This is a genomic window from Kribbella qitaiheensis (assembly GCF_042657745.1).
In the GTDB taxonomy this organism is placed as follows: Bacteria; Actinomycetota; Actinomycetes; order Propionibacteriales; family Kribbellaceae; genus Kribbella; species Kribbella qitaiheensis.
On sequence record NZ_JBHSKE010000034.1, the window covers coordinates 165732 to 392429 of the forward strand.

At 68.1% G+C, this 226698-nt stretch carries 212 protein-coding genes, 3 tRNA genes, 3 pseudogenes and 1 riboswitch (2 of these 219 running past the window's edge); of the genes and pseudogenes, 102 read left to right on the plus strand and 116 right to left on the minus strand.

What is annotated here, in order from left to right:
- The 3 genes in view from ACFPJ1_RS23310 to ACFPJ1_RS23320 are tightly spaced (each overlapping or abutting the next) and all read right to left on the minus strand, a layout consistent with a single transcriptional unit that may run on beyond the window.
- Positions 1-472, minus strand: partial view of a DNA alkylation repair protein gene (locus ACFPJ1_RS23310; RefSeq protein ID WP_380107365.1) — the 5' portion only. The gene continues 347 nt to the left of window position 1, outside the view; the window shows 472 of its 819 coding nt (coding positions 1-472); its start codon is at positions 470-472; the stop codon falls past the left edge of the window.
- The gene (locus tag ACFPJ1_RS23315; protein WP_380106973.1) at positions 424-1170 is read right to left on the minus strand and encodes an SDR family oxidoreductase; all 747 of its coding nucleotides are present in this window, start codon (positions 1168-1170) and stop codon (positions 424-426) included. Before ACFPJ1_RS23315 ends, ACFPJ1_RS23310 begins: the two co-directional genes overlap by 49 nt.
- On the minus strand, positions 1170-1394 hold the full coding sequence (locus tag ACFPJ1_RS23320) for a DUF305 domain-containing protein (RefSeq protein WP_380106975.1): 225 nt from the start codon (positions 1392-1394) through the stop codon (positions 1170-1172). Before ACFPJ1_RS23320 ends, ACFPJ1_RS23315 begins: the two co-directional genes overlap by 1 nt.
- A 254-nt stretch (positions 1395-1648) precedes the next feature.
- On the opposite strand from ACFPJ1_RS23320, the gene ACFPJ1_RS23325 reads away from it, so the two are divergent.
- From ACFPJ1_RS23325 to ACFPJ1_RS23340, 4 genes are all read left to right on the plus strand, one after another.
- Positions 1649-2038 (plus strand): STAS domain-containing protein, encoded by a 390-nt coding sequence (locus tag ACFPJ1_RS23325; protein ID WP_380106976.1) that lies wholly within the window; start codon positions 1649-1651, stop codon positions 2036-2038.
- A gap of 495 nt (positions 2039-2533) precedes the next feature.
- Complete coding sequence (locus ACFPJ1_RS23330) at positions 2534-3517, plus strand: LacI family DNA-binding transcriptional regulator (RefSeq protein WP_380106978.1); 984 nt, start codon at positions 2534-2536, stop codon at positions 3515-3517.
- Positions 3518-3539: 22 nt separating this feature from the next.
- On the plus strand, positions 3540-4124 hold the full coding sequence (locus ACFPJ1_RS23335; protein ID WP_380106980.1) for a D-sedoheptulose-7-phosphate isomerase: 585 nt from the start codon (positions 3540-3542) through the stop codon (positions 4122-4124).
- A gap of 148 nt (positions 4125-4272) precedes the next feature.
- Complete coding sequence (locus ACFPJ1_RS23340; protein WP_380106981.1) at positions 4273-4998, plus strand: polyprenol monophosphomannose synthase; 726 nt, start codon at positions 4273-4275, stop codon at positions 4996-4998.
- Between the two features lie 2 nt (positions 4999-5000).
- Here the strand turns inward: ACFPJ1_RS23340 and ACFPJ1_RS23345 are convergent, their stop codons facing one another.
- From ACFPJ1_RS23345 to ACFPJ1_RS23355, 3 genes are all read right to left on the minus strand, one after another.
- Positions 5001-5696 carry a hypothetical protein gene (locus tag ACFPJ1_RS23345; protein WP_380106983.1) on the minus strand — a complete coding sequence of 232 codons (696 nt, stop codon included), beginning with the start codon at positions 5694-5696 and terminating at the stop codon, positions 5001-5003.
- The gene (locus tag ACFPJ1_RS23350) at positions 5696-6409 is read right to left on the minus strand and encodes a hypothetical protein (RefSeq protein ID WP_380106985.1); all 714 of its coding nucleotides are present in this window, start codon (positions 6407-6409) and stop codon (positions 5696-5698) included. The genes ACFPJ1_RS23345 and ACFPJ1_RS23350 overlap by 1 nt, the downstream gene beginning before the upstream one ends.
- Positions 6410-6822: 413 nt before the next feature.
- Positions 6823-7164 carry a metallopeptidase family protein gene (locus ACFPJ1_RS23355; protein WP_380107366.1) on the minus strand — a complete coding sequence of 114 codons (342 nt, stop codon included), beginning with the start codon at positions 7162-7164 and terminating at the stop codon, positions 6823-6825.
- Positions 7165-7356: 192 nt separating this feature from the next.
- Between ACFPJ1_RS23355 and ACFPJ1_RS23360 the strand changes: the two genes are divergently transcribed.
- The 4 genes from ACFPJ1_RS23360 to ACFPJ1_RS23375 all read left to right on the plus strand — a co-directional run bounded on the left by ACFPJ1_RS23360 (position 7357) and on the right by ACFPJ1_RS23375 (position 9091).
- Positions 7357-8556 carry a hypothetical protein gene (locus ACFPJ1_RS23360; RefSeq protein ID WP_380106986.1) on the plus strand — a complete coding sequence of 400 codons (1200 nt, stop codon included), beginning with the start codon at positions 7357-7359 and terminating at the stop codon, positions 8554-8556.
- 202 nt (positions 8557-8758) lie between these two features.
- Positions 8759-8831, plus strand: a tRNA-Glu gene (locus ACFPJ1_RS23365).
- Between the two features lie 59 nt (positions 8832-8890).
- A tRNA-Asp gene (locus ACFPJ1_RS23370) sits at positions 8891-8967 on the plus strand.
- Between the two features lie 51 nt (positions 8968-9018).
- Positions 9019-9091: transfer RNA gene (locus ACFPJ1_RS23375), tRNA-Phe, on the plus strand.
- A gap of 296 nt (positions 9092-9387) precedes the next feature.
- Here ACFPJ1_RS23375 and ACFPJ1_RS23380 read toward each other — a convergent pair.
- Complete coding sequence (locus ACFPJ1_RS23380) at positions 9388-9843, minus strand: hypothetical protein (protein ID WP_380106988.1); 456 nt, start codon at positions 9841-9843, stop codon at positions 9388-9390.
- Positions 9840-11030, minus strand: coding sequence for a TRAFAC clade GTPase domain-containing protein (locus tag ACFPJ1_RS23385; protein ID WP_380106989.1), 1191 nt, complete (start codon positions 11028-11030; stop codon positions 9840-9842). Before ACFPJ1_RS23385 ends, ACFPJ1_RS23380 begins: the two co-directional genes overlap by 4 nt.
- A 90-nt stretch (positions 11031-11120) precedes the next feature.
- On the opposite strand from ACFPJ1_RS23385, the gene ACFPJ1_RS23390 reads away from it, so the two are divergent.
- From ACFPJ1_RS23390 to ACFPJ1_RS23405, 4 genes are all read left to right on the plus strand, one after another.
- On the plus strand, positions 11121-11441 hold the full coding sequence (locus tag ACFPJ1_RS23390) for a hypothetical protein (RefSeq protein WP_380106991.1): 321 nt from the start codon (positions 11121-11123) through the stop codon (positions 11439-11441).
- Between the two features lie 229 nt (positions 11442-11670).
- Positions 11671-12303: a restriction endonuclease gene (locus ACFPJ1_RS23395; RefSeq protein WP_380106993.1), complete on the plus strand. Its 633-nt coding sequence runs from the start codon at positions 11671-11673 to the stop codon at positions 12301-12303.
- 476 nt (positions 12304-12779) lie between these two features.
- Positions 12780-13070: a hypothetical protein gene (locus ACFPJ1_RS23400; protein WP_380106994.1), complete on the plus strand. Its 291-nt coding sequence runs from the start codon at positions 12780-12782 to the stop codon at positions 13068-13070.
- 307 nt (positions 13071-13377) lie between these two features.
- Entirely contained in the window at positions 13378-13677 is a 300-nt protein-coding gene (locus tag ACFPJ1_RS23405; protein WP_380106995.1) for a group II intron maturase-specific domain-containing protein, read from the plus strand.
- 102 nt (positions 13678-13779) lie between these two features.
- Here the strand turns inward: ACFPJ1_RS23405 and ACFPJ1_RS23410 are convergent, their stop codons facing one another.
- Complete coding sequence (locus ACFPJ1_RS23410; protein ID WP_380106996.1) at positions 13780-14709, minus strand: hypothetical protein; 930 nt, start codon at positions 14707-14709, stop codon at positions 13780-13782.
- Between the two features lie 135 nt (positions 14710-14844).
- Here ACFPJ1_RS23410 and ACFPJ1_RS23415 point away from each other — a divergent pair, with 135 nt between their 5' ends.
- On the plus strand, positions 14845-16788 hold the full coding sequence (locus ACFPJ1_RS23415; RefSeq protein WP_380106997.1) for an ATP-binding protein: 1944 nt from the start codon (positions 14845-14847) through the stop codon (positions 16786-16788).
- Positions 16776-17420, plus strand: a complete 645-nt coding sequence (locus tag ACFPJ1_RS23420) for a response regulator transcription factor (RefSeq protein ID WP_132287291.1) — start codon at positions 16776-16778, stop codon at positions 17418-17420. The genes ACFPJ1_RS23415 and ACFPJ1_RS23420 overlap by 13 nt, the downstream gene beginning before the upstream one ends.
- 206 nt (positions 17421-17626) lie before the next feature.
- Here ACFPJ1_RS23420 and ACFPJ1_RS23425 read toward each other — a convergent pair whose 3' ends face one another.
- Positions 17627-18142 (minus strand): MarR family winged helix-turn-helix transcriptional regulator, encoded by a 516-nt coding sequence (locus ACFPJ1_RS23425; protein ID WP_380106998.1) that lies wholly within the window; start codon positions 18140-18142, stop codon positions 17627-17629.
- A 1197-nt stretch (positions 18143-19339) separates the two neighbouring features.
- Between ACFPJ1_RS23425 and ACFPJ1_RS23430 the strand changes: the two genes are divergently transcribed.
- The gene (locus ACFPJ1_RS23430; RefSeq protein WP_380107000.1) at positions 19340-19987 is read left to right on the plus strand and encodes a hypothetical protein; all 648 of its coding nucleotides are present in this window, start codon (positions 19340-19342) and stop codon (positions 19985-19987) included.
- A 97-nt stretch (positions 19988-20084) separates the two neighbouring features.
- Here the strand turns inward: ACFPJ1_RS23430 and ACFPJ1_RS23435 are convergent, their stop codons facing one another.
- Positions 20085-20402 (minus strand): hypothetical protein, encoded by a 318-nt coding sequence (locus ACFPJ1_RS23435; protein WP_380107001.1) that lies wholly within the window; start codon positions 20400-20402, stop codon positions 20085-20087.
- A gap of 634 nt (positions 20403-21036) precedes the next feature.
- On the opposite strand from ACFPJ1_RS23435, the gene ACFPJ1_RS23440 reads away from it, so the two are divergent.
- A complete protein-coding gene (locus ACFPJ1_RS23440) occupies positions 21037-22653 on the plus strand; it encodes a GMC family oxidoreductase (protein WP_380107003.1) in 1617 nt (538 codons plus the stop codon).
- Positions 22654-22998: 345 nt separating this feature from the next.
- The gene (locus tag ACFPJ1_RS23445) at positions 22999-23352 is read left to right on the plus strand and encodes a hypothetical protein (RefSeq protein WP_380107004.1); all 354 of its coding nucleotides are present in this window, start codon (positions 22999-23001) and stop codon (positions 23350-23352) included.
- 574 nt (positions 23353-23926) lie between these two features.
- Here ACFPJ1_RS23445 and ACFPJ1_RS23450 read toward each other — a convergent pair.
- Positions 23927-24739: an SAM-dependent methyltransferase gene (locus ACFPJ1_RS23450; protein ID WP_380107005.1), complete on the minus strand. Its 813-nt coding sequence runs from the start codon at positions 24737-24739 to the stop codon at positions 23927-23929.
- 491 nt (positions 24740-25230) lie between these two features.
- Between ACFPJ1_RS23450 and ACFPJ1_RS23455 the strand changes: the two genes are divergently transcribed.
- From ACFPJ1_RS23455 to ACFPJ1_RS23465, 3 genes are all read left to right on the plus strand, one after another.
- Positions 25231-26685, plus strand: a complete 1455-nt coding sequence (locus tag ACFPJ1_RS23455; protein WP_380107006.1) for an MmgE/PrpD family protein — start codon at positions 25231-25233, stop codon at positions 26683-26685.
- Between the two features lie 743 nt (positions 26686-27428).
- Positions 27429-27974 (plus strand): hypothetical protein, encoded by a 546-nt coding sequence (locus ACFPJ1_RS23460; RefSeq protein WP_380107008.1) that lies wholly within the window; start codon positions 27429-27431, stop codon positions 27972-27974.
- Between the two features lie 698 nt (positions 27975-28672).
- Complete coding sequence (locus ACFPJ1_RS23465; RefSeq protein ID WP_380107009.1) at positions 28673-29380, plus strand: Crp/Fnr family transcriptional regulator; 708 nt, start codon at positions 28673-28675, stop codon at positions 29378-29380.
- Between the two features lie 73 nt (positions 29381-29453).
- Here the strand turns inward: ACFPJ1_RS23465 and ACFPJ1_RS23470 are convergent, their stop codons facing one another.
- The 6 genes and pseudogenes from ACFPJ1_RS23470 to ACFPJ1_RS23495 all read right to left on the minus strand — a co-directional run bounded on the left by ACFPJ1_RS23470 (position 29454) and on the right by ACFPJ1_RS23495 (position 32107).
- Entirely contained in the window at positions 29454-29693 is a 240-nt protein-coding gene (locus tag ACFPJ1_RS23470) for a hypothetical protein (RefSeq protein WP_380107011.1), read from the minus strand.
- 33 nt (positions 29694-29726) lie between these two features.
- Entirely contained in the window at positions 29727-30383 is a 657-nt protein-coding gene (locus ACFPJ1_RS23475; RefSeq protein WP_380107013.1) for a DUF5753 domain-containing protein, read from the minus strand.
- Positions 30384-30434: 51 nt separating this feature from the next.
- Positions 30435-30533 (minus strand): annotated as a pseudogene (locus tag ACFPJ1_RS23480) (helix-turn-helix domain-containing protein); the annotation flags it as partial.
- 46 nt (positions 30534-30579) lie between these two features.
- On the minus strand, positions 30580-31098 hold the full coding sequence (locus ACFPJ1_RS23485; RefSeq protein ID WP_380107014.1) for a DUF6879 family protein: 519 nt from the start codon (positions 31096-31098) through the stop codon (positions 30580-30582).
- Between the two features lie 5 nt (positions 31099-31103).
- Positions 31104-31298, minus strand: a complete 195-nt coding sequence (locus ACFPJ1_RS23490; protein ID WP_380107015.1) for a hypothetical protein — start codon at positions 31296-31298, stop codon at positions 31104-31106.
- A 269-nt stretch (positions 31299-31567) separates the two neighbouring features.
- A complete protein-coding gene (locus tag ACFPJ1_RS23495; protein WP_380107017.1) occupies positions 31568-32107 on the minus strand; it encodes a helix-turn-helix domain-containing protein in 540 nt (179 codons plus the stop codon).
- A 243-nt stretch (positions 32108-32350) separates the two neighbouring features.
- On the opposite strand from ACFPJ1_RS23495, the gene ACFPJ1_RS23500 reads away from it, so the two are divergent.
- Positions 32351-33313 (plus strand): TIGR03619 family F420-dependent LLM class oxidoreductase, encoded by a 963-nt coding sequence (locus ACFPJ1_RS23500; protein WP_380107018.1) that lies wholly within the window; start codon positions 32351-32353, stop codon positions 33311-33313.
- An 82-nt stretch (positions 33314-33395) separates the two neighbouring features.
- Here ACFPJ1_RS23500 and ACFPJ1_RS23505 read toward each other — a convergent pair whose 3' ends face one another.
- The 3 genes from ACFPJ1_RS23505 to ACFPJ1_RS23515 form a co-directional block, all read right to left on the minus strand.
- Positions 33396-33701, minus strand: coding sequence for a hypothetical protein (locus ACFPJ1_RS23505; protein WP_380107019.1), 306 nt, complete (start codon positions 33699-33701; stop codon positions 33396-33398).
- A gap of 133 nt (positions 33702-33834) precedes the next feature.
- Positions 33835-34533, minus strand: a complete 699-nt coding sequence (locus ACFPJ1_RS23510) for a response regulator (protein ID WP_380107020.1) — start codon at positions 34531-34533, stop codon at positions 33835-33837.
- Positions 34534-34740: 207 nt separating this feature from the next.
- Positions 34741-35451, minus strand: coding sequence for a prepilin peptidase (locus ACFPJ1_RS23515; protein WP_380107022.1), 711 nt, complete (start codon positions 35449-35451; stop codon positions 34741-34743).
- A gap of 303 nt (positions 35452-35754) precedes the next feature.
- Between ACFPJ1_RS23515 and ACFPJ1_RS23520 the strand changes: the two genes are divergently transcribed.
- From ACFPJ1_RS23520 to ACFPJ1_RS23560, 9 genes are all read left to right on the plus strand, one after another.
- Positions 35755-35940: a Flp family type IVb pilin gene (locus ACFPJ1_RS23520; protein ID WP_380107024.1), complete on the plus strand. Its 186-nt coding sequence runs from the start codon at positions 35755-35757 to the stop codon at positions 35938-35940.
- A 101-nt stretch (positions 35941-36041) separates the two neighbouring features.
- A complete protein-coding gene (locus tag ACFPJ1_RS23525; protein WP_380107026.1) occupies positions 36042-36224 on the plus strand; it encodes a Flp family type IVb pilin in 183 nt (60 codons plus the stop codon).
- A gap of 110 nt (positions 36225-36334) precedes the next feature.
- Positions 36335-36751 carry a TadE/TadG family type IV pilus assembly protein gene (locus ACFPJ1_RS23530; protein WP_380107028.1) on the plus strand — a complete coding sequence of 139 codons (417 nt, stop codon included), beginning with the start codon at positions 36335-36337 and terminating at the stop codon, positions 36749-36751.
- Entirely contained in the window at positions 36739-37869 is a 1131-nt protein-coding gene (locus tag ACFPJ1_RS23535; protein ID WP_380107029.1) for a TadE/TadG family type IV pilus assembly protein, read from the plus strand. The genes ACFPJ1_RS23530 and ACFPJ1_RS23535 overlap by 13 nt, the downstream gene beginning before the upstream one ends.
- Positions 37870-37894: 25 nt before the next feature.
- Entirely contained in the window at positions 37895-38722 is an 828-nt protein-coding gene (gene cpaB, locus ACFPJ1_RS23540; protein WP_380107030.1) for a Flp pilus assembly protein CpaB, read from the plus strand.
- A gap of 10 nt (positions 38723-38732) precedes the next feature.
- Entirely contained in the window at positions 38733-39896 is a 1164-nt protein-coding gene (locus ACFPJ1_RS23545; RefSeq protein WP_380107032.1) for an AAA family ATPase, read from the plus strand.
- A complete protein-coding gene (locus ACFPJ1_RS23550; protein ID WP_380107033.1) occupies positions 39893-41296 on the plus strand; it encodes a CpaF family protein in 1404 nt (467 codons plus the stop codon). Before ACFPJ1_RS23545 ends, ACFPJ1_RS23550 begins: the two co-directional genes overlap by 4 nt.
- Positions 41293-43236: a VWA domain-containing protein gene (locus tag ACFPJ1_RS23555; RefSeq protein WP_380107034.1), complete on the plus strand. Its 1944-nt coding sequence runs from the start codon at positions 41293-41295 to the stop codon at positions 43234-43236. Before ACFPJ1_RS23550 ends, ACFPJ1_RS23555 begins: the two co-directional genes overlap by 4 nt.
- 1 nt (position 43237) lies before the next feature.
- Positions 43238-44152, plus strand: coding sequence for a type II secretion system F family protein (locus ACFPJ1_RS23560; protein WP_380107035.1), 915 nt, complete (start codon positions 43238-43240; stop codon positions 44150-44152).
- Between the two features lie 108 nt (positions 44153-44260).
- On the opposite strand, the gene ACFPJ1_RS23565 is transcribed toward ACFPJ1_RS23560, so the two are convergent.
- From ACFPJ1_RS23565 to ACFPJ1_RS23575, 3 genes are all read right to left on the minus strand, one after another.
- Positions 44261-45211, minus strand: a complete 951-nt coding sequence (locus tag ACFPJ1_RS23565; protein WP_380107036.1) for a CHRD domain-containing protein — start codon at positions 45209-45211, stop codon at positions 44261-44263.
- A gap of 262 nt (positions 45212-45473) precedes the next feature.
- On the minus strand, positions 45474-46130 hold the full coding sequence (locus ACFPJ1_RS23570) for a response regulator (RefSeq protein ID WP_380107038.1): 657 nt from the start codon (positions 46128-46130) through the stop codon (positions 45474-45476).
- Positions 46127-47275: a sensor histidine kinase gene (locus ACFPJ1_RS23575; RefSeq protein ID WP_380107039.1), complete on the minus strand. Its 1149-nt coding sequence runs from the start codon at positions 47273-47275 to the stop codon at positions 46127-46129. The genes ACFPJ1_RS23570 and ACFPJ1_RS23575 overlap by 4 nt, the downstream gene beginning before the upstream one ends.
- A 155-nt stretch (positions 47276-47430) precedes the next feature.
- Here ACFPJ1_RS23575 and ACFPJ1_RS23580 point away from each other — a divergent pair, with 155 nt between their 5' ends.
- The gene (locus tag ACFPJ1_RS23580; RefSeq protein WP_380107041.1) at positions 47431-49668 is read left to right on the plus strand and encodes an MMPL family transporter; all 2238 of its coding nucleotides are present in this window, start codon (positions 47431-47433) and stop codon (positions 49666-49668) included.
- Positions 49669-49968: 300 nt separating this feature from the next.
- Positions 49969-50343, plus strand: coding sequence for an alpha-isopropylmalate synthase regulatory domain-containing protein (locus ACFPJ1_RS23585; protein WP_380107043.1), 375 nt, complete (start codon positions 49969-49971; stop codon positions 50341-50343).
- Between the two features lie 394 nt (positions 50344-50737).
- On the opposite strand, the gene ACFPJ1_RS23590 is transcribed toward ACFPJ1_RS23585, so the two are convergent.
- Positions 50738-51658, minus strand: coding sequence for an alpha/beta fold hydrolase (locus tag ACFPJ1_RS23590; RefSeq protein ID WP_380107044.1), 921 nt, complete (start codon positions 51656-51658; stop codon positions 50738-50740).
- Positions 51659-51785: 127 nt separating this feature from the next.
- Positions 51786-52064: a hypothetical protein gene (locus ACFPJ1_RS23595; RefSeq protein WP_380107045.1), complete on the minus strand. Its 279-nt coding sequence runs from the start codon at positions 52062-52064 to the stop codon at positions 51786-51788.
- 212 nt (positions 52065-52276) lie between these two features.
- Between ACFPJ1_RS23595 and ACFPJ1_RS23600 the strand changes: the two genes are divergently transcribed.
- Positions 52277-52939, plus strand: a complete 663-nt coding sequence (locus ACFPJ1_RS23600) for an isochorismatase family protein (RefSeq protein WP_380107367.1) — start codon at positions 52277-52279, stop codon at positions 52937-52939.
- A 144-nt stretch (positions 52940-53083) separates the two neighbouring features.
- Here the strand turns inward: ACFPJ1_RS23600 and ACFPJ1_RS23605 are convergent, their stop codons facing one another.
- Together ACFPJ1_RS23605 and ACFPJ1_RS23610 are read right to left on the minus strand one after the other, a co-directional pair.
- Positions 53084-53755 carry a DUF998 domain-containing protein gene (locus ACFPJ1_RS23605; protein WP_380107046.1) on the minus strand — a complete coding sequence of 224 codons (672 nt, stop codon included), beginning with the start codon at positions 53753-53755 and terminating at the stop codon, positions 53084-53086.
- 227 nt (positions 53756-53982) lie between these two features.
- On the minus strand, positions 53983-55020 hold the full coding sequence (locus ACFPJ1_RS23610) for a DUF2332 domain-containing protein (RefSeq protein ID WP_380107047.1): 1038 nt from the start codon (positions 55018-55020) through the stop codon (positions 53983-53985).
- Between the two features lie 294 nt (positions 55021-55314).
- Here ACFPJ1_RS23610 and ACFPJ1_RS23615 point away from each other — a divergent pair, with 294 nt between their 5' ends.
- A complete protein-coding gene (locus ACFPJ1_RS23615) occupies positions 55315-56226 on the plus strand; it encodes an alpha/beta hydrolase (RefSeq protein WP_380107049.1) in 912 nt (303 codons plus the stop codon).
- Between the two features lie 320 nt (positions 56227-56546).
- On the opposite strand, the gene ACFPJ1_RS23620 is transcribed toward ACFPJ1_RS23615, so the two are convergent.
- Complete coding sequence (locus ACFPJ1_RS23620) at positions 56547-57413, minus strand: phosphotransferase family protein (protein WP_380107051.1); 867 nt, start codon at positions 57411-57413, stop codon at positions 56547-56549.
- A gap of 641 nt (positions 57414-58054) precedes the next feature.
- On the opposite strand from ACFPJ1_RS23620, the gene ACFPJ1_RS23625 reads away from it, so the two are divergent.
- Positions 58055-58342 (plus strand): hypothetical protein, encoded by a 288-nt coding sequence (locus tag ACFPJ1_RS23625; protein WP_380107053.1) that lies wholly within the window; start codon positions 58055-58057, stop codon positions 58340-58342.
- Positions 58343-58962: 620 nt separating this feature from the next.
- Here ACFPJ1_RS23625 and ACFPJ1_RS23630 read toward each other — a convergent pair.
- The 3 genes from ACFPJ1_RS23630 to ACFPJ1_RS23640 form a co-directional block, all read right to left on the minus strand.
- The gene (locus ACFPJ1_RS23630; RefSeq protein WP_380107055.1) at positions 58963-59391 is read right to left on the minus strand and encodes a VOC family protein; all 429 of its coding nucleotides are present in this window, start codon (positions 59389-59391) and stop codon (positions 58963-58965) included.
- A 308-nt stretch (positions 59392-59699) separates the two neighbouring features.
- Positions 59700-60689: a calcium-binding protein gene (locus tag ACFPJ1_RS23635; RefSeq protein WP_380107056.1), complete on the minus strand. Its 990-nt coding sequence runs from the start codon at positions 60687-60689 to the stop codon at positions 59700-59702.
- A 220-nt stretch (positions 60690-60909) separates the two neighbouring features.
- Positions 60910-61263 carry a hypothetical protein gene (locus ACFPJ1_RS23640; protein WP_380107058.1) on the minus strand — a complete coding sequence of 118 codons (354 nt, stop codon included), beginning with the start codon at positions 61261-61263 and terminating at the stop codon, positions 60910-60912.
- Positions 61264-61454: 191 nt separating this feature from the next.
- Between ACFPJ1_RS23640 and ACFPJ1_RS23645 the strand changes: the two genes are divergently transcribed.
- Positions 61455-61826 carry a nuclear transport factor 2 family protein gene (locus ACFPJ1_RS23645; protein WP_380107059.1) on the plus strand — a complete coding sequence of 124 codons (372 nt, stop codon included), beginning with the start codon at positions 61455-61457 and terminating at the stop codon, positions 61824-61826.
- A gap of 45 nt (positions 61827-61871) precedes the next feature.
- On the opposite strand, the gene helR is transcribed toward ACFPJ1_RS23645, so the two are convergent.
- The 6 genes from helR to ACFPJ1_RS23675 all read right to left on the minus strand — a co-directional run bounded on the left by helR (position 61872) and on the right by ACFPJ1_RS23675 (position 69167).
- Positions 61872-64052, minus strand: a complete 2181-nt coding sequence (gene helR / locus ACFPJ1_RS23650; protein ID WP_380107061.1) for an RNA polymerase recycling motor ATPase HelR — start codon at positions 64050-64052, stop codon at positions 61872-61874.
- 1 nt (position 64053) lies between these two features.
- The gene (locus ACFPJ1_RS23655; RefSeq protein WP_380107063.1) at positions 64054-65259 is read right to left on the minus strand and encodes a glycosyltransferase; all 1206 of its coding nucleotides are present in this window, start codon (positions 65257-65259) and stop codon (positions 64054-64056) included.
- 363 nt (positions 65260-65622) lie between these two features.
- On the minus strand, positions 65623-67242 hold the full coding sequence (locus ACFPJ1_RS23660; RefSeq protein ID WP_380107065.1) for a phenylacetate--CoA ligase family protein: 1620 nt from the start codon (positions 67240-67242) through the stop codon (positions 65623-65625).
- Positions 67239-67844: a TetR/AcrR family transcriptional regulator gene (locus tag ACFPJ1_RS23665; RefSeq protein ID WP_380107067.1), complete on the minus strand. Its 606-nt coding sequence runs from the start codon at positions 67842-67844 to the stop codon at positions 67239-67241. The genes ACFPJ1_RS23660 and ACFPJ1_RS23665 overlap by 4 nt, the downstream gene beginning before the upstream one ends.
- A gap of 54 nt (positions 67845-67898) precedes the next feature.
- Positions 67899-68840 carry a pentapeptide repeat-containing protein gene (locus ACFPJ1_RS23670; RefSeq protein ID WP_380107068.1) on the minus strand — a complete coding sequence of 314 codons (942 nt, stop codon included), beginning with the start codon at positions 68838-68840 and terminating at the stop codon, positions 67899-67901.
- Between the two features lie 75 nt (positions 68841-68915).
- Positions 68916-69167, minus strand: a complete 252-nt coding sequence (locus tag ACFPJ1_RS23675; protein ID WP_380107070.1) for a hypothetical protein — start codon at positions 69165-69167, stop codon at positions 68916-68918.
- 555 nt (positions 69168-69722) lie between these two features.
- Here ACFPJ1_RS23675 and ACFPJ1_RS23680 point away from each other — a divergent pair.
- Positions 69723-70568 (plus strand): nucleotide excision repair endonuclease, encoded by an 846-nt coding sequence (locus ACFPJ1_RS23680; protein WP_380107071.1) that lies wholly within the window; start codon positions 69723-69725, stop codon positions 70566-70568.
- A gap of 3 nt (positions 70569-70571) precedes the next feature.
- On the opposite strand, the gene ACFPJ1_RS23685 is transcribed toward ACFPJ1_RS23680, so the two are convergent.
- A complete protein-coding gene (locus ACFPJ1_RS23685; RefSeq protein WP_380107072.1) occupies positions 70572-71393 on the minus strand; it encodes an META domain-containing protein in 822 nt (273 codons plus the stop codon).
- 80 nt (positions 71394-71473) lie between these two features.
- Between ACFPJ1_RS23685 and ACFPJ1_RS23690 the strand changes: the two genes are divergently transcribed.
- On the plus strand, positions 71474-71842 hold the full coding sequence (locus tag ACFPJ1_RS23690) for a VOC family protein (protein ID WP_380107073.1): 369 nt from the start codon (positions 71474-71476) through the stop codon (positions 71840-71842).
- A 44-nt stretch (positions 71843-71886) separates the two neighbouring features.
- Positions 71887-73152, plus strand: a complete 1266-nt coding sequence (locus ACFPJ1_RS23695; protein WP_380107075.1) for a zeta toxin family protein — start codon at positions 71887-71889, stop codon at positions 73150-73152.
- A 43-nt stretch (positions 73153-73195) separates the two neighbouring features.
- On the opposite strand, the gene ACFPJ1_RS23700 is transcribed toward ACFPJ1_RS23695, so the two are convergent.
- The gene (locus ACFPJ1_RS23700) at positions 73196-73387 is read right to left on the minus strand and encodes a hypothetical protein (protein ID WP_380107077.1); all 192 of its coding nucleotides are present in this window, start codon (positions 73385-73387) and stop codon (positions 73196-73198) included.
- 365 nt (positions 73388-73752) lie between these two features.
- On the opposite strand from ACFPJ1_RS23700, the gene ACFPJ1_RS23705 reads away from it, so the two are divergent.
- Positions 73753-75414 carry a VWA domain-containing protein gene (locus tag ACFPJ1_RS23705; RefSeq protein ID WP_380107078.1) on the plus strand — a complete coding sequence of 554 codons (1662 nt, stop codon included), beginning with the start codon at positions 73753-73755 and terminating at the stop codon, positions 75412-75414.
- Between the two features lie 78 nt (positions 75415-75492).
- Here the strand turns inward: ACFPJ1_RS23705 and ACFPJ1_RS23710 are convergent, their stop codons facing one another.
- Positions 75493-76884 carry a sensor histidine kinase gene (locus ACFPJ1_RS23710; RefSeq protein ID WP_380107080.1) on the minus strand — a complete coding sequence of 464 codons (1392 nt, stop codon included), beginning with the start codon at positions 76882-76884 and terminating at the stop codon, positions 75493-75495.
- Position 76885: 1 nt separating this feature from the next.
- A complete protein-coding gene (locus ACFPJ1_RS23715) occupies positions 76886-78535 on the minus strand; it encodes an NAD(P)/FAD-dependent oxidoreductase (RefSeq protein ID WP_380107082.1) in 1650 nt (549 codons plus the stop codon).
- Positions 78536-78648: 113 nt separating this feature from the next.
- Between ACFPJ1_RS23715 and ACFPJ1_RS23720 the strand changes: the two genes are divergently transcribed.
- Complete coding sequence (locus tag ACFPJ1_RS23720; protein WP_380107083.1) at positions 78649-79527, plus strand: TolB family protein; 879 nt, start codon at positions 78649-78651, stop codon at positions 79525-79527.
- Here ACFPJ1_RS23720 and ACFPJ1_RS23725 read toward each other — a convergent pair.
- From ACFPJ1_RS23725 to ACFPJ1_RS23735, 3 genes are all read right to left on the minus strand, one after another.
- Positions 79524-80327 carry an SDR family oxidoreductase gene (locus ACFPJ1_RS23725; RefSeq protein ID WP_380107085.1) on the minus strand — a complete coding sequence of 268 codons (804 nt, stop codon included), beginning with the start codon at positions 80325-80327 and terminating at the stop codon, positions 79524-79526. The genes ACFPJ1_RS23720 and ACFPJ1_RS23725 overlap by 4 nt on opposite strands.
- Positions 80328-80467: 140 nt before the next feature.
- Positions 80468-81088: a formylglycine-generating enzyme family protein gene (locus ACFPJ1_RS23730; RefSeq protein ID WP_380107087.1), complete on the minus strand. Its 621-nt coding sequence runs from the start codon at positions 81086-81088 to the stop codon at positions 80468-80470.
- Complete coding sequence (locus ACFPJ1_RS23735; RefSeq protein ID WP_380107089.1) at positions 81045-82067, minus strand: AraC family transcriptional regulator; 1023 nt, start codon at positions 82065-82067, stop codon at positions 81045-81047. The genes ACFPJ1_RS23730 and ACFPJ1_RS23735 overlap by 44 nt, the downstream gene beginning before the upstream one ends.
- A gap of 70 nt (positions 82068-82137) precedes the next feature.
- Here ACFPJ1_RS23735 and ACFPJ1_RS23740 point away from each other — a divergent pair, with 70 nt between their 5' ends.
- From ACFPJ1_RS23740 to ACFPJ1_RS23750, 3 genes are all read left to right on the plus strand, one after another.
- Positions 82138-82929 carry a phytanoyl-CoA dioxygenase family protein gene (locus ACFPJ1_RS23740; protein WP_380107091.1) on the plus strand — a complete coding sequence of 264 codons (792 nt, stop codon included), beginning with the start codon at positions 82138-82140 and terminating at the stop codon, positions 82927-82929.
- Positions 82930-82985: 56 nt separating this feature from the next.
- Positions 82986-83261, plus strand: coding sequence for a DUF6247 family protein (locus ACFPJ1_RS23745; RefSeq protein WP_380107093.1), 276 nt, complete (start codon positions 82986-82988; stop codon positions 83259-83261).
- 67 nt (positions 83262-83328) lie between these two features.
- Entirely contained in the window at positions 83329-83901 is a 573-nt protein-coding gene (locus ACFPJ1_RS23750; RefSeq protein WP_380107095.1) for a class I SAM-dependent methyltransferase, read from the plus strand.
- On the opposite strand, the gene ACFPJ1_RS23755 is transcribed toward ACFPJ1_RS23750, so the two are convergent.
- Positions 83898-84332, minus strand: a complete 435-nt coding sequence (locus ACFPJ1_RS23755) for an aminoglycoside phosphotransferase family protein (protein ID WP_380107096.1) — start codon at positions 84330-84332, stop codon at positions 83898-83900. The genes ACFPJ1_RS23750 and ACFPJ1_RS23755 overlap by 4 nt on opposite strands.
- A gap of 152 nt (positions 84333-84484) precedes the next feature.
- Positions 84485-85912 (minus strand): MFS transporter, encoded by a 1428-nt coding sequence (locus ACFPJ1_RS23760; RefSeq protein WP_380107097.1) that lies wholly within the window; start codon positions 85910-85912, stop codon positions 84485-84487.
- A gap of 89 nt (positions 85913-86001) precedes the next feature.
- Between ACFPJ1_RS23760 and ACFPJ1_RS23765 the strand changes: the two genes are divergently transcribed.
- From ACFPJ1_RS23765 to ACFPJ1_RS23775, 3 genes are all read left to right on the plus strand, one after another.
- A complete protein-coding gene (locus ACFPJ1_RS23765; protein ID WP_380107098.1) occupies positions 86002-86691 on the plus strand; it encodes a TetR/AcrR family transcriptional regulator in 690 nt (229 codons plus the stop codon).
- Positions 86691-87260, plus strand: coding sequence for a GNAT family N-acetyltransferase (locus tag ACFPJ1_RS23770; protein ID WP_380107099.1), 570 nt, complete (start codon positions 86691-86693; stop codon positions 87258-87260). The genes ACFPJ1_RS23765 and ACFPJ1_RS23770 overlap by 1 nt, the downstream gene beginning before the upstream one ends.
- A gap of 69 nt (positions 87261-87329) precedes the next feature.
- Positions 87330-87878 carry a DUF6058 family natural product biosynthesis protein gene (locus ACFPJ1_RS23775; protein ID WP_380107100.1) on the plus strand — a complete coding sequence of 183 codons (549 nt, stop codon included), beginning with the start codon at positions 87330-87332 and terminating at the stop codon, positions 87876-87878.
- On the opposite strand, the gene ACFPJ1_RS23780 is transcribed toward ACFPJ1_RS23775, so the two are convergent.
- A complete protein-coding gene (locus ACFPJ1_RS23780; protein WP_380107101.1) occupies positions 87850-88536 on the minus strand; it encodes a VOC family protein in 687 nt (228 codons plus the stop codon). The two genes, ACFPJ1_RS23775 and ACFPJ1_RS23780, sit on opposite strands and share 29 nt — an antisense overlap.
- A gap of 204 nt (positions 88537-88740) precedes the next feature.
- Entirely contained in the window at positions 88741-89103 is a 363-nt protein-coding gene (locus ACFPJ1_RS23785; protein ID WP_380107102.1) for a YciI family protein, read from the minus strand.
- A gap of 118 nt (positions 89104-89221) precedes the next feature.
- Here ACFPJ1_RS23785 and ACFPJ1_RS23790 point away from each other — a divergent pair, with 118 nt between their 5' ends.
- Entirely contained in the window at positions 89222-90184 is a 963-nt protein-coding gene (locus tag ACFPJ1_RS23790; RefSeq protein ID WP_380107103.1) for a threo-3-hydroxy-L-aspartate ammonia-lyase, read from the plus strand.
- 262 nt (positions 90185-90446) lie between these two features.
- Positions 90447-90637, plus strand: a riboswitch (cyclic di-AMP (ydaO/yuaA leader).
- Positions 90637-91497, plus strand: a complete 861-nt coding sequence (locus ACFPJ1_RS23795) for a C40 family peptidase (RefSeq protein WP_380107105.1) — start codon at positions 90637-90639, stop codon at positions 91495-91497. Its footprint overlaps the riboswitch before it by 1 nt.
- A 116-nt stretch (positions 91498-91613) precedes the next feature.
- On the opposite strand, the gene ACFPJ1_RS23800 is transcribed toward ACFPJ1_RS23795, so the two are convergent.
- Together ACFPJ1_RS23800 and ACFPJ1_RS23805 are read right to left on the minus strand one after the other, a co-directional pair.
- Positions 91614-92270, minus strand: a complete 657-nt coding sequence (locus ACFPJ1_RS23800; RefSeq protein ID WP_380107106.1) for a response regulator — start codon at positions 92268-92270, stop codon at positions 91614-91616.
- Positions 92267-93430 carry a sensor histidine kinase gene (locus ACFPJ1_RS23805; protein ID WP_380107108.1) on the minus strand — a complete coding sequence of 388 codons (1164 nt, stop codon included), beginning with the start codon at positions 93428-93430 and terminating at the stop codon, positions 92267-92269. The genes ACFPJ1_RS23800 and ACFPJ1_RS23805 overlap by 4 nt, the downstream gene beginning before the upstream one ends.
- A 143-nt stretch (positions 93431-93573) precedes the next feature.
- Between ACFPJ1_RS23805 and ACFPJ1_RS23810 the strand changes: the two genes are divergently transcribed.
- The 3 genes from ACFPJ1_RS23810 to ACFPJ1_RS23820 all read left to right on the plus strand — a co-directional run bounded on the left by ACFPJ1_RS23810 (position 93574) and on the right by ACFPJ1_RS23820 (position 95724).
- The gene (locus ACFPJ1_RS23810; protein ID WP_380107109.1) at positions 93574-94461 is read left to right on the plus strand and encodes an ABC transporter ATP-binding protein; all 888 of its coding nucleotides are present in this window, start codon (positions 93574-93576) and stop codon (positions 94459-94461) included.
- A gap of 39 nt (positions 94462-94500) precedes the next feature.
- Complete coding sequence (locus tag ACFPJ1_RS23815; protein WP_380107111.1) at positions 94501-95316, plus strand: ABC transporter permease; 816 nt, start codon at positions 94501-94503, stop codon at positions 95314-95316.
- A 216-nt stretch (positions 95317-95532) separates the two neighbouring features.
- Positions 95533-95724, plus strand: coding sequence for a DUF3073 domain-containing protein (locus ACFPJ1_RS23820; protein ID WP_380107113.1), 192 nt, complete (start codon positions 95533-95535; stop codon positions 95722-95724).
- A 244-nt stretch (positions 95725-95968) separates the two neighbouring features.
- On the opposite strand, the gene purM is transcribed toward ACFPJ1_RS23820, so the two are convergent.
- The 3 genes from purM to ACFPJ1_RS23835 all read right to left on the minus strand — a co-directional run bounded on the left by purM (position 95969) and on the right by ACFPJ1_RS23835 (position 98879).
- Positions 95969-97045: a phosphoribosylformylglycinamidine cyclo-ligase gene (gene purM, locus ACFPJ1_RS23825; RefSeq protein WP_380107115.1), complete on the minus strand. Its 1077-nt coding sequence runs from the start codon at positions 97043-97045 to the stop codon at positions 95969-95971.
- 75 nt (positions 97046-97120) lie between these two features.
- Positions 97121-98683 carry an amidophosphoribosyltransferase gene (gene purF, locus ACFPJ1_RS23830; RefSeq protein WP_380107117.1) on the minus strand — a complete coding sequence of 521 codons (1563 nt, stop codon included), beginning with the start codon at positions 98681-98683 and terminating at the stop codon, positions 97121-97123.
- Positions 98684-98738: 55 nt separating this feature from the next.
- On the minus strand, positions 98739-98879 hold the full coding sequence (locus ACFPJ1_RS23835) for a hypothetical protein (RefSeq protein ID WP_380107118.1): 141 nt from the start codon (positions 98877-98879) through the stop codon (positions 98739-98741).
- 102 nt (positions 98880-98981) lie between these two features.
- On the opposite strand from ACFPJ1_RS23835, the gene ACFPJ1_RS23840 reads away from it, so the two are divergent.
- Positions 98982-99965: a helix-turn-helix transcriptional regulator gene (locus tag ACFPJ1_RS23840; RefSeq protein ID WP_380107120.1), complete on the plus strand. Its 984-nt coding sequence runs from the start codon at positions 98982-98984 to the stop codon at positions 99963-99965.
- Positions 99966-100484: 519 nt separating this feature from the next.
- Here the strand turns inward: ACFPJ1_RS23840 and ACFPJ1_RS23845 are convergent.
- Positions 100485-100964, minus strand: coding sequence for a hypothetical protein (locus ACFPJ1_RS23845; RefSeq protein ID WP_380107122.1), 480 nt, complete (start codon positions 100962-100964; stop codon positions 100485-100487).
- Between the two features lie 109 nt (positions 100965-101073).
- Here ACFPJ1_RS23845 and ACFPJ1_RS23850 point away from each other — a divergent pair, with 109 nt between their 5' ends.
- The 6 genes and pseudogenes from ACFPJ1_RS23850 (at position 101074) to ACFPJ1_RS23875 (ending at position 104598) form a co-directional block, all read left to right on the plus strand.
- On the plus strand, positions 101074-101199 hold the full coding sequence (locus tag ACFPJ1_RS23850) for a hypothetical protein (protein WP_380107375.1): 126 nt from the start codon (positions 101074-101076) through the stop codon (positions 101197-101199).
- Positions 101200-101233: 34 nt separating this feature from the next.
- Positions 101234-102112 carry an ATP-binding cassette domain-containing protein gene (locus ACFPJ1_RS23855; RefSeq protein ID WP_380107368.1) on the plus strand — a complete coding sequence of 293 codons (879 nt, stop codon included), beginning with the start codon at positions 101234-101236 and terminating at the stop codon, positions 102110-102112.
- A complete protein-coding gene (locus ACFPJ1_RS23860) occupies positions 102109-102264 on the plus strand; it encodes an ATP-binding cassette domain-containing protein (RefSeq protein WP_380107123.1) in 156 nt (51 codons plus the stop codon). The genes ACFPJ1_RS23855 and ACFPJ1_RS23860 overlap by 4 nt, the downstream gene beginning before the upstream one ends.
- Positions 102261-102551, plus strand: a pseudogene (locus ACFPJ1_RS23865) (ABC transporter ATP-binding protein); the annotation flags it as partial. The gene ACFPJ1_RS23860 and the pseudogene ACFPJ1_RS23865, both read left to right, overlap by 4 nt.
- Positions 102552-102687: 136 nt before the next feature.
- Positions 102688-102864 (plus strand): hypothetical protein, encoded by a 177-nt coding sequence (locus tag ACFPJ1_RS23870; RefSeq protein ID WP_380107377.1) that lies wholly within the window; start codon positions 102688-102690, stop codon positions 102862-102864.
- Positions 102865-102975: 111 nt separating this feature from the next.
- Positions 102976-104598, plus strand: coding sequence for a restriction endonuclease (locus tag ACFPJ1_RS23875; protein ID WP_380107125.1), 1623 nt, complete (start codon positions 102976-102978; stop codon positions 104596-104598).
- Here the strand turns inward: ACFPJ1_RS23875 and ACFPJ1_RS23880 are convergent.
- Genes ACFPJ1_RS23880 through ACFPJ1_RS23895 form a run of 4 tightly spaced genes read right to left on the minus strand, consistent with a single transcriptional unit; the run spans position 104585 to position 108756 of the window.
- Positions 104585-105955, minus strand: coding sequence for an NAD(P)(+) transhydrogenase (Re/Si-specific) subunit beta (locus ACFPJ1_RS23880; RefSeq protein WP_380107126.1), 1371 nt, complete (start codon positions 105953-105955; stop codon positions 104585-104587). The two genes, ACFPJ1_RS23875 and ACFPJ1_RS23880, sit on opposite strands and share 14 nt — an antisense overlap.
- The gene (locus ACFPJ1_RS23885) at positions 105952-106257 is read right to left on the minus strand and encodes an NAD(P) transhydrogenase subunit alpha part 2 (protein ID WP_132287557.1); all 306 of its coding nucleotides are present in this window, start codon (positions 106255-106257) and stop codon (positions 105952-105954) included. Before ACFPJ1_RS23885 ends, ACFPJ1_RS23880 begins: the two co-directional genes overlap by 4 nt.
- The gene (locus ACFPJ1_RS23890) at positions 106254-107378 is read right to left on the minus strand and encodes an NAD(P) transhydrogenase subunit alpha (protein ID WP_380107127.1); all 1125 of its coding nucleotides are present in this window, start codon (positions 107376-107378) and stop codon (positions 106254-106256) included. The genes ACFPJ1_RS23885 and ACFPJ1_RS23890 overlap by 4 nt, the downstream gene beginning before the upstream one ends.
- Before the next feature lie 52 nt (positions 107379-107430).
- Positions 107431-108756: a dipeptidase gene (locus ACFPJ1_RS23895; protein ID WP_380107129.1), complete on the minus strand. Its 1326-nt coding sequence runs from the start codon at positions 108754-108756 to the stop codon at positions 107431-107433.
- 120 nt (positions 108757-108876) lie between these two features.
- On the opposite strand from ACFPJ1_RS23895, the gene ACFPJ1_RS23900 reads away from it, so the two are divergent.
- Positions 108877-109824, plus strand: coding sequence for a hypothetical protein (locus ACFPJ1_RS23900; RefSeq protein ID WP_380107131.1), 948 nt, complete (start codon positions 108877-108879; stop codon positions 109822-109824).
- Positions 109825-109827: 3 nt separating this feature from the next.
- Here ACFPJ1_RS23900 and ACFPJ1_RS23905 read toward each other — a convergent pair whose 3' ends face one another.
- Entirely contained in the window at positions 109828-111291 is a 1464-nt protein-coding gene (locus tag ACFPJ1_RS23905) for a serine/threonine-protein kinase (RefSeq protein WP_380107133.1), read from the minus strand.
- A gap of 123 nt (positions 111292-111414) precedes the next feature.
- On the opposite strand from ACFPJ1_RS23905, the gene ACFPJ1_RS23910 reads away from it, so the two are divergent.
- The 9 genes from ACFPJ1_RS23910 to ACFPJ1_RS23950 all read left to right on the plus strand — a co-directional run bounded on the left by ACFPJ1_RS23910 (position 111415) and on the right by ACFPJ1_RS23950 (position 120835).
- Complete coding sequence (locus ACFPJ1_RS23910; RefSeq protein ID WP_380107135.1) at positions 111415-112656, plus strand: thioredoxin domain-containing protein; 1242 nt, start codon at positions 111415-111417, stop codon at positions 112654-112656.
- Positions 112653-113840: a hypothetical protein gene (locus ACFPJ1_RS23915; protein WP_380107136.1), complete on the plus strand. Its 1188-nt coding sequence runs from the start codon at positions 112653-112655 to the stop codon at positions 113838-113840. Before ACFPJ1_RS23910 ends, ACFPJ1_RS23915 begins: the two co-directional genes overlap by 4 nt.
- Positions 113841-113901: 61 nt before the next feature.
- Positions 113902-114639 (plus strand): metallophosphoesterase family protein, encoded by a 738-nt coding sequence (locus ACFPJ1_RS23920; RefSeq protein WP_380107137.1) that lies wholly within the window; start codon positions 113902-113904, stop codon positions 114637-114639.
- A 17-nt stretch (positions 114640-114656) separates the two neighbouring features.
- Positions 114657-115787, plus strand: coding sequence for a histidine kinase (locus tag ACFPJ1_RS23925; RefSeq protein ID WP_380107139.1), 1131 nt, complete (start codon positions 114657-114659; stop codon positions 115785-115787).
- A 175-nt stretch (positions 115788-115962) separates the two neighbouring features.
- On the plus strand, positions 115963-116709 hold the full coding sequence (locus ACFPJ1_RS23930) for a LytR/AlgR family response regulator transcription factor (RefSeq protein ID WP_380107141.1): 747 nt from the start codon (positions 115963-115965) through the stop codon (positions 116707-116709).
- A 10-nt stretch (positions 116710-116719) separates the two neighbouring features.
- Positions 116720-117100 (plus strand): hypothetical protein, encoded by a 381-nt coding sequence (locus ACFPJ1_RS23935; RefSeq protein ID WP_380107143.1) that lies wholly within the window; start codon positions 116720-116722, stop codon positions 117098-117100.
- Positions 117101-117112: 12 nt separating this feature from the next.
- The gene (locus ACFPJ1_RS23940; protein WP_380107145.1) at positions 117113-118648 is read left to right on the plus strand and encodes a sodium/solute symporter; all 1536 of its coding nucleotides are present in this window, start codon (positions 117113-117115) and stop codon (positions 118646-118648) included.
- A gap of 118 nt (positions 118649-118766) precedes the next feature.
- Positions 118767-119195, plus strand: coding sequence for a DUF485 domain-containing protein (locus tag ACFPJ1_RS23945; RefSeq protein WP_380107146.1), 429 nt, complete (start codon positions 118767-118769; stop codon positions 119193-119195).
- A gap of 8 nt (positions 119196-119203) precedes the next feature.
- Entirely contained in the window at positions 119204-120835 is a 1632-nt protein-coding gene (locus ACFPJ1_RS23950) for a solute symporter family protein (protein ID WP_380107369.1), read from the plus strand.
- Positions 120836-121012: 177 nt separating this feature from the next.
- On the opposite strand, the gene ACFPJ1_RS23955 is transcribed toward ACFPJ1_RS23950, so the two are convergent.
- From ACFPJ1_RS23955 to ACFPJ1_RS23965, 3 genes are read right to left on the minus strand one after another with little or no spacing between them, the layout of a single operon-like run.
- Positions 121013-122503 (minus strand): CYTH and CHAD domain-containing protein, encoded by a 1491-nt coding sequence (locus ACFPJ1_RS23955; RefSeq protein WP_380107148.1) that lies wholly within the window; start codon positions 122501-122503, stop codon positions 121013-121015.
- 47 nt (positions 122504-122550) lie between these two features.
- Positions 122551-122715: a hypothetical protein gene (locus ACFPJ1_RS23960; protein ID WP_380107149.1), complete on the minus strand. Its 165-nt coding sequence runs from the start codon at positions 122713-122715 to the stop codon at positions 122551-122553.
- Complete coding sequence (locus ACFPJ1_RS23965) at positions 122706-123536, minus strand: methyltransferase domain-containing protein (RefSeq protein ID WP_380107150.1); 831 nt, start codon at positions 123534-123536, stop codon at positions 122706-122708. Before ACFPJ1_RS23965 ends, ACFPJ1_RS23960 begins: the two co-directional genes overlap by 10 nt.
- A 28-nt stretch (positions 123537-123564) precedes the next feature.
- Here ACFPJ1_RS23965 and pdxR point away from each other — a divergent pair, with 28 nt between their 5' ends.
- Complete coding sequence (gene pdxR, locus ACFPJ1_RS23970) at positions 123565-125058, plus strand: MocR-like pyridoxine biosynthesis transcription factor PdxR (protein ID WP_380107151.1); 1494 nt, start codon at positions 123565-123567, stop codon at positions 125056-125058.
- A 12-nt stretch (positions 125059-125070) separates the two neighbouring features.
- Here pdxR and ACFPJ1_RS23975 read toward each other — a convergent pair whose 3' ends face one another.
- Both ACFPJ1_RS23975 and ACFPJ1_RS23980 read right to left on the minus strand, forming a co-directional pair.
- Positions 125071-125715 carry a response regulator gene (locus ACFPJ1_RS23975; protein WP_380107153.1) on the minus strand — a complete coding sequence of 215 codons (645 nt, stop codon included), beginning with the start codon at positions 125713-125715 and terminating at the stop codon, positions 125071-125073.
- Positions 125712-126659 (minus strand): HAMP domain-containing sensor histidine kinase, encoded by a 948-nt coding sequence (locus ACFPJ1_RS23980; protein WP_380107155.1) that lies wholly within the window; start codon positions 126657-126659, stop codon positions 125712-125714. The genes ACFPJ1_RS23975 and ACFPJ1_RS23980 overlap by 4 nt, the downstream gene beginning before the upstream one ends.
- A 223-nt stretch (positions 126660-126882) precedes the next feature.
- Between ACFPJ1_RS23980 and ACFPJ1_RS23985 the strand changes: the two genes are divergently transcribed.
- Positions 126883-127497: an SPFH domain-containing protein gene (locus tag ACFPJ1_RS23985; RefSeq protein ID WP_380107157.1), complete on the plus strand. Its 615-nt coding sequence runs from the start codon at positions 126883-126885 to the stop codon at positions 127495-127497.
- Here ACFPJ1_RS23985 and ACFPJ1_RS23990 read toward each other — a convergent pair.
- From ACFPJ1_RS23990 to ACFPJ1_RS24015, 6 genes are all read right to left on the minus strand, one after another.
- A complete protein-coding gene (locus ACFPJ1_RS23990; RefSeq protein WP_380107159.1) occupies positions 127470-128756 on the minus strand; it encodes an ArsB/NhaD family transporter in 1287 nt (428 codons plus the stop codon). The two genes, ACFPJ1_RS23985 and ACFPJ1_RS23990, sit on opposite strands and share 28 nt — an antisense overlap.
- Positions 128757-128760: 4 nt before the next feature.
- On the minus strand, positions 128761-129300 hold the full coding sequence (locus ACFPJ1_RS23995; protein ID WP_380107161.1) for a CBS domain-containing protein: 540 nt from the start codon (positions 129298-129300) through the stop codon (positions 128761-128763).
- Between the two features lie 144 nt (positions 129301-129444).
- Positions 129445-130419: a hypothetical protein gene (locus tag ACFPJ1_RS24000; RefSeq protein ID WP_380107163.1), complete on the minus strand. Its 975-nt coding sequence runs from the start codon at positions 130417-130419 to the stop codon at positions 129445-129447.
- 15 nt (positions 130420-130434) lie between these two features.
- A complete protein-coding gene (locus ACFPJ1_RS24005; protein WP_380107164.1) occupies positions 130435-132159 on the minus strand; it encodes a thiamine pyrophosphate-dependent enzyme in 1725 nt (574 codons plus the stop codon).
- Between the two features lie 34 nt (positions 132160-132193).
- Complete coding sequence (locus ACFPJ1_RS24010) at positions 132194-133486, minus strand: MFS transporter (RefSeq protein ID WP_380107165.1); 1293 nt, start codon at positions 133484-133486, stop codon at positions 132194-132196.
- Between the two features lie 88 nt (positions 133487-133574).
- Entirely contained in the window at positions 133575-133934 is a 360-nt protein-coding gene (locus ACFPJ1_RS24015; RefSeq protein WP_380107167.1) for a sterol carrier family protein, read from the minus strand.
- A gap of 127 nt (positions 133935-134061) precedes the next feature.
- On the opposite strand from ACFPJ1_RS24015, the gene ACFPJ1_RS24020 reads away from it, so the two are divergent.
- The gene (locus ACFPJ1_RS24020; RefSeq protein WP_380107169.1) at positions 134062-134685 is read left to right on the plus strand and encodes a hypothetical protein; all 624 of its coding nucleotides are present in this window, start codon (positions 134062-134064) and stop codon (positions 134683-134685) included.
- 36 nt (positions 134686-134721) lie between these two features.
- On the opposite strand, the gene ACFPJ1_RS24025 is transcribed toward ACFPJ1_RS24020, so the two are convergent.
- From ACFPJ1_RS24025 to tmk, 6 genes are all read right to left on the minus strand, one after another.
- On the minus strand, positions 134722-136236 hold the full coding sequence (locus ACFPJ1_RS24025; RefSeq protein WP_380107170.1) for an alpha/beta hydrolase: 1515 nt from the start codon (positions 136234-136236) through the stop codon (positions 134722-134724).
- A gap of 20 nt (positions 136237-136256) precedes the next feature.
- A complete protein-coding gene (locus ACFPJ1_RS24030; RefSeq protein WP_380107370.1) occupies positions 136257-137366 on the minus strand; it encodes a PSP1 domain-containing protein in 1110 nt (369 codons plus the stop codon).
- 37 nt (positions 137367-137403) lie between these two features.
- Positions 137404-138399, minus strand: coding sequence for a DUF4190 domain-containing protein (locus tag ACFPJ1_RS24035; RefSeq protein WP_380107171.1), 996 nt, complete (start codon positions 138397-138399; stop codon positions 137404-137406).
- A gap of 55 nt (positions 138400-138454) precedes the next feature.
- On the minus strand, positions 138455-139123 hold the full coding sequence (locus ACFPJ1_RS24040; RefSeq protein WP_380107173.1) for a DUF4190 domain-containing protein: 669 nt from the start codon (positions 139121-139123) through the stop codon (positions 138455-138457).
- A gap of 363 nt (positions 139124-139486) precedes the next feature.
- The gene (locus ACFPJ1_RS24045; protein ID WP_380107175.1) at positions 139487-140656 is read right to left on the minus strand and encodes a DNA polymerase III subunit delta'; all 1170 of its coding nucleotides are present in this window, start codon (positions 140654-140656) and stop codon (positions 139487-139489) included.
- Complete coding sequence (gene tmk, locus ACFPJ1_RS24050) at positions 140653-142641, minus strand: dTMP kinase (RefSeq protein WP_380107176.1); 1989 nt, start codon at positions 142639-142641, stop codon at positions 140653-140655. Before tmk ends, ACFPJ1_RS24045 begins: the two co-directional genes overlap by 4 nt.
- 146 nt (positions 142642-142787) lie before the next feature.
- Here tmk and ACFPJ1_RS24055 point away from each other — a divergent pair, with 146 nt between their 5' ends.
- A complete protein-coding gene (locus ACFPJ1_RS24055) occupies positions 142788-143687 on the plus strand; it encodes an LLM class F420-dependent oxidoreductase (RefSeq protein WP_380107178.1) in 900 nt (299 codons plus the stop codon).
- Positions 143688-143693: 6 nt separating this feature from the next.
- Here the strand turns inward: ACFPJ1_RS24055 and ACFPJ1_RS24060 are convergent, their stop codons facing one another.
- The 11 genes and pseudogenes from ACFPJ1_RS24060 to ACFPJ1_RS24110 all read right to left on the minus strand — a co-directional run bounded on the left by ACFPJ1_RS24060 (position 143694) and on the right by ACFPJ1_RS24110 (position 158286).
- On the minus strand, positions 143694-144800 hold the full coding sequence (locus ACFPJ1_RS24060; protein WP_380107371.1) for an MMPL family transporter: 1107 nt from the start codon (positions 144798-144800) through the stop codon (positions 143694-143696).
- Positions 144801-144842: 42 nt separating this feature from the next.
- Positions 144843-145929, minus strand: a pseudogene (locus tag ACFPJ1_RS24065) (efflux RND transporter permease subunit); the annotation flags it as partial.
- Between the two features lie 46 nt (positions 145930-145975).
- On the minus strand, positions 145976-146638 hold the full coding sequence (locus ACFPJ1_RS24070; protein WP_380107179.1) for a response regulator transcription factor: 663 nt from the start codon (positions 146636-146638) through the stop codon (positions 145976-145978).
- On the minus strand, positions 146635-147738 hold the full coding sequence (locus ACFPJ1_RS24075; RefSeq protein WP_380107180.1) for a sensor histidine kinase: 1104 nt from the start codon (positions 147736-147738) through the stop codon (positions 146635-146637). The genes ACFPJ1_RS24070 and ACFPJ1_RS24075 overlap by 4 nt, the downstream gene beginning before the upstream one ends.
- Before the next feature lie 214 nt (positions 147739-147952).
- The gene (locus ACFPJ1_RS24080; protein WP_132190325.1) at positions 147953-148345 is read right to left on the minus strand and encodes a glyoxalase superfamily protein; all 393 of its coding nucleotides are present in this window, start codon (positions 148343-148345) and stop codon (positions 147953-147955) included.
- Positions 148346-148633: 288 nt separating this feature from the next.
- Positions 148634-149608 (minus strand): NAD(P)-dependent alcohol dehydrogenase, encoded by a 975-nt coding sequence (locus ACFPJ1_RS24085; protein WP_380107181.1) that lies wholly within the window; start codon positions 149606-149608, stop codon positions 148634-148636.
- A 108-nt stretch (positions 149609-149716) separates the two neighbouring features.
- On the minus strand, positions 149717-152581 hold the full coding sequence (locus ACFPJ1_RS24090; protein WP_380107182.1) for a glycoside hydrolase family 2 TIM barrel-domain containing protein: 2865 nt from the start codon (positions 152579-152581) through the stop codon (positions 149717-149719).
- 744 nt (positions 152582-153325) lie between these two features.
- Entirely contained in the window at positions 153326-153769 is a 444-nt protein-coding gene (locus ACFPJ1_RS24095) for a Fur family transcriptional regulator (RefSeq protein ID WP_380107183.1), read from the minus strand.
- A complete protein-coding gene (gene topA / locus ACFPJ1_RS24100; RefSeq protein ID WP_380107184.1) occupies positions 153769-156531 on the minus strand; it encodes a type I DNA topoisomerase in 2763 nt (920 codons plus the stop codon). Before topA ends, ACFPJ1_RS24095 begins: the two co-directional genes overlap by 1 nt.
- 314 nt (positions 156532-156845) lie before the next feature.
- The gene (locus ACFPJ1_RS24105) at positions 156846-158057 is read right to left on the minus strand and encodes an alpha/beta hydrolase family protein (RefSeq protein WP_380107186.1); all 1212 of its coding nucleotides are present in this window, start codon (positions 158055-158057) and stop codon (positions 156846-156848) included.
- 73 nt (positions 158058-158130) lie between these two features.
- Positions 158131-158286: a hypothetical protein gene (locus ACFPJ1_RS24110; RefSeq protein WP_380107187.1), complete on the minus strand. Its 156-nt coding sequence runs from the start codon at positions 158284-158286 to the stop codon at positions 158131-158133.
- A 132-nt stretch (positions 158287-158418) separates the two neighbouring features.
- Between ACFPJ1_RS24110 and ACFPJ1_RS24115 the strand changes: the two genes are divergently transcribed.
- The 4 genes from ACFPJ1_RS24115 to ACFPJ1_RS24130 all read left to right on the plus strand — a co-directional run bounded on the left by ACFPJ1_RS24115 (position 158419) and on the right by ACFPJ1_RS24130 (position 167056).
- Positions 158419-162186, plus strand: coding sequence for an NPCBM/NEW2 domain-containing protein (locus tag ACFPJ1_RS24115; RefSeq protein WP_380107189.1), 3768 nt, complete (start codon positions 158419-158421; stop codon positions 162184-162186).
- Between the two features lie 270 nt (positions 162187-162456).
- Entirely contained in the window at positions 162457-163758 is a 1302-nt protein-coding gene (locus tag ACFPJ1_RS24120; protein ID WP_380107191.1) for a cytochrome P450, read from the plus strand.
- Positions 163759-163901: 143 nt separating this feature from the next.
- Positions 163902-165455 (plus strand): GGDEF domain-containing protein, encoded by a 1554-nt coding sequence (locus tag ACFPJ1_RS24125; RefSeq protein WP_380107193.1) that lies wholly within the window; start codon positions 163902-163904, stop codon positions 165453-165455.
- A 23-nt stretch (positions 165456-165478) separates the two neighbouring features.
- Entirely contained in the window at positions 165479-167056 is a 1578-nt protein-coding gene (locus ACFPJ1_RS24130) for a GGDEF domain-containing protein (RefSeq protein WP_380107195.1), read from the plus strand.
- Positions 167057-167071: 15 nt separating this feature from the next.
- On the opposite strand, the gene ACFPJ1_RS24135 is transcribed toward ACFPJ1_RS24130, so the two are convergent.
- Entirely contained in the window at positions 167072-168532 is a 1461-nt protein-coding gene (locus tag ACFPJ1_RS24135) for a DUF7059 domain-containing protein (protein ID WP_380107197.1), read from the minus strand.
- 128 nt (positions 168533-168660) lie between these two features.
- On the opposite strand from ACFPJ1_RS24135, the gene ACFPJ1_RS24140 reads away from it, so the two are divergent.
- A complete protein-coding gene (locus ACFPJ1_RS24140) occupies positions 168661-170025 on the plus strand; it encodes a hypothetical protein (protein WP_380107198.1) in 1365 nt (454 codons plus the stop codon).
- A gap of 83 nt (positions 170026-170108) precedes the next feature.
- On the opposite strand, the gene ACFPJ1_RS24145 is transcribed toward ACFPJ1_RS24140, so the two are convergent.
- Positions 170109-170762: a TetR/AcrR family transcriptional regulator gene (locus ACFPJ1_RS24145; protein WP_380107199.1), complete on the minus strand. Its 654-nt coding sequence runs from the start codon at positions 170760-170762 to the stop codon at positions 170109-170111.
- Between the two features lie 127 nt (positions 170763-170889).
- Here ACFPJ1_RS24145 and ACFPJ1_RS24150 point away from each other — a divergent pair, with 127 nt between their 5' ends.
- The 3 genes from ACFPJ1_RS24150 (at position 170890) to ACFPJ1_RS24160 (ending at position 174101) form a co-directional block, all read left to right on the plus strand.
- Positions 170890-171906, plus strand: coding sequence for an NAD-dependent epimerase/dehydratase family protein (locus ACFPJ1_RS24150; RefSeq protein ID WP_380107200.1), 1017 nt, complete (start codon positions 170890-170892; stop codon positions 171904-171906).
- A gap of 124 nt (positions 171907-172030) precedes the next feature.
- Positions 172031-173311 carry a serine hydrolase domain-containing protein gene (locus tag ACFPJ1_RS24155; protein WP_380107201.1) on the plus strand — a complete coding sequence of 427 codons (1281 nt, stop codon included), beginning with the start codon at positions 172031-172033 and terminating at the stop codon, positions 173309-173311.
- A 7-nt stretch (positions 173312-173318) separates the two neighbouring features.
- Positions 173319-174101, plus strand: coding sequence for an alpha/beta fold hydrolase (locus ACFPJ1_RS24160; RefSeq protein ID WP_380107203.1), 783 nt, complete (start codon positions 173319-173321; stop codon positions 174099-174101).
- On the opposite strand, the gene ACFPJ1_RS24165 is transcribed toward ACFPJ1_RS24160, so the two are convergent.
- From ACFPJ1_RS24165 to ACFPJ1_RS24190, 6 genes are all read right to left on the minus strand, one after another.
- The gene (locus tag ACFPJ1_RS24165; protein ID WP_380107205.1) at positions 174081-174869 is read right to left on the minus strand and encodes a class I SAM-dependent methyltransferase; all 789 of its coding nucleotides are present in this window, start codon (positions 174867-174869) and stop codon (positions 174081-174083) included. The two genes, ACFPJ1_RS24160 and ACFPJ1_RS24165, sit on opposite strands and share 21 nt — an antisense overlap.
- A 5-nt stretch (positions 174870-174874) precedes the next feature.
- Entirely contained in the window at positions 174875-175681 is an 807-nt protein-coding gene (locus ACFPJ1_RS24170) for a DUF2785 domain-containing protein (protein WP_380107207.1), read from the minus strand.
- Between the two features lie 137 nt (positions 175682-175818).
- The gene (locus tag ACFPJ1_RS24175) at positions 175819-176583 is read right to left on the minus strand and encodes an ABC transporter permease (protein WP_380107208.1); all 765 of its coding nucleotides are present in this window, start codon (positions 176581-176583) and stop codon (positions 175819-175821) included.
- A 1-nt stretch (position 176584) separates the two neighbouring features.
- Positions 176585-177586, minus strand: a complete 1002-nt coding sequence (locus ACFPJ1_RS24180; RefSeq protein WP_380107210.1) for an ABC transporter ATP-binding protein — start codon at positions 177584-177586, stop codon at positions 176585-176587.
- Positions 177587-177945: 359 nt separating this feature from the next.
- The gene (locus tag ACFPJ1_RS24185) at positions 177946-180249 is read right to left on the minus strand and encodes a sodium-translocating pyrophosphatase (RefSeq protein WP_380107212.1); all 2304 of its coding nucleotides are present in this window, start codon (positions 180247-180249) and stop codon (positions 177946-177948) included.
- Between the two features lie 248 nt (positions 180250-180497).
- Entirely contained in the window at positions 180498-180857 is a 360-nt protein-coding gene (locus tag ACFPJ1_RS24190) for an STAS domain-containing protein (protein ID WP_439649178.1), read from the minus strand.
- 187 nt (positions 180858-181044) lie between these two features.
- Between ACFPJ1_RS24190 and ACFPJ1_RS24195 the strand changes: the two genes are divergently transcribed.
- Positions 181045-183351 carry a DEAD/DEAH box helicase gene (locus ACFPJ1_RS24195; RefSeq protein WP_380107214.1) on the plus strand — a complete coding sequence of 769 codons (2307 nt, stop codon included), beginning with the start codon at positions 181045-181047 and terminating at the stop codon, positions 183349-183351.
- Between the two features lie 43 nt (positions 183352-183394).
- Positions 183395-183904, plus strand: a complete 510-nt coding sequence (locus ACFPJ1_RS24200) for a hypothetical protein (RefSeq protein WP_380107216.1) — start codon at positions 183395-183397, stop codon at positions 183902-183904.
- 179 nt (positions 183905-184083) lie between these two features.
- Here the strand turns inward: ACFPJ1_RS24200 and ACFPJ1_RS24205 are convergent, their stop codons facing one another.
- Positions 184084-184245: a hypothetical protein gene (locus tag ACFPJ1_RS24205; protein WP_380107378.1), complete on the minus strand. Its 162-nt coding sequence runs from the start codon at positions 184243-184245 to the stop codon at positions 184084-184086.
- Here ACFPJ1_RS24205 and ACFPJ1_RS24210 point away from each other — a divergent pair.
- From ACFPJ1_RS24210 to ACFPJ1_RS24245, 8 genes are all read left to right on the plus strand, one after another.
- Positions 184216-184671, plus strand: a complete 456-nt coding sequence (locus tag ACFPJ1_RS24210; protein WP_380107218.1) for a hypothetical protein — start codon at positions 184216-184218, stop codon at positions 184669-184671. The genes ACFPJ1_RS24205 and ACFPJ1_RS24210 overlap by 30 nt on opposite strands.
- A gap of 640 nt (positions 184672-185311) precedes the next feature.
- Complete coding sequence (locus ACFPJ1_RS24215; RefSeq protein WP_380107219.1) at positions 185312-186739, plus strand: extracellular solute-binding protein; 1428 nt, start codon at positions 185312-185314, stop codon at positions 186737-186739.
- Complete coding sequence (locus tag ACFPJ1_RS24220; protein WP_380107221.1) at positions 186739-187662, plus strand: carbohydrate ABC transporter permease; 924 nt, start codon at positions 186739-186741, stop codon at positions 187660-187662. The genes ACFPJ1_RS24215 and ACFPJ1_RS24220 overlap by 1 nt, the downstream gene beginning before the upstream one ends.
- Entirely contained in the window at positions 187659-188480 is an 822-nt protein-coding gene (locus ACFPJ1_RS24225; protein WP_380107223.1) for a carbohydrate ABC transporter permease, read from the plus strand. The genes ACFPJ1_RS24220 and ACFPJ1_RS24225 overlap by 4 nt, the downstream gene beginning before the upstream one ends.
- Entirely contained in the window at positions 188480-189574 is a 1095-nt protein-coding gene (locus ACFPJ1_RS24230; RefSeq protein ID WP_380107224.1) for an ABC transporter ATP-binding protein, read from the plus strand. Before ACFPJ1_RS24225 ends, ACFPJ1_RS24230 begins: the two co-directional genes overlap by 1 nt.
- Before the next feature lie 7 nt (positions 189575-189581).
- The gene (locus tag ACFPJ1_RS24235; protein ID WP_380107226.1) at positions 189582-190832 is read left to right on the plus strand and encodes a CehA/McbA family metallohydrolase; all 1251 of its coding nucleotides are present in this window, start codon (positions 189582-189584) and stop codon (positions 190830-190832) included.
- A 285-nt stretch (positions 190833-191117) separates the two neighbouring features.
- Positions 191118-191738, plus strand: a complete 621-nt coding sequence (locus tag ACFPJ1_RS24240) for a response regulator (RefSeq protein WP_380107227.1) — start codon at positions 191118-191120, stop codon at positions 191736-191738.
- 145 nt (positions 191739-191883) lie between these two features.
- On the plus strand, positions 191884-192306 hold the full coding sequence (locus ACFPJ1_RS24245) for an NYN domain-containing protein (RefSeq protein WP_380107229.1): 423 nt from the start codon (positions 191884-191886) through the stop codon (positions 192304-192306).
- Positions 192307-192429: 123 nt separating this feature from the next.
- Here ACFPJ1_RS24245 and ACFPJ1_RS24250 read toward each other — a convergent pair whose 3' ends face one another.
- From ACFPJ1_RS24250 to ACFPJ1_RS24265, 4 genes are all read right to left on the minus strand, one after another.
- Positions 192430-192693, minus strand: a complete 264-nt coding sequence (locus ACFPJ1_RS24250) for an Rv3654c family TadE-like protein (RefSeq protein WP_380107231.1) — start codon at positions 192691-192693, stop codon at positions 192430-192432.
- Positions 192690-193148 (minus strand): TadE family type IV pilus minor pilin, encoded by a 459-nt coding sequence (locus tag ACFPJ1_RS24255; RefSeq protein WP_380107233.1) that lies wholly within the window; start codon positions 193146-193148, stop codon positions 192690-192692. The genes ACFPJ1_RS24250 and ACFPJ1_RS24255 overlap by 4 nt, the downstream gene beginning before the upstream one ends.
- Positions 193149-193230: 82 nt before the next feature.
- On the minus strand, positions 193231-193440 hold the full coding sequence (locus ACFPJ1_RS24260) for a DUF4244 domain-containing protein (RefSeq protein WP_380107234.1): 210 nt from the start codon (positions 193438-193440) through the stop codon (positions 193231-193233).
- Positions 193441-193540: 100 nt separating this feature from the next.
- A complete protein-coding gene (locus ACFPJ1_RS24265) occupies positions 193541-194317 on the minus strand; it encodes an aldo/keto reductase (RefSeq protein ID WP_380107237.1) in 777 nt (258 codons plus the stop codon).
- Between the two features lie 86 nt (positions 194318-194403).
- Here ACFPJ1_RS24265 and ACFPJ1_RS24270 point away from each other — a divergent pair, with 86 nt between their 5' ends.
- Entirely contained in the window at positions 194404-195159 is a 756-nt protein-coding gene (locus ACFPJ1_RS24270; RefSeq protein ID WP_380107238.1) for a hypothetical protein, read from the plus strand.
- Positions 195160-195223: 64 nt separating this feature from the next.
- Here the strand turns inward: ACFPJ1_RS24270 and ACFPJ1_RS24275 are convergent, their stop codons facing one another.
- The 5 genes from ACFPJ1_RS24275 to ssd all read right to left on the minus strand — a co-directional run bounded on the left by ACFPJ1_RS24275 (position 195224) and on the right by ssd (position 200139).
- The gene (locus tag ACFPJ1_RS24275) at positions 195224-196012 is read right to left on the minus strand and encodes a DinB family protein (protein WP_380107240.1); all 789 of its coding nucleotides are present in this window, start codon (positions 196010-196012) and stop codon (positions 195224-195226) included.
- 84 nt (positions 196013-196096) lie between these two features.
- The gene (locus ACFPJ1_RS24280; protein WP_380107242.1) at positions 196097-196522 is read right to left on the minus strand and encodes a type II secretion system F family protein; all 426 of its coding nucleotides are present in this window, start codon (positions 196520-196522) and stop codon (positions 196097-196099) included.
- A 413-nt stretch (positions 196523-196935) separates the two neighbouring features.
- Complete coding sequence (locus ACFPJ1_RS24285) at positions 196936-197790, minus strand: type II secretion system F family protein (RefSeq protein ID WP_380107244.1); 855 nt, start codon at positions 197788-197790, stop codon at positions 196936-196938.
- Positions 197791-197827: 37 nt separating this feature from the next.
- Positions 197828-198991: a TadA family conjugal transfer-associated ATPase gene (locus ACFPJ1_RS24290; RefSeq protein ID WP_380107246.1), complete on the minus strand. Its 1164-nt coding sequence runs from the start codon at positions 198989-198991 to the stop codon at positions 197828-197830.
- Positions 198988-200139, minus strand: a complete 1152-nt coding sequence (gene ssd / locus ACFPJ1_RS24295) for a septum site-determining protein Ssd (RefSeq protein ID WP_380107248.1) — start codon at positions 200137-200139, stop codon at positions 198988-198990. Before ssd ends, ACFPJ1_RS24290 begins: the two co-directional genes overlap by 4 nt.
- 245 nt (positions 200140-200384) lie before the next feature.
- On the opposite strand from ssd, the gene ACFPJ1_RS24300 reads away from it, so the two are divergent.
- Positions 200385-202112 carry a glycosyl hydrolase family 18 protein gene (locus tag ACFPJ1_RS24300; protein ID WP_380107250.1) on the plus strand — a complete coding sequence of 576 codons (1728 nt, stop codon included), beginning with the start codon at positions 200385-200387 and terminating at the stop codon, positions 202110-202112.
- Between the two features lie 28 nt (positions 202113-202140).
- The gene (locus ACFPJ1_RS24305; protein ID WP_380107252.1) at positions 202141-203694 is read left to right on the plus strand and encodes a glycoside hydrolase family 18 protein; all 1554 of its coding nucleotides are present in this window, start codon (positions 202141-202143) and stop codon (positions 203692-203694) included.
- A 107-nt stretch (positions 203695-203801) separates the two neighbouring features.
- Here ACFPJ1_RS24305 and ACFPJ1_RS24310 read toward each other — a convergent pair whose 3' ends face one another.
- Positions 203802-204680, minus strand: coding sequence for a LysR family transcriptional regulator (locus ACFPJ1_RS24310; RefSeq protein ID WP_380107254.1), 879 nt, complete (start codon positions 204678-204680; stop codon positions 203802-203804).
- Between the two features lie 2 nt (positions 204681-204682).
- Between ACFPJ1_RS24310 and ACFPJ1_RS24315 the strand changes: the two genes are divergently transcribed.
- Positions 204683-206038 (plus strand): MFS transporter, encoded by a 1356-nt coding sequence (locus ACFPJ1_RS24315; RefSeq protein WP_380107256.1) that lies wholly within the window; start codon positions 204683-204685, stop codon positions 206036-206038.
- Positions 206035-206484, plus strand: a complete 450-nt coding sequence (locus ACFPJ1_RS24320; RefSeq protein WP_380107258.1) for an aminoacyl-tRNA deacylase — start codon at positions 206035-206037, stop codon at positions 206482-206484. Before ACFPJ1_RS24315 ends, ACFPJ1_RS24320 begins: the two co-directional genes overlap by 4 nt.
- Here ACFPJ1_RS24320 and ACFPJ1_RS24325 read toward each other — a convergent pair.
- On the minus strand, positions 206474-209401 hold the full coding sequence (locus tag ACFPJ1_RS24325; RefSeq protein WP_380107259.1) for an AfsR/SARP family transcriptional regulator: 2928 nt from the start codon (positions 209399-209401) through the stop codon (positions 206474-206476). The genes ACFPJ1_RS24320 and ACFPJ1_RS24325 overlap by 11 nt on opposite strands.
- A 230-nt stretch (positions 209402-209631) precedes the next feature.
- Here ACFPJ1_RS24325 and ACFPJ1_RS24330 point away from each other — a divergent pair, with 230 nt between their 5' ends.
- Positions 209632-210549: an alpha/beta fold hydrolase gene (locus ACFPJ1_RS24330; RefSeq protein WP_380107260.1), complete on the plus strand. Its 918-nt coding sequence runs from the start codon at positions 209632-209634 to the stop codon at positions 210547-210549.
- 17 nt (positions 210550-210566) lie between these two features.
- Here ACFPJ1_RS24330 and ACFPJ1_RS24335 read toward each other — a convergent pair whose 3' ends face one another.
- Positions 210567-211493: a helix-turn-helix transcriptional regulator gene (locus ACFPJ1_RS24335; protein ID WP_380107261.1), complete on the minus strand. Its 927-nt coding sequence runs from the start codon at positions 211491-211493 to the stop codon at positions 210567-210569.
- A 14-nt stretch (positions 211494-211507) separates the two neighbouring features.
- Positions 211508-213223, minus strand: a complete 1716-nt coding sequence (locus ACFPJ1_RS24340; RefSeq protein WP_380107262.1) for a chitinase — start codon at positions 213221-213223, stop codon at positions 211508-211510.
- Between the two features lie 488 nt (positions 213224-213711).
- On the opposite strand from ACFPJ1_RS24340, the gene ACFPJ1_RS24345 reads away from it, so the two are divergent.
- A complete protein-coding gene (locus ACFPJ1_RS24345; protein ID WP_380107264.1) occupies positions 213712-214542 on the plus strand; it encodes an HAD family hydrolase in 831 nt (276 codons plus the stop codon).
- 340 nt (positions 214543-214882) lie between these two features.
- Here the strand turns inward: ACFPJ1_RS24345 and ACFPJ1_RS24350 are convergent, their stop codons facing one another.
- Positions 214883-215674 carry a Fic family protein gene (locus ACFPJ1_RS24350; RefSeq protein WP_380107265.1) on the minus strand — a complete coding sequence of 264 codons (792 nt, stop codon included), beginning with the start codon at positions 215672-215674 and terminating at the stop codon, positions 214883-214885.
- Positions 215675-215740: 66 nt separating this feature from the next.
- On the opposite strand from ACFPJ1_RS24350, the gene ACFPJ1_RS24355 reads away from it, so the two are divergent.
- The 4 genes from ACFPJ1_RS24355 to ACFPJ1_RS24370 all read left to right on the plus strand — a co-directional run bounded on the left by ACFPJ1_RS24355 (position 215741) and on the right by ACFPJ1_RS24370 (position 221920).
- A complete protein-coding gene (locus ACFPJ1_RS24355; RefSeq protein WP_380107266.1) occupies positions 215741-217966 on the plus strand; it encodes a bifunctional glycosyltransferase/CDP-glycerol:glycerophosphate glycerophosphotransferase in 2226 nt (741 codons plus the stop codon).
- A 162-nt stretch (positions 217967-218128) separates the two neighbouring features.
- Entirely contained in the window at positions 218129-219835 is a 1707-nt protein-coding gene (gene argS / locus ACFPJ1_RS24360; protein ID WP_380107267.1) for an arginine--tRNA ligase, read from the plus strand.
- A gap of 30 nt (positions 219836-219865) precedes the next feature.
- Positions 219866-220894 carry an alpha/beta hydrolase gene (locus tag ACFPJ1_RS24365; protein WP_380107268.1) on the plus strand — a complete coding sequence of 343 codons (1029 nt, stop codon included), beginning with the start codon at positions 219866-219868 and terminating at the stop codon, positions 220892-220894.
- Positions 220895-220936: 42 nt separating this feature from the next.
- On the plus strand, positions 220937-221920 hold the full coding sequence (locus tag ACFPJ1_RS24370) for a GNAT family N-acetyltransferase (RefSeq protein ID WP_380107270.1): 984 nt from the start codon (positions 220937-220939) through the stop codon (positions 221918-221920).
- 51 nt (positions 221921-221971) lie between these two features.
- Here the strand turns inward: ACFPJ1_RS24370 and ACFPJ1_RS24375 are convergent, their stop codons facing one another.
- The 5 genes from ACFPJ1_RS24375 to ACFPJ1_RS24395 form a co-directional block, all read right to left on the minus strand.
- Complete coding sequence (locus tag ACFPJ1_RS24375) at positions 221972-222826, minus strand: GntR family transcriptional regulator (RefSeq protein WP_380107272.1); 855 nt, start codon at positions 222824-222826, stop codon at positions 221972-221974.
- A gap of 35 nt (positions 222827-222861) precedes the next feature.
- Positions 222862-223908, minus strand: a complete 1047-nt coding sequence (gene pdxA / locus ACFPJ1_RS24380; protein WP_380107274.1) for a 4-hydroxythreonine-4-phosphate dehydrogenase PdxA — start codon at positions 223906-223908, stop codon at positions 222862-222864.
- Entirely contained in the window at positions 223905-225110 is a 1206-nt protein-coding gene (locus ACFPJ1_RS24385) for a four-carbon acid sugar kinase family protein (protein WP_380107276.1), read from the minus strand. The genes pdxA and ACFPJ1_RS24385 overlap by 4 nt, the downstream gene beginning before the upstream one ends.
- The gene (locus ACFPJ1_RS24390) at positions 225107-226117 is read right to left on the minus strand and encodes a 2-keto-3-deoxygluconate permease (RefSeq protein WP_380107278.1); all 1011 of its coding nucleotides are present in this window, start codon (positions 226115-226117) and stop codon (positions 225107-225109) included. The genes ACFPJ1_RS24385 and ACFPJ1_RS24390 overlap by 4 nt, the downstream gene beginning before the upstream one ends.
- Before the next feature lie 192 nt (positions 226118-226309).
- Positions 226310-226698, minus strand: the final stretch of a protein-coding gene (locus ACFPJ1_RS24395; RefSeq protein ID WP_380107280.1) for an MFS transporter. Its footprint extends 1114 nt past the window's final position; only the last 389 of its 1503 coding nucleotides appear in the window; the start codon falls outside the window, past its right edge; the stop codon is at positions 226310-226312.

Sequence of the window (226698 nt, forward strand, 5' to 3'; positions counted from 1 at the left end):
AGAGGATCGTGCGGGGCTTATCCAGTAGATAGGCACCGACAATCTGCGCGGCGCTGCAGTCGACGAGGTCCCAGTTGTTCACGGACGCGGTGTTGCGGAGGTACAGGTCGTAAATCGCGGCCAGCTCCGCCGGGTTCGCAGTACGGGGCTTGAGGGCTAGCGATGCCCGGTCGGCCAGCAGGCACAGGATTGCCAGGCGGTGTTCGTGGACCGGGCTGCCGAGGGCTTGCTCCAGATCCTCGAGTGGCAACCCCGCGTGGAGGTAGGGCTTGATGAGCGGGCGGAGCGACGAGAGCTTGACGCCGATCATCCGGTCGCCGTGACCGTAGCCGCCGGGTCCCAGCTTGAAGTAGCCGGCCAGGATTTCGGCGACCGCCGGATCCGCCGCGTCGTCGATCGCCTGCAGCAGTTCGTCGACGGTGATCAGATCAGCAGCCCTCCGGTGACGCGGAGGTTCTGGCCGGTGATCCAGCGGCTGTCCGGGCCGGCCAGGAACGCGACCACGTCGGCGATGTCGGCCGGTTCGCCGACCCGTCCGAGGGCGGTGATGCCGACGAGCATGGCGGCCGCCTCCGGCGGGTTCGAGTCGCGGAACATGTCCGTCTCGGTGGCACCGGGCGACACGCAGTTGACCGTGATCCCGCGCGGACCGAGTTCCCGGGCGGCGACAGCGGCGAACTGCTCGAGCGACGCCTTGCTCGCGGCGTACAAGGAGATCCCGGGGCCAGGCATCGCGGTATTGAGGGTGGAGATGTTGATCACCCGCCCGCCGTCCCGCAGTACCGAGCCGGCCTTCTGCAGCGCGAAGAACGGACCCTTCACGTTGGTGGCCATCATCCGGTCGTACTCCGCTTCGGTGACGTCCGCGATCGGAGTCACCATGGCACTGGCCGCGTTGCACACGAGGATGTCCAGGCCACCCGTGGATTCGCAGGCGGTGTCGAAGACTTCGGACAGCGCGGAGAGGTCGGCCTGGTCGGCTTGCACCGCGACGGCCTGTCCACCGGCTTCCTTGACTGAGGCGACGACCGAGTCCGCGGCCTGCTCGCTGGATGCGTAGGTGAAGGTGACCGTGGCGCCGTCGGCGGCCAGGCGGCGGACGATGGCTGCACCGATGCCGCGCGATCCGCCGGTGACGAGTGCTGCCTTGCCGTCCAGTACGCCGCCCATCACAACTCCTTCAGTAGCTGCCTCATCGTCGCGATCTCCTTGGTCTGGGTGACGCTGACCTCCTGCGCCGTCCCGCCGACCCGGAGGTCCGAGCCGTTCTCGAGCTGCGCACCGCTCATCGTCACCGCGCCCTCATGATGCTTGATCATCAGGTTCAGGAACAGGGAGTCGAAGGCCGTCCCAGTCGCCTTTCGCAGCGCCGCGAGCTGGGCCTGCGTCGCCATCCCCGGCATGCCGCTGTGATCCCCGCCAACCGGGTCAGGCTGAAGGAGCTGAACGTGCAGACCCAGCCGCCTTTCTGGAGTTGAGCACGGGCCTGGCCGGGAACTATGCAGCAAACGTTTTACGTCACGCTCCGGGGTCACTGCGGTGACAAACGTTGTGGCCTCGGAGCCTTCGGGCATACGGTTGCCCCAGGGCTGTTTTCCACCACGCCAGGACCGCCCGGCGTCCGCGAGAGACACCCCGGGGGAGAGACGTGACCAGCCAGCCCGATTCCCACGACGGGGAGATGATCCGGACCACTTTCGGTGCCGTCACCGAGCCCCTGGAACCAGGCATCCTGGTCGTCCGGTTGTCCGGGGAGATCGACATCGCGACCACCGAGTTCGCCGCCGAGGCGATCCGCGCGGCCATCGCACCACCAGCCCGCCTGGTCCTGATCGACGTGTCCGAGGTGACATTCTGCAGTTCCGCGGGTCTCGGCAATCTGGTCGAGGCGCGGCAACTCGCGGGCCGACATGGCATCGATCTCGCATTGGTCGGGGTCGGACGGCCGGTCGACCGGCCACTGACGATCACCGGGCTCGGCCGGGAGTTCCGGATCTTCGCGTCGGTCGAGGACGCGCTCCAGCATCGCGACTCCTGACCATGCCCAGCGGACCCAGCGAGCACGATCGAGTCCGGACACCTGTACGTCGCACCGCCGACCACCATCTTGTAGTCGAAGGCAACTAGATGATGCTCACGTGCCGGCGGCTGCCGACGGACCAGCCCGGTACGGCGGATCCGGCACCAACGACGAGCTCGAGGTCATCAACGACGCGCTGCGCGAACGTAGTACCGAATTGAACGATGTGAAACGACTTTCTCGAGGCAGTACGCGCTCGGAGACCCCGAAACGGCGACCGAGGCGCGTCTGGAGGCGGTGAACCGGCGGGGCCGGGCGATGATCATACGGCTCGCCTGCAGCGCTCTGAGAGGCCCCGAAGGTCAGCGGCACGGCGCGCTCCTGAGATGGAGGCTGTCTAACAGTCCACCTCCCAGTGCTAGTCGTAGCCGTGCGTGGGCCGATCCTGCCTCTACGATGACGCGTGTGAGCGGGGAAAAAGGGAAACCAGGGAACCGGCCTACCGTGCAGGACGTGGCCCGGGAAGCCGGCGTCTCCGCTTCCACGGTGTCGCGAGCGCTGCACACCCGTGGTTACGCTTCCCGTGAGGTGCGTGAGCGGGTCCAGGCGGTCGCCCAGCGGCTCGGGTACGTCCCGAACCACATGGCGCGGAATCTGCGCAGCCGCACGTCCACGGCCATCGGCGTCCTGATCTCCGACCTGCGCAACCCCTTCTACGCCGATCTCGCCGCCGGGATCGAGGAGGTACTGCGGTCCGAGGGCCACCAGATGATCCTGGTGAACGACAACGGCGACCCCGAAGAGGAGATGCACGCGGCCGAGACCCTGCTGGCCATGCAGGTCGCCGGGGTGATCGTGACCCCGGTCGCCGCGGGCTGCCCGAAGATGCTCTCGGAGAACGGGATCCACGTAGTCTGCGCCGACCGGCAACTCGGCCGGGCGGGCAGCGACGCGGTACTGAGTGACAACAAGCTCGGCGCCCGGGAGCTCACCGAGCACCTGCTCGGCTTCGGTCACGAGCGGATCGGCCTGTTGATCGACGAGACGAAATGGTCCACCGGAGCGGGCCGGCTCGCCGGATTCCGGGCAGCGTACGAGGCGGCCGGAATCGAGCTCGACGAGAACCTGATCGTCTACACCAGCTTCGACGCCGAGGCGGCCCGCCAGACCACCAGCGAACTCCTCGACCAGCAGCACGTCACCGCGATCCTGTCCGCGAACAACGTGCTCGCCCAGGGCGCACTGGCGGAATTGAAGGCTCGCAGGCTGAAAATCCCGCAGCGGATCAGCCTCGCGGCGTACGACGACGTGCCGTGGATGTCACTGGTCCAGCCCGGAATCACCACCGTGGACCAGCACACTGTGGATCTGGGTCGTAGCTGTGCGCAACTTCTCCTGGCCAGGATTCGGGACGAACTTCCCGCCAGACGGCGTGTGATCAGGGTCGCGCCACGCCTTGTTATCCGCGGATCCACCGGACCCGCTCCCAGAAAGTGAATTTCTGGCGTACCACCGGCCTATGACACAACTTCAAGTAGACCGAGTGATCGCCAGGCAGCTCGACCGTCACGCCGAGGTCGCCTACGCGATGCACAGCCAACTGGACGCGATCCAAGCGGTCGCCGACGAGCTCATCCGCCGCCTCGAATCCGGCGGGGTCCTCTACACCTACGGCAACGGCGGATCCGCCGCCGACGCCCAGCACCTGGTCGGCGAACTCATCGGCCGGTACCTCCGTCAGCGCCGGCCCCTGGCGGCGGTAGCACTCGTCGGGGATGCGGCGGTGGTGAGCTGCATCGCGAACGACTTCGGGTACGACGACGTGTTCTCGCGCCAGGTGGAAGCCCTGGCCCGGCCGGCGGACATAGTGATCGGCTTCTCCACCTCCGGGACCTCCCCGACGGTGGTGAAGGGACTCGCCGCGGCGCGATCGGCCGGCGCCTGCTCCGTGGCGTTCACCTCCACCCGCGGGATCGCCCTGGCGGCGGCGGCCGACCTCGCGATCGTCGTACCGGCCGAGGAGACGGCCCGGATCCAGGAGATGCACCTGGTCGCGCTGCACCTCGTCAGCGAGCTGGTCGACCAGTGGGCCACCGCCTGCTGAACCAACCCTCCCCCACGGCCCGGGCGCACTCCGCGCGCCCGGGCCGTCCGACGGACGGCCTGGTCTGGCATTCTTGGGCGCTCGCGCCTTGTCGGGCGCGGACCGGTTGATGCGATAGCGTCCTGTGCGCCGCGAAGAAGGAAAGTTCATGGGTGAGAGTGCCAAGATCGTCGTTGTCGTGCCGACCTACAACGAGCGGGAGAACCTGCCCGTGCTGGCCGGTCTGCTGTCCGACCTGAAGGTGCCGGGCCTGCAGATGCTGGTGGTCGACGACAACTCCCCGGACGGCACCGGCGACGTGGCCGACCAGCTGGCCAAGGAGTCGCCCGAGCAGGTCGGCGTACTGCACCGGACCGAGAAGGACGGCCTCGGCCGCGCCTACATCGCCGGAATCGGCCGCGCGCTGTCCGAGGACGCCGACATCGTGATCCAGATGGACGCGGACCTGTCCCACCCTGCCTCGGTGATCCCGATCATGGTCGACACCCTCCGTACGACGGACGCGGCCGTGGTGATCGGCTCCCGGTACGTCGAGGGTGGTTCCGCCGCGGCCGAGTGGGCCTGGCACCGGCGGCTGCTGTCGGCCTTCGCGAACGTCTACGTGAACACGATCCTGCGGCTGCACGTGAAGGACGCCACCGCCGGCTTCAAGGCGTGGAAGGCGGAGACGCTGCGCAAGATCGACGTCGCCACGATCCAGAGCAACGGGTACTCGTTCCAGGTCGAGATGAACTACCGGACCGTCCGCCAGGGGATGCGGATCGCCGAGGTGCCGATCCGGTTCGAGGAGCGCACGGTGGGCGCGTCCAAGATGAGCCTCAAGGTGCAGCTCGAGTCCGCCCTGATGCCTTGGAAGCTGCTCTTCAAGCGCTGAGGTCAGATCGACCGGGCCACTGATCCGGTCATCTGCCGGACCTCGGCGCGCACGGCGTCGAGGTCCTGCAGATAGGCCGCGAAGCAGATGCTGACGCTCACGTCGTTGACCTTCGGCGCGCCACGCAGCCGCAGGCATTCGCCGGCGAGCGAGTAGACCAGGCCGTCCTCGGTGCGCCGCCCGGTGAAGCTGATCCGGGCCGCCTCCACGACGTTGAGGTTGGGTGGTGGTACCGACACGGCCCGGCCGTACTGAACGTCGCGCAGGTCCTGCGTCTCGGCGAAGGCGTCCACGTCCGGGCGCAGCAACGGTAGCGAGGTGACCGGGTTCGTCACCACGTAGAACCTTGCCTCGGCGCCTCGCTCGAAGGAAGTGACCCGGATACCGAGGTGGTCGTAGGTCTGCTTCGTCCAGCCTCTGGCGATCTGCACGAAGACGCCTTGTTCGACCGGCGTACCGACGTCGAGGTCCGGCTCGCGGCGAGGGTTCCGGGAGGGGACCACCCCGGCGGGGGTGGGTGTTGCCCGGACCGCCACCGGTTGGGCGGAGGTGTCCGTCTGCCGGACCAGGACGCCGGCCCCGGCGAAGAGCCCTACGACCAGCACGAGCAGGCCGAGGGCGAGCAGAGCGATCCTGGTGTTGCTGATGGAATCTCCGGGCCGCCGGTACTCCGTTTGCCGGTCGGGTGGTTCGTGCATCAGATGGACCGCGCGACCGAGGCGAGCATGCGGCCGGCGTCGCGGTATGCGGCCGCGGTGTCGTCCTTGCGAGCCTCGACGCAGACCGCCACGGTGACGTTGTGGATCGACTCGACACCGGTCATCGTCGTACACCGGCCGGCGACCGAGACCGTCGCGCCGTTCTGCGTGAACCGTCCCGTGAACGACAACCGGGCCTGGCTGCCGATGTTCGAGTTGGCCGGCTTGAGGGTCGTGACCTTGCCGTTCTGCACGCCGGTCAGCTTGTCTGCTCGCTTCACCATGCCGACCATGGCCGGCACCGCCGAGGCAGCCGGGTAACCGACCGGGCTGACGACGACATAGGCGACGCCCCGGCCCTCTGCCCCCAGCGTCACGGAGTACTTCGTCGTGTGGAGCTTCCGCCATCCCTTCGCGAGCTCGACGTACACGTCGTCGTACACCTCCAGTCCCTTGTCGACGTCCTTCACCGTGCGGCGCTTCTCCGACGGGGTCGGCGAGGGCAGCGGATCACTGGGCGGCTCGGTGGGCTCGGTCGCCGCCGTGGGTTCATCGGTTGGCGTCTGCGTCGGCGTCGGCTCTGCCGAGGAGAGACCGTCGGTGTAGGAGCCGGTGGGCGCCGGAGCCGCGGCATCGTCCCCACTCCCACGGCTCGCGACCAACACACCCGCTCCGCCGATCAAGGCCACCACCAGCGCGATCGCCCCAGCCAAAAGCCATGACCCTCTCCGCCGCACCGGAGGCACCCCCACAAACCCCTGCGCATCCCCGTAACCAGGCGGCGGCCCGTACTGCGGTCCGTACTGCGGATGCCCGGGCATCGGCTCGTACTGCGGAGCCCCCGGTGGAGGACCGTACTCGGAGAGTCCGGGAGGCGGACCATGCGGCGCAGCGCCGGGCGGAGGTCCGTACTGCGGGTGTCCCGGCGGAGGTCCGTACTGCGGGTGTCCCGGCGGAGGTCCGTACTGCTCGGGTGGGGGCAGGGGTATTTGGTCGCTCACGGTGGAGGCCTCATCGGATCGGCGCGGGTCGAACGCGTCGGTCCCCGGTTCCGACCGGCAGAGGTTATAACACGCGAGGTCCCACTGCTCCCTGGCTCCCGGAAGATTGCAGCAACTGACATCGCTCAGCCGTAGCCGAGGTCGTGCAGGCGGGCGTCGTCGATGCCGAAGTGGTGCGCGATCTCGTGCACCACTGTGATGTTCACCTCGTCGACGACATCCTGGACCGTGGCGCAGATCTCGAGCGTCGGGTTGCGATAGATGGTGATCCGGTCCGGCAGCACGCCGCCGTAGTAGTTCCCGCGCTCGGTCAGCGGGATGCCCTCATAGATGCCGAGCAGGTGCGAGTCGCTGACCGGGGCGTCGTCCTCCACGAACACGGCCACGTTGTCGATCAGCGCCGCCAGCTCAGGCGGAACCTGGTCCAGCGCCTCGGACACCAGCACTTCGAAATCAGCCCGGCTCATCTCGATCACCCGGCCAGCGTAGGCAGGTCGGAGTACAAGCCTGTCATTCCGCACCGCCGCGACAGGTTCCTGACTTGCCGGTTTCTGACACGGTGAGATCTCGTAGCGAACGCTACCCGCGCGAATACTGACGGCCATCGGTCGCGTCCCGGCGGCCGCCTCTTCCGTCCCCCGGTTCCAGGAGAGATCAGTATGAGAAAGCGCACGTTCTTGGCGTCCGCGGTCACCACCGCCGCCCTCGCCCTCGGGTTGGCCACTGCCCCGCTCCCAGCCACCGCCGTACCGACCGCTGTAGCGACCGTCGCCGCTGCGTCTGCCTCCGTCCCACAGAACCTCTCCCCTGAGGTCCAGCAAATCGTGGATGCGCTGCCCGCGCTACGCGAGCGCGCCGCCGCCGTCAGGGCCAACCTGGGCCTGGAGAGCAACGCGGTGCAGGACGCGCTCATCGAGGCGATCGACCCGACGCAGTACGACTGCTCGGCCGCCAACCCACCGGTTGTCGACGCGATCCTGCCGGACACCTCTGCCTGGACGTTCGAGCAGCGGCTCGCAGTACTGCACGTGCTCCTGTTCAACATGGCGCTCGTGGACGCCGCCTACCTCCCGCAGACCGGGCCGTTCACGTACGGGGCGCACGGCGAGTTCACGAACCAGGCCAACCGCACCTTCCGCGATCTGAAGGGCTTCTGGGACATTCCGTCCGGCGACATCCAGATGGTGCCGGCCCACGGCCGCTCGATGCTGGACGCCGAGGTCAACTACCGGGTCTTCACCGTCGTCTACGGCCTCAACCCGGCGCAGTCCAGAGTCTCGGCGGACCTCGTCGCCAAGGAGCTCAACAGCGCCGCCCTCGGGTACGGCGACCTGCCGGTGTTCACCTTCAACGCGTACGCGGCGTCGGGCGGCGAAGACCTCGGCAGCTACGGCACGGCACCGAAGCGGATCGCCCTGGGCGACGGCGTCTTCGACGGCTTCGCGAGGGTGGGACTCGGCGACGTGGCGCCGCAGGCCATCCTGGCGCACGAGTTCGGCCACCACATCCAGTTCGCCGACGACCTGATGCGGACGGACGTGCCAGGCCCCGAGGCTTCGCGTTGGGCGGAGCTGATGGCGGACGCGTTCAGCTCGTACTTCCTCACCCACGCCCGCGGCGCCTCGATGCAGTGGAAGCGCGTCCAGCTGTTCGGGCAGATGTTCTACCAGCTCGGCGACTGCGGCTTCTCCGCGGAAGGCCACCACGGCACCCCGAACCAGCGGATGGGTACGGCGCTGTGGGCCTACGGCCTGGCGGACAGCGCTCGCCCGCAGGGCCACATCCTCCCGGCGATGTCGTTCTACCAGCTGTTCGCCACCCAGTACCCACAGCTGATCGCCCCGGACGCGGCCAACTGATCACCCCCTGACCACGTGGTGCGCCGGCTCCCTCACCCCCCGGCGCACCCACGTCCTCCCCCCGTCATTCGCGTTGCTCCACCCCGGCCTTCGCGCTGCTCCCCGCCCCGTCTTTCGCGTTGCCAGGAACTCGTTTTGGAGCCTGGGCCGGTCTCCTCTATGCTTACGGCTGTCCCTGGAGCTTCGGCTCCCGCGGGTCCGAGTCCCCATCGTCTAGTGGCCTAGGACGCTGCCCTTTCAAGGCGGTAACGCGGGTTCGAATCCCGTTGGGGATACGGTCGAAAGACCGATGTCAGTACCGCTCGAACGATGGTGTAGCATCATCGAGCAATCTGGCCCAGTAGCGCAGTTGGTTAGCGTGCCGCCCTGTCACGGCGGAGGTCGCGGGTTCGAGTCCCGTCTGGGTCGCCAGGAGAGAATGGCGGCGGGTGTCAACACACACCGCCGCCAATTTTCTCTCCCGGTCAGGTAGCTCAGCTGGTAGAGCGTCCGCCTGAAAAGCGGAAGGTCGGCGGTTCGAGACCGCCCCTGACCACCGTCTGACCTGCACGTTTGCGTCAGCATCGATCCGAAGCCCAGATCTACTGCAGCAACGACGTTGCTGCAGTAGCCCTCAGGTGAGGGTTCGTGCAGCCTCCCGAGAGCTTCTCCTGCGGTGAGGCGCGCGCGTCCGTTGCCTGGCACGTCAGTTCTCGCCGTGGGGAGGCTCGATGGTTGCTACCACCCGCCTCGCACGTCTACGCGATCCGGTCGATGAGGGCGTCGCCGGCGAGCGTGGGTGGTGGCCCTCCGCCCACCACCCACGATGGCCCTGATTGAGCAGTCGCCCTGCTAGAACGGGTCGGCCCGCTCATCATCGCCGCTATCGCCGTCAGCACACCGGGGGGCATCGAGGGGCGAATTGTCTTGGGTGGTGAGGCTGAGGTCTGCAACCGAGGGTGGACCCTCGGCATCCCAGACTCTGGCATAGGCCCCTGCAACGAGCGGCCAGATCTGTTGCAGGCCGTCTTCGACCGACTCGATCTCATCGACTAAGTCTCCGAACACGACGAACTCGTGTGGGATGACGCGACCGGCTGCATCTTTCCGCCCCAACGGATCGGGAAAGCGCAGCGCGACCTTACCGGCGGCACGACGCCACGTCTTCGGCTCGTCCTCGAGATCCGCGAAGCTGCGTTCGTACTCCGGAAGTGGGTCGGACCGCCCTCCGTTGAGGAGGAACCGGAACCCCCAGGAGCGCCCTCGAGTGGCCCAGATGAGGCGCTCGGGTAGGTCCCGAGCGCTCACTTAAGGCTCCTGATGAGCAGCCTGTCCTTGACGCCCTGGTCCAGGTCCAACTTGAACTGCGTGAGCGTCGCGGTCAGGAAGTCGTGGTCCTCCCGGGCCTTGGCATTGATCTCCCTGAGTTGCGACCCAGCCATCTTGGCGGCCGCAGTCAGGACAGGGAGCGCGGCCATGCTCGCGAGGGGGCCGACCTTCGGCAGCATCGCCACCAACTTGTCGACACCAAGGGACTTCCCGCCTGTCAGGACCGCAGCCAGGGTCTCGGCGCCATCCGCAAGGGTGTCCAGCACAATCCTCGGGATCTCCATCCGCTCGTTCCACTGAACTCGGCGCTCCAGGGGAAGCATTGAGGCCACCGGCAGGATGAGGTCAAGCCCGACCCGTTGGGTCACATCAATCTCCACCGGCTCCGGACCAACCGCGGAGAGTTCGAACTTGGCCGAGGAGAGCAGCATGAAGTCCTCGCCCACCGAGAGCGCCTCAGGCGTGTCCACGAGGTCCTGGAGCGTCGAGCGCAGGTCGTCGATGTGACTGGCGGCCTTCTCGATCACGAGGTCGCGGAAGGAGTAGATGTCCCAGTCTGGGAAGAGATCCGCCTTTGACAGTGCCATGATCCAGATGCGCGGGAACTCGCCCAGGCGGTCCTCGTCGCCCAGCAGGTCGTCCTTGAGCCGCAGCACGCCTTGGCGGAAGTTCGTCAGGAGCGACTTGAGGTACCGCTCCTCCTCGCCCGCGTAGTCCAGCAACTTCTGGCCATCCACCAGCAAGAGCGCGACATCGGAACGCAGCAGTGACCGGAACGTGTCGACACGGCGATTGGCCTCTTCCTCGCTGCTCGGCGATTCCTCGAACCATTCCCCCGGATAGTCGTGCCATGCGAGTCGCAGGGCGTCGAAAGGCCGCGTCTTCGCTGCGGGGTTGTCTCCGCCCTTGAGCTTCACCGAGAAGTAGTAGGTCGTGGCCGCGAATCGGGTAGGCGCCGGCGCCCTCGCGCGGTCTCTCATGCCGAGGTAGTTCCGGTAGAGCCGGTTGCCCTGGCCGGTGTCGTCTGCGACGAGGTCCCAGAGGTCGTTCGAATATGAACCCTCCTGAGTCGGGCCGAAGAACGAGGAAACAAGCACCGTCTTCCCGGAGCCGCTCTCTCCGAAAACGGCGACGTGCTGCTCGCGGATCCTGGGGTATTTGGCCATGGCGCGAACGTACCTCACACCCTTGGGATCGGGCGATCCAGTGCGTCGAGGATCGCCTCCTAGTCGGGATTAAGGGCGGGCGGGATCGTGGTGACGCGGACCGAGCGGGAAGTTACCGTTCGGCGAGCCGAGGCACTGCTGGTGGAGGTGTACCGGCAGTTCCTCACCCATGAGGCCAGAGCGCAGCGGATCCGCTGTTCCACCGGACTTGCCGACCTGTACGTCACAGACGAGAACGGTGAGTCCGTCCTCTGCGAGGCCAACAGCAGCGCCAGGCATTTCTACGTACGCCAAGCGCTTGGGCAGATTCTTGATTACGTCCATTGCGTAGCGAACCCGGTGATGACCCTGCCTGCCCTGTTCCCGGAACCTCCTGCATCGTTGGACCGGGACCTGCTCCACAGGCGATGAGCAGCCTAGGTTCTGGCTCGATGCCTCACAGACTCGATGTGGCTACCCCGCACGGCGCCAACCGATCACCTGTTCCGAGTGCTGAGGTTGGCCGACGATACGCGCCGAGTTCAGGACGTCGGCTCGTTGTGGGACACCACCACTCGGCTATCTACCGACGGGCGGTCGGCATCGTGCCCTCCGCCCATGGCGGCGCGTTGGGCGCCCCCAGCAATGGCACACTTGCGCCGTGACGACGCCCGTAGCACGACAGATCGGCACCTGGCGCGATGCCGAAGAGAACGCAGCGGTCTGGATGAAGCACTGGGGATACAACGATGCCCGCATCACATCTGGCGGTGCCGACGGTGGGATCGACGTCGAGTCCAGAAGCGCGCTCGCGCAAGTGAAGTTTGAGGCCAACCAAGTCGGACGTCCCGCGCTTCAGCGCCTTGTTGGAGCCCGCGCGCTCGACCATCGCCGGCAGCTGCTGTTCTTCTCTGGCACGGGCTACTCCGACAAAGCGGTCGAATACGCGGAGACCATGGCTATCGCGCTGTTCATCTACTCGCTCGACGGGAAAGTGCGCCCATTCAACCGGCTGGCCGAGGCAATCGTCCACCGGCCATCTTCGCTCCGAAGCGCGAGTCCCTCAACCAAAACATCTGCCGGTCGTGGCACAACAGTCGGGTGCGGCCTCCTCATTCTGCTCGTCGGACTATTTCTCCTCTGGGGGTTCGTTGGCGGCCTGTTCAACGGGGAGAACTTCGACGATCGCAGCGACCTTGTGCCCCTGCTCGTCATCGGTCCGCTGCTGCTCATTGGCGGCGTCGCAGGCATAGCGCTTGGCATCGGCGTAATGCGAAAGTCGCACGACGCCTGACTGATCGTCACAGGAAGCAACGGCTCGACGGCTCACCAGAGGTGGCTGCGGGTTCGATGGTGGTCGCCAATCTAAGAATCCGTGACTTGGGTAAGAACTTCTCCAACCAACAGGGCGGCTACTTCCAGACTGATCTTCGATCCTGTGGCGCGGCCTCCCGGGCGAACGTTCCCGGGCCCGTGCGGTAGACGCAGTCCGCACCGTCGTCGTGCCCGCTGCAGGCCCGATCGTGAGGACGCAGGGAGCACCGCGAGCCACTCACGGTCGTTCTGCCTCTCGTCGTGTGACGTCAACAAGGCCACCGTAGAGGGTGCCGGCGCAAAGTGTGGGGCAGAACGGTCACGCTGCCCGGCCCCGCGGACACGGGGTCGGGCTTCACGCCGGTCGGCGGCCTTGCGCCGGAACAGTGCGCAGGACGGGTAGTCGCTCTGGGCGACCGTCCGAACGTGGCGGAATCCCCTGTGCTCGTAGTACCGGTGGAACCGACGTTGACGGTCGCGTTCCCCAAGCTGATCGCCCACTTGCTACAGGGAACCCGGGCCCCATTCTGGGGCGGCCACGATCTTCCAGAAATTGTGGCCGAGTTGCGCGTCGCGGCGGACAAGGCGGATATCAACATCATTGTCGGCGAAGCCATCCGCCTCGGGTTACACAAGGCAGGGAGTGATTGCATGACTTTGCTCCTGGCATCCGGAGCACGAACCAGTCAGGGACTGCCGCTTCGTTTAGCAGTTGGTGTAGCAACGGCCACCGTCAGCAGGCGCTGATCGGCACCCTCGCACCGCGGGAGGACACCGAAGCGCTACGCGAAGACGTCGTCCGCGCATTGGTGCCGCTGGGGTTGCGGCTGTCACCATCCAAGACCCAGGTGGTCCATATGGTCGACGGGTTCGACTTCCTCGGCTTCCGCATCCGGTGGAAACGCAAGAGAGGTACGAACAAGTGGTACGTCTACACCTTCATCGCCGACCGGCCCGTCCGGTCGTTGAGGGCGAAGATCCGTGCACTGACACACAAGACATCGCAGTGGGACCTCGCATCGATACTGACCAGGCTCGGTCAGATCATGCGAGGGTGGGCCACTATTTCAAACACGCGGTGGCCAAGCACACCTTCGGCAAGCTGGACGACTTCACCTTCTGGAGACTCGCCCACATGCTGCGGGCACGCCACCGGTGGAACTGGGGCCGACTCCGCCACCACCTGACCGCCGCCACCGGACGGTGGCAGATCACCGCGGACGGGATCAAGTTCTTCCGGATCGCAGGAGTGACGGTCTCCCGTGACACCTACCGGGACACAAGATCCCAACCCCATGGCCGACCACGAACCCCGCCTGACGGCAGCAACCGTGGAGAGCCCGTTGCTCAGTAATGGGCACGGCGGGTTCGGCGAGCGGTCCGGGGAAACGGGCCGGTGGCAACACCGGAACCGCTCCCCGGGCCGACTCGACAAGCGCATCTCCCCCAGCTCGCCTCATCCGATGACAGAGAGAATCTGATCGCAGAAGTTGTCGTTGGTGAGGTCGTCCTTGCCGGGATCCTTGACCTCCCGCGCGGAGATGAACTCGTCGTCCGAGGGGTCCGTCGGTGTGCCGCCGTCGTCGACCAGGATCTCGGTCCAGAGGCCACCGCTGTCCTGGAAGACCAGCTTGCCGTCGGAGTCGTACCACTTGTCGCCACCGGTCGGGGCGACCAGGATCGTCAGGGTGCCGTCGCCGTTGTCCGTCACTCTCCTGTCCTTGGCGGCCGAGTTGAACACGTTGGTGATCTGGTTGCCGTTCGCCAAGTTGGTGAACGTGGCGGTGCCATGGACGGCCTCCTGGGAGTAGACGAGACCATCCGGGCCCTTCGCGTGCAGCACGAAGTTCCCCTCGACCTGGAAGTCGACCTGGACGGTGATGCCCGCACCGCAGAAGTCCTCTTCCACGTCGGTGCGGGAGTCTGTGAAGTGCTCGTGCTCCAGCGTTTCGGCCGCGGCCGGGCCGGCCAGGCCCGCCGATGTCGCCAGTGCGAGCAGAACGGCTCCGCTGGCGATCGCTGCTCTGCGCTTCAGTTCCATGGAACTGCCTCCCCTTTTCCCCGAATGTCTTGATGTCGTGGCGTGGACCGCATTGCTCTCGTCCGTGCCTGTACGGCGGCGGTTGCGGAGCCAGTGGCCGAGGGTGATGAGGCCGAAGCCGGCGGCGTAGATGGTGCTGGTGAAGGCCAGGTAGCCGAAGGAGCGCTTGGTCGGGTCGGCGGGGAAGGCCTCAGTGGAGCCTTTGACCCACTCCATCATCAGGGTGGCTGTCTGGAAGGTGAAGACCTGCGCGAACAGGATCGCGTAGATCAGGTGGGCGGCCAGCCGATTGCGGACCAGGAGTCCGAGTGGCAAGGCGACGAGAATAGTCAGAATGGCGATCATGGAGATCCCTCCGGAGTTTGGTGGAGACTCCAAGGTCACCTGCCGACGTCGTCCGGCGCATCGAGGTCTGCCCTGATCCGACGGTCCGTACTGGCACTGATCACCGGATGGGCGAATCCAGTGGACAATGCGTGCATGGGCCCCAGGTTTTGGCCGATCTGGCTCGCGACCGCGGTGTGCGCCGCTGCCGGACTGGTCCTTGCCCTGAGCGCGTTCCACCCGGCCGGCGATGGGTGGCCGGTGGCCGTCTATCTGCTGGCGCTGGTACCTCTCGCGCTGGCCTGGCTACTCGCCGTACGTGCGCCTGCTTCACCTGTCGGCGCGGCAGTGGCTTGGCTGGCCGCGTCCCTGCTCGTCATCCCCGCGCTCAATGCCTGGGGCCAGATGTCCTGGTCTGCAGCGGACTTCGCCGATGCGCTGAGCGCGGTCGGCTGGCCGTGGCAGCTCACCGGCTTTCTGGCGCTGCTGCTGGTCTTCCCGGACGGGTTGCTCGCCGGTCGCCGCTGGATGGTCATCGCCGTCGGCGTCCCGGTGTCGGCCCTCGTTGTCGGCGTGGCGATGACCGTCACGATGGACTACGGCGAGCCCCACGTCTTCACGGCTCCCGTGCTTGTGCCGGAGCCGATCGCGATGCCGCTGATGATCGGTGCGCTGACGTTCCTCCTGGCCGTGGTAGTTGCCTGCAGCATCAGTATCGTGCTGCGCTACCGGCGCGGGAACGAGCGGACGAAGCAACAGTTGCGCTGGCTGATCCTGGCGACCGGTGCCGTGGTGGTCCTGATGGTGGCCAGCTGGATCGTCAACTCCTTCGGATTGATCGGCGAGGCGGCCTATGCGGCTTTCCTGCTGGGCATTCTGGTCCTCGTCCCGGCCGCCGTCGCCATCGCGGTACTGCGGTACGACCTGTTCGAGATCGACCGGATCCTGAGCGACTCGGTGGCCTGGGTGCTGACGACGCTGATCGCCGCCGCGCTGCTGGCGGGTGGTGTCGTTCTCACCGGGTACCTGGCCGGGCGGGACTCCGTGATCGGGCTGACCGGCTCGGTGTTCCTGGTCGCTGTCCTGGTGCTGCCCTTGTATCGAAGGATTCATGGCGCGGTCGGAAAGGTGCTCGACCGCGACCGGACGGTTCTGGTCGCGCAGATCGAGCGATTCGTCATGCGGGTGCGTGATGGATCGGCCGAGCCCGAGGAGGTCGAGCAAGTGCTGAGGTCCGCGGTCCGGGATCCCCAGCTGACCTTGCTGCTGGCCGATCCGGCCGGGACCGGGCTGGTGGATCTGACGGGCACCGGGCAGGTGGCGGACGGCGACTGGGTCAGGGTGCCGCTACGGACCGCCAGTGCGGACATCGGCGTCATCCTGGTTCGTCCCGGCTCAATGCGCTGCCTGCGCCGGGCGAAGCTGGCCGCGTCGGCCGCGCGGTTGCCGATCGAGGTCAGCCGGCTCCGGATCGGGCTGCGGCGGGCACTGACCGAGGTGGACGAGAGCCGTCGCCGCCTGGTCTCGGCCACGATCGACGAACGCCGCCGGCTGGAACGCGACCTGCACGACGGCGCCCAGCAGCAACTTGTTGCCATCGGCATGCAGTTGCGGGCTGCGCAGTACCGGCTGCGGCCGGACGACCCGGTCTCCGGCGATCTCGACCTCGCCGTCGAACGGCTGGAGGCCACGGTCGCCGAGCTCCGCCGACTTGCCCACGGCGTGCGGCCCGCCAGCCTCGACGACGGCCTTCCGGCCGCGCTGGCCCGGCTCGGCGCCAAGTGCCCGTTGCCGGTCGACTTCGTCGTCGAGGAGACGACAAGCTCCGAGGTCGTCACAGTGACCGCGTACTTCGTGGTCGCGGAGGCGATGGCGAACGTCCTCAAGCATGCACGCGCATCCCGGATCGGCATCACCGTCGAACGTCAGGGCGACCGCCTGCACGTCGCAGTGATCGACGACGGGATCGGCGGCGTCCCGGCCGACGCCGGTCTGACCGCCTTGCGGGATCGCGTCGGTTCCGTCGGCGGCCGTCTGACTGTGACCTGTGGACCAACGGGCGGTACGACGGTCGAGGCGGTGCTGCCGTGCGCGTCCTGATCGCGGAGGACTCGGCGCTGTTCCGGGAAGGCCTCGCCGGGTTGCTGACCGCCGCGGGGCACGAGGTGGTGGCGTCCCTGGCCGGCGCGGACGGCCTGGTCGACGCGGTCATTGAGCACGAGCCCTCGGTCGCGGTGATCGATGTGCGGATGCCGCCGACGATGACCGACGACGGAGCAGACGCGGCCCGCGAGATCCGGCGGCGTCGACCGGAGCAGCCGATCGTGTTGCTGTCGCAGCATCTCGAGACCCGGCACTCCGTGCAGTTGGTGTCGACCGGGGCGTTCGGATATCTGCTCAAGGATCGGGTGCTCCGGGTCGAGGACTTCCTCGACGCTCTCGAACGGGTCGCCTCCGGTGGTTCTGCGCTCGACCCGGCCGTCGTCTCGGCACTGCTCGCTCCCCGGCGATCGGAGCTGGAACCCTTGTCACCAAGGGAACTGGAGGTACTCGGTCTGGTCGCCGAGGGGCACTCGAACGCCGCGATCGCCGGAAAGCTCTTCGTCACCGACCGCACGGTCGAGAGTCACCTGCGCTCGATCTTCCAGAAGCTGGCGCTCGACGAATCGGCGGCCACGCATCGCCGGGTGCATGCGGTGCTCACCTATTTACGGGCCTCAGGCAACGCCTAGGACCCTGTCCCGCAACCGCTCCAGGCGTACTGCGGCGGTTCCGCGGTAGGCGGAGCGCTGTACTGCGGCCAACGGGCCGGCGTGTTCGAACGAGTGAGTGACTCCCCGTCCTCGAGCAGCTACTCACCGCGCTCACGGAAGCACCGGAACCTACCAGCTCATCTCGATCCGGCCCGGGGTGATCGCGGTGTACTCCAGCCAACCACTCAGGCCGGGGCGAGCCGGCAGTGTGTACCGCACGCCGACAGCGGGGGTGGCAGGACCGTCGAAGCTGAGGAAAGCCTCGATCCACAACGGCAGAGCGAGCGGGTCGAGCAGTACGTGGCAGGTGATCCGTTGATGGCGAGACTCGCTTGTTCCATGGGTTCAGCCCTCCTGGGCAGCACGCCGCCGAGCCAGAGCCTGTCCCGCGGAAAAGGCACACTTGCGACCGCGTGCAGTGTGGTGATGGTCTCGTCCACCGGTTGTCCGGCGACCAGTTGATCGATGGCGTCGTGCAGTGCGTCCTCGGCCACGACGATGCGTTTGCTGAGCGCTTTGCCCTCAGCGGTCAGGCTCAGCGCCAGGTAGCGCCGGTCGTCCGGATCGGTGTCTCGTTGGACCAGCCCTTGGCTGACCAGGCGATCCACCAGTCGGCTGGGGCTGTTACCGGTCTCGCAGACGAGCATCCCGCCGAGTGCGCTCAGGGTGAGCGGCCCGTGATCGCGAGCACCAGCCCCCAACTCGGCATCGGTCTGCGCCGAACCAGTGTGCTCAACCCCACCACGACGCCACGCACCTTGGACACGATCTGCACCGCGACCGCCCCGGACGCGGTCCAAACCCTCCGCACAAACCGCGACGCCACGCAAGCAGGCTATCCAAGCAGCGTTCTAGTAACCAAACAGCCCGACCTCAGCGACAAAGACGCAGGTAACCGGCCTGCCGACCGTCAAGTCACCACGGCGTGGCACGAGTCAGGTCAGACGTGTCGGCTTCCAGCACGTCCATGCCATACGCCTAGTCACGTTACCGGGAGGCAGAGCCGGTCTTCCTCTGCCTCGGCGCCGGTTCCGTGACGAGCCTGGCCGTCTCCATGCAGCCGCTGACCACGCGCGCGGGCAGATTCCGACGGCCGCCAACACAAGGCCTACGTCCGGAATCAGGGCCCGATCGTGAGCCAAGTCAGGTGGCACGGCATCCATCACTTCCGTCTGCTCCAGCCGCCACGAGCCGAATTGCAGAGGGCTGGAACATACGGGAGGCAGGGCCGAGCGGTGTAGCAGTCAGTGCAGCAACATGTCGCTACAGCCGCCGCTCTGGGCAGGCGTCGAGCACCGACTAGTGCGCTCGGCAACAGAGCCGAGTGCGACATTCCAGCGACCTGAAAAGCGGAAGGTCGGCGGTTCGAGACCGCCCCTGACCACCCTTATTGAGCGGGGATCCCGGCGATCGCGACATCCCGCCACTCCCCCTCAAATCACCTCAAATCACCGCAAATCACCGCTAGATGTTGCACGTTGGTTGCACGCCCCGCCCGTCCTCTTCCCGCTGAGGGATCGAGGGCGGGTTTGTCGTTGGTGCACCTGCACAAGCTCGGAGCCTGTGTCTTCCCGTCTGCCGTTCAGCCCAGTCGGCCGATTCCGACCCGTCATCCCGGAGTCGTGATGCCCCTGCCGGAGGCAATGCTCTTGGCTCTGCTGAAAGACACCCGAGAGCGGGCGCGGGCGGTGAACGGCCGGAGGACGCATGCGCACGTCCGCGCTGCGCGCATTGATCCATAAGAGCCAAATTCGGCAAGAGGGATCAGCGGGAGTTGTCCTCCGTTAGGTGATGCGCGATACTCGTCCGCCCACTGAAGTGCGACAGTCGGGGCGCGGATCGCGGCAGATCCGGATGGCCGCAGCGCACGCTGTGTCGTTCGCCGCGATACTTGCCCGGTGCAGGGACCGTCAGTTGACTGGGTGGCCATCTCCCCGCGATTCACGCCGGGCTGGCCGTGGCCCGAGGACTCCTACGGTCTGGGACCGATGTACGGCGACGACGGCTGGTGTCGGGGCTGCGGTACCCCACTGGTGGAGCAATCAGGCCCGCTCGTCATGCAGGGCAGCAAGTTCCCGACAGCCGACGTCTGGATGCCGAACTGGCGCTTCGACGTTGTCTGCGTTTCGGAACAACTGGCTGCAGACATCTCGGAACGCTTCAGCGTGGACCTGGGCGAGGTGCACAAGCCGCGCAAGGGTCCGACCGGGGTGCAGCAGATCCTCCCCGCGCTGACGGTCGATTCATGGCACAGGCAAGAGGAACTGGTGCTGGCTGTGCGGGCCCGGCACAGCGAGCACTACGGCGATCAGACGGGGTCGTCCTGCGCGACCTGTGGCCGCTGGAAGTGGTTGCCCGTTGGTGAGAACGAGGCGCCGATCGTCGCGAGCGCCCTGATGTCCACTTCCGACGTCCTCGCGTCGCCGGAGGTGTTCGGGGACGGCCTGAAGTCGTTCCGACACCTGCTTTTCCGCAGACCACTCGGCGAGACACTCGTGGCCGCCAGCCCCCGCAACTGGCACCTCGTCGAGGTGGAGGTCAACTAGCCGCTGCCGGATCGCCGCCCAGTATCTCGGACAATCCGCTCATCGGCAGATCCGTGCATTGGCCTGTCGGATCAGTTGGCGGACAGGTGTCGCGGATCTACTGGCGGATCACAGGATCAGCGGGAGTGGGCCAGGCGATGGACGGGACGAGCGTGATCCGTGCCCGGCGAGCTGAGGTCTCTGGCTGGCTCGAGGTTGGGAGATCGTGCGTCAGTTCGGTGATGACCGCTTCCTGCTGGGTCTGGTGGCGGCCGGTCGCTGCCCGCTGGAACAGAGCGCCGGACGGGTAGTCGCCGAGGTCGAGCGTCTGGACGTGGCGAAAGCCGCGCTGCTCGTAGTAGCGGTGGAGACCGACGTTGTCGGTCCACACGTCGATCCGGACCAGTCGTTGCCAAGCTCCCCGGCTCGCTTGCATGCCCACTCGATCACGTCGGTGCCGAGACCTGAGTACTTGCGCCGGACGATGAGCCGGTGGAGATACATCGAAGGACATCATCGCAGTCGCGCGTTTGGCAACATGCGCTCACCGGCAGACCCGTGCGTTGCCGCGCATCAAGTGGCCGCCAGGCTTCTAGACTGGATGCACATCAGTTGGCGGAGATGTGTCGCGACCACGTCGACGAGGACCAGGCCGACGTCGGGCCGGAGCCGCCAGCGCTGGTGCCGTGTTAGCAGAACTGTTAGCTAGAGCAGCCCCGGAAATGGCGAAACCCCAGGTCATCCACCTTGTGACCTGGGGTTGGTGCTGGCGCGCTCGGAGGGATTCGAACCCCCAACCTTCTGATCCGTAGGGCCCTGCGCCCCCGGCCAGCGCCCCGAAGACGTGAAACACGAGCTTGCTGCGGGGAGTGGAGGTGTCGATCTGTTCGGTGAGGCTGACGGTCAGCGATTTGGTGATGGTCATCCTCGCTTGAGCGGAGGACGATGACCCCAGAGGTCGCGTCGGCGAGGGGTCAGGCCAATTGCCCGACTCGACGGACCCGGCGCGGCGCCCGGCTCACCGTTCGCCACTCGGCTCGCCGGGCCTTGGAGCCAGGTAAGGAGAGGTCATGGCTGCCGGAGACTATGGCTACGTCATCGTGGGCGCCGGGTCGGCGGGCTGTGTACTGGCCAACCGACTGTCGGCCGAACCCGGGTGCCAGGTTGCGCTGCTTGAGGCCGGCGGGCCGGACCGCAAGTGGGAGATCCGCATCCCGGCGGCGTTCACCAGGCTCTTCCTGACCGACTACGACTGGAGCTACCGCACCACCAAGCAGCCGCAACTGTCGGATCGCGAGGTGTACTGGCCGCTTGGCAAGACCCTCGGCGGTTCGTCGTCCATCAATGGGCAGGCGTGGACACGGGGGCACCGCGCCGACTACGACGGCTGGGCGCAAAGCTGTCCCGGCTGGTCCTATGACGAGGTGGTGCCGTACTTCCGGCGGGCCGAGCGCCGTGTGGGTAGTAACGCGGGCGGGGTGTACGGCACCTCAGGCCCGCTGTTCATCTCCGAGCTGCGCGACCCCAACCCGACCACGTTGGCGTTCCTGGCTGCCTGCGCCGAGCTGGGTCTGCGCCGTCTCGGTGAGCTCAACGAGCCGGACAACACCGGGTTTGCACCGACCCCGGTAACCCAGCGCCGCGGGCTGCGGCACAGCGCCGCGGACGGCTACCTGCGACCCGCCAGGCGGCGGCCCAACCTCACCGTCGTCACCGGGGCTCACGCCCAGCGGATTCTGCTCGACGGGACCCGTGCGACGGGCGTGGAGTACCGGGATGCGGCCGGCGTGACCCAGCGAATGACCGCCTCCCGCGAGGTGATCCTCAGCGCGGGCGCCGTCCACTCACCGCAGCTGCTCATGCTCTCTGGCATCGGCGATGCCGACCAGCTGCGCGCTGTCGGCGTGGAGCCGCGCCACCACCTGGTGGGGGTCGGTGCGAACCTCCAGGACCACCTGGCCTGCGGGGTCGTCTTTCACTGCACGAAGCCGATCACCCTCTTCGCGGCCGACTCCCCGGTCCAGCTGGTCCGGTTCCTGCTCGCGCGCCGCGGGATGCTCACCTCCAGCGTGAACGAGGCGGTCGCCTTCGTCCGCAGCGACCCAGCTCTGGCCGCCCCCGATCTTGAGTTCGTGTGGCTCCCGGTACCACTACTTGGGGAGGGACTGACTCCTCCACCCGGCCACGGGATGACCTTGGCGGTTGAGTTACTCCAACCGGACAGCCGCGGCGACATCAGCCTGGCCAATGGCGACCCTGCGGAGCCGCCGGTCATCGATCCGGGCTACCTGACTGCCGAGTCGGATCTGCGCGGTCTTGCTACCGGTGTGCGCATCGCCGAGCGGCTGTGCGATACCGCTGCGCTGCGCCCCTACGTCGGCGCGCCCATGGCCCCCTATCCGGGCAAGGTCGATGACGCGGAGCTGGTGACGCTCCTTCGGAAATACGCGCAGACGGCATACCACCCCGTCGGCACCTGCCGCATGGGCAGCGACGATGCCGCCGTGGTGGACGGTGAGCTCCGGGTCCGCGGCTTGGACGGGTTGCGGGTGGTGGACGCCTCGATCATGCCCCGGATCATCCGCGGCCACACCCACGCGCCGACCGTCATGATCGCCGAACGCGCCGCCGACCTCATCCGCGCCGGCAACCACTCGCCCGAACAAGGCCGAGCAGACGTCGCCTGACGCGGAATACATCCCCACCGAGCGAGCGCCCCCTCGGCCCAATACCGCAGCGTGGCAAGGCGCGGCACAGGCAAGCCGGCGTGGGCCGCGACGGTGAGCCCCCAAGCGGGCGAGCACACGGAAAGAGCGATCTCGTCGTTCCCGCCGCGCGTCGTGGCTCAGGTCCGCTCCTCGACTAGGACCGCCTACCCGCTCAGTGCTCTGTAGACCGAGGCGCGGGAGTCCCCGTGTCCTCGGTCCGTACCGTCGGGCGGTCTCCCGTCCGCGCACGCGCTCGGACCGTAGCGAGCCCGGCCATCGTCCGCGGATCAGGTCGCGCTCGAACGCCGCCAGGGCGCCGAAGACGTGGACCGACGCAGCTACCGCAACATCAGCCAGGGCAACGTCGTCTACACAAACCCGCAGAACGACACCACCGTCATCCGGCACTTCGCCGGGCCCGTCTCCGACACGATCATCTCGGGTGACCCGCAGGGTGTACACACGCACGAGCTCATCGTCAGCGGGCTTTCCGGACAGCTCCGCACCGCCGGCGGCAGCGTCCTGCTGGGAGCGGGCTACATCGTCTTCCATGAGGTCTTCAACGGCGAGGAGTTCGTCAGCAGAGAGATCATCCTCAACAGGGGACCTCACCCCAACCTCGAGAGCGACCTCGCCCTGTTCTGCGACGTCGTGACGGACGCATTGGGGCTGAGCTAGCAGCTCCCCTGGATCCGACGTCGTGGGCTGCAGGAGCGACCACGACGTCGGATCCAGCCCGGAGCCCTCCGAATCGCTCGCCGCTCAGCGAGCGTGGTCGACAGCCCACTCGAAGGTGTTGTCGGCGACGTCCTGCGAGCCGGACTCGCCAGGTGTGGTCATTGCCCCCGGCAACGAGCGCCAGCGACGCCCTCTCGTCGTTACCGGTATCGACAAATGCGAGGGCGGCGACCGCAACCGGGACCGCAACAGCCACAGCCGACGCCCGCGGGGACTCGCCAAAGAGACTCGCTGAGCAACGGTTTCGCCCGGTGGCTCGGTGACCGCTGTCGAACTGAAAAGGGGAAGGTCGGCGGTTCGAGACCGCCCCTGACCACCTTCTGACCTGCAGGTTTCCTCCCAGAGGAACCTTCCGTGGGTCCAGCAACGCGGTCGAGCCCTGCCCCCATCTGATATCGGTGATGCTCGCGCCTGCGAAGGCAGTAGCGTCGAACTCGCAGAGGTCACACCCATGCATCATGATGGCTGGGCTCGGACAGCCTTGCATGTGTCCCGGCTGCTGCGCGCTGTCCTGCTAGCCGTTCTTCCGGCCAACCGCGCAGTACTCGGAGGCCGGAGTGGTGTCATTGCCGTTGGGCCGCCATTGGGAGCAGGTGACCAGGCCGGGCTCGAGAAGGTCGACGCCGTCGAAGAACCGCGCAATGTCTTGCGGCGATCGCACAGTCATCGGGGCGGAGCCGCCGGCGTTCCACATCTGCACGGCTCTGTCGACGGCCTCCGCGTTGACCTCTCTGGTCGGGTGAGAGATCACCAGGTAACTACCGGGCGGAACCGCGTCGACCAACTGCCGCACGATCCCATGGGCCTCGTCGTCATCGACAACAAAGTTCAAGATCCCAAGCAGCATGATCGCTACCGGCTGATCGAAATCCAGCGTCCTGCGCGCCTCAGTGAGGATCCGGTCCGGATCACGCATATCGGCGTCCACGTAGTCGGTGGCTCCTTCCGGACTGCTGGACAACAACGCCCGAGCGTGCGCAAGCACCATCGGGTCATTGTCGACGTACACGATGCGCGACTCGGCAGCAGCGGCCTGTGCGACCTCATGAGTATTGTCAGCCGTCGGCAGGCCAGTACCGATGTCAAGGAACTGCCGGATCTCAGCCGGCCCGGCGAGGTACCGTACAGCACGGCCCAGGAACTCCCGGTTGAACCGGGCCGACTGCACCAGCTCAGGCATGTACGCGAGGACCTGCGCGGCAGCCTCGCGGTCGGCGGCGAAGTTGTCCTTGCCACCGAGCAGGTAGTTCCACAGCCTCGCTGAGTGCGCCACGCCAATATCGAGCTTGGCCAGCAGGTCGTCGGCGGTGGGAGAGGTTTCCGTCACCATGACTCCTCACACATCGGATATGGCTAGATTGGTGTAGCGAAACGCTCCCGGACACTCTAGCCCGGCTTTGCGATGGTGGGTTGATGTTGGGGCGACACTGGCGGTTGATGAAGCGAAGTGCCTTGCCTGTAGGGGAGTCTGGACTTGTCGAAGGTTCAGAACACCCGAGGGGAAGGCACGTCGTAGCTAACCAGGCCACAACGACGGGCGCGGTATTCACTCCCGTAGACGGACCCCGCCTGGGACAAGTGCACCTCGCGCAGCTCCTCTCGGCGGGTGTCAGAACCAGCTGCGGTGACCGCCTGCATCAAACAGGCCGCGTTCACGGTGGGGCCGCGCGACAGCACCATCGCAGCGAGGTCAGTGCGTTGCTCGGGCAGGTCGCTGGGAACAACAATTAACACCAAGGCCGAGACCAGGTACGCAAACCGGGCCGGTCCGCTCGCGCCCGCCAAAGCACGCCAAGTCGATCTGAAACAAGGAATGCCATGACTACACCCACCGCCGTCAAGGACACCGGAAAACCAGCCCGTCCCGCCACCGATCCTGCCGGCCCGACTGGCCGCCTGGCCACCTGGGTCGCTCAAACAACGCTCGCCGACGTTCCCGCCTCCGTCCGCGACCGGGCCAGGCACCTGGTGCTTGACGGCATCGCCTGCGCCCTCGTGGGTGCGCAGCTGCCCGTCTCCCGCAATGGCGTCGAGGGGGTAACAGCGCTCGACAGCGCCGGGGATGCCGCACTGGTCGGCTGGGACGGCCGGGCTACCAGCGCCACGTCGGCGGCCATGTTGAACTCCAGCTTCATCCAGGCGTTCGAGCTGGATGACTACCACCCGTTGGCCCCCTTGCACAGCAACTCGCTGGTCCTGCCGGCGATGCTCGCCGCCGCCCCGCGCCTGGGCCGCGTCTCAGGTGAGCGGTTCCTGCTCGGCGCCATCCTGGGGTATGAGACCGGCCCCCGGGTCGGTCAGGCGCTCGGCGGCCTGGACGTGCTGTCCCGGGGGTGGCATTCGGGCGTGGTCTTCGGGCCCCTCGCCGCGGCCGCCGCCGCGGGAACGCTGTATGGACTGGACCCAGCCGGGTTTGAGGACGCCTTCGGGATGGCTGCGACCCAGTCCTGCGGGCTCATGTCAGCGATGTACGAATCGATGGTCAAGCGCATGCAGCACGGCTTCGCCTCGCGCAACGGCCTGACCGCCGCCGCGCTCGCGGCATCGGGCTACGTCGGCATCAAGCGGGTGTTCGAGCGCCCATACGGCGGCTGGCTGGCCGTCTTCGGCGAGGGCCACCGCACCTACTCCGAAGACATATCCAAGGGCCTGGGCACCCTGTGGGAGACCGAACGGATCGCCGTCAAGCCGTACTCGGCCATGGGATTGCTGCACGCCGCGATCGACGCCGCACTCGAGCTGCGACCCAATGTCGACGTCAGCCAGATCCAGCGGATCGACATCGACATGGGCGAAGCCGCCTACGCACACGGCGGATGGAAGGCCGAGCGCCCGCTCCAGGTGATCGGCGCTCAGATGAACGTCGCCTACGTCGTCGCGGTGGCCATCCTCGATGGCGACGTGCTCGTCGGCCAGTTCTCGCCGGACTGGATCAACCGCGATGACGTCTGGGCCTTGATCGACCGAACGCTGACGCACCACGAGCGGGCTTACGACAACCTCCCGATCGACGAGCGGCTCACCACCCGGGTGCGCCTGACCTTCAACGACGGGAGCACTCGCGCCGCCGAGGTCGTACACCCGCGCGGTACCGGCGACCGGAACCTGACGAACGCGGATATCCGTGACAAGTACGCCAAGCTGACCCACCGCGCCATCTCCGCCGAGCGCCAGGCCGCCATCGAAAAAGCCGTCCTCGGCATCGACGCTCTCGACGACATCGCTCAGCTGGCCGCTCTGCTCACACCCGCAGTGCGCTCGCCGCTCGACTGAGACCCCCACCGCCCTGGCGGGACAAACTTCAGCGCAAGCTGGCACACCGAGTCCGCTCAGACCTGGAACACCATGGCGCAAGGAATGCTGGTGGTACCCCTCCAGGAACGCCTCCAGGCCAGTGAGAGTGACTCGACCCATCAACATCCCGGGCCGCTTCACTACGTCAGCCCAGTACTCGCTCTCACTCATGCCACTGAGATCCATGCGTCCATCTTCCCGCGACGGGTCCAACAACACCGGCCGCCGGCGGTAACCGCCGTACGACGGTAAGCCCTGCGTCAGCAACGTAGCTGCCACCGACGACGGGGCGCGCTGTCGAACTGAAATCGGAAGGTCGGTGGTTCGAGACGGCCCCTGACCACACTTCGTACCTGCGGCATCTCTCTCTGAGAACCGCCGAGTCTTCTGGCAGGACCGTAACCTCCTATCCGGCTGTGGCGCAGACGTGCAAGCACCTCGCCCAGCCAGGCTGTCTCCTGCGATCGGTATCGGAGCCGGCCAAGGTTGTCCGGTTCGATCGGTGTACAGGACGCGCGGCCGGGCGTTTGCTGGACTGAGGACCACCGGCGGAGGTCTGCCGCGGTGATCGTGCAATGGCAGAAGATGCCACTGGGGGTGGAATCAACACGGGCAGAGGCGCTTGGATCGCGCACTGCTCGGGAGGGGTACTCGTACTGCCGGGCTTCGGTGCGACCGAACGCGTCCTGCCGCCCGGACAGAAGCAAGAATCGAGGGGACCAATGCGTAGATTCGCACTGGTGGTCGGGATCGTCGTCGCGCTCGGACTGGGCGGAGCGCCGTCGGCCGTTGCGGCTGAACCTGGCGTCAACCACTTCACCATCACGGAGTCGTTCACGGACGACGACTTCTGCGGGACCGGTCAGGCGGTGGACGTCTCGATCTCCATCAGGGGAACGGAGTTCCTCTCACCCAACCAGCCGGTCGGCTACCGGAATGTCAGCCAGGGCAACGTCGTCTACACAAACCCGCTGAACGACACGACCGTCATCCGGCACTTCGCCGGGCCTGTCTCCGACACGATCATCTCGGGTGACCCGCAGGGTGTACACACGCACGAGCTCATCGTCAGCGGGCTTTCCGGACAGGTTCGCACCGCCGGCGGCAGCGTCCTGCTGGGAGCGGGCTACATCGTCTTCCATGAGGTCTTCAACGGCGAGGAGTTCGTCAGCAGAGAGATCATCGTCAACAGGGGACCTCACCCCAACCTCGAGAGCGACCTCGCCCTGTTCTGCGACGTCGTGACGGACGCATTGGGGCTGAGCTAGCAGCTGCCCTGGATCCAACGTCGTGGCTGCCGGAGCGACCACGACGTCGGATCCAGCTAGAGCCTTCCGAATGGCTCGACCGCTCAGCGAGCATCGTCGACAGCCCGCTCGAGGGCTTGATCGGCGACGCTGTCACTACTCCCGCCGAGTGCTGCCGTCGAACTGAAAGCGGAAGGTCGGCGGTTCGAGACCGCCCCTGACCACACTTCTGACCTGCGATTTCTCCATCGGAGAACCGCCGACTCCTGTTGCGTCGCTTCGTCGCTCATCGGCCGCATGGGGGACCGAGAATCCACGCCGTCATGTCAGGTGAATAGTCGACGCCTTGGCCCCCGTACGCCCCCGGAGGCAACGGATCCCGCCTGATGGCGACGACCCGGCCCTCGAGGACATAGACGGCGGGGCCGGATTCACGGGCGGCAGACCGGGGTCCCTGTCCGCGGTCCTCGGGTTGAGCGTCTGCAGCGATGGGCGCGATCGGCAGGGCTGCGCTGAGGAGAACGGCCGACACTGCCGCGGTGGTCGTTCGCCAGATGGAGTGTGGCTTCCGATTCATGATTCACCTTCTCTACAAGGCGGATCCGGTCTACAAGGCGGATCCGGCGAGAACTACCCATCCAGGATGCTCCCGGCGGCGGGCTGCGTCCGCCTCAAATGAGGCACAGCGAACGGGGCATCTGCGGCACTAGGCTGGATGGATGGCAAGCGGGGAGGTGGTGGACCACCGCTCGTTTCTCGGCAGGCTCGAACCGGCTGACCGTGCGTTCCTGCTTCGGCTCGGTCATCCGAAACGCTTCCGCAAAGGAGCGAGGATCATCGTCCAGGGTGACCACAGTGACACCGTCTTCCTCACTCTTTCGGGCCTGGTCAAGGTCACCCTGGACACGCCGGATGGTCGCGAGATCGTGTTGGCCATCCTGGGGGCGGGCGACCTTCTGGGCGAGTTCGAGGTGATCGACGGAAGGCCCCAACGGACAGCGGGCAATGTCGCTGTGCTGCCCGTCGAGTGCCGCCTGATCCCGGGCGACGAGTTCATGGCGTCCCTCGAGACGCATCCGCAGATGTTGCTGGTGATGGTGCGTGTCATCATCAGCCGGTTGCGGGCGGCCGATCGCCGTCGCGAGGCCTCAGCTTCGATGGGAGTCTCGCGCAGCCTCGCCAGTTTCCTGGTCGAGCTAGTGGACCGCTACGGCACATCCGACGGATCAGTGATCGACATCAGCATCCATCTGACTCAGGAGGAGTTGGCCAGCCTGATGTCCACTTCGCGCGACTCTGCCGTTCGTGGACTCAGCACGTTGCGGACCAAAGGGCTGATCGCAACCCGCCGGCGCCAGATCGTGGTGACCGACCTTGACGGACTACGACGCTACGCATCGGCGACTGCGACGGCGCGTGACGATTGACTCTGGCTGGCCGACTCCGTGGCCGACCATTCGCTGCCCGAGTCACTCGCCGCCGACCCCGAGCGTCTCGGGCTCAGCGACGCAACTGCCGGTCGCGGACGCTCCGGCGCTTAGTCATCCAGCCACTCCGCGCCGGTGGTGTCTCGGTGGTAGCCCTGTGATAGCCCTTGCAGCAGCGGCGGCCGGTCATCGGGTTCTCACCGTCGCAGTGTTCCGCGGGGCGGAGCATGGGCCAGCCGGTCGCAGTGCGGTAGTCGTCATCTGGGTGGTCGGTCCACTCCACCCCGAACGACGAGTTCCCCGTTGTTGTCATGCGTCAACGCTAGGAATCGCGCCAGCGTGGGGGCTACGTTGTTGCACTTAGTTGCTGGCGTTCATCTCGGTTTGCGCTCGGATGATCAGAGCGCGGGCCTCCGGCCCATAGACCGCGGACTGGCAGAGCAACTCGAACATGCGGACGTAGAGACGGATCTCCTGCGGCTGGGGTTATTTCGATGCTTGCAGTAGGTGTCTCGAGTGTGACCAGCTTGTCGTCGAAGATCCAGAAGCCGGCCGAGCCCACGCCCTGTCGCTCGATCATGGCCGGCACGATCCCAAGCGCGACGTTCGGAAGGCTCATCAACGAGAGCAGTCGGTCGAGCTGGCCGACCATGGTCTCTGCGGTGCCGAACCAGGTGCGTAGGGCGTTCTCCTCCAGGACGACGGTGTACTTTCGCCGGCCCTCGTAGAGGATGGCCTGACGTTCCAAACGAGCCGCGATTGCTTCGTCTATGTCGTTCTTGGTGTTAAGGAATCGCATCCAGAACGTGAGCATCGCGCGGATGTAGTCGGCTGTCTGGAACAGTCCGGGGATGACGTTGTGCTCGTAGATTCTGAACTGGTCAGCGGTCTCGTAGGTCTGCTGGAACGCGAGCATGAGTTGCTTCATGCCTGAGGGCCCGCGCCGCCGGTACTCGACGTACATGGATTCGATCGCCCGCGCCTGGGCGACCAAGTCCGTCACCTGGTCCTCAGCCCCGCACGCTGCGCACCAAGCCCGAATGTCGGCATCGGTAGGAGGTTGGACGCCGTGTTCTAGCTTGCTGATGCGCGTGAAATGCCAGCCGGTCGCGGCGGCAAGCTCGCGACCGGTCAGGCCTGCATCTTTGCGCAGATTCCGAAGACGTAGCCCAAGGGCTTCCTGGACCTTTCAGGCTGAGCTATTCGGGTTTGTACTCACTGTAGGGAATCGTAAGAGGCCATACCTGGTCGAATGCCTTGCGGCACATCTCGACGGTCGCCGGGTTCGTCGTGGTGGTCAACGCGTTGTTCAGTCCTGCGCCGGAGTAGTGCAGAAACACGACCCTCTCGTCGTCGAACAGGTAGTAGTCGTTGCCAGGGAAGCAGAGTTCTGAGACCCGGCGCCTTGGCACGAACCGCACATCTTCGCCGGCCTCGACAATCGGATGACCGATGGCGAGCGTCCACCGCTGATAGTCGCTCAGAGGCTCCGAGACGATACGAGCGCGTTGTACGGTCCTTCCGGCGGCGATGTGGCCGCGCAACGTCGTACACCAGTCCTGAAGCCACTCAAGATCGTCCTGTTCACCGGCCGCCCACTGGGCCATGTGGGGCAGTTCGACTTCGGTGCCGTACGCGTCGCGGGTCTCCAGATGGATGGAGCTGCGCTTGAACGTCTTCAGCAGCTCCTGGAACTCGTCGTCGGTGATCTCTTCCACGAGACCTACTTGAAGAACTGGATCATGCGGTCCGGGATCTCCACGGCGGTCTCACCGTCCGGAAGGTTGAGCTTCGCCAAGGCATCAGGGTCGTCGACCACCCAGCCCTGTACGACCCAGCTACCGCGATCAGTCTTGTAGAGCGTGGGCGAGTTGGTGGGCTGGGACTCCGGGTCTCCTGCTACGAGCGTGAGTTGCATGATGACTCCCCTGCATCGGTCGTTGCGTGAACTTGCCCTGTCGAGTCTGGGATTACACGTTGTTGCCTGTCATCGGTGTTGCGGGAAGTTGCGCGAGCCAGCCTCTCATCAAAGGCCCACAGGCGGTCGGATGGTGGCGTTACCGAGCATTGGCCAGCGTGCGCACTCGGACGCTTCGAGCCGCCACATGGTGTTCTCCTGATGAGTTGAGGGCTCAGAGCACGGTCAACGGGCGCGGTACCGTGGCGTCGGCCGGATACAGGGAAAGGTCACGGCCTTTCGACGCGGGTGAGGATGATCGCGTAGCGGCACTCGGCATCGCTGGTGTTGGCGAAGACACACGGGACGGGTTCGTTGACTTCGATCGAGTCGCCCGGGTTGAGTTCGTGCACCACATCGCCTTCGTGGAAGGTCAGCCGGCCGTCGAGCACCCAGACGGCCTCCCGCTGGAAGGCCAGGGATGCTGCCGGATACGGCACGCGGGCCCCGGGCGGCAGGTGGACCTCGGCTATGTCCGTGGGGAAACGCGGCCCGGTGATCTGGCGCCGGCGATACCCGGTGGCAGGGTCGTGCCATTCCGTGGCGTCGGCCATCCGGTGCACCCCAGTGACCTCGGCCGGTGTGAGTAGGGCGGAGACGCTGACCTGGAAGGCTGCGGCCAATTTGCCGAGGACGACAGCGGTGGGGCTGCTCTCGGCGCGCTCGATCCGGTTGATCATCGCGCGGGACACACCGGAGGCGTCCGCGACCTGCGCCAGAGTCCATCGGCGCTGTTCCCGTTCACTGCGGATGCGGGCTGCGATCTGCACAGCCAGAGGATCTATTATATTGGACACAGCTCTAATATATAAGAATGGAGATCCGCCCGGTCCGCCCGCACACCTCAGCGAACCCGCGGACGCCGTCCGCAGCATCATGCACCGCCCCTGATCCGAGCAGATCCCGGGCGGCATACGGCCACGGCGCAGTACTGGCCAGGCCCTGGCATCGCTGACTCGTCGGGACTGCGATCTCTCACTACCCGTTGATGAATTTCACCTGTTGGAGGACCCATGGAACTCGGTCTCGCGCTGCCCACCGCCGGGCCGCAGACCTCGCCGGAGACGATCGTCAAGGTCGCCAAGGAGGCCGAACGGCTCGGTTACGCCGCCTTGTGGACGTTTGAACGCCTGCTCCGCCCGCTCGACAAGGTCGTGCTGTGGACGGGGGATGAACCCGAGATGCTGCCGGAGTTCTACGGCTCGGTCTACGAGCCGCTGGAGACGCTGAGCTATGTCGCCGCCGCGACTGAGCGGATCAAGCTGGGCACCGCGGTCCTGGTGGCGCCGCTGCACGTGCCCGTGATGCTCGCCCGCCGGCTCGCCACCCTGGACCAGTTCAGCGGCGGCCGGGTCATCGCCGGTCTGGGACAGGGCTGGCAGCACAACGAGTTCGAGACGGCGAACGTGTCAAGCAGCCGCAAGGGCGCCCGTACGGAGGAATTCATCACGGCGATGCGGACCGCGTGGGGCCCGGACCCGGTTCGGCACGAAGGCGAGTTCTACCGGATCGCGCCGTCGCAGGTGAACCCCAAGCCGGTCCAGGCCCGCATCCCGGTACTGCTGGCCGGGACGTCGCCGGCCGCCATCCAGCGCGCCGGCCGGATCGCGGACGGCCTGATCCCGATCACCTCCTCGGCGCAGGAACTGCGCGGGGTCGCGTCCGCGATCTATGACGCCGCCCGTGAGGCGGGCCGGGACCCCGCGGACCTCATGGTGGTCAACCAGGTGCCCTGGCCGACCCCGATCACCCGTGAGCCGATCGGGGACGGCCGGCCCTTCCTCGGCGGATCGCCCAAGCAGATCGCCGAAGACCTCATGGCCGCCCGCGAGAGTGGTGTGACCCAGGTGTACCTCGCCGGCGGCCAGGGCCTCGGGCTCGACGTGGGCCTGAAGTCCGCCGACGTGGACCAATGGCTCGAGTTGCTCGGTGAGGTGATCGACGCGGCCAGCCGCCTCGGCGTCCTCGCGCCGTGAGGATCAGCGAGCAGCGAGCGACGGCGCCCACCCGTGGACCGTTGAAACGCAGGTGCCAGGTGCGTGACGACGCACGCTCTTCCTAGTCAGCCAGCCGGATCTGAACGACGCTGTCGGCGGGAGTCAACGCCGCCAAGTCCGGCGCAACACAGCCCCCGCGAGCTATCAGGGCGGCGACGGTTTCGGTGAAGCCCACGAAGTCGTCGGTGATCGTAAGAGACTCGCCGCAGACATGATCGATCTCGACAGTCAGCACGCGCTCATCGTTGGGCGGGACTTCCAACACATAGATGCTGGCCTCCGTGATCTGGGGCCACGAAAACCCGTAGGTGTTCCCGGACTGCGTTATCCAGAGGCCGGCTTCGTCGGCCACCACTCGTGCGGTCACGCTCGCACTGTAGCGAAGGCCGATCACATTGCGCTTAGCCCCGAGGGTTCTTCGTCTCACGGTCGGACGACCTACCGACGGTGGTACGGCGGATCACCCAGGCCGGCGTCCGCGGACGCCTGGTGCTGGTGCCCTAGGCCGAGACAGGAAGCTCCGGCGTGATCAGGCCCAGCCCGAGGGCGATCATGATCGCGTTCGCGCGATTGACAGCGCCCAGCTTCTCGTACACGCGGGAAACATAGGTCTTGGCCGTCGAGAGACTGACAAACATCGCGCCGGCAATCTCAGGCACAGAACGACCCGTGGCAAGGAGGGACAGGACCTCTTGCTCGCGCGGACTGAGCGCCAGACCCACCGCCAACGGACCACTGACAGACTGCCCACTGACGGGCTGTACGCCGGCGACCTGGCCGCGACGGGCCAACGCGTGCATCAGGCCGGTCGCCGTGAAGGAAGCGGCCGCCACGGCGGCGTGCCGGATCGCTCCGAGGACTTCGGTGTTCGGGGCGGTCTTGTCGACGAAAGCGGATACGCCGGTCTCGAGCGCCCTGAACAGTACGTCGTCCTCCGCCTGGGCCGTGAGTACCACAATGCCGAGCTCGGCGTGCCGGTCGCGGAGTTCACGGGCGAGCTGGAGGCCGTCCGCGTCAGGCAGAGCGACATCCAGGACCACGACGTCCGGCCGGGCGGACTCGACCAGTGCCGGCGCCTCCGCGGCGAGGCCGCATTCGCCGACGACGGTGATGTCGGCATCAACGCTGACGAGCCTCATCAGTCCGTACCTGGTCAGTGTGTGGCCGTCGATGACGACGACTTTGATCGAGCTCTGCATTGCATGCCCCCGCCGGACTTTTCTGTGGCCCCCAGCCGAAGATGAATAGATGTCACTTACTGAACCGATGATCGGCAGCCACCTACAGTCCGTTACGGAATTCGGATGGGTGCTTTTCGCCGAAACAATTGAACACTTGGTGACAAAGTTCCAGAACGGCGGCGACGAGCAAGCCGGCGACGACGGCGGCGTGCCCTGGTACGGCGGTCACGCGACGGCCAGGATGGCCACCAACGCGCCGGCGAGCATGAACGGGCCGAAGCTCATGCTGTGCTGGAGCGTGATCCGGCGCGCGATCAGCAGCACGAGGCTCACGACACCCATCAGGACGAAGCCCAGGGACGCCCCCACGAGCAGAGTCGGCCAGCCCAGCCAGCCGAGCGCGATGCCGATTCCGCCGGCGAGCTTGACGTCCCCGCCACCGAGCTGCCCCCGGCTCAACACCGCCAGTACCAAGTAACCGCCACCGAGCACCAGCCCGCCCAGCACTGCGCGCAGCAGGTACGACGGATGCCCATCGACCGCCGTCACGAGCCCGAACAGCGCAATCAGACCCGGGTACAGCACCAGTGTCAACCGGTTGGGTAACCGCTGGACTGCGATGTCGATGGCGGCCAACGCGACCCCCAGCGCGCCGATGAAGGCGAACGGAGCCGCATCCGGACGACCGGCGAACCGCCACAGCAGCAGGGCAATCACCGCAGCGGTCACCAGCTCGAGGACGAACGGAACGCCGAACCAGCCACGACACTGCGTACACCGGATCGCGAAACGTCCGCTGAACCCTGTCCCGCAGCGCGCGCAACTGGTGGGGGCGGGCTCGCCGGAAGCTACCGACAGCCGGAAGACCGTACTGCGCAGCAGCAGTCCGGCAACGAAGCCAATGATGCCTCCGGCAACTGTCCACGCGATGTCCATGCCCGCCAAGGTACGGCGCACCTGGCGTGCGAAGGAACCACGTCACCGCAGAACCGACCGACCGGAGCCGCGAAGCCGGCTGACCGGCCGACGGTGTCAGCCGAACGACCGACAGACCCGTCATCTCCTGTCGGTCGGTCGGCGGGTGGTCACCGCCGTTGTCGGTCGATCGTCCTTCGCTATCTGGCCGGTTGACCGATGCCGGGCAGACCGGCGATCGCGCACTGTTTCGGTACCGATCGGCAGGTCGCCGTTCGATCAACGGGTGGGGTCCCACACCCGCCACCAACTGAAGGAGTTCCCATGCTCAACAACCTGCTCACCTACGTGCAGACCGCCGTCCAGCAGGCGCGTCGCGACGAGCGCGGCGCCACCATGATCGAGTACGGCCTGATGGTCGCGCTGATCGCCATGATCGTGGTTCCCGCGCTGCTGATCCTCGGCCCGGCCATCGTCGGCCTGTTCACCGACGTCGCCGGCAACCTCTGACCGATCGAGCGATCTGCCGATCCACTCCGTTCGATCGCGGGGGGTGGTGCGGTCCGGCCGGACGGCCGGGCCGCCGCTGCCCCACCCAGGTGGGAGTTCCGATGCTCAGTCTCGCGGGGTTCGTCAAAACCCTTGCCGGCAAGGTGATGCGCGACGATCGCGGCGCGAACCTGATCGAGTACGGCCTGGTGGCAACACTCATCGTGCTCGTGGTCATACCCACCCTCATCATCCTCGGTCCCTTGGTCGCTGCTTTGTACACCGGCGTCATCGGGGCCTTCTGATCGACTTTCACGAACCGGGAGAGCTCATGTATCCGAGACGAGGGAGTCGCGGCGGGGAAACTCACCACGGCCGCGTATCTCGCATCCGGCCCGCGGCATGGGTACGCCGCATGCTGCCCTCGTCGATACATGGGGGCAGCGGCGCGGACCGCGGCGCCACCGCTGTCGAGTTCGCGCTTCTGCTTCCCCTGCTGCTGCTGATCGTGATGGGCATCATCGACTTCGGCCGGATGCTCAATGCACAGGAGACCCTCACCAACGCCGCACGCGAAGGCGCTCGGCTCGTCGCACTCGGACAGCCGAACGTGGCGGGTCGCACGCAGGCTGCCGCCACTGGGCTGAGCCCCGTCGGCGTGTCTATCCAGTCGGCCTGCCCGGTCGGCGCAGGCGTCGATGGCGTGGTGCAAACCAGCTTCACCTTCCAGTTCACGCCGGGCCTCGGATATCTCGTCGGCCTTTTCGGTGGCACCGGCCTGAGCGGCCAGACCACGTTGTCCGCCCGGGGAGTCATGCCATGCGAAACCTGATCCCACCGTTCGTCCGTCCGATGATGCGGCTGCTCGGCGCCGACGACCGAGGTGCCTTCGGGGTCCTGGTCGGCATGCTGCTCGCGACCGGCGTACTGCTCGGCATGGCTGCTCTGACCGTCGACGTCGGACAGCTGTATCAGGAGCGTGCCGAGTTGCAGAACGGCGCCGACGCCGGCTCGCTCGCCGTCGCGAAGAGCTGCCTTGCCGTCGCGGTTGGCGCGTCTGCGGCGCCGGTGTGCGACCCCGATAAAGCGGCCACCTACGCGAACCTCAACGCCAAGGACGGCGTAGCGGCGGTGACCTTGGTTTGCGGTCGCGACGTCAGAGACGTCCTGCCGGGTTGTCCGGCGTCCTCGGGAACCATGGTCGACTGCCCGAGCGCACCGGCGACCGGGACGAACTACGTCGATGTGCACACCGCCACGAGGACATCAGGCGGCTCCTCGCTGTTGCCGCCGGTGTTCGCCCGCACGTTGACCGGAAACGCCGGCTACCAAGGTAGTACGGTCCATGCCTGCGCTCGCGCGATGTGGGGACCGGCCCTGCAGAGCGCGCAGTCGCTCGCGATGACGCTCTCGCTGTGTGCGTGGACCCAGGCGACCGGCGGTACACCGCCGACCTTCGGCACCGACGTACGGATCTTCGTCCGCGACGCGCCCAGCGCGCCCACCTGCGCCGGTCTGAGCGCGCCCGGTGAGTTCGGCTGGCTGACCGACAGCGGTGGATGTAGAGCCGCGATCGACCTTACGCAGAGCGGTGCCATCGGGGGCAGCGACCCCGGCAAGAGCATCACCAAGCCGTGCCAGGACGTGTTGACGTCGTACGTCGCGAGCGGGGCGCCGATCTTCATCCCGATCTTCGACACGACGACAGGTTCGGGCAGCGGCGCCACGTATCACCTGGTCGGACTGGCCGCCTTCATCCTCACCGGCTACGCGAACATGAACCCCCTCAAGGACGACATCCCGTCGCCGTTCACCAAGAGTTCGTGCCCGAACGGGGGCACCACTCCGTCCTGCATCTACGGACATTTCACGCAGGCCCTGGTGCCTGTGTCCACCAGCGTCGGCACCGGCACGTACTTCGGCGCCGCAGCCGTCAAGCTCGCCGGCTAGTACCGCCAGCAGAAGAGAGAGAACCATGAAACGTCGAGTTTTGACCATCGTGCTGGCGGTCGCGCTGGCCGTCCTCGGGACAGGCGCCGTGCTGGTGTACGTCGATCGCGCGGACGCTCGCGCGGTCGCCGGACAGCAAGCGGTGACCGTCCTCGTCGTAGGCAAGGCGATTCCGTCCGGAACCTCCGCCGCTGCCGCGAAGGCATCACTGCACAAGGAGACATTGCCGGCATCGTCGGTGTCGTCGGACGCCGTCACGGAGATCACGCCGGCGCAGGAGTCCCTCGTCACCTCGTCCGACCTCACCCCGGGCCAGCTGGTCCTGAAGTCGATGCTGGTGACTGCCGCACAGGCCACCGGCGGACTGGCGATTCCCGAAGGCAAGGTGGCTGTCACTATCACGCTCTGCAGCCCAGAAGTGGTTGCCGGCAACGTGAAGGCCGGGTCGGACGTCGCCGTCTTCGGTACGGTCGTCGCCGGCAGCACCGGCGAGGTCAGCGCGCAGCCGAACTGCACCGGCCAGCACAAGCAACAGGGCGGCGGCAAGGCCGTCGCCAAGACCGCGGTCGTCATCCCGAAGGTGCGCGTGATCGCGATCGGCCCGGCCACGTCCAGTACGCCGCAAGGCGATGCCAAGACCAGCGACAGCTCCTTCTCGCAGGGCGCCGCGTCGGCGCAGAACGACCTGACGCTGGTGACCTTCGCCGCGAATCAGATCGACGCCGAGCGCCTGATCCAGCTGTCCCAGACCTCGCTGCCGTACCTGGCATTGCTCGGTCCGTCCGCCCAGGTCAAGGTCCAAGACCACGACGAGCCGCTGTTCCCGGTGGCGCCGAAGACCACGAAGAAGTGAGGGCACCGCGATGACCATCCTTTGCGAGCCGGCCACTGCGCCGCACGACCTGATCTCGAACCTCGGTGGGGACGTGCGGTCGGTCGACGACCTCGACGCCGCGCTCCGCGCCTTGAACCACGACCCCGCCGAGGATCTCGTCGTGGTCGGACCCCATGCCGATGCCGGGGACGCTCTGCGGTTCGCCGCGGAGCTGCGGTTGGAGCGGCCGGCCACCGGCCTGATCCTGGTCCGCGAGCACGTGGACGTCGCGCTGCTCACGGAGGCACTTCGAGCCGGGGTGCGGGAAGTGGTTGCCGCCGGCGACACCGTGGCACTGGTTGCCGCGTGCGAGCGCTCGCGGACGCTGTCGGGCCGGGTGCGGGTCAACGACGAGCCGGAACCGGTACACCAGGGCAAGATCGTTACGGTGTTCGCGGCCAAGGGCGGGTGTGGCAAGACCACCATCGCGATCAACCTGGCCGCGGCGCTGTCCGCGAGCGACGGCATTCGAGTCTGCTTGGTGGACCTCGATCTCTCGTTCGGTGACGTGGCGATCAGCGTTCAGCTCGACCCGGTCCGCACGATCAGCGACGCCTTGCCGATGGCCGGCCATCTCGACACCACAGGTGCGGTCTCGCTGCTGACGTCGTACCGGCCGGGGCTGGACCTGCTGCTGGCGCCGGTGACCCCCGGCGATGCGGAGAAGATCCCCGCCGCGCTGGTCGGCGAGCTGCTCACGGTACTGCGTGGGATGTTCGACTTCGTCGTGGTCGATACGCCGGCGCAGTTCAGCGAGCACGTGCTCACCGCGATGGACGTCTCCGATCACCATGTCCTGCTGACCACGCCGGACACACCGGCGCTGAAGAACCTGCGGATCACGCTGGACATGCTTGACCTGCTGTCCTACTCACGCGACATCCGCTCAGTGGTGCTCAATCGCTCCGATTCGAAGGTCGGACTGTCCTCGGGCGACGTCGAGCGCGTGGTCCGCAGTGCCATCAACGGGCACGTGCCGTCCAGCCGCAACGTCCCCATCTCGATCAACAAGGGAGTCCCGATCGTGATCGCGACGCCGACTCATCCGGTCAGCCAGGCGATCACTCGGCTCGCCCACGAACGTCTGCTCAGCCGGCCCGTTGCGGCGAGGTCCAAGGCGTTCGCACGCCGTGGTGCGGGGAGGCGATCATGACCCTGTCCGAACGATTGGCCAAGCGCCAGGCACACCCTGGGCAACAGCCCCAGACGGTCCCGACGAGTTCACCGAGTCCGCAGACGTCCGCAGACGTACCGCGCCGTGCGGCACGGAACGCGGACCCGTTCGCCGGCGTGAAGCGCAGCGTGCACCAGGGTCTGCTGGAGAGCCTGGGGCCCAAGCTGTACGACGCTCACCTCGACCAGCACGAGCTCGAACAGCAGGTCACGCAAACCCTGCAGGCAGTGCTGCAGCGCGACGACACCCCGATGACCGCAGCCGACCGTGCACGCGTCGCGCAGGAGGTCGCCGACGAGATCCTCGGCCACGGCCCGCTCGAGCCGTATCTGCGCGATGCCGGCGTCTCCGAGATCATGGTCAACGGTCACGACCAGATCTATGTCGAACGCGACGGGCGGCTAACCCCGGTCGACGCGGCGTTCACCGATGAGAGCCACCTACGTCGCACCATCGACAAGATCGTCTCCCGAGTCGGCCGCCGGGTCGACGACGCCAGCCCGATGGTGGATGCGCGTCTGCCCGACGGCAGCCGGGTGAACGCCGTCGTACCGCCGATCGCGCTGGACGGGTCGCTGCTCACGATCCGGAAGTTCGCCGCCGACCCCTTCACGGTCGACGACCTGATCTCGTTCGGCACGCTGACCGGGCCGGTCGCGGAACTGCTGCAGGCGTGTGTGCGGGGCCGGTTGAACGTCCTGATCGGCGGCGGCACCGGCTCCGGCAAGACGACGACGCTGAACGTGCTGTCGTCGTTCATTCCCGATGACGAACGCATCGTCACGATCGAGGACGCCGCCGAGCTACAGCTGCGGCAGGAGCACGTACTGCGGCTCGAGTCGCGTCCGGCGAACGTCGAGAAGCGTGGCGAGATCGCGATCCGCGAACTGGTGCGGAACTCCCTGCGGATGCGCCCCGACCGCATCATCATCGGTGAGGTCCGCGACGGCGCCGCGCTGGACATGTTGCAAGCCATGAACACGGGCCACGACGGCTCGATCACGACCGTGCACTCCAACGCGCCACGCGACTCGCTGTCCCGGCTGGAGACCATGGTGCTGATGGCCGGCGTCGACCTGCCGCAGCGGGCGATCCGCGAGCAGATGTCCTCCGCGCTCGATCTCATCGTGCACCAGGCCCGCCTCAAGGACGGGACACGTCGCATCACGCACATCACCGAGGTCACCGGCATGGAGGGTGAGGTCATCACCCTTCAGGACGTGTTCCAGTTCGACTTCCACGCGGGCGTCGACGAGCGCGGCTGTTTCCGCGGCGCGCTGCGGTCCACCGGCCTGCGCCCCGGTTTCCTCGATCGGCTCGCTGATCGCGGCGTCTACCTGCCGCCGCGGATGTTCGGCTTGGAAGAGGTCCACCGATGACGATCGCGCGACGCATCCGATGGCTGGGTGCCATAGTCCTCGGCTTGGCAGTGGTTCTGCCGGGAATCGCGCACGCGGACGGCGATCCGTCGGCACGGATCGACTCTGTGCAGGTCAGCCAAGGCCATGTCAGCTTCGTGCTCACGACCGCCAACGTGTCAGGAAAACTGGACTCGAAGTCGGTGCGCGTCCAGGCCGGTAGCACCTCGCTGCCGGCACAGGTGACGCCGGTGAGCAGCACGACCGTGACAGCAGCTCCGCCGCGCGCGGTGGTCATCGCGCTGGACACCAGTGGCTCGATGGCCGGCTCGGGGCTTGCTGCGGCGCGTCAGGCCGCGCTCAGCTACCTCGCCAGCCTGCCGAACGACGTAAAGGCGGGCCTGATCACCTTCTCCGACCGGCCTCGTCTCTTGGTCTCGCCGACGACGAACCGCACTCTGGTTCGTGCGGCATTGGCGCACGTGCAGGCCACCGGCGACACAGCGCTGTACGACGCTGTCCGCGCAGCCGCCGCGACGCTCGATGCCGCCCGCCTCGGCTCGTCAGCCCAGCGCAGGCTCGTCGTGCTGTCGGACGGTGTCGACACCTCCAGCAAGGCGAATCTCACCTCGGTGACCAGGCAGCTCGCGGCGGATCGCATCCCGGCTGACATCGTCGCCTTCCGGTACGGCAGCGGTGACGCATCAGCGGCACAGGAGATCGCGTCGGCCGCGGGCGGACGGATACTGACCGCGCAGAACGCCGGTGAGCTGACGGCAGCCTTCGCTGCCGTGGCGCGGAACTTCACTGCGCGCGCCAAGGTCGACGTCACTGTGCCCGACGCGTTGGCCGGCCGTAGCGTCATGCTGCGAGTCGCCATCGGTTCGGTCAGCGCCAAGACCTTGGTGACCTTTGCCGCGGTCACTCCGCCAACTCCTCCGCCCGCGCCGACGAACGCCGTACAGTCGGCTCGGTCGCACCAGACCATCTGGTCATGGCAGCGTCTCGCGCTACTGGCCGGCGTCTTCTTGATCGTGGTGCTCACGGTCGTACTACTGCGCTGGCAGGGCTCCCGCGAAGACACTGCGCGTCGGTTGATCCAGAAGGTCAGCCAGTACGGACCTCGCCGCGACGAGCACCACACCGGTGAGATGGAGGGCGCTGCCGCCCGGACCGCGGTCGGACTCGTCGCCCAGGTCCTGCGGTCCAGTGGCGTCGAACAAGGACTTGCCAAACGGCTCGATCTCGCGGACGTGAAGCGCAAGCCGGCCGAATGGACGTTGCTTGTCCTCTGCGGCAGTACGGCGCTGGGGGTCGCACTGATGCTCACAGGCGTCAACGGGCTGCTGAGTTTGCCGATCGGACTTCTCGTCGGATGGCTCGCACAACATGCCTTCCTCACCATCCGTATCGGGCGTCGCCGTGCGGCCTTCGGCGAACAACTCCCCGATGTGCTTCAGCTGATCGTCGGATCACTTCGCTCCGGGTTCTCGCTGGCGCAGGCCATCGATGCCGTCGTACGAGACGGCACGCAACCGGCCGCGAGTGAGTTCTCCCGGGTACTCGCGGAGACCAGGATCGGTGTCGATCTCGAGGACGGTCTCACCCACGTTGCGGACCGGATGCACTGCGAGGACCTGCGCTGGGTCGTGATGGCCACCCGGATCCAACGGGAGGTCGGCGGCAACCTGGCCGAGGTACTGACGAACACCGTCGACACCATGCGCGAACGCGCACAGACCCGCCGCCACGTCCGGGCGCTCAGCGCCGAGGGGCGACTGTCCGGCTACATCATCGTCAGTCTGCCGATTGCGCTCGGTGCGTGGCTGACGTTGAGCAAACCGCAGTACATGAGCCCACTGTTCACCACACCGATCGGCGTGATGATGGTCGCCGCCTGCGTCGGGCTCATCATCGTGGGCGCGTTGTGGATCCGCGTCTTGATCAAGGTGGAGGCATGAGATGAACCCGACCGTGCTCTTGATTGCTGGAGTCGCCGCGCTCGGCCTCGCCATTGTCATGGCAGTCATCAGCATCACCGCGCGAACTGCCGAAGGTGGCGTGGCCCGGGCACTCGCCACGATCGACAGTCACTACACGCGGCACGCACCGGTGGAGCTCGAGCCGAAGCGCGATCCGTTCGCCGCACTGCCAGGCTGGCTGCGCGGAGTCGCCGTACGCCTGTCGCCCTCGGGCATCAGTACGACGCTGCAGCGCCGGCTCGACCTGGCCGGCAACCCGTCGGGGTTGACGCCCGACCGAGTTCTGGCGGCAAAGGGCCTGGGTCTGTTCATCCTGGGCAGTCTGGGCGGCCTGTACGGGCTTCGGACGATCGGCCTGCTCGTCGTGGGCGCTGCCGTGGCGGCGGCCGTCGGCTTCTTCCTGCCCGACGTCCTGCTGTACAACGCCGGCATCAAGCGACAGGAGAAGATCCAGAAGGCCTTGCCCGATGCGCTCGACTTGCTCACGGTCTGCGTCGAGGCCGGGCTCGGATTCGACGCGGCGCTGGCGCAGGTCGCCCGTAACACCACTGGCCCGCTGGCTGCGGAGTTCTCCCGGGTGCTGCAGGAGATCCAGATCGGCAAGTCGCGCTCGCAGGCTCTGCGCGCGATGACCGACCGGACGACTGTGCCCGGGCTGCGGTCGTTCGTGTCCGCGCTCGTGCAGGCCGGCGAGCTGGGCATCACGATCGCGGACGTACTGCGTGAACAGGCGAAGGAGATGCGGCTGCGGCGCAGGCAAGGTGCAGAGGAGAAGGCGCAGAAGGTGCCGGTGAAAATCCTGTTCCCGCTGGTGTTCTGCCTGTTCCCGTCCATGTTCGTCGTCATCATCGGCCCCGGCGTGATCAGCATCATCAACGTCTTCTTCGGGAAGTAGACGATGGCCTCGACCCCTTCTAGCTCAAGGGGCCGAGGCCATCCTGCCGATCGAACCAGCGTCGCGTCAGATGTGGGGGCGCGTGGCGACTCCTTCAGATCGCAGTGGCTAGCCGTTGATGAACACGTAGTCGGCCTGGTACGGGACGCTGACGAGTGGCGTGGCCTGCGGGTCGCAGGTACCGGTCGGCGCGACGCCGCCGACTGTGTTCAGACGAAGCACCTCGACGGCGTTCGACAGCAGTCCGGAGGAGTCGCCGATCTGGGTGGCGTCGAGGTCCAGTTCGGCGATGTTGCCCGCGCCGTTGGCGTTCTTGGTGACGACCGTGCCGGTGACAGCGCTGCCGTCGGCTGCCTGCCACTGCGGCGGGCCGGCGGCCGGCTGGACGAAGGTGTGGTGGATGCCGCCGGTGAGGCGTGCCTCGACGTTGTTCTGGGTGAAGGCGAAGGAGCCGTCGCGTTGCACGGTGCAGGCGTAGATCTGGCTGCCGAAGATCACCGACTCCTGCACTGCGGCCACTCCGGTCGTGCTGACCGCGTGACTTAGCTGGTGTAGCTGGCCACGTACGGCGCCATTCGGGAAGTCATCGTTTCGCAGGTCGGTGTAGAAGCCGCTCGGGTCTGAGCGCAACGCGTCAAGCACGGTCGGGTCACTGACGGTCACGCTGCCGGAGGCGAAGCTACCCCCTCGGCTCGGCGTGGTGAACAAAGGTACGACGACGGGCCCGTCCGCTCCTCGACCGGCGGCGTGGATGGCTGCCTCGGTCGGGGTACTGATGCCGCGCCAGGACACCGAGTAGCTGAGCGTGTTGCCCTCGATGCCGATGAGTTCCAGCGCCCGCCCGTCTGGATCGCCGCCCGTGACCTCGTTGCGGCCCTCCAGGCTCGCGACGAAGGAAGCGGGTGCTGCGGTCGGGTCGCCCGGCACGGTGATCCCCGCCGGCGGTGTCGCCTGGCTGTTCGCTGACGCCGCGCTGACGGCGAGCGTGGCGGACGCGGCGGTCGCGACGAGGGCCGCGCCGATGCCGCGGGCCAGGCGGCGTTTTGTGCTACTAGACATGACGTTTGTCCTTCCGGATCTGCGGCCGACGCTTGTGCACGGCCCACGTCAGGTAGTACGCCGATTTGCCGGCCGGCGCCCAACCGAAACCTGCGGCAAAGCTCACAGCCGCCAAGGTGAACCGAACCGATGCCGCATACGTACCGCGTGAGGGCCCGGTGGTGAAGGATGAGATCGCCTCGATGAGGTCGCGGCGGCGACGCCGCGATGGTTGCCGCCATCACCAGTCCCAAGTCCGCACCCGCCTCACCCACCAGGTGAGCTAGAGCTTGATGCGGCCGGTTTCGTAGGCCCACATGGCGATCTCGACCCGGTTCCGGGCACCCACCTTGCCCATCACGCCTGCCAGGTGAGTCTTCACGGTGCTGAGGCTGATGTGCAGCTCGGCCGCGATCTCGGCGTTGGTCCGGCCGGTGGCCGCGGCGATCAGGACCTGTTCCTCGCGGGTCGTCAGCGGATCGATCGGTTGGACTGGTGTGCGGCCCTTCGGTGGTTCGGAGAACGCGGCCAGCAGGCGTGCGGTGATCTTCGGCGCGATCAGTGCGTCACCGTTGGCGGCGGCGTGGATCGCCTGGACCAGAAGGTCGGGGCCGGCATCCTTGAGCAGGAATCCACGCGCGCCGGCCTTCAGAGCGCCGTACACATACTCGTCGAGATCAAAGGTGGTGATCACCACGATCGCCAGTGGGTCGTCGACGCCGGGGCCGGCGAGCTCGCGGGTCGCCGCGATCCCGTCCAGGCCGGGCATCCTGATGTCGAGCAGGCACACATCGGGCCGCAGCCGACGGGCGAACTGGACCGCCTCCAGGCCGTCGGCCGCCTGACCGACCACCTCGATACCTGGTTGCGCATCGAGGATCATCGCGAGTCCCGTCCGGACGAGATCCTGGTCGTCGGCGACGAGTACGCGGATCGTCATCGGCCGACCGCCGTCCGCGGCAGCACCACGTCGACGGACCAGCCCCGGTCCGAATCGGGTCCCGCGGCGAACGTGCCGCCGAGTAGCGTGGCCCGCTCGGTCATCCCGACCAAGCCGTAGCCGAGCGGGTTCCGGGGCGCAGAGGTGGCCTCTCCGTCGTCGCGGACAGTCAGGCGGACGGCGTCGTCGTACGACGTCAGCCGAACGTCGATGCGAGTTGCCTGCCGAGCATGCCGTACGGCGTTCGTGATCGACTCCTGCGCGATGCGATAGATCGCGGCGCCGACCGCTGGTCCGAGGTCGTCGAGGTCGCCCGACACCTCGACCTCGACCCGCGGCCGGTCCCCGACGCTGCGGGCGAGCCGCTCCAGGTCGGCCACTCCCGGTTGGGGAGCCAGCGCCGCCGTTCCGTCATCGCGCAGTACGCCGACCATCGTCCGCATCTCGGCGAGAGTACGCGTGCCCTCAGCCTCGATGATGGAGAGCGCATCGACCGCGGCTTCCGGGCGGGTGGCCGCGACGGCTCGGCCGGCCTGGGCGCGGATGACGATGGCCGAGACGTGATGAGCGACCGTGTCGTGCAGCTCCCGGGCCAACTGCTCGCGCTCCCGGAGTCGCACCTGGTCCAGCTCGCGGAGCCGGGCGGACCACCAATAGCGGACCGCGGCCCCGAGTGTCGCCGGGAACAGGAGGAACATGCTGCCGAAGACGGCTTCGACGTACCCGGTGAAGTCACTGATGTTTCCCAGCACCAGCGCCACCAGGATGAACGCCAGCCCGATGAGGATCTCGCGGCCGGATCCCCAGCGAACGAGTGAGTACGGCAGCAACACCACGCAGATCATCGAGTCCAGACCGAAGGTCGCGCCCCCACTGATCAGGACCACGAGGTTTTCCACGATCAGGGTGCCGAACACGGCGGCCACCACGGCCAACGGGTGGGTACGACGCCACAGGAGAGCGCACACGGTTGCCACGGCGAGCGCCAGCGCGAGGGGCCTCCAGACCACGTCCTCACGGAGTACGCCTTCGAGAACGACCGCCGTCAGCAGGCCGGCGACGAGCACCCAGTCGCGCCACACCCGCCTGGGTGGGTCGGGCGCTCGCGGCTCGGCCAGCAGCGAGCGGAGAGCGTTTCTCACCATGCCCACAGCGTAGGGACTCCGGGCGCCGAGCGGATCGGCTCAAAGTACGGGACGCGACCCGGCTGATCGGCCGAGGGAAGTCTGTCTCATCGCCTGAGGTGGTGCCCGGCCCCGCGGCCACACGATGAGTCCAACTCTCGCTGAAGGGATCTGTGATGACGTCGAATCTGTACAGACTGGGCCGGTACGCCGCACGTCGGCCCTGGGTGGTGATCGGGGCGTGGCTGGTGGTAGCGGCGCTCGTGGTCGCGGCATCCGGCGCCTTCGGCAAGAAACTCGAGGAATCCTTCGGAGCACCTGGTGTCGACTCGCAGTACGCGACCGATCTGCTGTCGGCCGCGGGAGCGGATCAGGCCGGGCTGACCGCGCAGGTGGTCGTGACTCCTCTCGACGAGCAGGCGACGCTCAATGCACCCGAGCTGCGGGCTGCGCTGACGCGGATCCAGTCGACCGCGGCTTCGTTGCCGCACGTGCTGGGGGTCAGCGATCCCGTCATCTCGCCGGACGGCCGGGTCGGGCTCATCCGGCTTCAGTATCCGGTGCTCGACAAGCTCGAGCCGAGCGACCTCGAGCAGCTCAAGACCCTGACAGCGGTGGAATCGCCGCTGCGGATCGAGCTGGGCGGGGATCTCTTCTACGCGTTCGAGGAAGCCCAGGCAGGTCTCGGCGAGGCGTTCGGGCTGATCGCCGCGATGGTCATCCTGCTGCTCGCGTTCGGATCGATCATCGCGATGGGGCTGCCGGTCGGAATGGCTGTGTTCGGCCTCGCGCTGGCGGTCAGCTCGCTGTCGTTGGTCACGTATCTCATCGATCTGCCCAGTTGGGCGCCCGTACTCGGCAGCATGATCGGGCTCGGCGTGGGCATCGACTACGCGCTGATCATCGTCACCCGGCACCGCGAGAACCTGGCCCGCGGGATGGATGTCGAGGAGTCGGTCGGGCGTGCTGTCTCCACGGCCGGGCAGGCTGTGCTCTTCGCCGGCGGCACAGTGGTGATCGCGATCCTCGGGCTGGTGGTGGCCGGCGTACCGTTCATGACCGCCGGCGGGATTGCCGTCTCGCTGATCGTGCTGACCATGGTGCTCGCTTCGCTCACCCTGCTGCCCGCGTTCTTGGGTCTGGCCGGGCACTGGATCAACCGCCTTCGGGTACGGCGGGTGCAGGCGTCCCCTGGTTCGGGTTGGCAGCGGTGGGCGGGGCACGTGTCCAAGCACGCCGCCGCGTACGCCGTCGGCGCCACCGTCCTGCTGCTGGCGCTGGCCGCACCCGTGCTCGCACTCCGCGTCGGTACGCCCGATGACGGCGCGCTTCCCGTGCAACGCACCGAGCGCCGGGCGTACGACCTGGTTGCCGCGGGATTCGGTGCCGGTAGCAACGGTCCGCTGGTGATCGCCGTCGACGTCTCTCGAGATCCTACCGTCGTACAACCTCTGTTCAACGCCGTCCGGGCCGATCGTGGCATCGCGTCGGTCGCACCTCCTTCGGTGAATACCGCGGCTGGTGTCGCGACGCTGATCGCTGTACCGACGACCGGACCGCAGGACGATGCGACGATGACGACAGTCAAGCGGCTTCGCGCGGAGGTCTTCCCCTCGGTACTACGGGACAGTCCGGCGAAGGCCCATGTCGGTGGTCAGACGGCGACCCTGGCGGATGTGGGTGCGAAGGTCAACGATCGGCTGCCGTGGTTCATCGGCGCGGTGATCCTGTTGTCCGTCGTGCTTCTCACGGTGGTCTTCCGGTCGGTCGTCGTACCACTGAAGGCCGCGCTGATGAACCTGCTCAGCATCGGCGCGTCCTTCGGCGTCATGGTGATGATCTTCCAGTGGGGTTGGGCCGCAGATCTGATCGGGCTGGAGTCGACTATCCCGATCCTCCCGTTCATCCCCATGTTCATGTTCGCCGTGGTGTTCGGGCTGTCGATGGACTACGAGGTCTTCCTGCTCAGCCGGATCCGTGAGGAGTACGTCCGGACCGGTGACAACACCGCCTCGACCATCCACGGCATCACCACGACCGGCCGCGTGATCACCTCGGCAGCGCTCATCATGATCGCGGTCTTCGTCAGCTTCTCCCTTGCCGACGACCCAACGGCCAAGATGTTCGGCCTGGGCCTGGCCACTGCCGTCCTCATCGATGCGACCATCGTGCGACTGGTTCTCGTGCCGGCCTTGATGAAGCTGTTGGGCGACGCGAACTGGTGGATGCCTGCCTGGCTCAATCGGCGGTTGTCGACCGGCGTCATAGGCAGCCGCAACCGGGACCGCAACGGCCAGCGACGGCGACCAACCGGACCCACTGGAGAGTCCGACGGGGTAATGGTGCTTCCTGACAGCGCGGGAACCGCTATCGAACTGAGAAGCGAAAGCTCGGCGCTTGGAGACCGCCCCTGACCACCCTTTGCGACTGCCGCCTGCTGTGGCGTTTCTGTCTCGCCGGGGTTCATACCGAGGGCTCGCACCGCCCGAGAGCGGCCCGGCCCGCAGCCCCGGCAGCGGTCGCTGAGAGGTCATCGAGCGAGCGGGATACCAACTCCGCGGTCGGCACGGTGATGGGCCGGAGTTCGGCGGCGGAGATCTGTTCTGTGGCGCGTTCGCAGGTCGGACCGGTTAGGCTCCGGCTTAGGGCGCCGGCGCAATATGCTTTCGACGACCGTACCGACCCTGGCTTTGCTGGACATCAAGGGGGATCGCATGACGGAGCCGTCCACGGGCTGGCAGCTCGACGCCATCACGTACTCCGGGGGCACGCAGGACGGGCCGCGCGCCAGCGTGAAGCTCTCCCGGGCTGGGGAACAGGTGCACGCTGAGGGTTCTGGCACCGGGCTCATCGACGCGGTGTGCCAGTCGATCTCGCAGGCGACGGGCGTGGAGGCGCGGGTAGTCGCGTTTCGGGCGTACTCATTCGGCCCCGGCAGCGAGGCGGTCGGAGAGGTCGAGCTCGAGGTGGAGCTGCCGCGCCGCAGGGTTGCGGTCCGGGCGTCGTCCACGGATGTCGTGGAGGCCGCCGGGCTTGCCCTCGTCGCGGCCCTCAACCAGTACAACGCGAAGCGGCCGACACGAGGCTGAGTCCAGTGAGATGACCGTGGTCCGATGAGCGCGAGCGCCGCCGCGCGGCGTGTTCCGCCGCCCGCTGCGGTGGGTGAGTCCCAGGACTGTGGCTCGGTCGGGACCGGCCGAATACGGCAGATGCGGACGCTTCAGTCCCACCACATGAGGATGCCGAGTCCTCGCGCCGCAGCGCCACGGTAGAAGTCGCATAGCGCACGGACGTACCCCCGAAGGTACTCAGCTGGCCGATCCCGGGCGCTCGAATTGGGGGAGTCGATCGAACGCGTCGTGGACGTTCTGGACCGAAAGAAAGTCGAGCATGGCAAGCGCCTGCAACGACTCGTCGATCTCAGCGACCCGGGTCGATCGAAGGGACGAGACACAGTCCGAGACAACGAAGGCTCGCAGCGGTTCAGGCCACCAGCAGGTCGCCGCAGAAAGAGCGGATGGCGCGGTTGACCGTCTCGGGCCGCTCCCAGGGCATGAAGTGGCCGGCGCCCTTGACCCAGAACGGACCGACCGCTTCGGGGAAGGCGAGCGCGCACCGCTGCTCGATGTGGTCGCCTATCGTCGCCTGGTCGGTGCCGATGAGCACCAGGGCTCGCTGCCGGACCGGCCGGTCGATCATTTCCGGCGCCGACAGCGGCCGGGTGCCCATGACGACCTCGTAGTCGGCGAAGGCGGCACGCAGCCGGGCCGCGTCCCCGTAGGGCTCGGTCAGGAAGGCCAAGTCCTCCTCGTCAAAGGCATCGGGCGGAGACCACAGGCGGTGCCCGTAGAACTCACCCACATAACGCCGCCGCCGCTCGGGCGTGTCCAGCTCGGCGACCAAGGCGTCGGCGTGGTGTCCCTGGCGGCGCTGGTACTCGAAGACGGCGGGCTTGGGCCGGGTCGGCGGGATACCCGCCGCTGCGAACGCCTCACCCAGGTCGGGCATGGAGTCGTCCAGGATCACTAGGCGGTCCACCCACTCGGGGTGGCGGTTGGCCATGTCGATGGCGACCATTGCGCCCAGATCGTGCCTGGCGACGACTACACGCTCCCAACCGAGCATGTCGAACAAACCGGTCAGGTCGGCATTGAACGCGTTGAGGTCGTAGAAGTCGTCCGGCGCGAAGTCGGAGTCGCCGTAGCCGCGCAGATCCGCCGCGACGACGTCGAACCCCGCCTCAGCGAGCGGGACGAGGTTGTGCGACCAGATGCGGCTCGTACAGGGGAATCCGTGGATGAGCAGCAGCGGTACGCCGCCGTTCCCACGACGCCGCACCGCCAGGCGGTGCCCCTGGCGGACTTCGATCATCACGGGCGCAACGACGTCAGCAGGAAGAGCCATGCACCTGGTTTACACGATCACCCAGTCAAGCAAGCACCGCGATCGCGGTCGCCTCGGTCCCCCCACTACTGGTCGCGAAACCCGAAACGAGTTCGAATGGCCCCGGTGTGGGATGACCTCGGGCCGACTATGGTTCAGGCTCTGGCTCGGTCGGCTCATCCTCACCACCCATTGCTTCACGCAGGCGGCGCCGCGCAGCGTTCAGGCGGTCGCCGTAGTCCGGCATGAAGATCTCAGCCAACGCCTTATCGAGCGTGCCCGAGATCGTGTGCAGCGGCGACCAGACCGCTCGGTCGGTCACGATGGCGCTCAACTGATCTGACTTCATCGTCACCTCGTACAGCCAGTCCGAGAGGACGAAGGCCTGATCGGGTGTGAGCTTGATGGTCACTGGTTCGTCGTTCACGCGGTCACCGTAGCGAGTCAGTGCCTGCGTCTTCCCGTCTGCCGTTCAGCCCACGCGTAGCGCGATCAGGAGCTGACTGGGCTGAGCGGCAGGCGGGAAGACGCACCTCGACCCCCACCCAGGTAGGCCGATTCGACCCGTCATCCCGGAGTCGTGAGGTCCTGCCGGAGGCAATGTCGGTAGGGGCTGGCAGGGTGCTCCAAGTGACGGAGATGGTGGTTCCCAAACTGCACCAGTGGACGATCGAGGCGCGCGAGTACGCGCGGCAGGAGACGCGGCGCGGGAAGCGGCACGCCTACCAGGAACTGGTGCCGGAGCGTACTGCGCTGGTGGTGGTCGACATGGTCTCGTTCTTCGTCGCGGAAGGGGACTACGAGCGCGGCATCGTGCCGAACATCCAGGAGCTTGCCTGCACCCTGCGCGGTCTGGGTGGGACAGTCGCGTGGGTGTTGCCGGGACGAACCGAGATCACCGCGGTGACAGAGGAGTTCCTCGGGGCCGACGTGGCGCAGATGTTCAGCGAATCGGGCGGCACCGGGCCGCTTCGGGACCGGGTCTGGCGCGAGTTCGACGTACAAGACGACGACCTGATCGTGGAGAAGACGGCGGCGAGCGCCTTCTTCCCAGGCCGCTGCGATCTGCCGGACCTGCTCGCGGCGCGTGGCATCGATACCGTCCTGATCACCGGCACCGTGGCGAACGTCTGCTGCGAGTCCACCGCCCGCGACGCCAGCACTCTCGACTACCGCGTCCTGATGGTCGCCGACGCAAACGCCGCCCGCCGCGACCAGGACCTCAACGCCACCCTCCACACCGTCTACCGCACCTTCGGCGACGTCCGCCCCACCGCCGAAGTACTCACCCTCCTCACTTGACGAACGATCGGTCTGTCCTCCGTCGACTGATGCCCTGATCGCGGCAGAGACTGCGTTCTTTGGTTCGGCCGACCGTCGAGCGGACCATTCTCGCTCGGAGGCGTTGGCAGCGGACCGGACCGAGCTTGCGTTTCATGAGAGAGATCAGGTTGCGGGCTCGGCTGACTGGGCCCGGGAGAGTCGGATCAGGCGGGCGCCGAGAACTGCGATCCAGAGGAACAGCACCGTCACGAACACCCGCTGCAGCAGTCCGTTCCACGAGCCGGCGACACCGGTGATGAACAGAACCAGCAACACGAGACCCAGTACCGCGGTGATGAGGGAGTAGGTACGCAGGTCGCGCCACGACTGATCGCCGCGGAAGGCACTGGCGAACACCAGTGCTGCGGCCACAAGGGCGAGGAACACCACGAGGCTGACCAGGTCGTGGGTGGCGTGATGCCAAGATACGTCGCCGGCGTCGGCGCGGTCGGCGCACGCGTCTAGTTGGCTGCTGCAGTCGTTGCGGGCCAGGCCGGCGACGATGATGCCGACGCCGGCGACTCCAACAAGGATCGAGCCGACCGTCGCGGGCCTGCCTTTCAACGCGCCTGCAAGCCCGGCCCCGAGCGCGACGATCCCGGTACCGAGCAGCAGAAAGCCCGTGATCATGATCCACGCGTTCTGGGCGTCCAAAGCCGCTAGCGCGCTGATGTCCTCCCGCCGGACGCTGTAGTCGTCCTGCACTACAGCCCCAACAATCCACGCGATGGTGAAAGCGATCGGGCCCATCACAGCAAGCCAGCCCAACACCAGACGGGTATCCACGCTCCTCATGCATCGAACGCTACGCGACTCGCATCCCCACGCCGGCTCTTAGGAAGAGTCGAAGCAGGATGAATCCATCGTGAGCAAGCTCGCAACGCGACTAAGCGTCCCGAGAGCCGCTGTCGAACTGAAAGGCGGAAGGTCGGCGGTTCGAGACCGCCCCTGACCACACCTCTTAGTTGCGGCTTCTCAATCTGAGAACCGCCAGCTTCTCCGCTAGTCCAGCTGACAGGACGCTAGGAGTCTGCGAGCCACGCCAGCATGCGGCCCTGCGACCAGCAGCGGCCGATGGCCTCCGCGTGCAGAGCCGATCCGTCAAATACCGCGAGGCCGATGATGCTGTGGCCGGAGGCGCGGCGATCGCCGAGTGTCGGGATCGCGGGCGCGACTCCGACCCCCTCCGCTGACACCCACGCCACCGCCCGACCGGCCGCCGCTTCGTCGAGGCGGTGCAGGAAGCGCAGACGGCTCTCGAGCGGGAAGTGCGACAGCGCCCACGTCGAGGTGACGACAGGCAGGGCGTCCGAGGGCACGCGGGCGAAGGCGTCGGGCAACACCTCGAGGGCGTCACCTTGCAGCAGCAGCGGAGGGGCCGTTGCCGCCAACGCCATCTCAGCCTCGAGCCTAGAGATCCCCTCCGGCTGATCCGGCGACAGGCAGGCGCGCAACCATCGGGCGTCATCCGCGTCGGTCACGTCGACCGGATCGAGGTCGACGCCGACCCGGGCGACGACCTCGGGCATCGCCTGCGTCGGCACGGGCCGGTCTCCCACGATCGAAGCCGACTGCTGCACAGGCGATGACGGGTCGCCCAGCGAGTGTCCGTTGCTGTACGTGATGCCAACGCGATCGACGTTGAGATTGAGCCCAGCCGAGCAGCCCACGTCGATCAGCCCGACCGCATTCGCGCCTACCCGGCGCGCCGCCTCGGCAATCGCCGGATACAGCACGGCGCAGCGTCCGGTCTCGTTGGTCCGCGTCCGCCGGCGCGCGGCGACGGCCACGACCGAGTCGGTCATTCGCAGCAGTGTGTCGATCGCCGCGCTGGCGGCAGCGTCGCCGTCCGCGGCGGCATAGGCCGCGGCAAGCGCCGGGGCGCGTCCGGCGAGGGCGAGGTCGTGCAGGGCTGCGAGGATCACCGTGGGGTTCCGCTTGCGCGCCGGCGCCCCCTCGATGGCGCGCAGCGCCTCGTCGGACTCACTCAGGGCGACGGCGACGCGCTCGTACAGCGGCGAGGTTTCGGCGGCGTCGACCTCACCGAAGTGTCGGTACACCTGAGCGAGCGTGCGGGCCCTACCCACGGGGTACGACGCTTCCTTCAGTCGGCTCTGGCATCCCCGCGATTCTAGCCATTGGAAAGAAGCCCTCGTTTGTCGACTGCCCGCAGCATGGATGGGCATGCGGTACTCCGGTCGCGCGAATCACCGGGATCAGGTGACGCCTCCTCACCTGTCTGGCGGCAACGCTGACAGTGGCCCGCCTCCCGGCAGGGATTTAGCAGCGGATTGAGATGGGCGAGCCCACCCGGGAGCGCTGCCAAACCAACCCGAACCGAACGGAGATCCTCCGTGAGCACCGAGCAGCGAGAGAACCTCGAAGCAGTCCTGCGACAGTCAGCCTTCCCCGCCGACATCGATATCAACGAGCAACGGCGACTGCTCCGAGAGTTGATATCGGCGCAGCCGCTACCCGCCGACGTGACCGTGACAGCAGCCGCACTGGGCGGCGTCCCAACCGCCGAGATCACCATCGACGGAATCGAGCCTCGCCACGTTGTTCTCTACTTCCACAGCGGCGTGTACGTGCTGGGGGACGCCTTCCAATCCGCTGGCCTCGCCTCGCAGGTCGGCCGGCGGACGGGCGCCAAGGTCATCTCCGTCGACTACCGGCTCGCCCCCGAGCATCCGTATCCGGCAGCGGTCGACGACGCTCTTGCAGCCTACGAAGCCCTCCTGCACAACGGCATTGCCCCTTCGGACATCGCCTTCGCGGGAGAGTCCGCCGGAGGCGGGCTCGCCGTCGCCACCATGGTCAACGCCCGAGATCACGGATTGCCCTTGCCAGCCGCAGCCTTCGTCATGTCACCGTACGTCGACCTCACCCTGGCCGGGGCGACCATGCAAACCAAGCGCGAGGTCGACACGCTGATGAGCCGAGAAAACCTCCAGTCCCGGGTCACCGACTACACGTCGGGACAGGACGCCGCTCTTGGCCTCATCAGCCCGATATTCGCCGATCTGTCCGGCCTGCCGCCCCTGATCATCCAGGTCGGAACTCACGAAGTTCTCCTCGACGACGCCATCCGCCTCGCGCAACAAGCCGCCACCGCCGACGTCGAGGTCACCCTCGACATCACCCCTGGCGTGCCGCACGTCTTCCAAACCTTCTACCCGATGCTCGACGAAGCGACCGCTGCACTGGACCGAGCCGGACAGTTCCTGTCGGCGCATCTCGCCGGCGCAGAACGCGTCACCGCATAGCGAAAGGCAGATCGGCATGGCGCGGGTGGGCCAGGTTTGCAAGTCCATGAGCTCACCCTTGAGTGAGGCGAAGAACGACTCCGAGAGAGCGTTGTCCCAGCACTGGCCGGCGCGGCCGTGTGACAGCGTCACGGCGATCTTGCGATCCGATCGTTGGACGGTGTTGCCACCGATCACGGTTCGAGCAACCTCGTGCTCGCCATCGAGTCCCTCGGCCTCCCTGTGGGGCCGAGATCCTTGTGCCGGCCATGACGTGGGTTGCAACGGCGACAGCCTCGCCGCTTGGTTCCTTGCCGCTTTCAAGTGACCTTCGGCGATTTCTACAGACCATCCAGTCGCCTGGTCATCGTGTCGAGTGTTGGCCAAGGAGGACCCTCGCGCAGCGAGCGCAGGAATTCCTCTCCGAATCGCCTCCCGTTCGGAAACTGGTCGCCAACGTCCCATCGCCACGCTGCGACCATCGCGAGAACGAGCTCCCGGCACTCGTCCAGCAGTCCTTGGTCAACGCTCGGGTAGTGCTCGCAGACCGCCTCGGGAACATGGGCGAGATCGAACTCGACGGGTCCACGACAGCACGTCTCAAAGTCGATGAACAACGGGCCATTCTTCGTGCTGAGCACATTGCCTTGATGCGGCTCGCCGTGGAGCAGCTGCTCCACGGCGCCGCGGTCGTCGATCGCCCGTCGCAGGCTTCCTAGTCTGCCGCTGAGGAACACGCGGTCTGCGTCGGCGAGCTCCGGCGAGAGATCCGGGTTGGCAACGACTTCTTCCGCCTCCGCGATTCGATCCGTGAACCGTGGGCTGGCCACATCAACCTTGCGCATGCCGGCGTGCAGCCGCTCCAGCGCCTTCGCGTAGTCGACTGGTGAGACGTGAGGTGTCACGGGCTCGTAGTAGATCCACAGCGTCACTGCGAAGCCATCGCGCGTGTACACAAGCGGGTCCACCCGAGGCTCCAAGGCGCCCACCGGGCATCCGACCTCGGCGAGCCGTTGAGCGAGCTCGACTTCGAGCTGTGCGACCTCTTGCCCCACATGGGCGACCCGGGCAAGGACGTCGCATGGCGTCAGCCGCAGCGCCAGCTTGTTCGAGTTGTGGAGAACGATTGCGTCGTTGGCTGGTAGGTCGAGCGATGCGGCGACCGAAGTCGCAGCCGCGATCGCACGCGTGATGTCGGACATCTCCATGATTTGGTCAGGCTACATTCGTGATCTTGTTCGGTCTCCCTAGTTTTCGGCGGGGCTGCGGTAGCCAGGTTTGCAGGTCGATGAGCTCACCCTTGAGTGAGGCGAAGAACGACTCCGAGAGAGCGTTGTCGCAGCACTGGCAGCCGCGGTCGGCGGATACCGGCCTGGCGCATCAGCCGGGCCACCAAGCGGGTCAGGCCCAGGACTTGGTACCGCGGTGGGCTGATGTGATGACTCATCGCGATCCACGGTCCACGAAGAAGCGCGCCGCCAAGGCCCAGGCGGCGGACAGAAGAGGCTTTGGACCCAACCATTTGGGAGGGCGATCGAGTGTGAGCCTGACGCCGGTGGCGGCGCTGATGACAGCGCGGTCTCCGAGCGGCACGGCCAGGGTGACGACCGCGGCTTTCCTCAGCAGGACGGCCGGACAGGCAGCATCGGCCGGCACCGGACCGTGGCTCCCTCCGATGACCACCAGGTCCTCGAACTCGAGGACGTGAGCTCGAAGGTCGGGCTCACAGGCCCCATGGTTGAGGATGAAGGTGAGGGTGCTGTCGTCGATCCGGGTGAGGCTCTCGCCTTGGAGGAGGCCGGGCTCCAGCTCGGCGAGGCCGGGCGGTGGGACGGGCTCAACTCGAGGCTTGAGTACATCTTTGGAGACTGCGACGACGACGATCGGTCTCGACAAGCCTTTCGCAGTGAAGGACCAGGCGGGCACGGTCGCAGTACCGCTGCTCGTGACCACCTCGTCTGTTCCCAAGGAAGCGCGGGTGATCGTGAGCTTGCACGACGATGCCGGTACGCCTCTGCAGTTGCTGCGAGTGGTTCCGATCTCTCCAGTCAGGGCAGGCTGGGCGTCGAGCACGCCAACCGGAAGGCTCGATCCGTCCGCGAAATCGATGCGGGAGGTCCCGCCTGATCCGAGTTGAACGCCCGGTGCGACTGCGACCTGCCCGGCCGTCCACGCAAGCTTCTGCTCGGTCGTGTCGAATGCAAGACCCGGTGTCCGGGATGAGTACAGGAAGATCCCAGAAGGCGGTTTCGGGATCCCCGCAGCCCGGACAGCCTCCGCCACCGCGCGCGCCCGGTCGAGAAATGCCGGAGTCGCGGGAGCTGACGGAATCACCGTCGGAACCGCCGCGCGGGGGCTCGCTGTTCCGGAGGCTGCATCACGGGGCGCGGTCGGCCCGGTGATAGGCGTTGTGTTACTCGCTCCAGCGGTTGGCAGTACCTCGGTCCCACACGCCGATAGGGCGAAACCGATGAGAACGACAGCAGGACCCCAGTACGCACGAGACCGTGTGCCGCGGTTAACGGGCATCATGCTAGAGACACGCAAGTTCTGGCGAAATCGTTGCCTCGGCCGTCATGGGCCGAGTATCCGCTCACCCGGGCGAGGCATCACGCAACCCACTCCGGCGCGACCTCTGCCCTCGAGATGGAATTGGCGGTCCGTCGACGTCGAGGAAGAGCAACGGACGCGGCGCAGTACCCGGCACGACTGCACGATAGCGGCTCAACACTCCCGCGTTCGTTGACGAACCCTGGGCTAGGGCCAGGTGGTCATGAACTGGTCCGCTACCGCGACTTGCCAGACATGGCCGTCTGGATCGGCGAAGGCACCGTCGTACCCCCACGGCTGCTCGCCGGGCTGTCGGATGATCACGGCTCCCGCCGTTGCAGCACGTGCGATCAAGTCCTCTACGTCCGCGCTTGTCGGCAGGCTGAGGGTGAGGATGCACTCGCTTTGACCAGCCGACGCCTGGTGACGGCCGCTGAGTACCCAACCGAAGCCTTCCGTAGGGATCAGCATGACCCGAACGCTGTCGCCGAGAATGAGGCGCAGAGGCTCGGGTACGCCGTCGTCCGCGGGCTCCCCGGGTACGGCGAATCCGAGTCCGGAACGGTAGAACGCGTAGGACCTCTGGCGGTCTGAGATCGGCAGGGCAATTGTCACGGCTGTTTGTTCGTAGCTCATGTAGCCGGCACCAACTTCACATCAGCCGTGGCCGTTCCGTGTTGCATAGCCTGTCCCTTCTCGCAATGTTGTCGTTCGGGCTAACCGGACGGACGCACCGACCTCACCGGCCGCGGCGCGCTCGTGGCGCACGTTCACGCCGCGCTTTCCACCCGCTACCTCTACGACGAACCAGAATGCCGGATCCGGACAGCGCGCGCGAAACTCACCAGCCGGGTGCCCCTCTTAGTTCGCAGTACCGCCGACGACAGCTCGGTACGTGGGGGTTGCCCACGTACCGAGCCGAGGTTGTAGGTCGGATCGGTGTCTCAGAGGATGGTGAGGCCGATGGTGCCTGGGGCCAGGTTGCGGCTGTTGACCGTGTCGTTGCCGGCGCGCGTGTCCACGATCAGCTGGTCGGTGGGTTCTGCGTGGGTGATCCGGACGGTGGGCTTCAGACCGTTGACGTTCACGGTGCCTCCGGACCCGGAGACGCGGATGAAGTCCCGGCCGGCCGTACCGTTGACGGTCACCGAATCGATCGCGCCGTCGCCGGCGCGGGTCTGGCTGCCGAGATCGACGTCGACCTTGCGGACGTCGGTACCGCGCAGGTCGCCGATCGTGGTGGAGTCAGCGCCTCCCAGCGCCTTCAGCACCACCCGCTCGACGTCGTCGGTGTCCATCACGATGTTGCCGAGGTCGCGGGTGAACCGCAGCCGCGCGCCGTTGGCGGTGGCGGCGAACTTCTCCGCACCATCGCTCCCGTTGAAGAGCATCTTGTCGGTACCGCGGCCGCCCTCGATCACGTCGCTGCCGTCGCCCGGATCCCAGGTGAACGCATCGTCACCGTTGCCCAGCAATGCCGTGTCGGTACCACGGTTGCCGTCGACGCGATCGTTGCCATCGCCGGTACGGAACAGCTCGTTGCCGCTGCCGCCGGACACGACGTCATCGCCGGCACCGGTGTCCACGACCGTGAACGGCTGGGTCTGAGCACCGAAGTCGATCCGTACGTCGTCGGCGCCGCTCCGGCTGTTCACCAGCATCTGGCCGAAGTCGGCGAGCTTGACCGTTTCGTCTGCCTGGCCGTCGTTTCCGAAGTCGACCTCGAGCACGGTGGGATCGGCCGCCGGTACCCGCAGTGCGATGTTGTCGGCATGATTGGTGCCTGTGACAATCAACTGCCGGTTGTCGATCTGCACGGTCCCCCTCGGCGCGGTCGCGGCGGCCGGACCAGCCACACTGAAGGCGATGCCGGTGGCGATGGCGGCCACTGCGGCCGAGCTGAGGCCCCGCCGAAGTCGAATTGCGTGATTCATGATGTGGTTCCTCCTTGTCAGTCACGGTTGCTGCCGGTTCCCCCGCGCACCGTGCTCGGTTGTCCTGTGCCCTCCGATACGGCCCCCGGCAGCATTCGGTTCAACCGATCCGAAGAAATGTGCAACCGACGGGCGCAGCAGAGGAACCCTTCCGTCGGTCCAGCAACGCGGCTAACCAGTGGACACAACTGTCACCGGTGAGTCGCCTGCCGCTGAGAAGTCAAACCGTGTCGGCCATCTCTTCGCGTTCTGCGATGAACTCGTCAAGCAGTTCGAAGAGCGCCTTGATGACTTGCTGCTCCTGGTCTGCGAGAAGCTCCCATTGTTGCCACCCGTCGGGGAGCGCAAGGTGGCGGACTTGACCGTGCCATCCGTGGTTACAGTCGCGGCCTCGTCTGGCGATCAGCCACTCGCACCAGCCATCCAGACCTGGCCCGCCATGGCGACGGGCATGAGCGTCGTAACCGTCCATGTACGCCTCCAGGCCGGCGAGCGTGACTCGGCCGATGAACATCCCAGGACGCTTGGCGACGTTGGCCCAGTACTCGCGTTCACTCATGCCGACGAGATCCATCCGCTCATCATCCCGCGCCGAGGTCCAGCAAGGCCGGACGCCAGCGACAACCGCAGTACGACGGTTGCCTTGCTTCGGCGACGTGCCAACTGGGATGAAAGGCATTGTCGAACTGAAAGGCGGAAGGTCGGCGGTTCGGGACCGCACCTGACTACATGTCCGTGGCGTGACCTCTTCTCTAGAGTGACGGCATGAGCATCGAGTCAGAGGTCCTCGCCGTTTCCGCTGCGTGGGACGCCGCACTTGTTCGCAACGGTGCGCAGGCGGTTGCCGCCTTCATGGCCGACGGGTGGGCTTACGTTGGACCCACCGGTGCGACGCCGAAAGACGACATCGTCGGGTGGATTGCGTCCGGGCAGCTTGCTCATCACACGATGGAGATCGTTGGAGACGCACGAGTGGCTGCGTACGGCGAGTCCGTCATCGTCACGGCGCGCAAGCAGAGCTCCGGCAGCTGGAACGGCGTGTCCTTCACGGCGGACGAGTGGATCAGCGAGATGTACGTGCGGAGTGACGGCCGCTGGCTCTGCGTGCTCAGCCACAAGTGTCCGGTGGAGCCGTAGTGCCTGCTGTCGAGAGGCGAGCTCGACAGCAGGCTTCGGCTGATGTCAGGAGGTTGTGAGTATGACGAGTTGCTGGGTTGCTCGGGTCATTGCGACATAGCGGTCGACTGCTCCTTCGATGCCCTGGCCGAACGTCTCTGGGTCGATGAGGACGACCAGGTCGAACTCGAGGCCCTTCGACAACTCCGGGGTGAGCGAGCGGACACGGTACGTCGCCCCCAACGTGCCATCCTCAAGGCCATCGGCGCTGATGACGCAGGCGATCCCGTCGGCATGCTCAGCGAGCCAGGCGTCGAGGACGGAGCCCAAATCCGAAGTAGATCCATGGACGACCGGTACGTCGCTGCTGCGGATGGAGGTCGGCACGTTCGCATCCGGGAGCACGGCCCGGATCACCGGCTCGGCTTCCGCCATGACCTCTGCCGGCGTCCGGTAGTTGATGCTCAGCGAGGCCAGATTGATCCGGTCCAGTCCGATCCGCTCAAGGCGTTCCCGCCACGACTCCGTGAACCCGTGCCTGGCCTGGGCGCGGTCCCCGACGATGGTGAAACTCCGGGACGGGCAGCGCAGCAGCAACATCTGCCACTCCGCGTCGGTCAGTTCCTGAGCCTCGTCCACGACGATGTGCGCGAACGGGCCTGCCAGCTCGTCCGGGTCGGCGGTGGGCAGCGCGGTCTCGTCGACCAGGGCCTCCTGCAGATCCTGCCCGCGCAGCATCGGCACCCAGCCTTCGTTGTCGTCATCGGCCTGGAGAATGTTGTCGATGACATCGGCCATGCGTTCCCGTTCGGCCGCGGCGGCGGCCTTTTGCCGACGCTTCCGTCGGGATGCCTCCGGGTCGCCCAGTCGCTGCCGCGCGGCGTCCAGGAGCGGCAGGTCGGACGCCGTCCACGCCTGGGGGTCCGCGCGCTGCAGCAACTTGATCTCCTCCGGACTGAGCCAGGGAGCACACATCCGCAGGTAGGCGGGCACCGACCAGAGATCTCCGACGAGATCGGTCGGTTCGATCAGCGGCCACGCTTTGCCGAAGGTATCGACCAAATCTTCGTTCTGCTCAAGGGATCTGCGCACCAGGTCAACCGAGAGATCCTCGTCCTCGTACTCCTCCTCGTGTTTGTCCAGCAGGATCGTGAGCAGCTCTTCCCAGACCTGGTCGCGCGCCTCGTTGTGCGGAGTACTGGCGTCTGCTGATCCGAACGCCTCGGCCCAGTCGGCGGGGCTGAGCCAGATGTCGGACCAGTGGGTCTCGACCGTCATCCCCTTGGTGGGCGCCTCTTCGTACAGCCTGACAGCCGGCTCGATCGCCTTCACCATGTCCGCAGATGACTTCAGCAGGGCCACATTCGGGTCGAGCTCGTCCGGCGCCGAGGATCCCTCCGGGAGCAGGTCCCGCAGGGTGCAGGTCTGCACGCCTTCCTCGCCGAGGCTGGGGAGTACGTCGGCGACGTAGGCCAGGTACGGCTGGTGCGGACCGACGAACAGCACGCCGCCCCGGCGATGCCCCAGGCGCGGGTCGGAGTACAGGAGGTAGGCGGTGCGGTGCAGGGCGACGACGGTCTTCCCCGTACCAGGGCCGCCGTCGACGACGAGAGCGCCGCGGGAACCTGCGCGGATGATGGCGTCCTGGTCGGCCTGGATGGTGCCGAGCACGTCTCGCATCTGCTGCGACCGGCTGCTGCCCAGGCTGGCGATGAAGGCGGACTGGTCGTCAAGCGCCGCGTGGTGCCCTTCGAACCCGTCCGGGGTGAACACCTCGTCCCAGTAGTCGCTGATCCGGCCGTGGGTCCAGCGATACCTGCGGCGGCTTGCCAGACCCATCGGGTTCGCGTGGGTCGCTCCGAAGAACGGCTCGGCCGCGGGCGAGCGCCAGTCGATCAGCAGCCGACGACCCGTACTGTCCGTGAGGCCGAGCCTTCCGACGTACACGGGCTCGGGGTCGTCTGCGCTGACCATGTGTCCGAGGCACAGGTCCAGACCGAAGCGACGCAGGGTGCGCAGGCGAGAGGTCAGCCGGTGGATCTCCAGGTCCCGGTCCATCGCCTCCTGGCCGCTGCCGCCGGGCGCCTTGCGCGCGGCATCGAGACGGTCGGACAGGTCAGCGATCGACTGGTCGAGGCTCTCCGCGATCGACGCGAAGTGCTGCTCGTCGCCGGCGATCAGCGCCGGGGCGGCCTTGGGAGCGAGGTGGTCGGTGAGGTTGAACGCGCTGGTGGTCTGGGGGTTCACTTCAGCAGCTCCGATCGAGCAGCAGCTTCGCTGCCACCGTTGTGCCGTCGGTTCGGATCGTGCCGGCCACGGCGGTCGCCCGTACGCCGGTCTCGGGGGCCAGGGCCGTTTTGAGGGCGACCGACAGGGACTCGAAAGTCGGAGTCGGGCCGTCGTGTGCCACACCGACGCCCAGGTCTGCCACCCGGCCGGCCCAGTACGGCTGGTCTGTCGCCTGCGGTACCACCACCTGGGGCGCCCCGGCCCGGGTGGCTGTGGTCGTGGTACCCGCGCCACCGTGGTGTACGACGGCGGCCACGCGGCGGAACAGTGCCTGCTGGTTGACCTCGTCGACGGCGAAGCAGTCATCCTGATCGTCGATCAGCGCCAGGTCGGCCCAGCCGCGCTTGACGATTGCGCGGCGGCCCTGGGCGCGGATCGCCTCGATGCCCACCTGGGCCGCGTCGGTCGAGGCGTGCATGGGCATGCTGCCGAAACCCACGTACACCGGTGGTTCGCCGGCGTCCAGGAACGCCACCAGCTCGTCCGGCAGCGGGCGCTCGTCCGGCAGGATCCACGCGCCGGTCTGTACGACGTCGAGGTCCGCGGGCTCCTTCCACGGGTCCAGGGTCGGGTCCGTCGCCAGCCACGGCTGGTCGCCGATGACGTAGTCGCGAACGTTGTCCACCGGCGGCAGGCCGATCGATGCCCGGTTGGTGTTGAGCGCCTCGCCGAACAACGCATTGTTGCTCTGGGCATCCAGTTCCCACAGCACCCGGTTGTCGGTCACGTCCGGCGGGAACGGCCTGCCGCGATACGCCAGCGGTGCGTGGTACAGCGACGGCAGGGTGAGCTGCTGGAAGGTGACGGACACGGACCGGATGCCGAGTTTCTCGGCCACCGACAGCGCGCCGGCAGCAGCCGGCATCATGCCGGTCGCCACCAACGCATCGCATCCCTCGGCTGCCGCGGTGATCGCGACCAACTGGTCGGCGATCAACTCGGCCGCGCGCTCGGACATGGATGACGGCGGCGGCGCCGCTTTCGTCAGCTCCCGCGCCGACTGGCCGACCGGCACCATCGGCACGCCGACACCTGCCAGCAACTCCGCGAAGTCCGGCGGCGCGCACACCCGCACCTCCGCGCCCAAGGCCCGCAACTCCACCGCGAGTCCCATCAGCGGTTCGACGTCCCCGCGCGACCCGTACGTCGACAACAACACCCGCATTTTTCGTGCTCCCCGTTTCGTCGATTCTGGCTTCGGTCGACGATTCTGCGGCACGAACAGGGCCTTGCGGCAAGTCCCCCCGTGCGCTATAAGTTAGGAGTGGCAAGGAGTGACACTCTCCTTGCCTTTCCTTATGCCCGCCGCTGGTCAGGTGCAGATGGCCTTGTCCAGGAAGGCGTCCACGGCGTCGTCGGGGTTACCGCAGTCATTTCGCTCCGTCCTCCTCACCACTGGTCGGCTCGAGCATGATCACCGGGATGTCGCGATGGGACGCGCGACGGCGGTACTGGGCTCAGCCCGGATAGATGTCGAGGCCGCGCTGGAAGTAGCGTTCCCGCTCGTCACCCGCCAATTTGCGTGCAGTCATCGCGACGCTCCGGCTGCCGACTCGTACGTCGGCGTGGCCGTCCGTGCTCCGGTCGTCGTCAGCATCACCACCGGAAGCCCGGAAGCGATGGTGGAGAACGTCGTCCGACCAGGGCTGGCACGGAACACGACATGGTCGACGCGATGCAGCCATCGCACGGAGATCCAGGCCCCTGCGCGGGTTGCGACCGCCTGCCGGACAACCCGCCTCAGCAAACCGGCATCGCGATAGCTGTCCACCATCACGGCCTCGTTTCGATGATGCGAAACTTGCCGGCGGCGTCGCGGCCCTCCTCGATTCGCGGTACCAACCGCACGTCGAGCTGGACGCCCCTCGACGCCAAGAGCGGCGAGCTTCGCACCAAGCCGATCGGTGATGGCCGCGGCGGCCGGCTCAGGCGCGGCACCCGCGCGCAGCGTCGCCGAGACGGTCATCTTCGTTCCCTCGTGAAGAATCCGGTACTGCGCGAGGTCGGCGACCGTGGCCATGGCGCTCCGGAGTGCGAGCGGATGTACTGCGACGTTGCCACCACTGGCGGTTGGCAAGTGGAGAATGTCATCGCTGCGCCCGTCGAGCGCACTCAGTACGGCGAATGGTCGACCGCACGGGCAGGGTTGCTCCGCCGCTGTCGCGAGGTCGGTGATGACGTACCGGATCAGCGGCAGCGTGCGGTTGACGAGGTTGGTGACGAGCAGTCGGTTGCCGCGCTGTCCGGCCGGCACCGGGCGATTGTTGCTGTCGACAACCTCCACGATCGCCAGATCCTCGAACAGGTGAGCACCCGTGTGCTCGGAGCAGTGCGCACCGAGCATCGGCACCTCTGTCGTGCCGTAGATCTGGTACCACGGCACGTCCCACACGGTGCGGACCGCGCGAACCGTCTCGTCGGTGTGGGTCTCACCCGAGGAGACGATCGTCGACGGATCGATCCGCAGGCGACCCGCGGCCTGCTCCGTCGCCAGCAGCCCGAGCACCGACGGGTAGCTGTAGAGGAACTCGGGCCGGAACTCGTTCAGTCGCTGGACCAGTACTTCGATCGGCGCAGTCGCATCGAGCCGGAGTACGCGGTGTACGCCGAAGTCGAGACTGCGCGACATGCGATAGGTCACGTGCACCGACCTCGCCGCGGCGACCGTGGCCACTCGCCTTCGCGGGAGGCGCGGGCGCAACCCCATGTACTCGTTGGAGCGCAACAGACCGGCGAGGAACGTCCGCCACTCGTCGGGATCGGCGACGAAGATTCCTCTCCGGCCAGTGCTGCCGGCTGTCGCAACCACCCGGTACTGCCCGAGGTACAGGTCGTCTGTCGTCAGCCCGGCCAGGTGTGTCTCGAGGTCGGTCAGCCGCAGGCGCTGGTCGGTGACGATGTCGTCGAAGTGATCCATCAGCGTTGCCTTGTCGATCACCGGCAACTGGTCCAGCGAGACCTCATCGTCGAGGCCGGCGTACAGCTTGCTGTAGAAGGGCGAGTGCGCCCTGGCATGGCGTACGAGTTCGGCAAGCCGGGTGCGCTGGTATTCCTGCAGGTGCTCGCGGCTCCAGCCGTCATGGCTGAGCAGCTCGCGGGAGCGGGGGAAGGCGACCCTCACGTCGGCCAATTGCCTCACTGTGCTCATCGCGATAGGCCTTTCATGATGAATGCGGCCAGCTCGGCGAACCGTTCGTCGGGCATCCCGTCGGGATGCGCGAGCCGCTCGAGTGTCAGCCCGTTGGCGAGCGCGGCGGCGGCCACGGCGACCTCGTCGGTACTCAGCACGAGACGTTCCCCGGTGCGCGCGAGCATCTCGTCGAGCATCCGGGCGATGGCCTGCTTGAGCGAGTCGTGGCGCTCGGCGAACTGCTTGCGGAGTTCCGGGTCGCGGGCTGCGTGCGCCCAGAACTCGATGACCAGCGGCGACCAGCCGCGGTCGTTGCCGCTGACCGCCGCGAACTGCCGGGCGAGTTGCTCGGCATGCTCGGCCGCGGTTGTCGCGGAGGCAACCACGGTCTCCATGCCACGGATCCGCTCGGCCAGGTGCGCGTCGAGCACGGCGAGGAAGAGGTCGGCCTTGCCGCGGAACGCCGAGTACACGGCACCGGTAGAGAAGCCCGCCTCCGCGGCGACATCGGCGACTGACGACGCGTGGTACCCGCGCTCCAGGAACACCCGCCGGGCCGCATCGACCAGGTCAGTGCGTGTCCGAGCCTTGCTCTCCGCCCGAGTCAGCCGCTCTTTCATATAACGACGTTATTCAGAGAACACCGTTATGTCAACGCTCAACGGGGACCTCCGTCAGCACGGGGGATGGAAGTCCTCGGGCCAGGTCGTTCTGTCGCAGGTCAGGGCGGCCAACTTGGTGTGGGTCAGCTCGGCGTCAGCTAGGTCGGTGTTGGTCAGGTTTGCGCCGGTGAGGTCCGCGCCGGTCAGTTGCGCACCTATCAGGTATGCCCCGGTGAGATTCGCTTCGCGCAGGTTCGCACCGGTCAGGTCCGCGGCGAACAGTTGCGCGCCTTCCAGTGCCGCGAATTCCAGGGTGGCGTCGGTCAGCTTCGCTTTCGCCAGGTTCGCGGAGGTCAGGGTCGTCAAGAAGAGGTTCGCGCCGGCCAGCTTCGCGTTGGCCAGATTCGTGTCGGTCAGATCCGCGCGGTACAGGTCCACTCGAGACAGGTCCGCTTCGGTCAGGTCCGCGCTGCGCAGTACGACCGATCTGAGGTCGAAGCCGGAGAAGTCGACGCCGCGGAGCAGCATCGTCGGCAACTCGGCGCCATTCTGGTCGGTACCGCGCGGTCGTGGCTGGTCGACCAGAACCTTCAACGCAGCAAGGACATCGGCAGGCGGCACCTGGACGGACTGGAGCCCTTGTGGGTGGGGCGCCTGGGCTGCTCCGACACGGACGAAGCCGCTGAGGACCTCGGAGATAGCGCGTTGATCGCCGGGTGACTCCCGCATCAGACGGGCGAACGAATGCACCGCCCCTAGGCGTACTGCGATCGTGTCCGCCCCTAGTTGTTCGACGGAGCGCGAGAACCGCTCAGCTGCCTGTGCGACTTCGGCTTGACGTTCCTGCTCAGTTGACTGCCGGACCGCCTGGCCGAAGAAGACCAGGCCGCCGACCAACGCGAGAAGCAGCGCGACGGCACCGGCGACCGCCGCGCGAACGGCCCACGGCCCCTGAGACGCACCTGCGTCTGCCGAGCGCTGGCGTGCGGTTCGAGATCCGCTACGGCGGGCCACGGCGGCTCCGATGAAGCAAGCGCCGGCAGCGACGTACCGGCGCTGGTGTAGGACCCTTCCATCGTCTCAACGATGTCAATGAGAACTGAGCAACACCGGGCGCTCGATCCAAGCCCCGAGATCGTGAGCGTCATCGAAGGTGAGCAGAGAGTACGGCGGGCAACCGGGTAGAGGCGTGACACCGGTGAGCGCGTGGTCCGGCGCGAAGAGGAGCAAGCGGCCGCTCTCTCGATCAACGAGCGTGAGGTTTCCGTTGGCCTCAACGGCGACGGCGTAGTACTCGTCCGGCTGGATGGGATAGTCAATCCATCGGCTTTCCAGAGCCATGAGTAATCAGCCAGTACCTCGGAGACGGGCGTCCGGCTAGCCGCCGCGGTCAGGATCTCGTTCTGGTTCAGCCACCATGTTTCGGGCTCTCGGAAGCACTCGACGATCCCGCCGCAGACCATCCAGAAATCCCTGTGGATGGGGTGGACCTGGCCGATGTCGGCGGCCATCGGCGGGTGGCATAGCCAGCCTCTCCGGTCGACCTCGGGACCCCAGGCAAGTAGTTCGTACTCCGTGCCCGCGATCGAAATCGGTGTGAGAGTGGCTGAGGCCAGCAGGGCTGAGAGGTGCGGTAGCCCGGCGACCCCGCCTCTCGACCAGGGCCGAGCTTCGCCGACCGTCGCAGTGTCTCCGGGTTGGAGGAACGATGGGGTTTGCTCGAGGAATTGATCCCAGTCACGCATGATGGGCCAGATCATTGCACGCAGCCGCCGCGGAGGGGGGTTTGTAGACTCGGCTGGTGTTTGCCGCTGGGGCCTGGAGCCGTTCGGGGTTGGCTTGCCGCGCGTGTAGCTGCGTGGGCCGCTAGTGGGCGCCGCGGACCGTTGGGGTGAGGTGGGGCTTGGCGTACTGCGGGAGGCGGCTGCGGAGGCGCCTCGGGAGGCTGGGGTTTACCTGTTTCTCGCTGAGCGCGGCGAGGTGCTCTACGTGGGGAAGGCCGGGGATTTGCGGCAGCGGCTTCGGCAGCATGCTGCGGTGAAGGGGCCTGGGTCGGGGCTGGATGAGCGGTACGACCTGGTTCGGCGGGTCGTGTGGGAGGTCGCTGTTGATGAGGAGGCCGCCGTATGGCGGGAGGCGGAGTTGATGTTTGCGCTTCGACCACCGTTCAATGCCAATACAGGGCTTCGCGGGGCTGATCCGGTCGGGATGGACGCGCGGGTTCCTTACGTCGTGGTGCGTGAGTTGGCGGCGGGGACGCTCGGTTTCAGCTTGGAGCCTGCTGTTCCTTCGATCGGGAAGGCGTACGGGTGCTTTCCTCATCTGGGCAAGGGCGTCGCGTCCAGGCTCGGGATCGCTTGCAGCGATGGATACACGGCTCTTTTGCGACTTCTGTGGGCGGCCTCAGGCGAGGGCAGCCATACGCCGGCCGCTATCACGAGGTCGGCGCCTGAATCGTTCGTGGTGGCGGTGCAGCCGGAGGTTCGAGATGCGCTGCATCGGTTTCTCTCCGGAACGAGGGCTCGGCTGGCCGATGAGTTGCTGCAGGCTGCGGGCCATCGGCCGGCGTTCATGCAACCCGCGCTACGGCGTGACAAGGAGACCGCGTTGCAGTTCTTCGTCGGTGGACCGAAGCTCGTACGAGCACGTCGGCTGCGCCACGGCGTACGGGCGCGAGTTCTCGACGTCGAGACCTACCGGAGTCTTGTGCGGGAGGAGATCAGCCCGGTGATCAATGGATGACTCCTACTTCGTGGTGGTCAGGTTGATGCCGTCGGCGCCGTCTGGTGTGCGGAGTTCCAGGCGGTTGGAGTCGATGGAGTAGGTCAGCTTGCCCTTCAACCTGGACAGCAGGGCCTGTTCCAGCTCGGCGGCGTCACCCGCGCAGGCTTTGCGGGTCGTGCTGAGCTCACCGACGGTCAGGTTGGCGCCGGTACGGGTTGCCGTCCCCTGGAACTCGTTGCAGCCGGTCCAACCGGTGATCCGCCCGTCCCTGATCGTGAAATACGCCGTCCCCGGGAAATGCTGGAAGGCCAACGGCCCGGACATCACCGACTCCAGAGCCCACTTGGTGCCGACGAGCGGCTTGTCCGGTTCGGCGATCTTCCGGTCTTGAAGGACCACCGTCGTCCTGCCTCTGGTGATGGTGAGGAGGTCGCCCTCGAGCTTCCAGGTCGGCTTGTCCAGCAGCAGCCGTTCGAGCCATTTGTCTTGGGCGTCGCCGGCCGGGCCGCAGCTCATCTCGGTGCCACCGATACCGTCGATCGACAACGTGCCGCCGTTGGTCGAGACGTAGCCACCCAGCCAGTTGCAGCCTGCGTTGGCCGACAGCACTCCATCGTCCCTGAAGTCCAAGCGGATCCGGGTGTCCGGCACCAACGGCTTGACCTCACCGTCCTCGGTCACCGTCAGGGACAGGTACGCCTTGCCAATCAACGAGCCGCCGCCACCACCCTCGCCCACTTCACGGCCGCTGGCGCCCACCTCGCCGCCGCCGGCGTTCGCCGTACTGGCACAGGCGGTCACGATCAGCGCAACCCCAGCCATCACCACGCCCAGCATTCGCATCACATCCTCAAGCACGCCGCTGAAAGCCTCGACGTTGCGTCTGAGCAGCGTATTCGAGATCGAGCCTGGATACTGGGCCGATGCAGATCAGTCGACGGATGATTGTGTTGGACGCCGCGGATCTCGAGGCGGAGAGTGCGTTCTGGGCCGGACTCCTGGGTGGGACCGTCATTGCGAGCGACCGGTGGCACAACATCTGGGTCGATGGCGAGTGGCAGCTCGGCATACAGCTGGCGCCTGACCACGTTCAGCCCGAGTGGCCTGACGGAACCCCACAGCAGATCCACTTCGACCTGTACATCGACGACCTCGACGCCGCGCACGACGAAGTGATCGGCTTGGGTGGCAGGCTGTTGAAGGCAGCCGAGGATCGCAGCGCTGTGTCAGGCGCCCAGGTGTACGCCGACCCAGCCGGCCACCCGTTCTGCTTGTGCTGGCTCCCGGATTAGATTGGGCGTCGCGGTGGAGGGTGGTTGACCGCTATCGTCCGGGCGTGGTGAATGTCCTGGCTGGGGTGCGTCCGGGGAGTGTGGCCGGCGCGGGAGCGGTCGCGTACGAGGTTGGGCTTGAAGGCGCCAGTCAACTGATCGGCTTCTACGCCGGGTTGATCGCGGGCCAGGAGGACGCCGCTGAGCCGGACACGGAGGCGATGGCTCGCTGGCGGGTGGAGCTGAGGGCGTGGGGCGTCCGGCGACGGGAGTTGACGCCGCAGGATGCCCGGGAGATCGCCGCCATCCAGATCGAGGGCGAGGAACTGCTCGCCGATCCCTCCGACGAAGATGATGAGGAAGCAGGGCCGAGTACGGCGCACCGCGCGGCGGCTCTGCAGGCGGCGACGGTACTGCGGGAGCAGGTGCTCGAGGAATCCGAGAGCGAGCGGATCTTCCGGGATCGGATCGCTCCGGTCGAGCTGACCGGCACGTCGCAGATCCATCCGGTGGTCGTGATCGTCGCTGGTCAGCCGGGCGATGGCAAGGCGGCGATCACCGCGCTCGCGCAGGGCGTTCTGAACAGCCGCGGCCGCTCGGTGACAATCAGCCCGGACCGCTACGAGCCGCACCATCCCGGCTTCCACGCACTGATGGCCGATGAACCGCCGCCGGCCGACAGCCACTTGCGCGAGGATACCGGTCGATGGATGGCCAGGGCGACGTCGTACGCGCGCTCGCAGCGCTTCGACGTCGTGCTGGAGTCGGTACCGCGAGAACCGGGCGCCTTCGAGGAGCAGGCCAGGCAGTTCAAGGCGGCCGGATACCAGGTCGAGGTCGCGTTGGTCGCCGTGAACGAGGCGGCCAGCCGGTTCGGAGTACTGGATCGCCACCTTCGCGCGCTGGAGGTGTACGGCTACGGCCGGCTCGCGGATCGGGAGCTTCATGATGCTTGTTATCAAGGAGTACTGCGCTCAGCCGAGGTGATCGACCGCGAGGACTTCGCCGATCGCGTCGCCGTACTCCGTCCGGATGGGCAGCTGATCTACGGCAACCAGCGAACCGTGGACAGTAGGTGGCAGCAGCCGCCGAGAACGGCCGATGCGCTCAACTGGGAGCGGGACCGGCCGTGGACAGTCGCGGAATCGCGACTCTTCCTCGACGCGATCCTGGAACTCCAGCAGATCGGCCTCTCGGCTCCCGTCCCGTGGATCCGGAGCGAGGCGATCGATGGCGCCAGGACGGTCAACGCGCTGGCAGCCCCACGGCTCCATCCGGACGCCGTCACCCTGCACATCGCAACAGCCGGAGTGTCTAGACCAGACGCCTAGGCGGGCCTACCGCTCGGGTAGGCCCGCCGGCCGGCAGCCCGAGCTATACGCCGTTCTCGTTGCCCTGCTTGCGCTGGCGGCCGCTGAAGTCCTTCACGACCCGCCCCTTCGGGTCGACGACCTTGTCGCCCTTCATTCCGCCGCCGGATCCGGCCGCCCGCTTGGCCTGGCGACCCGACATCCAGCCACCGTTCTCCGGGTCCTGCTTGGCCTGTGATTTCTTTCCCCATGCCATGAGTCTTCTTCTCCTTCAGGTGTGATGAAGCGAAGTCCCCGTGGTCGTGCAAACGCTATGCCGGATGCTATTGGCCCAGAGGTTCGCAATGACCGATTGCGGCTTGCGACCTGGGAGTGATCGCGCCGCCCCTCTCTGTTGTCGGTCAAGCGCGCGGCATTTCGAGACTGGCCAGGGTCGATGCCCTAGGCAACTAGCCGCGAAACTCAACGATCGGTAGTGAGGAGACAGCGGTGGGTAGTAGTTGAGATCAGGCCTTATCGGGCGGGGTATTCGCTGGCATGCTGACGCCGACACGGGGCACAGGTAGAACAAAGGTCGCTGGCGGGGGACGCGCAGCGGCACGACCCTTGGGGGGTTTCTACATGGCCAAGCATCGGGCGGTCCATGCCGCGAGTCGATGGTTGCCTGGCGTTGCCATGGCCGCGGTGGTGGCGGTGGTCGGCATGCTCATGCTGCGGCCCGATGATCAGAGCCCTCCGCAGAGCGGGGAAACTCCGGCTCCGGGTGTGGCCGCGGCTCCGGGTGTGGCCGTGACAGCGCCCACAGGATCATGTGCGGCGCTCCGGGCGGTTGCCGCCACCTCGTTCCGGCCGATGCTCGACAGTGTCGCGCCGAAGTTGCTGCAAGGGCCGGACTGCATGCGCCTCGACACGACGTACGCCGATGGGCGGGCCGCGGCAGCCGCTGTGGTGAAAGACAAGGCCCACGTGTGGATCCCGGACGACTCTTCCTGGTCGTCTGCCGCTGCCGAGGTCAAGCTGGCGAAGGACACCGCCGGCGCGGGTACCGTGCTCGCGACCAGCCCGCTGTACATGGTGAGCGACGCAGCCACCGGTACGCGGCTGCGACGGGCCGGTGGTTCGTGGATGGCGCTTGCGAACCTGGTGGACGCCCGGACGGTGCGGCTCGTAGTACGGGATCCTGCTGGATCAGGGGACGGCCTCATCGGTACCGGGGCTGTGGCGGAGGCCGTCTGGCAGGCCCAGGACATGGACGCGTCCGCGCTCTGGTTGTCCCGGGCGCGTGGCAGCACCCGCACTGTTGCGGCTTCCAGCGAAGTACTGCGGACCAAGGCCGGCGAGGTCGGCCTGGTGCCCGAGTACGCCTTGGCGGGAGCGTCTCTGTCGGGGCGGAGCGCCCTGCCGGGACGAGACTTCGCAGCCTTGCTCCGCTACACCTGGCAGCCCACAGCAACGGGAATTGCCGACCCCAAGAGTGTCGCCGGCCTGAAGCGGCTGCAAGAGGCGCTCAGTGGGGATGACGCCTCCGAGGCACGCGCCACGGCACGTCTACGCGACGCCAGCGGTACTGCGACGCCGAACGCCGGCCTGCTCGCGACGAACCTCGCGAAGGCTCTCCCGGTTCTTGGCGGTCATCATGTCGATCACGTCTTCGCCACCTGGTACGCGCAGGACCGGCGTACCGATGCGCTCATCGTGGTCGATGTGTCCGGCTCGATGGCGAAACCCGCACCCGGCTCGGCCACTCCCCTGATCGGGTTGGTGCGCGAGGGTGTGCGATCACTGGGTGGCATGCTGCCCAACGACGCGCGGCTGGGCCTGTGGGAGTTCGGCGTCGGGCTCCAGGGCACCAGCGACCATCGCGAACTGGTCCGTGAGGCGATGCTGACCCCCGCTCAGCGGCGGGCGCTGACCATCGCGCTGAACACCATGAACGCCAGACCTACGGGAACCGGCCTCCATGACACGATCCTGGCCGCGTACACCAGCGCACGCGACCGCTACCGGCCCGGAGTACCGAACCAGGTGATGGTCTTCACCGACGGCCGCAACGAGGACGATCCCGGCGGTGCCTCTGCGGGCCAGTTGGCCACGAGACTGCAAGCGGCCCAAGACCCCAAGCGACCAGTGCAGCTCAGTGTGGTGGCCTTCGGCGACCACCAAGCCGCCGAAGTGGTCGGCAAGGCCATCGAACCCATCGGCGGCTACGTAGACTTCCTCACCACCCCGGACCAGGTCGCAGCCGTCTTCATCCACGTGGCCGCCGGCGGCCTCCACCACTAGCCGTCAAGCAACACAACCAAGGGTCCATTGAATCGCCATTCCCGCACCGTACTGCGCACGCGAGGCGGGGTGGGCGAATCAGCGGTGGGGGTCTTGGCGGATGGGGATTTGGACTTGGAGGGTGGTGCCGGTGGGGGTGGGGAGGATGGTGATGGTGCCGCCGTGGCGTTCTGTGATTATGCGTTGGGCTATGTCGAGGCCCAGGCCGGTGCCTTTGCCGACGTCCTTGGTGGTGTAGAAGGCTTCGAAGGCTCGGGCTGCTACTTCGGGGGGCATGCCGGGGCCGGTGTCCGCGATCAGGACGATGACGTCGGTGCCTTCGGCGCGGGTGGTGATGTGGATCTTGCCGACGCCGTCCATCGCGTCGACGGCGTTGTCGATCAGGTTGGTCCAAACCTGGTTGAGCTCGCCGGCGTACGCCTCGATCCGCGGGAGTTCGCCGTACTCGCGGACCACTTCGACGCCGTCGCGGAGTTTGTGGGCGAGCATCACCAGGGTGCTCTCCAGCCCGGCCTCCACGTCGGTGGGCTGGAGTGAGCCGCGATCCATCTGCGAGTACGACCGGACGGCCGCGACCAGGTCGGAAATGCGCCGGGTCGACACCTTCACCTCGGACAGCAAGGTGACCGCGGCGAACGTGCTCGCCACCCAGTCCAGCCCAGGCTCGAGGTTGTCCACATCGAGCACGGCCGCCGCGCGTTCACACCAGGCGAGGTCGACGCCGGCAGCGGCCAGCGGCTGGGCGATCACCCAGTCCCGCTCGACCCCGTGGCGCGCGAGCCAGGTCGCGATCGCGTTCTCCTGGTCGGCGATGTCGAGCGGATCCAGTCCGACGGCCTGCGGCTCGATCTCCCGGCGCAGCTTGTCGAGTGCGGCCAATTGCGTCGCCGAGATCTCCCCCTGCGCCAGCCGGTCGAGCGAGGTGATCAGCGTCTGGCAGACGCTCTCGAGCGAGTCCGCCGCACGCGCCGCGGCCGCCGCCGGATTGTTGATCTCGTGCGCGAGACCGGCCGCGAGAGTTCCGAGCGTAACCAGGGACTGGCGCTGCCGCGCGGTCGCCTCGATGGACCGTGCCGTGCCATACACACCCTGGATGAGATGTCCCCCGAGCGGGAACCAGGAGTCAGTCAGCTCACGCAACACCTGAGCCGGCACCCGCAGTACCCGCCCTTCGAAGACCCCACGGCCGGTGGCGAGATAGACACCGCGCTCGTCCCAGGCCCTGAACCCACCGGCCCAGCGACCCGGCACATCCATCCGCCCGACGACCGAGTCCTCCCGCCCGACGTGCCGCACGAGGTCGAGAGCGCCGTCGACCAGCACCCACCAGTAGTCCGCGTGCTCACCCTCGTGGAACAGCTCGACACCCGGTTCGATCGATACTTCGGTACCGCCCTCGATCAACTGCCCGAGCTGTACGTCGTCCAGCCCGTGGAAGAGACCGAGTCCGCGGAGATCTTCGACCCGCATGTCACACCATCGCCAGGTAGCGGTGCACGAGGTACACCGACATCGCGCCCTCGCCGACGGCGGAGGCGACCCGCTTCATCGAATCGAGCCGTACGTCGCCGGCCGCGAAAACCCCGGGCACACTGGACTCCAGCGCGAAAGGTGCCCTGGGCAACCGCCAGCCGTCCCGCAGCATCAGATCCTGGCCCGTCACCACGAACCCCTTGTCGTCCCGAATCACGTCAGGGCCCAGCCAGTCGGTCCGGGGCGACGCGCCCACGAAGACGAACAGCCAACTCGTCTCCTCCTCCTCGACCCGGCCGGAGTCCCGGTCGCACACCGTGAGCGCCTCGAGGTGACCCTCGCCACGACAGCCCACCACCTCGGTCCGGCACCGCACGTGGATGTTCGGCGTGGAGGCGATCTTGTCGATCAGGTAGCGCGACATCGTGGTCTCGAGCGTCGAGCCCCGAACCAGCAGCACGACCCGCCTCGCGTAGCGCGCCAGGTTGAGCGCCGCCTGCCCGGCCGAGTTCGCGCCGCCGACGATGTAGACGTCATCCCCCTCGCACTGGCTGGCCTCACTCGCGCTGACGCCGTAGTACACGCCGCGGCCGGTCAGATCCTCGAGCCCCTGCGCGGCCAGCCGCCGATAGGAGACACCGGTGGCCACGATGAGCGCGCGAGCCTCGATCTCCCCCTCGCCCTCGAAGAGCACGGCATGCACCGGTCCCCGATTCTGGAAGCGGACGACCGGGCGGGCGAGCACCATCTCCGCGCCGAACCGGGAGACCTGGGCGACGGCCCGCTGGGTGAGATCGGAGCCGGTCAGCCCGCGTGGGAACCCGAGGTAGTTCTCGATCGACGCACTCTGTCCGGCCTGTCCCCCGGGTGCCTCCCGCTCCACGATCACGGTGCTCAAACCTTCGGACGCCGCGTACACGGCAGCCGCCAGCCCCGCCGGCCCACCGCCGACGATGCACACGTCGTACAAGGGCTGCTCGGCCCTGGTCCGCAGACCGAGCGCGCCCGCGAGATCGAGCGTCGTCGGCGACCGGAGGGTGTCCCCCTCGGGCAGCAGCACCAGAGGCAGATCACCCGCCACCGCCTCGGCGAGGCCGGTCAACCGCAGCGCCTCGCGATCACGCTCGACGTCGTACCAGTGGTACGGCACGTAATTGCGGGCCAGGAACGTCTTCACCTCGTGGCTGCGGTCGGACCAGCGGTTGCCGACCACCCGTACGTCGGACGTGTGGTCCGGGTTCGCCTGCCGCCAGTCGTCGAGCAGGTCGTCGATCACCGGGAAGAGCCGGTCCTCGGGCGGATCCCAGGGCTTGAGCAGGTAGTAGTCGAGGCCGATGTCGTTGATCGCCTTGATCGCGACGTCGGTGTCGGCGTACGCCGTGAGCAGCAGGTACTTCGCGCCGGGCGCATGGGTTCGCGCCTGCTCCAGCATCTCGATGCCGGTCATCTCCGGCATCCGCTGGTCGGCCGCGATCAACGCGACGGGCTGGTTACGCAGGGCGAGTTTGGTCAGCACGGCCAGCGCCTGCGCACCGGAGTTCGCCCGCACGATGAGGTAGTCGTCCCCGTAACGGTTGCGCAGGTCCCGCGAGATCGCGGCAGACACCATGGGATCGTCGTCGACGGTCAGGATGGTGGGTTTGCTCATCTAGCCAGCCCTTCGGGCCCGCCTCTTCGCCGCCCCCAGGGGAGCTCGAGGAATCGGTGAACCAGCCTGGCCAGGGTAACCGCGGTCCCGGCGGCTCGGATAGGTTTCGAGCTATGCCACGTACTCTTCGCCCGGGTCAGCGAGCAGAGCTCTTCGTCATCGACAGCGAGACCGGCGAGCAGCGGCTCGTCGTCAGCTCGACGGAATTGTTGTTCGAGGCGCCCAACTGGAGTCCGGACGGTGACTGCCTGATCATCAACGGTGACGGTCGGCTGTTCCGGATCCCCGTTGCCGGAGGCACCGAGCTCGAGGAGATCGACCTCGGCGGAGTACCGGCGATCAACAACGACCACGTGCTCAGCCCCGACGGCCTGACGGTCTATGTCTCCGCCGACGACGGCCACCTGTACGCCGTACCGCTCGCCGGCGGGGCTCCGTGGCGGGTGAGCAACGACCGTGGGCAACGGTTCCACCACTATCTGCACGGGATCTCGCCGGATGGGGGCACGCTGGCCTACATCGGGCTGGAGGGTCTGCCCGACGGCCGGCGGATCACCAACGTGTGGACGATCCCGGCGGCCGGTGGTGCGGACACCCAGGTCACCGACGACGAGCACGCCGACGACGGGTCCGAGTACAGCGCGGACGGGAAGTGGATCTACTTCAACTCCGAGCGGGCGTCGTCCGTGCCGGGTCATGCGCAGCTGTTCCGGATCTCGGGCGGCACGACCGAGCAGCTCACCCACGACGAGCGGGTCAACTGGTTCCCGCACCAGGCGCCCGACGGATCGACCGTCGCCTATGTCAGCTTCCCGCCCGGCACGCTCGGACATCCCGCCGATGTGGAGGACGTCCGGTTGCGGCTGCTCGACGCCGACGGCCGGATCCGGGAGTTGATCACACTGTTCGGCGGTCAGGGGACCATGAACGTTCCCAGCTGGTCTCCTGACAGCACTCGGTTCGCCTACGTCGCCTATCCACTAGAGCACTAGGAGCGGGCGGCGGCCGCCGGCTGGTTGGCCAGGAAGGTCTCCCAGGTCACGTGGCCGGTGGCGTGGTCCGGGGTCAGGTTGGCACCTGCGCGGAAGGCCTTCGCGGCCTTGCCCGGCAGCCGGATCGGCAGCACGGGGCGACGCTTGCCGACGGTCTGCAGGTAGTCGCGGATCAGGTCGGCCATCGGGTAGATCCGCGGACCGCCGATCTCCGCGACCAGACCGGCGGGCTCGCCCAGTGCGAGCTCGACGAGGCGATCCGCCACCTCCGCCGCCGCGATCGGCTGAGCGCTGGTACCGGTCGGCATCGGGAGAACCGGCAGCTTCGCCATCCCCTGGGCCATCAGCAGGATCAACTCGTGGAACTGGGTGGCCCGCAGTGTGGTCCACGGCAGCCCGGACTCGGCGATGATCTTCTCCGCCGCCATCTTCGCGCCGACGTAGCCGAACATCGTCCGGTCGATCCCGCTGGCCATCGGCGTCCGCTCGGCGCCGACGACGGAGATGTTCACGATGTGCGGCGACGTGCCGACCTTCTTGATCGCCTTCACCAGGTTGCGCGCCTTGTCGTCGTCGCCCTTGGAGCTGCCCGCGCAGTGCACGATGACCTCGACGCCCACGAGCGCCGCCCCGACTCCTTCACCGGTGGCCAGGTCGGCGGCGTAGTACTCGATGCCGTCGGCAACATCCTTGGCGTTCCTGCTCAGCACCCGTACGTCGCGGCCGGCGTCCCGGAGCCGGGCGACCACGAGCCGCCCGAGTGTTCCCGTACCGCCGGTGACCAGGATGGGTGATGTCATCACACGACCTCTTTCGTCTGCTGGAGAATCCGTCTCTGCTTGGCCGACGGATCGACTCCGGCGAATGTGACTGGCGACCTGGTATGCCGTGGGTCACACCGGCTACATCCCGGTCAGACCGGTCGCGCCGGTCGCGCCGGTCAGCTCGGGAGCGAGCGGGCCGGCCGGAAGCCGAGGTCGTCCAGCCGGGAGGTCGGATGGGTCCGGCGGCGGACCGACGCGCGGCAGCTCCACGGCTCGTCGAACCACCCGCCGCCGCGCAGTACGCGGTAGGTGCCGTAGACCTCGGGGTCGTAGAAATCCCAGCACCACTCCCAGACGTTGCCGAGCATGTCGAATAGACCCCAGGCGTTCGGCAGCTTGCCCTGCACTTCGTGGATCCGCTCGTCCGAGTTGGCGCGGTACCACGCGATCTCGTCGAGCTCGCCGTACCGAGCGGCCGTCGTACCGGCGCGGCAGGCGTGTTCCCACTCGGCCTCGGTCGGCAGGCGGTAGCCGTCGGCCGCCTGCTCCCACTCGGCGGCCTCGCCTTCGACACGGTAGGCGGAGGTGAGACCTTCGCGCTGCGACAGCGCGTTGCAGAACCGGACGGCATCCAGCCACGGCATGCTCTCAACCGGCAACTGCCCGCCAACCGCAGCGCTCGGCCGTTGACCGAGAACCAGCTCGTACTGCGTTTGCGTCACCGGCGTGGCGGCGAGTTCGTACGGCGCGAGGTCAACCGCCCAGGTCCGCTGGGTCCGCCGGTCGGAGAGGGTCACCCGGCCCGATGGGATGGCGATCATCTCTGGTGTTCCGGTGACTTCCATGGGCTGGCGATCCTACCGACGACTCGACGCTGCGCCGGCGATATTCGCTGGGCGTGAGACCGGACAGCGTGCGGAAGCGGCGGGCGAAGTACGTAGGGTCGGGCCAGCCGACCGTGGCGCCGATGCGGGCGACCGATAGCTGCGTGCGAGTCAGCAGCGCTGCGGCGTGCTCGGCGCGGACGCGGGCGAGGAAGTCCAGCGGGGAGAGGCCGACCGATCTGCGGAACAGGCGGCCGAGGTAGGCCGGATCGAGGCTGACTGCCTGGGCAAAGTCGTCCAGCCGCCATGGTCGCGCCGGCTCAGCCTCGATCCGCGCAATGCAACCGGCAACCGCAGGATGAACGCACCCCTCACCACCCGCCGAGCCGTAGGCGCCGCCTGCACTCCGCCATTGTCCGCTGCCCCGTTCTCCACTCCTGCTGCGCCGCTCGCGGGCGTCCCGGGCGTCCGCCAGGACGCCGAGGACGGTGACCAAGCGGCCGAGCATGCGACCTGGGGTGCGGCCGGTGAGGTTCATATCGGTGATCGCGGCGATCGCCTCCGTTGCCGCGGCCGGGCCGACGGATGCCACGTGGACGCCGTGTGCTCCGGCCGCGACGGGATCGGTCCAGAGCAGTCGACGGAACATGGGGATGTCTCGCAGCGGCGCGAACTCGGCGCGCAAGGCCTGGGTGGAGATGCAGCAGTTGGCCACCGTCAGCTCGACGCAGCCCGTGAACGCATGCCACGCCCCGGGCCGCAGCACGATCACCTCGCCGTGCCGCAGTCTTCGCTCGCCGCGGCTCGTGAGGTGGCGACCTCGACCCGGCCCGATGACGGCGATCTCGACGAAGTCATGGGTGTGCGCGGCGACGTCGGCGCTCAACTCGTGGATCCCGCCGAACGCCGGCCGCCCGTCGAACAACGCGTGCTCGTGCAGAGTCTCCGGCATGTCGTGATCGTACGAGTGCTTGCCGCGATCGGCCTAGCCTCCGGCCGGGATCGCCGAGCAGTCTGGATTCATGGAGAAAACAGCATCCCTGGCCACTGATTCCGACCTGGATAGCTCCGGACGTATCCCGGGTGAGCTCGTCGATTCCTACCGGCAGAACGGATTCGTCCGAGTCCGCGGCGTCTTGCAGCCGGAGGAGATCGAGCACTTCCGCGGCGCCGCGTCGGCGTACCTGGAACAACACCGGACCGAGAGCCTGGAGAAGGGCGGGGTCTTCAGCCAGCTGGTCAACGTCTGGCAGCGCGACGAGACCATCCGGGAGCTCACCCTGCACCCGAGGCTGGCCGCGGTGGCCGAGCAACTGGCCGGCATCCCACTGCGGATCTGGCACGACCAGATGCTGGTGAAGGAGCCGCACAACAACGCGGCGACCGAGTTCCACCAGGACCGCCCGTACTGGCCGCACGCGAACGACCGGCAGTCCCTGTCGGCATGGATCGCGCTGGTCGACGTACCGCCGGAGCGCGGCTGCATGACCTTCCTCCCCGGCACCCAGAACCGCACCGGCCTCCGCCCGCAAGACCTCCACTCCGAGGACGACCTCTTCGAAGTAGACCCCTCACTCCGCTGGCTGCCCCGCGTGACAGTCCCCCTGCGCGCCGGAGACTGCACCTTCCACAACAGCTACACCGGCCACATGGCCCTCCCCAACACCACCGACCTGGCCCGCCTAGCCCACGTCAACATCTACATGGACGCCAACACCACCTACTCCGGCCACCCCCATGTAGTCACCGACCCCCTCAACCTGCCCCCCAACGCCCCCCTCAACGGCCCCACCTTCCCCCGACCCGCCCAGTGACCGAGGCTGTGGACAAAGGACGGCAGACCGAGTCGTCCACGGGGTAGCCTGAGGCTATGACTGCTCAGCCGTTGCATGGGTCGCCGGATGATCCGGCGGAGATCCTTCGCGCGCTGCCGGATCACTGGCACGAGCAGTTCTTGAGCGAATATCACAGCGCGCTCGAAGCCGCGCATGAAGTCTGGCGGTTCCGGCAGCTTCGCGAAGTGCTGCACGTCTGGCATCTCCGGGCCGTCGCCTACTCGAATCCAGCCTTCGAAGAAGCTGCCCAGGCCGTCCGTGAGAACCGAACCGATGAGTTCGTGTCGGCCGATCACGTCCTCCCTGGCTGAGCCGCCGTCAGAGGCCCAACACCTGCGGGTTGTCCACTTACCGGGGCGGGGCGTGGTGAGATTGGGTATGGGTGAATTGGTGCGGAAGGGGTTCGGGCTGCCTGAGGGGATGTTGGGGCGGGTCGGCGGGTGGTTGATGGTTCGGGGAAACGGGCCGACCGAGAAGCACCTGGTGAAGTTGGCGGGGTTGCAGCCGAATGAGCACGTGGTGGTGCTCGGGCCCGGGCCGGGAGTGGGCCTGCGGGCGGCGGCGAAGTACAGCGGGATCGTGGTGGGGGTGGATCCTTCGGACACGATGTTGCTGGCGGCGCGGGAGCGGTGTTCCGACCTGGTGGAGACCGGGAAGGTGCAACTCGTCCGTGGGGCTGCCGGCGACACGCACCAGCCGGACCAGTCGGCGAGCGTGGTCCTGTCGGTCAACAACGTGCAGCTCTGGGAGGACCGGCCGGCCGCGTACGCCGAGATCCGCCGGATCCTGAAGCCGAACGGCCGGCTGCTGATCGCCGTCCACGAGAAGTGGGCACCCACCAACCTCGCGACCGAACTCACCACAGCCGGCTTCACCAACGTCACCTCAACCACCTGGGACCCACCCGGCCGCCTAGCCTCCACCGCCGCCATCTACACCGCCAACCGCTAGATCAGCACTGTGGCGATCCGGTCGGCTGCTTCGATACCCATCCGCGGCTGACCGTGCAGCCTTTCCCAGAAGGCTGAGCTCACCATGCGAGCCTGCGTCGCCCGTACTGCGAGATCCCGGTCGACCTCGGCCGCCTCGCTGAAGATCTCGATCCGCTGGAGCAACGCCTTCCGCAGATCGGTCGCGGCGAGCAGCTCCTCTGGTCGGTCCCGGACGATCGTCGCGGCATCGAAGGCAGCCGTCCCCGCGTAGCCCTTGGGGTCGATCGCCAACCAGGGTTCACGATCCGAGCGCAGCACGTTGGCGAAATGCAGATCCCCATGCAGCAACGTCGCGGTGTCATCAACCCCGAAAGCACGAATGGTGTCCACCGCCGCCCCCACCACCTGCTCCGGCAGCGGGTGACCCAATTCCTTGCTCTGCGCAATCATTTGCTCGAGCCAACCGTCAGCGGTGGCTGCCTGGCAGCGAAGCGATCCAGGAACGGCCGACGCTGCCTTCGCGCTCGATGATGGTCGAGGCGAAGGCAGCGGGAATCATCCGCCCACTCTAGGCAGGCTCGGCAGGCCAGGTGGCCGCGGTGTCAGGCCGCGACGGCGGCTTCGGTGATGGTTTCGGCGTCGGGCTGCAGTTGCGGCGACGCGAGAGTCAGGAAGACGTTGGCTACGGCGAAGCCGGCGGCGACCACGAGGCCGCGCTGGAAGCCGTCCACCAGAGCCTGCTGCTGGGCGACACCGTGGGCCAGAGCGTCCGTAGTACGGGTGATCGACAGCGTCGTCACGATCGCGAGGCCGAGCGCGCCACCCACCTGGTACATCGCGTTGACGACACCGGAAGCAGCGCCGGCCTCGTGGTGCTCGACCTCGGAGACCGCGGTGATCTGCCCGGGTACGCCGACCCCGATGATGCCGAAGCCGAAGATGATCAGCCCAGGAAGCAACTGGCTCGCATAGCTACCAGTCGCGTCAGCCTGCGACAGCAGCAACAACCCCACAACGCTGAGCACCGCTCCCGTCAACTGCACGGTCCGGGTGCCGACCCGCTGGACCATCTGCGACGCGATCGCCGCGCCGAGAATCGCTGCGCCACCCATCGGCAGGAAGTGCACACCCGCCTCGAGCGCCGAGTCGCCGCGCACCTGCTGCAGGTAGATGGCCGTCAGGAAGAACATGGACAGGAACCCCGCGCCATTCAGAGCCAGCGAACCGCTGGACACGCTGAGCGCCCGCGACCGGAACAACCGCAGCGGAACCAGCGGAGCCTTCGACCGCGCCTCCACCATCACGAAGGCGGCCAGCAGAATCACGCCACCAACCAGGAAGGTCATGACCTCGGCCGAACCCCACCCCTTCGGCTCCGACCGCACCACGCCGTACACGACCGACAGCAGACCCGCGGTACCGAGTACTGCGCCGGCGGTGTCGAAGGCGCGGTTGCCGTTCTGACCGTGCCGGGTGTCGCGGACGAAGACCGGGATGACCGCGACCAGGGCGATCACGATCGGCACGTTGACGAAGAAGACCCACTGCCAGCTGAGCGAATCCACCAGCAGGCCGCCGGCCACGACGCCGAGGGTGCCGCCGAGCCCGGCGAGACCACCCCAGACGCCCATCGCAATGTTCCGCTCGCGTCCGTGGGCAAAGGTGACCGTCAGGATCGCCAGTGCCGCCGGTGACAGCAGAGCACCGCCGAGACCCTGTACTGCGCGGGCGCCGATCAGGAACTCCGGCGAGTTCGAGAGGCCCGCGATCAGCGAGGTGGCGCCGAAGAGCAGCAGGCCGGCGATGAACACCCGGCGGGGGCCGAGCAGGTCCGCCATCCGGCCGCCGAGGAGCAGGAAGCCGCCGAACAGCAGGGTGTACGCGTTGATCACCCACTGCAGGGAATCGGCGGAGAAGTTCAGGTCCGCCTGGATCTCAGGAAGCGCGACGTTCACGATCGTCACGTCGAGCACCACGATGAACTGCGCTAGGGCCAACACCGCGAGTGTCGCCCAGGGACTGCGTCGCATGACTACCTCACAGGAGATCTGTCTACGTTGTATGTATACGCCGTATGCGTACCTAGTACACGCTAGGTCTACGTTGTAAACTTGTCAACGTGGCGACGATCAGCAAGGAGACCGCTAAGCGGCTCGACCCGGAGAAGCTTGCGGCGACCGCGCTGGAGATCGCCGATGCCGAAGGCCTCGACGCGGTCACCATCCGGCGACTGGCCCAGTTGCACGAGGTCACCCCGATGGCGCTCTACCGGCACTTCCACGACAAGGACGACCTGCTCGCCGCGATCGGCGACCGGCTGCTGGCCGACATCCGGCTACCGGAGCCGACCGACGACCGCTGGGATCTCCAGCTCCGGGCCGTCCTGACCGCCTTCGTCGACGCGCTCCGTCCGCATCCGAAGGCGGCCGACCTGACGCTGTACCGGATCCTGGTGTCCGAGGCAGGCCTGGCGATGGCCGAGCGGACGATGGAACTGCTCACCGCGGGCGGCTTCTCGGTCGACGACGCGGCCGAGGTGGGCCGGCAGTCGCTGTGCTCGCTGATCACCCTGGTGACGACCGAGCCGGGCGCGAACGAGGACACGGATCCGATCACTCGCGAGGACGCACTCCGGGTCAAGCGCGCGGCGCTCGCCGCCCTGCCTCCTCGGCGCTACCCGCTGATCTCTGCCGCGGCGGACACCCTGATCTGCCCGTCCTCGACCGATCGCTACTACTCTCTCGGGATGGATCTGGTCGTCGCCGGCATCCGCGGCGTACTGGCCGATCTGCAGGAGGAGAAGAAGTAGTGGTCGTCAGCACCGTCACCTACCTGGAGATGACCAGCGCGGACGAGGTCGTGCCGGCGCGACTTCCCGAAGAACCCTTGGAGATCAGGCGGGTCGAGGAGATCTCGCCCGAGTTCAGCCGCTTCCTCTACGCCTCCGTCGGCGGCGACTGGCACTGGACCGAGAAGCTGAGCTGGACCTGGACCCGCTGGGTCGAGCACCTCAGCCGCCCCGGTTTCGAGACCTGGGTGGCGTGGGTCGGCGGTACGCCGGCCGGGTACATCGCGCTGAAGGCGGACGGTACCGAGGTCGAGGTGGAGAACTTCGGACTGCTGCCGGGGTTCATCGGCCGCGGCATCGGCGGCCACCTCCTCACCGCCGGACTGCTGCACGCCTGGACGATGCCCGACCGCCATCCCGAGCTCGAGCCGGTCACCCGCGTCTGGGTGCACACCAACACCCTCGACGGCCCCTACGCCCTGGCCAACTACGAGGCACGCGGCCTCCGCCAGTACAAGTCGGTCGACGAGGAACGGACGGACGCCGACGGCCCGCCACCCGGACCCTGGCCCGGCGCCGAACGCCCATAGTTCGCCAAGCACAGCTCGCCGGCCATAGTTCGCCGGCCGCCGAAGCATCACGGGCTTAACGTTGCGGCCATGAGCAGAGAAGAACTACGGCAGCGCTACCTGGACATCAACGGCGACCACCCGATGAGCGAAGCCGACGATGCCTATGTGACAAGGCAATTCCGGGTCCTCGAGGAGCTCTGCGTTGAGCAAGATCGTGAAGTCGAGGCGGTCCGGCGCCTCATGCTCGACGGCGAACTGCCAATGCCGGGGTACCTCCGCTCGGACGGCGCCGAGATGGTCCCGGCCGACCTGTTCGCGCTCGCGGACGAGCACGGTGACGGCCTCCGCGAGTGGTTCGTCGGGCAGTGGTCCGACGTTGCCACCGGCAACGAAGAGTGGGACTCCTACCTGAGCGGACAGTACGTCTGCCTACATTCGGTGACGCCGACGACCATCCAGCGCAAGGATCAACTGGTGCGCGGCATCGACTCGACAACCGATCCGGCCGAACTGAAGCCGCTCGTCGACGAACTGGACGAATTGGAGCCCGAGTTCACCACCTACGACCGCCTGCGCTTCGGCAGCCCGGTCTCCCGCGACACCCACATCACCGCGGTCCGGGCTCGACTCCATTGACCAACTCTGCGACTTCCGCCGCGGTTGCTTCATCGAGGTCGATGCCCCGCAGCTTGTCCAGTACTTCGGTAGCGCGCGGGTGGTCGCCGGTCCGGATCAGCAGCTCGGCCAGATAGACGTACACCGGCACACGCTCGGCTTCGCTGGTGTCGGCATGCCGGATCAACCCGGCCTCCAGTACTGCGATCGCGGCCGACTCGTCGCCGTGGGCATCGCCTTGCCTGGCAGCGTTCAGCAGCACCCGCTCGAACGGCCCACCCCCTTCTTCCTCCGGCCCGCCCGACGTGATCCGCAGCCAGTTGCCCCCCGGATCCACCACCGAGAACCCGGCCGAGGTGCCCTGCTTCCGCCGCGGCTTGGTGATCCGTGGAATCCCCGCCCGCGGCACCTTCCCGTACGCCGATCGCAGGCCGGACGCGAATTCGTCGTACAGGGTCCCGGTGTCGGGGACGACGACGATCACGTTGCCGAGCGACCCCTCCGGGTCGAAGCCGGGGATGCCGGCGAAGTGCAGGTCGAGCCCGTCCTCCCGGCTGAGGCACAGATAGGGGTTCGGGCGCTTCTGCCGGTACGTGACGGCGAAGCCGAGGGCGGCGTAGAACGGCACCACGTCGTCCAGGTCACGACAGGGCAGGATCGGGATGGTCCGGACGCTCATGCCAAACATCGTACGGCGTACGGAGTTCCGTCGGCGGCGCAAGCGGCGGCCCGGAGGGAGTTCGCAAGCGCGTCGACGACCAGACCTCCTGAAGCGGCGTCACCCGGAAACGGCAGGACCTCCCCGCGGAGCTCCTGCCGGTTCCGTCGTTCCAGCTCGACGCCGCGGCCGAGACCGGCGCCGGGGCGGATCAGGCGACCGGGTTCAGAGACCGACCTCGTGCACGACCGGCCGTACTTCGACGCCGAGTCCCTCGATGCTCGCGTCCGGGATCATCGCCGCCAGCTCGTACGCGCGCTCGGGCGTCGCGCAGTCCAGCAGGTAGTAGCCGGCCAGGAACTCCTTGGCCTCCAGGAACGGGCCGTCCGTCACCGCGGGCACGCCGTCGCGGACCTTCACCACCGCCGTCTTGGCCGGCTCGGCCAGCGCGACCGTGCTGTGGAACTCGCCCGACTCCTTCACCAGGGCCATGAACTTCTCGTGGCCGCTGAAGATCGCCTGCTGCTCGTCCTCGTTCAGCGCCGCCAGCACGTCGGGGTTGATGTTCAGGACCAGTAGGTACTTCACGATGTCTCCTTAGCCGTCGGCCCCCGGTTCGGGAACCTCTCGTCATCAGTACGGAGCTGACTCCGCGCCCTTGACATCGCGATGCTACGAAGATCGCCGGGCCAAGTAGCGTCTGCGTATGGCTGAGCTGACTCTCGACGACATCCGCGCCGCGGCGGAGCGGATCGCAGGCACCGCACACCGTACGCCGGTCCTCACCTCGCGCACCATGAACGACCGGGTCGGCGCCGAGGTCTTCCTCAAGGCGGAGAACTTCCAGCGGATCGGGGCGTTCAAGTTCCGCGGCGCGTTCAACGCGATCAGCCGGCTGACCGAGGCACAACTCGCGCGCGGCGTCGCGGCGTACTCGTCCGGGAACCACGCCCAGGCGGTCGCGCTGGCGGCGCGGCTGGCCGGCACCAGCGCGGTGATCCTGATGCCGACGGACGCGCCGCCGACGAAGATGGCCGCCACCCGCGGGTACGGCGCCGAGGTGGTCACCTACGACCGGTATGCCCAGGACCGGGCGGCTCTCGCCCAGCAACTCGCGGTGGAGCGCGGCCTGACGCTCATCCCGCCGTACGACCACTACGACGTGATGGCCGGGCAGGGCACGGTCGCGCTGGAACTGATCGAGGAGGTCGGGCCGCTCGGCGCGCTGCTCGTCCCGATCGGTGGCGGCGGGTTGATCGCCGGCTGCGCGACGGCAGCCACTGCCCTGTCCCCCGGGATCCGGGTGATCGGGGTCGAACCGGCCGCGGGTGACGACACCGCCCGATCGCTCGCCGCCGGCAAGCGGATCGAGATCGGGGTACCGCGGACGATCGCCGACGGCCAGGCGATCGCCACCCCCGGCGAGCTGACCTTCGCGGTGAACAAGGAACTGGTGGACAGCGTCGAACTGGTCAGCGACGACGAGATCCGGGCGGCGATGGCGTTCGCGTTCGAGCGGCTGAAGATCGTCGTCGAACCGAGCGGCGCGAGCGCCCTGGCCGCACTGCTGAACGGCCGGATCAAGGCGCTCCCGAACCGCGTCGGCGTGGTGATCTCAGGCGGGAACGTGGGCCTCGAGCGGTTCCTGGAACTGCTCGGCCGAGGCTGAGTTCAAGGGAGCCTGCGTACGCACTGTGCTCGTTGTCACACAGAGCCACCGGGCAATGTGACTGGGGTCACACAAATTCGCTGTACGCCCATCTGAGCCACGCTCAGACGCGCTCAGGACACCACCTGTTCATCACAGGTTCCTGAGCCGTCAGGGAGCCGTTCAGCCGCTTTCCGGAGGGTCTCTGTCGATCTGAGGGTTTGCGTCGTGATCGTTCTGTTATACAGTCGTCGGCGGTTCGACTAATACAACGAGCCGCATGTGTGTCAACGCCGAGCCCTGCCAGGCACGCATGCTCCCCTCGAAAAACCAAGGCAGGGGTGGGGGACCCAGGAGGTTGGGTCTCGACCGTGAGTGGTCGGAACCCTGGGGTGAAGTCCGCGGGAGCGGACCGGGCTATTGACTCTCCGCCCGAACCCGACAGCTAACTCCGTAGGCGTCGGGAGACAACCATGCCCGTCACTACCCGACGGACAGCGCTGCCTGCTGTCGTCCGTCACTCCAGCGAGTCCAGTACGAAGCCCTTTGGGCGGACTCGGGGTAAGCACCGCAAAGCCAGCAAGTCCGTGGCCGCACCGCGTACCGCGGCCGCAGTCCTCTCGGTCGGTCTCACCGTCGGAGGTGGCGCCGCGATCACCGTGGCCACCGCACCGCAGGCCGCATCCGCCAGCACCACGGCCCTCACCCCCGGTCAGGTCCGGGGCAACGCGCCGATCTCCAGCCGGCCGCTGATCCGGTTCCGGGACTCCGGCAAGACCGTCAAGTACATCCAGAAGGTCCTGCGCATTCGCCAGGACGGCTGGTTCGGCAACGCCACCGTCGCGGCGCTGGTCAAGTTCCAGAGGTCGTGGGGCCTCCGGCCGACCGGCTACATGGACAAGCTGACCTGGGGTCGGCTGACGTGGGCCTACAACCACAAGCGCTTCTACGGCCCGTACGGCACGACCGCCGCGAAGGCGTCGACCTTCCAGGCCCGGGTTCTTCGTGAAGCCGCGAAGCTGAAGGGCACGCCGTACCGCTACGGCGGGACGACCCCGAGGGGCTTCGACTGCTCGGGCTACACCGGCTACGTCTACAAGAAGGCTGGCAAGACGCTGCCCCGCACGTCGCGTGCGCAGTACAGCGCGACCAAACACCTGAGCCGCAAGGCCGCCAGGCCGGGAGACCTCGTCTTCTTCAAGAGCGGTGGCGGCAGCGTGTACCACGTCGGCATCTACGCCGGTGGCAACATGTTGTGGCACGCCTCGAAGCCGGGTCGCCCGGTCGCGAAGGCCAAGATCTGGACCAGCAGGGTGGCCTTCGGCCGCCGCTGATGCTCCAGCCCGTCAGCGTCCACTCCCCCCGGGGACGCTGACTTGAAACCGGTCGCGCGCCGTCACCCCCACCCCCCTCCGACGGTGCGCGACCGGTTCACTCTTTCCCGATCTGTTCAGCTGTCCAGAACGCCGGCGTCGTGCGCCAGGATCGCGACCTGGACCCGGTTGGTGGCGTCCAGCTTCACCAGCACCCGAGAGACGTGCGCCTTGACGGTCGCCTCGCTCATGAACAGTTCCCGGCCGATGTCGGCGTTGGACAACCCGCGCGCGACCGCCGCCAGCACCTCCCGCTCCCGATCGGTCAGCGTGGTCAGCCGTTCGCGGGCGATCCGCTGCCGATCCGTCCGCGGGTCGGCCGCGAAGTGCCCGATCAACCGCCGGGTCACCGCGGGCGACAGCATCGCGTCCCCGGCCGCCACCACCCGGACCGCCTGCACCAACTCCCGCGGCGGGGTGTCCTTCAGCAGGAACCCGCTCGCCCCCGCCTGCAGCGCGCGGAACACGTAGTCGTCCAGGTCGAACGTGGTCAGCACGACGACCTTCGGCGGATCCGGCAGCGCCTGGACCTCCCGGGTGGCGGCCAGTCCGTCCAGCCGCGGCATCCGGATATCCATCAGCACCACGTCCGGCCGGTGCTGCCGAACCATCGCGGCCGCGTCCGCGCCGTCGTCGGCCTCGGCGACCACCTCGAGGTCGTCGGCCGACTCCAGGATCATCTTCAGCCCGGCCCGGACCAGCGCCTCGTCGTCCACGATCAGCAGCCGCGTCATCGTTCTCCTTCTTTGCCGTCGGACCAGGGCAGCCAGGCCTCGACCCGCCAGCCGCCGTCCTGGGTCGGTCCGGCCGCCAGCCGCCCGCCGGACAAGGTCACTCGTTCCCTCAGGCCGACCAGACCCGCGCCGGATCCGGGCAACAGTGAATCAGCCGCCACCGGCCGGACGTTCGTCACCCGCACCGTCACGCCCGTCCCGGCCGCGCCCTGCACCACCACTTCGGTCCAGACCCCCCGCGCGTGCTTGTGCACGTTGGTCAAGGCCTCCTGCACGATCCGGTACACCGTGCGCCCCACGGAAGCCGGTACGTCGTCGGGCAAGGTCAGGTCGCTCGTCACGTTCACCCCGGCCGCCCGCGATGCCTCGACGAGCCGGACCAGGTCCGCGGCCCGTGGTACCGGGGAGAGGTCGGCGCCGTCGACGCTCTGATCGGTCCGCAGTACGCCGAGCACCTCGCGCAGGTCCTCCATCGCCTGCCGTGCGGTCTCGCGGATCAGGCCCGCCGAGCTCTCCACCTTCTCCGGACCGACGGCCGGGTTCACCTCGAGCCCGCCGGCGTGCAGCGCGATCAGCGACACCTTGTGGGCAAGGACGTCGTGCATCTCCTGCGCGATCCGGGCCCGCTCGCCCAGCCGGGCCTGTTCCGCCCGGAGCTCCCGCTCGGCCTCGGCGCGCTCCGCCCGGTCCCGCAACGAGACCATCAGATCGCGCCGGGCGCCGATGTACGCCCCGACGGCGACCCACGTCCCGATCAGGAACGGACCGGTGAACAGCAGTACGAAGAGATCGGTGTTGTCGGTCCAACTGCCGACGACGTAGGCGACGTAGGCGGCCACGCTCAGGATGGCGAGCGCCGCGTCCCGGCGGCGGATCGCCAGGGTCAGTAGCGCGAGACCCATCGGAACGAAGATCTGCCCGATACCGAGTGCCAGTACCGCGATCACCGTGACGGTCACCGGATACCGCCGGCGCCACCACAGGGCCAGCGACGCGAAGATGCCGACGGAAAGGACGACCCAGTCCCGCGCGTCCCAACCCGCGCGACCGGAGGCGGACTGCGCCACGATGGTGAGCAGGCTGAAGCCGATGAACATCAGGTCGCGGATGCGCGGCGCGCGCCGGATGAACCAGGCGTACCAGCGCCGCAACCGTCCCATTGCGTCAGCGTAGTTGCCCCCGACCCTGACTTTCGTCCCTCTTCCGGTGGGGGTCGGGCCCGGATCCTGACAACTTTCGTAGGGGGTCGGAGCAGCCGGTCGGTCGATGTGCGGAGGGGGTCGCGAACGGAAGAGTTGCGGCCATGATCACCGTCGAGAACCTCAGCAAGCGTTATGGCAGCACCACGGCCGTCCACGACGTGTCCTTCACCGTCGAGCCAGGCAGCATCACCGGATTCCTCGGCCCGAACGGCGCCGGCAAGTCCACCACCCTGCGCATGCTGACGGGCCTCACCCCACCCACCTCCGGCCGCGCGACCATCACCGGCAAGAAGTACGCCGAGCTGCCGAACCCCGGGCGGGTCGTCGGGGTCATGCTCGACGCGGCCGCTCAGCACCCGGGCCGTACCGGCCGGGAGACCCTGCTACTCAACGCCGGTCTGCTCGGCGTCCCGAACAGCCGCGCGGACGAGATGCTCGAGGCCGTCGGTCTTGCCTCGGCCGCCAAGCGCCGCGTCGGGCAGTACTCCCTTGGCATGCGGCAGCGCCTCGGCATCGCGAGCGCCCTGCTCGGCGACCCCGCGGTACTGATCCTGGACGAGCCTGCCAACGGCATGGACCCCGAGGGCATCCGGTGGATGCGCGGTCTGCTGCAGGACTTCGCCTCGCGCGGCGGCACCGTCATCCTGTCCAGCCACCTGCTGGGTGAGGTCCAGGCGACGGTGGACCGGCTGGTCGTCATCGGGGGTGGCCGGATCGTCGCCAACGGCTCGCTGGAGGAGCTTCTGGCCGGCAGCGGCACGCTCGTCCGCGGCCTCGACCCGATCGGCCTGAACGAGGCGCTGACCGCCGCCGGCCTCAGCCTCGAGCCGCTGCAGGACGGCGCGCTGCGGGTCGACGCCACCGCCGAGCAGGTCGGCCGTGCGGCCGCCGCTGCCGGACAGATCCTGCTCGAACTGCGCGAGAGCGACGGCGCCGGCTTGGAGGAGCTGTTCTTCCAGCTCACCAGCCCGGCCGCGGTCGCCGCCTGACCACCTTGTTCTTCCTGCTACCACCTGGAGCTCATCACCATGGCAGTCACTGAAATCTCCTCCCCGGCCGCGACCGCGGCCCCAGGCAAGCACCGGGCGGCCGTCGCGACCTCGTTGCCGCCCGCCCGCGGCCAGTCGTTCCTCAAGCTCGTCACGACCGAGCTGCGCAAGTCTGTCGACACCCGGAGCGGCCGGGTCCTGATCCTGGCCATCCTGGCGCTGGCCGTCGCCGCGCTGACCTGGCAGCTGACCCACATGAACTCCGGTCAGCAGGCCTTCGACAGCTACCTGGCGGCCGCCTCCACCGGTGTCCAGCTATTGCTGCCGGTGATCGGCGTGATGGCGATGACGAGCGAGTGGACCCAGCGGACCGCGCTGACCACCTTCACGTTGTCGCCCCGCCGGGTCCGGGTCCAGCTGGCCAAGTTCGTCTCGGCGATCGTGCTCAGCGTGGTCGTGCTGACCGCGACCACCGTGCTCGCACTGGCCGCCACCGCCATCGGTGGTGCCACCGGCGGCGACGGAGCGACGTACGCCGGTCTGGGCGGTGCGCTGGCCGGGGCCTACCTGACCACTGCGCTGAACGTCGTGATGGGTGCCGCCTTCGGTGCGGTGATCGCCCAGACCGCGGTCGCGATCCTGGTCTTCTTCGTCGCCCCGACCGCCTGGGCGCTGGCCGGCCCGGCGCTGTTCAAGGACAACGCCGACTGGCTGGACGTGTTCGGCGCCTTCGGCCGGATCGCCGAGCGGGATCTGCACGGGATGGTGCCCGAGACGCTGACCGCGATCGGGGTCTGGATCGTGCTGCCGACCATCGTCGGACTGTGGGCAAGCTCACGTCGCGAGGTGAAGTAACACCGCTGGAAGGCGGCGAAGACGCGGAAGGCCTGGCCGATTTGAGGGGATCGAACAGGCCTTCCGGCCTGTCATCGGACCTCTCGGTGCATCCAGTCAGGGGGCGGTGCGTGTGTCTGTCCCCTGGTCCGGGTAACCTAGAACCACGATTACTGACGACTGATCCGTGGGCGCCACGCTGCGTACCCGGTTGACTTGTGCGAGGGGGTCGACGCTATGGGGCGCGGCCGTGCAAAGGCCAAGCAGACGAAGGTCGCACGCGACCTGAAGTACCGCACCTGGGACACCGACTTGGACCAGCTCAAGCGTGAGCTGTCCGGCGGCGACGAGGGCGGCAGCCAATCTGCGAACGGCAACAACGACACAGACGCCGGCGATGACGCCGACGACTACCACCCCCGTCGGTAAAGCTGTAGCAGCACTCAGGATGATCTGCTCACGCACCTAGGTGCGTGAGCAGATCGCCCGTGCTCGGCCGACGAGTTTCACCACACGGCAGTACAGGCGATGTCTGCCTGCCCGTTTCCGGGCAGCAGAACTCAGCACGACGTCGGAGGAATCTCAGGTCCTCGATCTGAGGTTCCTCCGACGTCGCGCGCGAGCTGCCTTCGTCCTGCCTGAGAGCGGCCACGTGACTTTGCCGTGGCCAGACCTAGTGCGCGTAGTCGCCCTGGAGCTCGACACCGGTCCGGCTGCCGGCCGCGGTGACCTCACCGCACACCCACGCTGGAATCTCCCGCTCGCCCAGTACTGCGATCGCCCGCTCCGCCGCGGCCGGGTCGAGCACCGCGACCATCCCGACGCCCATGTTCAGCGTCTTCTCCAGCTCGAGCAGTGGCACGTCGCCGAGCAGCCCGACCAGGCCGAAGATCGGCGCCGGGCTCCAGCTGGACCGGTCGATCCGCACGGCCAGGTCGTCCGGGATGACCCGGGCCAGGTTCGCCGCGAACCCGCCGCCGGTAATGTGCGACATCGCGTGCAGCGGCTTCTCGTCGTTGCCGTTCAGCTCCTGGATCAGCTCCAGGCAGTGCTTGGCATAGACCCGGGTCGGGGTCAGCAGAGTGTCACCAAGAGTGCCGCCGAGCTCGGGGACCTCCCGGTCGAGCTCCCAGCGGGCCCGGTTGAAGAAGACATGCCGGACCAGGGAGTAGCCGTTCGAGTGCAGCCCGGACGAGGCCATCGCGACCACCACGTCGCCCGCCTTGACCCGCTCGGCGCCGAGCAGTTCGTCCGCCTCCACGACACCCGTCGAGGCGCCGGCCACGTCGTACTCGTCGGGCTCCAGCAGGCCGGGGTGTTCGGCCGTCTCGCCGCCGACGAGCGCGGTACCGGCTTCGACGCAGGCCTCGGCGATGCCCTTGACGATCTGCGCGATCGTCTCCGGGACCACCTTGCCGGTGCAGATGTAGTCGGTCATGAACAGCGGCTCTGCCCCGCAGACCACCAGGTCGTCGACGACCATGCCGACCAGGTCGAACCCGATCGTGTCGTGCCGGTCCATCTGCTGGGCGATCGCGACCTTGGTCCCGACCCCGTCGGTCGAGGTCGCCAGCAACGGCCGCCGGTACGCCGTCAGCGCGGTGGCGTCGAACAGCCCGGCGAATCCGCCGAGGCCGCCCACCACTTCGGGACGGGTCGCCTTGGCCACCCACTCCTTCATCAGCTCGACGGCCCGGTCACCGGCCTCGATGTCGACTCCCGCGGCGGCGTAGCTGGCGCCCTGGCTCACGATGTTTCTCCTTGGGTCAGAGCCGGCTCCTGAGGAGCCGGCTGGCCGGGGCCGACTGCTCGGGCCCCGAACTGCTTAGGGCCGGGCCAGCGCGTCAGCGGCGCCGGCGCCGCCGGAGACCGTGGCGAGTCCGTCGACGTCGGTGCTGACCGGGAGCTCGAGCAGGTGCTTGCCCAGGTGCTCCGGGTTCGGCAATGCGACCGGGTAGACGCCGTCGAAGCAGGCCCGGCAGAGCTTGTCCTTCGGCACCGTGGTGGCCTCGATCAACCCGTCCAGGCTGACGTAGCCGAGCGAGTCCGCGCCGATCGAGCGGCAGATCTCCTCGGTGTTCAGGCCGTTCGCGATCAGCTCGGCCCGGCTGGCGAAGTCGATGCCGTAGAAGCACGGCCACTTCACCGGCGGCGAGGAGATCCGGACGTGAATCTCGGCGGCGCCGGACTCGCGCAGCATCCGGATCACCGCACGCTGGGTGTTGCCGCGCACGATCGAGTCGTCCACGACCACCAGCCGCTTGCCCTCGATCACCTCGCGCAGCGGGTTCAGCTTCAGCCGGATGCCGAGCTGGCGGATGGTCTGGCTCGGCTGGATGAAGGTCCGGCCGACGTAGGCGTTCTTGACCAGGCCGGAGCCGTAGGGGATGCCCGACTCCTCGGCGTACCCGATCGCGCCCGGCGTGCCGGACTCCGGGGTCGCGATGACCAGGTCGGCCTCGACCGGGTGCTCGCGGGCGAGCTGGCGGCCGACCTCGACGCGGGTGGAGTGGATCCGCTGGCCGGAGATCTGGGTGTCCGGCCGGGCCAGGTAGACGAACTCGAACAGGCAGCCCTTGGGATCCGCGTCGGCGAACCGGGTGGAGCGCAGGCCTTCCTCGTCGATCGCGACGATCTCGCCCGGCTCGACCTCCCGGATGAAGCTGGCGCCGACGATGTCCAGGGCGGCGGTCTCGCTGGCGATCACCCAGCCGCGCTCCAGCCGGCCGAGCACCAGCGGGCGGATCCCCTGCGGGTCGCGAGCGGCGTACAGGGTGGTCTCGTCCATGAAGATCAGGCTGTAGGCGCCCTTGACCTTGGGGAGCACCTTGGCGGCCGCCTGCTCGATGGTGAGGTCCGGGTACCCGGCGAGCATCGAGGTGAGGATGTCGGTGTCCGAGGAGGCGCCGTGCTTGGCGTTCGCCTTGGCGTGCTCGACCTCGAGGTCCAGCCCCAGGTCGAGGTCGTCGCTGCCGTCGAGCGTGGCGGCCAGGTCACCGGTGTTGGTGAGGTTGCCGTTGTGCGCGAGCGCGATCGAGCCGGTCGCGGTCGACCGGAACGTCGGCTGGGCGTTGGCCCAGACGCTCGATCCGGTCGTCGAGTACCGGCAGTGGCCGACCGAGATGTGCCCCCGCAAGGACGCCAGGGTGGCCTCGTCGAAGGCCTGGCTGACCAGGCCCATGTCCTTGTAGACGAGGATCTGACTGCCGTTGCTGACCGCGATGCCAGCAGACTCCTGCCCTCGGTGCTGCAGAGCGTAGAGCCCGAAATAGGTGAGTTTGGCGACCTCTTCCCCCGGTGCCCAGACCCCGAAGACGCCACAAGCGTCCTGCGGGCCTAGATCCTGCGGGTCAAGATCATGAGTGAGCCGACCATCGCCACGAGCCACGCGGCACAGTCTACGGGACCGTTACAGCGCTCCTCGCCGCGCTACCGGCCGCGGACTACCAGCAGGTCATCGCGGGACAGTGATCGGATGCCGGCTGATCGGCGGACTGGGTGACGGTCCCGGCACCGAGCGGAATCACGGTGAGAGCGGCCACCATCAGGCCGCCGGCGACTACTTTTAGCCACTTCTTGATCACGACACGTTCCTCCGAATAATGTGAACCACCCAGACAAGCGCTCAATGTCGACGCACTCTGTATATGGTCGGTTCCAAACAAGCGCTGAAGGAGTGAACAGTCGTGCTGGAACCGCTAGGTGTGGACGAAGCCACCTTTGCGGTCTACCACGCCCTGTTAAGCCATCCAGACAGTACGCCGGAGCAGATTTCCGCGCGACTGAATTCGCCGCTCGATCAGGTCCTCCAGATCATGGAGCACCTGAGGACGCTCGACCTGCTGGTGCCTACCTGGACCGACCCCGACTCCGAGCACGCGGTGCACCCGCGGGTCGGCCTGTCCGGGCTGGTCGAGCGCCGGCGCGGCGAGCTGACCTCCGAGCTCAACGCGCTCCGCCAGGCGGAATCCTCGGCGGAGGTGATCGCCGAGCAGTACAACGAGCTCCTCACCTCACGCAGCAGCGGCGACGTCGAGGTGCTCAAGGGCCGGGCGAACGCGTCCCGCCGGATCGAAGAGCTGGGCATGAAGGCCAAGGACACCTTCTGGGGCATGGTGCCGGCCCACATCGACGACACCATCCACCCCGTCGAGGGCTCCCCGGACATGCCGCTGCTCGAGCGCGGTCTGAAGATGCGCACCATCTATCTGCAGAGCATGACCGTGTCCAAGCCGGGCTTCGACTACGCGGCGACGCTGCACCGGATGGGCGGCGAGGTGCGCGCCACGCCGACCCTGCCGATGCGGCTGCTCATCTTCGACCAGGAGATCGCCATCATGGCGATGGACCCGGAGAACCCGACGGCCGGCGCGGTGATCCACCGCAGCCCCGCGGTCGTCTCGGTGGCGCTCGCCCTCTTCGACGCGTACTGGGCCCGCGCCACGGAGCTGTTCGCTCCAGAGGACCGCGACAACAACACCCCGTTGAGCCCGCACGAGGCCGAGGTACTGCGCCTGCTGGCCGGCGGCGCCAAGGACGAGCAGGTCGCCCGCCTCCTCGGCATCTCGCTGCGCACGGCCCGCCGCATCACCGCGAACCTCTCCGAGCGCCTGGACGCGACCAGCCGCTTCGAGCTGGGCGTAGCCGCCGCAAAACGCGGCTGGGTCTGACGTTCGTCGAATTCCAGAATTGCTGCAAACGCAGCCGTAGGAAATTCAAAGAATGCGAGCGCTATTCATTCTGCTGAGTTGCCGCTCGCAGCGGGACGATGCGAGTGACTTTCGACCGCCGGGCGACTGCACAGGAGCCGCTTCGAGCTTTTGCGAAACCGTGGGAATCACCGTCGAAAAAACACTGCACAGCTCGAAGAGCCGACGGCCGGTACGCGAATCGTCCAGTAGGGATGGGATTGCGCCGTCCCCGGTGCTCGGCGGACTAGACCACTTCATGGCCGAGGTGGCCACGTGATGGGATTGGTGGCCACAAGATGCCAAAGGCTTGAGATTTCGCCAGATTTCTGCTTGTCCGATGATCCATTCGGTTCATCGGTGCCGCGCGGACAACGGCGGAGGGAGAACGTTGTCATCGGCCACTTTCGGGCAGCACAAAGCGATCGAATGGGCGCAGCGGTGCATTGTCCGGCGGATTAGCGCTTGTAACACGACCGTCGGCTGACGTGGTCCTGCCTGTCAGGTGACTGTGATGACAACGGAATCCGTGGTGCTCCAGGTGAGGGTGGCCAGCGGGCCGTCGCGGGTGATCTCGGCGCCGGGGGCATCGAGCTCACCGGTAGTTCGGATCAGGGCCCGGGCGGGGAGATCCGCTGCTTTGAGAGTCAGGGTGTCCGAGGACTCGGCCAGCTCGGCCGTGGACCAGAGGAGGTCGGCGGACGGCAGATGGAGGTCCAGCGGCAACATGCGGCCGGTTCTGGCTGGGAGCGTGAGGCGGGTGCCGCCGAGGAGTGGGGTGCCGTCCCGGTGGATGGAGAAGGACTGGTCGACAGGGCTGACGTTCAGGACGTGCAGCAGACGCTGACCGGCGCGGTCGACCGTCGAGGTGACGACGATGCCCGGCGTGGGAGCGTCGTGGGTGTGGCGGGGACGGACTCCCAAGCGGTCGAGCAATGCCGTCCAGAAGTCGAGATGTGCCGGGTAGTCGCAAGCCAGCATCACCGCATGCCCGGCTCCAGGCCGAACTTCGCCGGCCTGATGACGGCGCTGTCACTGATCAACTTCGGGGTCGATGCCCTGAGCAACCCCCACCTGCGGGACGACTGAGATGGCCCTGCTCGAGGTCCGCGACCTGTCCGTCACCTACAGCCCTCGCGACAGTACTCCGGTCCGCGCCGTGGACGGGGTGTCCTTCGACATCGCCGACCTGGGAGTTCGTCGGGCTGCTGGGTGAGTCCGGCAGCGGGAAGTCCACGCTGGGCAACGCGATTCTCCGGCTGCTCGACAAACCGGCCGCGGTGAGCGGCGGCTCGGTCGTCTTCGACGGCACGACCGTCACCACCGCCTCGGAGGACGAGATCCGGCCGTTGCGCTGGGCAAGGATCTCCACGGTGTTCCAGAGCAGCATGAACTCGCTGAACCCGGTGATCACCATCGGCGCCCAGTTCGCGGACACCTTCGCGGCGCACTCCTATCCAGGGAATGCCCGGCGACTGCTGGAGCTCGTCTCGCTCGACCCCGACGTGTTGCGGCGCTACCCGCACGAGTTGTCGGGCGGGATGAAGCAGCGGGTCGCGATGGCGTTGGCGCTGGCCCTGGAGCCGAAGTTCGTGCTGCTGGACGAGCCGACCACCGGGCTCGACGTCGTGGTGCAGCGCAACATCCTGGACCGGTTGCGCGAGTTGCAGTCGGACCTCGGGTTCGCGGTGCTGTTCATCAGCCACGACCTCGGCACGGTGATGGAGATGGCCGACCGGGGTGATGGTGATGTACGCCGGCGAGCTCGTCGAAGACCAGCCGGCCGCGGCGATGATGCGGGAGCAGCTCCACCCTTATACGCAAGGGCTGCTGGGCTCGTACGCCGATCCGCGCGCGCGTCCGAGATCAGCGTCGACTATGTCCCTGGCCGACCGCCGGATCTGTCCCGCCCGCAGATCGGTTGCCGGTTCACGGCTCGTTGCCCGGTCGCGGTGGACGACTGCGCGACGCAACACCCGCCGCTGCTACCGGCCGGGCCGGGACGGCGCGGTGCTTGCTGGTGGAACGCGCCGGCGGTGAGCCTGTCGATGCCCGCCGCGCGCGGAGCTTCGTCGCAGTACGGGATGAAACGCCGGCTGTTGAGGCTGTGCTGTCGGTTCGAGAGGTGACGAAGGAGTATCAGGGGAAGTCCGCGGTCGATGGGGTTTCCTTTGATCTGCGGCCGGGCCGGGTGACTGCTCTCGTCGGCCAGAGTGGATCGGGCAAGACGACCCTGGTCGGCTGGTCACTGCTGTCGAACGGCCGACCTCGGGCAGCGTGACCTTCACCGGGGGCGATCAACCCGTGGATGTTGGCTCGCTGCGCGGCCGGAAGCTGCGCGCCTACCGCCGCCATACCCAACTGGTGTTCCAGGACCCCTTCGCGGCGCTCAACCCCACGCGGACCCTCGCCTACACGCTGTCGCGTCCACTGCAGAACCACCTCGGCCTGTCCCGCGCCGAGGCGCGGACCCGCGCCGCCGAACTCCTGGAGACGGTCGGCCTCTCACCGGCGTCCCAGAACCTCGACAAACTCCCGCACCAACCCTCCGGCGGCCAACGCCAGCGCGTCGTCATCGCTCGGGCCCTGGCGCCGGAACCCTCGGTCCTGGTGGCCGACGAGCCCATCTCGATGCTCGACGTCTCCGATCCGCGCCGAGATCCTCGAACTCCTCGACAACCTCGTCCGCACCCGCGACATCGCCATGCTCTACATCACGCACGACCTCCTCAGCGCCCGCCTCCTCGCCGACGAGGTCCTGGTCCTCGACGAAGGCCGAGTAGTCGAATCCGGCCCCACCCTCCACGTCATCCAAAACGCGGAGGCCCCCTACACCCAAGAACTCCTGGACGCGATCCCCAATCCACTCACAATACGGTGAGGCTCGGTGGGGCACTGGACTCGCCGGTGCTCAAGCCAGACCCGATCATCGACACCTAGAGTGAATTGGGGACGATTGCGGTCACTGAGTGTCGATGGCAGGGGGCGAGCCATGGGACGACGCCGGGGATTCTTTGCCCAGCTCGAGCACCAGCGGAACATGCAACAGAGGCAGGCCGCCCGGGAACAACGAGAGCGTGAGCGATTGATCGCACAGGCTCGCCGAGAGCGCGAACGCCTGGCACGAGAGGCTGAAAAAGCAGACAAACAGGTCGCGAAGGAGGCCGCCGCTCGCTATCTCCAGGTCAGGCAGGCCGAGGTCAACGCGTTGAACAACGAGCTGACGAGACGCATCAAGGACCTCGAAGGCATCCTCGTCGACAGCCTGCGGGGATCAGCACGAATTCCCTTCGCCTCGCTGCGACAATCTCCGGACCTTCCTCGCTTCGAACCAGGACCGTTGGCAGTACAGAAGCAGCCGCCATCCTGGGACCAGTTCGCGCCACCGCCGGCGGGCGCAGTACAGCGGATGTTCAAGAAGCCGCAGCTGGAACAAGCGATCCTCGAAGCCCGCGGCAAGTTCGAGCAGGCCCAGGCTTGGCACGGGGCGGAGGAACAGAATCGCCTGCAGGATCTGCAAGCCGCCGAACGAGCACACGCCGGGAAGGTCGCCGCTGCGAGGACGGCGGCGGACGAGGCAAACGCGAATGTCGACCTGTTCGAGCAGGCCTATCAAGCGAGGAGGCCGGAGGCGGTGAACGACTATCTCGAGCTCACGCTCGAGTCCCGATCTCTTCCGGCCGGATTTCCTTCAGACGTGGAGGTCGCCTATCAAGCCGACCTCCATCGCCTCCTGGTCGTCATGGAGCTCCCTGGAATCGATGTCATACCGGCCGACAGCGAGTACAGGTACGTCCGGACGAAGGACGAGATCGTCCCCAAGCCACGACCGGCCCGTGAAATCAACCAGCGGTACAGCAATCTGGTCGCCCAGCTGGTACTTCGAACCATGCGCGACGTGTTCGAAGTCGCGGGCAAGGATCTCGTCAGCGAGGTCGCCGTCAACGCCCGCGTCTCGACCCGGAACCGAGCCACCGGAAGACCCGAGCAGCCGTGCTTGGTCAGCCTCATCACCTTGCGAGAACAATTCGGCGAACTGGTGCTGACCGACCTCGATCCAAGCGAGTGTCTACGCCATCTGAATGCGTTGGTCTCCAAGCACCCCTGGGACTTGGAGGCCGTTCGTCCGGTCTTCGACCCGGACTTGTCGCGATACAAGTTCGTCGGCGCGCGGGACGCGGCGGCGGGACTGGACAGCCGCCGCGTTCTCGTCGAGATGGACCCGACCGAGTTCGAGCACCTGGTTCGCCAGTTGTTCGAAGCCATGGGGCTGAAGTCCTGGGTGACGCAGGCCTCGCGGGATGATGGTGTCGACGGAGTCGCGGTCAACGAAGACCCGATCATGGGCGGTGTCTGCGTCATCCAGGCCAAGCGGTATCGCGGCGTCGTCTCCACCGAGGCCGTCCGTGCGCTTGCCGGAACGATGGGTCAGCTGAAGGCCAGTCGCGGCGTGCTGGTGACGACTTCCTGGTTCGGCAAACAGTCCCATGACTTCGCCGCTGAGCACGGCCGCATCCAGCTGATCGAGGGCACCCACCTGAAGCACATGCTGCAGGAGCACCTCGGCCTGGACGTGCTCATCGGCGAACTCAAAGGCGGTCCTAGACGTTCTTGACGGCGGCGAGGAGTTTGGTGAGGGAGTCTCGGGCGTCGCCGAAGAGGAGGGTGGTTCGGGGGTCGTAGAGGAGTTCGTTCTCGATGCCGGCGAAGCCTGGGCGCATGGAGCGCTTGAGGAAGATGACGCGCTGGGCCTCGTCGGCGTTCAGGATCGGCATGCCGTAGATCGGGGCGCTCGGGGAGTTGCGGGCGGCCGGGTTGACCACGTCGTTGGCGCCGACCACCAGGGCCACGTCGGTGGACTTGAAGTCGCCGTTGATGTCGTCCATCTCGCGCAACTGGTCGTACGGGACCTGTGCCTCGGCGAGCAGGACGTTCATGTGGCCGGGCATCCGGCCCGCGACCGGGTGGATCGCGTAGTCGACCTTCACGCCACGGGCCTGCAGTTCCTCGACCAGGTCGCGGAGGGTGTGCTGGGCCTGCGCGACGGCGAGACCGTAGCCGGGGACGATGATCACGCGCTGGGCGTATCCCAGCAGGATCGCCACGTCCTCGGCGCCACCGGAGATCACCGGGCGCTCGGAGGCGGTCCCGGCGCCCAGCGTGGAGCCGCCGCGGACCGCGCCGAACAGGATGTTGAAGACCGAGCGGCCCATCGCGTCGGCCATCAGCTTGGTCAGCAACGTACCGGCCGCTCCGACCAGGGTTCCGGCGATCAGCAGCAGGCTGTTGCCGAGCACGTAGCCGCCCGCGGCCACGGTCAGACCGGTGAACGCGTTCAGCAGCGAGATGACGATCGGTACGTCGGCGCCGCCGACGGGCAGCACCAGCATCACACCGACGGCCAGTCCCACCAGGCAGAGCAGGACGCCGACCCACACGCGCGGGTCCGAGACGAGCCACGCCGACAGCGCGATGCCACCGAGCAGGCCCGCCACGAAGAGCACCGGGAGACCCGGGAAGGTGACCGGGCGGGTGGTCATCAATTCCTGCAGCTTGGCGAACGTCACCACCGAGCCGGAGAAGCTGATCGCGCCGACCAGGATGGTGAAGGCGGTCGCGATCGCGGCGATGGTCTGGCCGTCGCGCACCTCGCCGAGCTCGATCAAGGCGACCAGAGCGGCCGCGCCACCACCGACACCGTTGAAGAGCGCCACCAGTTGCGGCATGTGGGTCATCTGCACCCGGCGGGAACCGACCACCCCGGCAACCGTGCCGATCAGCAGTGCGATCAGGATCGGCGCCAGGTGATCGGGCTTGTAGGCGACGAACGTGATCACCACGGCGAGGACGGCACCGGCCGCGCCGAGCAGGTTGCCGGTCCGGGCGCTGCGCGGTGACGACAACGCCTTCAGCGCGACGATGAAGCAGACCGCCGAGATCAGGTAACCGATCTGGGCCCAGGTTGCGATCACTTGTGCAGCTCCTTCTTGCGACCCGCCGGACCGCGGAACATCTGCAGCATCCGGTCGGTGACGACGAAACCGCCCACCATGTTCACGGTCGCCAGCACGACGGCCAGCAGGCCGACCGCCACGACCAGCGCGGAATCCGCCTGGCCGGTGACGATGATCGCGCCGACCAGGATGACGCCGTGGATCGCGTTCGCGCCGGACATCAGCGGGGTGTGCAGGGTCGAGCTGACCTTGCTGATCACCTCGACGCCGACGAAGGCCGCGAGCACGAAGATCGTCAGCAAAGCGATGGTCTCGGTCATGCCATCGGTCCTTCCAGCAGCTCGCGGGTCGGCTCGTGCAGCACGCTGCCGTCGTGGGTGACGCAGCAGCCGCGGACGATCTCGTCGTTGAAGTCCGGGGCGAACTCGGCATCCCGGGTCATCAGGGTGATCAGGTTCGCGATGTTCTGCCCGTACAGCCGGCTGGCCGGTCCGGCCATCTGGCTGGGCACGTTCGCGCCGCCCCAGACCAGCGCGTTGCCGATCATCAGCTCGGTCCCGGCCACCGAGCCCTCGACGTTGCCGCCGGACTCCGAGGCCAGGTCGACCACGACCGAGCCGGGCTTCATCTGCTCGACCATGGCCCGCGACACCAGCATCGGCGCGGTCCGCCCGGGCACCGCCGCCGTGGTGATCAGCGCGTCCGCGCCCGCGACGTACGGCGCGAGCAGGTCGCGCTGCAACTGGGCCCGCTCCTCGGTCATCTCCCGGGCGTAGCCGCCCGGACCGTCCAGGGTGCCGAGCTCCAGCTCGATCGGCTGGGCGCCCATCGAGGCGATCTCCTCAGCCGCGGCGGTGCGCACGTCGTACGCCTTCACGACCGCGCCGAGCCGCTTGGCGGTGGCGATCGCCTGCAGACCGGCGACCCCCGCGCCCAGGACGAGGACCTGGGCGGGCGGCACCGTGCCGGCGGCGGTCATGTTCAGCGGGAAGAACCTGGGCAGGCGCTCCGCCGCGACGATCGCCGCGCGGTACCCGGCGACCAGCGCCTGCGAGGAGAGCGCATCCATCGACTGGGCCCGGGAGATCCGAGGGATCAGCTCCATCGCGAACGCGGTCAGCTTGGCCCGGGTCGCGGCCCGGATCACGTCCGGCGGGTTCGTCGGCAGGAACGACATCAGCGCCGTACCGGCATGCAACCGTTGCAGGCGTTCCCGTTCCAGCGGCTGCACCGACGCCACGACGGTGGCCGCGTGGTCGGCACCCCAGGCCACCTCGGCCCCCGCGTCGCGGTAGGCGTCGTCGGAGTACAGCGCGCGCTCGCCGGCCGCGGGCTCGACCGCGACCTCGTAGCCGAGCTGGACGAGTTTCACGACTTGTTCCGGCACCAGCGCCACGCGGCGCTCCGCCGGTCTGGTCTCTCGCACTACTGCGATCTTCACTCGCCGAAACCTATGCCAAACCCTGGGTGCCCGGAAAGCCCGGTCCCACCGATCATGCCAAGTTCTGAAGAAGATGCGCCTCGGCCAGGCAGACCTTGGCGAACTCCTCCAGGTGCAGGCCTTCGTCGATGCCGTGCGCGCGGGTGTCCGGATCCTCCACCCCGGTGACCAGTACGGCGGCCTGTGGGAAGGCCTGCTGGAACTCCGCGATGAAGGGGATCGAGCCGCCCATGCCGGTGTCGACAGGCTCCACTCCCCAGGCCGCGGCGAAGGCGGACCGGGCCGCGTCGTACGCGCCGCCGCGGGCGTTGATACTGCACGGCTGGCCGAGATCGCCATCCGTGACGGTGACCTGGGCGCCCCACGGAGCGTTCTGCTCGAGGTGGTTGCGCAGGGCCTCCATCGCCTTGACCGCGTCGTCGCCGGGCGCCACCCGCAGGCTCACCTTCGCCCGGGCAACCGGTACCAGCGTGTTGCTCGCGTCGGCGACGCGAGGCGCGTCGATGGCCAGTACTGCGATCGCCGGGCGGGTCCACAGCCGGTCGACCAACGTGCCGGTACCGATCAGCCGGACGGAGTCCAGCACGCTCGACTCGGCCCGGAACCGGTCCTCCGGGTAGTCCAGGTCGGCCGCGCGGGTCGCGTGCAGCCCGTCGACGGCGACGTCACCGTTGTCCGTGTGCAAGGTTGCGAGCAGGCGGCACAGAGCCGACAGCGCGTCCGGCACAGCACCACCGAACAGGCCCGAGTGCACCGCGTGGTTGAGCGTCCGGACCTCGACGTAGCAGTCGACCAGGCCTCGCAGGGACACGGTCAGCGCCGGCTGACCGATCGCCCAGTTGCCGGAGTCGGCGATCACGATCGCGTCGGAGGTCAGTTCGTCGGCGTACTCGTCCAGCAGCGCCAGCAGGGTCGGCGAGCCGATCTCCTCCTCGCCCTCCACGAACACGGTCACGCCGACCGGCAGATCGTTGCCGAAGGCCCGTACGGCGGCGAGGTGGGCGGCGATGCCGGCCTTGTCGTCGGCGGCGCCGCGGGCATACAGCCGGCCGCCCCGCTCGGTCGGCTCGAACGGCTGCGAGGTCCACTCGTCCAACGCGCCGGTCGGCTGCACGTCGTGGTGCGCGTAGAGCAGCACCGTCGGCTTGCCCTCCGGGGCCGGCTTCTTGGCGATCACGGCCGGCGCGCCCTCGCCCGCCCGGACGATCTTCACCGAGAAGCCCTCGGCCTCGAACAGGGCGGCGGTCGCCTCGGCGGACCGCTGGACGTCGGCCGCGCGGGCCGGGTCGGCGCTGACCGAGGGAATCCGGATGAGGTCCTCGAGATCGGCGCGGACGGAGGGCAGAACGCGGTCGATCGCCGCAGACAAGTCAGACATGCGCCCTACGGTACGGCGGTCGAGCGCGGGACCCCACGCCGGTCAAAAGAGTGGGCAGTAAGGATCTTACGGTTTAGGGTAGGCATCCCGAAGGTTATCGCCCGAACCCGAGAGGATCTCATGGCCCGCCCCCTAGCCATTCTGACCGCATTCATCAGCACGGCTGCGGCGCTCACCGCCGTCGGCGCACCGACAATCGCCAGCGCCGCCATCACCTGCGACACCGCGACCACCGGCGGCAGCACCTTCTACGACGGCCCGTCGGCCTCCAAGAAGTACGACGCCCGGTTCAGCAACAGCGCGTCGATCCCGAACCTCAGCACCTACACCCCGCAGGGCGCCGGCACCTGGTACAACTGGGACGGCTCCGGCAAGAACCTGCTCCTGGTCGCGTCGTACCGCACCGGCGCCGACTCCCAGATCTACGGCATCGACCCGGCCACCGGCGCCACCGTCGGCGTGGTCGCCATCGCGGAGTCACACGTCGGCGGAATCACCACCAGCAAGGGCTGGGCCTTCGTCTCCGGCGCCGGCACCTCCATCCGCAAGTACCGGCTGACCGAGCTCCGCGACGCGATGAAGGCCGCCGGTACGCCGTACCTGACGCAGGTGGGCACCGCCCGCGAGGTGGCGTCGGCGTCCTTCCTGAGCAGCTACGGCGACTCCCTGTGGTCCGGATCCTTCAACGACACCGGCCGCGGCACGATGTACGAGTACAAGATCGCCGACGACGGCACCCTGACCACGGTTGCCGGTGCCTGGGAGGTGCCGACCAAAACACAGGGCCTGATGATCACGGCGAACCACTTCGTCTACAGCACGTCGTACGGGCGCGGGAACCGCAGCAACCTGTACGTCGTTCGCCGGGGTCAGAAGGATCTCGACGCGGCCCAGCTGAGCTGCTTCCGCGCGCCGAGCATGACCGAGGGCATCACCGAGTACAACGGCACCGCGTACCTCGTCTACGAGTCCGGCTCTCACCTCTACGCCCCGGACCCCGCCACCCTCAACGTCATCCCCCGCCTCCACAAGGCGTCAGTGACGTCGCTGACCTCACTGGTCCCGTAGCACCTACTGGTACTTCGCGGAGTTGAGGACGTCGTCGCGCTCCGAGTCCAGGGCTCGCACCTGGACTCGGAGCATCTCCGTTTCCGTGAGTATCGAGTAGCGCTCCACCACGTTGGCCCCGGACACGCAGACGTAGGTGATGGTCACGGACTGCCGGGTGTCGACCTCGCCCTGAACTGCGTTGGTCGCCTTGCACCCCTGGGGCGCCGAGACGGTCTGGACTGTGGGCAGCGTCGACATCGGCAGGACGCCCATGAATACCCCGTAGGCGCCGCCGTTCTTCTGCCAGCCGGCGGCGTCGGGGCTGACGAGCAGCGCCTTCGAGCCGTCCGCTGCCCTGATCGACTTTTCATCCCAGCTCCGCGGCACCTGCACCGACAGATCGCCGGACTGGTCGGTCACTGTCACCGGGCGGCTCAGAACCAGGGCATAACCGCCCAGGCCCCCGGCCGCGGCCAGGACCACCGCTGCGAGCACGGCGATCACGCGGGCCCGGGTGGAGCGGCGGGGTTCGGGGGTGGCTACTTCGGTGGGTGGGACGGCGGCGATGGTGGCGACGTTGGCGGGTGAGGGGGCGGTTTCCTGGTCGACGGGGGCAGGCATCGCGGGGGCGGGGAGCTCTTCGGCGGGGACCAGGTTGGCGGGGACCTCGCCGGTGGTGTGGGCCTCGCGGAGGGCGGTGAGGAAGCTGTCGAGGTCCGGCCAGCGCTTGTCCCGGTCCGGCTCGAGAGCCCGCCGGACCACCACGTCGATCGCGTCCGAGACGTCAGCGCGCAGCGTGGTCATCGACGGCGGCGGGGCGTCGATCCGCATCACCGCGCCGAGGCTGATCACGCCGTGCGGCGCCTGGCCGGTGAAGGCCGCGTAGGCAACCGCGCCGAGGGAGTACAGGTCGGCGCGCTGGTCCAGCCGGTCGCCCATCACCTGCTCGGGCGCGACGTACGCCGGAGTACCGCCGGGCATCGTCAACTGGGAGACGGTCTCCAGGGACTTGCCGAGGCCGAGGTCGCCGAGCATCGCGATTTCGCCGGCCGGGTCCGTGCGGAACAACACGTTCGCGGGCTTCACGTCGCGGTGCAGGACGCCGCGGGCGTGCAACTGCTTGAGCCCGCTGCCGACCTGGGTGATCACGTCGACGGCCTCGTCGATGTCCAGCGGCCCGGCCTTGATCCGGTCCGCGAGCGACCCGCCGTCGGCGTAGGTGAGGACCAGGTACGGGCGGCCGTCCTCGGTCTCGCCGATGTCGTGCACGCCCACCACGTGCGGTGAGTCGACCCGGCGCAGGAACCGGCCCTCGGCCAGGAATCGGCGGCGGACATCGTCCTCGTCGATCCAGTTGTCGGAGAGAATCTTGACCGCGACATCGGCGTCCAACTGCTCGTCCCGGGCCAGCCAGACGGTCGCGAAACCACCAGCACCCACCCGGCGGACCAGGGAGTACCGGCCGATCCGCGGTGGCTGGTCCATGCCCGCATTATGCTCGATCCCTCCTGCGACCGGGTCGCCGGAGCAGGGTTGCGCGACGGAACGTGGGCTCACGACGAACAAAACGGGGCCGGTCGTCGTCCCATCGCCGACGGGGACGAATCGATGGGACGACCGAACGTGAAGCACAAGAACGGTGCGCTCGCCGTGGGCGTGGCGGCAGCCGCAGTACTGGCAGTGGTCAGCGGTGGCGCTTTGGCGGCCCAGCGCGGCCCTGCTGCGGGAGGTACGGGCGCCGCGCCGCTGCCGGCCGGGCCGTCCCCGACCACCTCGTCACCCAAGCCCTCGGCCACTCCCAGCTCCACGCCGAGCACCAAGCCCAAGCCGACGCCGACGCCGTCCCGACCGGGGATCCCGGCGACGGTGACCATCGATCTCGCCAAGTTGCCGCTCGGCCGGGCACCTCAGCAGCCGTACCTCGAGGGCCGGGTGGTGAAGGGCGGGCCTGGCACCGACCACACCATCCCGGGCAAGCAGAACATCCTGCAAGCACTGCAGTTCGGGACCCAACTCGTCGCACTGCTGGAGGTCGGTCAAGGCGGCAGCGAACTCGTCACCGTGGACACGAACGGCGGCGAGCCGGGTTTCGGACCGGTGCGGATCCCGGACGTCGCGAGCCTCGTGGGCTCCCTGGACGTGACCGAGTACGCGTTCGCGACCGCGCCCCGGAACCCCGACCACACCCGGTCCAAGGGCAGCGCCGTCTACTGGTCGAACGGCCTCCCGCTGCCGGACCAGTGGAAGTTGCCGTGGCGGAAGCTGGAGCGGCCGAACGACTGGGGCTCGACCGTGCTCGCGGTCGTCGGAGACACCGTGTACTTCGCCTCCGACACCGATCCGAACGGGCTCACCTCGGCCCTGAACGAGTGGAACTCCAAGACCGGCAAGGTGACCCGGCTGAGCAGCTTCAAGTCCCCGTTCCGGGTCGACTTCCACGGCCGGACCGGCGTCGACCAGATCGCCGGGGCGGCCCAGAGCTTCTGCTCGGCGCTCAGGGAACTGGACAACGGCAAGCAGTTCTGGCGGACCTGCGAGTACGCACTGAACGGCTTCACCCCCGACGGCCGGACCGTGTACGCCACCCCGGACTTCCGGGCCGGCGGCTCGGACCCGTTCACCGCCGCGCTCGACGCCCGGACGGGTGAGCTGCGGCGGAAGTGGGCCGGGGCGCAGTTCCTGCACGCGCTGGCCGAGGACGACGACCACCTGCTGATGGTCGCCGACAACGGCGAGGGCACGAGGAGCGCGATCATCCGGTGCAGCATCACCACCGGCGGCTGCGAGCTCGCGACGCCGCTGACCAAGATCCCGCGGTACCACCTACGGCTGTTAGGAGCCCACGCATGAGGCAGAAGAACGGCCGGCTGATCGTGCTGGTCGCCGCGGTCGCGGTCGCCGCGGTGGCGCTGGGCGGCGTGTTCGCCTACCGACAGGGCCCTCGCGGGAACGACGCTGCCGCGGCTCCGCTGTCCGCACCGACCACCAGTACTCCGAGCCAGACTCCGACGACCACGCAGACGCCGTCAGTCACCCCGTCGACGCCGTCCCGGACGCCGTCCGCGCCCAAGACGACCTCCACCGGCCCGACCAAGATCAAGCTGAACCTCGCCAAGCTCCCCAAGGGCCGCGCACCCCAGATCCCCTACCTGGTCGGCCGCGAGGTCCGTGGCGGCGCCGGCGATCCGACCAAGATCCCCGGCACCGACAACATCCAAGCGATCGCCCGGCTCGGCAGCAGGGTGCTGGCGGTGGTCTCCAAGGGCAACGGCACGGAACTGGTCAAGATCGACTACAGCGCGGTCGAGCGGGTCCCTGACGTGACCGAACTGGTCTCCACGGACGACCAGACCGCGGTCGCCTATGCAGCCACGCGAACCACGGAAGGTGGCGGCGCGCTCAAGGGTGGCATCGTCTACGCCGAGACGATGGAGTCGGTGAAGTCACTCAAGCTGCCGAACAGCTGGGACGTCGCCCCCCTCGCCTACCGCAACGGCAAGGTCTACTTCCGGGCGTCAGCCACCGAGAGTGGCAGCAGCTGGAAGCTGTACGAGTGGACGCCGGGTGCCGCGAAGGCGACCGAGATCACGACCGTGAAATCACCGACAGCCCTGTCAGACGACGGCCGGGTCGCCGCGTCGATCGGACTGCTCAACGACAGCGGCACCTGCTCCGACGTCACCGTCGTCGCAACCGGCAAGAAGCTCTGGCGGACCTGCGACAACCAGCTGTCCGCCTTCACCCCGGACGGCGCCACGGCGATCGGCCGCCCGTCGTACCTCGACGGATACTGCGACACGACCGTCTCCGCACTGGACGCCGTCACCGGACGGCTGATCCGCGAATGGAGTGGCTGCTTCCACCAGAGCAAGGCCGAGGACGACCAGCATTTCCTGGTCATCGCCGACGCGAGCGACGGTGGCGGCGAGGACGGGTACGGCAGGCGGGCGATCATTCGCTGCGACATCAGCACCAGCGCGTGCGAGCTGACGACGCCGCTGTCCGGCACCAGCTCCCTGAGGATCGGCGACTGATGGCGTCTGCCCGCAGCTAACTGGCAGGCGCACGGCGCACGACAGGCGGGAGACTGCCTGAATGAACCGAATTGCGGTGCTGGCGGATGTGCATGGGGTGTTGCCTGCTCTGGAGGCTGTGCTGGCCGAAGCCGACGTGGCAGGGGCGGAGGTGATCGTGCTGGCCGGGGATATCGCCAGTGGGCCGTTGCCGGTGGAGACGTTGGATCTGCTGGTGGGGTTGGGTGAACGGGCGGTCTGGGTTCGGGGGAACGCGGACCGGGAGTTGGTGGCGATGGCTCGTGGGGAGTTCCGCGGGGAGGCGCCGGACGACGTGAGTCCGTGGGCGGCCGGGGAGTTGCGGGCGGATCAGGTCGAGCTGCTGGATCGGCTGCCGACGAGTGTGACCATCGGCGACACGCTGTTCTGCCATGCGACTCCTCGCGACGACGAGGAGATGGTGCTGGTGGACAGTCCGATCTCGCGGTGGGCGGACGTGCTCAGCGGCGTACCGGAGGAAGTCAGGACCATCGTGTGTGGGCACACGCACATGCCATTCGCCCGGCAAGTCGATCGGCGGTTGGTGGTCAACGCCGGCAGCGTCGGGATGCCGTACGGCGCACCCGGAGCTAGCTGGGCTCTGCTGACGGCCGACGGCGTCGAGCTCAGGCGCACTCACTTCGACACGGCAGCCGCCGCGGAGCAACTCGCCAAGCAGTCGTCGCACCCCGGGATTGAGACCTGGATGGACGAGTACCTCCGGTCCAACTACTCCGACACCGACGCCCTCGCCGCGTTCAGGCCGCGCTCGGAGGGCTGACCGGCTACCGTCAGGGCATGTTCGCGCGGCGTCGGAAGCACTTCGGGACTCCGGCCGACAAGGCGACCTATGCCACCCTGCATACCGCCTCGCTGGCCACGCCGAGCCTGCGTGAAGGTCTCACCCCGGCCGCGGCGGGCAAGGCCAGCAAGCACCTGCGCGACCTCCTCGGTACCGCGGCGATCGCCATCTGCGACTCCTCCGGCGTGCTGGCCTGGGACGGCGTCGGCGGTCCGTACGAGAGCAACCACCGCCGCGACGCCAAGGCGATCGCCGCCGCGACCCTGCGCACCGGCCGTACTGCGGTACTCGGCCCGCACGACGTCGCCTGCGATGACCCGCAATGCCCCGTCCGTACTGCGGTGGTGGCTCCGATCGTGACGGAGGATCACGTGGTGGCCGTGCTGGTCGCCTACAGCCCGCGCTCCTCGGCCGCACTCGTCCGGGCCACCGAGGAGGTGGCTCGCTGGGTCTCCGGCCAGGTGGAGCTCGCCGAGCTGAACAAGGAGCGCACTCGCGCGATGGAGGCCGAGTTGAGGGCGCTCCGGGCGCAGATCAGCCCGCACTTCATCTACAACGCGCTGGCCGCGATCGCCTCCTTCGTCCGGACCGATCCCGAGCGGGCCCGGGAACTTCTGCTCGAGTTCGCCGACTTCTCCCGCTACGCGCTGCGCCGGGGTGGCGAGTTCACCACGCTGTCGGACGAGCTCCGCAACGTCGAGCGGTACCTCGTGCTGGAGCAGGCGCGGTTCGGCGAACGCCTGAAGGTGTCCCTGTTGATCGCGCCGGAGGTGCTGTCGGTCGCGATCCCCTTCCTGGTGGTCCAGCCGCTGGTCGAGAACGCAGTACGGCACGGTCTGGACGGCACCACGGGCATCGGGCGGATCACCATCCGGGCGCAGGATCGCGGACTGGAGGCGGAGATCAGTGTCGAGGACGACGGTGCCGGCAGTGATCCCGAGGTGATCCGCGCGGCGCTGGCCGGCGAGTCCGCGGGCGACTCCGTCGGCCTCGGCAACGTCGACGCCCGGCTGCGGCAGGTGTACGGCGACGCCCACGGCCTGGTGGTCGAGACCGCGCCCGAGGCAGGCACAAAGGTCAGTTTCCGGGTCCCCAAATACTCCTCAGGCGTGCACGCGTCGGCTTAGTGCCCCTTGAACGGTCTGGCATGAGTGCTGGCAGCGTCCAGGTGCGTGCGTCGCAAGGCGGAGAAGTGGCCTCGATGCGGGTTTCATCGTGGCCACTTCTCCGCCGCCGCGAGGTGCGTGCCTGGGCGTTGCCAGTGCCATGCCAGACCGTTCAAGGGGCACTAGTGTGTGGGCCATGACCGACTCTCCGCTCCGGGTTCTCGTCGCTGACGACGAGGAGCCTGCGCTGGCCGAGTTGGTGTATCTGCTGTCGCAGGACAAACGGATCGGCGAGATCCGGTCTGCGTCCAACGGCCCCGACGCGCTGAAGATCCTGCAGGCGGCTGACCTCGACGTGGTGTTCTGCGACATCAAGATGCCCGGGCTGGACGGCATCGACCTGGCCCGGGTGCTGTCGAAGTTCGCCAGCCGCCCGCAGATCGTCTTCGTCACCGCTTACGACGAGCACGCGGTCGCGGCCTTCGACCTGGACGCGACGGACTACGTGATGAAGCCGGTCCGGGCCGAGCGCCTGACCGAGGCCGTACGCCGGGTCGTCAGCGCGGGGACTCCTACCACGACGCAGCCGCAGGACGACTCCGACGACGAGACGATCCCGGTCGAGCTGGCCGGCGTCACCCGGTTCGTACAGCGCTCGACCGTCCGGTACGTCGAGGCGCAGGGCGACTACGCGCGACTCCACACCGGCCAGAACTCGCACCTGGTCCGGGTCCCGCTCAGCACCCTGGAGGAGCGCTGGCGCGATGCGGGCTTCACCCGGATCCACCGCAGCACCCTGGTCGCCCTCGCCCATGTGGACGAGATGCGCGTGGACGGCGGCCGCTGCGCTGTCCGGGTCGGCGACGACTGGCTGCCGGTCAGCCGCCGGCACACCCGCGAACTGCGCGACCTGCTGGTCCGCTCGACCTCACTGCGCGGATGAAGCGGGTCGGATGAGTACGCCGGACGCGCCGCGGCGGATCCGGGTGACGAGCCCGCGGACCAGCGCGGCACGGCGTTCGAGCAGCCACACCGGCACCCGGGAGATCGACGAGCAGACCCGTGTCGGCGAGGTCTACATGCACTCACTGATCCAGTCGCAACTCCGGCTCGCGCTCACGGTGATCCTCGCAGCCGCGATAACGCTGGGCGGTCTGCCGCTGCTGTTCTGGCTGGTCCCGGCGACTCGGACGTTGGGCGTCTTCGGACTGCCGCTGCCCTGGCTCCTGCTCGGCGTGGTCGTCTACCCGGTGGTGTACGTCGCCGCCCGCGTCTACGTCCGCAAGGCCGAGCGGATCGAAGCCGAGTTCACCGAGTTCGTGGGTCGGAAATAGATGTCCTCGGCAATGAGTCTGACGGCGATCGGGCTGGTGATCGCGGCCACGATCGGGATCGGCCTGTTCGGCCTGCGGATCTCCCGCACCACGAGCGACTTCTACGTCGCCAGCCGGGCCGTCACCCCACGCTGGAACGCGTCCGCGATCAGCGGCGAATACTTGTCGGCGGCATCTTTCCTCGGAGTCGCCGGGCTGGTGCTGGTGAACGGCGCCGACATGCTCTGGTTCTCGGTCGGTTACACCGTCGGCTACCTGATGCTGCTGGTGCTGATCGCGGCGCCGCTGCGCAGATCCGGCGCCTACACGTTGCCCGACTTCGCCGAGACCCGCTTCGAGTCCGCGCTGGTCCGGCGGATCTGCTCCTTCCTGGTGGTCGGTATCGGCACGCTCTACCTGCTGCCCCAGTTGCGCGGTGCCGGGCTGACCCTCCGCACGGTGACCGGCGCGCCCACCTCGGTCGGTGCGGCCGTGGTCGCCGTGATCGTGGTGATCAACGTCGCCGCCGGCGGGATGCGCTCGATCACCTTTGTCCAGGCGTTCCAGTACTGGCTGAAGCTGACCGCCCTGGCCGCGCCGATCTTCGTCATCCTGATCGCCTGGCGCTCGTCCGAGCACCCGGTCGGCCTGCTGGACTCCCTGCACGGAGCCGGGGCCGAGTGGGCCGAGCCACTGTCCACCGCGGGCGGCCGCGACCACCCGCTCTACGCGACGTACTCGTTGCTCCTGGCCCTTTGTTTCGGGACGATGGGGCTGCCGCACGTGCTGGTCCGGTTCTACACGAACCCGGACGGACGAGCCGCCCGCCGTACCACGGTCGTCGTGCTGGCCCTGCTCGGCGCGTTCTACCTCTTCCCCCCGATGTACGCCGTACTGGGGCGGGCCTTCGCGCCGGACTTGATCGGTATCGGCTCGGACACGGTGGTTCTCGAGCTGCCGGGCAGGATTTTCCCTGGCACAGCAGGGGATCTGCTCGGCGCACTCGTGGCTGCCGGGGCGTTCGCGGCGTTCCTGTCGACCTCGTCCGGGTTGACCGTCGCCATCGCGGGCGTGATCGACCAGGACCTGTTGCGCGGCAGGTTGAACCGGGTGACCGGTGGGGACTACCTGGCCGTCAACGGCTTCCGGATCGCCGCTCTGCTGGCGATCGCGCTTCCCTATCTGGCGTTCGAGCTGACCGGCAGGTTGAGCCTGGCCGACACGGTCGGGCTCGCGTTCGCGGTGGCCGCGTCCACCTTCTGCCCGTTGCTGGTGCTCGGGATCTGGTGGCGCCGGATGTCGACGGTGGGTGCCGCGGCCGGGCTCCTGGTCGGTGGGGTCGCGGCGATCACCGCGGTGCTGGTGAACGTGATCGGGCCGCCCAGCGGTGGCTGGCCGAAGGCGCTGTTCGGGCAACCGGCGGCCTGGACGATGCCGCTGGCCTTCCTCACCATGATCGTCGTCTCCAAGCTCACCCCGCATCGGGTCCCGCCCGGCACCGCCCGCAGCCTGGTCCGCCTGCACACCCCCGAAGCCGTCGACGTCGACCGCAGCTTCCCCCAACCCTGACGTTTGTCCGCAGGAAGCCGTTCGTCGTGCGCTTCCGACCGCTCGTCGCACGGGTGGGACCCGCCGACCGAGGGGTGACGGCCGCTGAGCGCAGGGTGCGCGCGGGAGGTGTCGGAGCGTGAGTGACGTGGCGCACAGTACGGGCAGCAACGCCCCTGCGCCGGACTCCGCCCGGCCCGAATCCCGTCTGGAGGTCACCGCGATGAGCGAAACCCGCCGCGCGGACGGCGACCCTGAACTGACGACGTACCGAGATGTCCAGCTGTCCCCGGACTTCTCCGAACTGCGTCGCCGGTTCCGGCGCTTCGTGTTCCCGATGACAGGCCTGTTCCTGGCCTGGTACTTCCTCTACGTCCTGCTCGCCGCGTACGCCCCCGACTTCATGTCGCACAAGGTCGCCGGCAACATCAACGTCGCGCTGCTGTTCGGGCTCGGCCAGTTCGTCTCGACCTTCGCGATCACGATGATCTACGTCCGCTGGGCCGACAAGGAGATCGACCCCGCCGCCGAGAAGATGCGGCACCTGATCGAGGGAGAACTCCAGTGAGCGCGCCCATGATGTTGCCGCTGGCAACCGAGATCGGCAACCCGACGGTCAACATCGCGATCTTCGCGCTGTTCGTGGTGGCCACCCTGGCGATCGTGATCCGGGCTTCGCGGAACAACCGGACCGCGGCCGACTACTACGCCGGCGGCCGGTCGTTCACCGGGCCGCAGAACGGCATCGCGATCGCGGGCGACTACCTGTCCGCCGCGTCCTTCCTGGGCATCGCCGGTGCGATCGCGCTGAACGGCTACGACGGCTTCCTGTACTCGATCGGCTTCCTGGTCGCCTGGCTGGTGGCCCTGCTGCTGGTCGCCGAGCTGATCCGGAACACCGGCCGCTTCACGATGGCCGACGTGCTGTCCTTCCGTTTGAAGCAGCGCCCGGTCCGGATGGCCGCGGCGATCTCGACGCTGGTGGTCAGCTTCTTCTACCTGCTGGCCCAGATGGCCGGTGCCGGTGGTCTGGTCGCCTTGCTGCTGGGCATCTCGGGCCGCGCCGGTCAGAGCGTGGTGATCGCGGTGGTCGGCCTGCTGATGGTCACCTACGTGCTCGTCGGCGGCATGAAGGGCACCACCTGGGTCCAGATCGTCAAGGCGGTGCTGCTCGTCATCGGCGCCGGCATCATGACGCTCTGGGTGCTCGCGAAGTACGCCTTCAACCTGTCCGACCTGCTCGGTGCCGCGGTCGACAAGAGCCCGGCCGGCGAGAAGCTGCTCAACCCGGGCCTGCAGTACGGCGCGACCGGGATCAGCAAGCTCGACTTCATCTCGCTCGCGCTGGCCCTGGTGCTCGGCACCGCCGGCCTGCCGCACGTGCTGATGCGCTTCTACACGGTCCCCTCGTCCAAGGAGGCCCGGCGCAGCGTCTCGTGGGCGATCTGGATCATCGGCATCTTCTACCTGTTCACCCTCGTGCTCGGGTACGGCGCGGCCGCGCTGGTCGGTCCCGACGCGATCCGGGCGGCTCCGGGCAAGGCGAACTCGGCGGCACCGCTGCTGGCGTACGAGCTGGGTGGTGAGCTCCTCCTCGGGGTGATCTCCGCGGTCGCGTTCGCCACGATCCTCGCGGTGGTGGCCGGCCTGACGATCACGGCGAGCGCGTCCTTCGCGCACGACATCTACGGCCAGGTGATCAAGAAGGGCCAGGTCAGCGGCGACGGCGAGGTCCGGGTCGCCCGGATCACCGTGCTGGTGATCGGTGTGGTCGCGATCATCGGCGGCATCTTCGCCAACGGCCAGAACATCGCCTTCCTGGTCGCCCTGGCCTTCGCGGTCGCGGCGAGCGCGAACCTGCCGACCATCCTCTACTCACTGTTCTGGCGGCGCTTCAACACCCGTGGCGCGCTCTGGAGCATCTACGGCGGCCTGGCCTCCTCGATCATCCTGATCGCGTTCTCCCCGGTCGTCTCCGGCAAGGTCGACGCCAAGACCGGCGCCAGCCTGTCGATGATCACCGACACCAGCATCGACTTCCACTGGTTCCCGCTGGACAACCCGGGCATCGTCTCGATCCCGCTCGCGTTCGTGCTCGGCATCGTGGGCACGCTGACCAGCAAGGAAGGCACGAACATCGACAAGTTCGCCGAGATGGAGGTCCGCTCCCTGACCGGCGCGGGCGCCGAGAAGGCGGTCCGGCACTAGTCCAGCCCACCGAGACCTGTCAGGCAGGCCCTGCTGCGTTCCCGCGAACCTGCCTGACAGCACTACCTCCGCCCTCCGCGACGGGCCCGGCGAACCAGCCGGGCCCGTCCGGCGTTCCACCCGATGGCGGAAACGCCGCGGCCCCGCAACCGCCGTGCGGTCGGCCGCTGGCGGGGATCAGCCGACCTTGACGCTGGGCCAGAGCTCGAGGAACTCCCAGTACGACCGCTCGCCGCGCGACTCCTCGGCCGCGTGCAGCCGCCCGAAGGTGAAGGCGTTGCCGCCGTCCAGCTGGACCTGGACCGCGAGCTGCCTGATCAGCTCCCTCGCGACCACGCTGTCCTGGTGGTCCCCGAGCACTTCCTGCGCCTGCTCGGCCCGCCCGACGAGCTCGGTCGCCTGCGCGCCGAGCACCGGTTCGGCCGACTCCGCGGCGTACCGGAGTCGTTTGGCGGCCTTGCGGATCTCGTGCAGCTCGTGATCCCGCTCGGCGATGTCCTCGGCACTCTCCATCCGGCGGACCGCCTTCCGCATCCGCTTCCAGTCGTGCTTCAGCAGCTCGGGGAGTTGCTTGACCGCCTTGCGCGGTGGGTCCGGAGTCAGCGGCGGCTTGGACAGCAGCTCGTCGAGGGTGTCGAGCAGGCGGAAGTATCGCTCGCTCTCGAGCGCCGCGAGCGCCTCCACCCGGGCCGCCTTGTAGACGCGTCGCAGGTGGTCGTCGATGGTGCCGGCGACCCGGCCCATCACCAGCTCGACCGGTTGCGCGTCGACCGCAGTACTGAAGTGCTCGCGCAGAACTTCGGCGTCGCGGGCGCCACCGAGCTCACCGGCGAGCCACTTCAGCTCCGCCCGGATCTGGTCCCCCGTCTCCCGATCGACCACCGGCCGGTACGTCGCGAGCGCGGACCGCAGCCGCCGGGTTGCCACTCGCATCTTGTGCACCGAGTCGGGCAGGTCTCGCCGTACTTCGGGGTCGCGCAGGTGGATCGCCTTCACCTGCGCCCCGGCGTAGGCGTGGAACAGGTCGGCCGTGACCGGCTTGGCGGGCAGCGTCCACGAGTCGGGGGCGGGAACGCGATCGCCGAGCGCGCGGGCCAGCTTGCTCGGCCCCGACGCGGGCTTGGCGCCGGCGGCCAGGAGCAGCGGCGTCGCGGCCTCCAGCAGCTCCGGCTCACCGTTGACCAGCTCGACCTCCCACTCGCGCCAGCTCTCGGTGACGTCGTCGACGGTCGAGGTCACCTCGTCGTCGCTCACCTCGGCGAGGACCTCGCCCTCGGCGTCGAGCAGCCGGTGCACGATCCGGCGGGTCGCCAGGGTCACCACCGGCACGAGCTCGCGGTCACGGACGTGCACCCGGACCGTGCGCACCACCTGGATCGGCACCTTGCGGACCGCCCGGCCGAGCGGGTGGCGGATCTCCAGCCGCTCGCCCGCGGAGATCGGCAGCTTCACGTGCCAGCCGTCGTCCTCACCACCGGTCCGCCGGCGCAAGGTCACCTTGGCCGCGGCGAGATCGTAGGCCGCGGTGTCGAAGTACACCGCCTGCAGCTGCAGCTCGACCGGCTGCGCGACACTGGCGACGCCGGGCAACTCGTGCAGCGCGGGCAGGATCGCATACTCGTCGACGTCGTACTTGGTCTCGATCTCAACCTGCTCAGTCGGCGTCATGTCCCTTGTTTACCAGTCGCGACCAGTCGGTCCTACCCCGTTGCGTGTCAAGATTCCCGATCGGCGGCAGCCCGGAGTTCATCCAACAGACGCTCAAGGTCCCGGTCCTGTACACCTGCCCGTCCGGACAGCGGGTCCTTCGGAATGGGCTGGCGGCGGCGATTCCACTCCAGCCCCGCGACGACGAGCACCAGCACGACGATCAGCCACATGGCTCTGCTCCTCCGGGAATGAGACCGATGGCCTTGAAGAAGGTGTAGTGGAAGGTGCCACCGGGCTCGGCTGATCGCTCCAGGGCACGGATCCCCTGCTGCCACTGCGCAGGCGACCGCATTCCGGCGGCGAGCGCCCGCTCCCGGACCGACTCGACCATCGCGATGAACGTCTTGCGGGTGAATCCGTCGACCAGGTGCGGCAGGGTCTCGTCGGCGTACACGGTGCACGGCCAGGCTCGGACGTCGTCGTAACCGGCGCCAGCCAGCAGTGGCTGCAACTGCCGTCCGATCAGCGCGTCACCGCCGGCGTCTGCCTGTAGATCGGTCAGGCAGTCGATAAGCGCCTGTGCGTCGTCGCTGCGCGGGTGGAAGAACGCCGAACCGTGGTCGCCCTCGATCACCGTGATCGAGCCGCCCGGCCGCACCAGCCTCCGCAGTACGGCGAGCGCCTGCTGGGGTTCCGGGAGATGCTCGAGCACAAAGCAGACGAAGAGGTGGTCGAACGAGTGGTCCTCGAACGACAGTTCCAGCAGGTCGCCGTGGTGCCACTCCACCCGTGCACCCGGCGCCTCAGCGGCAACCCGGGCCTTGGCGAGCGCCAGCGACTCCTCGGAGATGTCGACCGAGACGAGGTCGATCCCCGGGCTGCCGGTCACCAGTTGCACGGTCTGCGCGCCGACGCCGCAGCCGACCTCGAGCACCCGGCTGCCGGCCGGATACCTGGTCCCGCCGTGCAGCAAGTCGGCCAGCGTCCTCGCCTGGTCGGTGAGCCGGCGCGTCTCGTCGGCGGTGTACCCGTGCACGTAGTCAGTTCCCATAAACCCAAGGTGCCGCCACAATGGTCCGGTGAACAGGTCCAATCAGTCGAAGATTGGTAGGTCCATAATCGGCGAATCGATCCCTCAGCCGCCTGGGGCGGACTTCCTCCAACTGCGTCCGAAGGATGCGCCGGCGGGCGGGCTGGCCGACTGGCTGGCTGAGCGTTTCCGCGCCGCGATCTCCGACGGGCGGCTACCGATCGGCAGCCGGCTCCCTGCGACCCGCGTGCTGGCCGTCGAGCTCCAGGTCTCCCGCGGCGTCGTCACCGAGGCCTACCAACGCCTCACCGAGGACGGCCACGTAGCCGGCCGAGGCCGGGCGGGGACGGTAGTAGTCGCCGCCCCGATCAGCACTTCCCGCACCGACTCCGACGGCTTTACCAGAATGACTGATGGTGTTGTTCCGGAACCGGGGCTGGAAATGTTCGACGCGATGCGGGCGCTACCCGCAAGGATCGACCTCACGCCCGGGGTGCCTGACCTGGCCGCGTTCCCGCGCGCCGCCTACCTCAAGGCCGAGCGGGCTGTCCTCACCGACCTGTCTGCCTCAGCCTTCGGCTACGGAAAACCAGCCGGTACTCCGGAACTACGGCTGGCCGTCGCGAACTGGATCGCGCGCAACCGTGGCATCAAGGCCGACCCCGCCGACCTCATCATCGTGGCGGGCGTCTCCCAGGCCTTGAGCCTGGTCTCACAGGTGCTGCAGAACGACGGCATCGACGAGATCGCCGTCGAGGACCCTGGCTCACTCGGGTCACGACTGCACCTGCAGGGCTGGGGAATGCGGACTCCACCCATCCCAGTCGACTCCGACGGACTCCGGGTGGACGCCCTCCGCGAGAGTGGTGCACGAGCCGTCGTGGTCACACCCGCGCACCAGTTCCCGACGGGCGTAGTACTGGACGGCGAGCGGCGGCGGGAGCTGATGCAGTGGGCCACCGAGGGCGGATTGATCCTGGAGGACGACTACGACGCGGAGCACCGGTACGACCGGCCGCCGGTTCCCGCTCTGCGGGCGATGCTGACCGATCGCGTCATCTATGCGGGCAGCCTCTCGAAGATCCTCGCCCCGGCGCTGCGGATCGGCTGGATGCTGCCGCCGGCGCAGTACCGCGAAGCGCTGGTCGGCGCGAAACGCCTCGCGGATCTGGGCAACGCGACCCTGCCACAGTTGGTGATCGCCCACTTGATGGAGTTTGGCGAGCTGGAACGCCAGCTCCGCTTCGTCCGCAGGCGCCATCGGCAACGCCGCGATGCGATGATCGATGCCATCAGCAACCACATCCCCGGCGCCACCGTGCACGGCGCCGCCGCCGGGCTGCACCTCACCATCACGTTCGACGACCAGCAGATCGACGACCGCCGGCTGGCCTCGGCAACTCTGAAGCTCGGTGTGAAGACCGAGCCACTGTCCTGGCACTACCAGGAACCCCGATCGCCGGGCCTGGTGCTCGGCTACGCAGCCCGCACGCCCACCGAGATCACCGAGGCGATCGCCACCATCGCGGAAGTACTGCGCTGATGCCGCGGCGGATCAGGGCTCGATCAGGCCGGCGCGGATGGCGTAGCGGGTCAGCTCGGTGCGGTCGCGCATGCCCAGCTTCTGCAGGATGTTGGCGCGATGCCGCTCGACCGTCTTGGGACTGATGGTCAGCGCGTTGGCGATCTCCTTGGAGGAGTGGCCTTCCGCGATCAGCTTGACCACCTCGTCCTCGCGCGGCGTGAGCACCTGGCCCGGCAGCCGCTCGCCGCGGCGTACCCGTTCGAGGTAGTCACGCACCAGCGTGCTCATCACGCCCGGGTAGAGGAAGGACTCGCCGCGGGCTGCCGCGCGGCAGGCGTCCACCAGGTCGCGATCGGCGACGGACTTCAGCACGTACCCCGAGGCCCCCGCCTTCAGCGCGGCGAAGAAGTATTGCTCGTTGTCGTACATCGACAGCATCAGGATGCGCGGTGGATCGCGCCGCCGGGACAGTTCCAGCGCGGCCTGCAAACCGGTCATCCGGGGCATCGCCACATCGAGAACCGCCAGGTCGACGGGCGTAGTACGAGCGATCTCGACCGCCTCGGCACCGTCGCCGGCCTCGGCCACCACGGTCAGGTCGGGCTCGTTGTCGAGGATCAGCCGGACGCCCCGGCGGACGAGCGCGTGATCGTCCGCGAGCAGGATCCGGGTCACGACAGGCCTTCCGCCGCGACGAACAACCGGACCGCGGTACCCCGACCGGGGCTGTCGTCGACCCGGAGCTCGCCACCGATGAGCAGGGCTCTTTCCCGCATCCCGCGGATACCCGTACCTTCCTCGGCTCCCCGCAGACCGCGGCCGTTGTCCTCGATGCCCAGCACCAGTTGCGTGCCCTGGCGGCGCAGCGACAGCTCGACCAGGTCGGCCCCCGAGTGGCGCGCCACGTTGGTCAGGGCTTCCTGGGCGACTCGGTAGATCACCAACTCGGTCTCCGGAGCAACCGGCGGCAACCCAGGCGAGAAGACCCGGCGGACGTGGATCCCCCGTGCGGAGAACTCTGTCGCCAACGCGGCCAGCGCGTTGTGAAGCCCCAAATCCTCCAGTACTCCGGGCCGCAGCCGCCGGGCCACCTCACGAACCTCGTCCAACCCGGCCCGGGTCGTCTCCTGGACCAGCGAGATCTCATCCAGCAACTCCTCGGGAGCCCGGTCGGCCAGCCGCTTCAGGCCGAGCAGGACCGCGGTCAGGCTCTGGCCGATCTCGTCGTGCAACTCCTGGGCGATCCGGTGCCGCTCGGCTTCCTGGGCAGCCAGCGCCTTCGCGTTGCTGGTTCCTCGCTCGATCTCCAGCCGGGTCAGCATCGCGTTGAAACTCTTCACGAGCTTCGCCACCGTCCCGCTGCCGTCCTCGGGCAGCCGCTGGCCCGGGCGCTGCAGATCGACCTGCTCCATCAGTCGGATCAACCGGTCCAGCGGCGCGAGGCTGGTGCGCAGCAGGAGCGACTTCAGCACCACGATTCCGGCCAGCCCGAGCAGCAGCACGATCGCCTCGGACACCAGAACCTGGGCGGAGACCGTGACCGGCAGCAACGCGAGCGCAACTGTCGCGGCCACCAGTACCAGCCCGTTGATCAAGCAGACCCGCCAGTACAGGGGCATTCCCATTCCCGAGCTCACCGTTCCACCCTCACCCACGCCGATCGGACTGTCCACGCACCCGGCCGAAGTTGGGGTGCAGCACTCATACCCCCGCCCCACCCTGCCGACAGAGACTGGCCTTGCGGCGGACGGCCGGCAGACGTGGGGTTCGCCGACCGTCCCGCCGCACCAGCAACCCCCACCGCCGACTGCACCCGTCGCGTCGGCACCCGAGGAGCCGGCCATGCCCTCCACCCCAGGCACCACCGTCCCAGCCCCAAGCACCACAGCGGCACAGCTCGCGGCGGGCCTCCCGCCCGATGGAGGCTGGCGGTGGGTAGTTGCCGGGGTCATCGTGCTGGCCGTCTTGGTGATTTTGGCCCTCCGGACGACTCCGCGCGGCTGCTGGCTGGTGGTCAGCCGGTTCGGCCGGGTTGTTCGGGTGGTGGACTCCGGCCTGGCTCTGCGGTTGCCCTTCATCGAACGCTGCCACTCCTTTCCTCGGACCTCGCTGCACCTGCCAATCACGGTGTCCGCCCGCACGCGGGACGCAGTACCGGTCCATCTGCTCGCGACCGCGGTCGTGCGGATCATGGACCCGGGCGTCGCCGCCGGTTGCGCGGACCCGGTCGGCTCCGCGGCCGGCGCCGTTGAGACCGCACTCGCCCAATACATCTCCTATGTCGAGACTGCAGACCTGCTGGCACTCCGGACGAAACCCTTGGCCGAGGAGCTCGGACGGACGTCCGAGTTCGGCCTGACCGTGGACCTGGTCGTTGTCGACGGCATCGAAACCGAGCTCACCCCGGGACTCCTGGGCCTGGCGCCGACTCATACGAAGTACCGCAACCAGACGTAGACCCAGGCCATCGAGATACTGAGCGCCGTCACCACGATGCCGTACCGGGTGAACTGCCAGAAGGTGATGTGGTGACCGGTCCGCGAAGCGATGCCCAGGGCAACCACATTCGCGCTGGCGGCCACCGCAGTACCGTTGCCGCCGAAGTCCGCGCCGAGAGCGAAGGCCCACCACAACGACTGCCCGCTGTCCGGATCCGGCGCCTCGGCGACGACGCCCTCCACCACCGGCGTCATGGTCGCGACGTACGGGATGTTGTCGAAGAACGCCCCCAGCACTCCGGAGCCGAACAGCAGCGCGGTCGCCGCGACCAGGTAGTTGTCGCCGACCTGGGCGACCGCCCAGTGACCGATCTCGGAGATGACTCCGGTGTGCACGAGTCCGGCCACCATCACGAACAGCCCCATGAAGAAGACCAGGGTCGACCACTCCACCTCGCGCAGTACGTCGGGCACGTCGACCCCGGAGACCAGGACCATCGCGCCGGCTCCGACGAGGGCGACGATGGACGGCTCCAGGTGCAGCACCGAGTGCAGGGCGAACCCGACCACCACCAAGGCCAGTACGACGAGGCAGCGCGCCAGCAGGCGGCCGTCCTTGATCGCCCGGCGCTCCTGCAGGGCGAGCACAGCCGCCACCTGCTCGGGGTTGTAGCGGAAAGAGCGGCGGAACAGCAACCGGGTGAGCAGGACGAAGGCCACGAAGACGATCACCACGATCGGCGCCATGTGCACCAGGAAGTCGTTGAACGTCAGGCCTGCCCGGCTGCCGATGATGATGTTCGGCGGATCGCCGATCAGGGTGGCGGCACCACCGATGTTCGAGGCGAGCACCTCGGCGATCAGGTACGGCTGGGCCGGGATCCGGAGCCGGTCGCAGACCACCACAGTGACCGGCGCGACCAGCATGATCGTGGTGACGTTGTCCAGGAACGGCGACGCGATCGCGGTGATCACCATCAGCATCACCATCAGCCGGTAGGGCTCGCCGCGGGACCGCTTCGCCGCCCAGATGCCGAGGTAGTCGAACACCCCGGTCTGCTTGATGATGCCGACGATGATCATCATGCCGAGCAGCAGGAAGATGACGTTCCAGTCGATTCCCTCGTGCTCGGAGTAGAACACCTCGGCACCCGGGGCCAGCCCGAGCAGCACCATCACGGCGGCCGCGATCAGCACGACCTTGACCTTGTTCGCCTTCTCGGTGGCGATGAAGAAGAACGCCAGCGCGAAGATCGCCAGCGCGAGAACCTGTCTCACCGGGTCACCCCGGCGGCGGCTCGCCGGGCCCGGTGACCGCGAGACTGGTCAGCAGCCGCTCCAGCGTGATCGTCCCGGTCAGTACGCCGTCCGGCCCGACCACGGCCACCAGCGGACTGCGCAGTCGTGCCATCACGGCGGCGATCTCCAGCAGGGTGGCATCGGCGGAGACCGTGGCCGGCCGGAGCGGCTGGCGCGGCAGGCAGTCGCCGACGGACAGGCCGCCCAACTCACGCCAGAACGAGTCCGCCCGGGCCTCGTCGACCGTGCGGGCCAGCATCGGGTCCTCCTGGAACGACCCGGGGATCGCGAGCCGCAGTACCTGCGAACCGGGGAGCACCGCGGTCGGCCGGGAGTCCGCGTCGACCACGATCAGCCCGGGCAGCCGTCCGACCGCCATCATCCGGACCGCCTTCGCCACCGGGTCCGCGCTCGTCACGGTCGGGAGACTGACAGCGATATCACCGGCCTGCATGGCACCGTCCCGTCGTTCCGAGGCGGGCCTCGCCGGGACCCCGGCCGTGACCGTCGGAGAGACTCCCATGTCGCGCACCTCACCTCTGCACTGGAGCTCGGCCGCCTCGGATCCACGAGGCAGCTTGTCCAGAAAGTCTTGCTGCGCGAGAGCTGCGGCTGAATGGGTTCCAGCACCCATCTCCCCGAGAGCCGGAGCTGCGGGGCTACGAGGTCAGCGGGTGTAGAGCGGTGACATCGCGAGGGTGAAGGCGATCATGTCGTCCTTGTCGGCCTTGCCGGGCGGCAGCGGGACGAGGTCGATGAGCTTGTCGGTGCCGACGCGGATGATGGCGCGGCCGCTGGCGGTGTCGACGTAGCCCTCGTCGCCCAGCGGGACGGACTCCGAGGTCGCGGCTTTGCGGGCTGGTGCGATCACCTTCTCGGCGTCGGCGACCCGGCGGACGCTGGTGTAGAGGACGCCGGTCGCCGTGATCCAGCCGCACACCAGGTCGCCCGCGTCGGTCTCGCTGTCCCGGCGGATCATCGCGGGCTCGCCGAGCACCTTGTCCGCCTTGGACGAGCCGCGCTCGCACTCCTGCCGCGTGATCAGCGGTGCCGCCTCCGCCAGCCCAGGCGCCTGCTGCAGCGCTTCCTGCCCCAGTACTACGTACTTCGCGACCGTGGCGGGCGGTCCGCTGACCTTCACGAGCTTCCCGTCCAGCAGGAACACCACGAAGCGGCTGGTGCCGAACCCACCCTGTCCCAGCTTGACGGGCTTCGCCGGCTCCGCCTTGGTGGCGTCGTAGGCCTTCCGTGCCGCGGCAAGAGTCGCCGGGGTCGCGGGGAGCACGGAGATGCCGACCCGCAGTACCGGGCCGCTGGGACTCGTGCTGAGGCCCAGCTGGCACACGTCGTACGTCGGGAGGCCGAACTCGGCCGGGACGCCCTTCGGCTGGATCTGAACCACCGGTACGGCGAGAGTGGTCTGCACGAGCGTCTGGTCCATCCGCACGCACAGGGTGTCCGCGACCTTGGACGTCGGCGGCCCGCTCGGCGTCTGCGAAGGGGTCTCGGATGGCGTCTCGGTCGGCGTCGTACTGACGGACACCAGCGGCGGCACGTTCGGCGCGTCCTCCGCCCCGGGCCCCCCGCAACCGGCCAGGACGAGCACGCCTGCCACGACGAGGGCTACCGGACGGATACGCATGGTGACCCAGACTAGTTACTCGCGGCTTTCGAGGAATTCCTTGGTCTTGGCGATGGCGAAGCCCCAGCCCTGGCTCACCGTGGGCTCCGGCGGGATCGCCACCTCGTCGGGATTGGTCAGGACGTCGAGCAGCACGGGCCCCGGCGTCGCGAGCGCCCGCTTGACCGCCTCGTCCACCTCGCCCGGAGCGGTGACCCGGATCCCGGTCATCCCGATCGCCACGGCGACCGCCGCGAAGTCCGGGTTCTGCAGCTTCGTCCCGTACTCCGGGAGACCGACCTGCTCCATCTCCAGCTTCACCATGCCGAGGCGTTCGTTGTCGAACACCACCAGCTTCACCGGCAACTCGTAGGAGACGGCGGTGATCAGGTCACCCAGCAGCATCGACAGGCCGCCGTCACCGCAGAACGCGATCACCTGGCGGTCCCGGTCCGTCGCGGCCAGGCCGAGCGCCTGCGGCATCGCGTTCGCCATCGAGCCGAGGTTGTACGACCCCACCAGCCGCCGGTCGCCGCGCAGCCGGAGGAACCGGGCAAGCCATACCGTCGACATCCCGGTGTCACTGGTGAAGATCGCGTCGTCCGCCGCGTGCCGGTCGATCGCGGCCGCGAGCAGCTCGGGCCGGATCCGCGCGTCCGGGTTGTCCACCCTGCGGCGCAGCAGCCCCTTCGGCTTCCGGTCGAACTTCGGGTCGGTGAACTGCTGCTGCCGCTCCCGCCAGGCGGAGTACGACGCTCTGGCCTTGTCGAGGTGGCTCGTATCGGTCTTCTGGTGGAGCAAGGGCAGCAGTTGGGCGAGCGTCGGGCGCGCGTGCCCGACCAGGCCGTGGTCGACCGCAACCCGCCGGCCGATGTGCTCGCCACGCAGGTCCAGCTGGACGACTGTCTTGCCCGCCGGCAGGAACTCGCGGTACGGGAAGTCGGTGCCGACCAGGAACAGCGCGTCGCAGCCGTCGAACGCCACCTTGCTCGCGTGATTGCCGAGCAGGCCCGACTGTCCGACCTCCTGCGGCACCTGCTCCTCGAAGCCCTCCTTGGCCTTCAGCGTGAGCACCACCGGCGCTGCCAGCGTGGTCGCCAACTGCTGCACCTCGGTGAGCGCCTCACGGGCGCCGATCCCGACCAGCAGCGTGACCTTCTCGGCCGCGTTCAGCGCCGCCGCGGCCTGCTCGAGCTCGGCCGGATCGGGAACCGTGCGCGACGCCGGCTCGAGGAACTTCGGCACCGGCGTGCCATTCGGTACTTCGAGGCCGCCGACGTCGCCGGGGATCGACAGGACGGCGACCCCGCGCTCAGTCAGGGCCGCGTTCACGGCCTGCTCGATCAACGCGGGCGCCTGCTCCGGGGTGGTGATGGTCTCCCGGTAGACGGCGACGTCCGCGAACAGGGCGTCGTTGTCCACCTCCTGGAAGAAGTCGCTGCCGATCTCCTCGCGAGGCACCTGGCCACAGATCGCGAGCACCGGGACGCGGGACTTCGCCGCGTCGTACAGGCCGTTGAGCAAGTGGATCGCGCCTGGCCCGACGGTGCCCATGCAGACGCCGAGCCGTCCCGTCAGCGTCGCCTGGGCGCCGGCCGCGAAGGCGCCGGCCTCCTCGTGCCGGACGCCGATCCACTCGACTCTGTCCTCGCGGCGGATCGCGTCGGTGACCGGGTTGAGGGCGTCGCCGACAACACCCCAGACGGTGGTGACGCCATGGTCGGCCAGAGATTCGACGAGCAACTCAGCGATGGTGGTCATGCCGCTCCTTGGAACCGAAGGGTCTGGTTCGAAGCTACGCCTGTACCCCGGTCCGGAGATCGCGCTCACGGACGGCGTGCTCGTCGGTGCGCGAGTCGTACCGCCAGAACTCGCGCAGCCAGACCGAGGTGCCGATCACGCCCGCGACGCAGAGGATGCCGCCGCTGACGATCGCCGTACGGACGCCGGCGACGTCCGCGACCAGGCCGGAGCGGGCCTGGCCGCCGAGCGGGCCGAGCGAGTACCCGAGCATCTCGATGCCGGCCAGCCGCCCGCGCATCTCATCCGGGATGGTCTGGTTCCAGATCACCGAGCGGAACAGCACCGAGACCATGTCGGCGCCGCCGGCCACCGCGAAGAAGGCGATCGCGAACCAGATGTTCGGCGCCAGCCCGGCGATCCCGACCGCGGCGCCCCAGGTCATGGTGGCGATCACCACCGCCCGGCCCTGGTGGTGCACCCGTTTGGCCCAGCCGCTGGTCAGGCTGGCGATCATCGCGCCGATCGCCTCGGCGCTGTAGAGCAGGCCGAGCAGTTTCGGTTCCTTCAACACGTCCGTCGCGAAGGCGGGGAAGAGCACGATCGGCATCGCCAGGAACATGCCGACCATGTCGACCAGATAGGTGGCGAGCAGGTCCTTGCGGCGGAACGCGTAGACGATCCCGTCGCCGATCCCCCGCAGGCTCGGCGGCGTACTGTGCTCGCTCGGCTTGTAGGAACCGAGCCGCAGGTACAGGGCGGTCGCGATGATCAGCCCGGTCAACTCGACCCCGAACGCCCAGCTCACGCCCACCGTCCCGACCAGGACGCCACCCAGCGCGGGCCCGGCGAGCTGGCCGATCTGCATCGTCAACGAGGTCAGCGCCACCGCCGCGGCCATCTCCTCGTGCTTCACCACTCGCGGGAACAGCGCCTCGCGGCTGGGTCGCTGCAGCGAGGTGGCGATCGCGTTCAGCGCGCCGCAGACGTAGATGAGCCAGATCCGCGGGTTGTCGAGCAGCGAGTTGCCCAGCATCAACGCGCAGATCAGGGCCTGCGCGATCCCCGTCGCGATCAGCATCTTCCGCCGATCCACGTGGTCGGCCAGCGCCCCGCCGTACAGGCCGAAGACGACCAGTGGCGCGATCGTCACCAGGCCCATCGCGCCGACCGCGAAGTTCGAGCCGGTCAGCTGGTAGAGCTGGAACGGCAGCGCGACATAGCCGACCATGCCACCGAGGAAGAACACCGACCCGGCGACCACCAGAATGCGGAAGTCGCGGGAACCGTGCCACGGGGTCAGATCGACGCGGAGCCGGGCCAGCCGGGCGCGGAAAGTGGTTGCCACCGGCCCATGGTGTCATCGGCGTCCCGGCAGGACGAACCTGTTTTACCCCTTGGCTACCGCTGTCGCCGCTGCATCGGCCCTGCGTTGGTCAGCGGGGCAGCAGCGGGAGGAGGCCGCTGAGGTCGGTGCGTTCGCCGCTGGCGCGGACCTTGCCGGTCGCGCGGGCCTCGGTCCAGCCGATCCGGCCCAGCGCCAGGTCGATCCACAGCTCGGCCGGCAGTTCCACGACTGCGCCAGGAGTGCCACGGGTGTGCCGGGGTCCCTCGATGCACTGCACAGCGCCGTACGGCGGTACTCGCACCTCCACCGCGTGTCCCGGAGCCTTGGCCACCAGGAGCTTCAGCAGACCCTTCACGAGCAGCTTGAGGTCGGCCCGTCCGGCTTCGCCGGCGTCGTACCGGCTCAGTGCTGCTTCGAGTGCCTGGTCCGGCGTCACGTCCTTCTCCACGACGGGCCAGCGTACGCCGCGCCTGCTGTTGCAGAGGTTTCAGCGTCTGTTCGGGAACAGGTTTCGCTGACGGCCCCTTCGTACCCGATAATCAGATGGCGACCGAGAGAACCGAAGCGGAGGTCGGATGCTCACGCCCAGGCACCAGGCGCTGCTGGCGACACTGGCGGGAATGACCGTCGGTGTGGCCGTCTTCGGCACGGTTCTGGCGATCAACAACGCATCGAGCCCGGACACCTCCGCGGACACCGTGCGGACCTCGCCGACGCCGACGCCGAAGCCGTCCGCGACCGACGGCCTGCAGCCGGGTTCGCTGCAGTTCACGACGGCCAACTTCGGCTCCGACAAGGCCCCGATCACCTCCGAGGTGCCGGCCGGCTGGAAGAGCACCCAGGGAGGTCTCCGCCCGCGGTACGCCGATCCGACCGGCGTCTGGCAGATCCGCTTCGACGCCCGCGGCAGCAAGCAGTCGCCGGACAAGCAGGTGGACGCCCGCGCCCGGAGCATCGACGAGGCGGACCTCAAAGTGATCAGCCGCGACGGCGGGACGCTGATCTACACCTACGTCGACAAGACCCGCGGCCCCCGGATGGGCCTGTCCCGCTGGCTCCCGGCCGACGACGGCAAGCGCTCCGCGATCGAGATCACCGTCGGCGGCCGCCCCCAGGACGAAGCCGGCCTCCGCGCCGTCCTCGACCACGCCACCGACACCCTCCAACTCCCCACGAACAACGACAACCGCCCGAGCTAGCGGTTCGTACAGCTGGAGCGTGGTGCGAGCCGCGGGTCAGCAGTTCAGGTCGGTGGTGGGGGCGGTGCCTTTCAGGAGGTAGGTTTCGACGGCGTTGTCGACGCAGGCATTGCCTTCGTTGTAGCCGGTGTGGCCGTCGCCGTCGCGGGTGATCAGCACGCCGCTCTCCAGCTGCTCCGCCAGCCCGACCGCCCACGCGTACGGCGTCGCCGGGTCGCGGGTGGTTCCGACGACCACGATCGGCTTCGCGCCGGGCGCCTTGATGGCGTGCGGCTTGTCCTCCGGCTTCACCGGCCAGTTCGCGCAGGCCAGCGACCCCCAGAGCAGGAACGAGCCGAACCGTGGCGAGGCCGCCTGGTACGCCGCCTCCTGCGACTTCGCCTGGGCGATCGAGCTGATGTCGGGGCGATCGACGCAGTTCACCGCGTAGATCACCTCGTTGGCGTTGTTCGAGTACCCGCGCGGGGTGCGGTCGGTGTACTCGTCGGCCAGCGCCAGCAGCCGGGCGCCCTTCCCGGCCAGCCCGTCGAGCACCGCATCCTCGAGCCGCGGCCAGTAGTCCTTCAGATACAGGGGATAGATGACGCCCAGCACGACCATCGCCTGGGTCACCTCGCGCTTGCCGTCGCCCGGGAGCGGGTTGGCGTCGCTGTCGTTGAGCAGCTTGTCGACCTTGGCGAGCACCTCGCCCTTGGTGCTGCCGAGCCGGCAGGAACGCTGCGCGCAGTCCTCCGCGAACGCCTCCAGCGCGGTGTCGAACCCCTTGGCCTGGGCCATGTTGTTCGACTCGGACGACTTCGACGGGTCCACCGCGCCGTCCAGCACGAGTCGGCCGACGTTCTTCGGGAAGAGCTCCGCGTAGGTCGCGCCGAGCAGGGTGCCGTAGGACATGCCGAGGTAGTAGAGCTCGGAGTCGCCGACGATGGCTCGCAGTACGTCGATGTCGCGGGCGGCGTCCTTCGTCGAGACGTGCGGCAGCAGCTCGCCGGAGCGCTGCTCACAGCCGTCGGCCATTGTCTTGGCCTCGGTGTTCAGCTGGTTGATCTCGGCCTCGTTGTCGGGGCTGCCGTCCGCGGCGATGAATTGGTCCAGCTGCTCGGTGTCGAGGCAGCGGACCGGCGTCGACTCGCCCACTCCGCGCGGGTCCCAGCCGACCACGTCGAACTTCCGCAGCAGCGGCGCCCCCAGCACGAACCCGGCCGCGGCAGCGAACTCCTGACCGGAGGCGCCCGGACCGCCCGGATTGATGAAGAGCGTGCCGATCTTGCCGGTGCGATCGCGGGCCGGAACCTTGCGGGCGCGCAACTCGATCGTCTTGCCGGAAGGGTTGTCGTAGTCGAGCGGCACGGTGATGGTCGCGCACTGGTTACCCGAGCCGCAGCGCTCCCAGTCGGGCTGCTGCTGGTAGAACTTCTCGAGCCCCGCGGGGATCGGCCCGGCTGGTCCCTTGGTCGCGGTGCCGCCTGGCTGGGTACTGCTTCCACCGTCGGCGTCCTGCGCCCGGCTGGCCACACCACAGCCCGCTGTCAGGAGCGCCAGGGCTGCCAGCACTGCTGTTGTCCTGCGCGTCTTCACTGCGAGCCGTCTCCCGTACCGTCGCCTGCTCCTGCATCCCGTTCGTCTCCGGTATCCGCCACGGATTCCGGAGCCGGCGCCGCGTCCTCGTGGCTCACCCGTCGCCGCCTGCGGGGCTTCCGCCTGCGAGTGGTCGGGCTCACCTGGTCCGGCTCCGGCGTTTCCACCTGTGCCGGCTCAGCAGCTTCTGCCGAGTCTGCAGCCGGTACGGAGACCTCCGGGGAGTCTGGCAGGCGCTGGGGGTCCTGGAGGTCCACTGGCAGCGGCGCGTCGGGGGTAGTGGTCGGCGACGCCTCGTACTGCTGGCGCGGCGAGCACACGTCGGCGCGGCTGCAGGCACACCTGCGTCCGGAGGCCGCCAGCCGCACCACGACCGTGTCGCTCGGCACGTTGTGCCCGACGACCACGCCGTCCCCCGCCGGCGTCTCAACCGCAGTACCGGTGGCCGGAGCCTTCGCGTTGAACTCCTGGTACAGCGGGTGCTCGTACTTCAGGCAGCACATCAGCCGCCCGCAGGCGCCGGAGATCTTCAGCGGGTTGAGCGGCAGGTCCTGGTCCTTCGCCATCCGGACGCTGACCGGCTCGAAGTCCTTCAGGAAGGTCGCGCAGCACAGGTCGCGACCACACGGCCCGATTCCACCCTGCAGGCGGGCCTCGTCGCGGGCGCCGACCTGGCGCAGCTCGATCCGGGCCCGCAGACCACGGGCGAGATCGCGGACCAGGTCGCGGAAATCCACCCGGTGCGGCGCGGAGAAGTACACGATGACCAGTTGGTCGACGTCCGCGCGGCGGTCCACGAAGTCGATGCCGACCACCTTCATCGGCAGGCCGTGCTCGCGGATCAGCCGCTTCGCGGTCAGCCGGGCGTCGGCCCGGCGCTGCCGGTTCTGCTCGTCGCGGTCCAGGTCGGCCGCGGTCGCGACGCCCTCACACTGCGGCAGCCCACCGATCTCCTCGGTGACGTACTGCGGCGCCCAGACGCACTCGGCGACCTCGGGCCCGTCATCGGTTGGGACCAGCACTTTGTCCCCGACCCGCGGTCTGTACGGGCCGGGGTCCAGGTAGTACAGCCGCCCGTAGCGCTCGAACGACACCGCCATCACCATGCCCACGCCGTCAGCCTACGTGGCGATCAGAGCTTGATCAGCGTTTCGTGCCTCTGACGCTGCCGTCGAGCAGGTCGCCGTCCGGGCCGTAGGCGATGCAGAGCACTTTCCGGTCGCCCTCGTCCCAGCTCGCGGAGTCGGGGTACCAGAAGTCCGTGTCGAGGCGGGATTTGCCGATCTCGATGCCGACATACGCCAGGAACGCCTTGTCGCAGGTCGCCTCGGACGCCTTCACGACCGCCGACTCGCCGGGCCAGGCCTGGGCCGGGAGCGTCTCGACCGCGAACATCTCGGCATCATGCGGCTCGAGGCATACCTCGCGCTCGACCTCGTCGTCGGAACCGACCTCGTCGAAGCATTCCCCGACCGCGAGCTCATCGACGTACGTCGCCGGCACGGACGAGGTAGGCGCTGGCGCTCCGTAGTACTCCTCGCCACTGCCGGTCGAGTCGAGCGCGAACATGATCACGAGCAGGATGGCCCAGCCCGTGGTGACCAGGCTGCCGATCACCAGCCCGGCGACGGCCTGCCCGGTACCGCTCTCCCGGCGCTTCTTGATCTGGACCAGGGCGGCGATGCCCAGCCCGATCGCGATCGGCGCGGTGATCCCGAAGAACAGCCCTGCCAGGCCCGTGACCAGCGCGGCGATCGCGAGAGCGTTCGTCTTGTCCTGCAGGGCACCCGGGTATCCGTAGCCATAGCCGTACGGCGGCGGGTACCCGGGTTGCTGCGGGTAGGGTTGCCAGTTCGGCGCAGGCTGCTGCCCGTACGGCGGGCCCTGAGGCGTCGGCTGATACGGCGAGCCCAGCGGCTGGTACGGCGGCTGTTGCTGAGGTTGCTGGTACGGCGAGGGCTGCTGGTACTGCTCGTAGGGCGAGGGCTGTTGGTAGGACGGCTGGGCCGGCGGCTGCGGGCGTCCGTAGGTGGGGAACTCGCGGGGTGTGTCCTGCGGCCGGATGTCCTGCGGGCGGTTCGGGTCAGGTTGGTTCGGCTCGGGCCGGTACTGGTCCGGACCGGATGGCGGCTGGCTCAAGGCTGCTCCCCAGGGCTCTGCGTCGGATGGTGTTCGAGTGATTGCGACGCAGGCGTCAGCGCTGAGATCCGCGCATGGTGCCGGTCAATTGTTTGCCGAGTTGTCCGACCATGCACAAGACGTTGCCGTCAGCAACGGCACGATCTTCCAGCACGACGTAGTACATGTCCAGGTCCGAGGTCTCGAACGACTTGCCGATGAACGTCGCGAAGGCGGCCGCGCACTGCTGGGTGGCGACCTGGCCCTTCTGCTCGCTGGACAGCCCGGTCAGCGTCGCGCGGACCTTCGCGAAGGCCTCGCCGCTGTGCAGCGCGCCGCAGTCGGCGATCCGGACCACCCGCGGCGTCTGGGCCTCCAGGTCCGCGTCGAAGCACTGCCCCACCTGAACCTCGCTGATCACCGTGGTCCGGCCGATGCCCGCGCGCTGTTCGCCGTACAGGTTGAGGCCCACGGCGACACCGATCGCGATCAGCCAGCACCCGCTGATCACCAGCGCGCTGATCGCCAGCGTTCGTCCACGCGCCCGGGACTTGCGGATCCGCGACAGCGCGATGAACGCCAGTACCGCGGCGACCGGCACAAGCCCCGGCAGGCTGAACGCGAACGCCGCCACGGCATAGCGATCCAGCCGACGTTGCGCTGGGCTCGGCACGCCCTCCAGCCAGGACTCGGCCGGCGGAAGCGGGTTCCGACCGGGCTGGATCGGGGAGGGCGGTTGGGTCATCCAGATCCTTCAGCATCAAACAAATGAATACGCCCGGGTTCCGTTTCACCCGGTCACCCACACATCGCAACGCCCACTACCTTCGTTACATCTCAGTCCGCAACCCAGACGCGTGTCTCACCCGTCGAACACCCGAAAACCTCGCCTGAACATCTCCCCAACAGCGCTCTACCGCCCCGCCCTGAGAAACCCTCGCCCCCGACCGGTACGCCACCCCGTCCCTCCCAACCCGGGGTGCCCTGAACACACCCCGCAACCCACTCAGTGCACGCCCCCGCCGACCCCCGCGCCGCCCGCCGGAGGTTGCGCGCCCTCAGTGGACGCAGCGTCACCGAGAAGGCCGTCCGACGTGCGTGGTGGAGGTCAGCCTTCGAAGAGGGCGATGGTCATGGCTTCGAGGGCGAGGAGCGGGGCCACGTTGCCTTCGATTGCTTCGCGGCAGCCGGTCAGCGCGTCGATGCGGCGGATCGTCTGCTCAGGGCTCGTGCGGCCGGCCAGGTGCTCGATATCCCTGCGCAGTTCCGCGTTGATCAGCTCGGCCCCCGCGCCGGTCTGCAGCACCAGCACGTCGCGGTAGAGCGCCATCATGTCGACCAGCGACCGGTCGAGTACGTCACGTTCCCAGCGCTTGGCCCGGGCCTTCTGCTGGTCCTCGAGCTCCTTCAGCGCCGCGGCGGTCTCCCGCGGCTTCGCGCCCTTCGTCCCCATCCCCAGCGCCTGCTCGAGCTCGGCCCGCTCCTGCTCGTCGACCTTCGCCGCACTCGCCTTGGACTCCGTCTTCGCGGCGTCGACCAGCCGCTGGGCCGCGTTCAGGCACGCCCCGATGTCGCGCAGCTCGAACGGCACCTCGAGCACCTTGCTCCGCCGGCTGCGGACCTCCTCGTCGCGCGCCAGCGCCTTCGCCCGGCCGATGTGCCCCTGCGCCGCCCGGGCAGCGAACCCGGCGAGCTCGGGCTCGACACCGTTCCTCCGGGTCAGCATCTCGGCGACCGCCCCGACCGGCGGCGTCCGCAGTACCAGCAGGCGACAGCGCGACCGGATCGTCGGTACGACGTCCTCGACCGTCGGCGCGCACAACACCCAGACGGTGCGCGGCGACGGCTCCTCGATGCTCTTCAGCAGCGCATCCGCGGCCTGCTCGGTGAGACGGTCCGCGTCCTCGACCACCATCACCTGCCAACGACCCTGCGTCGGGCTCATCGCCGCCCGCCGGACCAGTTCGCGGATCTCGCTCACCCGGATCGACAGCAACTCGGTCCGGATCAGCGACACGTCCGGGTGCGCCCCGCTGAGCGCAGTACGGCAGACCGCGCATTCACCGCAGCCCTGGTTCTCGCACTGCAACGCGGCGGCAAAAGCCCGACCCGCGTTGGACCGGCCGGATCCGGGCGGGCCAGTGATCAGCCATGCATGCGTCATCCCGGCCGTCGCCGCGCCGCTCGCGCCCTTCAGCCGTGCAGTGGCCCCGTCGACAGCTTTCTTCAGTACTGCGACCGCGGGCTCCTGCCCGACCAGGTCGTCCCAAACCGTCATAGCCCCACCTTCGGCAGCATCGGCAGCAAGCGGGCCTGGATCTGCGCGGCGAGCTGCTCGCGGTCCAGGGTCGCGTCGAGAACCAGGTAGTGCTGTGGTTCGGCGGCCGCCAGGTCGAGGAACGCGGTCCGGACCCGCTCGTGGAAGTCGGCGGACTGCGACTCGATCCGGTCCCGCTCCTCGAACCGGCCGAGCCCGCTCTTGGGCGGCAGATCCAGCAGAATCGTCAGGTTCGGCCGCAGATCGTCGGTGGCCCAGCGATTCACCCGCTCGACGTCCGCGAGGTCCAGGTCCCGGCCCGATCCCTGGTAGGCGAGCGCGGAGTCGACGTACCGGTCGGTGATGACGACGGCGCCGGCCTTCAGCGCGGGCTTGATCACCGAGTCGATGTGCTCGGCCTTGTCCGCGGCGTAAAGCAACGCCTCGGCGCGGTGCGAGATGTCGCCGGTGGCGGGGTCGAGCACGATCTGGCGCAGGGTCTTGCCGAGCTCGGTCGCACCCGGTTCGCGGGTCAGCAGGACCTGCTGGCCCTGCTCCTTCAGCCAGCTGACCAGCAGCGCCGACTGGGTGGACTTGCCCGCACCCTCGCCGCCTTCGAGCGCGATGAACAGGCCAGTGGTCGGATACACACCAGGAGTCTTGCCGAAACTGCGGCGCAAGTCGCGCCAGAACGGCACGCCTGGCCGGTCATCCATCTGCCGCCACGCGACCAGCCCGATCACGCCGGCGAGCACGGCCGCGATCAGCATCGTCATCGCAGCGCCGTTGTAGGTGATGGACCTGTCGCCCACCGACAGAGTGTGCTGGCCGATCGCGCCCGCGACGAACGGAGCCACCGCCAGCGTGACCGCGAGCACGGTCCGGACCGCGGACTGGACGAACGCGAACGTCCGCCCGCGCAGGTTGTCCGGTACTTCGAGCCCGAGCAGCGTGTACCCCGAGACCCAGGAAGCTCCCGCGCAGAAGCCGAGCGCGATCGCGATCATCGTGGCGATCTCGATCTGCTGGATCAACGCGAGCCCGGCCAGCCCGATCCCCGAGCCGACCAGCCCCGCGGCGAAGAGGCGCCGGCGGGAGAGGCCGGAGAACAACCGCGGCGCGAAACCCATGCCGAGCGCGAGACCACCGAAGACCGCGCCGAACAGCACGCCGTACCCGGGGTCGCCCGCGTCCAGGTCCTCGACATACGTGCGGCCGAGCCCGATCACGACCGCGCCTGCCGCGAAGGCGCCGGAGATCCCGACGACCAGGCCGCGGACGACCGGAGTACCGGTGACGTACGACCACCCCTCGACCATCGTCCGCCAGATCGTGGGGTGTTCCTCGTGGTCATGGCTGCCGGCCCGGCCGATCTCCGCGACCGAGATGATCGCCAGGCCGGAGACCAGGAAGGTGGCGGCATTCACGTAGACGGCCAGGTCGATCGAGAAGTCGCCGAGACCGCGCGTGACCAGGGTGATCGCGGTGAATATGACCGCCGCCGGCAGCGCAGACCCGTACGTCGTGATCAGGCTGAGCTGGTTCGCGGCCTCCAGGCGGTGCCGGGGCACCAGGTTCGGCACGCTCGCGTCCTTCGCGGGGCCCCAGATCAGGCTGACGATCTCGATCAGCACCGTGGCCACGAGCAACCAGGTCAACGTGCCGACCAGCGGGATCGTGACGAAGAATGCTGCCCGGATCAGGTCGCCCAAGATCATCGTCCAGCGCCGGTCCAGGCGGTCCGCGACCCACCCGGCCACCGGCCCCATCACCAGCGCGGGCAGCACCCGCAGGAACAACACCGCACCGATCGCGAAGTTCGCCGCCTGGTAGTCGTCCCCGGCGAAGTTCTTGGCCATCGCCGTCAGCGCCAACAGCCCGATCCAGTCCCCCAGACTGGACAACCCGAACGCAACCCAAAGCCGCCGGAACGCCCGAATCCGCAACACCGCGCGCAGATCATGCGCCGGTGCAGGATCAGTCAACGGGTCATACACCTCCGGCACGACACGAAGCCTAGTCGGGCGCGTCGACATTCCCCCACGCCACTCCTCCACCGCCGCTCCCATCTGCCCCATGCTCGCTGTGGGAGCAGGCCAGTGGTTGGGAAGTGGATCCTGACCTGGGGACTCTGGGCGCCTAGCTTCGTGGGGTGTCGCGGACTGAGCAGGGGCGGGATCTGGGGACGGTTGGGGTTTGGGCGCCTTGGTGGCTCTGGGAGCAGGAGGGGGAGCAACTAGCGGGGGCTGCGGCTGAGGTGGAGGAGTTGGGGTTCGGGGCTCTGTGGGTGGCGAACGGGCCGGGGATGCTCGAGACGGCGGCGGCGGTGTTGGGAGCGACTGAGCGGATCACCGTCGCGACCGGGATCGTGAATATCTGGGTGCACTCGTCCGAGCAGGTTGCCGCTGGGTATCGGCAGGCTGAGGAGGAGCATCCGGGGCGGCTGCTGTTGGGGTTGGGGAACGGCCCGCGGGAGGCCGCCCAGTGGGCGCTTTCGCCATACCGTGAACTGACGCACTATCTGGATCGACTGGATGCGGCTGGAGTACCGGTCGAGCACAGGATGCTGGCGGCAGTCGGGCCGCGGATGCTGGAACTGGCAGCGGCGAGATCGAGCGGTGCCCATCCGTTCCTCAGTACTCCGGAACACACCGCGCAAGCTCGCGTTGCCCTAGGCAATGGACCGCTGCTGGCTCCGGAGCTGAAGGTGGTCCTGGAGTCGGATCCCGGTACGGCGAGGGCGATTGCCAGGCAGGCGCTGCAGTTCTACCTGAGCAAGCGCGGCTATTCGGGGAACCTGCGGAGGCTTGGGTTCACCGATGAGGATCTGGCGGGCGGCGGAAGCGATCGCCTGGTTGATGCGGTGGTGGCGTGGGGTGATGTGGACGCTGTGATGGGCTGGATCGCCGAGCACCATCAGGCAGGCGCGAACCACGTGGCTGTCCAGGTGCTGAACTGGCAGACGGACGACCCCGACCGCGACAAGCGCCGGCTGCCGCGAGCGCAGTACCGGCAACTGGCCGAGGGGTTGGCGAGCCTCGAACCTCGATGAGCACGGTCAGTGGCGTCCGCCGGGAATCGGCCCGAGCGCAGCCTTCGGTGGCGGCTTGGCACCCTCGACGCGCACGTCGGGGAGCCAGGTGAGCCAGGAGGGCAGGTACCAGTTGCGCTCACCGAGCAGCTTCATCGTTGCCGGGACGAGCATGGAGCGGACGATCGTCGCGTCGATCAGCAGCGCGACAGCGATGCCGAAGCCCATTTGCTGGAAGGCGATGGTGTCGCCCATCGCGAAGCCCCAGAAGACGGCGATGATGATGAGCGCGGCGCCGGTGATGAGGCGGGCTGTCGAGCCGATGCCGAAGGCGATGGCGGCGTCCGTGTCACCCGTCGCCGTGTAGCGCTCACGGATGCGGCTGAGCAGGAAGACCTGGTAGTCCATCGAGAGTCCGAACAGGACGGCGAACAAGAAGAGCGGAACCCAGGCGTCGATCGTCTCGGCCTCGCTCAGCCCCAGGAGCTCGTTGCCGACGCCTTCTTGGAAGACGAGCACGAGCAGCCCGTAGGCCGCTCCGACCGAGAGCAGATTCATGGCGATCGCGGTCGCTGGAACGACGATCGAGCGGAACGCGAGCGTCAGCAGGAGGAAGCTGAGTCCGAGCACGAAGAGGAGCACGAGCGGAAGCCAGAAGTTGACGGTGTCCTGGTAATCGAGTTCCTCGGCGGTGTCGCCGCCGACGTACACCTCGGCGTCAACACCAGCGAACGCGCGGGGGACGACCTCGTCGCGTAGCCCGCGGACGGCCTCGATCGCACCCTCGCTATCTGGGTTGGCCGCGATCGGAACCGTGACACGGGCGACCGTGCCCGCCTCATTCGCTTCGACGACCGGTTCCCCGAAGATCGGGCGGAGCGCGAGTTCCTGCTCGAGCCGAGCCACAGCGCCTTCCAAGGCAGGCCCGCGGACGTCTCCGGCGACCGCGATGTCGACCGGCTCGGTCGACTCCTTCGGAAACTCCTCGCGGAGGAGGAGATAGCCCTGCTTCGACTCGAAGCTGTCGGGAAGCGTCGCCGCCCCCGACGTACCTGTGTCGAGCGCGACCACCGGGGCCGCCAGCGCGAGCAACAGGCCGGCGCCGAGCACGAGGCTGGCGGCAGGGCGGCGCATGACCCGGTGGACGATCGCGCCCCAGAAGCGGCCCTCGCGGCCCGCCTGCTCGGCTGCGCGGCCGAAGAAGGGGATGCGAAGCGCATTCACCCGGTCGCCGAGCAGTGCGAGAACCGCGGGGAGCAGCGTCAGCGCGGCGATCACGGAGACGATCCCGACCAGGATCGCGCCGGCGGCGAGGCTGCGGAAGATCGTGCTCGGAACCAGCAGGAGCCCGAGCATCGCGAGCACGAAGGCGATCCCGCTGAAGAGGACGGCACGGCCGGCGGTGCCGCCCGCAGTGGCGATGGCCTCGAGCTTCGTCTGCTCCCGCAGCCGCTCCTCCCGATAGCGAGAGGGTGAAGAGCGAGTAGTCGATTCCGAGGGCGAGGCCCATGCCGATCAGCATGTTCTGGGTGAAGACGGAGAGGTCGTATGCCTGCGCCAGGAGGGCGACGAGCGCGAGGGCGACCACGATCGAGGCGAGCGCGACCATGACCGGAACAAGGCCCGCGACGACCGTGCCGAAGACGAGCAGCAGGACGAGGAGCGCGAGTGGAGCGCCGAAGAAGAGCTCGCCTTTCTTCAGATCCTCCAGCGAGGCGGCGTCCTCATCGGCGTCCGCCGTCCAGCCGCCGGTCACCGCCGCCCGGTAGCCAGGCTGGTCATCGAGGCGCTGAACCGCGGCGACGACATCGTCCACCTCGTCCTCCCCGTCGCGGCCGAGCGCGACCTGGAGCACCGTCGAGTCCCCGTCCTGCGAAACGAGGCGCCGGTCCTCGCCGTAGGTGACGACGCGGGTCGCCCCGGCCGCGCGCAGCTCATCCGCGAGCGTGTCGACTCGCGCGCGCGTCGCAGCCGCTTCGACCTTGCCGTCCTCGGCCTTCACCACGACGACCTCGCTGATCGCCTCCCCGCTCGCAACCTCCCGGGGAAAGCCCTCCGCGAGGACCCGATCGGCCTCCTTGGACTCGGTCGTCCTCGTGATCTCGGTCTCGCCCTCGAACGCGAGGAGCGTCGCCACCAGCACGAAGGCGCTGACAATGACGACGAGCCACAGCCCGACCACGAGCCACGGCCGGCGGCTACATGCCCGCGCGAGTTTTTCGGTCATGACGCTGACGCTAAGCACGCCTGTGCGGTCTCGCATCGCCCTGCGGGCTCGAACCGCGCTCCGACCAGGGGTGGAGGCCTTCCTACGGCGTCCGGCCCGGAGTGACCACACCGTGGTCGTACGCGAACACGATCGCGGCAGGTCGATCGCGCACACGAAGCTTGGTGAAGATGCTGCCGACACGCGTTTTCACCGTCGCCTCGGCGATGTGCAAGGCCGCGGCGATTTCGGCATTGGTGGCACCGCGCGCCATCAGCCGCAGCACGTCCTGCTCTCGGTTGGTGAGCAGGTCGAGCCGCGCCGCATCCCGTGCCGCCGGGGCAACGACCGTCCGGTACCGCTCGAGCAGCCGCGGCGCGACGGCCGGGTCGAACCAGGCCCCGCCGCCGGCGACCGCACGAACCGCCGCGATCAGATCCTCGGCGGACGAGGTCTTCAGCACGAACCCAGCGGCGCCGGCCTCGATCGCCCCCCACAGCACTTCGTCTTCACCGAAGGTCGTGAGCACGAGGACGACGAGGGGGTTCTCGGCGGCGCGCAATCGCCTCGTCGCGGCGATACCGTCGAGGGCCGGCATGCGAATGTCCATCAGGACGACGTCCGGGCGCAAGCCGGGCAGCTCCTCCACCGCCTGCCTGCCGTCGGCGCACTCGGCCACGACCTCGAACCCGTCCGCAGGCGAGAGGATCCGCGCCAAGCCACCGCGCACGATCGCCTGGTCGTCGACGAGAGCAACGCGGATCATGGCATTCGCGGACCTCCCTCTGGTAGCTCGTTGTCGACCGTCAGCGGAAGCCGGCAGCTCAGCTGCCAACCGTCGGGCGTCGGCCCGGCCACCAGGTCGCCGCCGAGCGCGCTCGCCCGTTCCCCCATACCGATCAAGCCGTACCGAGGTCCCTCGGGATCAGTCGCCCGTACGGTGGCGACGGGTCCGGAGGTCTCGGCCACCAGACGAACGTCCCCGTCTGACAGCTCGAGCCCGAGAACGGTTTGCGCGCGCGGCGCGTGCCGAGCAGCGTTCGCCAGCGCCTCCTGGGCGATCCGGTAGAGCGCGACGCCCATCCCGGGTGAAATCCGAGCGAAGTCTCCTCGCATTCGCAGCTCGACGGCGAGACCCCCGGCCCGAGCCTGGTCGACGAGCGCGGGAATCTCCTTCGTCGATGGGAGCGGCGGTGCCACTCCCGCCTCGTCGTCGTGACGGAGCAGCGTGACCGTACGCCGCAACTCCTCCATGCTGAGGCGGCCCACCTCCTCGGCCGATCGCAGCGCTTCCTCGGCGGACGCCAGGTCGCGGCGCAGCACGTGCCGGGCACTCGTGACCTGGAGCATCACGGCAGCCAACCCATGCCCCACGAAGTCGTGGACGTCACGAGCGATCCGACGGCGCTCGGCCAGCAGCGCCTGCTCGGCCAGCTGACGCCGGGTGCCCTCGAGCTCGACCACGAGTCGATCCTGGCGCGCGACCGCACGACCGACGACCCAGATGAAGACTATCGCCACCAACCAGATACCGACGGCGACCTCCATCGGATCCTGGACCAGGGCCACCAGCACCGGCGTGGCCGCTGCGAGCACACCGAGCGACGCCGCCGCCCCGAGCGACCGAGACCAACGCGCGGCCGCGAAAGCGAGCAGGGCGACATTGAACATGACCGGCTCGAGCTGTCCGGAGCGCTGTGCCACGACGACCGGGACGAATACGCCCACCGAAATGGCGGCGAGCGGCACATTGGGGGCGAAAGCCCACAGGCCGAAAGCGGCGACCGGCACCGCCGCCAGGACGATGTCGGCGGCCGAAGACGGCTGCGTGATCGCCGCGACGAGGCCAAACGCCAGAGAGAACAACGGCACAACGCGGCGTAGGCCGTCAGCTTCGAACCAACCTCGAGCTGAACCCTCTACCACAAGCAGACTGTACTGCGCGACTCTTGACATCGACATCATCCGCGAGGCGAGCACGCCGCCCCGATCATGGTGGATCGGCGGGCGGAGTGAGCTCAGGACCTTGGCCGGGGACTGCGTCGGGAGGTTCGTAGGATCGTCGTGTCCGTGACGCCGTTCATGCTGACCGCGATCCCCACTGTCCGAGCGCGAACCGCGTCCCCTCCCAGTCCTCGAACATCGACCACGAGCCGAAGTGCATTTCCGCGGGCGGCGCTGGGAAGCGCACGCCTCGCCCAGTCAGTTCGGCGTAGGTCTGCTCGATGTCGTCGCACGTCAGGAATACATTCGAGTGCGGCAGCGCGTCGGACACCTGACGCCTCGGCTCGTCGCTGGGACGACGGCTCAGCACGAGCACTACCGAGCGATCGGGCGCCTCGACCTCAATCCAGCGCTCGTCACCGTAGACCTCGTCCAGGACCAGGTCGAACCCGATTGCGCCGGTCCAGAACTGCTTTGCCCGCTCCTGATCGTCGACCGGAACGATGACCTTGGCGACTCCAGTGATCATCGAGAACCCCTTTCAGCAGTCATTACCTCGGGCCCGCGACGACCCGATCTCCACCCGGCCTTCGTCTCCGAATTGATGCGGGAACTGGTCGACTCTTTCGTCGCCGGCCCGCCGGCTTCACCCAGCGATCTCCTCCGGCCCGCGACCGACCTTTTCGGGGGATCTCGGTCGCTCTCGCCATGCCGCAGACGCTGCCACCGCCGGAGCGGTTCCGCATCAGCCCACGGGCCCGAGCTACGCTCCGACTCCAGGTGGAGCGGCGCCGCCGCCGTGCTGTACCTGGTCCGGTCAGGAGAGGCAGACCACCACTTTGCCGAGGGCTCGTCCCTCACCGACGTGAGCAAGCGCGGCGGGAACCTCGTCGAGCGCGAAGGTGCGGTGGATGTGGATCCTGATCTCTCCAGCAACGCAGAGGGCAGCAAGCGGCTCGAACTGGGCCGGCCCCTCCTTGACGGCGAGGATCCCAATTGCGCGACCGGTGAGCCGCCCAACCAGCCAGCCGACGGTGAGCACGCGCAGCAGCGTGGGCACCGACCCACCCGCACTCCGATACGTGCCGCTGGGTGCCAGCGCACGCCGGTAGGCGAACACCGACCGATGCGCGACCAGGTCCAGGATCAGGTCGTACGGCTGGCTGGTCCGGGTGAAGTCGTCCCGGCGATAGTCGATCACGTTGTCCGCGCCGACCGACCGCATGAAGTCCAGCTTGGACGCGTTGTCGACCCCGGTGACGTGAGCACCGAGCCGTTTGGCGAGCTGAATCGCGAAGGATCCCGACCCTCCGCCAGCGCCGTTGATCAGCACCCGCTGACCCGCCACGGCCCTACCCGTGCCCTGCAGAGCGATCGCGCCCGCCTGCGGGATGGTCGACGCCTCAGCGAACGTGAGCCGGGCTGGCTTGTGGGCGAGTGCGGATTCCGGCGCGAGCGCGTACTCCGCGAAGCCACCCATCAGCGTGAGGTTGTCGCCATACACCTCGTCCCCGGGTCGGAACCGGGTCACCCTCTCCCCGACGTCGTCGACCAGGCCGGCGATGTCCGATCCGAGCGTCCTGCGAGCCGGGAAGCGCAGCCCGCCGATCCGGGCGTACGCGGGCGATCCGCGCAGGCACTCCCAGTCGCTGAGGTTGACTGAGGTCGCCGCGATCTTCACCCGCACCTGGCCGGCGGCGGGCGAGGGTACCGGGACGTCCTCGACCCGCAGCACATCGGGAGACCCGTACCGGTCGTAGACGACCGCCTTCACGCCCGCCCCGCGGCCCACCTGGTCATGGCGGCAACGTAGCAGCGCAGGTCGAAGGGATCACGTTGGACGAACGGACGGGGACTAGCCCGGCCCAGCTCGTCCCCCCGCTCAGACCGCCTACAGCTGTTATCGGACCTTGGTGAACCTGACCGACAAGCTCGCTGGTGCGGTGTGGAGTTCGTACGTGCCTGGGAGGGCTGGGCCGCAGGAGTTGGAGCCGATGCCTGCTTGGGCCAGGTCCAGCGTCACGTACGTCGTGTCGCCGGCTACCAGGTCGGGAGTGTGCTTGGCGTTCTGTAGGTCGGCGGTGGTCCAGTTGCGGACTGTTAGGCCGAACAGGGTTGGGGCCGCCTCGATGCGGAGCGGGCCTGCTACTGCCCAGCGGGTGTCAATGTGGTGGCCGTTCTCCTGGGGGCGGACGTAGGGGGTCTGGAGCTCGTCCACCGAGGCGGAGTACTTGCCGACGGCCGCGGCGGCGCGGGTGTCGACGTATGCCTCGCTGGGACCGGTGCCGAACCATTCGACCGCGTCTACTCGCGGTAGCTCGAAGGTGATGCCCAGGCGCGGCAGTGTTGCCGGGAACTGGCCTTCGGGCTCGATGGAGAGGTCCAGGCCGAGTGAGCCGTCCGCGACGTGGGTGAAGCGCCAGGTGGCGACCAGACCCCACTGGAGCGCAGGCGGCGCAGTACGGGTGACTACCTCCCAGGCGCCCTCGTGGACGCCCTCGGACACCACGCGGTGCTGCACGCGGTGCAGGCCCGCTTCCTTCCAGGCGTCTGCGACTCCAGGGATCGCGTCGTTGTCGGTCGGAGCGCGCCAGACGTCCAGGCGCAGGTTCCGGATCGGCAGTTCGCCCAGGCTGATGCCTGCAGCGCTAGCAGTACCGCCCTCGCCCACTGCCTCGGCATTGGCGTGCCGGGCCTCGCCACTGACCCCTGCAGCCTCCGCAGTGTCGCCGGCGTGCCGCGGCCGCTCACCAGTCGGTACGTCGAGCCGCACCTGGCCCCACGCGACCCGGTGACCGGCCTCGGCCCAGGACGTTCCTTCAGTCAGCTCAGCCGTCACGGTCAACCAGGTGTCCGGCTGCCCGGCCTTCTGCTGCTCAGCAATGCCCGGAGGCAGTTCCACCGAGGCAGTCTCAGCCGGAGCAATCGCAGGCACCGGGAGAGTCCCACTGCCGACCTGCTCGCCGCCGATCTCGGTGACGATCCGGAAGGTCAGGTGGCTCGTGTCCAGCACCTCGTAGCGGTTGGTGATGCTGATGCCGCCGTTGCCGTCCGCGGTGATCACCAGCGGCTCGATCACCTTGGTGTACTCGAGCATGCCGGGCGACGGCGTACGGTCCGGGAACAGCAGCCCGTCGCAGACGAAGTTGCCGTCGTGGATCTCCTCGCCGAAGTCCCCGCCGTACGCGTAGAACTCCTGGCCGTCCACCGAGGTCCGCAGGCCGTGGTCGATCCACTCCCAGATGAAACCGCCCTGGCAGCGCGGGTACTTCTCGAACACCGCACGGTAGTCCGACAGCCCGCCCGGCCCGTTGCCCATCGCGTGCCCGTACTCGCACAGGATGAACGGCAGCCCCCGGTACGACGAAGGGTCCTCGCCGATCGCGGCAACTCCCTCAGGCGAGGTGTACATCTGCGAGTAGATGTCGACGAACTCCGCCTGCGTGTCCCGCTCGTAGTGCACCGGCCGGGACGGATCCCGGTCGTGCGCGAACTCGTACATCGCGCGCAGGTTGTCGCCCATCCCACACTCGTTGCCGAGCGACCAGATCACGATGCTCGGGTGGTTCTTGTCCCGCTCGACCATCCGGCGCATCCGCCCGACCAGGTCGTCCTGCCAGCGCGGGTCCATCACCGGGTTCGGCAGCGCGGGCGGCTCCGGCTCGTACCCGAACCCGTGCGTCTCCAGGTCGCACTCGTCCACCACGTACAGCCCGTACTCGTCGCACAGGTCGAGGAAGTGCGGGTGCGGCGGGTAATGACTGGTCCGGACCGCGTTGATCCCGGCCCGCTTCATCAGCAGTACGTCGTCGAGCATGTCCTGCTCGGTCAGGGCGCGGCCGCGGTCCGGGTGGAACTCGTGCCGGTTGACCCCGTTGAAGAGCAACCGGTTGCCGTTCACGGTGAGCACGCCGTCCACGATCGCGACCGTGCGGAACCCGATCCGCAGCCGGACGTCACCACCCTCGCTCCGCAGCACAGCGTCGTACAGGCGCGGGCTCTCGGCGCTCCACGGCTCGACCTCAGGCACCGGAGTGTCGAAGCCGGTCGGGAACTCCAGTCCCAGCTCCGGTACTACGACGGTGCCGGGTACGTCCGAGTCGACCTTCAGCGTACCGGTGCCGTCCACGTAGGACGCGTGCACGAAGACGTCGGTCGGGGCGGACGGCTTGAGCGCGAGCAGGTTCAACTCGCGGAAGATCCCGGACAGCCACCACATGTCCTGGTCCTCGACGTAGCTGCCGGCCGACCACTGGTGCACCCGGACCGCAATCCGAATCTCCTTGCCGGGGGCAACCAGCTCGGTGAGGTCGAACTCGCTCGGAAGCCGCGAGCCGGAGGACCAGCCGACCAGGTTCCCGTCGACGTGGACGGCGAACCGCGAGTCGACTCCCTCGAACCGCAGTACCACCCGCGACCCGTCCCAGTCCGCCGGGACCGTCACGGTGCGGACGTAGTCCCCGGTCGGGTTCGCCGTCGGAACGTGCGGCGGCTCCAGCGGGAAGGGGTAGACGACGTTCGTGTACGCCGGGGCGCCGTACCCGTTCAACTGCCAGTGACCGGGCACGGTGATCGTGTCCCAGGCCGACGTATCCGGGTCCTTCAGGTCGTCCGGCGACTCGGCCAGACTCGGCGAGAGCCGGAAGCTCCAGTCGCCGCTCAGCGAGATCCGGGCAGAATCATCGTCCAGCCGCGCCCGCGGGGGCAGCACACCAGCACCGGGCGCGAAGTCTTCGACGTAACTGTGGTCATGGGTCACAGACATCGACCCTACGACTGATCCGTTCACGAATCCACACCGATGAACAAATATGGACAGATCCTGATACTGCGAACCTCCTCCACCGGTCGCTCCGACCCACCGGGTCTGCTCGGGAATCGGGTCGCGGCGTCGACGTAGGCGTGGGATTGGTTGATCCAGCGGACGGCCACCACTCAGCAACCTCGCCGATAGGTCCCGGGCCAGGCGTCGCCAGGCGTCGCGCCAGAGGGGCGGGTGCGGTTAGTGAGTGCTGGCGGTCCGAGCCACTCCACCAGCCACCGCGACCGTCCAGGCGTCTTGTCAGCCGAGCGCCTGTGGTGGGTCCGAACACCATGCCGGGACCTCGGACAACAAGTGGGGACCCCGCTGCGGGGTTCGTCGCCGCGGTCGCTGAGACATGGGGAGTCGTCGTCGCGGCCGGACAAGCAACAACGTGTCCGAGGTCCCGATTTGGTGTCCTCCCCCCCCCGCGCCCCCGCAGCGAACGACCGCAGGATCGAGGTTCAGCTGTCGAGGCCGGGCCAGTGCCTCGACGACCTCGTCGACATGGGTGCGGAATGCCTGGCCTTCGGCAGCAGGCCGAGTGTCGCGTGCGCGAGTTGCGCATGGCCGAGGACCCCTGCCCCGGTCGTCTGAGTCGACAGGTGAGGCTGAAGCCGGTCGCTGTGGTCAGCCAGAACGGGTTTCACGAGCCGCGAGGAGGAGCGGCGAATCCAGGGTGGGCGGGAGTGAGCGGCGGGGCAGGAACTAGCTGCTGCAGTTGCAGCAGAGGCCGACAAGCGCGACCTGCTCCGGCGCTAGTTGGAAGCCGAGTTCGCGCGACAGCTTCCGGCGGACCGGGTCGAGGATGTCGCCCGCGACGTCGAGCACCGTGCCGCACTCGCTGCAGCGGAGGTGGAGGTGGCGCGGTGCCAGCTCGCCCGCCAGGTGGTACGTCGTGCCGGCGCGACCCAGGTGCACGTGGGTCACCAGGCCGAACTCGCCGAGTGCGTCGAGGGCCCGGTAGACCGTCGCGCGGTGGATGCCTGGCCGCAGTTGCTCGGCTCGTTCGCCGATCTGCTCCGCGCTCAGGTGCTCCTCGGTGCTCGCCAGCACCTCAACAACGGCGAGCCTGGCCGGCGTGACCCGCTCGCCCCGTTCGCGGAGGCGTTGCGCGGTGACCTCGGCCGGGCCCTTCGCAGTACCGGACATCAGGACTTCTTGGCCGCGGTCTTCTTCGCCGTCGTCTTCTTGGCAGCGGCCTTCTTCGTCGGGGTCTTCTTGGCCGCTGTCTTCTTGGTGGCGGTCTTCTTCGCCGTCGTCTTCTTGGCAGCGGCCTTCTTGGCCGTCTTCTTCACCGGTCCACGGGCCCGCTTGTCGGCGAGCAGCTCGGCCGCGCGCAGCAGCGAGATCGTCTCGACCGAATCGTCCTTGCGCAGCGTCGCGTTCGTCTCGCCATCGGTGACGTACGGGCCGAAGCGGCCCTCCTTCACCACCACCGGCTGACCGGACGCCGGGTCCTCGCCCAGCTCCTTCAGCGGTGGTGCCGCGGCGCGACGGCCGCGTTGCTTCGGCTCGGCGTAGATCTTCAGCGCTTCCTCGAGGGTGATGTCGAACATCTGGTCCTCGGTCTGCAGCGACCGTGAGTCGGTGCCCTTCTTCAGATACGGCCCGTAGCGGCCGTTCTGAGCGGTGATCTCGTCCCCGGACTCCGGGTCCTTGCCGACCACGCGCGGCAGCGACAGCAGCTTCAGCGCGTCGTCGAGGGTGACCGAGTCGAGCGACATCGACTTGAGCAGCGAGCCGGTCCGCGGCTTGGCGGACTTCGGGGCGTCCTCGGGCAGCACCTCGGTCACGTACGGGCCAAACCGGCCGGCCTTGGCGACCACCTTGAGACCAGTGTCCGGCGTCTGGCCGAGCTCGAGCTCGACGCCGGAGGGCTGGCTGAGCAGCTCGCGGGCCCTCTCGACGGTCAGCTCGTCCGGCGGCAGGTCCTCCGGCACGTTGGCGCGCTGCTCGTCCTTGTCCTCGACGTACGGGCCGTAGCGGCCGACGCGCACCACGATCCCGCTATCTGCCGGGCCGACCGGGAAGGTCGACATTTCCCTGGCATCGATGTCACCGAGATCACTGACCATCGACTGCAGGCCCTCGATGCCGTCGTCGCCGAAGTAGAACCGGCCCAGCACCCCTTCGCGCTGCAGATTCCCGGCCGCGACGTCGTCCAGCACGTCCTCCATCGACGCGGTGAACGCGTAGTCCACCAGCCGGGTGAAGTGCTCCTCCAGCAGCCGGACCACCGCGAAGGCCAGCCACGCCGGAACCAGCGCGTTGCCCTTCTTGTAGACATAGCCGCGGGCCTGGATGGTGCCCAGGATCGACGCGTACGTCGACGGGCGGCCGATCTCGCGCTCTTCCAGCTGGGCGATCAGCGTGGCCTCGGTGAAGCGGGCCGGCGGCTTCGTCTCGTGACCGGAGGCGATGACCTCGGTCGCGGGCAGCACGTCGCCCTCGCTCACGTCCGGGATCTGCGTCTCGCGGTCGTCGGTCTCGGCGGACGGGTCGTCCGCACCCTCGACGTACGCCTTCAGGAAGCCGTGGAAGGTGATCACCCGGCCGGACGAGGTGAACTCGCAGCTTTCACCCGTCGAGGCCCTGGCGTCGATCTTGATCGAAACGCTGTTGCCGACCGCGTCCTTCATCTGCGACGCGACCGTCCGCATCCAGATCAGCTCGTAGAGCCGGTACTCGGCGCCGCTCAGCCCGGTCTGCGCCGGGGTCTGGAAGTGCTCGCCGGCCGGCCGGATCGCCTCGTGCGCTTCCTGAGCATTCTTCACCTTGGAGGTGTAGACCCGCGGCTTGTCCGGCAGGTACGACGCGCCGTACAGCTCGCGGACCTGCGCCCGGGCCGCGGTGATCGCGGTGTCGGACAGCGTCACCGAGTCGGTACGCATATAGGTGATGTTGCCGTTCTCATACAGCCGCTGCGCGATCTGCATCGTCTGCGAGGCGGACATGTTGAGCTTGCGCCCGGCCTCCTGCTGCAGCGTGGTGGTCCGGAACGGCGCGTACGGCTTGCGGGTGTACGGCTTCGACTCGATCGAACGGACGGTGAAGGAGGAGTCCCGCAGCGCCGCGGCCAGCGCGGTGGCGGTCGACTCGTCCAGGTGGACCGTGTTCTGGCTCTTCAGCTCGCCGGTGGAGGCGAAGTCACGGCCCTGCGCGACGCGCTTGCTGTCCACCGAGACCAGCCGGGACGGGAACAGCCGCGGCGTCTTGCCCTCGCCGGCGTCCAGGGTGGCGTCCAGGTCCCAGTACGAGGCGCTGCGGAACGCGATCCGCTCGCGCTCCCGGTCGACCACCATCCGGATCGCGACGGACTGGACGCGGCCCGCCGACAACTTCGGCATGACCTTCTTCCAGAGCACCGGCGAGACCTCGTAGCCGTACAGCCGGTCCAGGATCCGCCGGGCCTCCTGGGCGTCGACGAGCGCGTCGTTGATGTCGCGCGCACTGCCGACCGCGTCCTGGATCGCCTTCGGCGTGATCTCGTGGAAGACCATCCGCTTGACCGGGATCTTCGGCTTCAGTTCGTCCAGCAGGTGCCACGCGATGGCCTCGCCCTCGCGGTCCTCATCTGTGGCGAGGTAGAGCTCGTCGGCGTCCTTGAGCAGGTCCTTGAGCTTGCGGATCTGCGCCTTCTTGTCCGCCGGTACGACGTACAGCGGGTCGAAGTGGTCCTCGATGTTGACCCCGAGCCGCGCCCAGGGCAGGCCCTTGTACTTGGCCGGGATCTCGTCGGCGCCCTTCGGCAGGTCGCGGATGTGGCCGAAGCTCGACTCCACCACGTACCCGGACCCCAGGAAGCCGGCGATCATCCGCGCCTTCTTCGGCGACTCGACGATCACCAGCCGTCGTCCGGTCGACGTCGCCGCCGACCCGGGTGCTGCCTTGGTCCCAGATGCCCCTGCCACTGCGCTCCTTGCTCTTGCCACTCTCGTCCTGCCCCACAACGTCTGCGGCCGGACCGCCCATTCCCCAGGCAGACCTTTGACACAGACCGACCCGTCCGAGGACAGAGTACGGCCGACAGCAACGCATTTCTCAACGCACGGTAAACGCTCGGAGCGTCGAGACCCTCATCAGCGTTTCAGAAAGTGGTCACGAACCCCGTCCCCCGCGCGTCGCGGGCGCCCCGCCGGACGCCCGAAATCCACCCCCATTTCCCGCGCTCGCGGTCCGGCCGCGGACCGGGGTGTGAGATGCACCTCGGCCCGCGGAGACCTCGTCATCTGACGAACTTCACGTCCGGATACCTCGGGGACTCCTGCACCAGCAGTCGCTGCGGACGTCCCTTCAGGAACTTGTCGAAGTGTGCGCCGAGATACGCCCGCTGCGCAGCCACACTCCGCTCCGGGTCCACCGTCCCGAGCGACGCGATCACCGTCTCGTCCGGTACGCCGTACGCGCGCGCCACGGCCGGTACGGAGAACTGGTAGTCGGCGAAGGCACCGTGGGTCCCGGCCGGAATGCCCAGGTCCAGCTTCCAGCCGCGCTGGTTCTTCCAGAAGCTGGTCCAGGACGGGTCGTTCAGCTCGGAGCCGGGTTGCGGCAGGTGCGAGTGCCCCTGCCCGCCGAACAGCAGGAACGGCCGGTCCAGCCCGCGCTTGGCGACCTCGCTCAGCACACCGTCCGGGAAGCCGTACTGCATGGTTCCGTCCAGATTCGCTCCGACGTCGATCCGCCGGTCGACGAGCATCGCCTCAGCAGCCGCGAAACCGCCGAGCGAGTAGCCGAACATGCCGATCCGCCGCAGGTCCGTCGCCCGCGTCAGATTCCGCGGCAGACGGCTGAGGTTGTCGAGCACGAACCTGGTGTCGGCGACCCGGACGGCCGCCGCCTTCTGGATGGCGTCCGCCGGTACGACGGCCGGCGCGACCCGCCCGCCCGGGAACTCCACCGGCGCCTCCCCGGTGTGGTCCATCGTCACCACCACGTACCCCCGGCTGACCAGGTCCTCGACGTGGTTCGTGCCCAGCAACCGCGAAGTCCCGAAGCCCGGGGAGTACAGGATCACCGGGTACCGCCCGAGGGAGCGAACACCGGTCCGCGCGTGCGTCGGCGTACCGGCATAGTCGATCCTTCCGGGCTTCAGGCCGAGCACTGCGCCCACCTCGTCGGCCAGCGGTGCGGCCACGTGTGGAGGCGCGTACGGAGCGCGCGGACCGTGGGCGCCCGGCAGCGCCGGGTACCAGACGCTGATCATCAGCTCACGCTGCCGGCCAGGCATCCACGCATCAGCCCGGGACTTGTCGACCAGGTGCAGTTCGGTGGTCCCGATCGGATACGGCCCGGTCGGCTCCGGCAACACCAGCCGGTACGCCGTGGGCGCCGCGGCGGCTGATGTCGGTGGAGACGCACCGGCGGCCTGTGGAACGGCGGCAGCGGTGACACCGGCGGCGAGCAGGGCAAGCAGGGAACGTCGATTGATTGTCGTCATCCCTCGACCCTGCCCGCCACCGTTGTCAGCGCGAATCACCCAGGAGACGGACCCGCCCCTCCCAAAGGTTGATTCAGCGGACGAACGTCACCTCGGCGAAGTCCGGGGACTGCTCGCGGAGGAGTCGCTGGGGCTTGCGCTGGAGGAACTGGTCGAAGAGGGCGGTCACGTACGCCCGTTGGGCCTGCACGCTGCGGTCCGGCTCGACCGTGCCGACCACGGCCTTCACTCCCGTCGCACCCTCGTCTCAACTTCATGATGACCACTCGGCGACGGATCGGGTCCGATCTAGTGACAAAGCCCGACCTGGTGAGTTATCAATAGCGCAATCCTGTTCATAGATGCGTGAAGTGAGGCACTCGTGAGCATCTTTGTCCGCGTTAAACGTTCAGCCCTTCTCACCGGAACATCCCTGGCTCTGGTCGCGGGTGCCTTGGTCAACGCAGTCGGCGCGGGACCCGCTGCCGCCGGCTCCACCGAGGCCGCCGCCGGCGACACCTCCCTGGGCGCGGTGACCGCCTTCGCCGCCGAGACAGCGCAGTACACGCTGACCGCCGGGACCGCGAAGGTCCGCGTGGTCTTCCTCAAGGACGACGTGTTCCGGATCTGGCTCGCGCCGGACGGCACCTTCACCGACCCGGCGAACACCCCGCCGACCGACCCGACCGCCCCGGCGTCGAACATCGTCGCCAAGACCGACTACGCGAAGCCGAAGACGTCCTGGCGCGACCGGGGCAGCTACTACTCGCTCAAGACGGACGCCATCGAGGTACGGGCGACCAAGTCGCCGCTGCGCTTCTCCCTGTACCGGGCGAACGGGCAGCAGGTCTGGTCCGAGACGGCTCCGCTGTCCTGGAACGACACCTCTACCACCCAGTCCCTGAGCCGCGGGGCGAACGAGCAGTACTTCGGCGGCGGGATGCAGAACGGCCGCTTCTCGCACCGCGACCAGACCATCACGGTCGCCCGCGACTTCAACTGGGAGGACGGCGGCAACCCGAACGCCTCTCCGTACTACATGAGCACCGCCGGCTACGGCGTACTGCGGAACACGTTCGCGCCGGGCAGCTACAGCTTCACCGACCCCGTCGTCACCAAGCACGACGAGAAACGGTTCGACGCGTACTACTTCGTCGGCGACCTCAAGACCTCGCTGGACCGCTACACCGAGCTCAGCGGCCGCCCGTTCATGCCGCCGATCTACGGCCTCGAGTACGGCGACTCCGACTGCTACAACCGTGGGCACTACGCCACCGACCCGGATACCAGCAACGACTGGAAGGTCCACCCGGAGAAGGTGACGACGCTGGACGCGGTCAAGGTGGCGCAGAAGTTCCAGGACGAGGACATGCCCGGCGGCTGGATGCTGGTCAACGACGACTACGGCTGTGGCTACTCCGACGACACCGACTCCGAGCAGGTCGACGGCACCTGGTGGGGCAAGCGGGAGATCCCCGCGCTCAAGCAGACCGGTGACGAACTGCGCCAGCGGAACATCCAGATGGGCCTGTGGACGCAGTCGTCCCTCGACCGCCAGCCGGCCGAGGTGGGCGAGGCCGGGGTCCGGGTGCGCAAGCTGGACGTCGCCTGGGTCGGCCCGGGGTACCGGTACGCGCTCAGCGCCTGCGACACCGCGCACGACGGCATCGAGCAGTACAGCAACGCCCGCGGCTACGCCTGGATGGTCGAGGGCTGGGCGGGTGCGCAGCGGTGCGCGGTCCAGTGGACCGGCGACCACAGCGGCTCGCTCGACGCGATCAAGTGGCAGATCCCGGCCATCACCGGTTCCGGCAACTCCGGGATCGCCTACAGCGCGGGTGACGTCGACGGCATCTTCGGCGGCTCCCCGACCAGCTACACCCGGGACCTGCAGTGGAAGGTGTTCAACCCGGCCTTCATGACGATGTCCGGCTGGGCGACCCCGGCGTACAAGCAGCCGTGGACGTACGGCGAGCCGTACACCTCGATCAACCGCAAGTACCTCAAGCTGCGCGAGCGTCTGCTCCCGTACTTCTACTCGTACGCCGCCGAGGCGCACCGCACGGGTGCTCCGCTGAACCGCTCGCTGGTGCTGGAGTACCCGAAAGACCCGAAGACCTGGGACGACACCACGAAGTACGAGTTCCTGGCCGGTAAGGAGTTCCTGGTGGCGCCGATGTGGGGCGCCGACGAGGTGAAGAGCGGCATCTACCTGCCCAAGGGCAACTGGGTGGACTACTGGACCGGCAAGGTCTACCAGGGCCCGACGACCGTCAACGGGTACCACGCGAAGCTCGACACGCTGCCCTTGTTCGTCAAGGCCGGCGCGGTGGTCCCGATGTGGAAGAGCGGCATCAACTCGGCCGCGGAGCAGGCCTTCGGCGATCGGCTCACCATCGACGTCTACCCGCAGGGCAAGTCGTCCTTCTCGCTCTACGAGGACGACCGCGTCACCCGCGACTACAAGCAGGACAAGTCCGCCACGCAGCAACTCGAGGTGAGCGCACCCGTCTCGGCTCGCGGCGACGTGACCGTGAAGATCGGCGCCAGCCACGGTTCGTACACGGGCAAGCCGGGCGCCCGGCCGTACGAGCTGACCGTCCACACCGGCACCGCACCGCGCGACGTCACCGTGGACGGGAGCAAGCTGACCAAGCTGGTCAGCAAGAACGCGTACCTCGCGGCCTCCACCGGTTGGTACTACGACAACGGCGTGGTGCTGGTGAAGACGGCATCACTGTCGACCTCTCGTGATGCCACCGTGCGGCTGGACGACACCACCTCGGTCGGCGGCGGCAAGGCGGTCTCCGACACCTTCGGCACCCCTGAGCTCTCCTCGCCGTCCCTGTGGAACGCCCCGGGCCAGGCCACCGAGGTCACCGCCACCTTCAAGAACGCCGGTACGACGGCGATGCGCGACGTACGGCTGGCTCTCGACCTGCCGGACGGGTGGACCGCCACCGGAACGAGCACCTTCGCCAAGGTCGACCCGGGCGAGACGGTCAGTACGAAGCTGGCGGTGACTCCTGCCGCCGCGGTGAAACCGGCCAGTTTCACGCTGCGGCTGGACGCGTCGTACAAGGTGGACAGCGCCGCGTACACCAACAGCGCGGTGGCCACGGCACAGTTGCCCTACGCATCCTTGTCGCAGGCGGCAAACGTTGTCGGCGTGAGCGACGCGTCGAGCTTTGCCCAGGGCAACTTCGACGGATCGGGCAACAGCTTCAACGGCGAGGCCCTCGCCGCGGCCGGCTACACACCGGGGGCGAAGGTCACCGTGCAGGACGCCGAGTTCACCTGGCCCACGGGCGCTCCGGGAACGCCCAACCTGGTGAAGAACCAGCCAGCCCCGATCCTTGTCTCCGGCACCGGTTCTCACCTTGCCCTGCTGGGCGCGGGAGCGAGCCTGAACGCCAAGGGGAGCGTCACCGTCATCTATACCGATGGATCCGAGTCGCAGGCTCCGTTCCAGTTGCCGAACTGGTGTTGCCAGGACCCGGCCACCGGCGGCGCCAAGCTCGCGGTGTCGGTGAAGGGCCGGTACACCCCGGCCGGTCTGGCCAACACCACAACGGATTACCGGGTCTTCTACACCGCTGTAGCCCTGGATCCGGGCAAGACGGTGAAGGCGATCAAGCTGCCCGGCGGCGGCCTCGGCTTCTTCGCCGCGACCATCGCGGACAAGCCGCTACCACCGGCACCCACCGGGCAGCCCTGGGTGAGCGACCTGGAGTGGATCGACTCGAGCAACGGCTGGGGACCGGTCGAGCGGGACAAGAGCAACGGCGAGGATGGCGCGGGTGACGGCGGCCCGCTCACGCTGGACGGCACGCAGTACTCCAAGGGGCTCGGAACCCACGCACCGTCGTCGGTCAGCGTCCGGCTCGGTGGCAACTGTTCGGCCTTCACCGCGAAGGTCGGGGTGGACGACGAGATGGAGGATCGTGGCAAGGTGAGCTTCAAGGTCGCCGTCGACGGTGTGGCGAAGTACACATCGGATCTGCTCACCGGAACGTCGCCCACCGTGCCTGTCACGGTCGACGTGACCGGTGGTCAGGTACTGACGTTGCAGGTCACCGACGCCGGTGACGGCGTCACCAGCGACCACGCCGACTGGGCGGATGCCCGCCTAACCTGCGGAAGCAACTGACACATCCGACTTTCGGCTGGACTTTCCCTGAGCACCCCCGGAACCCACCTGATCGCCGTCCCAGGGGACGGTACAGGTGGGTTCCGGTGGTAACCCGCCCCTTCTCCATGACAGGGTCTGACCTGGCAGGACCATGGCCCCCTCCCATGGTGGTGCCAGAGCCACTGAGGAAGTAGTGCCAACACCATCAGATCTGGTCCCCAGGGCGACTACTTTCGAAGTAGGGATGCAGCCGTCGGGGCAGCTGTTCAGAGAGGGCGCGTGGGAGTCATGGTTGTGACATACCTGAAGAGATGGGTCGGCAGCCGGTTGCTGAACAGGGCCACTCGCCGGGGTGGACTGGATCTGTCGAAGATGCGGATCGTCCCGCGCCAGCTCTCGATGCCGCTGCGTCGCGAAGGCCTGGACCCGACCCCGGAACTGGGCGGGGTCCGTGAGACCGAGCCGGTCCACAAACTCGCCCACCTGTTCGGGCTGAACGTCTGGGTGGTCAGCGGCCACGCCGAGGCCAAGGCGGTGCTCGCGGACACCACGAACTTCAGCAACGACATCCGGCCGCTGGTCGGCTCGGACCCGGACAAGCCGTCCGAGGGGATCGGCGGCCTCGGCTTCACCGACCCGCCGGACCACACCCGGCTGCGCAAGCTCCTCACCCCCGAGTTCACCAAGCGCCGGCTGGCCAGGCTGGAGCCGGCGATCGAGAAGATCGTCAACGACCAGCTGGACCTGATGGAGGCCAAGGGCCCGGTCGTCGACATCGTCGCGGACTTCGCCTTCAACGTCCCCTTCCTGCTGATCGCCGACCTGCTCGGCGTCGAGGAGTCCGACCGGGACAGGTTCAGGGCCCTGGGCCCGGCCCGTTTCGACCTGTCCGGCGGCGGGATCGGCGTCTTCGGCTCGGCCAGCGAGTCGCGCGAGTTCCTCTTCGAGATCGTCGGCAAGCAGCGCAAGAACCCCGGCGACGGCCTGATCGGCTCGATCATCCGTGAGCACGGCGACGGGATCGACGACATCGAGCTCGGTGGGCTCGCTGACGGCGTCTTCCTCGGCGGCTACGAGACCTCGGCCAGCATGCTGGCGCTCGGCACCCTGGTGCTGCTGCGCGACCCGGAGAACTTCGCCCGGATCCGCAACGAGCCGGGGGCGGTGGACGCGATCGTCGAAGAGCTCCTGCGGTACCTGACGGTTGTGCAGGTCGCCTTCCCGCGGTTCGCCAAGCACGACCAGGATCTGTTCGGCCAGCAGGTCAAGAAGGGCGACCTGGTCGCCGTCTCGCTGTCCGGCGCGGACCGGGACAAGGAGGTGTTCGGGCTGGACGCGGAGTCCTTCTACCCGCAGCGGGCGCCTGCCGCACACCTGGCGTTCGGGCACGGCATGCACCGCTGCGTCGGCGCCGAGCTGGCCCGGATGGAGCTGCGAGCCGCGTTCACCGCACTGGCGCACCGCTTCCCGGACCTGTCCCTGGCGGTCGCCGAGGAGCAACTGCGGTTCCGCGACTTCTCCATCGTCTACGGAGTCGAGTCCCTGCCGGTCCAACTCCGCGCTGCGGAAACCCAACAAGCAGCCGGCTGATTCTGCCGGCCTCCTTGTCCTGACAATAGTGCCGACGGCCACGCTGAGCGGAGTACTGGTCATCAGGCCGTGACAGCGGGCCCCTCCGCGACCACAATGGGCGGTCCGACCCGAACAGCGGGTGACGGACGGGAGGGGCGGGGATGGACGCGGGGCAGCTGACCGCACGCATCGCCGCCGCGATGACGCTGGCCCAATCAGGCGGACACGCGGTCGCGGCGGACCAGATCGACGCGATCCGCGCCGAGCTCGGCGGCGTGCCCAGTTACGAGCTGGCGGCCGCCGAGTATGTCCGTGGCGTGGCCGCGCACCATGCCAGCGATGCCGACGAGGCGCTCGCCGCGGTGGACGAGTGCCTCGCCGTGGCCCGCGCGATCGACGAGCCCGGCTGGGAAGCGAACGCGCTGCCGATCCGGATCATCAATCTGGCCCGGAGCGGACGCGGTGGCGACACCGTGAACGACATGGTCGCCGCCGAGCACGCTCTCAAACGAACCACAGATCCCGGCCTGCGCGGCTGGGCCCACACCGGACTCGGGTATGCCTACGACGTGTTGCGGCTGTTCGAGCTGTGCATTCCGCACTACGAGAGCGCCACCGGGATCGACGCCGACGTGCTCGAGCTCGCGGAGTCGCCGGCGATCGACCGGCTCAACCTCGCGGAGACCTACCTGCGCTGGGCCCACGAGCTCGAGCGGCTCGGCGACCCGGCATACGAGGCGGAGATCGAGGAAAGACTTGCCTCGGCGGCTTACTGGGCTCGCGAAGCGGTGCTGGTGATCGTCGACGACGAGAGCCAGGAGTACTGGCGGTTGAGCGCGCGGCTCTGGCTCGCCGCCGCGGCGACCGCCGGGGATCCCGCGGCAGCCGTTCAGGAGCTGGAGGAATGCCGCGATCAGATCAGCAAGCTCGGGGAGACCGAGCGGCTCGCGATCGCCGGCGCCTACCTGGCAAGGGCTTTGGCGGCGCAGGGAAAGCTGGACGAGGCAAAGGCCGCCGCCGAACGTGCGACCGACGACCTGATCCCGCTGGCCGATCCGGCGACCCAGATGCTTGTCCTGCACACGAGATCGGAGCTGGCGGCGAGCACCGGCGAGTACGGTGCCGCGGCCGGTCTGGCCTACGCGCGCTCGGTGGCCCGTGGCTGGTGGAAGGAACGCCAGCGCGCGCTGAACGCAGTACGGCATGCGCTGGTCGTGCATGATCTGTCGGCGCGTCATGACGCCGAATGGCATGCGGCACGGCAGGATCCGCTGACCGGCATCGGCAACCGCCGGGCGATGGACGAGCGACTGACCGCGGCGCGGGACTCCCACCGGGCGGTGACGCTGCTCGCCATCGACGTCGACGACCTCAAGGTGGTCAACGACACCTACGGGCATGCCTGTGGGGACGAGTTGCTGCAACTAGTGGCAAATCTGCTGGTAGAACAGGCACGAGCGACCGATGCCGTGATTCGATCGGGAGGGGACGAGTTCTTCGTGGTGCTGGATCAGCCGGATGCGAAGGGCGGCGCCCAACTCGCCGAGCGGGTCCGGGCCGCCGTCGCGACCGTCGGGGCGACGACCGCGAAACCGTGGCTGCGCGGATTGAGCCTGAGCATCGGGTACGCCGCGACTGCGGAAGGGGTACCGGTGGAACTCCTGGTCGCGATGGCGGACAACCGGTTGTACGAGGACAAGCGCCGAGTCAGGTGAGGGTCGGCGACAGGGGAGGTCGGGTGCGCGAGACGTCGGGCGTGACCGCGCGGATATCCGCGGCGATGACCCACGCTCAGTCCGGTCACCCGGCCGAGGCCGCGGCGGACGTCCGCCGGCTGCTGGCGGAGCTCGGCCCCGATCCGTCCAGCGAACGCGCCGCCGCCGAGTACGTCCGCGCGGTCGCCGCACACCACGGCATGGACGCCGAGGAAGCCCTGGACGCCGTCGACGACTGCATTCAGGTGGCTCGCGCCATCGAGGAACCAGGCTGGGAGGCCAACGCGCTCGCGGTCCGCATCGTCACCCTGATCCGCACCGGTGAGGGTGGTGACTCCGTCGCCGACCTGGTCGCCGCCGAGAACGCGCTGGCCCGGACGCGCGACCCCGGCCTGCTGAGCTGGGGCAACACCGGTCTGGGTTACGCCTACGACCTGCTGCGGCTGTTCGAGTTGTGCATCCCGCACTTCGAACTGGCTGCCGAGGCCGACGCGGATCCCCTCGGCCTGCCCGAGTCCCCCGCGATCAACCGGCTGAACCTGGCGGAGTCCAACCTCCGCTGGGCACACGAGATGGAGCGGCTGGGCGATTCGTCGTACGACGAGGGGATCCGGCGGCGACGGCTCGAAGCCAAGCGGTGGGCCGCCGAGGCGAACGAGGTGATCGTCCGGGCCGGTCTGATCGGCTACTGGCCGATGACCGGGCGGATGTGGCTCGCGGCTAGCGAGTACGACGTCAATCCCGGCGGGGCCGCGGTCATTCTCAAGGACTGCCGCGACCAGTTGGCGAAGCTGGGTGCTCTCGAGGTCGCCGCGATCGCCGGGGCCTACCTGGCCAAGGCCTATGCCGCGATGGGTCGCCTCGACGACGCGATGGAGGCCGCCGAGCGGGCGAGCACCGACCTGCCGCCCACCTCCGATCCCCCGGTCGAGGCACTGGTGCGGCACACCGCCGTACAGATCATCGCGGACTCCGGCGACACCGGCGCGGCATCCGGCCTGCAGTACGCCCGCGCCATCACCCGCGGCTGGTGGGCCGAGCGCCTGCGCGGCCTGTACGCCGTACGCAGCGCGCTGGCCACCCACGATCTCTCCATCCGGCATGACGCCGAGTGGCGGGCCGCGCGGGAAGATCCGCTGACGGGCGTGGGTAACCGCCGTGCGTTGGACGAGCGGATGACGGCCGCGCTTGACTCGGGTCGCTCCGTCGCGGTGCTCGCGATCGACGTCGACAATCTGAAGGTGGTCAACGACAGCCACGGCCACGCCTGCGGCGACGAGGTACTCCGCCGGGTCGCGCACCTGCTGACCGAGCAGTGCCGTGCCGAGGACGTGGTCGCTCGCGCCGGTGGCGACGAGTTCGTGGTGGTGCTGGACAACCCGGACGAGCGTGGCGCGCGTGAACTGGTCGAGCGGATCAGAGGTGCGGCCGAGCGGGTCGCCACGGACGCGGAGAAGCCGTGGTTCGCGATGCTCCGGCTGAGCATCGGCCACGCCGCCACCACGGACGGGACCGCGGTCGGCGACCTCCTCACCGAAGCGGACCGTCTCATGTACGCCGAGAAGCGCCACCGTCGTGCGGGTGGACTGCCTCGCCAGTAGTTCTGCTGGCTGGGGTCAAGCCATGGTCAGGAACCCTTCTACGGCAAGGTTTCTGATCTGTGGCAGGTACTCCGTGTGGACCTCCTCGACCGGACGATCCAGCAGCTCGGCCAATGCGTTGAGGATCTGCCCGACACTCAGGTCTCCGTCACACGCACCCACGAACCCGGCCAGCACAGTGTCCGCCTGCTCCGCCCGGCGCATCCCTCGTTGCCTTCGCAGCACGATCGTTGAAGGGTCTTCGGCACCTGGCCGGCCTGCGGTCTCCTGGACCACGTCGTCCGCGGTCGTCAGGTAGAGCGGGGTCAGGTCCGCCGGCAGTCCCTCGGTTCGCTCGAACCTGTCGAGCACGTGCGGCCCGATCGGCTGCTCGATCTCGAACGGCCACTCCTCCGCGAGGGTGCTCCCCTCGACGTTGTGGAGGTTGATCCAGCCCATGCCGATCGCCTCCACCTGCTGCTCGTCGAGCCACCGCAGCCAGGCGTCGTACCGGCTCGTGTACTCCGGTCGTCCCTGCAGGCCCGCGTCGCGCAGCCACAGCTCGACGTACTCGGCGGGGTCGAGCTGCTCGCGTTGCACCGCCCAGCTCGAGCGATCAGCCGTCCAGCTCGCGATGCGTTCGCGCCAGTCCTGGCCGCGCACACAGGTCCAGTTCGCGAGCAACTGACACCAGCCGCCGTCCGTCAGGTGCTCCGGCGCTTGCCGAACGAGCTGCTCGACCACAGCGTCGCCCGCGAAACCCGTCTCGCGATAGGTCAACCGACCATTACTCGGCGGCGCGATCACGTACGGCGGGTTGCTGACGATCAGGTCGAACCCCTCGCCCCGGACCGGCTCGTAGAGGCTGCCGTCGCGGACGTCCAGCTCGATCTTGTTCAGCGCGGCGGTCCAGCGCGTGAGCTGGAGGGCTCGCGGGTTCACGTCGGTGGCGACGATGTGGCCGACGCGGTCGGCGAGGTGCAACGCCTGGATGCCGCAGCCGGTGCCGATGTCGAGCGCCTTCTCGGCCTTGATCGGCACGGTCAGCTTCACCAGGCTCAGGCTCGCGGGCGCGATGCCGAGCACGTAGTCGGATCGCATCGGTTCTCGCCGGCCATCGAGCCCGGGCGTGAGATCCGCGACCACCCACCACTGCCGGTCGTCCTCCGCATACGGTCGCAGGTCGATCGCCGCACTGATCTGATCGCCCCGCGGCGTCAAGATGCCCAGGGCAAGCAGCTCGTCGTCGATGCCGTGGAATGCCTTCGCTGTCAGTGATTTCGGCACCGGGCGCTGGAGCAGGAATAACCGGATCATGATGTCGAGCGGATCGCCGCCGGCGGTGCGCTGGTAGGCCAGGGTCGTCTCGTTGCGCGCGAGCGCGTTGTCGGCCTGGGCACCCAGCCGCGCGGCGACACCTTCCACGGTGTAGCCCGCCGTCTCGAAGGCGTCCCGGAGCCGATCGACCAGGGAACCACTCAGCTGATGCTCGTCCATGACCCCATCCTCGCAGGCCGCCTCGACCTGCCCGGAAGTTATCCACAGGTTCCGGATCGGGCCGTTGCGAGGGTCGAATCCTGACAGGATCTCAGGCATCAGACGTCAGCAAATGAAGGGGAATCGCGATGATGATGCGAGCGGGGCTCGTCCTGGCCGCGGGGTTGGTGCTCGTGACCGGGTGCGGGGCATCAGGGCTGCAGACAGGCGCCGGAACGGTTGAGAAGAAGACCACCGAGGCGTTCCTGACCACCGTCGAGTCCGACTGGCACCAGCGGGTCGACACCGAGCCGAACAAGAACCTCAGCCCGGACGGCCGCTGCTACTTCGTGACCGGTGCCGATGGCAACCAATCGCTGGGGACCGTAGCCTGCGGTCCCCTCCGGCGTCTCGGTACTGCGGAGCGGCAGGTCTGGGACCTCGTCCGAATCACCACCACCGGCGGCGACGAGCCCGGCCTGGAAATTCCTGAGAACGAGCCCTGGAAGCAGTCCCAGCTCCGCCCGGACAGCAGTTCTCTGTGGCGACCGGACGACAAGGTGACCGACGACAACGCTGACAACCTGGCCGCTCCTCCTGCACCAGCGGCGACCTCCGGCCTGATCACCGTCACCGCCAAGAGCGAAACCTTGGAGCTCAAGCCGACCTCGGACAAGCTCGTCCTGCCCGACGGCACCGTGACACTCAAGGGGCTCGCGACGCCGGAGACCATCGGCAGCGGCACGGAGGTGAAGGCACCGGCCTCGGGTGAGAAGTTCATCGCCGCGATCTTCAGCACTAGCCCGACCATCGACCCGCTGACGGACCGCCCGGGCTTCGACGGGACAACCACCGCCACCAAGTGGACTGTGTCTGTCGGCGGCGAGCAGCGCCCGGTCGACGTACTGCCGCGCGGCGACGCCTCCGCGATGACTGGCGACCAGATGCTGCTCGTCTCAGTCCCCAAGGACGCCCCTGACGTGCTGTTGACGGCCACCAGTGGCCCCGTCGTCCAGTCGCTGTCGCTGACCACCGGCAAGCGGACCACCGACGCGGCCGCCACCTACTACCGCACCGGGACCCTGACCGACCTGAACAAGTCCCTACCGAAGACTGCCGGCAACCAGGGCCGCGACTTCACCAGCACCTACTCGCTCGCATTGCAGAAGGCTGTCCTGACTCCCTGGGATCCCGCCCGCGGCTGGGCGCCGCAGGGCAAGGCGTGGGTCCGGGTGCAACTCGCCTCGACCCTCAACTACGAGTCCATCCAGTACCAGATCGAATGGACCGCCCCCTTCCTGACCGCCACCGCAGACGGCCGGCCAGTCCCGGCAGTTCCCAACAAGGCAGACGACGACTACATCGCCCTCGAAGTCCCAGCCGACACCAAGGTCGTCCAACTCACAGCCACCGCCCGCCTGAAGTTCGCCGCCAAGAGCTACGCGCTCAGCGCCACGCCAAAGTCCGGCACAGTCACCTACCCATCCCTGACCGCCACAGCCACCTTCCGCTGACCCACCTAAAGCGGCTCGGTCGGTGGTAGCGCCGATCGAGCCGCGGGTCCTCCGCAACTGGAGGTGCCGACCGGAGGTACAGGTCAGGTCGCGGGTGCTCCGTAGCGCAGGCCGTCCACCAGGAGTCGGACGAGGCGGTCCGCACGTTCCTTCGAACCGGGTGAGCCGACGGAAAGGCTGAAGCCGCTCAGCGCGCCGGCAACGTCGTCCACGGTGATGTCCGAGCGGAACAGCCCGGCCTCGATTCCCGCCTCCAGCATCTCCTCCAGCGCGGCGTACACCTTGACGTGACTGAGCTGCACCGCGGTCGAGTCCGTGGCCATCACCACGGCCTTCACAGCCTGGGCCATCCCCGGCCGACCGGACACGTACCCGATGAAGCGCTGCATCCAGGTGATCAGCGCCTCATCGGGTGTCATCGCCCCCAGAAGCTCCTCAACCCCGTCGCAGAGCGCCCCGATCTCCCGCACATACGCCTCGGTGATCAACACCTCCCGGGTAGGAAAGTGCCGATACAGCGTCGCAATCCCCACCTTCGCCCGCCGAGCCACCTCATCCAGCGCGATATCCACCCCCCGCTCCGCAAACACCTCCACCGCCGCCGCCAACACAGCTTCCCGCTTAGCCCGAGCATCAGCCCGCAACCTCCGCCCACCTCCTGGATCGCTCGCGTCTCTCACGCCCACCGGATCAATTGAGTCGCTCGTACTGCGGGGGTCTTCGGGGCGTTCGGGCACGGCGGGAGCTCCTTGGCAGGGGCGGACAGCGGGAGTGTTGTTAAGTGGAGGAATCTTCCATATATTTGTGGAGGAATCTTCCAGTTAGGGAGAATACGCTCAGCGGGATGACGGACGGAAGTTGATGATGGCTGCGACTGTGTTGGTGACGGGTGGCACTGGGTATGTCGCGGGGTGGTGCATCGTGGCGCTGCTCGAGCAGGGGTACGACGTCCGGACCACGGTGCGGAGCCTCGCGAAGACGCAGGCTGTTCGTGCGGCGGTCGGGTCGGTCGTCGATCCGGGTGACCGGTTGAGCTTCGCGGTGGCGGACCTCACCGATGACGCCGGATGGGACGAGGCGGTCCGCGGTGTCGAGTACGTGCTGCACGTCGCGTCCCCGCTCGGGGACGAGACCTCGCGTAACGCCGACGCGCTGATCATCCCGGCGCGCGAAGGAGCCCTGCGAGTGCTCCGCGCCGCGACCGCCGGAGGGGCGAAGCGGGTCGTGATGACCTCGGCGGCCAACGCCGCGTCGCCCTCGTCGTACACCGCCGAAGGGATCACCGACGAGACACTGTGGACGGTCGATGACCCGTCGCTGCCGGCATACAGGCGCTCGAAAACCCTTGCGGAGAAGGCCGCCTGGGACTTCATGGCCGGCTACGACGGTCCGACCGAGTTGACGACCATCCTCCCCGGCGCGGTTTTCGGCCCGATCCTCACCGGTGGAAACCTCGGCTCGGTCCGCATCATCGCGCGGATGATTCAGGGCGACCTGCCCGGCGCACCACGGATCGGCCTGGAGGTGGTCGACGTCCGCGATCTCGCCGACCTGCATCTCCGCGCCATGACCGCGCCCGAAGCCGGCGGCGAGCGGTTCCTCGGCACCGGCGAGTTCGTCTGGATGCGCGAGATCGCCCAGACGCTCCACGACGGGTTGGGCGACGCCGGCAAGAAGGTCTCGACGCGGCAGATCCCCGACTTCCTCGTCCGCCTGACCTCCCTCTGGGACCGATCTCTCCGCTCGATCACCATCTCCCTGGGCCGGCGCAACCGGCACACCACCGAGAAGGCGCGACGCGTCCTCGGCTGGTCACCCCGCCCGGCCAGCGAGACCGTCCTGGCCTGCGCGAACAGCCTCATCGCCCGCCAGGCGATCTGACGACAGACACGAGATCGGCAAACTCGCCGACCGCTCAATTCCCAGCGGGAGTTCCCAAGACATTGCCGTGTAGCGTTTGCGACACATACCCTCCCATGTGAAGTAGTCATTACAAGGAGGCTCGATGTCGACGGTCACGGTGAAGCCTGAAGAGGTCGGGATGTCCTCGGCCGGGCTGCAGAACGTCACCCAGCTGGTACGCCGGTACGTCGACCAAGGGCGGTACGCAGGCACCGTCAGCGTGGTCGCGCGGCGGGGCGAGGTGGTGCACTTCGAGGCCAACGGGTTGATGGACGTAGAGCGTGGTCAGGCGATGCGCCCGGACACCGTCTTCCGGATCTACTCGATGACCAAGCCGATCGTCAGCGTCGGGTTGATGCTCCTGTACGAGCAGGGCCTGTTCCAGCTCAACGACCCAGTGTCGGCGTATCTGCCTGAACTGGCAGACCTCAAGGTGTTCGCCGGCGGCGACGCGGACCGCTACGAAGTACGGGATCCTGCTCGGCCGATGACGGTGCGGGACCTGTTGATGCACACGTCCGGCCTCGCCACGCTCAACGGGAAGAACCCGGTCGGCGAGCTCTACCGCCGAGCCGGCCTCACGGGCATGGATTCCACCGCCACCCTGGCCGAACTACCTCGCCAGCTCGCCGAGCTCCCGCTGCAGGCCGATCCCGGCTCGCGCTGGATCTACGGCATCTCCACCGACCTGGTCGGCCTGCTCTGCGAGGTGATCAGCGGGCAACCACTCGATCAGTACCTCCAGGACCGCCTCTTCGACCCCCTGGGCATGGTCGACACCGGCTTCTCGGTCCCCGAGCCGAACATCCACCGTCTCGCCGCCGCCTACACGTACGCCGAACCCGGCGGCGCGGACGCCGAACCCCCCGACGGCGCGAACGCCGAACCCGGCGGGCAGCAGCCCCGCGCGTACGCCCTGGCGGATGATCCCTGGACCAGTGCCTACACGAGGCCGCGGACTTTTCTGTCCGGGGTTGCGGGGCTGGTGTCGACCGCGGGTGACTATCTGCGGTTCGGTCGGATGCTCGCGGGCGGCGGCTCGCTGGACGGCGTTCGGGTGATGGGCCCGCGGACGTTGCGCTTCATGACCGCCAACCACCTGCCCGACGGCCGCGATCTCGCCTCGATGGCCGACTTCGGTGGCGAGACGCGTCGGGAGGGCCAGGGATTCGGGCTCGGCTTCGGCGTCCTGCTGGACCAGACCGTGGCCCAGACGATCGGGACCACCGGCGAGTACTTCTGGGGCGGCGCGGCCTCGACCGCCTTCTGGGTGTCGCCTGCCGACGACCTGATCACGATCTTCCTGACCCAACTCCGCCCCTCGGCCACGTACGCGATCCGCCGCGAACTCCGCGCGGCCGTCTATGCCTCCCTCACCGACTGAGTACGCCGTGCAGCAGGTGATCGCCGACGACGGGTGCGCACTCTGGAGTCGCGTCAGCGGGACCGGTCCGCCGGTGGTGCTCGTGCACGGTGGGCCCGGCTGGTGGGACGTGTTCGACGACCTGGCGGAAATGCTGGCCGACGATTTCACCGTCCACCAGTGGGACCAGCGCGGCGCCGGCCGATCAGATCGCCGCGGCCCCTACACGCTCGCGCGATTTGTGGCCGACCTCGAGACGATCCACAACCACACCGGCGAGGAGAAGGTGCACCTGCTCGGCCACTCGTGGGGCGCCACCCTCGCCCTCGAATACGCCCAGGCGCACCCAGACCGAGTCGACCGCCTCGCCCTCGTCTCCAGCGTCGGCCTGGACGGACCACCACCGTCCTACCGGCAACGTGTTGCGGAGATCCTCGCGGCGGAGCCCTGCCAGGACGAGTGGCTGGCCCGGATCTCCACCGGATTCGCCGACCGCGCCACCGCGCTGAGCAGAGCGCGGCAGCTCAACACCCCCAGATTCGAGCCGAACAAGGAGGGCGCAGAGGCCCTCCTCGCCGAACTACGCGCCCTGCCCGACCGCATCACGCCGTGCGGCCAGGTCACCTCGCAAACCCTGATCGTTCACGGGGCCCACGACCTCCGACCGCCCGCCGTCACCGACTCCCTGCTAGCCGTCCTCCCGAACGCCCACCGCGCGATCGTCCCCGACGCAGCCCACTACCCGTGGCTCGAAAACCCAGAGCATTTCCGACGACTCACCCGCACCTTCCTACGACGCGACGGCGGTTGAGTAGAGGACCGTGCCGGACTCGACGAACGCCTCCGGCGCGAGGCTGCTCAGCTCCCTCTCGGCAGCCAGCAAACACCCTGTACGCCGATCCGGCGGCAGCAGGTCGATCCGCCGAGCCATCGCGCCGATCACCTGCGAATGAGCCAGGAACTCGGCAGCAGTCGGCTGGTGGTGAAACCGCTCGACCGTGATCTCGACCCCCACGAATCCCGCGTCCTGCAAGGCGACCCGGAGCTCGGCCGGATCCGAGGTGGTGTCGTTCGACGGCATCTGCGGCGAGGGATCAGGTGGCGCCTGAAAATCGTCGATCACCCGCACCCACACGTCGTACGCCGGATGTGGGTCATGCCCGGACCAGGTGACCGCCGCGAAGGAACCACCCGGCACCAGCGTCCGGCGTACCTCGGCAAGGGCCGCAGGGAGATCGGGGACATGGAAGAGGACGAACGGCATCACCACGGCGTCGAGGACACCGGCGCGGAACGGCAACGCCTGAGCGTCGGCGACAACCCGAGCGAAGCGGGCCGGCGCCTGCCGGAGCATCGCCTCGGTCAGGTCCGCCCCGATCACCTCAGCCTGTGGCGCGGGTTCGGCGAGATGCGAGAGCAGACGACCAGGACCGCACCCCACCTCGGCAACCCGCCGCGCCTGCCCGAGGGACAGCCGATCCGCGACGGCCCGAGCGTGCACCGCGAGCACGTCGGCCCACTTCCCGTCGTACGTCGTCGCGACGCGGCTGTAGTTGTCCCGGATCGCAGCCGTGCTCATGCCGGTCAGAAGTAGTACGGCGTGACGGTCTGGAAGAACTCGACCAGGCGGGCCTTGACCACGTCGCGATGGGGAACCTCGGCGCGCGGGTTGTCATCGTCCAGATGTACTCCGTGGTCGAGCATGAGGTAGACGACGCGCAGGGTGCGGAGGGTGTTCGACATCTCCGCGGGAATGCCGTCGGGATACCCGCCGGCGCGCCCTGCGGCGGCCGCCCGGATCGCGGGATCGAGCCAGGCTGTCGCTTCCTCCCCGGCCAGATCAGTGCGAGCCAGGGCGACAGAGAGGGCGTACCCCAGCCGGTCGTCCTCCAGATCCCGGAAGACGTGCTCAGTCGGCGTCAGGAGCCGCCCGATGCCCAGCCGGAGCATCTCCACCGGCTCGACCGCAGGCATCCGCGCCAGGGCCGCCAGCAGGTCACCACCGTGCGCCACGGCGTGCAACCAGCCCAGCTTGGGGTCGAACCCGCGCAGGTCCTCCTCGGCGACGTACCAGCGCTCGAAGGGCGGCACCCAGTTGGGCTCGAAGACCCCCGCGGACACGATCGAGTCCAGGATCAGCGGCGCGAACGTCCGGGCCTGGATCTCCTCGTCGGCGAACCGGGCGACCATCTCGTCGCCGAGCGAGCGCAACTGCGCGGTGCTGAGCACGCCGGTGCCGATCCAGGTGGCCAGCGTCGCGTACGCCTGGCCGTCGCGGACCAGCGGGTCGGGCGACCGGAGCAGCACCGAGAGTTCGGCGATGAGATCGCTGAGCGGACGATCGGTCGGTACGGCGAAGCCGTCGGCGCGGACCCGCGCCCAGTCGGTCATGCGCGGCAGGCTAACAAAGAGAACGGCCCGTGGGACATCTGAGAAAACCAGATGTTCCACGGGCCGTAGCGGCCAGGACCCCTCAGCCCGGCCGGACCCGGCACCGCCGAGCCGCAAGGCGACCCGGCGGCCGTTCGTCAGGCGTCGCGCTTGCTGGCGGTGATCAGGGCGATCACCAGGATGCCGATGCTCCAAGCAGCGAAGTACGCCATTGCCCACCACGGTGACAGCGCGGTGCTGGCGCCGGCGGCGTCGGCACCGGCCAGGCCCATGTCCTGACCACCGTTGAGGAACTGGTTCGCGTTGGTGAACGGCGTCCACTTCTGCAGGTCGTCGCCGATCTTCGGGATCAGCGGCAGCAGGCTCTCGACCAGCAGCGGCCACAGGATCAGGATCGCGATCGCGCCGGCGCTCTGGCGGATCAGGATGCCGACCGCGACCGCGAAGATCGCGGCGAAGCCGTAGACCAGGCCCTGACCGAACATCAGCCGCCACTCGGCCGCGGTGTCGATCGTCATGTCCGCGCCACTGGCGAGCAGGCTGCCGATCGCCCAGGACCCCCAGGAGGCGACCAGGCCGACGACGGCGGCCAGCGTGGCGACCACGATGGTCTTGTTGAGCAGCAGGGCCGCACGCTGCGGGACGGCCTGGAAGCTGGTCCGGATGGTGCCGAACCGGTACTCGGTGGTGACGGCCAGCGCGGCCATCACCATGATGACCATCTGCCCGAGGCCGACGCCGAACTGCGTCATGGCCGGGGTCACCCGCAGCTCGTCCGGCCCGGACGCGAAGCCGGTGGCCAGTGCGGCCAGACCGATGGACAGCACGGCGGCGACGATCATGCACCACCACGGCGACCGGGTGGAGAAGAGCTTGATGCGCTCGACGGTGATCAGCGACATGTCAGTTGTCCTCCTTCGGCCCGGCGGCCACCTCGGCGCCGGAGACCGGCGGAACCGCGGTGATATCTGTGACCGCGGCGATCTCATCGTGTGCGTGGTAGTCGACCGAGTCACCGGTCATCTGCATGAAGGCGGCCTCCAGCGAACCGCGCTGCAGGGTCAGCTCGTGCAGCACGATGCCGTCCGCGGCGGCGGTCTCACCGATCTTGTCGGTGGTCACCTCGCCCTCGACGAACAGCACCTTGCCCTGGTCCTCGACATCCTCGATCCGAGTCACCAGGCTCTGCTGCTGCAGGATGCTCTGCAACTGGTCGAGCTGCGGGCTGCGGACCTTGACGGTGGTGCCGCTGGCGCGGTCGACGAACTCGGTGGTCGAGCTCTGCGCGATCAGCTTGCCGCGCCCGATCACGATCAGTTCCTCGGCGGTCAGCGCCATCTCGGACAGCAGGTGGCTGGAGACCAGCACGGTCTTGCCCTCGCCGGCCAGCCGGTGCATGAAGGTCCGGATCCAGACGATGCCCTCGGGGTCGAGGCCGTTCACCGGCTCGTCGAAGAGCAGGATCTCCGGGTCGCCGAGCAGGGCGCCGGCGATGCCGAGCCGCTGCGACATGCCGAGCGAGTAGGCACCCGCGCGCTTGTTCGCGACGGAGGTGAGGCCGACCATCTCGAGCACCTTGTCGACGCTGTCCTTGGGAAGCTTGTTGGAGGCTGCCATCCAGGCCAGGTGAGCGCGGGCCGAGCGGTTCGGGTGCACCCACTTGGCGTCCAGCAGGGCGCCGATCTTGGTCAGCGGCTGCCGCAGGTCGCGGTAGCGCTGCCCGTCGATCCGGACGTCGCCGGCAGTCGGGGTGTCGAGCCCCAGGATCATCCGCATCGTGGTCGACTTGCCGGCCCCGTTCGGGCCCAGGAAGCCGGTCACCTTGCCGGGTTTGACCTCGAAGGACAGGTTGTCAACGGCAACGGTTGCGCCGTATCGCTTGGTGAGGCCTCTTGCCTCGATCATCGCCGTACTCCTCGTTCGGTGGCGCGCCAGTATGTCCTCGGGCGGGCTGTGTCTACCTCAGTATCAGGGTCGGTCCGGGTCAAAGCATCGAACCCGGGGCGGATCCGCAGTGTCCACCTGTGGATGGATTCTGCCGTCCGTGGTCGTGTTGATGCCATCGGTTAACCCCCTGACCCGTCCCCCACGATCCCTCACTCGCGGGACGGGTACATCCGACCAAAGTCGACACCCGATCGACGAAAGGCCACGCCCATCACCTTGTGCGAACAAGAAGAGGGGCCCGCCGGAGTGATCCGGCGGGCCCCTCGCTTCATTCGTTCAAGCAGTCGTTCGATCCCGGCCATCAGGCCGTAGGGCGATCAGGCTGCGGCGTTCACCTCGGCCGGGGTGTCGGAGATGACCGACTCCCGGCGCTTGGAGACCACCACGGCCACGACGATGATCAGCAGCGCGACGACCGCGATGATGATCCGCAGCGGCGTGTTGGTGTCCTCGCCGATGCTGGACATGCCCACCACAGCCGGTGCGATCAGCACGGAGACCAGGTTCATCACCTTGATCAGCGGGTTGATGGCCGGGCCGGCGGTGTCCTTGAACGGGTCGCCCACGGTGTCACCGATGATGGTGGCCTCGTGCGCCGGCGAACCCTTGCCGCCGTGGTTGCCGTCCTCGACCAGCTTCTTCGCGTTGTCCCAGGCGCCACCGGAGTTGGCCAGGAAGACGGCCATCAGGGTGCCGCTGGCGATCGCGCCGGCCAGGTAGCCGGCCAGCGCCGAGGCGCCCAGACCGAAACCGACCGCGATCGGGGCCGCGAGCGCGAGCAGACCGGGAGTGGCCAGCTCACGCAGCGAGTCGCGGGTGCAGATGTCGACGACCTTGCCGTACTCCGGCTTGCCGGTGCCATCCATGATCCCGGGGATGTCGCGGAACTGGCGACGTACCTCGTAGACGACCGCACCGGCGGCGCGGCCGACGGCGTTGATCGCGAGGCCGGAGAACATGAAGACGACGGCCGCACCGATGATCAGGCCGACCAGGGTGGACGGGTCGAAGACGAGCGCGTCCGCGTTGAACGCGGCGTCCCCGGCGTCGTTCAGCACCGAGTAGATCGAGTCCGTGTACGACCCGAACAGCGCGGTCGCCGCGAGCACCGCGGTGGCGATCGCGATGCCCTTGGTGATGGCCTTGGTGGTATTGCCGACGGCGTCCAGCTCGGTCAGGATCTGGGCCGCCTCACCGTCCACGTCACCGGACATCTCGGCGATGCCCTGCGCGTTGTCGGAGACCGGGCCGAAGGTGTCCATCGCGACGATGACACCGACGGTGGTCAGCAGACCACAACCGGCCAGCGCGATCGCGAACAGCGCGACCACACCGGAACCGCCGACCAGGAAGGCGCCGTACACGGCGGCGGCGATCACCAGCGCGGTGTAGACGGCGGACTCGAAGCCGACCGAGATACCCGACAGGATCACGGTCGCGGCGCCGGTCAGCGAGGTCTTGCCGACGTCCTGGACCGGCTTGTCCTCGGTACCGGTGAAGTAGCCGGTCAGCGCCAGGATGATCGCCGCCAGCACGATGCCGATGATCACCGAGACGGTGGCGATGACCCGAGGGTCACCGTCGTTGGCCGCGATCGCTTCGGTGGCGCCGGTCAGGTCGCCGAAGTTGGCCGGCAGGTAGATGAAGGCGGCGGCCGTACAGAGCACCGCCGAGATCAGCGCGGAGATGTAGAAGGCCCGGTTGATCGTCCGCAGGCCGTTCTCGCCGGCCCGCGGCTTGGTCAGGTAGACACCGATGACCGCGGTGAGGGCGCCGATGGCCGGCACGATCAGCGGGAAGATCAGGCCCTGCTCGCCGAAGGCGGCCTTGCCCAGGATCAGCGAGGCGACCAGCATGACGGCGTACGACTCGAACAGGTCCGCGGCCATACCGGCGCAGTCACCGACGTTGTCGCCCACGTTGTCGGCGATGGTCGCCGCGTTGCGGGGGTCGTCCTCGGGGATGTTCTGCTCGACCTTGCCGACCAGGTCGGCGCCGACGTCGGCGGCCTTGGTGAAGATACCGCCGCCGACCCGCATGAACATGGCGAGCATGGCGGCACCGAAGCCGAAGCCTTCGAGCACGGTCGGGGCGTCACCCTTGAAGAGCAGCACCACCAGGGCGGCACCGAAGAGGCCGAGCCCCACGGTGAACATCCCGACGGTTCCACCGGTCCGGAACGCCACCCGCATGGCGGGTTCGCGGCCCTCGTCCCGCGCGGCGGCGGCGACGCGGACGTTGGCCCGGGTCGCGAGCCACATGCCCAGGTAGCCGATGGTGGCGGAGAAGCCCGCGCCGACCAGGAAGAAGATCGAGCGGAAGATCTTCAGCGTGGTCTCGTTGCCGTCACCGTGCACCGGCAACAGGAACAGCAGCAGGAAAGCCACCACGGCGAAGACCGACAGTGTCTTGAACTGCCGGGACAGATAGGCCGCGGCGCCTTCCTGAACCGCCAAAGCGATGGTCTTCATGTTCTCGGTGCCATCGTTCGCGGCAAGCACCTGACCGCGGAACACCATCGCGATGGCGACCGCGAAGATCGCGATCACTCCGACGACGATGACCAGCGTGGTGTTGCTCGACGAAAGATCCACCGCTTGTACAGCAAGCAGCGCGGACATCCGTCCTCCTTGTTGGCAACCCTCAGGGCTGAACGGCCCCCGTACTGCCGCATCCGTAGGGTTGAGAATTACGACACAGCGCCAATGGCCTGACGCGGTGGGTCACTCTAACGGGTATCCGACCAGACCTGACGACAGGGTGGTCTATGCCATACCCGCGTCAGACGGCAAACCTGGCACCGGATTCGTTCTCAACCCCGTCACCCCGCTCACCGTCGGTGATCCTCAGGACACCTTCTCGCTCCGCCTCAGATCGCCGAGGCGACGTCGGGGTGGATCTCGAAAACCTTTGTCAGCCCGGTGATCCGGAAGATCTTCAGCAGCCGTTCCTGGGTACAGACCAGAGACAGCGAGCCATCATGGGTGCGCACCCGTTTGAGTCCGCCGACGAGCACGCCGAGGGCGGTGGAGTCCAGGAACTCGACCCTTTCGAGGTCGACGACGAGGTGGTACTGCCCCGCATCGACCAGCGAGACGATGGTCTCGCGGAGCTTCGGTGCGGTGTAGACGTCGATCTCCCCACCCACCTCGACGACGGTGCGCCCACCCTCGGTGCGCGTCGTCAGCGACAGATCCACTTCGGCCTCCGATCCCGTGAACTGTTGCATTCAACCATGTACGGACCGTGAGAAAGGGCCGTGTGCGAAAACTCTTTCATTCCGGCTCTCCCCGCGTCGACCCACCTGGTGAAAAAGACCTGTGCATCCGCATTCGCACACGCGTTCCGCATCCGGCCGTGCACTCTCAGCCTGCGCAGGACATCCCTTGTCCTAGGGAACAACTAGGGTCGAAGCCATGAGTGAGGCGGCGTTGGTGCTCAAGCGGCTCGCTGCCGGACCGGGCCGCGGCGCGCGGCTCACGCACGTGGAGTCGGTGCCGCCGCGACTGGGCCAGACCGGAACCTGGCCACGCTGGGTGCCCGAGGAGGTGCTCGGCCAGTTGGCGGATGCCGGCATCTCCGCGCCATGGAGTCACCAGGTGGCTACTGCCGAGGCCGCCTACAGCGGGAAGCATGTCGTCGTAGCCACCGGTACTGCGTCCGGCAAGTCCCTCGGCTACCTCCTGCCCGCCTTCGCCACGTTGAGCATCGCCCAGACGGCATCACCTCACCGGCGTACGGCGTCGGTCCTCTACTTGTCGCCCACCAAGGCCCTGGCGCACGACCAGTTGCGCGCGGTCTCGGCGTACTCCGTGCCCGGGTTGCGGCCCACGACGCTCGACGGTGACTCGGAGCGCACCGAGCGGGACTGGGCCCGCGACTACGCCACGTACGTGCTGAGCAACCCGGACATGCTGCACCGCTCCGTGCTGCCGAACCACCAGCGCTGGGCCCGTTTCCTGGGCTGCCTGCAGTACGTCGTGGTCGACGAGTGCCACCACTATCGAGGGGTGTTCGGCGCGCACGTGGCCGGCGTACTGCGTCGGCTCCGGCGGGTCTGCGCGCAGTACGGGGCGCATCCGATCTTTGTGTGCGCGTCTGCCACTGTCGCGGAGCCTTCGGTGTCGGGGCAGCGCCTGACGGGCTTGCCGATGGTCGAGGTCACCGAGGACGGCTCACCCCGCGGCGGCATCTCCTTCGGCCTCTGGGAGCCCCCGCTGACCGCCCTGCACGGCGAGAACGGAGCCCCTGTACGCCGATCCGCCACGGCTGAGGTGGCTGACCTGCTGACGGATCTGGTGGTGTCCGGTGTCAGGACCGTGGCGTTCGTCCGGTCCAGGCGCGGGGCGGAGACCGTCGCCATGACAGCGAGGGACAACCTTGCCGAGGTGGATCCGGCGCTGGCCGAGCAGGTGTCGGCGTACCGGGCCGGTTATCTGCCGGAGGAGCGACGGCGGCTCGAGGCGATGCTGCAGAGCGGGGAGCTCACCGGCGTCGCCGCGACCAATGCCCTGGAGCTGGGCATCGACATAGCCGGGCTGGACGCAGTACTGCTGTCCGGCTGGCCCGGCACCCGGGCATCGCTCTGGCAGCAGGCGGGACGAGCGGGGCGGTCAGGTGGCGATGCGCTGGCCTTGTTCGTGGCTCGCGACGATCCGCTGGACACCTATCTCGTCCGGCATCCACAGGCGATCTTCGGTCAGCCTGTCGAGGCGACGGTCTTCAACCCCGAAAACCCTTATGTGCTCGGCCCCCAGCTCTGTGCCGCGGCGCAGGAACTGCCGCTGACTCCGGCGGACTACGAGATCTTCGGCGCCACCACGGAGAACGTGATCGGCCAGCTGGTCCGGCAGGGGCTGCTGAGGGAACGGCCGCACGGCTGGTTCTGGACAAGGCGCGATCGGGCCGTCGACGCGATCGACATCCGCTCGGCCGGCGGCAAGACCGTGCAGATCGTGGAAGACCAGACCGGCCGTCTGCTCGGCACGGTCGATGGCGGCTCCGCCCACGCGAGCGTGCACGCCGGCGCTGTCTACGTGCACGCCGGTGAGTCCTACCTGGTCCGCTCCCTAGACCTCGAGAACCACGCCGCCATCGTCGAGCAGGCCTCACCGGACTACACCACTTTCGCGCGGGACGTCACCGAGATCAGCATCCTGGCCACCGAGGACACCCGCCGGTGGGGTGCCGCGGAGCTGTCGCGCGGCTGGGTCCAGGTGACGAACCAGGTGATCTCGTTCCAGCGCAAGCAACTCGTCACCGGCGACGTGCTCGACGAGCAGCCGCTGGATCTCCCGGAGCGCACGCTGCGCACCAAGGCGGTCTGGTGGACCATGCCGGACTCCCAGGTCGACGAGCTCGGCCTGGACGACGTACCGGGGGCGGCGCACGCTGCCGAGCACGCCTCGATCGGCCTGCTGCCACTGTTCGCCACCTGCGACCGCTGGGACATCGGCGGCGTCTCCACTGCGAAGCATGCGGACACCGGTTGCCTGACCGTTTTCGTGTACGACGGACACCCGGGCGGCGCCGGCTTCGCCGAACACGGGTACGCCGCGGCGCGCGAGTGGTTGACCGCGACACGTGAGGCGATCGCACACTGTGAGTGCATGGACGGGTGCCCGTCGTGCGTACAGTCACCCAAATGTGGGAACGGGAACAGTCCCCTCGACAAGGGCGGCGCGGTCGCGCTGCTCACCGCATTACTTGCACGCGAGGCCTGAACGCTCCAGCACCCGGTGGTGGCTGGAAGAAAGGCAGCAAATCATGGTGGTCCTCGGAATCGTCCTGATCGTCCTGGCCGTCCTCCTCGGTCTGGGCATCTCGGTCTCCTCCAGCGACTCGACCACGATGTCCGTCTTCGGAGTCGACTTCGGCATGGTGGTACCGACGCTGTTCTTCATCGGTGCGGCAGCCGGCGTGGCTCTCGTGATCGGACTGTGGTTGACGAAGAAGGGACTCGGCCGCGGCTACCGCCGCCACAAGGAGGTCAAGGAACTCCGCCAGCAGGTCGCCGCCGCTCCGGCCACGGAGGCCGAACCCACCACCGCCTCCTCGTCCACCCCTGAGGCCGGCTCCGCGACGGCCGGCTCGGCGACAGCCGGCTCTACTACGGTCGCCGAGACCCCGGATGATCCGGACAGCCGGACCGTCGAGATCGGCTCCGACAAGACCGGCTCCGACGAGCGGGTGGCGAGCGGACCGACGACGGCCGAGCGACTGGCGGCCGAACGGCACAATGTTGCCGATGGCACCGATACCAAGCAGCCGCACTGATCCGCCGCGGACAGCTGCACCTGAACTGTCGGGGACGGTCGCAACTGAGTCCGTCTCACCTTCCCGGGGAGCGCGAGATCGCTTCTCGGGAAGGAGGACAAGCTGCCAGGCAAGACAGCGCCGGGACCCGCATCACCGTTGTATATTGCTTCGCCAACTCCCCAGCGGGCGTCCAACGCCTACTCCCCGGCCACGGCCCGCTGATCGACGACCCGAGCGCCGTCCTCACCTTCCACCTGGATCCCCGCAAGGAGCGGCTGACCCAGGTCCGCGAGGCCGTTGCCGCCGGCCACACCACCCCGGAAGCCATCGTGGAGCACGTCTACGCCGACGTCCCCCACCCCCTCTGGCCCGCCGCCGAACGCTCAGTCCAAGCCCAACTCGCCTACTCCAGTCGCACTAGCCCCCGACGCCGACCTGCCCCCTCATCGGGGTCAACTCCCCCCGCTCGGCGGGGGTTAGCCCCTTCGGACGGGGTTCTCCCACTGCCCGCCCAGTGGGCGAACCCCGCGCCCGGGGGCCGAAGTACTCCGACTCGGCGGGTCAACTCCGCCCCGCTCGGCGGGGGTGGCTCCTCCGGACGGGGTTCGCCCACTGCCCGCCCAGTGGGCGAACCCCGCGCCACCGGGCGAACCCCGTGGGGCGGGGAGCGAAGTACTCCGTCTGCGCAGTATCTCGATCGACACACAGCCGCCGCACAGCCGCGGTACGGCGACCTCCCAGCCAGATGTCGATGCCTTGAGCAACGGTTTACCGCTGACAGTTAGTTGCCAATGGCGTCAACTTCCCGAGGATGGCCATAACCATCGCCGACCTGTCGGGGCCGGCCGTTTCCCTTCGGCTTGGGTTGTGAGGCGTGGCTTGAGTTGTGAGGCGTGGCCTGAGTTGTGAACCGTGATGGTTCGAGTGGTCGGACCGGTGGTCGCGGTGAGACCCGCTGCTTGCGCGTCAGCGGAGGCCTTCGATCACCGCCGGAGCCTCACCACCAGCAGTGCCAGTGGCAGTAGTGGTGGCAGTAGCCAAGAAGGTCGTGGAGCAGTTCGCCAAGCATGTCCGTCACCTCCGATCCGGTGATCCGATCGGCAATGACGCTAGCTGGCGCCGTAACGATATGTATCTAGTCAGCTACTCTTTGTGATTCAACCGCGAGCGAGCTTTAACTTCTTCGCAATGCTTGCCGCCTGCATCCAATTTGACGGCACCGGGACGTTTCTGGGAAGTAGCCGAGGGCAACCAGGAGCAGGCGGCGCGACCCGGCGAGCCGGTCCGGCGACCCGGCGTACGGACGTTTGGTAGGAAATTGACAACGTTTGCTGGTCCGCTGTTTAAAAGTCTTCACATACTCAGCTCCGAGTGCCAAGGTGTACCGGCACTGGCTGCACTGACCCCCCGCAAGGAGCCCCCCTGATGCGACGTATCTCGCGCTTGTCCCGGCTGGCCGTTCTCGGCACGGCCGCCACCGTCCTGCTGACCGGCTGTCTCGGGTCGTCGGACGCCGGCTCCGGTGACACCGACGCGAACCGTAACGCCGACGCCAAGAAGGTCGAGCTGGTGATCGGCGCCAACTCCGTGAAGGGCGGCAAGAACAGCGCCGGCGCGGAGTTCACCCAGGACGTGCTGATCCCGAAGTTCGTCGAGGCACAGAAGGCCAAGGGCGTCGACGTCACCGTGAAGTTCGAGGGTGACGGATCCGACGACGAGGTCTACAAGCAGAAGCTGGCGCTGAGCCTGTCGAACAAGGCCGGCCCGGACCTGATCAGCGTGGACGGCATCTGGGTCGGCGAGTTCGCCCAGGCCGGCTACATCAAGCCCCTCACCGACACCGTCGGCGACACAGCCAAGGTGGACGACTGGGACGGCTGGAAGCAGATCCCGGACTCCGTCCAGCAGCTCGGCATGTTCGAGGGCAAGCGGTACGGCGTCCCGGCTGGTTCGGACGGCCGGGTGCTCTACTTCAACAAGAAGCTCTTCCAGCAGGCCGGGCTCCCGGCCGACTGGCAGCCCAAGTCCTGGGACGAGATCATCAGCGCGGGCCAGGCCCTGAAGAAGCTGCAGGGCGTCACCCCGATCCAGATCAACGCCGGTACGGCGATGGGCGAGGCGACCACCATGCAGGGCATCCTGCCGCTGCTGGTGGGCACCGGTGCGACCATCAACACCGACGGCAAGTGGCTGGGCAACAGCCCGCAGATCCGGCAGGTGCTGGACTTCTACCAGCAGGTCTACGGCAGCGGCCTGGGCGACCCGGTGCTGCAGCGTGAGGCCAAGGGCCGGGACAAGTCGTTCGCCGAGTTCGCCGCGAACAAGATCGGCATCCTGCTCGAGGGCGACTACTTCTGGCGCAGCGTGGTGGAGCCGAAGGACGGCGTCGCCAAGATGGCGGATCGCGACACCGCGGTCGGCTACGCGCTCATCCCGGCCAGCAAGGCGGGCGGCGGCGTGAAGGGCCAGGACTTCGTCTCGATGTCCGGTGGCGGCGCGACCGCGATCAACCCGAACACCAAGTTCCCCCAGCAGGCCTGGGAGTTGCTGCAGTTCATGAACTCGGCCGAGATGGTCAAGGCATCCCTGAACGGCGCGGCCAAGATCACCCAGCGCACCGACGTCAACTCCGAGGTGCTGGCCGGCGACCCGATGCTGAACTTCATCGCGACCAAGGTGCTGCCGATCACGCAGTACCGGCCGGGCCTCGCGGAGTACCCGAAGATCTCTGCGGCCCTGCAGCAGGCCACGGCGGACGTGGTCGGCGGTAAGTCCACCGACGCCGCGGCGAAGAGCTACCAGACCGCCGTCGAGGCTGCTGCCGGCAGCAAGGACAAGGTCTCCAGCAACTGATGGCGACCACGACCGAACCCGCGCCGGTGCAACCGGCGCGGGTACGTGGTCCGGCCCAGGACGTCGCGGGGCTCGGGATCTCCCGGGCCCTCGGCTTCGTCGCGCCGGCCCTGTTGCTGATCGGTGCCTTCCTGGTCTTCCCGGCGGTCTGGACGATCTACATCGGCATCACGAACTACCGGTTGACCGGTGTCGAGGCCGTCTCCCCGTCGATCGTCGGGCTGTCGAACTACACCAAGGCCCTCAACGACGCGCTGTTCCACAACGCGCTCTGGCTGACCACGCTGTTCGTCCTCGGCTCGGCTGTCATCGGGCAGAACATCCTCGGCTTCGCGCTGGCGTGGACCATGCGCCGCGCCCGCCCGTTGGTCCGGCGTACGGTCGAGGCGTTGGTCCTGCTGGCCTGGATCCTGCCCTCGACGGTGGTCGCCTACCTGTGGATCGCGTTCTTCGACCGGGACACCGGCACGCTGAACAGCATTCTGGGGACGCAGGGCACGGCCTGGCTGATCGACTACCCGATGGCCTGCCTGGTGATCTTCAACACCTGGCGGGGTACGGCGTTCTCGATGATGCTCTACTCGTCCGCGCTGCAGGCGGTGCCGCCGTCGCAACTGGAGTCGGCCCGCATGTTCGGGGCGTCGGGCTGGCAGACTCTGCGGGACGTGGTGTTCCCGCACATCCGCGGTCACGTGCTCACGAACACGCTGCTGATCTCGCTGTGGACCGCGAACGACTTCTCGCCGTTCCTGCTCACCAAGGGCGGACCGAACCACGAGTCCGAGACGGTGCCGGTCTACATCTACAACGTCGCGCTGCAGGGCGGTGAGCTCGGCTACTCGTCGGCGATCTCGTTCCTGCTGCTGATCGCGAACCTGCTGGTAGCGCTGCTCTACCTGCGGCTGCTGAGGAGGCGCTCGTGACTCCGGCCTATGTGGTCCGCCGGATCGGCTTCTACGTCCTGATCTGCGCGATCACGCTGTTCTTCGCGGTACCGATGTTGTGGCTCGCGTCGGCTCCTTTCGACGCCTCCCCGGGTCTGGGGGTGCATTGGCCCGACTGGACGCTGGACAACTTCCGCGAGACGCTCGCGCATCCGTACGCGATGCACTCGATGCTGAACTCGCTGCTGATCTGCGTCACCACCGCCGTCGCCGTGACGGCCTTCGCCGCACTGGCCAGCTACGCGCTCTCGAGGGTCCGGCTCCCGGGCCGGGACGCGTTGCTTTACGGGCTGTTGCTGCTGTCGTCGGTGGTCACCGGTACTGCGGCGATGGTGCCGATCTTCGTGATGATGTTCCAGCTCGGGCTGATCGACTCGCGGTTCGGCGTCGCGCTGGTGATGACCGGTGGGCTGCTGCCGGCGGCGATCTTCATCCTGAAAGACTTCGTCGACGCGGTGCCGAAGTCGTACGAGGAGTCGGCGCGGGTGTTCGGCGCCTCGACCGGACAGATCCTGCGCGACGTGGTGCTGCCGGTCGCGCGGCCAGGCCTGGCGACCATCCTGGTCTGGGCATTCGTGAACTCGTGGGGCAATTTCCTGGTGCCCTTCCTGCTGATCCGGTCGATCGAGAAGCAGCCGGGCGCGGTACTGCTGCAGACCTTCACCGACGAGGGCGGCAGCGCCAACCTCTCGGTGATCCCGGTCTTCTCGCTGATGTTCTCGATCCCGGTCGTCCTGCTGTACCTGCTGGTGAACTCGCGTTACGGGTTCCGCTTCCATGGAGGGATCAAGAGCTGATGGCGGGCATCGACATCGAAGGCCTGGCGACCGTCTACCCGAACGGCGTCCGCGCCGTCGACGGGCTGGACCTGACCGTGGCCGACGGCGAGTTCTTCGCCCTGCTCGGTCCGTCCGGGTGCGGGAAGACGACGCTGCTGCGCACGATCGCGGGGCTGGAGCCCGCGAGCGAGGGCACCGTGCGGATCGACTCCGCGGACGTGACCCGCCTCGAACCGGGCAAGCGCGGTGTGGCGATGGTCTTCCAGGACTACGCCCTGTTCCCGCACATGACCGTGTCGGAGAACATCACCTACCCACTGAAGGTACGACGGGTCGCGGCCGCGACGCGTGCGGCGGTCGCGGAGCGGACCTCGGGTGCACTCTCCCTGCAGGGCTTACTCGAACGTAGGCCAGGGCAACTCTCCGGTGGTCAGCAGCAACGGGTCGCGCTGGCTCGGGCGATCGCGTCCGAGGGCAAGGTGCTGCTGCTCGACGAGCCGCTGTCCAACCTCGACGCGCGGTTGCGGCTGGAGGCCAGGACGTTCCTGAAGAAGCTGCAGAAGGACCTCGGCATCACCACGGTCTTCGTCACCCACGACCAGGCCGAGGCGCTCGCACTGGCCGACCGGATCGCCGTGATGCAGTCCGGCAAGCTCCGTCAGCTGGGCAGCCCGCGCGAGGTGTTCGCCCGGCCGGCGAACACCTTCGTGGCGAACTTCATCGGATCCACGCCGATGAATCTCCTGACTGGTTCGGTCACTTCCGGTGGCTCCGTGTCGATCGCCGGCGGATCGTTGCCCGCGGCTACTGGTTCCGTGCCGGTCGGTGCGGAGGTGACGGTCGGTGTGCGGCCGGAGTACCTGACGCTGTCGATCACGGACGTATCCGGTCCGTCGATCCGCGGCTCGGTGGTGGTCGCGGAGAACCTGGGGACGCAGTCCTTGGTCAGCGTCGAGTGCGACGGAACGCTGATCGGGGTCACGGTGCCGGAGGAGGACGAGCCGGCTCCGGGTGCGACTGTGGTGCTGACCGCTTCCGAGTCCCGGGTGCTGCTCTACGACCAGGAGTCGGGCGAACTGCTGGCTCGGCAACCTGCTCCGGTCGGTCGATGATCTGCTGATGGCTGTCACGACTTACCGACAACGGTGGACTCTCGACGACCGGGCGGCGTCGGTCTGGCATTCGCTGCCGGTCGACATCCCACCCGGCTGCGACGGCCTGTCCGTCACCCTGACCGTGCCTGCCGTCGAGGGCGCGGTGATCGACCTCGGCTGCGAAGGTGCTGGTGGTTGGCGCGGTTGGTCGGGAGGTGCTCGGCAGTCCTTCGCGATCACCCCGACCGCCGCCACTCCCGGCTACCTCGCCGGTGAACTCGAACCGGGTGTCTGGTGGGTCGTGGTCGGCCTGCACCGGGTGCCCATCGAGGGCGTCGAACTCGTGGTCGAGGCTGTCACCGGTCCGGTGTCGGTGATCCCGGGTCTTGCCGAGTACGCCGCGGCGACGGCTGCTGTCGGCGTACCGGCTCGTCCGCCGCGGCGGGAGCTTCCGGCCGCGGACGGGCTTCGGTGGGTGGCGGGTGATTTCCATGCGCACTCGTTGCACTCCGACGGCTCGACGCCGATCGCGAACCTTGCCGGTCTGGGGGTGTCGGCTGGGCTCGACGTCCTGGCGATCACCGACCACAACACCGAGGCACACCACCTGGAACTGCCTGGGTTGAGTCGCCAGTTCGGCATCGGGCTCATCCCGGGTCAGGAGGTGACGACCGAGTCGGGTCACGCGAATGCGTTCGGCGCCATCGGCGTGATCGACTTCCGCCGCCCGGCCTCGACCTGGGTCTCGGAGGTCGCCCTGCGCGGCGGCCTGCTCTCGATCAACCACCCGCTCGGCGGCGACTGCTCCTGGCGGCAACCACTGCCGGAACACCCCGCGCTGGCCGAGATCTGGCACTCCTCCTGGCTCGACCGTCGCTGGGGTGGACCGGTCGCCTGGTGGGAAGCGTGGGGTCTGTCGAACACCACCCCCATCGGCGGCAGCGACTGGCACAACCCCACCTCCCTGACCCCGCCCGGCACCCCGACCACCTGGATCGCCATCGACGCCGCCGCCGAAGGCCCCGACGAACTCCCCACCGCAGTACTGGAAGGCCTGGCCGCCGGGCGCACGGCCATCTCCGCCGACTACAACGCTCCCCTCGTCCTCCGCAACGCCAACGAGTTCGTGGTCCTGGACGCCCCCAACACCGTCCTCGTCACCCCAGAAGGCACCCGCCACGCCATCCGCACCACCCACGAAACCCTGCCCGCCCAGTCGCCAGGCGGCCACGTCCTCGTGGACCACACCGGCACCTTCATCTCCATCACCAACTAACCGCCCCACCCCCACGCACCGAGCCGAACAACCCGCCTGTACTGCGCCCTGTCGAACGCCCGGCGACCACCATCGACTTACTGAGTTGTTGTGATGGCAGGGGCGGGCTGGTGGTTCAGGATCTGGGTGGTTGGTGGGCGGGTCGCGATCTGGTCGCAATCTGGTAGAGATACCGCGTTGATGTGGACGGGGTGAGTTTCGGGGCTTCATGATCTGGAACCGAAGTCCTGTTCACTCCTCCCGGACGCACTTCCCCGGCGCCCGGACGGACACCCGGAGGCTCATTTGCCCGACCGCATCCGGCTGCTGCTGGTCGATGACCAGATCCTCAGCCGAGGCGTCCTCAGAAGCGGTCTGGAACGCGAACGGGATCTGGAGATCGTCGCCGAGCTCAAGCGCACCGACGACGTCGTGACCGCCGCCAAGCGGCACCGCGCGAACGTGGCACTGCTCGACGCCGGCGGTCCCGGGTACGACAGCATCAACGTCACCACCGAACTCCGTTCCTCGATGCCGGAGTGCCGCGTGGTCATGCTCACCACCTACGGCCGCCCCGTCCATCTCCGCCGCGGCCTCGAAGCGGGCGCGAAGGGCTTCGCCCTCAAAGGCAGCCCCGCGCCGCAACTCGCCGACGCCGTACGTCGCGTCCACCTCGGCCTCCGTGTCGTCGACGCGAACCTGGCCGCGGAGACTCTGCAGTACGCCGACACACCCCTGAACGAGGGCGAGACGCGAACCCTCCGCGCAGCCCGCGAAGGTGGTTCCGTCGCGCTCATGGCCAGGAAGCTCGACGTCTCCGAACGCGTGGTCCGGACCCGCCTCTGGTCCGCTATCGGCAAGACGGGGGCCCGGACCAGAGCCGACGCCATCTCCATTGCCGAACGCAACGGCTGGCTCCTCGACTGAACCCCGCCGGCCGCCCGCTCCTCGACTTACCCCGCCGACCACCACCCCCACTCCTCGACTGGTCCGCCGCCCGCGGGTTTCTCGACTGACCCGGCCCGCCGGCTCCTCGCCCTCGCGATGCGCCTGCGTTCCGTGCCCCGAGGAGGTGGAGACTGAAGGGGTGACGGGTGACGAAGGTCGACTGGTTGTGGTGGATGCCGCGAACGTGGTGGGGTCGCGGCCCGACGGGTGGTGGCGTGATCGTGCCGGCGCCGCGCGGAGACTGCTGCAGAAACTGACCGTTCTTCCGTTCCGGCTCGAGGAACCGGCCGAGGTGACTGTGGTGCTCGAGGGTGCGGCACGAGCCGCAATGAAGAGCGACCAGCCTGACCTTCGGGATCTGCGCGTGGTGTTGGCCGACGGATCCGGAGACGACGCGATCGTCGGGGTGGTGGCAGCGGCTGTCGAAGAGGACAACCACCGCCAGATCACCGTCGTCACCGCCGACCGCGGGCTCCGTGAGCGAGTCGAGGCCTACGGCGCCACCACAGTCGGCCCTCGCTGGCTCTGGGACCGCATCGAGTCGTAGTCGGTTCAAGGCCACTGCGTGGACTGGCGGGAGGCGTTCAGGGAGTGCCGATCGGGCCTGCTCGCGCAGGCCTGGTGAGGGTCGGTGTGCCGAGAGCGCCCAGCCGGAGTTGCACTCCGACCGCTACCGAGACGGCTTCACCTTCGACTCGCACCGTTTCAACTCCACCCGGTGATTGGTTGCGATCCGTCGTGCCGCCTCACATGGGTCGTCCCCCGACTGAAGGGCTTGGGCAGCACTCAAGCCGACCATCTCCGCGGCCGAGGCTGCTCGATGACTTCCTACCGAGATCCCCGCCCAGAGAACTCCTATCGCCCCCGCTCCGAGCAGCACCATCGCAACGCCGAGCGCCAAGATCGTCCCGCTGCCGCGTTCGTCTCTGCTCACTGCCCCATCACCCCCTGCTCCAGCCGGGTGCCGGGCTCGGTCTGGACTGTGGCCTCGGCTCTGACGGGGACCTCCAGGAGGCCTCCTACTACAGGCAAGCTGAGGTGGGGCTTCGAGGTGACGAGGACCTGGACCTCGGCGTCTTGCTGCGTGATGGTGATGGTGGAATCGGGTGGTGCGGCGCGTTGGCCCAGGTGCTGGGCTGATGCGAGGGGTTCGCCTCTGGCCGTTGCGCGAGCGGCGTCCCGGGCTGCGTCGATGCAGCGGATGTTGGCCGTTACCACGCCGACCATCGAGAGGCCGAGAATCATGACGCCCACCAGCACCGGCAGGAGGATCGCGACCTCGGCAGTCACCGTGCCGCGGTCACCCCGGCGCCGGCATACGCGGGCACGCTTGACAGGCCGGGCTCGGTCCGGCGTACGGGAGTTGGTCGAGTGGTCGGCTGTGGGCATGGCGTGGCTCCTCGAGGATCGTGGGTCCACCGCACCGGCCGCGGCGTTGAGGGGAATGCCGCGGCCGGAGCGAGGAGGGTGGTCAGATCTGGACGCCCTCGATACCGGCGGACTTGAGGGCGTAGTTGATGATTGCCTTGAGCAATGACATCACCGCGCTCGACTTGAGCAGCGCGATGAGGATGCCACTGAAACCACAGGCCGCCACGATGCTCACCGCGTACTCCGCGGTGGCGGCTCCTCGCTCGTCGGGGTTGCGGAAGCGGCGGACGGCTACCAGCGCCTTGGACATGTCGAACCTCCTGATCTGCCGCCGGCTGATCCGGACGGCTTACTAGAAAGGTGCCGTCGCCAAAGCCCTTGCAGAAAAGGAGTTTTCAACCTGGGGACAACTAGCGCCGACTGCCCATCGACGGCAGCCTCGCCAGCTGATCGGCGGAGAGCCGAAGCTGCGCGGCTGCCACGTTCTCGGTCAGATGCGCCTCTGACTTCGTGCCCGGGATGGGAACCACGACCGGCGAACGATGCGACAGCCAGGCCAGCGACACCTGAGCCGGAGTCGCGCCCAGTTCAGCCGCCACCTCCCTCAGTAGCGCAGAGGTCGCGTGACTGCCGTTGGCGATCGGAAGCCAAGGAATAAAGGCGATTCCCTCCTGAGTGCAGAAGTCGAGGACTGAGTCGTGCTCGCGGTCAGTCAGGTTGTAGCGGATCTGCACGCTGACCACGTCGATCATCCGGCGCGCTTGCTCCAACTGCTCCACAGTGACTTCGGACAAGCCGAGGTGCCGAACCTTGCCTTCCTGCTGAAGTTGTGCCAAAGCGCCAAGCTGATCCGCGAGAGGAACTGCGGGATCGATGCGATGCAGTTGCAGCAGGTCGATCCGCTCGATCTTCAGCCGTCGCAGTGACAGCTCAGCAGCTTGCCGTAGATACTCCGGGCGAGCTACCGGCTTCCACTCGCCCGGCGACGGGCGGGTGTGCCCGATCTTGGTCGCGATCACCAGCTCCTCGGCGTACGGATGTAGCGCTTCGGCGATCAGCTCCTCGTTGGCGCCAATGCCGTAAGCACCGGCAGTGTCGATGAAAGTGACGCCGAGCTCGACGGCTCGCCGCGCCACCTGGATCGCCTGAGTGCGGTCTGGTTCCGGCCGATAGCCCGTCAGCCGCATGGCGCCGAAGCGCGCACAGACCTTCCACCCGGAGTGGGCGCGTACGGCGAGGGACCGGATCACCCGGGCCGGGGGGCGAGCTCGAGTTGCTCTTCGACCTCATCGATCCAGATGTCTGGTACCTGGCAGACTTCCTCACGCCGGCGCCGCAAAGCGCAGTACCGGATCTCGCGACCGACCGGAGCGCGATCAGGCGGGTGTCGGCCGAGCGGGTCCGCGCCGATCTCGAGGTTCTCGCCTATGCGCGGACTCACCCCATCGGGTCGCTCGAGGAAGCGTCGGTACCGCGCCGGCTCCGATCGGCGCGAACGGAAGATCTGCCGACCGAGGCAGTTGCCGACCTCTATGCGGATCCGGCCGCAGGGATCAGTCCGTTGGCCGACCAGGTCGAGGCGTACTGGGAGTTGGCGATGCCTCCACACTGGGGACGGATCCGCGCGAGCTCGAAGGGAATGTGCTCTACCGCGGGCGGCGACTGGGGCAGGGCCTGCAGGTTTGTTCGAGGATCTCGCCGAGTCCGTCAGCTGGCGCGACGGGGCTCTGCACACATCAAGCAGAGCCGGTTCAAGGGAGTACGGAACCTCTCGGGTGAGGGGTTGTTGATGACGCCGTCCGCCTTCGTCTGGCCGATGGTGTACTCGAGCACGATCCCGCCCATGGCCTCGGCCGGCGTCAGCGCAGTACAGGGTCGGTCCCGGGCAGAGTTGCTGGCTCAGCTGGACACGCCTCGGTCAACTACCGACCTGGCCCGGCGTACGGGCCTGACAGCAGGTGGGGTGTCGCAGCACTGGCCGCGCCCCGATCGGGCGGCCTCGTCACTCCTCACCGGGTCGGGCGGGTAGTGCTCTACGCGCGGAGCTCCGTGGCGGAGGCCCTGCACGAGGCCGCCGATCAACCCGAATCTCGTTAGCGAGCTTCCAGGATCGCCAGATCCCGTACTGCGAAGCGGTGGTGCTCGCACTCTTCATCCATGACCACAGCGAGGCATTCCCAGACCGGGCGGTCCTCCTCGGGGTAGCCGGGCGCTGGGGTGCGGGTACAGGTGCGGCCGAGCTCGGCGTCGGTGAGGTCGGCGAGGATTCCGCGGACCACGGACATGCGGTCGGCGCGCGCTTCCATCACCTCGTCGTACGTCGGGCGCGCGTCGACCTCCATGCCGAGTGCGGCCGCGTCCGTGGGGTTGTAGGCGGTCTGTGGGAGGGCCAGTCGGTGGTACGGCAGTTCCTGGTCGAGGATCGTCCGGCTGACCCAGGAGTCGGTGATGAAGACAAGGTGGCGCATCGTCTCGACGAAGGACCACTCGTCGTCGATCCGTTCCTGACGGGCGGCTTCGGGCAGGCGTTCGGCTCGGGCGATCGTGGCGGACCAGAGGCCCTCGACGGTGTCCCACATGGCGCGGAAGTCGTCGGCTGTGCGCACCTGCTCCAACTGCACCCGCTCGGGGTGCTGCCGCGCGAACTCGGTGGCGACGTACTCGGTGACGTCCACGCCGTTGATGACGAAGTTGTCGATGTAGCCGGAGATGTCGACGCCCACGAGCCACGAGTCGACGATCTTGACCTGACTCAGGTCGCAGTCGACGAACCTCGCACCGCTGAGGTCGGTGACGGTGAACTTCGCGCCCCGGAACGCGTCGGGCTGGTCGTCGGCGTGATACCCGGCCGACCACCGGTGGGGACCGTACTGAGCTGCCATCGCGCCATTCTCACGGATACGCCGACCGGCGACAACAGCCCCGGACAACTTTCGCCAAGTCTTGCAGCCTGAGGGTTTGTTGCTTCAGGCAAAGAGGTCGAGGATGCCGGCGAGGGAGCCGGCGATGGTGGGGACGACGCCGAGGACCACGAAGGCGGGGAGAAAGCAGAGGCCCAGTGGTACGACGGAACGGGACTCGACCGCTCGGGCCTGTTCTTCGGCTGCCCAGCGGCGAGCCTGACGGGTGTCATCGGCTTGACGTTCGAGGGTCTTGGCGAGAGGTGCGCCTGAACGGAGGGCTCGTTGGGTCGTTCGGGCGAAGGTGGCGCAGGCTGGTTCGGCGAGGAGGCAGGACCAGGCGTCGATGGGGTCGGCGCCGAGGTTGAGGTGGTGCTCGACTTCCTTGAAGAGGTTGGCCAGTGGGCCGCCTAGAGCAGTGCCGACTATGCCGATTGCGGCCTGTGGTGGACGGCCGGCTCGCAGGCAAGCGGCAAGGAGGTCAACTGCCAACGGTAGTTCCGCGACAATGCGAGCTGTGCGCTGGCGAGCTGCGGCTGGTTCCAGGCGGCTGAGGGCGACCGGAAGGCCGACGAAGGCAACGGGCGCGAGCAGCAGTCCCCACGGAATTCCTAGCAGCAGAAGCAGCCCTGCCGACACTGCTGTTGCCGCCGCCCGATGCATCCGGCGGGTCCTGGGCGGCACTTGCTTCGCGCTGAGGAGGCCCGGCAGTTGCCAGCCGGAGAGGACCGTACGCCGCCTGCTGAGCCGACGAGGTCCCGGACGGCCAGGCAAGAGGAAGGCGATTGCGACTGCCGCCGCAAGCGCCGGCACTAGCAGGCTTGGCTCTCGCATTGATCGGGGCTCCAAAGAACAAGTCGATGCTGGACAGGCTGAGCTGGGTAGGTGGGGTCGGAGGAGGAAGGTCAGGGAGTGGCTTTGGTGGTGAGGGTGGTGGTCCAGTGGAGGCCCAGGGCGGTCAGGAGGATGCCGGTGAGGAGGCAGAGGTAGCCGAGCGGGGTGGTCAGGAGGAAGGCGAGGGGGTGGGCTCCGATGGCGTAGCCGAGGGCCGTGCCGAAGAGGGGGAGAGCGGCTAGGAGGCGGGCGGTCGCTCGGGTGCCGGCCAGGTTGACGGTGATTTGGCGGCGGATCGCTTCGTCGGCTCGGAGGGAGTCAGCTAGGCGCTCGGTGATCAGGGCGAAGGCCGCGCCGGACTGTTCGGCTACTCGCCAGGCGGCTGAGAGGGCCTTCAAGCCTTCTGATCCTGGAGATTCCGCGGCTAGCTCCAGGGCGGCTGGTACGTCGCCGCCCAGCTTGGCGGCGGCTGAGGCGACTTGTAGGTCTGGGCAGATGGTGGCGGCGGCTTCCAGGGCGTCGGCGGGTGGGCGGCCGGCGGTGAGGTCGGCGGAGAGGATGTCGCACGCTTCGATGACTGCCGCTCGTCTGCCGGTGGCGGCTCGTTCGCGGACTTGCCGTGAGCGTTGGGTCAGGACCAGGACGACGACTGCGGCGATGGCGGCCGTCGAGATGACGATCGATGGTCCCGCCGATGCGGCCAAGAAGATGCCTATAGCAACCAAGGCTGCGAGGAAGGCCAACCGCCGACCGGCAGTGCGGGCGAGGTCGGGCGCGCCGATCGAGAGCACCTTGCGACGTTCGATCACGCTGTCGCCGAGGGCGTCGGGCTTGGGAGTCGCAGTCAAGCGGTGGATGCCTCGGGTGGGGTTGGAGAAGGTGGCCACGGCAGCTAGGAAGGCCAGCAGACTGGCGACCGCTGTCATCAGACTGCCCCAGGGAGGACGCTGGGTCGGGCTGTCGTCACGCTGCTCCGGCGAGGAGGTTGGGGTTGTGGAGTTTCAGGGTGTTGTCGGGGAGGAACTCGACGGCGGGGACGGTCGTGGCGTGGCCGTTGGGAAGGCGGGTGATTGTGCGGATCTCGGCGACCCGGCGTTGGCCGCTGGGGGTGCGGATGAGGTGGATCACTGCTTGCAGGGCAGACGAGATCTGGCTGTGCAAGGCGTCGCGAGTCAGGCCGGCCAGGGCGCCCAGAGCTTCCAGGCGGGCTGGTACGTCGGACGCCGAATTCGCGTGGACCGTGCCGCAGCCACCTTCGTGGCCGGTGTTCAAGGCGCCGAGGAGGTCGACCACCTCGGCGCCTCGGACCTCGCCGACCACCAGGCGATCAGGACGCATTCGCAAGGCCTGGCGGACCAAATCTCGCAAGGTGATTTCGCCGGTGCCTTCGACATTGGGCGGACGCGCTTCCAGGCGGACCACGTGCGGGTGTTCGGGCCGGAGCTCGCTGGCGTCCTCCACCAGGACCAGCCGTTCGGAAGTGCTCACCAAGGAAAGCAGGGAGTTCAACAAGGTTGTCTTGCCAGTGCCGGTGCCTCCACTGATCAAGAAGGCGAGTCGGGCATCCAGCAAGTCCCGCAGCACGCCAACACCTGCAGGAGGAAGTGACCCGCAGGCAACGAGGTCATCCAGGCCGAAGACCTTGCGTGACGGGACACGCAGAGACAGGCAAGTCCCTGGCGCTGCTACCGGTGAGAGGACGGCGTGGAAGCGAGTCCCGTCAGCGAGGCGGACGTCTACGTAGGGAGTGGCGTCGTCCAGGCGGCGGCCGGCTGCAGCCGCGAGGCGGGTGGCCAGACGTCTGACGGCTGATTCGTCGCCGGTGCGGAGGGTGATGCGTTCGAGGCCGGAGCCGCGGTCGACGTAGACCTCGTTCGGGCCGTTGACGAGGATGTCGGTGATTCCTGGTTCCGAGAGGAGCCCGTCGAGTGGACCCGCACCGAGGGCCTCACGCCGGAGGGCAGCGACGACAGCGAGCACGGTGGAGTCGCCGAAGACCGCGCCATCCACTCGGAGTGCGGCGGCGACCCGCGCCGGGGTCGGCTCGGATCCCTGTGCAGCAAGGGTTCCGCGGACTCGCTCGAGGAGATCGGCCGGGACATTCGCCCCGCCATCGAGCCGCTTCATGCTGCCATCAATCCGTAGAGCCCGAAGAGGTCGAGCAGCTCCGAGGCAGCTCGACCGAGGGCTCCCCGAGGCCGCGGATCGAAGCGGCCCTGATCCATCACTGTCGGCAGGTCTTTCTCGACACTCAACTTCGCCGCCAGTGGTAGCGACAGGTGGTCCGCGACATCGATCGCTGATAGGCCGTTCAGGCCAGGCTCGCGCGCGACGACTCGCAAATCGCTGGCGACCTCGCGAAGCGGCGCGACCACCCGAGCCGCCGCGGCGCAGGATCGTACGTCGCGAGGCACCACCACCAGCGTGGCGGTCGCGCGGACAAACGCCTCCTCAGCGGCGGGATCAGGTCGGCGAGGAAGATCCACGACGACCAGATCGCTACTGCGCTGGGCCGCGCCAAGCACGGAACGCATCGCCTCGGGCGGCAACGCAGCGACATCGCCTCGATCCCACGACAGCACGGCAAGTCCGTCGATCAGCGGTAGCGCGGAACGGAGAGCCGACGCGCTCACCCGGCCCGCCGCGTTGAGCAGCCCAGGCCATCGCGTCCCGAGACCGCTCTCGCTTCCCAGGACGAGATCGATCCCACCACCCAGTGGATCCCCATCGATCAGCATCGTCCGGAGACCACGCCTGCTCGACGTCACCGCGACCGCCGATGCCAAGGTCGTCGCCCCTGCTCCCCCACACCCACCGACGAAGGCGAGGGTGATGGCAGTGCGGACACCGCCGTCCAGAGCGTCCGCGAACTTGTCGCCCAGAGCGCCCTCGGTGTCGGGCAACAGGAACACTCCCTCGGCGCCGATCGAGAGCGCGCGCCGATAGACCTCGCCGTCGTCGGCATCCACCCCGGCCACGACGACACCTGAGCGGCGTACCGGTTGGGTGCGGCCGAGGGGCTCGACCAGGTCCTGGCCGACGACCACGAGCGAGGTGGACTGCCAGTTGCGGCGCAGGCCCAGCAGATCGCGCTCCACTCGCGGCACCACCTCGGCCGCTGCGGCGAGCCGCAGGAGGTCGTCGAGCAACAGTTCGTCGGCGGTGGCCAGTAGGACGGCCGAGCCCGGCCCAGCCGCAGCGGACGGCGACCAGGAGGGCGGCGAGGATGACGGGGAGGAAGGTGGCGGCGAAGGCGAAGAGGAATTGTTGTCCATGCAGTAGAAAGTGCCGTTGTTTCGAGCCCGAGCGGCAACGAGCCCGATCCCTGTGGAGAACTGTCGGATATCCGTCAGGTGCGGCAATCCGCCATCGCGACCCGGCGACCTCAGCGCGGTGAAGGGCTACGGTTCGTTTCGAAGCGTCCTTAACTAAGTTTCTTCCGGAACGCTCCGAACCGTCCACTCGTGGACACCAGCTGGACAACCGTGCACTGCTCAGCTCCTACCGGAGGACCGCCCAGATGAGTCGAATGCGCACCCTCGCCGCAGCGGCCGGAGTCGCCGCCACCGCCCTGATCGCCGTCGCCGGCATCTCCGTGGCCGCCGGCCCACCAGACCAAGTCCAAGCCGCGCCCGCAGCCACCAGCGGTGGCGTGAAGACGGCCTACTTCACCCAGTGGGGCATCTACCAGAACGCGTTCTACCCGAAGAACCTGATCACCACCGGGGTCGCGAGCAAGCTCGACTTCCTCAACTACGCGTTCGCGAACATCCACCCGACCAGCCACACCTGCTTCATGGCCAACCAGGCCGCCTCGCAGGACGAGAGCAACCCGAACGCCGGTGACGGCGCGGGCGACGCGTTCGCGGACTACGGCAAGTCGTACGGCGCGGACATCAGCGTCGACGGCGTCGGTGACGTCTGGAACCAGCCGATCCAGGGCAACTTCAACCAGCTGAGGAAGCTGAAGGCCAAGCAGCCGAACCTCAAGATCCTGATCTCGATCGGCGGCTGGACCTACTCGAAGTACTTCTCCGACGCGGCCTCCACCGACGCCAAGCGCAAAGCCCTGGTCACCTCCTGCGTGAACATGTTCATCAAGGGCGACCTGCCGGTGATGGACGGCTTCGGCGGTCCCGGTACCGCGGCCGGCATCTTCGACGGCATCGACATCGACTGGGAGTACCCGGGCTCGCCGGGTGGTCACACCGGCAACCACTACAGCCCCGCCGACAAGCAGAACTTCACCCTGCTGCTCGCCGAGTTCCGCCGCCAGCTCGACGCCTTCGGCAGTGGCGCCGGCAAGAAGATGTGGCTGACCGCGGCGACGCCGGCCGGGCAGGACAAGATCAAGACGATCGAGACCGACAAGATCGGCCAGTACCTCGACTACAACAACGTGATGACGTACGACATGCACGGCGGTTTCGAACCCACCGGGCCGACCAACTTCCAGGACCCGCTCTACCAGGCCCCGAACGACCCCAGCAACCCGATCCCGCCGGGCACGGCCAAGTACTCCGTCGACGGCGCCGTGAAGGCGTGGACCACCGGCGACCCGGCGTACGGGATCCCCGGCGGCTTCCCGGCGAACAAGCTGACCATCGGATATCCCTTCTACTACAGGGGATGGAAGGGCGTGCCGGCCACGGCCAACGGCAAGTACCAGACGGCCACCGCCCCGGCCGACGGCCATGCGCTGAGCGGCAACGTGCCCGGCGTCTCCTTCTACAAGGAGCTCACCGGTTTCGTCGACAACCCGTCCTCCACGTACTTCGACGATGCCAGCAAGTCGTCCTGGTTCTACAGCAACGGCACCTTCTGGACCGGTGACAACGCCAGGTCGATCAAGGAGAAGGCCGACTACGGGCACTGCAAGGGCCTGGCCGGCGCGATGATGTACTCCCTCGAGGCACTGGACCCGGGCGTCACGCTTTTCAACGCGGTCGTCAACTCGGTCAACGCGGAAACCCCTGGCTGCAGCGGTCCCCCCACCACCCCGCCGACGACGCCCCCGACGACGCCCCCGACCACCCCGCCCACAACTTTCCCGACGACTCCTCCCACGACACCCCCGACCACGCCGCCGACCACCCCGCCGACGGCGACCCCGTGGGCGCCCAACACGGCGTACGCGACCGGCTCGCTGGTGTCCTACAACGGCGTCACCTACCGGTGCATCCAGGGCCACACCTCGCTGACCGGCTGGGAACCGCCGAACGTCCCCGCGCTCTGGGGACGGGTCTGATCACGTACCGCCCACTGATCGGAGCAACATGAAACGCAAGCACATGACGGTCGCGCTGGCCGCGATCGCAGCAGTAGTGGCATCCGTCCTCATCGCACCCGCGGCCCAGGCCGCACCGGTGAGCGCTGCCTTCACCAAGGTGTCCGACTGGGGTAGCGGCTTCGAGGGCAAGGTGACCGTCACCAACGGCACCACCAGCCCGCTCAGCACCTGGTCGATCGCACTGGACTTCCCGTCCGGCTACACGATCAGCAGTTCCTGGGACGCCCAGCGGACCAGCAGCGGCCTCACCCACACCTTCACTCCGCCCAGCTGGGCCGGACCGCTCGCACCCGGCGCCAGCGTCACCTTCGGCTTCAACGGCAACCCGGGCAACTTCTCGGGCATCGCCGCCTGCCGCTTGAACGGCGGCTCCTGCAGTGGCGGTGGAGGCGGCACAGTGCCCGGTGCGCCTAGCGGACTCACCGGTACTTCGACCGCCTCGTCCGTGAGCCTCTCCTGGTCGGCAGCGAGTGGAGCCACCAGCTACAACGTCTACCGCAACGGTACGAAGGTGGGCACCCCGACCGGTACGTCGTACACGGACTCCGGGCTGACCGCGAACACGGCGTACAGCTACCAGGTCAGCGGCTCCAACAGTGCGGGTGAAGGCGCCAAGAGCGGCTCCATCTCCGTCACTACCAAGACAGGTGGCGGCGGCGACCCCGTCGGCACCCGCCGGGCCGCGCCGTACCTCTACATGGGCTGGGGCGATCCGCCGAACCCGGCGACGGTGATGAACGCCACCGGTATCAAGTGGTTCACGATGGCCTTCATCCTATCGTCCGGCGGCTGCAACCCGGCCTGGGACGGGGCACGTCCTCTGCAGGGCAGCGCCGACGCCAACGCCATCGCGGCGATCCGCGCGGCCGGCGGCGACATCGTGCCGTCGATCGGTGGCTGGAGCGGCAACAAGCTCGGCCCGAACTGCAGCACGCCGGAAGCACTGGCGGGCGCGTACCAGCAGGTGATCAACGCCTACAACCTGAAGGCGATCGACATCGACATCGAGAACTCCGACGAGTTCGAGAACGAGGCCGTCCAGGACCGCATCCTGAACGCGCTGAAGATCGTCAAGCAGAACAACTCCGGCATCCAGACGATCCTCACCTTCGGCACCTCGACCACCGGCCCGAACTACTACGGCAACCGGCTGATCGAGCGGTCCGCGGCACTCGGCGCGAACATCGACATCTTCACGCTGATGCCGTTCGACTTCGGCAGCGGCAACATCTACAACGACACGGTCGGCGCGTCCCAGGGCCTGAACAACAAGCTGAAAGCAACCTTCGGCTGGACCACCGCGCAGGCCTACGCCCACCAGGGCATCTCCGGCATGAACGGCCTGTCCGACCAGCAGGAGCTGACCACCACGGCGACCTGGCAGAACATCACCAACTGGGCCAAGAGCAACGGACTCGGCCGGCTGGCGTTCTGGTCGGTGAACCGTGACCGCGGCTGCGCCGGTGGCGGCGTGGTCTCCAACTGCAGCGGTATCGCCCAGCCCGACTGGGAGTTCACCCGCATCACCGCCGGCTTCTGACCGGCACGGCGGGCGGGGACCCCGAGTCCCCGCCCGCCGTCGCCCTCCGCTCCGGACCCGACCATCGCGAACCACCAGTACTGCGATGCGCGCCCTGCCGGACGTGGTCAGCTCGGCAATGCCTGCACGAAGGAGCGGAAGCGTTCGGCTGCCGGGGAGAGCTCTCCTCGCAACCGCCAACTGAGGCCGATGTCACGGCGTGCGTCGACGCCCTCCAGGTTCACCAGAGTCGCGCCGCTGTCGGGATTGCGGACCGCACCGGCCGGAAGGATGGCGACGCCGAGACCGGCCCCGACCAGGCGATCGATCGTCGTGAGGTCGGTCGACTCGAAGGCGACCTGTGGACTGAAGCCGGCAGCCCGGCACAGGTCGTCCGTGACGCGGCGAAACCCGAAGTCCGAGCGGACAGCCACGAACGGTTCACCGGCGGCCTCCGATAGGCTGACGCGTTCCATCCCCGCCAACGGATGGCCGGCCGGAACATAGAGACACAGCCGCTGACGCTCCAGCAGATGCCAGCCGAACGTGTCCCGCGGCGGCCGCGGCCCGGTGATGGCGAGCTCAGCTTCCCCTGACTCCAGGTCACGAACGATGTCGTGAGACGGCTCCTCCCGCAACGCGAAGCGAACTCGGGGCGCGGTCGAGCGGAACGCCTTCAGCAGATCGGGCACCACCCCGGTGGCAACGGAGTGCAGGAAGGCGAGCCGCACAGTCCCGGCGTCAGGATCGAGCAGAGCGTCGATCCGCTGACGGGCGGTATCGAACGCCGCCGTGCTCGACCGAGCCGCCTCGAGCACGACCCGGCCGTAGGGATTGAGCCGCAGCCCTCGGTGCTCACGCTCGAACAGCCGGGCGCCGAAGGCATCCTCGACCCGGCGGAGCGCTCGCGACAACGTCGGCTGGCTGGTCCCGAGCGTGGCGGCCGCATCCGTCAGGTGCTCGGTTTCCGCAAGCACCACGAACCATCGCAGGTCTTCGACATGCATACGTGAATCGTATCGATCACCGCCGATCCCGACATTTTACGTATGTCAGGACATCTGGCACCGTCGGACGCATGCAGACACTGCCGGAGGCGACAGCCGTGCAGACCGGCTACCGCCCAGGTGAGGCCGGCTACCGCAGACTCTCAGTGGCACTGTTCGCCGCGGGCCTGGCGACCTTCGCCATGCTCTACAGCACCCAGCCACTCCTGCCCGAGTTGGCCCGCGTCTTCCGGGTCTCTCCCAGCCAGAGCGCTTTCAGCGTCTCCCTGGCCACACTCGGCCTGGGACTGGCATTGCTCGTCGCCGGCCCTGTCTCAGAGGTCCTCGGCCGCACCAAGCTGATGCGCTGGTCCGTGGCAGTAGCAGCAGCCATTGCCGTGCTCTGCACCGTTGCTCCCAACTGGACGACCCTTCTGGCACTGCGAGGTGTCCAGGGGATCGCACTGGCCGGGTTGCCGGCTGTGGCCATGGCCTATCTCCGGGAAGAGGTCCACGCCGACAGCCACGCCCGAGCGAGCGGCCTCTACATCGCCGGAACGGCAGTGGGCGGTATGACCGGTCGCCTCGTGGCCGGCGGGCTCGCTGACCTCGGCGGCTGGCGTGCCGCGCTCGGTGGTATCGCCCTGCTCGGCGTGACCTGCGCAGTACTCGTGGTCTTCCTTCTGCCGGAATCCCGGAACTTCACCCGGGCAACACCGAACCGGCAGACCATCAGAGTCCTCAAAGACCCCGCACTGCTCGCCCTCTACGGCATAGCCGCCACAGCCATGGGAGCGTTCGTCGCCATCTACAACGCGACCGGCTTCCGACTAGCGGGAGCGCCGTACGGGCTGGGGCCCGGGTTGGCAGGGCTCGTCTTCGCTGTCTATCTAGTGGGGTCGGCGTCCTCGGCGACGGCGGGTCGGCTGGCCGACAACTTCGGCCGCCGCGCGGTCGTGCCGATCGGATGCCTGGTGACGCTGGCAGGGGTCGCGATCACTCTCGCCGAGCCGTTGCCCATCGTGATCCTCGGCCTGGCGGTGATGACAGCCGGCTTCTTCGCGGTCCACGGCGTTGCGAGCGGTTGGGTCGCGGCGCGCGCCCACGCGGGTGGCGGAGGTACCGGCCAAGCCGCGAGCCTCTACCTATTCGCCTACTACCTCGGCTCCTCGGTCTTCGGCGGCCTCGCCGGTACTGCGTGGACGCACGCCGCCTGGCCGGGCGTCGCCGCAGAGGCGGGTGCCCTTCTCCTGGTCACCCTGGTTCTGGCTTTCCTGCTGCGCCGGGTTCCGAGCCGAGCAGTCGACAACCCCTCCCAGCAGGGGGCAACTTCCCGACCGAGCGCGTCTTCCCAGCCGAGTGCGAAACTGGCCGGGTGACGAAAGCAACCGAAGCAGCGGACGCACTCGGCCTGGCCTACGAGGTCACCAAGCACGGCCGGGTGAACTCGCTCGAGGAGGCGGCGGCCGCCCGCGGGATCGAACCGGCCAAGCTGATCAAGACCATCGTCGTGCGGCTCTCCGACGACGACTACCGGTTCGTCCTCGTCCCCGGCGACCGTGAGATCGCCTGGCCGAAGCTCCGCACGCTGCTGGGCGTCAACCGCATCTCGATGCCCGACGCCAACACCGCCCTCGACGTGACCGGCTACGTCCGCGGCACGATCACCCCGCTCGGCAGCACCAACGCCTGGCCGGTGATCGCCGACGAGCGGATCACCGGAACCATCTCGATCGGCGGCGGCGACCACGGCGTCGGCATGACCGTGGACGCCCAGTCCCTGACCAAGGCCCTCAACGCCACAGTCGCGGACGTCACCGAGTAAGGTTCTCGAGCGCCTCGGCTGCCAGTACCCGCGGGTCGCCGCCGAGCGCCAGGAAGAAGAACTGCCGTCCGCCTGTGGTGGCGCGCTCACCCCAGGCGACCACCTCGTGCAGCAGACTGGCTGCCCCCTGGTGGTCCACCTTCGAGCGCAGCGCGCCCGCGAGACCCACTCGCGCCAGTGCCGCGAACCAGCCGGCTCCGCCCGCCTCGGCGGCCATGATCGCTTCGCGGCAGGCGCCCTCCGCCGCTGCCTGATCGCCGTCGAGCAGAGCGGTCCGGCCAAGCTGGACCAAGGCGAACGCGACGTAGTGGTTGAGCTGCGTGTGACGGGCTGTGAGGACGGCTCGTTCGGCCTCCGCGCGAGCGGTCGCGACATCGCCTCTGAGCTCTGCGACCCGGCTGCACAACAGGTACGCCCAGCAGCGAAACGGCTCATAGCCGATCAATGCCGCCCGGCTGAGTACTTCGTGACTCGCCTTGTCCAGCTCGTCCAGATCGCCCGTGCGGAGCGCGCGAACACAGGTGACCAGGTCGTTCGCGGCGACGTACCAGTGATCGCCCTTCGCATCCATCACCGCCCTCGCTTCGGCAAGCAGAACGGTGGCGCGCTGATGATCGCCTGCGACCTCCAACGTCAGCCCGATCGACTGCTTGGACCACGCAGTGCTCCATGCATCCATTGACTCCGTGGTGAGCGCGAGCGCCTGCTCGCCCGCGGCGACGGCGTTCTCCAGATCGAACTGTTGGCCGGCCAGGTAGCAGACCACGGTCAACGCCCGGGCGCGCAGCGAGGGCCGCACGTGACCAGTCGATCCGCGAAGCGCGGCGTCGATCCACTCACGTCCGACCGTATGACGGTCGCTGCCCGACCAGAACCACCACAGAGCGCCAGCGATCCGCAGTGAGTCCTCGAATGCCCCGCTCGAGATAGCACTTTGGTGCGCAGCCTGGAGGTTGCCGAACTCCGACTCCAGCCGGATCTGCCACGTCCGGTAGTCCTTCGACATCAGCCCGGCCTCGGCGTCCTCGGCCAGCGCGACGAAGTAGTTGCGATGCGCCCGGCGAGCCTCCGTCAGAAGACCGGCCACCTGAAGCTGTTCGCGGCCGTAGAAGCGGACTGTCTCGAGCATGTCGTAGCGCCCACTCAGCTGCCCGGCCCCCTGCGGAACGACAAGTGACTTGTCGACGAGCAGGCTGAGGAGATCCAGGGTGCCGGCCGGATCGATGCCGCCGACGCGAGCGAGCGCCATGGCGGCCTCGATCGAGCAACCACCCTCGAAGACGGAGAGGAGATCGAAGAGTGTTCGCTCCCGCTCGTCCAGCAGGTCGTAGCTCCAATCGATCGTCGCCCGGAGCGAGTGGTGACGCGCCAGAGACGTCCGGCCGGGGGACACGAGCAGTGTGAAGCGGTTGCTGAGCTCCGTGGCGATGTAAGTCACCGGTAGCGCCTTGGTCCGGGCGGCGGCCAGCTCGATGGCGAGAGGAAGCCCGTCGAGGTGACGACACAGATCGGCGACCGTCGCCGTGTTGTCGGCAGTGAGCTCGAAGGCGCTCACCCGCCGAGCCCGGTCCTCGAACAGTCGGACGGATTCCGTTGCGGCCAGCGTCGCGGGGTCGTCGACGTCCGCAGCGGGAACGGTGAGCGGCGGCACGAGCCAGTGAATCTCGCCCACGATGCCGAGCGGTTCGCGGCTGGTGGCCAGGAGGTGGAGCCGTGGGCATGCCGACAGCACCAGTTGCGCCCACTCGGTGACGCTCGACAGCAGATGCTCACAGTTGTCCACGACAAGCAGCAGTTGGCGGGGTCGCAGGTACTCGAGGAGGCCGGCACCGGCCGAAGCGGGCCCTTCATCCGCGCTGGCCGACAGCCGGCCGGCGGTACCGCCCGCGAGTGCGGAGGCGATGGCCTGCGGTACGGCAGCTGCATCGGCGAGCGGTTCCAGCTCGACCATCCACGCGCCGTCGGCGAAGTCGTCGCGAAGGGCGGACGCGGCCTCGATCGCGAGGCGCGTCTTGCCGGAGCCGGCAGCACCGGTGAGCGTGACCAGCCGGTGCTCGCCGACCGCCCGCCGTACCTGGGTCAGCTGGGTTTCTCGTCCGACGAAGCTCGTGAGCGGGATCGGCAGTCTCCCCTGGACGACCGGCGTGGCTAGGGCCGGTGAGCCGTCGACCGGCGACCAGTTCAGCTCGGGGTCGTGCCGCAGCACCGCTGCCTCCAGTTCACGCAACTCAGGTCCAGGCTCGATACCCAGTTCCTCGGCCAGCAGCGCCCTGGCCTGCTGGAAGGCCGCGAGCGCATCGGCCTGCCGCCCGCAGCGATAGAGCGCCACCATCAGGTGCGCCCAGAGCCTCTCCCGATAGGGATGCTCCCGTACCGACGACTCGAGCTCGCCGACAACCTCGCGGTGGTGGCCGAGTCGTAGATCGGCATCGACCCGGTCCTCGAGCACGTCCAGCCGCAGCTGTTCGAGCCGGACCGCATCGGCGCGCGCCCAGTCTCGGTCGAACTCCTCCAGAGCTGGACCACGCCACAGTTGTTCCGCCCGTCGGAGTACTGCGGAGGCAGCGCGGATGTCACCCAGCCGCAGCTCAGCTCGACCCTCGGTAGCGAGGCGTTCGAACCGGACGGCGTCGACGTCCTCCGGCGAGATGTTCAGCACGTAGGTCGGGCCCTGACTCGTGACCGCCTCCCGGCCGAGTGCCTTGCGCAGGCGTGACACCTGGTGCTGCAGCGTGTTGCGCGCGTCCAAGGCCGACTCCGAACCCCAGACCGCATCAACCAGCGTTTCGACCGGCACCGGCCGGGCGGCGTTCAGCGCCAGGATGGCGAGCACGGCACGCTGCTTGGTCCCGGCGACCGCAACGGCCGTCCCGTCGGCGTCCTCGACCTGGATCGGCCCGAGCAGCTTCACCCTCACGGCATTTCACGCTGCTACGGACACGCCGCCTCGTCAATCCCGCGTGCGGCAGCGCCATGGCAGCGCCGCGGCAGCGCTCGGCCCCGCGGCGGGAGTCCGGTGGCAGAGCCCCCGCGCAACCTGCGGTCGAAAGCGCTCACCGTCGACGATCGAGCCGCCAACTGGGAGTTCCGAGATCCCTCGCAGTTTTCACCGCTGATTCACAGCTACCGAAAGAACGGACGAAGACCATGAACAGACGAACCTTCATCGCCGGTACGGGCGTGGCGCTCGCGGGCGCCGCAGGCACGGCCACCCAGGCCGCAGCAACTACCGACGACAAACAGAGCTTCATTTTCGTGCACGGGGCCTGGCATTCCTCGACGCACTGGAACGAAGTCGCCGAACGCCTGGTGGCGATGGGGCACCAGGCCTTCGCCATCGACCTTCCCGGCAGCGGGCTCAACGCGGCGTATCCGCAGTCCTACCTCCGCAACGACTTCGCCGCGTTCGCGACCGAACCGTCGCCGGTCGCGAACATCGGCCTCGCGGACTACGCCAACGCCGTCACCGCCCAGGTCGAACAGATGGCGGAACACGGCAAGGTCACCCTGGTCGGTCACAGCATGGGCGGCCTCACGATCACCCGGGTGGCCGAGGCCGTCCCCCACCTGCTGCGGCGGCTGGTGTACGTCGCTGCCTATGTGCCGGTGGACCTCGCCTCTGCCAACGACTACAGCCAGCTCCCGGAGAACCAGACCTCGATCTCGGGCGGGATCGTCGTCGCCGATCCCGTTGCCACCGGCGCGGTGCGGATCAACCCGCGCAACGGCGATCCGGAGTACCTCGAACGCGGCCGGCAGGCGTTGTACAACGACCTGACCACCGAGGACTACCTCAAGTTCGCCGTCGCCTTCAACCCGGATCTCCCTGTGCGGGTGGGGATCGAGGACGCCCGGGGCACCGTGCAGCGCTGGGGCAATGTCCCGCGCATGTTCATCCGGACCACCGAGGACCACACCGTCCCGTTGGCGTTGCAAGACCGGATGATTCGCGAAGCCGACACCGCGACGCCCCGGAACAAGTTCGTGGTCCGCAGCCTGCCGTCCAGCCACTCGCCCTTCGCCTCGATGCCTGACCGGCTCGTGACTGCCTTGGTCCAGCGCTGACCCAAGTACTCACGACGCTAGACGAGGAGCCCTCGCTGTCCCGCCCGCAGGCCGGCCTGGAAGCGGGTGGTGGCATCGAGGGCCTTCAGGATTCGTTGCATTCGTCGCTCGACCGTCCGCTGTGCGACTCCGAGCCGGCGGGCGATCGCCTGGTCGGTCAACCCCACAGCCGCCAGCGCCAGCAACTGCTGGTCCTCGAAGCTCAACGGTCCTTCGGACGACGAGGGCGACAGCGAGATCGCCTGCTGCCACAACAGCTCGAACAACCGCAGCAGCGCGTCCAGCAGGCTCGACGGCCCGATCTCGACCAACTCCTGCCCGGTCTGCACCAACCCGGTACGCCGATCCGCGACTACCAGCTTCAACGGCACGCCACCGAGCATCCGGCAGCTAGGACCCGCAGTACGGGCTGCTGCGAGCTCCACCGGCTCCACGAGTGAAGCCATGTCGTAGATCGTCCGATAGGTCACGCCACAGGCCCGGCGCGGTTTGATCGGCAGCACCACGAACGGCGACTTGTCGAGCACCAGTACTTCGCTCTGCGCGGTCTGCTGAGCCTGGTAGAACCGCTGCGCCATCGCCTGCTGCCCGCGGATCACGGTGAACGGCCCGGCCTCCCGCTTGGAGCGGAATTCCTCAGTGAGGACGGCGGCGTTCATCCGGGCCTGGACGATCGCCTCCTGCTTGCGCAGCGCCAGGAGTTCCACGGCGGCCTCGGGGACCGCCGGGGTGTACCGGGCCGGGCGCCCCGGAGTACGGGAGGCCAGGCCCAGCGACAGGAGTGATCTCAGATGCCGGGTCACCCGTGCGGTGGCCCAGCCCATGTCCGCGACCAGGTCGGTCGCAGTGGCTTCTGGCCGGGCCAGAAGCACCCGGTAGAGCTGCTCGTCCTCCGAGCAGACACCGAGTGCTTCCAGCACCGGAGCAGGGCGGTAGTTGTGCACGACCCGAGTCGCGATCAGGGCAAGGAGTGCACGTGGGAGCCGACCTGATTGGAGAACTGGTTCCCGTTCAGGGCGTCCCAGTTGGTGGACCAGGTCATTGCGCCGCGCAGCGTCGGCCAAGTGGTGCTCGGCTTGAAGCTGCCGCAGTTGGTGCCCTTGGTGAGGCAGTCCAGCGCGTTGTTGACGATCGTCGGCGACACGTAGCCGCTCCCGGCGCCACGGCTGGAGGCCGGCAGACCGAGGCCGACCTGGTCCGGCCGGAGCCCGCCCTGCAGCATGATGCAGGCCTGCGCGGTGATGAAGTCGACGGTGCCCTGGGAGTACACCTGCCCGTTGCAGCCGTTCATCGAGCCGGAGTTGTAGTACTGCACGTTGACCACGGTCAGGATGTCCTTGATCGCCAGCGCCAGCTTGAAGTACTCGAACGACGGGCTCTGCATGTCGATCGTCTGCGGTGCCATCGCGATCACCAGACCGCTGCCGAAGCTGCTCCGCAGGCTCTGCAACGCCCGACCCATGTACTGCGTGTTGACGCCGTTCTCCAGGTCGATGTCGATCCCGTCGAAGCCGTACTCACGCAGTACCGACAGGGCACTGCTCGCGAAGTTGGCGGCGGCGGTCGCGTTGGCGACGCTGATCGTGCCGTTCTGGCCGCCGACGGACAGGATGACCTTCTTGCCGGCCGCCTTCTTGGCCGCGATGTCGGCCTTGAAGTCGGCGGCGGTGTAACCACCCAGCCGGCTCGACAGGGTCGGGTCGAGGGTGAAGGTGATCGCGCCCTGACGGCTCGGGTCGGCATCGGCGAAGGCGACCGCGATCAGGTCGTAGTTGGCCTGCACGTCCCGGATCCGCTGGACCGTCGCGCCGTTGTCGAAGTTCTGCCAGTAGCCGGTCAGGATGTGCTTCGGCAGGTTGCCCGGCGGCGGAGTGGTCGGGCCGCTGGAGGTGGTGCCGGACACCGTCGCGCCGTACGGGGAGCAGTTGCCGGCCGCGTCGCAGGCCCGCACCTTGAAGCTGTACGTCGTACTCGGGCTGAGGCCGGTCGCGGTCCAGCTGGTCACGTTGCCGACGTTCTGCGGGACGTCGGAGCCGCGGACCACGTCGTACCGCGCGACGCCGTTCGCATCCGAGGCGGCCGACCAGTTGAGCTGCAGCGAGCTGGAGGTCGGGCCACCCACGGTGAGACCGCCAGGCGTCGTCGGCGCCGTGGTGTCCGGCGGCGGCCCGGTCCCGCCCGGCCCGTCCAGTACTACGTCGTCCGCCTGGTACGCCGGGAGCCCGTACCAGCCGTGCAGGTAGATCGTCACGGTGCTGGCCGAGGCACTCGTGGTGAACGTGGTGGTCAGCTGGGCCCAGCCGGTGCTCGAGGTCCAGGTGCTCGTCCCCCCATCGGCGCCGAGGTAGACGTTCGAGCCTTTCACCCAGGCCGACAGCGTGTACGTCGAGCTGGGGCGGACCGAGACGGCCTGGCTGCAGCGGGCGTTGTCACCGGAGGTGGGGCTGCCCTGCAGCGCGTAGGTCCCGGTGTGAGCCGAACCACTGACGGCGGCTCCGGACCCGGCCGAACAGGACCAGCCGGCCAGCGAGCCGGTCTCGAAGGTGCCGTTGGAGACGAGGTTGGTCGCCGCCGAGCCGGCGCCGGGCACCAGCACCACGGCCGCGAGGGCGAGGACGAACGCGAGCAGGACGGGGATGACCGCGGAGTGGGGGCGGTGGATTCGCGGGTTCATGAGACACAAAGTGTGACCGTGCGACTACATTGTCAAGACCCTACATAAAGTGGGAACGCTCTCACGCTCAGGGAAAGTGAAAAATGCACAGCAATCTGACGTTCGAGGAGCTGATGGAAGCCGCAGAACGGCGGAAGAAGCGCAGGCGTGCCCGAAGACGGGCAGGACCTAGAGGAGTCGCGACCTGAAGGAGGAAAGGCGACGGCCCCCGGCGGGGGGGTGACCGGGGGCCGTCTTCGGCCACGGGCTCGGGGGGAGGAGCCGGGGGCCGATCAGGAGGCGACAGTCTGCACTGTCGAGAGGTATCTACCCCCCGATGCCGGAAGTCACACATCTCAATTTAATCGCAAACTGAGTGCCTGACGGCCATGCTCCTAGACCCCGGTGAAGGGGCTTTCGGCCAGTGTCACTGTCACACTGCTCAACAGTCTAACGGGAGACCAGGCCACACGAAAGGCCGGGGCCCTCGGCGTTTCGCCGACCGACCTATGCTCGACGTCATGACGCCCCTGGGGACGCCGCGCGCGGCCGCCTTCTTCGACCTGGACAAGACCGTCATCGCGCGATCCAGCACCCTCGCCTTCTCCCGGCCGTTCTACGCCGGCGGGCTGATCAACCGGCGGACCGTGCTGCGCAGCGCCTACGCCCAGTTCGTCTACCTGCTCGGCGGCGCGGACCACGACCAGATGGAGCGGATGCGGGAGTACCTGTCCGCTATGTGCACAGGTTGGGACGTGCAGACGGTCCGCGCGATCGTCGCCGACACCCTGCACCACATCGTCGAGCCGATGATCTACGACGAGGCGGTGACGCTGATCGAGCAGCACCACGCGGCCGGCCGGGACGTGGTGATCGTCTCCTCGTCCGGCTCCGAGGTGGTCGAGCCGATCGGCGAGATGCTCGGCGCCGACAAGGTGATCGCCACCCGGATGGTAGTTGCCGACGGCAAGTACACCGGCGAGATCGAGCAGTACGCCTACGGCCCGCACAAGGCGACCGCGATCACCGCACTGGCGGCCGCGGAAGGCTATGACCTGAAGGGTTCCTACGCCTACTCCGACTCGATCACCGACGAGCCGATGCTGGCCGCGGTCGGCCATCCGTTCGCCGTGAACCCCGATCGCGCGTTGCGCCGGCTGGCGATCTCGCGCGACTGGCCGGTACTCGACTTCACCAGACCAGTGGCGCTGGCCGAGCGCACCCGCTTCCACGAGGTCCGCCGGCCGGCCGTCGCGGCGACCGCTCTCGGCGCCGGACTGGCCGCCGCCGGAGTGCTCCTGTACGCCGCCCGCCGGCGCGCGCGACAGGACGAAAACTGAGGCCGCCTCCGTTCTTCACAGCTTCGTGAAACGTCGCGCAAACCCTTCCCCTGAAGGGCTTAGGGGAGTACAAAGGAACCACAAAGGACCTTCGGGTCCCGTAGAGATTGCACGGAATCCAGGGTACCCACGCGGCGACCAGCCCATCCCAAACGGGCAGCGTGACCTCAGGCCTGGTCCTGAGGCGGCAGACAGGTGCACGCCTGGTAACCCGGGTGACGTGCGAGCAACGGCGCTCTCGTTCAGAGGGCGCCGTCGCATGTGCCCAGGGGTTGTCCGGGACAGTGACCGAGCGTTGCGGACTACCACCGGATTCCCGTTGCTGCGTTAGTCGTTTGCATCACCGGGTGGAGATGTTGAGCGGTGAACGTTCCGCTCCCAGCGCGACCACTTCACAACTGCGCAGTAGCCAGTCCCGGACGCCGACCAGGCCGCGCCCCGCGTAGTCCCGCAGGCCCTGCGGATAACTACCGGCCAGTTCGAAGTGGCCCACCTCCGGCACCGTGACCGCGACCGGATCGATGCCTCTGGCAACCAAAAGAACGTGTTCCGCCGCACGGGCGACCAATCCGTTCGCCACCGGGAACGGCCGCAGTACGGCGAGCTCCGCGTGCACGATGGCGGCGACCACGATGCCCGGCGCCTTCGTCGGCTGTGTCAGGGCTCGGGCCAGACCGCTCAGGCGCTCCCACATCTCGTCCGCCGGCGGCGCCGGGGGTAGTCCCGCGATGTCATCGGGCAGCGGTTCGCGACTGGTCCGCAAGTGGCCCAACTGGTCCGGCGTACCGAGTTCGACCGCCGCCAACTGGTGCAGTCTGGTCCAGACCTGTACTGGTGCCGTGTCCACCTGCGGCGCCAGGCTCATCAGTTCACTCGTCATCCGGACCGCGCCGATCGCCCGCGGGTCCGCGGCACCGCGTCGTACCTCCTCGAGCGTCGCCGGGCTGCCGGCCAGGGCGGCGGAAGCGTGGGCGCCACGGAGCAGGGCCTCGGCGGTAATGTCGGAGCCGACTTTCCTCAGGCCGCGGTCGCGGAGCAGCACGTCGATCGCGTCCCGGGCAGCCCGGGCCGCCGATCCGACCCCCTCGAGACTGGCCAGTGGTTCGAAGACGTCGGGAGGCGTTTGGCTCATGATCGGCAGCCTAGTGTCCGCGGACGGGGCGCTAGGCGCTGGAGCTGAGCCCTAGGATGCATTCTCATGGCCGCCAGCACCGACTCCGCCGGGGTCCCGACGTTCAGCATCGTGGTCCCGTGTCACAACTCACGGGCCTGGCTGCGACCGTGCCTGGACTCGGTACTGGGTCAGTCGTTCACCGACTTCGAGATCATCGGGGTGGACGACGCCAGTCCGGACGGCTGCGGCCGGATCCTGGACGAGTACGCCGCGGCCGATCCCCGGGTGCGAGTGCTGCACCTGACCGAGAACGTCGGCCTCGGGCCGGCCCGGAACGCCGGGCTCAAGGAGTGCCGCGGCGACTACGTGCTCTTCCTGGACGCCGACGACCTCTACCTGCCCGGTTCGCTGGAGGCGATCGCCGCCCGGATCGAGGCGACCGGCCGGCCCGACATCGTGATGTTCGACTACGAGCGGATCTTCTGGGACGGCAAGGTGGTCCGCAACCGGCGGCACGACGCGTTCGCCCGGGAGGGTGAGGGCGTCTTCACCGCGGCGGAGCGGCCGGTGTTCCTGACCTTCCTCGAGGTGGTCTGGAACAAGGCCTGCCGGCGGGACTTCCTCACGCTGCACGGCTTCGTCTTCACCGCCGGGTTCTACGAGGACGCACCCTGGACCTATTCCACGATGCTGACCGCCGAGCGGATCGCGACGCTGGACCGGGTCGTCGTGCACTACCGGCAGCACCGGACCGGCGGGAACATCCATGCCACCCGGACCCGCCAGCAGTTCGACATCTTCGACCAGTACGACCGGGTGCACGCGTTCATCACGTCCGACCCGGACCTGGCCCGCTGGCGGCGGTTCGCCTTCGACCGGTCGCTGGACCACATCCTGGCCGTGCTCGCCAAGCCCGAGCGGATCGGTCCCGAGGACCGGGCCGACTTCTTTCACGCCGCGGCCGCGTTCGCCAAGCGCTGGAAGCCCGAGGGGTACGTCGTCGACCGGACCCGACGGGGTTTCCGGCGGTGGCAGCTCGTGCACGACGACTACGCGACGTACTGCACGCTGAAGTTCAGTGCCAAGGTGCTGAGCGTGCCGAGTCCCCGCAAGGCCGTCGACAAACTGCTGCACCGGGGAGACCTCGACCCGAACCTGGCCCTGTACTGCGCGTACTGGTTCAAGCAGTACGCCTGCAACCCGCGGGCGATCTACGAGAAGGCGGCCGAGCTCGCCCCACAGCTCCGCGGGGTCTGGGTGATCGACGCCGACCACGTGGCCGCGATCCCGGAGGGCGTGGAGTATGTCGTGGCCGGCTCCCCGGCGTACGAGAAGCTGGTGGGGAGGGCGACGTACTTCATCAGCAACATGAATCTGCCGAAGGAGCTGGAGAAGCGGGACGGGCAGATCCACATCCAGACGCAGCACGGCACGCCGCTGAAGACGATGGGCACCGACCTGCGGCACTACCCGGCGGCGGCGAAGGACCTCGACCTCGAGGAGCTGATGCGCCAGGTCGACCGCTGGGACTACAACCTGTCCTCGAACCGGTACTCGTCGGAGATCTGGGAGCGCACCTACCCGGCGCAGTTCGAGGAGCTCGAGTACGGCTTCCCGCGCAACGACCGGCTGGTCAACGCCACCCTGGAGGACGTCCGGGCGATCCGCGCGTCGTTCGGGTTCGACGACTCCCACCTGGTGGTGATGTACGCCCCGACCTTCCGCGACGGCGTCGACTCGGTCCGTACTCCGTCCGGCGTGGTCGATCTCGGCGGCGACGGGATCCACCTGGACCTGGATCGGCTGGCCGCGGCGGCCGGGGACCACGGGCGGGTGCTGGTCCGGACGCACTACTCACTGTCGAAGCACCCGTCGTCGAAGTCCGACCGGGTGGTCGACGCCTCCGACTACCCGCGGGTCGAGGACCTGATGCTGGCGGCCGACGTCCTGATCTCGGACTACTCCTCGATCAGCTTCGACTACGCGAACCTGGACCGGCCGATCGTGCTGCTGGTCGACGATCTGCGCACCTACGACAACACCCGCGGCACGTACTTCGACATCACCGAGTTCCCGCCGGGGCTGGTCGCGAGGTCACCCGAGGAGTTGTTCGCGGCGCTGCAGACGGGGGCGTTCGCGAAGGCGGAGGCGGCCAAGCACCGGCAGTTGTTCCGGGAGAAGTTCTGCGAGTTCGACGACGGGCGCGCGGCCGAACGCGTGGTCCGCCGGGTCTTCCTGGGCGAGACCGACCTGCCGCCGATAGTCCCGCTCACGGACCGGCACGCGGCGCCCTCACCGCATCAGCTGTAGAACGAATCGGTTGCCGGGCAAGACCACCGGTCGTGCATAATGGGCGCATGTCGACCAGCCCGGTGATCGTGAGCGCCTTGCGCGATCGCTTCGGCCTGCGACGACGAAGCACTGTCTGAACACCTCATCCCTGTTCCAGTGCTTCGATCTAAGGACTTCGTCATGTCCACTGTTCTGCCTGTCCTTGCCTCCCGGCTGTCCACCGCTGTCGCCGATGCCTTCGGCGCGCAGTACGGCGGGCTCGATCCCGAGTTGCGGGCGGCGACCAAGCCCGAGTTCGGTCACTTCCAGACCAACCTCGCACTACGGCTCGCCAAGTCGCTCGGGCGGCCGCCGCGCGCGATCGCCGAGCAACTCGTCGCCGCGCTGGACTTGGGCGACCTCTGCGAGACGCCGTCCATCGCCGGGCCGGGGTTCGTCAACCTGACACTGCTGCCTGCCGTGCTCGCTGCCGGCGTCAATGAGCCCGAGCAGTTCCCGCCGAGCGGCAAGCGGGTGGTCGTCGACTACTCGCAGCCCAACGTGGCCAAACAGATGCACGTCGGCCATCTGCGGTCGACCGTCATCGGCGACGCCCTGTGCTACGTACTGCGGTACGTCGGGGACGAGGTGATCCGACAGAACCACGTCGGCGACTGGGGCACCCAGTTCGGCATGCTGGTCGAGCAGGTCCTGTTCGAGGGTCTGGTGGTGGAGTCCCTCGACATCGCGGGGCTGCAACTGCTCTACCAACGGGGCCGGAAGCACTTCGATGCCGACAGCAACTTCGCGGACCGGTCCCGGGCCCGGGTGGTGCTGCTGCAGTCCGGCGATCCGCTCACGCTGGAGATCTGGCGGCAGATGGTCGAGGTCTCCCTGATCGAGTTCGACCGGATCTACGCCAAGCTCGGCTCACCGCTGACCCGGGCCGACGTGGTCGGCGAGAGTGCCTACAACGACCAACTGCCAGGGATCGTGGCCGATCTCGCGGCCGCCGGGCTGTTGACGGAGTCCGGTGGAGCACAGTGCGCCTTCCTGCCGGGATTCACCGGCCGGGACGGGTCTCCGCTGCCGGTCATCGTGCAGAAGTCCGACGGCGGCTTCGGTTACAGCGCGACGGATCTCGCGGCCGTGCGGCACCGGGTCGCCGACCTGCACGCCGACCGGATCATCTACGTGGTCGATCATCGGCAGGGCCTGCACTTCCAGCAGATCTTCGCCCTCTGCCGGGCGGCCGGATGGTTGCCGGAGACAACTCCGGCCGAACACGTGGCGTTCGGAACCGTGCTCGGCAAGGACGGGAAACCCTTCAAGACAAGGGACGGCGACACTGTCCGGCTGGCTACGCTGCTCGAGGGCGCCGTCAGCCGGGCCCGGAAACTCCTGGACGAGCGGGACGCGCCGATGAGCGAGGCCATCCGTGCGGAGGTCGCCGAGGCGGTCGGGGTCGGCGCGATCAAGTACGCGGATCTCTCGAACGACCGGATCAACGACTACGTCTTCGACCTGGACCGGATGGTCGCCATGACCGGCAACACCGGGCCCTACCTGCAGTACGCGCACGCCCGGCTGACGCGGATCCTCGCCAAGGCGCACGAGACTCCCGGAGTCGTGAGCGTGCTGGAAGAGGCTGCCGAGCAGCGGCTGGCATTGCTCCTGGGCGGCTTCGGCGACAGCGTCGTACAGGTGGCTGAGACGTTGCAGCCGCATCGGCTGTGCACGTATCTGTACGAGGTTGCCAGTGCGTTGTCGGCGTTCTACGAGACTTGTCCGGTGCTGACCAGTGCGGGTGAGGTGCGGACCAGCCGGATCGCGTTGTGCGCCGCGACCCGGCGGGTGTTGCAGGATGGTCTGGGGCTGCTCGGCATCGCGGCACCCGACGCCATGTGACCGAAGCTCTGTGTCCTATGGAGGTAGCCGATGTTGCCCTGGTCCGCTGATCTCGCCGGCCGTTTCGACCAGCAGATGTTCGACAGCACGCTGTTGCGGGGCAACCCGCTCGGCGATCCGCACGAGCGGCCGGTGCTGGTCTACCTGCCGCCCGGGTACGACGAGTCGGACCGGCGGTACCCCGCGATCTACGTGGCGCAGGGCTACACCGGACACCTCGCGATGTGGTTCAACCGGACACCGTTCCGGCAGCCGTACCCCGAGCTCCTGGACGCGCTGTTCGCCTCCGGCGACGTGCCGCCGGCGATCGTGGTGTTCGTCGACGCGTGGACCAGGTTCGGCGGCAGCCAGTACCTCGACTCCCCCGGGACCGGGCAGTACCACTCGTACCTGTGCGACGAGATCGTGCCGTGGGTCGACGCGCAGTACCGGACCATCGCCGACCGGGATCACCGGGCCATCACGGGTAAGTCGAGCGGCGGCTATGCCGCGATGGTGACGCCGCTGCTCCGACCGGACGTGTTCGGCGCGCTGGCGACTCATGCCGGGGACGCCTTGTTCGGCGTCTGCTACCAGCCCGAGTTCCCCGTCCGTGCCCGGGAGTTGCGCGACCTGTACGACGGGTCGTACGAGAAGTTCTTCGCCAGCTTCAAGAGCCGCGCCGGGCAGACCACGGGCCAGGACCTGCACTTGCTGGAGATGTACGGGTACTCCGCGGCGTACTCGTCGGAGCCCGACGGCACCGTGCTGCTCCCGTACGACGAGCTGGGCCGGCTGATCCCTGAGGTGTGGGAGCGCTGGCTGAGCCGGGATCCGGTGGCGATGGTGGAGCAGCCGCAGTACGCGGAGGCCTTGGGGTCGATGCGGGCCGTGTGGATCGACGCGGGCAGGCAGGACGAGTACTTCCTCGATCTCGGGGCGACCGCGTTCCACCGGGCCGCCCTGGAGGTCGGCGTACCGGAGGAGCGGTTGCACTTCGAGTTGTTCGAGGGGAAGCACGGCGGGATCGAGTACCGCTACCCGCTCGCCGTCGAGTGGCTCTGCCGCCAGCTCGGCTAATTGGGATGCCTGGTGGCGGGTTCCCCCTCTACGGTTGCCGACATGGGCACTTTCGAGGGGTGGCCGGCCGGCATCGAGGCGCGGCCGATCGACAAAGCGGACGCGGGGGCGTGGGCCGAGCTGCTGGCGGCCAAGGAGAAGGTCGACCAGGAAGGCGAGAACTACGACGCCGACGACCTGATCGAGGAGCTCAGCGATCCGAAGCTGGACGCCGAGAAGGACACCATCGGGCTCTGGGCCGACGACACGATGGTCGGGTACGCGGCGGTGCGGTGGCGGGCGAACGTGATCGAAGTGGACCGGGTCGGGACGGAGGGGACCGTGCATCCCGAGTGGCGCGGCCGTGGACTCGGGGCGGCACTGCTGCCGTGGATCATCCGCCGGGCCGGCGAGGTGCACGCCGAGAGGCACCCGGAGGTCGACGGTGAGATCAACACCGGCGCGATCAGCACCAACATCGGCGCCCACGACCTGCTGACCTCGCACGGCTTCGAGGAGTGCCGGTACTTCTTCCACATGCAGCGCACCTTCGACGCTCCCGTCCCCGAGGTGACCGTGCCGGAGGGCTTGAAGGTGGTGGCGTACGACCCGTTGTACGACCAAAGGCTGATGGATGCCCACAACGAGGCCTTCATGGACCACTGGGGCTCCACGCCGAAGGACGAGGAGACCTGGAAGGTGTGGTTCACCGGGTCGCGCGCGTTCCGCGGCGATGTCTGCCGCCTGGTCGTGGACGGCGACAAGATCGTCGCGTACGCCCTCGGCTACGAGTACGTCGCGGACACCGAGGCGACAGGGATCCGCGAGGTCTACATCGGCCAGGTCGGCACGCTCCGGTCCCACCGGGGGCGCGGACTCGCCCGGCTCGCGCTGGCTGAACTGCTGACCGAATCGCACCGGACGGGGTACAAGCGAGCTTCGCTGGGTGTGGACGCCGACAACCCGACCGGCGCGCTCGGCCTCTACGAACGGCTCGGCTTCACCCAGGTCAGCAAGACCATCTCGTACCGCCTGCCGCTGAACTGAGCCGCAGCCAACAGGTCAGCCGAGCAAGCGGCCTCAACCGAGCGGCCGTCCTCAACCGAGCAGGCGGCCGAGTTCGGCGACCAGGTCGCGGGCCCGCGCGATCTCGTCATCGGCCGGTGGTTCCTCGGCGGGGCGCGCGCCGGGCTTGTCGAGCGACAGCAGCTCGGCGCCCTCGGTGACGTCGATGTCGAAGACGACCTTGTCGGCGCGGTGCCAGGTGGTGAACCACTCCAGCGGGTTGCCGTGCTGGTCGCCGGTCTCTCCCTCGAGCAGCAGCAACGGCGCCCCGGACGGGACCTCGAGGGCGTCGGCCAGCCGCTCGTCCGCCGCGACGGCCCGCACCTGCCTGCGGCCGCTGACCGCCCGCAGACCGAATTTGGTGTTGAGCAGCTTGTGCAGCGAGGCGTCGGTCAACTCTGCCGCCGTCAGTTCGGGCACCCGGCCCCGAGGCAGCCAAGTCCGCACGTAGGACAGCGGCTCGCCGTCGATCGATCGCAACCGCTCCAGCCGCAGGGTGTCGCGGGTGCGCAGGTACGACTGCGCCTCCGGCGGCGGCACATCGCGTTCGATGGCGTCGATCCGGGTGCTCAGCCGTCGGCCGGTTCGGGCGAACTGGTCGAACATGCCGGTTGCCCGCTGCACCAGCCGGCGGTGCTCCGGCTGCGGCGCGACGATGCTCGGCCGGCCCTGATGCCGGTGGACGAGGCCGTCCTCGGCGAGCCGGGCGATTGCCTGCCGCACCACGCTGCGGGAGACGCCGAACCGCTGCTGGAGATCGGACTCGCTGGGCAGCGCCGCGCCCGGTGGCAGGTCGTGGCCCAGGATCTCCCGCCGCAGCGACTCGACGATCTGCAGGTAGAGCGGCGCCGCGGCGGATCGGTCGAGGTCAGAGCTTTCGGCGTTCACGGCGTCAGACTAACTTCGGCGTTCACGGCGTGAGACTAATGAGTGGTGGTCGCTTCGTCGGCCTGGCGGGCGGTTTCCCAGACGGCGGACCAGCCGGGGGCCAGTTCTGCGGCCCGGCGGGTGGCGAGCACCAGGCTGGCCTCGCGGGCGATGCCCTGGCCCGCGATGTCGAACGCCGTACCGTGGTCGACGGACACCCGGACGACCGGCAGGCCGACGGTGATGTTGACCCCCTCGTCGCCGTACACCGCCTTGAACGGCGCGTGGCCCTGGTCGTGGTAGCAGACGATGACGAGGTTCCACTTGCCCTTCACCGCCTGCGGGATCAGCGCGTCGGCGGGCAGCGGGCCATGGGCGTTCAGGCCGGCCGCGCGAGCCGCTTCGACCGCGGGCGCGAGGATGTCGGCGTCCTCGTCACCGAAGATGCGGTTCTCCCCCGCGTGCGGGTTGAGTCCGGCGACGCCGATCCGCTCGTCCGGCCGTCCGAGGGCGCGGGCGAACGAACCGACCAGCCGCAGCACGTTGTCGGTTCGCTCCCGGGTCACGTCCTCGATCGCCTGCCGCAGCGACACGTGGGTGGTGAGGTGGAAGAAGTAGAGGTCTCCGGCCGACAGTACGAGGCTGAAGTTGCGGACCCCGAACTCGTGCGCCAGCAGTTCGGTATGTCCCGGCCAAGGGTGGCCGCCCGCGTGCATCGCGGCCTTGTTCAGCGGCGCGGTGACGATGCCGTCGACGAGGCCCTCCTTGGCCAGGGCGCAGGCCCGGATGACGAACCGGGCGGCACCGTCGCCGGCGGCCGGGCTGATCTCACCCCAGGGCACGTCGCCGAGCGACGGCCCGTCCTGGATCAGCTCGATGGTGCCCGGCTCGTTGCGCGCGTCGGCCGGGCTGTCGATGACCCGGACCTGGCCGGGGTTCCCACCGACCACCTCGACCCCGCGCCGGACCGCGTCGGCGTCCCCGATCACGACCGGACGGCAGATCTCGCGGAGCTCGTCATGCCCGAGCAGGGTGCGGGCGGTGGTCTCCGGGCCGATGCCGGCGGCGTCGCCGATCGTCAGTGCCAGGGTGGGGATGGTCATGCACGGCTCCTTCGGGGATCGAGAGGGCTGGATCGAACGGCCTCGGCCGCGCGGATCAGGATGTCGTCGGTGCCGAAACCGCCGGCCTTGGTCGCGACCGGCAGACCTGCGTCGGGACCACCGGTGAGGTAGCCGAGCGGGACGCCGTCAGCGACCTCGCCGCTCAGCCGGATGCCGGTTGCGGACAGGGCGGTGAGCACCGCCAGGGCACCGTCGCCGCCGGCCAGGACGAGCCCGGCAGGACGGACGGTGCTCACTAGCCGGGACGCGAGCTCTCCCAGCCGGTCGGCCACCACGGATGGGGCGACGGTCGCGCCTTCGGCTGCAGGCCCCATCAGCACCAGTACTCCGAAGTCGTCCACCGCCGCGTCGGAAACGATCGAGCGGGCGAACTCCTCCCAGGCACCGGCGTCGCACAGGGTGGCCGCATCCGGCTGGATCCGGCGGGCACCGGCTGCGGCGAGCAGTTCGGCCTGACCACGGGAGGCATCATGCAGGGAGCTCACCACGACCAGGACAGGACCCCTGGGCAACGGCCGCCACCGGCGCGCGAGGTGAGCCGCCAGCCCGGCCGATCCGACCGCGACCGCCTGGTTGCCTAGGGCAATCACCGCCCGGGCGACCCGGTCCAGGTCGGCCTCGTCCCGCGCATCCACCACCACGACAGGACCGCGCCCGCGCAGAGCGGCCGCCAGTTCCGTGTCGTCCGCTCGAGGATCGAGCACGACCAGCGGTGCGTCCAGGAGTGTTGGTACGTGACTCTCGCGGACCGGGGTGACCGGGTCACGGCCGACCGCGGTCTGGGCAACCGGTACGCCGTGCACGAGGAGGATCCCGTCGACCAGGGTGCGGCCGACCGCTGGGAACGCCGGGCAGACCACGGCGACGACGTCACCCGCACGGGCCGCGACCACTGCGTCCGTCATCGCCCGGACCGGCCCACGCAGCGTGGAGTCGATCTTGAGGTAGACCGCAGCGCTGCCTTCGTCGAAAGTCACCTTGTCGAGCGCCGTGCGGACAGCGTCCGCCGCAGCGGCCGGCTCGAGAGCCCGTGAGTCGGTGGTGATGGCAACGACCTCGGCCTCGCTCGGCCCGCCGGGCCCGACCTGCAGCTCAGCGGTCCAGCCGGCTCGGTCGAACTGGCCCGCCGTGTCGGCCGCCCCCGTGAGGTCGTCAGCCAGGACGACGACCCGAGAGGTCATGCGACACCTTCTTCGACCAGCGGGCGCGGAGTGGATGCTTGCAGTCCACCTTCGCGCCGCAACACGAACGCCGCAACCGTGGGCGCCAGCAGCGCGGTGACGAGCACCGCGGCGGCCACCTGGGCGATCGCCGAGTCGAGGTAGGGCTCGAACGAGGCATCGGCGGCGACCACGATCGCCGGAGTCGCGACCGCGTTGCCGGCCGTCGTACCGGCGGCGAATCCGATGCCGGACTTCGGGCCGCGCTTCAGGATGAAGCGGTACGCCAGGTACAGCAGACCGCCGGTGAACAGCACCACTCCCGCGCCGATGAACAGCCCGGCGAAACCACCGGTGGCGATGTCCTTGATGTTGATCCCGGCACCGAGGGCGAAGGCGAAGAACGGGATCACGATGTTCGGCACCGGCTCGACCGCCTTGCGCCAGTCCTGGTCGACGTTGCCGACCAGCACCCCGAGCAGGAAAGGCACGACCGCCGCGACCAGCGTGATCAGCGGGACGTCGCCGAGCCCGGAGGCGCCGATGAAGAGCAGCACCAGGAAGGGGCCGTCGTCGAACGCGCTGGCGATGTACGCCCCGCGGTCCCGCTCATCGCCGTACTGGCCGGCGAACGCCAGCCACAGGCCACCGTTGCTGTTCGCGAAGCAGGTGATCAGCGCGAGGATCGAGATGCCCCAGAACCCGTCGATCCCCACCTGGGTGCCGAGCAGCACGACCAGTCCGGCCGGGATCAGGGTCTTGAACACCAGGACCACGACGGTGTGGCTCGCGACGCCCGCCGCGCCGGAGCGGATGTCCACCTGGGTGCCGGTGGCGAAGATCAGCAGCGCGATCAGCGGCAGCGCGCCGTCGCTGAAGAGGGCGGTGGTGAAACTCCCGATCTCCAGCGTGCCCGGGGCGAACGTCCCGATCAGCGACCCCAGGATCAGCGGGATGAGCATCAGCCCGCCCGGGATCCGCTGCATGGTGGCGAACATCGGGAAGCGTGTCTTTCTGGTGCCGTTCACGCGGCATCTCCTCGTCTCGACGCCCCCCAGCGTAACTTGTACGGACAACTTGTCCGCACAGGATTACACGGCGATTTCGCGGCTGTAAACCCCTGTGCGCGAAATGAGACGGCTGAGACGCGCGGCCTCACCAGACGCGTCGAACCCCCCGCCACCTGATGACGGGGGGTTCGTGACGGCGTCTCGGCGAGGTCAGCCGATCGACTCGACCGGGAGCTCCGACTCGACCGCCGGGGCGGTGGCGGGCGCCGGTCGTTTGGCCCACGGGCGGACGCCGAGGACGATCACCGCGAGGGTCAGCGCGGCGTAGATCGCCGAGCCGATGAACGCGGCGTGCACGCCGTCGGTCAGCACCTCACGAGCGTGCTCGACCGGGTTCGCGGCGGAGGCCGTCGAGTTGCGGCTCGCAGTACCGAAGATGGTGACCAGGATGCCGAGGCCGAGGGCGCCTCCGACCTGCTGCAGCACGTTCAGCATGCCCGAGGCGGCACCCGCGTCCTCCGGCTGTACGCCGGCGAGCGCGCGACCGGTCAGCGGGATGAAGATCATCCCGGCGCCCAGGCCGAACAGCAGCAGCGGGC

Coding starts and splice junctions, on each gene's coding strand:
- ACFPJ1_RS23315 (WP_380106973.1), bottom strand. CDS start 1,170: ATGGGCGGCGTACTGGACGGCAAGGCAGCACTCGTCACCGGCGGATCG.
- ACFPJ1_RS23320 (WP_380106975.1), bottom strand. CDS start 1,394: ATGGCGACGCAGGCCCAGCTCGCGGCGCTGCGAAAGGCGACTGGGACG.
- ACFPJ1_RS23335 (WP_380106980.1), top strand. CDS start 3,540: ATGACACAACTTCAAGTAGACCGAGTGATCGCCAGGCAGCTCGACCGT.
- ACFPJ1_RS23340 (WP_380106981.1), top strand. CDS start 4,273: ATGGGTGAGAGTGCCAAGATCGTCGTTGTCGTGCCGACCTACAACGAG.
- ACFPJ1_RS23345 (WP_380106983.1), bottom strand. CDS start 5,696: ATGCACGAACCACCCGACCGGCAAACGGAGTACCGGCGGCCCGGAGAT.
- ACFPJ1_RS23355 (WP_380107366.1), bottom strand. CDS start 7,164: ATGAGCCGGGCTGATTTCGAAGTGCTGGTGTCCGAGGCGCTGGACCAG.
- ACFPJ1_RS23360 (WP_380106986.1), top strand. CDS start 7,357: ATGAGAAAGCGCACGTTCTTGGCGTCCGCGGTCACCACCGCCGCCCTC.
- ACFPJ1_RS23385 (WP_380106989.1), bottom strand. CDS start 11,030: ATGGCCAAATACCCCAGGATCCGCGAGCAGCACGTCGCCGTTTTCGGA.
- ACFPJ1_RS23410 (WP_380106996.1), bottom strand. CDS start 14,709: ATGATCGCCATTCTGACTATTCTCGTCGCCTTGCCACTCGGACTCCTG.
- ACFPJ1_RS23415 (WP_380106997.1), top strand. CDS start 14,845: ATGGGCCCCAGGTTTTGGCCGATCTGGCTCGCGACCGCGGTGTGCGCC.
- ACFPJ1_RS23435 (WP_380107001.1), bottom strand. CDS start 20,402: ATGCAAGCGAGCCGGGGAGCTTGGCAACGACTGGTCCGGATCGACGTG.
- ACFPJ1_RS23440 (WP_380107003.1), top strand. CDS start 21,037: ATGGCTGCCGGAGACTATGGCTACGTCATCGTGGGCGCCGGGTCGGCG.
- ACFPJ1_RS23455 (WP_380107006.1), top strand. CDS start 25,231: ATGACTACACCCACCGCCGTCAAGGACACCGGAAAACCAGCCCGTCCC.
- ACFPJ1_RS23460 (WP_380107008.1), top strand. CDS start 27,429: ATGCGTAGATTCGCACTGGTGGTCGGGATCGTCGTCGCGCTCGGACTG.
- ACFPJ1_RS23465 (WP_380107009.1), top strand. CDS start 28,673: ATGGCAAGCGGGGAGGTGGTGGACCACCGCTCGTTTCTCGGCAGGCTC.
- ACFPJ1_RS23470 (WP_380107011.1), bottom strand. CDS start 29,693: ATGACAACAACGGGGAACTCGTCGTTCGGGGTGGAGTGGACCGACCAC.
- ACFPJ1_RS23490 (WP_380107015.1), bottom strand. CDS start 31,298: ATGCAACTCACGCTCGTAGCAGGAGACCCGGAGTCCCAGCCCACCAAC.
- ACFPJ1_RS23500 (WP_380107018.1), top strand. CDS start 32,351: ATGGAACTCGGTCTCGCGCTGCCCACCGCCGGGCCGCAGACCTCGCCG.
- ACFPJ1_RS23510 (WP_380107020.1), bottom strand. CDS start 34,533: ATGCAGAGCTCGATCAAAGTCGTCGTCATCGACGGCCACACACTGACC.
- ACFPJ1_RS23515 (WP_380107022.1), bottom strand. CDS start 35,451: ATGGACATCGCGTGGACAGTTGCCGGAGGCATCATTGGCTTCGTTGCC.
- ACFPJ1_RS23520 (WP_380107024.1), top strand. CDS start 35,755: ATGCTCAACAACCTGCTCACCTACGTGCAGACCGCCGTCCAGCAGGCG.
- ACFPJ1_RS23525 (WP_380107026.1), top strand. CDS start 36,042: ATGCTCAGTCTCGCGGGGTTCGTCAAAACCCTTGCCGGCAAGGTGATG.
- ACFPJ1_RS23530 (WP_380107028.1), top strand. CDS start 36,335: ATGCTGCCCTCGTCGATACATGGGGGCAGCGGCGCGGACCGCGGCGCC.
- ACFPJ1_RS23535 (WP_380107029.1), top strand. CDS start 36,739: ATGCGAAACCTGATCCCACCGTTCGTCCGTCCGATGATGCGGCTGCTC.
- cpaB (WP_380107030.1), top strand. CDS start 37,895: ATGAAACGTCGAGTTTTGACCATCGTGCTGGCGGTCGCGCTGGCCGTC.
- ACFPJ1_RS23545 (WP_380107032.1), top strand. CDS start 38,733: ATGACCATCCTTTGCGAGCCGGCCACTGCGCCGCACGACCTGATCTCG.
- ACFPJ1_RS23550 (WP_380107033.1), top strand. CDS start 39,893: ATGACCCTGTCCGAACGATTGGCCAAGCGCCAGGCACACCCTGGGCAA.
- ACFPJ1_RS23555 (WP_380107034.1), top strand. CDS start 41,293: ATGACGATCGCGCGACGCATCCGATGGCTGGGTGCCATAGTCCTCGGC.
- ACFPJ1_RS23560 (WP_380107035.1), top strand. CDS start 43,238: ATGAACCCGACCGTGCTCTTGATTGCTGGAGTCGCCGCGCTCGGCCTC.
- ACFPJ1_RS23565 (WP_380107036.1), bottom strand. CDS start 45,211: ATGTCTAGTAGCACAAAACGCCGCCTGGCCCGCGGCATCGGCGCGGCC.
- ACFPJ1_RS23570 (WP_380107038.1), bottom strand. CDS start 46,130: ATGACGATCCGCGTACTCGTCGCCGACGACCAGGATCTCGTCCGGACG.
- ACFPJ1_RS23575 (WP_380107039.1), bottom strand. CDS start 47,275: ATGGTGAGAAACGCTCTCCGCTCGCTGCTGGCCGAGCCGCGAGCGCCC.
- ACFPJ1_RS23580 (WP_380107041.1), top strand. CDS start 47,431: ATGACGTCGAATCTGTACAGACTGGGCCGGTACGCCGCACGTCGGCCC.
- ACFPJ1_RS23585 (WP_380107043.1), top strand. CDS start 49,969: ATGACGGAGCCGTCCACGGGCTGGCAGCTCGACGCCATCACGTACTCC.
- ACFPJ1_RS23590 (WP_380107044.1), bottom strand. CDS start 51,658: ATGGCTCTTCCTGCTGACGTCGTTGCGCCCGTGATGATCGAAGTCCGC.
- ACFPJ1_RS23600 (WP_380107367.1), top strand. CDS start 52,277: ATGGTGGTTCCCAAACTGCACCAGTGGACGATCGAGGCGCGCGAGTAC.
- ACFPJ1_RS23605 (WP_380107046.1), bottom strand. CDS start 53,755: ATGAGGAGCGTGGATACCCGTCTGGTGTTGGGCTGGCTTGCTGTGATG.
- ACFPJ1_RS23620 (WP_380107051.1), bottom strand. CDS start 57,413: ATGGAGATGTCCGACATCACGCGTGCGATCGCGGCTGCGACTTCGGTC.
- ACFPJ1_RS23630 (WP_380107055.1), bottom strand. CDS start 59,391: ATGAGCTACGAACAAACAGCCGTGACAATTGCCCTGCCGATCTCAGAC.
- ACFPJ1_RS23635 (WP_380107056.1), bottom strand. CDS start 60,689: ATGAATCACGCAATTCGACTTCGGCGGGGCCTCAGCTCGGCCGCAGTG.
- ACFPJ1_RS23640 (WP_380107058.1), bottom strand. CDS start 61,263: ATGGATCTCGTCGGCATGAGTGAACGCGAGTACTGGGCCAACGTCGCC.
- ACFPJ1_RS23645 (WP_380107059.1), top strand. CDS start 61,455: ATGAGCATCGAGTCAGAGGTCCTCGCCGTTTCCGCTGCGTGGGACGCC.
- ACFPJ1_RS23655 (WP_380107063.1), bottom strand. CDS start 65,259: ATGCGGGTGTTGTTGTCGACGTACGGGTCGCGCGGGGACGTCGAACCG.
- ACFPJ1_RS23660 (WP_380107065.1), bottom strand. CDS start 67,242: ATGAGCACAGTGAGGCAATTGGCCGACGTGAGGGTCGCCTTCCCCCGC.
- ACFPJ1_RS23665 (WP_380107067.1), bottom strand. CDS start 67,844: ATGAAAGAGCGGCTGACTCGGGCGGAGAGCAAGGCTCGGACACGCACT.
- ACFPJ1_RS23675 (WP_380107070.1), bottom strand. CDS start 69,167: ATGGCTCTGGAAAGCCGATGGATTGACTATCCCATCCAGCCGGACGAG.
- ACFPJ1_RS23685 (WP_380107072.1), bottom strand. CDS start 71,393: ATGCGAATGCTGGGCGTGGTGATGGCTGGGGTTGCGCTGATCGTGACC.
- ACFPJ1_RS23690 (WP_380107073.1), top strand. CDS start 71,474: ATGCAGATCAGTCGACGGATGATTGTGTTGGACGCCGCGGATCTCGAG.
- ACFPJ1_RS23700 (WP_380107077.1), bottom strand. CDS start 73,387: ATGGCATGGGGAAAGAAATCACAGGCCAAGCAGGACCCGGAGAACGGT.
- ACFPJ1_RS23705 (WP_380107078.1), top strand. CDS start 73,753: ATGGCCAAGCATCGGGCGGTCCATGCCGCGAGTCGATGGTTGCCTGGC.
- ACFPJ1_RS23710 (WP_380107080.1), bottom strand. CDS start 76,884: ATGCGGGTCGAAGATCTCCGCGGACTCGGTCTCTTCCACGGGCTGGAC.
- ACFPJ1_RS23715 (WP_380107082.1), bottom strand. CDS start 78,535: ATGAGCAAACCCACCATCCTGACCGTCGACGACGATCCCATGGTGTCT.
- ACFPJ1_RS23720 (WP_380107083.1), top strand. CDS start 78,649: ATGCCACGTACTCTTCGCCCGGGTCAGCGAGCAGAGCTCTTCGTCATC.
- ACFPJ1_RS23725 (WP_380107085.1), bottom strand. CDS start 80,327: ATGACATCACCCATCCTGGTCACCGGCGGTACGGGAACACTCGGGCGG.
- ACFPJ1_RS23735 (WP_380107089.1), bottom strand. CDS start 82,067: ATGCCGGAGACTCTGCACGAGCACGCGTTGTTCGACGGGCGGCCGGCG.
- ACFPJ1_RS23740 (WP_380107091.1), top strand. CDS start 82,138: ATGGAGAAAACAGCATCCCTGGCCACTGATTCCGACCTGGATAGCTCC.
- ACFPJ1_RS23745 (WP_380107093.1), top strand. CDS start 82,986: ATGACTGCTCAGCCGTTGCATGGGTCGCCGGATGATCCGGCGGAGATC.
- ACFPJ1_RS23750 (WP_380107095.1), top strand. CDS start 83,329: ATGGGTGAATTGGTGCGGAAGGGGTTCGGGCTGCCTGAGGGGATGTTG.
- ACFPJ1_RS23755 (WP_380107096.1), bottom strand. CDS start 84,332: ATGATTGCGCAGAGCAAGGAATTGGGTCACCCGCTGCCGGAGCAGGTG.
- ACFPJ1_RS23760 (WP_380107097.1), bottom strand. CDS start 85,912: ATGCGACGCAGTCCCTGGGCGACACTCGCGGTGTTGGCCCTAGCGCAG.
- ACFPJ1_RS23775 (WP_380107100.1), top strand. CDS start 87,330: ATGAGCAGAGAAGAACTACGGCAGCGCTACCTGGACATCAACGGCGAC.
- ACFPJ1_RS23780 (WP_380107101.1), bottom strand. CDS start 88,536: ATGAGCGTCCGGACCATCCCGATCCTGCCCTGTCGTGACCTGGACGAC.
- ACFPJ1_RS23790 (WP_380107103.1), top strand. CDS start 89,222: ATGGCTGAGCTGACTCTCGACGACATCCGCGCCGCGGCGGAGCGGATC.
- ACFPJ1_RS23795 (WP_380107105.1), top strand. CDS start 90,637: ATGCCCGTCACTACCCGACGGACAGCGCTGCCTGCTGTCGTCCGTCAC.
- ACFPJ1_RS23800 (WP_380107106.1), bottom strand. CDS start 92,270: ATGACGCGGCTGCTGATCGTGGACGACGAGGCGCTGGTCCGGGCCGGG.
- ACFPJ1_RS23805 (WP_380107108.1), bottom strand. CDS start 93,430: ATGGGACGGTTGCGGCGCTGGTACGCCTGGTTCATCCGGCGCGCGCCG.
- ACFPJ1_RS23810 (WP_380107109.1), top strand. CDS start 93,574: ATGATCACCGTCGAGAACCTCAGCAAGCGTTATGGCAGCACCACGGCC.
- ACFPJ1_RS23815 (WP_380107111.1), top strand. CDS start 94,501: ATGGCAGTCACTGAAATCTCCTCCCCGGCCGCGACCGCGGCCCCAGGC.
- ACFPJ1_RS23820 (WP_380107113.1), top strand. CDS start 95,533: ATGGGGCGCGGCCGTGCAAAGGCCAAGCAGACGAAGGTCGCACGCGAC.
- ACFPJ1_RS23845 (WP_380107122.1), bottom strand. CDS start 100,964: ATGCTGGCTTGCGACTACCCGGCACATCTCGACTTCTGGACGGCATTG.
- ACFPJ1_RS23850 (WP_380107375.1), top strand. CDS start 101,074: ATGGCCCTGCTCGAGGTCCGCGACCTGTCCGTCACCTACAGCCCTCGC.
- ACFPJ1_RS23870 (WP_380107377.1), top strand. CDS start 102,688: ATGCTCTACATCACGCACGACCTCCTCAGCGCCCGCCTCCTCGCCGAC.
- ACFPJ1_RS23875 (WP_380107125.1), top strand. CDS start 102,976: ATGGGACGACGCCGGGGATTCTTTGCCCAGCTCGAGCACCAGCGGAAC.
- ACFPJ1_RS23885 (WP_132287557.1), bottom strand. CDS start 106,257: ATGACCGAGACCATCGCTTTGCTGACGATCTTCGTGCTCGCGGCCTTC.
- ACFPJ1_RS23895 (WP_380107129.1), bottom strand. CDS start 108,756: ATGTCTGACTTGTCTGCGGCGATCGACCGCGTTCTGCCCTCCGTCCGC.
- ACFPJ1_RS23900 (WP_380107131.1), top strand. CDS start 108,877: ATGGCCCGCCCCCTAGCCATTCTGACCGCATTCATCAGCACGGCTGCG.
- ACFPJ1_RS23905 (WP_380107133.1), bottom strand. CDS start 111,291: ATGGACCAGCCACCGCGGATCGGCCGGTACTCCCTGGTCCGCCGGGTG.
- ACFPJ1_RS23910 (WP_380107135.1), top strand. CDS start 111,415: ATGGGACGACCGAACGTGAAGCACAAGAACGGTGCGCTCGCCGTGGGC.
- ACFPJ1_RS23915 (WP_380107136.1), top strand. CDS start 112,653: ATGAGGCAGAAGAACGGCCGGCTGATCGTGCTGGTCGCCGCGGTCGCG.
- ACFPJ1_RS23920 (WP_380107137.1), top strand. CDS start 113,902: ATGAACCGAATTGCGGTGCTGGCGGATGTGCATGGGGTGTTGCCTGCT.
- ACFPJ1_RS23925 (WP_380107139.1), top strand. CDS start 114,657: ATGTTCGCGCGGCGTCGGAAGCACTTCGGGACTCCGGCCGACAAGGCG.
- ACFPJ1_RS23930 (WP_380107141.1), top strand. CDS start 115,963: ATGACCGACTCTCCGCTCCGGGTTCTCGTCGCTGACGACGAGGAGCCT.
- ACFPJ1_RS23935 (WP_380107143.1), top strand. CDS start 116,720: ATGAGTACGCCGGACGCGCCGCGGCGGATCCGGGTGACGAGCCCGCGG.
- ACFPJ1_RS23940 (WP_380107145.1), top strand. CDS start 117,113: ATGAGTCTGACGGCGATCGGGCTGGTGATCGCGGCCACGATCGGGATC.
- ACFPJ1_RS23950 (WP_380107369.1), top strand. CDS start 119,204: ATGATGTTGCCGCTGGCAACCGAGATCGGCAACCCGACGGTCAACATC.
- ACFPJ1_RS23955 (WP_380107148.1), bottom strand. CDS start 122,503: ATGACGCCGACTGAGCAGGTTGAGATCGAGACCAAGTACGACGTCGAC.
- ACFPJ1_RS23960 (WP_380107149.1), bottom strand. CDS start 122,715: ATGTGGCTGATCGTCGTGCTGGTGCTCGTCGTCGCGGGGCTGGAGTGG.
- ACFPJ1_RS23965 (WP_380107150.1), bottom strand. CDS start 123,536: ATGGGAACTGACTACGTGCACGGGTACACCGCCGACGAGACGCGCCGG.
- ACFPJ1_RS23980 (WP_380107155.1), bottom strand. CDS start 126,659: ATGCCCCTGTACTGGCGGGTCTGCTTGATCAACGGGCTGGTACTGGTG.
- ACFPJ1_RS23985 (WP_380107157.1), top strand. CDS start 126,883: ATGCCCTCCACCCCAGGCACCACCGTCCCAGCCCCAAGCACCACAGCG.
- ACFPJ1_RS23995 (WP_380107161.1), bottom strand. CDS start 129,300: ATGGGAGTCTCTCCGACGGTCACGGCCGGGGTCCCGGCGAGGCCCGCC.
- ACFPJ1_RS24000 (WP_380107163.1), bottom strand. CDS start 130,419: ATGCGTATCCGTCCGGTAGCCCTCGTCGTGGCAGGCGTGCTCGTCCTG.
- ACFPJ1_RS24005 (WP_380107164.1), bottom strand. CDS start 132,159: ATGACCACCATCGCTGAGTTGCTCGTCGAATCTCTGGCCGACCATGGC.
- ACFPJ1_RS24020 (WP_380107169.1), top strand. CDS start 134,062: ATGCTCACGCCCAGGCACCAGGCGCTGCTGGCGACACTGGCGGGAATG.
- ACFPJ1_RS24030 (WP_380107370.1), bottom strand. CDS start 137,366: ATGGTGATGGCGGTGTCGTTCGAGCGCTACGGGCGGCTGTACTACCTG.
- ACFPJ1_RS24040 (WP_380107173.1), bottom strand. CDS start 139,123: ATGACCCAACCGCCCTCCCCGATCCAGCCCGGTCGGAACCCGCTTCCG.
- ACFPJ1_RS24045 (WP_380107175.1), bottom strand. CDS start 140,656: ATGACGGTTTGGGACGACCTGGTCGGGCAGGAGCCCGCGGTCGCAGTA.
- ACFPJ1_RS24060 (WP_380107371.1), bottom strand. CDS start 144,800: ATGCGCCGCCCTGCCGCCAGCCTCGTGCTCGGCGCCGGCCTGTTGCTC.
- ACFPJ1_RS24070 (WP_380107179.1), bottom strand. CDS start 146,638: ATGATCCGCGTTGCTCTCGTCGACGACCAGGCGATCGTGCGCGGTGGC.
- ACFPJ1_RS24080 (WP_132190325.1), bottom strand. CDS start 148,345: ATGATCACTGGAGTCGCCAAGGTCATCGTTCCGGTCGACGATCAGGAG.
- ACFPJ1_RS24090 (WP_380107182.1), bottom strand. CDS start 152,581: ATGTCTGTGACCCATGACCACAGTTACGTCGAAGACTTCGCGCCCGGT.
- ACFPJ1_RS24095 (WP_380107183.1), bottom strand. CDS start 153,769: ATGTCCGGTACTGCGAAGGGCCCGGCCGAGGTCACCGCGCAACGCCTC.
- ACFPJ1_RS24105 (WP_380107186.1), bottom strand. CDS start 158,057: ATGACGACAATCAATCGACGTTCCCTGCTTGCCCTGCTCGCCGCCGGT.
- ACFPJ1_RS24120 (WP_380107191.1), top strand. CDS start 162,457: ATGGTTGTGACATACCTGAAGAGATGGGTCGGCAGCCGGTTGCTGAAC.
- ACFPJ1_RS24125 (WP_380107193.1), top strand. CDS start 163,902: ATGGACGCGGGGCAGCTGACCGCACGCATCGCCGCCGCGATGACGCTG.
- ACFPJ1_RS24135 (WP_380107197.1), bottom strand. CDS start 168,532: ATGGACGAGCATCAGCTGAGTGGTTCCCTGGTCGATCGGCTCCGGGAC.
- ACFPJ1_RS24140 (WP_380107198.1), top strand. CDS start 168,661: ATGATGATGCGAGCGGGGCTCGTCCTGGCCGCGGGGTTGGTGCTCGTG.
- ACFPJ1_RS24150 (WP_380107200.1), top strand. CDS start 170,890: ATGGCTGCGACTGTGTTGGTGACGGGTGGCACTGGGTATGTCGCGGGG.
- ACFPJ1_RS24155 (WP_380107201.1), top strand. CDS start 172,031: ATGTCGACGGTCACGGTGAAGCCTGAAGAGGTCGGGATGTCCTCGGCC.
- ACFPJ1_RS24165 (WP_380107205.1), bottom strand. CDS start 174,869: ATGAGCACGGCTGCGATCCGGGACAACTACAGCCGCGTCGCGACGACG.
- ACFPJ1_RS24170 (WP_380107207.1), bottom strand. CDS start 175,681: ATGACCGACTGGGCGCGGGTCCGCGCCGACGGCTTCGCCGTACCGACC.
- ACFPJ1_RS24175 (WP_380107208.1), bottom strand. CDS start 176,583: ATGTCGCTGATCACCGTCGAGCGCATCAAGCTCTTCTCCACCCGGTCG.
- ACFPJ1_RS24180 (WP_380107210.1), bottom strand. CDS start 177,586: ATGATCGAGGCAAGAGGCCTCACCAAGCGATACGGCGCAACCGTTGCC.
- ACFPJ1_RS24185 (WP_380107212.1), bottom strand. CDS start 180,249: ATGTCCGCGCTGCTTGCTGTACAAGCGGTGGATCTTTCGTCGAGCAAC.
- ACFPJ1_RS24190 (WP_439649178.1), bottom strand. CDS start 180,857: ATGCAACAGTTCACGGGATCGGAGGCCGAAGTGGATCTGTCGCTGACG.
- ACFPJ1_RS24195 (WP_380107214.1), top strand. CDS start 181,045: ATGAGTGAGGCGGCGTTGGTGCTCAAGCGGCTCGCTGCCGGACCGGGC.
- ACFPJ1_RS24200 (WP_380107216.1), top strand. CDS start 183,395: ATGGTGGTCCTCGGAATCGTCCTGATCGTCCTGGCCGTCCTCCTCGGT.
- ACFPJ1_RS24215 (WP_380107219.1), top strand. CDS start 185,312: ATGCGACGTATCTCGCGCTTGTCCCGGCTGGCCGTTCTCGGCACGGCC.
- ACFPJ1_RS24220 (WP_380107221.1), top strand. CDS start 186,739: ATGGCGACCACGACCGAACCCGCGCCGGTGCAACCGGCGCGGGTACGT.
- ACFPJ1_RS24230 (WP_380107224.1), top strand. CDS start 188,480: ATGGCGGGCATCGACATCGAAGGCCTGGCGACCGTCTACCCGAACGGC.
- ACFPJ1_RS24235 (WP_380107226.1), top strand. CDS start 189,582: ATGGCTGTCACGACTTACCGACAACGGTGGACTCTCGACGACCGGGCG.
- ACFPJ1_RS24255 (WP_380107233.1), bottom strand. CDS start 193,148: ATGCCCACAGCCGACCACTCGACCAACTCCCGTACGCCGGACCGAGCC.
- ACFPJ1_RS24260 (WP_380107234.1), bottom strand. CDS start 193,440: ATGTCCAAGGCGCTGGTAGCCGTCCGCCGCTTCCGCAACCCCGACGAG.
- ACFPJ1_RS24265 (WP_380107237.1), bottom strand. CDS start 194,317: ATGCGGCTGACGGGCTATCGGCCGGAACCAGACCGCACTCAGGCGATC.
- ACFPJ1_RS24275 (WP_380107240.1), bottom strand. CDS start 196,012: ATGGCAGCTCAGTACGGTCCCCACCGGTGGTCGGCCGGGTATCACGCC.
- ACFPJ1_RS24285 (WP_380107244.1), bottom strand. CDS start 197,790: ATGACAGCGGTCGCCAGTCTGCTGGCCTTCCTAGCTGCCGTGGCCACC.
- ACFPJ1_RS24290 (WP_380107246.1), bottom strand. CDS start 198,991: ATGAAGCGGCTCGATGGCGGGGCGAATGTCCCGGCCGATCTCCTCGAG.
- ssd (WP_380107248.1), bottom strand. CDS start 200,139: ATGGACAACAATTCCTCTTCGCCTTCGCCGCCACCTTCCTCCCCGTCA.
- ACFPJ1_RS24300 (WP_380107250.1), top strand. CDS start 200,385: ATGAGTCGAATGCGCACCCTCGCCGCAGCGGCCGGAGTCGCCGCCACC.
- ACFPJ1_RS24305 (WP_380107252.1), top strand. CDS start 202,141: ATGAAACGCAAGCACATGACGGTCGCGCTGGCCGCGATCGCAGCAGTA.
- ACFPJ1_RS24310 (WP_380107254.1), bottom strand. CDS start 204,680: ATGCATGTCGAAGACCTGCGATGGTTCGTGGTGCTTGCGGAAACCGAG.
- ACFPJ1_RS24330 (WP_380107260.1), top strand. CDS start 209,632: ATGAACAGACGAACCTTCATCGCCGGTACGGGCGTGGCGCTCGCGGGC.
- ACFPJ1_RS24340 (WP_380107262.1), bottom strand. CDS start 213,223: ATGAACCCGCGAATCCACCGCCCCCACTCCGCGGTCATCCCCGTCCTG.
- ACFPJ1_RS24345 (WP_380107264.1), top strand. CDS start 213,712: ATGCTCGACGTCATGACGCCCCTGGGGACGCCGCGCGCGGCCGCCTTC.
- ACFPJ1_RS24350 (WP_380107265.1), bottom strand. CDS start 215,674: ATGAGCCAAACGCCTCCCGACGTCTTCGAACCACTGGCCAGTCTCGAG.
- ACFPJ1_RS24355 (WP_380107266.1), top strand. CDS start 215,741: ATGGCCGCCAGCACCGACTCCGCCGGGGTCCCGACGTTCAGCATCGTG.
- argS (WP_380107267.1), top strand. CDS start 218,129: ATGTCCACTGTTCTGCCTGTCCTTGCCTCCCGGCTGTCCACCGCTGTC.
- ACFPJ1_RS24365 (WP_380107268.1), top strand. CDS start 219,866: ATGTTGCCCTGGTCCGCTGATCTCGCCGGCCGTTTCGACCAGCAGATG.
- ACFPJ1_RS24370 (WP_380107270.1), top strand. CDS start 220,937: ATGGGCACTTTCGAGGGGTGGCCGGCCGGCATCGAGGCGCGGCCGATC.
- pdxA (WP_380107274.1), bottom strand. CDS start 223,908: ATGACCATCCCCACCCTGGCACTGACGATCGGCGACGCCGCCGGCATC.
- ACFPJ1_RS24385 (WP_380107276.1), bottom strand. CDS start 225,110: ATGACCTCTCGGGTCGTCGTCCTGGCTGACGACCTCACGGGGGCGGCC.